Below are 211390 nucleotides of genomic sequence, written 5' to 3'. Positions count from 1 at the left end.
TATGTTCCCTATGGATGACTGGAGCCTGGGGGGGGTGGGTACATAAACTATTCAATTAGTGTAGATATTTTTACTAGAGAATTATACATATTACATGTTGTACATATTTCTTATAATATATAGAAAAGAAATATTTATGTGGTTTGATAATTTAAATTAATGTTCTGATTTATACTATTTATATATATTAAAATAAGATAAATTTTTATTTGATATAATATTATAAAATTATAGAGTTTTTTAAATATTGTAATAATTTATTAATTGTATAATTGCTATGAATATAATTTTATTATAATCTATATTATATATATATTTTATAATAATACAACTGATATTTTTTAAAAGATATCATTAGAATTTTTATTTTTATTAAAAATTTTATTTTATTTTTAATATACATATAATGTAGTACATGAAAAATTTTTGAAAAATTTATATTTGAATATATAATATAATAAATTTCATTATTATAGTTATTTTTATTGTATTTTTATATTTTATAACACTTTGATGAGTATATGTATATATGACATTTATAATATCATTAATTGGTTCGTCTAATGTAGGAAAATCTACTTTATTTAATATATTAACAAAAAAAAAAAATGCATTAGTTAACGATCATAATCATTTTACTCGTGATCGAAAGTATGGAATACTAAAATTCCAAAAGTTTTTTATAAATATTATTGATACCGCAGGTATTGAAAAAATCAAGAATCATAAAGATATTTTAAAAAAAAAAATAATGAATCAAACATTAACAGCAATTTTTGAATCACATTTAATTATATTTGTCATAAATGCAAAAAATAATATTACTTATGACGATATAGATTTTATTACTACAATACAAAAACAAAAAAAAGAAATATTTTTAGTAGTTAATAAAATTGATAGTATAAAATGTTATTCAGATTTTATATATCAATATCATATTTCTGGTATAAAAAATGTTTTTGCAATTTCAGCTTTGAAAAATATTGGTATTCATATATTAAAAGATAAAATAAAAAAATGGGTATTATATAATATATATCTTTTTTATTATTTTCGAAATTTATATCCTAATCATTTTTTTTCTAAAAATATTTGTTATTCTGAAAAAATAATTACGATTTCTGTAGTTGGTAAACCAAATGTTGGAAAATCAACATTATTAAATAGTTTATTAAATGAAAATAGAGTTGTGACACATCATATACCTGGTACTACAAGAGATAGTATTTCAATAGAACATTTTTGTTTAAATCAAAGATATATGATTATTGACACTGCTGGAATTAATAGTAAAAATGTTAATCAAATACAATCTTTATCTATTATGCAAACATTACACGCAATTCAGAATTCTAATATTATTATAGTAGTGATAGATTCAAAACAAGAAATTTCTAAAAAAGATTTGTGGATTTTAAATACTGTTATAGAATCTGGAAAACTATTGTTGATTATTTTTAATAAAGCAGAAAATTTATCTTTACAAAAAAAGAAAAACATTCAAAATACTTTATTAGAAAGATATAAAATGTTAAAATTTTTTAAAATACATTTTATTTCTGCTTTGTACAAATTAGGTATTAAAAAAATTTTTTCATTAATTCAAATGATGTATACTCAATCTAATAGATTAATGAAATCCTCTCAGCTTACAAAAATGTTATATACTGCAATAAAACAACATCCTCCGAAAATTATTCAAGGTAAAAAAATTAAGTTACAATATGCACATCCTGGAGGATATTATCCTCCAACGATTATTATTCATGGAATGAATACACATTATATTTCTAAAACGTATCATCGGTATTTAATATATTTTTTTCAACAATCTTTAGGTGTGGAAGATATCAACATAAAAATTGTTTTTAAAAATAAAAAAAATCCATATATGTAATTTTCGATATCATAATAATATTTTTACTTAGTAATTTGATTTATACGGTGGTATTTTTACAATAATATTACAGGATAAATTAATAATTTTTGCTTGACAAGATAATCTACTATAGTATTCTACTCCCCAAGCTTTGTCTAAAACATCATTTTCTTTTTCAGTAATTTTAGATAATGCATTGTATCCCTCTCGAATAATACAATGACATGTACTACATGCGCAAGATTTTTCGCATGCATGTTGCATATTAATGTCATTTTCGAGAGCAATATCCAAAATAGTTTTTCCGATTTCCATATTACAACTAGTTTTTTTCGGTAATAATATTTTATGTGGAAGAAAAATAATTTTTGACATATTTGGACCTCATAAATATTAATATTTTATATTTATAATATTAATATTTTATTTTTGAATAACAATATAATTTTATATAAAATATTTATTATCCTGATATATTTAAATATTTTTAAATACAACAGGATATTTAAAAATATTATTTGTTAATTTTTTTTTTATAATCAGCAATAGCAGCTTTAATAGCTTCTTCTGCTAGAATTGAGCAATGAATTTTTACTGGAGGTAGATCTAATTCTTCTGCAATAGTAGTATTTTTTATATTTTCTGCTTCTTGAATAGATTTTCCTTTAATCCATTCAGTAATTAAGGAACTTGAAGCAATAGCAGAACCGCAACCATATGTTTTAAAACACGCATCTTCAATAATGCCTTTTTTATTTACTTTAATTTGTAATTTCATAACATCTCCGCATGCTGGGGCTCCTACTAGTCCATTTCCAATTTTTTTAGATGTAATATTTTGGAAAGATCCAACATTACGAGGATTTTCATAATGATCTAATACTTTTTTACTATATGTCATAGTGCAATACCTTTTAAGTGGAAAATGAAATTATTTAATTATGTTTCCATGTGACTTTATTCAAATCAATACCTGATTTAAACATTTCCCATAACGGGGATAATTCTCGTAGTTTTTTTATTGCTTGATGAATCATATCAATTGTATATTGAATTTCTTCTGCTGTTGTAAATCTTCCTATTGAAAATCTAATTGAACTATGTGCCAGTTCATCTTTTAATCCTAAAGCACGTAAAACATAGGAAGGTTCTAAACTAGATGAAGTACAGGCAGATCCAGAAGAAACAGCTAAATTTTTTAGTGCCATAATGAGTGATTCGCCTTCAACAAAATTAAAACTAACATTTAAAATATGTGGTGCGCTATATTGCAAATTAGTGTTTAAATATATTTCTTCTATATTTTGAATACCGATCCATAATTTTCTTCTTAATTCTATAGTTTTTAATGATTCATAAAAAAGATTTTTTTGAGCAATTTCACAAGCTTTTCCCATACCTACAATTTGGTGTACAGGTAATGTACCAGATCGCATTCCTCTTTCTTGACTACCTCCATGGATTTGTGCAGATAATCGAACTCTTGGTTTTCTTTTAATATATAATACCCCAATACCTTTAGGGCCATAAATTTTATGTGCTGAAAATGACATTAAATCGATGTGAATATTATTTAGATTGATGGGTATTTTACCGATACTTTGTGTTGCATCTACATGAAAGAAGATATTTTTAGAAATACAAAGTTCAGAAATTTTATTAATATTTTGTATGGTACCAGTTTCATTATTAGTATGCATAATAGAAATTAATATTGTACTTTTTTTAATACTGGATTGTATTTTTTGAATATCAATAATTCCATTGCATTCTGGATTGACATAAGTAACATCAAATCCTTTTTGTTCAAGATACTGACAAGGATCTAGTACTGATTTATGTTCTGTACTACTTGTAATAATATGATTACCTTTATTATTATAGTAATCACAAATTCCTTTAATTGCTAAATTATTAGATTCTGTTGCTCCAGATGTAAAAATAATTTCTCTACAATCGCAGTTAATTAATTTTGCAATTTGTTCTCTTGCTACATCTACCGCTTCTTCTGCTAACCATCCAAATTGATGTGAACGAGAAGCTGAATTTCCAAATGTACCGTCAATAGTTAAATATTTTACCATTTCTTGAACTACTTCAGGATCTGTAGGAGTAGTTGCAGCATAATCTAAATAAATTGGAAATTTTATCATTATTTTTCCTTAATACTGTATTCGTATTATGTATTTTTGTGATTTTGAAGAATTGATATCTTTTTAAATAATTTTTTTAAATATGATAGTATATTATAAATATGTTTTGTATGTGGTATATAATTTGCTAGTAGACTAAATATATTTATTACAGTATAATATTTATATTAGAAGAAGGGATGTAACTCAATTTGGTAGAGTATCGGTCTCCAAAACCGAAAGTTGTGGGTTCAATTCCCTCCATCCCTGTATATTTTAGTATATTCACACGACAATTGATATTTGAAATATTATATAAAATTTTTTATTAGAACATTTATAAATATTATTATAGAAGTGATCAATATTTTAAATTTTATATTGTACTTTTATATTTTAGCCACGATTTTAGAGATTAATATCATGCCTACATATCGTTCTAAAACAAGTACTAGTGGTCGAAATATGGCAGGAGCCAGATCTTTATGGCGTGCTACTGGAATGACAGATGAAGATTTTAACAAACCAATTATTGCAGTTGTCAATTCCTTTGTTCAATTTGTTCCAGGACATATACATTTACAACAAGTAGGAACAATGATTGTAGATGAAATTCATCGATCAAATCAAGCTGTTGCGAAAGAATTTAATACTATTGCTATTGATGATGGAATTGCTATGGGTCATGGAGGAATGTTATATTCTTTACCTTCTCGTGAATTAATTGCAGATTCTATTGAATATATGATTAATGCGCATTGTGTTGATGCAATGATATGTATTTCCAACTGTGATAAAATTACTCCGGCTATGTTTATGGCTGCTTTAAGATTAAATATACCAACTGTTTTCGTTTCCGGCGGACCTATGGAAGCCGGGAAAGTAAATAATATTCAAGGTGTACATAAAATTAATTTAGTAGATGCTATTAGTTATAGTGCGAATACTAATATTACAGATGATGTTGTATCCGAAATTGAAAAGTCAGCATGTCCGACTTGTGGTTCTTGTTCCGGTATGTTTACAGCAAATTCTATGAATTGTTTAATGGAAGCAATAGGATTGGCATTACCAGGAAATGGAACGTTGTTAGCTACACATATTGATAGAAAAAAACTATTTATCGAATCCGCAAAATTAATTGTGCAAGTAACTAAAAAGTACTATGAAGATAATGATGTAAATGTTTTACCTAGAAATATTGCAAATCAATTTTCTTTTGAGAATGCTATGCGATTAGATATTGCTATGGGAGGTTCAACAAATACTATACTACATCTTTTAGCTGCTGCACAAGAAGGAAATATTGATTTTAGTATGCATCATATTAATCAGTTATCAAGAAGTACACCACACTTATGTAAAGTAGCTCCTAGTACATCATTATATCATATGGAGGATGTACATCGTGCAGGAGGAGTGATGGGTATATTAGGAGAATTAAATAGAATTGGTTTAGTACATAATCATATAAAAAATATTTTAGGTATTTCTTTACAAGATACTTTGCAAAAGTATGACATTATGATTACTAAAGATAAAGAAATAATCAGTATGTTTTGTGCGGGACCTATGGGTATGAAAACTACCAAACCATATTCCCAATCGTTTCGATGGTTACAGTTAGATAAAAATCGTAAATCTGGTTGTATTCGTTCTGCAAATTTTTCTTTTAGTAAGGATGGTGGATTAGCAGTATTATATGGTAATTTAGCAAAAGATGGATGTATTATAAAAACTGCTAGTTTAGATAAAGAACAATTGGTTTTTGAAGGACCTGCAAAGGTTTTTGAAAGTCAAGAATCTGCTGTTACAGCTATATTAAATCATCAAATTGTTTCTGGAGATGTTGTGGTTATTAGGTATGAAGGTCCTAAAGGAGGACCAGGAATGCAAGAAATGTTGTATCCTACTACATATTTAAAATCAGTTGGAATAGACAAATCATGTGCATTAATTACTGATGGTCGTTTTTCAGGAGGTACATCAGGATTGTCTATTGGTCATATTTCTCCTGAAGCAGCAGATAGAGGATTAATTGCTTTAGTTCAAAATAATGATATTATATATATTAATATTCCTAAAAGAATGATTCATGTAAAAATCACAGATCAAGAAATTATGTTGCGCAAAAAAAAAGAGTTACAAGTTGATAATTCTTATCAACCAAAAAATAGAACAAGGTCTATTTCTTTAGCGTTAAAAATGTATGGGTTGTTTGCTACTAGTGCTGATCGTGGTGCTGTCAGAAATAAAGAGATGATTCATGCGTTTAATAATAAAAAAGATATTATATAAAATATATTTTGATAAAATTATTGTTAATATTTCATAATATATCTAATAAAAATAATCAATATTATACAATTTTTTAATAGTGGAAATTAATAATATGGATAATTATTTTAACAAATTGAATTTTCGTAATCAAATAACACAATTACAAAAATGTTTTTTTTTAAAAAAACAAGAATTTAATAATGTTATTCATTTTTTAAAAAATAAAAAAATAGTTATTATAGGTTGTGGTGCACAGGGATTAAACCAAGGTTTAAATATGCGTGATTCAGGTTTAAATATTTCGTATGCTTTAAAAAAAGAAAGTATCTTAAGTAAAAATAAATCTTGGAAAAATGTTAATGATTATAATTTTTCGTTTGGAGAATATTCTCAATTAATTCCTGAAGCAGATGTAGTAATTAATTTAACACCTGATAAACAACATTCTAGTGTTATTCAAACAATACAGCCATTAATGAAAAAAAATGCAGTATTAGGATATTCCCATGGATTTAATATTGTTGAAATGGGAGAAAAAATTAGAAAAGATATTACTGTGATTATGGTGGCTCCAAAATGTCCAGGAACAGAAGTCAGGGAAGAATATAAAAGAGGTTTTGGAGTACCTGCTTTAATTGCTGTACACGAAGATAATGATCCTTTACAAATCGGTTTTAATATTGCAAAAGCTTGGGCTTATTCCATTGGTAGTCACAATGCAGGTGTTTTACAATCTTCTTTTATTGCTGAAGTAAAATCAGATTTAATGGGAGAGCAAACTATATTATGCGGATTATTACAATCAAGTTCTATAGTACTTTATGATACTTTAATATCTAATGGATACACAGAAGATTATGCAGTAAAACTATTACAAAATGGTTGGGAAGTAATTACAGAAGCTTTAAAGCATGGTGGAATAACACTGATGTTGCATCGGTTATCTAATACTGCTAAATTTCGAGCATGTGTATTATCTGATTCTATTAAAAAAATTTTTACTCCTTTATTTCAAAAACATATGGATGATATTCTTTCTGGAAAATTTTCAGCTGATATGATGGTAGATTGGAAGAATAAAGATTGTAATTTATTAGCATGGAGAAAAAAAATACAACATACTTCTTTTGAAGAAGCTGCGGTATCTCATGCGATAATTGATGAAAATAATTATTTTGATTGTGGAACTTTAATGGTTGCAATATTAAAAGCTGGAGTAGAACTATCTTTCGAAATTATGGTTTCTGCTGGAATTAAAGAAGAATCTGCATATTATGAATCTTTACATGAATTGCCATTAATTGCAAATACGATTTCCAGAAAACGTTTATATGAAATGAATTTAGTGATTTCTGATACTGCAGAATATGGTAGTTATTTATTTACAAACCAATCCATTCCTATTTTAAAGACTTTTTTAAAAACAATAAAATCGGAAGATCTTGGTTGTATATATCCAAATAAAGTGATTGATAATGTGAAATTACAAAAATTAAACGAAAAAATTTCTAATCATAAAATTGAGATAGTAGGTAGGAAACTAAGAAAATATATGATTAATATGAAAAAAATTTCCAGTTGTTAAAAATTTATTATATAGATTTAAAAATCTATTCATGCGATATAATAATATTATAGAAATTTTTTTTAAAAATTATTAGCATATATGCTAATATGAGCAATATTGTTAAATATTATTCATAATATATTTTGTATTGAAGCAATGAAATACCATTTATATCAGATATATATAATCCATTTTGATAAAACATTTTTAATATATACAATACTTTTTAATAATTTTTATAAGATAATATATTTATTTCATATGAATTATATATTGAATTTTATTATATAAAATCATTTTATTAAGATCATATTAGTGTAATTATTATTTTTACTTTAAAATATTGAAAATTTTTTTTAAAATATTTATGGGAATGTATGATGTCGAATAATTATATAATTAATTTAACAAATAAAAATTTTAAAAAAATTGTTCTTCAAGAAGAAAAACCAGTTTTTGTAGATTTTTGGGCTGAATGGTGTAGTCCTTGTAAACTATTACTTCCAATTTTAGAAGAAATCGCAATACAATATCATGAAAATATAATTTTTACAAAAGTTAATGTTGATCATTGTTCTGAGATTGCTACTAAATTTGAAATACAAAGTATACCAACTCTATTATTATTTAAAAATAAACAGGTTATATCAAAAAATATTGGTTTAATTTCTAAAAATGAGATTAAAAAATTGATTACATTACATTTAAATTTAGAATAATTTTTGTATTTTCAGTTAATGAAAATTTCTAGATATTTTTTAAATATAATGTTACTATCATGATAATATGACTCTATTTTAGAAGATTTTTATATTTGTAAAATTTTTGATATAATTTCTAAAATTTCATTTCAGATTTTTATTAAGAAATAATTTTTATGAATCTTACTACACTAAAAAATATGTTAGTTTCTGAATTAATTATACTTGGCGATAATATTGGACTGGAAAATTTAGCTCGTATGCGTAAACAAGATATCATCTTTACTATTCTTAAGCAACATTCAAAAAGTGGAGAAGATATCTTTGGAGACGGGGTATTAGAAATATTACAAGATGGATTTGGTTTTTTACGGTCTTCTGATAGTTCTTATTTAGCTGGTCCAGATGACATATATGTTTCTCCTAGTCAAATTAGAAAATTGAATTTAAGAACTGGAGATACTATTTCGGGAAAAATTCGTCCCCCAAAAGAAGGGGAGCGATACTTTGCTTTATTACAAGTGAAGACAATTAATTATGAAAAACCAGAAAATGTTAGAAGCAAAATATTATTTGAAAATTTAACTCCATTGCATACTAATATTAGATTAAAAATGGAAAGAGGAAATGGATCTCCTGAAGATGTAACAACACGTGTATTAGATCTATCTACACCTATTGGTAGGGGACAAAGGGGATTAATTGTAGCTCCTCCTAAAGCAGGAAAAACTATGTTGTTACAAAGTATCGCGAAAAGTATTATGAATAATTATCCAGAATGTATTTTAATAGTGTTATTAATTGATGAACGACCTGAAGAAGTTACTGAAATGCAAAGATTGGTAACAGGAGAAGTTATTGCATCTACTTTTGATGAACCGGCCATGCGTCATATCCAAGTGGCTGAAATGGTTCTTGAAAAAGCAAAACGATTAGTAGAACATAAAAAAGATGTAATCATTTTATTAGATTCTATTACTAGATTAGCAAGAGCATATAATACTGTTATTCCATCTTCTGGAAAAGTATTAACGGGTGGAATAGATTCTAATGCATTACATCGACCGAAACGTTTTTTTGGAGCTGCTAGAAATGTAGAAGAAGGGGGTAGTTTAACGATTATTGCAACTGCTTTAATTGATACAGGTTCGAAAATGGATGAGGTTATTTATGAAGAATTTAAAGGTACTGGAAATATGGAATTATTATTATCAAGAAAAATAGCAGAAAGACGTATTTTCCCAGCTATTGATTACAGTCGTTCTGGTACTAGAAAAGAAGAATTGTTAATTTCTTCCAATGAATTGAAAAAAATGTGGGTTTTACGGAAAATTATTAACCCTATGAATGAAATTGATGCTATGGAGTTTTTAATTAATAAATTATCCATGACTAAAACAAACCATGATTTTTTTAATATGATGAAAAGATCATAAAATATTTTTATTATAAATGTTATTATTTTATGTTTTTATAATACAAATATTTTGCGCTCGTAGCTCAGTTGGATAGAGCGCTACCCTCCGAAGGTAGAGGTCTCAGGTTCAAATCCTGTCGAGCGCACAAATAAATTATAGATATTTGTTAAAAAATATTTACTCTATACATAAAATATGTTATATTAAAATTCGTATTTTATATTATAATATTTTGGTGACTATAGCTCAGTTGGTAGAGTCCTGGATTGTGGTTCCAGATGTCATGGGTTCGAGCCCCATTAGTCACCCATATTTTGTATTTTCCATTATCAATAAATTCATTTTTCAAAGATTCGGCGAATAGCGCAGCTTGGTAGCGCAACTGGTTTGGGACCAGTAGGTCAGGGGTTCAAATCCTCTTTCGCCGAAAATATTTTAAAAAATATTGAAAAATGTTATTATTTTTTGAAATTTTTTATATTATATTTAGAAATTTTTTTGAAAAATTAGTTTTTTCTTTTGATTGTATATAGAATGACTCGTCTAAAATATTCCAAAAATTTTTACGAGTTCGATTACAAATCCAATTATTATTGATATAATTAAAATGATATCCATTGCATTTTGTTGCTAACCATAATTGTTGATATATTTCTTGTTTACTAATAATAATTTTATTTTTTTTAGAAAAAGTTATTGTCATCATTTGATTATTAATTTCGTAATCTATATCATTTTTGTTATTAAAAGTATCTAAATATTCCTCTATTATGAATAATGTTTTATTAAAAACAATATTAAACTTACTTTTAAGATCACGCATATATTCATACCCTAATATTAATATTTCATTTAAATGATTTTTTATATTAATGATAAATATAATTTTGGTGGTAATATTATTAATGTAATGAATAGTTAGGTCAGTGATGATAATATGATAAATATAAATAAAAAAATATATTTTTCAAAGATGCATGGATTAGGAAATGATTTTGTTGTTATAGATAATATAAATCAAAATGTTACATTTTCGATAAAAATGATAAAAAAATTATCTAATCGAAATACTGGAATAGGGTTTGATCAATTACTTCTTGTTGAAAAATCAAATAATAAAAAATATGATTTTTATTATCGTATTTTTAATTCTGATGGATCTGAAGTATTTCAATGTGGAAATGGAGCAAGATGTTTTGCATATTTTGTATATTTAAAAAAATTAACAAATAAAAAAAAAATTTTTGTAAAAACGTATACTAGTGATATTTGTATAAAAATAATTAATAAAAATGAAATTATTGTAAATATGGGTAAACCAAAATTTAATATTCATAATATTCCAAAATTTCATATTGATAATTTTTCTTTACAGACTTTGAATATCAATAATCAGATTATACAATTTGGAAATATTTTTATTGGTAATCCGCATTGTATAATAGTTGTTCATAATATTAAAAAATATCCAGTGGGAAAAATAGGAAAAATAATAAATAGTAATTATAATGATTTTCCAGATGGTGTAAATGTTAATTTTATGGAAGTTATTTCTCCTAACAGTATTATACTACGAGTATATGAACGAGGTGTAGGAGAAACACAAGCATGTGGAAGTGGAGCGTGTGCTTCTGTTGTGTTTGGTATTCTACAAAAGATTTTATCTTCGAGTGTTGTGGTAACACTTTCTGGTGGGAATTTAAAAATTTCTTGGATGGGTGATACTCATTCTGTATATATGTCAGGTCCTGCAGAACATGTATATGATGGTTATATAAAAGTTTGATTTTTATTTTTGAATTTTTATTTTATATAATATTTAATATTTTAGATTGCAAGTGATAGTATATTCTATACAATATTTTATATTTTGTTAAATTTTATCTTTTAGGAGACAATTTTGTTAAATCGTAATAACAATATATATAAGAATTGTAAAAATAATATTATTATAAATAATTCTCATAAAGAGAAAACATATATTCAAAAAGGTACTATAGTTTTTAATAAAGTAATTCTAGCATTGTTTGCTGCTGGATTAGCGACTTTTTCTATCTTATATTGTGTACAACCTATCTTACCTACATTTTCAAGTACATTTCATTTAACACCGGCTGAAAGTAGTTTATCTTTATCAGTTGCTACTGCTTCCATGGCTTTTGGTATGTTATTTACTGGTTCTTTATCAGATACTTTTGGAAGAAAGGTGATCATGAGTACTTCGTTATTATTAGCAACATTATTAACAATTTTATGTTCTGCTATGCACACTTGGTTAGAAATTATTGTTACTAGAACTTTTACTGGATTATCATTAAGTGGTGTAGCAGCAGTTGCGATGACATATTTGAGTGAAGAAATACACCCTAATGTACTACCTTTTGCAATTGGTTTGTATATTAGTGGAAATACAATTGGTGGTTTTTCTGGTAGATTTTTAAGTAGTGTTTTAGTGAATTATTGTTCTTGGGGAAAATCGTTATTTATTATTGGGATGCTATCTTTAATTGGATCGTTATTATTTGTATGTTTATTGCCTCCTTCAAAGAATTTTCGTAGTATTTCTTTACAACCAAAAAAAATTCTTGGTAATTTTCTTATACAATTACATGACGAAGTATTGCCTGTTTTATTTATTATTGGATTTATTTTAATGGGTAGTTTTGTGACTTTATTTAATTATGTTGGTTATCGATTAATGATACAACCCTTTTCTTTAAACCAAGTAATAATAGGTTTAATATCTATTGTATATTTAACTGGTGCATATAGTTCACCAAAAGCGAGTGAATTTATCAAAAAATATGGTAGAAAAAAAGTATTGATTTATTCTTTGTTAATTATGATTTTGGGTATTATAGTAACACAATGGAATTATTTAATTTTTATCATATTGGGTTTAATGATTTTTTCTAGTGGTTTTTTTTCTGCACATTCTGTTGCAAGTAGCTGGATTGGACATCGTTCTCAAGTGGCTAAAGGTCAGGCATCATCATTATATTTGTGTTGTTATTATCTTGGTTCTAGTATTTTAGGTACTTTTGGTGGTTTTTTTTGGTCTTTAGGCAGTTGGTTGGGAATTTCTTTTTTTATTATTGCAATCTTATTGATTGGTATCAATATAACTAATAGGATTAGTGAAGAAGAAAGTCATTAGGAAATATTAAAATTTTGAGAATATTTAGTAATATTTTTATATTATAATATCTAATATGTGAGTTGTATCACATAATGAATTTTTTATATATTTTTTATTTTTTTTTTATTAAATAAATATCAAATCTGTGTTTTTTTGTTTTTATATTAAAATCTGGAAGATCATTCGAAATGTATTTGGATGTCATTTTTCTTTTTACTACAATTCTATTTTTTGCAAATTGTTTACATTGTTGAAATAAAATATGAGAATCTGTATCATTTCCAATTAATTTTTGAATAGTTTGCATATTTTTTTTTGGTAACGATTTTTTTTTTTTTTGTGGAAACATAGGATCAAGATAAATAACATCTGGTTTTAATATTTTTATTTTTTTTAGATTGTTACTAGTATTATAGATTAATTGTATATTTTTTTTCATGAGAATTCCGATTTTATGGTTTTGAAAACCTCTGTATAAACCATCGTATAATAATATTGATAATATAGGATTTTTTTCTACCATAGTGACTTTACAACCATGTGAAAAAAATATAAAAGAATCTTTTCCGACACCAGCAGTACTATCTAATACATGTGGAATATAATTTTTTTTTATTCCAAGTGTTTGTATTATTTTTATCTTTTTATCTTTTTTATATTTTTGGAATTTTTTGTAATTAAAATCAACCCATATATTTTTTTCTTTATTTTTTAAATTGTTTTGTAATTCAATTCTATGATTTTTAATAATTAATGAAAAATTAGTATTTTTTGTATTTTTTATTCCCCAGGTTTTAGTAATAAATTCATATTTTTTTTTAGTATCTGTATTAATAATTTCAATAGGATATTTCATTGGTATTTATATTGAATGAAGTTTTATTAAATTAAATATTATTGATATAATAATTATTATATTATAAATATTGTTATAAAGTATTTGAATATTATGTAAATTTTATATATTGAAAGATTATATAATATATAATTATAATATATATTATAATTTTATATGTCGTATATACTATTATAGTATACAACTGATATGATTATACTGATTACTGTTTTCGTAAAAATTTATTTATATTTTTTGAAAATATGATTTATATGTAATAAATATATATTTTGATATGTATAAAAAGTTTTTTAAAAATTTATAAAAATTTTTTGAGTATAGTAAATGTTATTGTTATGTAACATTATAAGTATAAAAATATCATTCAATTTTCTACTTATTTTATAAGAATGATTATGACATTTGGAATCCCAAATATATCTCATAAAATATTATATGAAAGAAATAATATTTTATTTAAAATACGTAATTTCTTTTCAAAAAATAACATTCTAGAAATAGAAACACCAATATTAACAAAATATACAATTACTGACATTAATATTTTACCATTTCAAGTTTTGAATCATAATAATGATGCAAAGATGTGGTTAATTACAAGTCCAGAATATCATATGAAAAGATTGTTAGCTTCTGGTATAGGACCTATTTATCAAATTTGTCATGTTTTTCGTAATGAAGAATTTGGTAAAATTCATAATCCAGAATTTACTATGCTTGAATGGTATCAACCGTTTTATAATATGTTTGATATGATGGAATTTATTGAAAAATTTTTCTTGAATATTTTTGATATTCAGTATGTTGAAAAAATATCTTATAAAGATATTTTTATAAAATATTTTTCTATTAATCCAGAAGCAATTAGTATTCAGGAATTAAATGGTATTTTAAAAAAAATACATCAAAAACATTTAATTAATCATAAAAACTCTATTACAGATTTATTAAATTTAATTTTTATGATAGGGATACAACCAAATATTGGAAATGATGTTCCTATTTTTATATATCATTATCCTGCAGAACAAGCTTTATTAGCTTGTATTAATAAGTATAATGCATATGTTTCAGACCGTTTTGAAATTTTTTTTAAGGGATTAGAACTAGGTAATGGTTTTTATGAATTAATTGACGGTACTGAACAAATGAAAAGGTTTCAAAAAGATAATATTTTTAGGAAAAAGAATAATTTACCAGTGCAATCGATTGATATGAGATTAATTAATGCTATAAATTCTAAGTATATGCCTAATTGTTCTGGAATAGCGATTGGTTTAGATCGTTTAATAATGATGATTTTGAATACTGATAGTTTGCATGATACTTTATCTTTTTCTTTTGAAAATTGTTAATATTTTTAATATGATTACCAATAATTTTCTTGACTAATATGCCCTGGTTTTCTACGAAAATGTTTTTGTAGATTTTTATATTTTATGAGCACAGATGTTGTATCTTTTACCATATCGGGGTTTCCACATAACATAACATGAGAATTATTTTTATGCATAATGTATCCAACATTATTTTCAATAGCTTGATTTTTTAATAGTTTAGGAATTCTTCCTTGCAGGGAACCCGGATCTTTTTCTTGACTGGTAATAGTTTGTAAAATTAATTTATTATAGTATTTTTTTTGTATTTTCTGTATTAATTTTTTATATATAAGTTCATCTTTGTATTTTGTAGCATAAGTAAGTATTATTTTTTTAAATTTATCGAGTCCTTTTCCATCTTGTAAGATTGAACAAAATGGACCTACAGCAGTTCCTGTAGCGAACATCCATAATATTTCACATGATGGAATTTCATTAATTGTAAAGAAACCAGCAGAATATTTTGATATGTTAATGATATCTCCAGGTTTTAAACGATATAGTTGGTTTGTCATAATACCATTTGGTATTCTTGTAATGCAAAATTCTAAATTTGTATTATTAGGAGCATTAACATATGAATATATTCGGTAAATATTTTTATTCTCATGATTTTTTATTGAAAATTTACTAAATTGTCCTGCAATAAATGGAGATATTGGGGCATGTAAAATGATTTTAAAGAGTTTTTGATTCCATTTTTTATTTTTAATGACTTTTGCATTTACCCACTCTGTCATTTTATATCCCTGATGATAAAATATCTTAATAATAAAATTGTATATATTTATAAGGATTTTATAACATAAATTTACCAAATTCTTCTTTAGGTATTAACTGATCTAAATGTTTACTTACATATTCTGCATTAATATCAATATTTTTTTCTTTTACCTCAGTTGCATAAAATGATATATCTTCCATTAATCCTTCTAATAATGTATATAATCTTCTAGCACCAATATTTTCTACAATATCATTGATTTTCCATGCTGCTTCTGAAATTTTTTGTATTCCGTCTTCTGTAAAATTAATATTGAGACCTTCAGTTTTCATCAGTGCGATATATTGTTTTATAAGAGATGTTTTAGGTTCTTGGAGAATTTTTTTAAAATCTGCTATATTTAATGGGTGTAATTTTACTCGTATTGGTAATCTTCCTTGTAGTTCTGGAATTAGTTCAGAAGTACTGGATATTTGAAATGCTCCTGAAGTAATAAATAAAATATGATCTGTTTTTACTATTCCGTGTTTAGTAGATACCGAGCATCCTTCAATTAATGGTAATAAATCTCTTTGTACACCTTCTCTTGAAACATCTAATCCATTTACGCCTCTTTTTCTGCAAATTTTATCTAATTCGTCAATAAAAACGATTCCATTTTGTTCTACTTCTTGAATAGCTTCTATTTTTATTTCTTCCATATTTAATAACTTATTTGCTTCTTCTTCTGTTAATATTTTTATCGCATCTTTAATTTTAAATTTCTTTTTATTTTTTTTATAGCTATTAATACTTTGAAATAACAATTGCAATTGATTTGTTAATTCTTCTATTCCTAATGGAGCCATAATTTCTACTCCTGCAGGATAATTCATGATACTAATTTCAATTTCTTTATCGTCTAGTTTTCCTTCTTTTAATTGCTGATGAAAAATTTTCATAGTATTTGTAGGATGTGGAATATTTTTTTGTGTTTCTTTATCTTTTACTTTTGGTATTAGAATATCTAGTATTCTTTGTTCTGCAATTTTTTTAGCATGTTTTTGATTTTGTTGAATTTTTTGTGTTCGTATTGTTTTTATTGCTGCTTCTGTTAGATCTTTGATAATAGAATCTACTTCTTTCCCAACATATCCTACTTCTGTAAATTTTGTTGCTTCTACTTTTATAAAAGGAGCTTGAACTAATTTTGATAATCTTCTAGCAATTTCTGTTTTTCCTACTCCAGTAGGTCCAATCATGAGAATATTTTTAGGTGTTATTTCTCTACGTAATGAACTTTTTAATTGCATTCTTCTCCAACGATTTCTTAGTGCTACTGCTACAGCACGTTTTGCTTTTTCTTGCCCAATGATAAATTTATCCAGCTCTTTTACAATTTCACGAGGAGTCATTGTTGACATAGAGAAATCCTTAATTATTTTTCAGAGTAAAGTTCTTTAATAGTAAAATGATGATTTGTGTATATACAAATATTTGCTGCTATATGTAGTGATTTTTTTACAATTTCTTTTGCTTCTAAAGTTGAATTTTGTAACAATGCATATGCTGCAGATTGTGCATATGGACCTCCGGAACCAATAGCAATTAAATCATTTTCTGGTTGTATGACATCTCCATTTCCAGTAATAATTAGTGAACTTTTTTGATCTGCAACAGCTAATATAGCTTCTAATTTTCTTAATACATGATCACTTCTCCAGTCTTTTGCAAGTTCTATAGCTGCTCTTTTTAATTGTCCCTGGTATATATCTAATTTTTTTTCAAACAGTTCAAATAGAGTAAATGCATCTGCTGTGCCTCCAGCAAATCCTGATATTACTTTATTATTATATAAAGATCGTATTTTATTAACATTATTTTTAATAATGGTATTACCCAAAGTAGCTTGTCCATCTCCTCCAATTACCACTTTATTTTTTAATCTTATGCTTAATATTGTTGTCATACAACATTCTCTTTATGTGATATGCATCTTTAAAATTGTATTTTCAAATTATATATTTTGTATATAATGTTAGTTATATATTAATGATTTTATTCATATTAAATATTAATGTAGAAAAATGTTATTATAATATTTATATTTTATATTTTTTAAGGAACATTATGAATAAGAATATTCATCCTAAATATAATAAAGTATCTGCTAATTGCGTCTGTGGAAATAATATGATTATTTTTACTACTTTATCAAAAAGTATTTTAAATCTTGATGTTTGTTCACATTGTCATCCATTTTATACGGGAAAACAAAGAATTGTGAATCATGGTGGAAGGATCGAACAATTTAATAAGAAATTTTCATAATAATATTTTATATTTTTTTAAGCGGGAAACGAGGTTCGAACTCGTGGCCTCAACCTTGGCAAGGTTGCGCTCTACCAACTGAGCTATTCCCGCATGTAGACTGAAAATATTCGATATTTTCATATTACTATTAATATATATATGAGCATGGTTAATTTATCATTTTGAAAATCATAGCAATTATATGAATTTTAAGAAAATGATATTTTTTTATAAAATACTATACAGATTTTATATTATAAGTATATATAATTTTTATGTATATTATTTTTTATATTTTAGAAGAACATATATTATTTATTTTAACAAAATTTTATTATCATTGTTATCATAGATATTTACATGTATTGTGTATTATAATAACAATGATATTTATAATAATTATATAATTTTATTTAAAAATATATAAAAATTTTTATTCTTTTTCTATATTTATTTTTTGTATTTTTTGATTTTTAGGAATTTCATATTCAAATTGTATGATTAAAATACCTAATTTTAATGTTGCTTTATTAATTTGAATAGGATTATAAATATCAAAATGAATAGAGAAATTTTTGTTTTTGATTCCTTGATGTAAATATTTAATATTTTTGTTTTCGTTTTGTATATTATTATCTTTTTGATATTTTCCTGTAATGATTAATTTTTTATTTTCAATAGATATTTCTAATTCTTTTTCTTCAAAACCTGGAACTGTTATTTCTAATTGGTACTGGTTACCATTCATTTTTATAATATTATATTCAGGAATATTAGATAACTTTTTTTCCCCTGTTAAAGTACTAAATATTTTATCAATTTGATTTAATCGTTCTGAAAATAAATTATCTGTCAATTTTGGTGAAAAAGACATTGAATGATAAATCATAATGAATTTCCTCAGTTATAAAATAAAGAATTGCAATTTATGTTTATAATCTTGAAAATCTTTGATTTTAATAAATAATATGAGGATGAATATTTTTTTTTCAAGTTAATTATTTATATTTTATAATTAGTATAATATATTTCATTCAAGATTACAAGGAGTATCATTATGAAAAGTATTTCACCAATTACTACAAATGCCTGGAAAGAATTAAGAATACATTTTAATAAAATGAAAAATATTCATTTAGTTGATTTATTTAAATATAACCATAATCGTTTTAAAAATTTTTCTTATGTTTTTAAAAGTAATATGTTGATTGATTTTTCTAAAAATAGAATTACCGATGAAACTATTCAGATTTTATTAAGATTATCTGAAGAAATGCAATTATCACAATCTATTCAAGATATGTTTAATGGAAAACATATTAATGTTACTGAAAATCGTCCAGTATTACATACAGCTCTTAGAAATTTTTCTCATGAACCTATTTTAGTGAATAACATTGATATTATGCCAAAGATACGTGCTGTATTAAATAAAATGAAACACTTTTCAAAAAGTATTATCTCTGGAGTTTGGAGAGGATATTCAGGAAAAAAAATTACTCATGTTGTAAATATTGGTATTGGTGGTTCGGATTTAGGTCCAAGGATGGTGACTGAAGCATTAAAACCTTATAAAAATCATTTAAAGATTTCTTATGTATCCAATATTGATAGTACTGATGTATATAGTATATTAAAAAATTGTGATTTCTCTTCTACAATATTTTTAGTATCTTCAAAGAATTTCACTACAGAAGAGACAATTACAAATGCTACAACAATTAAAAATTATTTTTTAAAAAAATATTGTAACCTCAAAGATATGAAACATCATTTTTTTGCTGTTACAGCGAATGTTCAGGAAGCTTTAAAGTTTGGTATTGAACAAAATAACATTTTTGAATTATGGGATTGGGTTGGTGGTCGTTATTCGTTATGGTCTGCTATGGGTTTATCAATTATGCTTTCCATTGGTTTTAATAATTTTTGTAATTTTTTACATGGAGCATATGATATGGATATACATTTTAAGCATGCCAGTTTTGAAAAAAATATTCCAGTATTATTGTCATTAATAGGAATTTGGTATAATAATTTTTTTAATACTCAAACAGAAGCAATTTTACCTTATGACCAATATTTATATCGATTTCCTTCATATATTCAACAATGTAATATGGAGTCAAATGGGAAAAATATTGATCGTAATGGAGATAAAGTGTGTTGGCAAACAGGTTCTATTACATGGGGAGAAGTAGGAACAAATGGGCAACATTCTTTTTATCAATTAATACATCAAGGAACAAAACTTATTCCATGTGATTTTATTGCATCAACAATATCACATAATCCTATAGAAAATCACCATAAAATATTATTATCTAATTTTTTTGCGCAAACTCATGCTTTAGCTTTTGGAAAATATTTTAATAATAATGGTGAAAATACTTCTTGTGATCATGACGTAAATCATTTTTCTGAAAAATTTAAATATTTTGAAGGAAATCGTCCTAGTAATTCTATTTTATTTAAAATTATTGATCCTTACTCATTAGGTTCGCTAATTGCTTTGTATGAACATAAAATTTTTGTACAGGGTGTTATTTTAAATATTTTTAGTTTTGATCAATGGGGTGTAGAACTCGGAAAAGTAATATCTAATAATATTTTTCAAGGTTTACATGGTGGGAAAAATTATAAAAATGATGTTTCTACTCAAGGATTAATACATTTCTATAATACTTTTAAAAATTCAATGAATTAATATTCTTATGTATCATATGATTATGCAAAATAATATTTTTAATAAAAAATATGTAATTTTTTTAATGGGACCTACTGCTTCTGGTAAATCAGAATTATCTATGCAATTGCAAAAGTATTTACCAGTGGAATTAGTGAGTGTAGACTCAGCTTTAGTATATAAAGGAATGGATATTGGAACAGCTAAGCCTAATAAAAAACAATTATTAAAACATCCGTTACGATTAATTAATTTAAGAGATCCTAAAGATTATTATTGTGTACAAGATTTTAGATGTGATGTTTTGCAGGCGATTAAAGAAATTTTTGATATGCAAAAAATTCCTTTGTTAGTTGGTGGTACAATGTTTTACTATAATATTTTGCTCCATGGAATATCTAATCTACCAAAGTCAAATATAGATGTTAGAAATACAATATTTAATAAATATGGTTTTCAAAATAGTTTTATATTACATCAATATTTATCTAAAATGGATAGAGAATCTGCTGAAAATATTCATCCTAATGATTTGCAAAGAATTTTGCGAGCTTTAGAAGTTTGTTTAATAACAGGTAAAAAATATAGTATTTTAAAAAAGAAGGTATCCAATCCTTTTACATATCATGCGATACAGTTTGCAATATATCCAGAAAAGAAATTTTTATATGATAATATTAATACTAGATTTTATCATATGTTAAATAATGGATTTGAACTGGAAGTGAGAACATTGTTTCATCGTAAAGATTTAAATATTGATTTACCGGCAATGCGTTGTGTTGGTTATCGCCAAATGTTTTTATATTTTATGAAGAAGATGAATTTTAGTCAAATGATTCAAAGTACTATTTTTGCAACACGTCAATTAGTTAAAAAACAAAGAACTTGGTTAAAAAAATGGAAAAATGTTTACTTTTTATATGATAATAAGATTAATTATTTAACTAAAAAAATTATAAGTATTTTATATAAAATTATTCCTAGAAATTATTAATACATTATATGTAGTTTTTATAATATTTAAAATTTATATTATATATTTTGATTTTTTAAAAAATATATAAAATGTATTATTTTCAATAAAATATTTTCGGGGTTTTATTTTTAAAGTATTGTTATACTTTTACGATATAAATTTTGATATGAGAATATCAAAATATTATTTTAATATATAATGAATAAAAAATGAAAATATTCAATAAGAATAATATTGTTGAAACTATAGAAATGGATGTTGCGTATAGATCGAATCCTGCAGATACTTTTTATGAATTGTGTGGTGATAAAAAAAATACTTTGTTATTAGAATCGGTGGAAATAAATAAAAAATACCAAGTAGAAAGTATGATGATTATTGATACTGCAATTCGTATTACAGCATATACCAATGTAGTTATTTTAGAATCTTTTTCTGAAAATGGAAAGGCTGTTTTAGAAAAAATACATTTCATAATTCCAAAAGAAATTAAAATGTATATTTACCCAGGAAAAGTAAAATTATTGTTTCCATTTATTATGAGTCATTTAAATGAAGATGAAAAATTACATGCATTTTCAGTGTTTGATACTTTTAGATTTTTATTAAAGTTATTAAAATCAAATAGTAAAAAAGAAAAATCTGTTTTTTTTGGTGGATTATTTTCATATGATTTAGTAAGTAGTTTTGAAAAAATACCAAAATTATATAATACTCAAAAATGTCCAGATTTTTGTTTTTATTTATCAGAAATACTCTTAATCATGAATCATATCAATAAAACAAGTACTCTTCAAGGTAGTTTATTTTTTAAAAATGATACAGAAAAAAAAAGATTAATAAAAAAATTATTCAGTATTAAAAATCAATTAAGTAAACTTCCTATTGAAATTCCGAATAAGAAAGTTATTGGTTCATCTATTAAATTAAATTTTAATGATTTGGAGTATCAAAAAATTATTCAAAAATCTCAGTATTATATTAAAAAAGGAGAAATATTTCAAATTGTTCCTTCTAGAAAGTTTATTTTATACTGTCCTTATCCCTTATCTGCATATTATACTTTAAAAAACAAAAATCCTAGTCCTTATATGTTTTTTATGCAAGACGTGGATTTTACTTTATTTGGCGCTTCTCCGGAAAGTTCATTAAAGTATAATCCTAAAAATAGAATAGTGGAGTTATATCCTATTGCAGGTACACGATCAAGAGGTTTTGATAAAAACGGTAATTTAAATTTTGATCTTGATAGTAGAATTGAATTAGAAATGCGTACGAATCAGAAGGAACTCTCAGAACACTTAATGCTTGTTGATTTAGCAAGAAATGATTTAGCTAGGGTATGTATTCCGGGTACTAGATTTGTATCTCGTTTAACTAAAGTGGATCGATATTCGCATGTGATGCATCTTGTTTCAAAAGTTATAGGTACATTAAAATACGATTTAGACGCTTTGCATGCATATGCTGCTTGTATGAATATGGGAACTTTAACTGGTGCTCCAAAAGTAAGAGCTATGCAATTAATTGCTACAATTGAAAATAATAAAAGAGGTAGTTATGGTGGTGCTATTGGTTATTTTACAGGTTTAGGTTTTTTAGATACATGTATTGTTATACGATCTGCTTATATTGAAAATAATATTGCAACTGTACAATCTGGTGCTGGTATAGTAATAGATTCTATTCCCATAGAAGAAACATATGAAAGTCAGAATAAAGCGCAAGTGGTTTTAAATTCTATTGTGGAATCAAATTATAAAAGGAAGAATATTAAATGATAAAAAACATTTTTTTATTGGATAATTTTGATTCTTTTACATATAATTTAGTAGATCAGTTAAGAGTAAGTAATTATAATGTTGTTATTTATCGTAATACTATTCCTTTAAAAATTCTTTTATTAAAATTATTTCAATTGCAAAATCCTATATTGCTATTGTCACCAGGACCTGGAAAACCTAAAGATTCTGGATGTATATTACAATTATTACAGCATATTATTGGAAAAGTACCAGTACTTGGAATTTGTTTAGGACATCAAGCAATAGTTGAATATTATGGTGGTACTGTAGAATACGCAGGAAATATTTTTCATGGAAAAACATCTTTAATGCTTCATGATAATCAAGATATGTTTTTTAATCTCCCTAATCCTTTATTAGTGGCAAGGTATCATTCTTTAATTTGTACGAATATTCCACAATCTTTAACAATTAATGCTTATTTTAATAATACTGTGATGGCAATTCGAAATAATAAAGATAGAGTATGTGGATTCCAATTTCATCCAGAATCTATCTTAACAACGCAGGGTTCGCTTTTACTAGAAAATACATTAGCATGGTTGAATCATTAATCTTATTTTTATGAATATATTTTATATATAAATATAATAATATTATATTATAAAATTCATATGGTTTTTGTTAAATTATATTAAAGGTATTATATGAACAATAATGTTGTAATATTAGGAACGCAGTGGGGAGATGAAGGAAAAGGGAAAATTGTAGATTTTTTAACTGAATCTTTTGATTGTGTAGTAAGATATCAAGGAGGCCATAATGCAGGACATACTTTAATTGTAAACAAAAAAAAAATTATTTTACATTTAATTCCTTCTGGAATTTTGTATAAAGATGTTTTATGTATTTTAGGTAATGGAGTAGTAATTTCTCCAGTAGATTTATTACAAGAGATAAACATGTTGTCAGATTTTAATATTTCTATTAATAATCGTTTGTTTATTTCCGGAAATTGTCCTTTAGTATTAGATTATCATGTAAAAATGGATATAGCAAGAGAACAATTTTTAAAAAATGATTGTATTGGAACTACTAAGAAAGGTATCGGCCCTGCTTATGAAGATAAAGTAGCTCGATATGGATTAAAAATATATGATTTATACAATGAAAAGATTTTAAAAAAAAAACTTAAAAGTATTATTCAATATTATAATTTTCAATTAGTACATTACTATAAAACATTTCCTGTAGATTATCATGTTGTATTAAAAGATTTATTAGAAATAAAATATATTTTTCAAAAAAAAGTTCAAGATATTCCAAATATGTTACATAGAATGTATAAAAACAAAAAAAGAATTATTTTTGAAGGAGCACAGGGAGCATTATTAGATTTAGATCATGGTACTTTTCCATATGTAACATCTTCAAATACTACGATTGGTGGTGTTTTAACTGGATCAGGAGTACATTATAAACAAATTAATTGTATTTTGGGAGTAACAAAATCATATTGTACTAGAGTTGGATCAGGTCCGTTTCCTACAGAATTAAAAAATGATATTGGTGATTATTTGTGTAACAAAGGAAAAGAAATTGGTTCTACTACGGGTCGTAAAAGAAGAACAGGTTGGTTAGATTTAGTACTATTATCAAGAACTGTGATGTTAAATTCTATTACTTCTTTGTGTTTAACAAAATTAGATGTATTAGATGATTTACCAGAAGTAAAAATATGTATTGCTTATAAAAATATCAAAACTTTGGAAATGATTGAGACATCATCTAAATATTTTAATTTATTCAATGTAAAACCTGTGTATAAAGTTTTTCCTGGTTGGAAGAAATCAACTAGAGGTATTGTACGTTTTTCTCAATTACCTGTCAATGCTCAAAATTATATTTTATATATAGAAGAATATCTTGGAAAAACTGAATTTATTGATATTATTTCTACGGGACCTGAACGTTCTGAAACTATTATAGTACGTAATAAATTAAATTTACAAAATATATAAAATTACTATAAATATATATCATTTTTTATTAGTATAATAATTATTAAAAAAATTATTATAGATAGATTTTATTTTATTGGCAATTTATAATTATTTTTATAATATGTAATTTTTATATTTTATACTTTATTGCATTGTATACTTTTTTGTTATAATTATCTTGAATATTTACAAGGATTACTACTATAATGCGTCATTATGAAATTATATTTATGATTCATCCTGATCAAACATCAGAACAGGTATTAAAAATTGTTAATAATTATAAAGAATTTATTAAAAAAAATCATGGTTTAGTACATAGATTAGAAGATTGGGGAAGAAGACAGTTATCATATAAGATTAATAAATTACAAAAAGCATATTATATTTTACTGAATGTAGAATTATCTCCTAAAATCATTATTATATTAAAAGATAAATTTCGTTTTGATAATGTTGTCATTAGAAATTTAATTTTGCAACTAAAGAATAAAGTAGTTACAATGTCTCCAGTATTAAAATTAAAGGATGAGAAAAATAAATCTTTATGATAAAGTATAGGTATATTTCTATATAATTTTTAGGGGATGATATGGTTCGTTATTTTCGAAGAAGAAAATTTTGTCGATTTACAGCAGAAAAGATTACAGAAGTAGACTACAAAGATATTACAATGTTGAAAAGTTATATTACAGAAAATAGTAAAATAGTACCTAGTAGAATTACTGGTACTCGATTAAGATATCAAAAAAAATTATCTAAAGCAATTAAATGTGCTAGATATATTGCATTATTACCGTATACAGATCAACATCGTTAAATAATAATAATTTTATAAAAAGGTGAAAATGGAAATAATTTTATTAAAACATTTTAAAAATTTAGGTCAATTTGGAAAAATTGTTAAAGTTTCTGCAGGATATGCAAGAAATTATCTTATCCCCAATGAAATAGCACTACTATGTACTAAGAGTAATTTAAAAAAATTTCAAGATTTACAAAGAAAAAAAATAGAAAAAAATAAAAAAGAGATTATTAATGCTCAATTAAGAATTTATAAAATTAAAAAAATACTTCCGGTGGTGATATTTTCAAAGTCGGGGAAAAAGAATAAATTATTTGGTTCTATTAATGCAAAAGATATTTCTCGTGAAATCAATTTATTAGGTATAGTAATTAAAACAAATGAAATTATACAAGATCGTATTATTCGAAGGTTAGGAGATTACAAAATTATTTTCCAACCTCATAAAGATGTTTCTTGTTATATATTTTTACGAATAATTTCTAAAAATTAATTTTTATTAAAGAGATTATATTTAAAAGGATTTTATGAAGATGTATTATAAGTATAATACATCTTTTATAGAATATAAAAGATATAATGAATTTTAAAGTATTTTTATTTAAATTAAGAATTTTTCAGAAAATAAATTTATGAATAATGTTATTGATGTAAAAATTTTAGATAATCGATTAGGTTCTCAGTTTGAATTTGTTAAATATCAAACAGAGGGATCTTCTGCGTTAGATTTACGCGCTATGATAAAAAAAAATTTTTTTCTTAATGCTCAGAGTATAACTTTAATTCCTAGTGGAATTTCTATATTTATTAAGAATCCATTAATTACAGCAATGATTTTACCAAGATCTGGTTTAGGACATTATAATGGAATTATTTTAGGTAATTCAATTGGTTTAATAGATTCTGATTATCAAGGAGAGTTAATGATTTCAGTGTGGAATCGTAGTATGAATTCTTTTTTAATTACTCCTGGTGATCGAATTGCACAATTAGTATTTATTCCTATTATTAAACCTCATTTAAATGTAGTATCTGATTTTCAAAAAACCATTAGAAATGAAAAAGGTTTTGGACATTCTGGAAAACAATAATTTGATATCAAAAAATATATGTTTCTACAAATTTTTTAGTACAAGAGAATTTTATGAATAATTTTTTACAGTATATACGAAAATTTGATTGTAATTATTTGATTTGATTTCTTGTAAGTGAATGATATTATGGTTATAAAAGAAATTTTTTAAATAGTAAATGTTGTAAATAAATATTTAATATTTTTTATATATCATAATCATATTTCTTATCTCCAGAATATAATATTATTATATATATTATAATTACAGTATATATTTTTAATAGAAATATCTTTTTTGTATTTATTTTTGGCCCTTGCTGGATTTGAACCAGCGACCAAGCGATTATGAGTCGCGTGCTCTAACCACTGAGCTAAAGGGCCTTATAAACATTATAAATATATTTGTAAATATAATCTACTACTTTTGTATTTAAAAATATTTGTATAGTATTATTTTTTGCAAATATTTTTAAAATCTTTTGACAAAATTGTTTGTAATTGATATGATTACATTATCAAATCCTCTGTAGTTCAGTTGGTAGAACGGCGGACTGTTAATCCGTATGTCACTGGTTCGAGCCCAGTCGGAGGAGTAATTAAAAATATTTTTAAAAAATATTTACTGATAATCAATATTAATATTTTTATTATATTTGTACCTTAAAGATTACATGTTTATTAAAGATAGTAAGTGTAGTTTTTTATTTTATGATTATGAAACTTTTGGTTTACATCCTGCATTAGATAAGCCAGCACAATTCGCGTGTATAAGAACAGATTCTGATTTTAATGTTATCCAAAAACCAATAGTTTTATATTGTTATCCTCCTAATGATTATTTACCTAATATTCAATCTGTTTTAACGACTCATATTAGCCCAATACATGCCTATAAAATAGGAATGAATGAATTTTTTTTTTCTAAAAAAATTTTTGATATTTTTAATGTTTGTAATACATGTATCGTCGGTTACAATAATATTCAGTTTGATGACGAAGTGACAAGAAATATATTTTATCGAAATTTATTAGATTCTTACTCCTGGTGTTGGAAACAAAATAATTCTAGATGGGACGTTATAAAGATAATATTAGCTTGTTATGTGTTGTCTCCTAATAATTTTGAATGGCCTAAAAATGATTTTGGAAATATTAGTTTTAAATTACAAGATTTAACAAATGTGAATAATATTACTCATACGAATAAACATGATGCTCTTTCTGATGTTTATGCTACAGTATATTTAATAAAATTGATTAAAAAAAAAAAACCAGAATTATTAAATTTTTTATTTAAATATCGAGTAAAAAATAATATTAAAAATTTAATTGATATTCAAAATAGAATACCAATTATATATATTTCTAATATTTTTGGACGTTTAAGAAATTATACATCTTGTATTATACCAATTTTTTGGAATATGCAAAATAGTAATATGTTAGTATTTTTTGATTTATATTATAATATAGAAGATTTAATTGAATATATGAAACATATTGCTAATAATAATATTGATATTTATCAATTACGTAAAGTTGGCATAAATTTTTTGTATATTAATCGATGTCCTGTGCTGATTCCGATAAATTTTTTTAGTATTAAAAAACTTTCCTGTTTAGGAATCAACAGTAATATTGTTTTAAAAAAAATTTGTTTACTGTATAAAAATATATTGTTAATAGAAAAAATCAATATTTTTTTTACAAATTTTAAATATAATTATAATAATACTAATGTCGATTTAGGAATATATAATAATTTTTTTTCTCAAAAAGATCATTATCTTATGAAAGTTATACACAATACTGAAATTAATAAATTAAATAAAAAAAAATTTTTTTTTTATGATAATAGATTAAAAGAACTTTTTTTTCGATTACGTGCACGTAATTTTCCAGAAATATTAAATATATTTGAGAAAAAAAAATGGTTATTGTATCGATTTAAAAAATTTAATAGAAATTATATAAATGATTATTTAATGTATTTAAATAAAATATCTTTAAAATATCGTTATAATAATGAAAAAACATTTTTATTGCAAGAAATTAAAAAATATGTTAATTTTTTATTTTAGTAACATGTTATTTTTTACCAAATAAAAAATATATCATATGTTTTTCTACTTTTTTATAATCTGAAATTTTAATCATATTAAGATTATTTTCATTAATAAATTTTGTTTGTTCAATCATCCATTTTTTCCATGCATCTTTAGAAATATTGTTATAGATTTTTTTTCCTAAATCTCCAGGATAAAATTGGTAGTCAAATCCTGATAACATTTTTTTAAAATATTTACAAAAAACAATTTTCATATATTATCCTATTTGATTGTATTTTTTAGTATTTTTATGATTTTTGTTATTGGTGCAGGTATACCAATTTTTTCTATTGTTTTTAAATTATACCAAATATGATTTTTTTTTTTAAGATTATTTTTTTTTATTTTTAAGATACTATTAATAATAATCATTTTCAAAGTAAATTGTGTAAATTGATGATAAATATTATTGTATAGATAATAATATTTAATATTTATATTATTTTCTAATAACCATAATTGCATACTACGAATAGAATGAAATTCTGGAAAACAAAATAAATAATTCCAAATTTTATGTTTTTTTCGATGTTCCAGTAGAATTTCATTTTGATATCGTAAAATAATAAAAAATTTATATTTTTTTGTATAAATTATTTTTTTACTCTTATGATAGTAATTGATATTTTTATATTTACAACTATTTATTATTGGACATAATGAACATTTTGGTTTTTTAGGTTTACAAATTAATGTACCTAAATCCATCATTCCTTGATTAAATTTTTTTGCATTATGTATAGGTGTTAGGAGATTAATATAATGCCATAGTTTTTTTTCTATAATGGTTTTTTTATTTTTTAAATTAATATTATAAAATCTAATAAGTATTCTTTTTACATTTCCATCAAGAATAGGAAAAGAATAATTATATGTTAGTGATAGGATAGCACCTGCTGTTGTTTTTCCTATTCCGGGTAGTTGTATTAATAAATGTATATTTTCTGGTAATTTTCCATGATATTTTGAAACTACAATGTTTGCAGTTTTATATATGTTGATAGCTCTTGTATAATATCCTAATCCACTCCACATATACAATATATGATTTAAATTTGTTTGTGATATGGATTTAATATCACGAAAAATAGTAATAAATTTATTAAAGTAAGGTATTACAGTATTTACTTTAGTTTGTTGTAACATTATTTCTGAGATCCATGTATAGTATGCATTGTTTGTATTTTGCCAAGGTAAATTATTTCTACCAAAAATGTGTTGCCAATTGATTATTAATTGAGAAAATTTCCAATTTTTCATAGTATATTGCAACATGGATAATAAATGATAGTATTTATATAAAAATAATTATAACATATTTATGAAAAAAATTATTCTTAATAGTTTTATAATACCTAAATACAATAAATTTGGAAAATTTTTAAGACCAATTAAGAGCTTTCAGTTACGTAGTAGGTATTTAAAAGAAAAGAAAATAGATTTTTTAAAAAAGTATTTTTTTTTATTTGGAATTAATTTTAAAAATTCTCTAATTAATATACATACTTTTTATAGTAATGATCGTTTACCAATAATACTAGATATTGGTTTTGGGAACGGGGAATCATTATTTTATACATGTTCTCATTTTATTAATTGTAACATTCTTGGCATCGAGGTATATCTTGCTGGTATTTATAATTTTATTAAAAAAATATTTTGTACAAAAAAAATATTTCATAATTTAAAAATAATTATGCACGATGCAGTAGAAGTATTACAATACATGATTCAAAATAATTCGATTAGTATTGTACAATGTTTTTTTCCTGATCCTTGGCCTAAAAAACGGCACAATAAAAGAAGAATAATAAATAAACAATTTATTGAATTAGTGATAACGAAAATGATATTAGGAGGAATATTACATATAATTACGGATTGTGTATTATATTATAATAATATTATAAAATTAATGAAGAATTTTAAATATTTTGTTGATATTTCAAAGAAATATGATCATGATATTATAAATAATAAAATAAAGACTAAATTTTCTAATCAAGCATCTTTACATTGTGTTAATAATTTTAATATTATATTTCAATTGATTAAATAATATTTAAGAAGTATTATTTTTTTGGTATAAGAATAATTCTATTAAATCATTAAAAAATATTTTTCCTTTGGGTAATATACGCCAAGATTTTTTTTTTTGTATAATATATTTTTTTTTAATTGCTGTTTGTATACTTTTTTGAATATATGGAATACTAATATTAGTTTTTTTTAAAAAACTCTTTTTTTTTATTGGTTGTAGTATTCGAAAAATATTCATAAAATATTCAAATGGTTGGTCTCTTTCTTTTACAGAATATATTTTTTCGATGTAATTATTACTATGATAATAATCATGAATTCTTTTTTTTTTTATGATACGTATAATATTATTTTTTTTTTGTGTTAATTTACTATGTGCTCCACATCCAATACCAAGATAATCTCCATATTTCCAATAGTTTAAATTATGGTAACAGAAATATTTTTTTTTTGCATATGATGATATTTCGTACTGTTTATATTTTGATTGTTTTAATAAACGATTTCCCTTTTTGTACATATCTAAAATAATATTTTCTTTTGGTATAGAAGGTTTTTGATAATAAAATATTGTATTTTTTTCTACATTCATTTGATACCAAGAAATATGGTTCGGATTCATTTGAATAGCAGTTTTTAAATCTAATAGACAATCTTCGACAGTTTGATTTGGTAAACCATACATGAGATCTATATTAAAATTGATTGGAATAATTTTTTTTACTTGATTTAAAAGAGATATAATATGTTCTGTAGTATTTGATCTTCCAATTAATTGTGATAAATTTTTATCAAAAGTTTGTATACCAAAAGATATTCTATTAATACCTATCTTAACATATTTTAATATATTTTTGATATTTACAAATTTTGGATGTACTTCTATTGTAACTTCTGCATTTTGATCAACAGATACAAGATTTTTAATATTTACTAAGATCATTTTTAATAATTTTTGGTGTAAAAGATTTGGTGTCCCTCCTCCTATAAATATACTTTTTATGGTTCTTTGATGAATAAAATGTTTATCTTGTAGTAAATCTTGAATAATTTTTTTAACATATATCTCTTGTTTAAAATAATTATTCATTTTATATGCATTAAGATCACAATATGGACATTTTTTAAAGCACCAAGGTATATGAACATATAATCCTATTTTATTGGGTATATAGATCATTAGATTCCTATACATTTTAAATAATATAAAATATACTATAAATGATATTAGAGTATTGTATTTTCAAAATTTTGGTTAAGCCAACTTTCTAATATAATAATAGCAGATAAAGAATGAATATTGTTTTTTTTAAGTTTTTTATATCCTCCATACTCATATAGTATTGTTTTTGATTCTACAGTTGTTAATCGTTCATCATGTAATTCTACATGAATATTATATTTTAATTGTATGTTTTTAGCGAATATATGTACTTTTTGAGTAATTTTTTGTTTTGTTCCATCCATATTTAAGGGATATCCAATAATAATAAGTTTTGGTTTCCAATATTTTATGATTGAAGAAATATTTTTCCAATTTGGAATACCATTTTTTACTGTAATATTTTTTAAAGCGCTTGCTGTTTTTGTAATTTTTTGTCCTACTGCTACTCCAATATTTTTAGTACCGAAATCAAAAGATAAGATTATCATTGTATTAAAATTTTTGTTATTATACATATTGATTCACATGCAAAGGATCAATATTTTTTATTTTGATTATATATTTTATATGTTTTATATTTTTGAAATATTATTTCATAATTTTTCAAAGTTTATTATGAATTTATTGTTTATTTGTTATACTCGAAATATTACATGAATAATATTTCTATTTAGTATAATAGTTTTAGAAATTTAAATATAAGTACATTTTAAAAATATATTTTGTATGTTTATTATATTTATACTACTAGTATAGTACTCTTTGAATCTTTAATACATTGATGTCATTTGAATGGTATTTTTTTAAAATACTTAATATTTTTTATAGTATTTACAAAATTTATATGAATTTTTTTAATCCTTTGATTCATTATATGTGGTATCATTAACATCGAATCTATAAAATTAATAAAAATTTTTGATTTTATAAAAATATATAATAAATATTATTTGTAATATCATGTTTTATATATTATATATTTTTAATATATGAAAATGATATGATATTTTTATCCCTCAAAATAATTATCAAAACGACATAATTCCCCATTAAATATTAATTTTATGCTGCCACTGGGACCATTTCTTTGTTTTCCAATAATTATTTCAGCGATTCCTTTGAATTCACTATTTTCGTTATATAATTCATCTCGATAAATAAACATAATTAAATCAGCATCTTGTTCTAGTGCTCCGGATTCTCTTAGGTCTGAGTTAATAGGTCTTCTATCAGATCTTTGTTCTAATGAGCGATTTAATTGTGATAGTGCAATAATAGGTATTTTTAATTCTTTTGCAAGTGATTTTAATGTTCTAGAGATTTCTGCGATTTCAAGATTTCTATGTTCGGATAAATGGGGTACTTGAATTAATTGTAAATAGTCAATCATAATAAGGCTGAGTCCATTTTTTTTTTTATATAGTTTTCTAGATTTAGACCTTATTTCATTTGGTGTAATTCTTGATGCATCATCAATATATATATTATTCTTTTTTAGCAAAATATTAATAGTACTAGAAATTCTAGACCAATCTTCATCGCACAGATTTCCGGTTCTAATATTTTTTTGACACACTCGAGATAAAGAGGATAACATTCTAATCATAATTTGTTCTCCCGGCATTTCCAAACTAAAAATTAAGACTGGTTTATCTTGTAGCATAGCAGCATTTTCACAAATATTCATAGCAAGTGTTGTTTTTCCCATAGACGGTCTTGCTGCTATAATAATTAAATCAGATTCTTGTAATCCTAATGTTTTTGTATTTAAATCGGGATATCCAGTGTCAATGCCTGTAATATGATTATTTGGACAGATAATTAATTTTTCGATTGCAGTAATAGTCTTATCTAACATCATTTTAATATTTTTAGGATGATGATCTTGTGTGAGTCTTTTTTTTGCAATATTCAAAATATTAAATTCTGCGTAATCTAAAATTTCTTCACTAGTTTTCCCATTCGGTTTATATCCTAAATGAGAAATATGATCTCCTATTTTTATAATCTCTCGTAGAATAGATCGTTCTTTAATAATTTTTGCATATGCTTCAATATTTTCAATACTAGGAGTATTTTTAATAATTTCAGATAAATATGAAAATTGTCCGGATGTTTTTAAAATATTTTTTTTTTCTAATGATTCAGATAAAGTTATTAAATCTATAGGGGAATGATGCAAAATCAGATTTTGCATTTCATAAAAAATTAATTGGTGTATTTTATTAAAAAAATCTTCGCATATAATAAAATTAGAAACTATATCCCATTTTGTGTTGTCTAACATTAATCCACCTAAAACAGATTGTTCTGCTTCTAGAGAGTATGGTGGTTGTTTAAAATGATTGCTTTTTTTTATATTGGTATCATTATGAATTATCATATATTATGATTATAATTGATTAGAATAAATTGTATTTTAGATAATTTTTATGTAAAATACATGATAAACTATTTATATATTTGTATATTATATTAATAATATATTATCATGATAGATTTATGGTATAAAATTTTATAGGAAATATATATGGCAAATAGAGGAATTAATAAAGTTATTTTAATTGGTAATTTAGGTAAAGACCCTGAAGTTCGCTATATGTCAAATGGTAATCCAGTAACAAATATTACTTTAGCCACTTCAGAACATTGGAAAGATAAGAGTACTGGTGATATGAGGGAAAATACTGAGTGGCATAAAATTATTATTTTTGGAAAATTAGCTGAAATTTCTGGAAAATTTTTAAAAAAGGGTTCTCAGGTGTATATAGAAGGATCTTTAAAAACAAGAAAATGGAAAGATAAAAATGGATTAAATAGATATACTACAGAAATTATAGTAAATATGAATGGTAAAATGCAAATGTTAGGGAACCGTGTATCTAATATTCATAAAATTGAAAATTTGAATCATAGTACAGAAGTTCCTAAAGAAGCTATTATAAATATTGGAAATGATGAAGATAAAAAATTAAAAAATACATTATTAGAAGAAGATATGTCTAACGTGGAATTTGATGAAGATTTACCATTTTGAATATTTATTACATGTAATTAAGAAATTATAAAAAATGATTATTGGTATTTTTTATAATTTTGATACAAATTTTTATATTTTAATGAATCATAGTTATTTGAATGAATACGTTTTTTTGAGTATATTATAATATTATAATAATAAGAAAATATAGTATATATTTTTTAAAAATTATTTTCAATATTTTTTAAAAAGATAATTATTTTTACTAGTTTAAATGAATAATTAATGTATAATAATTATAATATGTTTTACAAATTACATTTTATACATTATAAAAGTTAATATTTATGATTGAAATTTCATTACAAGCTCAAAAATATTTAAAAAAAATTTTGGATAAACAAAAAAAGTCTAATATTCTTAGAATATCGATTGAAGCTCCAGGTACAAAATATGCTACATGTAAAATTTTTTATGATGATATTAAAAATTTTAATGAAAAAGATATTAAAATACAGTATGTAGATTTTAATATTTTTGTTGATAAATCTTTTATTCCATATTTAAAAGATTCTAAAATCGATTTATTTGATAATGATCTAGAAAAACAATTAATGTTAATGGCTCCTTATGCAAATCAAAAAAATAAAAAAGAAAATTTTCACAAACAGAAAATTACAAAAAATAAAATGTTTTTATTCCAAGAAGTAGATCATTATATTCATCAATACATCAATCCAATGTTGTTAAATCATGGAGGTAAAATTGTACTTATTGATATTACTGATGCAGGAATTGTTATGATAGAGTTTTTAGGTGGTTGTAATGGTTGTGCGATGTCTAGTACTACTGTAAAAGAAGGTATTGAAAAAAAAATTTTAAGTAATTTTTCTATGTTGCAAGGTGTACAAGACGTTACAAAACACAATAGAGGAAAACATTCTTTTTTTTAAAAATCTTAGAATAAGTATTTTACTTTCGTAATTATTATTATTGAATATTCATAATAATCCTGATATGCAATGTAGAAATACATATCGTAATAGTATATTATGTTAAATTGCAAATATGATTATTAAATGAATTTGCAATTTTTTATTTTATTTTTTGTGTTTTTAGTATTAATGATATTAATTCATTGGATATTTTATAATATATTGATAATACAATATAATTTGTTATGAAGAATTGTATAAGAGAATGTTTGAAAAATATATAATTTTAAATGATGGTTGATGTAATTTAGAGAATATTTGTAAAATTTTTATTAGGGTGTTATATTAAAAATAAGTATTAAAATAGATTTTTATTGATAGATTTATAAGTATAATATTATTAGAAATAAAGATATTTAAAAAAATTAGGAATTTTTTATTTTTACTATTTAATCAATATAATATATAAAATATATCTATAAAAATAATAAAAAATTTATTATTAATATATTTTTAATAATTTTTATTTTTTAGAAATTTTCATTTTAAAAATTAAGATTGTATAATGTTAGTATTTTGGATATTAACACAAGAGATCTTATTTTTATATACTGATTTTATTTTTTTAAAAAAATTTAAATGCATAAGGATAAGAATTTAAAAATATATAAAATATTTTTAAGGAATTCGTTGTAATATTATTAGTTTTATAAGAAAATAATTTAGAATATATAGGAAATAATATGATTAATATTGAGTATAGTACGTATGTTATAATTGTAATATAAAAATATTTTTTCAAATATATGAGTATAATAACTTATGTGATTATATAAAAATTTTAGATATTTTATACATCTTATGAAAGCATGCAAATATTTTAATTATATTAATAATTTTAATCAATAATTTTTTTAAAGCATGTATAAATATCATCGTTACAATATATTATTTTGAATTTTTCTATACTACTTGAATATATAAAAAGTATTTTTTAGATATATCACAATGATAATTATTTTATTTTATAATATTAAAAAATATTATACATTGATATAAATATTATTTTAAAGTATTTGAGGCACTTTGGAATTTTTTTAATATTTAGTATATTAAAAAACTTTTAAAAGTATTTTGTATTCAATACTATAAAAATACATTTTTTGATTTTGTAAAATTTTTGTATATTACAAAACATGAAAACATTTTTTCTTTCCCATTCGTTATATAATGTATGTAATATATTTTTATAATTTATATAATGGATGTTTATCATAATTATGATTATTATTTTAGGATAATAAAATTATGGGTACACCTCATATTAATGCTAAGAAACATAATATTTCTAACTTGGTTATTTTATCAGGAGATCCTATTAGAGTAAAATATATTGCAGAAACATTTTTAAAAAATGCTATTCAAATTAATAATATAAGAAATATGTTTGGATATACTGGAAAATATAAGAATATTTTAGTTTCTGTTATGAGTCATGGTATGGGTATACCATCTGCGGCTATTTATGTTACAGAATTAATAAAATTCTATGATATAAAAAAAATGATTCGTGTAGGAACATGTGGAACTATTCAAAAAAATATTTTTTTAAAAGATATTATTATTGCTTTAGGAGCTTCTACAGATTCTAATTTTAATCGTATTCGATTTAAAAATTACGATTTTGCTGCGATTGCAGATTTTCATTTAATTTATAAAGCTTTTAATATCGCTGGTAATAGAAAAATTAATATTCATATTGGAAATTTTTTTACTACTGATATATTTTATACAGATGATAAAGAAATTGTGAATATATTAAAGAAATATAATATTTTAGCGATAGATATGGAAACTGCGGGAATTTATAATATCGCTGCTGAATATCGCATACCAGTGATGTCAATATGTTCTGTTTCTGATCATATTCTTTTAAAGAATCAGCTTTCTACTAAAGAGAGAGAATGTTCTTTTAATGATATGATAGAAATTGCTTTAGAAACAATCATATCATGAAATATTATAATATTTTGGTGAGAAAGGGATTCGAACCCTTGATACATTTTATTGTATACACATTTTCCAGACGTGCTCCTTAAGCCGCTCGGACACCTCACCAAATTTAAAAATATAATATTTTTACTTCTGTATAATAATAATAAATGATTTTGATAATTCTGTAAATCTATTTAATATAATATATTTTAATATTCTTAATTTATAAATTATAGTATTATTATTAATAGTGATTAACTATATTCGATGGTTCCAATAAATATTTTATAATTGGGTTTATTGAAAAAATACAATTTATAATTACTAAATATATGTTAGAAAAAAGAAATATTTTTTTAATAGGACCTATGGGTGCTGGAAAAAGTACTATTGGTCGTCAGTTATCTAAAGAACTTCATATGGATTTTTATGATTCCGATCAAGAGATTGAAAATCGTACTGGAGTTGATATTAGTTGGGTATTTGATGTAGAAGGAGAAGTAGGTTTTAGAATCCGGGAAGAAAAAATTATTGATGAATTAACTAAGATGAATAAGATTATTCTTGCAACTGGAGGAGGTTCAATATTATCTAAAAAAATTAGACATTGTTTATCTTCTCGGGGTATTATTATATATTTAAAAGTAGAAATTGAGCAGCAATTGATGAGGACAAAAAGGGAAAAACATAGACCGTTATTAAATACCTCTGATTCTACAGAAGAAATATTAAAAAAATTATCTTATGAAAGAAATCCATTATATGAAGAAATATCTGATATTATTATTAATACAAATAATAAAAATGTAAAAGCGATAGTATCTAATATTATTCATATGCTAAAGAAAATTTAAAGTATTTAAATATTTCAAGAGTATTTTATGAAAATAGAGCATGTTGATGTACCTCTAGATAATAATAGTTATACAATTAATATTGGAGATGATATTATTGATTCAAAATATTTATTTCCCTTATTAAAAAAAGGTGATAGAGTAGTATTAGTTACAAATAATGTTGTTTCTGATATGTGGAAAAATACTATAGTACATTATTTGTTACAATATCGTATTATTATAGATGAATTTATATTGCCTGATGGAGAAAAATATAAAAATTTACATTCTGTAGAATCATTATTATCTTTTTTATTAAAAAAAAAACATGATCGCAATTCTATACTAATATCTTTAGGAGGGGGGGTAATAGGAGATTTAACTGGTTTTGTAGCTTCTGTTTATCAAAGAGGCATACGATTTCTTCAAATACCTACTACATTGTTAGCTCAAGTTGATGCTTCTGTAGGCGGAAAAACAGGAGTCAATCATGTTTTAGGAAAAAATATGATTGGTTCATTTTGGCAACCTATAGGAGTAATTATTGATACTATTTTTTTATCTACATTATCTACTCGGCAGTTAGTATCTGGTTTTGCTGAAGTTATTAAATATGCAATTTCTTTTGATTATGAATTTTTTGTTTGGTTAGAAAAAAATTTAGTGAAATTATCAGTTGATTCAAAAAAAATGTTATATTGTATAAAAAAATGTTGTCAATTAAAATCAAAAATTGTTAATTTAGATGAACGAGAAAAGAAATCAAGAATGTTATTAAACTTTGGACATACTTATGGACATGCTATTGAAACACATTTTAGATATTCAACATGGTCTCATGGAGATGCTATCGCTGTTGGGATGATTATTGCAAGCAAAACGGCTGAAATAATTGGATTATTAAAGAGTACTGATACTAAAAGAATATTGAAATTAATATATATGGCAGGATTACCAATCATGCCTCCAAAAAATATGTATGCACAAGAATATCTAAAATATATGGAAAGAGATAAAAAAAATATTTCTGGAGGTATTACATTAATTTTACCTACTAGTATTGGTAAAGTAGAGATTTTTAATAATATTAAAAAAGATGTTATAGTTTCTTCTATTCAATCGTTTTTATAAAATATTAGTTATTATAATTTTGATAAAATTTTTTATTTTTTAATAAGAAAATTAAATGCAAAAAATTTTTATTGCGCCTTCAATTTTATCTGCAGATTTTTCTAGATTAGGAAAAGATGTTAATAATGTTTTAAAAGCAGGAGGTGATATTATTCATTTTGATGTTATGGATAATTGTTATGTTCCTAATTTAACATTTGGTCCATTAGTATTAGAATCTTTAAAAAAATACAAAATTTGTGCACCTATTGATGTACATTTAATGGTGCGTTCCGTGGATAATTTGATTCCTATTTTTGCAAAATTAGGAGTAGAATTTATTTCTTTTCATCCAGAAACTAGTAACCACATTGATAGAACCCTTAGTTTAATTCAAAAATACGGGTGTAAATGTGGTTTAGTTTTAAATCCTGCAACTCCATTAAATATTTTAGATTATGTGATGGACAAATTAGATTTAATTGTATTAATGAGTGTTAATCCTGGTTTTGGAAATCAAAAATTTATTCCTTCAATATTAGATAAAATTAAAGAAGTTAGAATTCGAATTAATAAATTTTTTCCCAATATTTTACTAGAAGTAGATGGAGGTATTAACATCGAGAATGTCACCGAAGTAGTGCGTGCTGGAGCAAATATTTTAGTTATGGGTTCTGCTATTTTTCATTCAAAAAATTATAAGCATACAATTACAATGATTAGAAATAAATTACAAAATATTTATTGGAAATTAAAGTAATTGTCATTTTTTAATGTCAATTGAATATATTTTGAGGAATTATTTATGAATTTATTGAAACCAATTTTATTTAGTGCTGTACAACCCTCTGGTACATTAACTATTGGAAATTATATTGGTTCAATACTTCATTGGTCTTCTATGCAAACTACACATCATTGCATTTATAGTATTGCTGATTTACATGCATTAACAGTATTTAAAAATATTAGTTCATTACAGCAATCCAAACTAGATACTTTATGTTTTTATTTATCTGCTGGAATTAATCCAAAACAAAGTATTATATTTTTACAATCACAAGTACATCAACATTGTCAATTAAATTGGATTTTAAATTGTTATACTTATTTTGGTGAATTAAAAAGAATGGTACAGTTTAAACAAAAGTCTAAAATATATGCCAAGAATATTAATTCTGGTTTATTTAATTACCCAATATTAATGTCTTCTGATATTTTGTTATATCAAAGTAATGTTGTTTTGATTGGAAAGGATCAAAAACAACATTTGGAATTAGCAAGAAATATTGCTCATCGATTTAATTTTCTGCATGGTAAATTTTTTAATATTCCTGATAGTTATATACCAAATAAATATAGTTGTAAAATTATGGCTTTGCTGAATCCTACTATTAAAATGTCCAAAACAGATGTTAATCATAATAATGTAATATTTTTATTAGATAATAAAAAATCTGTTTTTAACAAGATTAATAAGTCAGTTACTGATTCCGAAAATAAAATTTTTTATAATTCTGATACAAAACCAGGAATTTCAAATTTATTAAATATTTATGCTAGTTTAAAAAGACAAAATATACATGAAGTAGAAAAAATTTTTAAAAAAACTTCATATAAAGATTTTAAATATTTATTAGCATGTATGATTTCAAATAAATTATCTGTATTACAAGAAAAGTTTCATTATTTTAGAAATAATTTACCCTATTTGAAAAATATTTTAGACTATGGTGCTTATCAAGCAAAAAAAATAGCACAAAAAACTATAGAAAATATTTATAATTTACTGGGATTATAAAACATGATATTTATAAATTTTTTTTATGATTACTAGTAAATTTTAATATTCCAGATAGTATAAACACTATTCCATAAAGTATATTACAGAAAATTAATGCCCCATATATTCCCATCGTAGATACCACAGGACCAGTAATAATAAATGTTAATAAGGTACCAATTGTTCCAAACATTAATACATTATTAATTAATTTTTGAGATGGTTGTTGAGTTTGTAATGATGTTAAAGTAATAATTATAGTATAGATTGCACTGGAAAAAAAACCTAGAAAAATTATTATAATTTTTAGTATTGGTAAATATGTATTGTGAATAAATAAATACATTAAGAATGTAGAAATTCCACTAAGAACGGTAATTGATTTTTGTAGATCAAAGAATGTTAATATGTAACTAAAACACCACATACCAAACATATATGACATCCAAAAATTGCTCACTAAGTTTCCAGCAGATTGAATATCTTGTTTGATATTTTGAGTAGTATACTCAGGAACCCAAGATATAAACCCAAGTTGTCCTAAAATATAACATAATGCTGAACAACATAATATAAATATATTAATTTTATATTTTTTACTTTCTATTGTTTGTTGATTAATAATGTTATTGTTGATTTTTGGAAATTTTACATTTAATGTAATAAGGAAAATAATAAAATATATTATACTAATAATAATATATATCCAGTACCATAATATTTTATGACTTAATAAATATGATGCTAGTACTGGAAATATCATTCCAGACATACTAAAAAAAGAATCTGTGATTAATAATTTTGATGTTCTTTCTTTTCCTGAATATATATTGGTGATTAAAAATGTTCCAATAGACATTGTAATACCACCAACAATTCCTAAGATAAACATATTTGAACAAAATAACATTAGATTATTGGACTGAATGAATCCTAATACAGAAATGATTATTAAAAAGAATCCCATGATGATTTGTTTTTTTAAAGAAATACATTGAGTAATTCTAGAATTTAAAAATATTGCAACTAAGATACCAGCATTTAAGAATGTGAATGCATTACTCATTTTAGCAATTGAAAGGTGAAAATATTGTGCAAGATTGTGTATAACGATTCCAGTAACAACAATCATTGCTCCTGTTAAAAAATATGATAAAAAACCAATTATCGTTAACCCTAAAAGATTTTTTTTATTCATATTATTTTCCTATTTTTATATATTTTTAGTATTTTATCTTTTTGAAATATTTTATTTTTAAAATATTTTTACAATCTTTTATTATATATTCTGTTTATAATTTTATTAAATATTTTTACTTTACATAGATTCTATGATAGAATGATATAAAAGTGTCATTTTAAATTTTTAAATTATGATATGTCAATATATACTATATTAGTTATGGGTTCCCCTCATAGTACAGAAAATGCAATAAGTGCATTTCTGTGTGCTAAATGTTTATTAAAAAATAAAAAAAATAATATTAAAAATATTTTTTTTTATGGCAATGGCGTATTAAATGCAAATAATATGATTAATACACCAATAGAATCTATAAATTTAGTACGTGAATGGTATCAATTAAGTAAATTTTTTTTTATTAAGTTATATATTTGTATTAGTTCAGCACAAGAAAAAGGTATTTTATCCAATGAAATGAGTAAATCACTTGGATTTTTACATGGGAATTTACATAAAGGATTTTATTTAACTGGGTTGAGTACTTTAGTATATTCAATGTTATCTTCAGATCACTTTTTACAATTTTAAATTTATGAAAAAAATAGCTATTATTTTTTCACATGCTCCATATGGAAAGCATATAGGAAAAGATGGATTAAATTTTGTATTATCAGCTTCTTGTTATACTAACAATTTAAAGATTTTTTTTATTGGTGATGGCATTTTTCAAATTATTGATAATCAAAATTCTAGGTTAAAATTTTTTAAAAGTTATTGTGCTTCCTTTAAAATTCTTTCATTATATGATGTAAATGAATTTTATATATGCTATGAATCTTTGTTACAAAGAGGTTTTGAGAAAGACATTTCGATTATTTTAAATGCAAAAATTATAGATGCTATAGTATTAAGAAAAAAAATTAATCAATGTAATCATATTATAAATTTCTAAGATATTAATCTTGTATGCTGCATATATTATTTCACTCTCCTTTCAAAATAGATGTTCAAACAATGCGTTTAATGTTATTTCCAAATGATACTTTAATAGCGTTACAGGATGGCGTATTAATTGCTTTAAAAAATGTTGAAATTTTAGAAAAAAATATCCAAAATTCTTGTAAATTATATTTATTAAAAGAAGATGTTCTTGCAAGAGGACTCTTAAATAATATTTCTAGTAATTTTATTTGTATTAATTATACTCAATTCATTGTTTTAACTCAAAAATATTCTAAATATATTAATTGGTAATATTTTTTATATTATAAGTATTTTCATAATAGTCTTAAATTTATTAATATTTTTAAAAGGATTATGATATGGCTACAATAAATCAATTAGTTCGATATCCTCGTATTAAAAGAATGATAAAAAATAATGTTCCTGCTTTGGGTCGTTGTCCTCAAAAAAGAGGAGTATGTATTAGAGTATATACGACAACACCAAAAAAACCTAATTCTGCTTTACGTAAAGTGTGTCGTGTAAAATTAACTAATGGTTTTGAAGTCACTGCTTATATTGGTGGAGAAGGCCACAATTTACAAGAACACTCAGTAATTCTAATTCGAGGAGGTCGTGTAAAAGACTTACCAGGAGTACGATATCATGTTGTTCGTGGTGCATTAGATTGTGCTGGAGTGAAAAACAGAAAACAAAGTAGATCAAAATATGGTGTTAAAAAAATTAAAAAATAATTATACTAATTTTATTATTGATGGAGTATTGATATGTCACGTCGTCGTATTATTGGAAATAGAAAAATTCTACCAGATCCTAAATTTTCTTCTGTAATATTAGCAAAATTTATTAATATCTTGATGATGCATGGAAAAAAGTCTATTGCGGAAAACATTGTATATTCTGCTTTAGAAAAAATATCTACTAAATCTAATAAAAATGCATTAGATATTTTTGATGAAATTTTAGAACATGTTCGTCCTACTGTTGAAGTAAAATCTAGAAGAGTTGGTGGTTCAACTTACCAAGTACCTATAGAAGTACGTCCAGAACGAAGAAACACATTAGCAATGAGATGGATAGTAGAATCTGCTCGTAAAAGAAGTGATCATTCTATGTGTTTAAAATTATTTAATGAATTTGTAGATGTTTTAGATAATAAAGGTTTAGCAATTAAGAAGCGTAACGAAGTACATAGAATAGCAGAAGCTAATAAAGCATTTGCACATTATCGTTGGTAAAGTAATATATTATTACATAGTGTATTTTTGTTATAAATATTTAAATATTTATAATTATAAATAAAATATTTTTTATTATTGCAGAGGATTTAAATGGCTCGTACAACACCTATAATACATTACCGTAATATTGGAATTAGTGCACATATTGATGCTGGAAAAACAACTACCACAGAACGTATTTTATATTTTACTGGTATTAATCACAAGATTGGGGAAGTTCATGATGGTACAGCAACGATGGATTGGATGGAACAAGAACAGGAACGTGGTATTACTATTACATCAGCTGCTACAACAACTTTTTGGTCTGGAATGTATAAACAATTTCCTGCACATAGAATTAATATAATTGATACTCCTGGACATGTTGATTTTACGATTGAAGTGGAACGGTCCATGAGAGTTTTAGATGGTGCTGTAATGGTATATTGTGCTGTTGGAGGAGTGCAACCACAGTCAGAAACAGTATGGAGACAAGCTGATAAATATAAAGTTCCTAGAATTGCCTTTATTAATAAAATGGATCGTATAGGTGCTGATTTTTTTAAAGTGATTAATCAAATGAAAGAAAGATTAAAAATTAATCCAATACCAATACAGTTATCTATTGGTTCTGAAGACAAATTTATTGGAATAATAGATTTAATTGCTATGAAAGCAATATATTGGAATGATATAGACTGCGGTGTTACATTTCGTTCCAGTGATATTCCTAATAATATGTTACAAATAGCACAAAAATGGCATAATATTCTCATTGAAACAGCGATAGAATCCAATGATAAATTAATGGAAAAATATTTAAATAATGAAAAGTTATCTGAAAAAGAGATAAAATTAGGATTACGAAAACGATCTCTGAATAATGAAATTACATTAATAACATGTGGTTCTGCTTTTAAAAATAAAGGTATACAATCTCTTTTAGATGCTATTGTTGAATATTTACCTTCTCCAATAGATTTAGAATCTGTTCAAGGTCTTCAAAATAATAATTCTAATGTACATATATATCGTGTTCCTAATGATAAAGAACCTTTTTCTGCTTTAGCATTTAAAATTGCTAATGATCCTTTTGTAGGTAATTTAACTTTTTTTCGTGTTTACTCTGGCATAGTTTCTTCTGGAGACACAATCTTGAATGCTGGAAAAATGCAAAAAGAACGTTTTGGAAGAATTGTACAAATGCATGCTAATAAAAGAGAAGAGATTAAAGAAGTATGTGCTGGTGATATTGCTGCTGCTATTGGATTAAAAAATGTTACTACTGGTGATACTTTATGCGATTTAAATAAACCCATTATTCTAGAAAAAATGGAATTTCCAGATCCTGTTATTTCCATTGCAATAGAACCAAAAACAAAAACCGATCAAGAAAAAATGAGTTTATCATTAAGTAGATTAGCTAAAGAAGATCCTTCATTTCGTGTACATATTGATCATGAATCCAATCAAACTATTATTTCTGGAATGGGAGAATTGCATTTAGAAATTATTATCGACAGAATGCGTAGAGAATTTAATGTTAGTGCAAATGTGGGAACACCTCAGGTGGCATATCGTGAAACAATTTGTGAATCTATTAAAGATATTGAAGGAAAATACATTAAACAGACAGGTGGTAGAGGTCAATATGGACATGTAGTTATTGATTTATTTCCTATAGATGGAGATATTGGTTATAAATTTATTAATGATATTAAAGGTGGTGTTATTCCTAACGAATATATTTCTGCGATTGATAAGGGTATACAGGAACAATTAAAATCTGGACCACTTGCAGGATACCCAGTAGTTGGAATTGGAGTAAGATTACATTTTGGTTCTTATCATGATGTTGATTCTTCGGAATTGGCATTTAAATTTGCAGCTTCTATAGCATTTAAAAACGCATTTAAAAAGGCACGTCCTATATTATTAGAACCAATTATGAAAGTAGAAGTTGAAACACCAGAAGAGTATATGGGTGATGTTATTGGTGACTTAAATCGTAGAAGAGGTATTATTGAAGGTATGCAAGATTTTCATCTGGGGAAATTAATTGCTTCTAGAGTTCCTTTATCTGAAATGTTTGGTTATGCTACAGATTTAAGATCTCAAACTCAGGGAAGAGCGTCTTATTCTATGGAATTTTTAAATTATTTAGAAACTCCGAAAAATATTTCTATGAATATTATTGAGAAAAAAGGTAAATAGTTTTTGTTTGATATTATATTATAATATTTTATACACTATATATGAAGGAGTCGATTGTGTCTAAAGAAAAATTTCAACGATTAAAAACACATATTAATGTCGGTACCATTGGCCATGTAGATCATGGTAAAACTACTTTGACTGCAGCAATTACGACTGTATTATCTAAACATTATGGTGGATCTGCTCGTGCTTTTGATCAAATTGATAATGCCCCGGAAGAAAAAGCTAGAGGTATTACAATTAATACTTCGCATGTTGAGTACGATACAAAAAATAGACATTATGCACATGTTGATTGTCCAGGCCATGCTGATTATATTAAAAATATGATTACTGGAGCTGCGCAAATGGATGGTGCCGTTTTAGTTGTTGCTGCAACAGATGGTCCTATGCCTCAAACTAGGGAACACATTTTATTAGCACGTCAAGTTGGTGTACCACATATGGTTGTTTTTTTAAATAAATGTGATATGGTTGATGATGAAGAATTATTAGAATTAGTAGAAATGGAAGTACGTGATTTGTTAACACAATATGATTTTCCTGGAGATAAAATCCCTATTATTCGTGGTTCTGCTTTAAAAGCACTAGAAGGAGACAAGCAATGGGAGTCTAAAATATTAGATTTATCTAATGCTTTAGATAGTTATCTTCCTGATCCTAAAAGAGATATTGAAAAACCATTTTTATTACCTATTGAGGATGTTTTTTCGATTTCTGGTAGAGGAACAGTAGTAACTGGAAGGGTAGAAAGAGGTATTATTAAAGTTGGTGAAGAAATTGAAATTGTTGGTATTAAACCTACAAGTAAAACTATTTGTACTGGTGTGGAAATGTTTCGAAAATTATTAGATGAAGGAAGAGCGGGAGAAAATGTTGGAATTTTATTGAGAGGAACAAAACGTGATGAAATAGAACGTGGACAAGTACTAGCAAAACCAGGTAGTATCCATCCTCATACTAAGTTTGAATCAGAAGTTTATATTTTATCTAAAGAAGAAGGTGGAAGACATACCCCTTTTTTTAAAGGATATCGTCCTCAGTTTTATTTCAGAACTACAGATGTAACTGGTTTTATTGAATTACCAGAGAATATAGAAATGGTTATGCCTGGAGATAACATTAAGATGATTGTTACTCTAATCAATCCTATTGCTATGGCAGATGGGTTGAGATTTGCAATTCGAGAAGGTGGAAAAACTGTTGGTGCTGGTGTTGTTGTAAAAATTATTACTTGATTTCTCGATTATAGAAAATGACATATTAATACTAATAAAACAGATTTTTAGAAAGGAGAATATATTATTCTCTTTTCTGTATCAAGAGAAATAGTTTTCAAAAAACCTTGATTGTATATTGTATGTATAACAAATATACAACATATATCTTATAAAAATTTATTATACTAAATAATATTTCTTATTTTTTGTATTTTTAATATTTTCATTTTGTGCTTTTCTTTACATACTGAAAATGTTTTAACAAACATACAATGTTATTGTCATGAAATATCGTATAATATATATACGGTATATTTTTCATTTATATATATATTGGAGTTCTGACATTATGCAGAACCAAAGAATTCGTATTCGATTAAAAGCCTTTGATCATCGTTTGATTGATCAATCTACTTTAGAAATTGTTGATACAGCGAAAAGAACTGGTGCTCAAGTTCAAGGTCCAATTCCTTTACCAACAAGAAAAGAACGATTTACAGTATTAATTTCGCCCCATGTTGATAAAGATGCACGTGATCAATATGAAATTCGTACTCATAAAAGATTAATTGATATCATGCAGCCAACTGAAAAAACTGTTGATGCTTTAATGCGACTTGATTTAGCAGCTGGGGTAGATATACAAATTAGTTTAGATTAATTCAATAATTATTATTGGTGAATTTTATGATGGGATTAGTTGGAAAAAAAATAGGAATGACGAGATTATTTAAAAAATCAGGAGATTCTATTCCAATAACAGTTATTAAAATTGAAGAAAATAGAATTACTCAAATTAAAAATTTAGCTAGTGATGGTTATTATGCTATTCAAGTGACTACAGGTTATAAAAAAAAAAAAAAATTATTAAAACCTGAAATTGGTCATTTTATTAAATCTAACGTATCAGCAGGTTATGGATTATGGGAATTTCGAGTTGCAAAAGAACAGGTTTTTCAATTAGGACAAAAGATTAACGTTGATTTTTTTAATACTATCAAAAAAGTTGATATTACTGGTATTTCTAAAGGGAAAGGGTTTGCGGGAACTATAAAACGCTGGAATTTTAGTATGCAGGATGCTACTCATGGTAATTCATTATCGCATAGAGCACCTGGTTCTATTGGTCAGAATCAAACTCCTGGAAGGGTTTTTAAAGGAAAAAAAATGTCTGGTCATATGGGAAATAAAAAAGTTACAGTACAAAATTTATTAGTGGTGAGTGTTGATCTTCAAGATAACTTAATATTTATTAAGGGTTCCATTCCTGGTTTTTCTGGTAGTAATGTAATTGTTAAACCTGCAATAAAAGTATAAGGAAAAAATATGCGGTTAATTGTTGAAGATGATAAATCATATATTTCAGTTTCTGATGATGTTTTTGACACAAAATTTAATGAAGCATTAATTCATCAAATTGTTGTTGCATATTCAGCGGCAGCTAGAAAAGGTAGTAAAGCACAAAAAAATAAATCAGAAGTTTCTGGATCTGGGAGAAAACCCTGGCGTCAAAAAGGTACAGGGAGAGCAAGAGTTGGTTCAATTAGAAGTCCTATTTGGAGATCTGGTGGAGTCACTTTTGCTTCTAAGCCAAAATCATATGTTCAAAAAGTTAATAAAAAAATGTATCGTGGAGCTTTGAAAAGTATTTTTTCGGAACTAGTTCGAAAAAATCGTATTATGATATTTAAAAATTTTTCAATATTATTTCCAAAAACAAAATTATTATTAATGAAATTAAAAGAATATTTATTAAATCATGTTTTGATTATTACTCGTTTTTTGGATCATAATTTATTTTTAGCGGCTCGTAATTTACACAAAGTGTTTGTAAAAGATGTAAGAACAGTAGACCCAGTAAGTTTAATTAATTGTAAAAATATTATACTTACTACTGCTGCAATTAAAAAAATTGAGGAAATATTAACATGATATCTGAATTTCAGTTGTTTCAAATATTATATTCTCCTTATGTTTCTGAAAAATCTACTATTTTTAAAAAAAAAAATAATGTTGTAATATTTAAAGTTTCTATTAAAGCTACTAAAAAAGAAATTAAATCTGCTGTTGAAAAATTATTTTCAGTTAATGTTAATAGTATTAATACTGTTTTGATAAAAGGTAAATGTAAAAAAAAAGGAAAATATGATATTCGTCGTAGTAATTGGAAAAAGGCTTATGTAAAAATTTCAAAAGATCAAAATATAGATTTTATTAATGATATTCATTAAATATTTTTATTCGAAAGGTAGTAATTATGATAGTGATTAAATGTAATCCGACATCTTCTGGTAGAAGACATGTTGTTAAAATTAAAAACGAAAACTTGTATAAAGGAAAACCTTATGTTTTATTGTTAAAAAAAAAAAATAGAAGTGGTGGTAGAAATAATCATGGTCATATTACTACTCGTCATATTGGTGGTGGTCATAAACGTATTTATCGAATTATTGATTTTAAAAGGAATAAAGATAATATTTTTGCAAAAGTAGAACGAATAGAATATGATCCTAATAGATCTGCAAATATAGCATTAATTTTATACGAAGATGGTGAAAGAAGATATATTTTAGCACCTAAAGGTATTTTAGTAGGAGATAAAATTATTTCTGGAGTGAAAGTAAATATTCAAATCGGTAATAATTTAATTTTAGAAAACATTCCAACAGGTACATTAATACATAATATTGAACTTAAACCTGGAAAAGGTGCTCAGATTTCTCGAACTGCTGGTAGTTATGCACAAATTATTTCGCATGATCAAAAATATGTTAGTATTCGATTGCGTTCTGGGGAAATTAGGAAAATATTATCTGTATGTAGAGCAACTATTGGTACTGTTGGTAATTCTGAACATATGTTACAAACTTTAGGAAAAGCTGGAGCATCAAGATGGAGAGGTATTCGTCCTACAGTTCGAGGGACAGCTATGAATCCTATTGATCATCCTCATGGAGGAGGAGAAGGTAGAAATTTTGGAAAACATCCTGTTACTCCTTGGGGTCAACAAACTAAAGGTAAAAAAACTCGTAAAAATAAACGTACTGAAAAATTTATTTTACGAAACCGTAGTTTTAACAAATAATTTTGAGGACATCTTATGCCTAGATCTCTTAAAAAAGGTCCATTTATTGATGTTAGTTTATTAAATAAAGTGAAACAATCAGTGAACTTAGGTAGTAAAAAGCCATTAAAAACATGGTCAAGACGTTCAACAATTTTTCCAAATATGGTCGGTTTAACGATTTCCGTACATAATGGTAGACAACACATACCAGTTTTTATTACTGAAGATATGGTGGGACATAAATTAGGTGAGTTCTCTTTAACTAGAACATATAGAGGACATACTGCTGATAAGAAAATTAAAAAACGATAGGTCGTAAAATAATATTATGGAAATTATAGCTAAATATAAAAAAGCAAAATCTTCAGCTCAAAAAATTCGATTAATTGTAGATCTTATTCGCGGGAAAAATGTTACAGAAGTTATGAATATTTTAACATATCACAAAAAAAAATCTGCTTTTTTAGTTAAAAAAGTTTTGCAATCAGCAATTGCAAATGCTGAAAATAATTACGGAATAGAAATACAAGAATTATTTATAAAAAAAATTTTTGTGGATGACGGAATAACAATGAAACGTACGATGCCTAGGGCTAAAGGGAGATCAGATAGAATTTTAAAACGTACTAGTCACATTACTGTGATTGTATCTAATAAATAGAAATTTTTTGGAGATTTTATGGGTCAAAAAGTACATCCTCATGGTATGAGATTAGGTATTATAAAATCTTGGAATTCAAGTTGGTTTGCTCATAAAAAAGAATTTTCAAAATATTTGCATGGTGATTTTAAAGTACGTCAATTTTTAAAAAAAAAATTAAAACATGCTTCTATTGCTAGAATAGTTATTGAAAGACCATCTAAAAATATTCGAATTACTATTTATACTTCTAGACCTGGAATTATTATTGGTAAAAAGGGTGAAGATGTTGAAAAGTTACGATTAATTATTACGAAAATTACTGGATTTCCTGCACAAATTAATATTACTGAAGTTAAAAAACCTGAATTAGATGCCAAATTAATTTCTGAAAATATCGCTTTACAACTTGAAAGAAGAATTATGTTTAGAAGAGCTATGAAACGTGCTGTGCAAAATGCAATGAGACAAGGTGCGAAAGGTATTAAAATAGAGGTTAGTGGAAGATTAGGTGGTACAGAAATTGCAAGACGAGAATGGTATCGTGAAGGTAGAGTTCCATTACATACTTTACGTGCAAATATTGAGTATAATTTATCAGAGGCACATACTACTTATGGTATTATTGGAGTAAAAGTTTGGGTATTTAAGGGTGAGATTTTAGACGGAATGCAATATTTAGAACATGATACTAAAACATTTTTTAAAGAAAAAAAACAATACCGATTTCTTAAACAGGATAGGGGGCAATAAGATAGATGCTGCAACCTAAACGTACAAAGTTTCGTAAAATGCATAAAGGAAAAAATAGGGGCGTGATTTTAAATTCCAATATTCAATTCGGCACATTTGGAATAAAAGCTATTACAAGAGGTAGAATAACAGCTCGTCAAATTGAATCTGCAAGAAAAGTGATTACAAAATTTATTAAAAAACAAGGGAAAATTTGGATAAGAATTTTTCCAGATAAACCGATTACTCAAAAACCATTAGAAGTACGAATGGGAAAAGGTAAAGGAAATGTTGAATATTGGGTAGCTTTAGTAAAACCAGGACAGGTATTATATGAAGTGAGTGGTTTGTCTGAATTGGAATCTCGACAAGCATTCAAGTTAGCAACATCAAAATTATCTGTAAAAACTATTTTTATTAGTAAAATGGTGATAAAATGAGTTTATTACAATTACGTAAAAAATCATTTAAAGATCTTAAAATGGAATTATTAAGTTTATTACGTGAGCAATTTAATTTAAAAATGCAACGCTCTACAGGAAAATTTAAACAATTTCATTTATTTCGAAAAGTACGAAAAAATATTGCACGAATTAAAACTTTAATGACTCAAAAAGGATAGAAGTAATGGTGAATAAAGTGCGTACTTTCAAAGGACGTGTAGTAAGCAATAAAATGCAAAAATCTGCTGTTGTTTTAATTAAACGTATCATTAAACATCCCATTTATAAAAAGTTTATAAAAAAAAAAACTAAATTACATATTCATGATGAAAATAATGAATGTTCTAATGGAGATATAGTAGAAGTTGCTGCATGTCGACCAATTTCTAAAACTAAATCCTGGACTTTAGTAAAAATTGTTGAAAAGTGTATTTTTTAGCAATTTTATAATGTTGAAGACATGATTTGCATGTCTTCTTTTATACATTGTATTTTATTTTATAAAATATAATTGGTATTATGATTTGTAATTATTTAATATACAAGGATATAAACCATGATACAAGAACAAACAATATTATCTATAGCTGATAATTCTGGTGCACGTTCTGCTATGTGTATTAGAGTACTTGGTGGATCTAAAAAAAGATATGCTAAAATTGGTGATATTATTAAAATAACTGTTAAAGAATCTGTTCCAAGAAGTAAAGTAAAAAAAGGTGAAGTATTTAATGCAGTTGTAGTAAGAACAAAAAAGGGAATACGTCGTTCAGATGGTTCATTAATACGATTTGATACTAATGCATGTGTTATTTTAAATAATTTAAATCAACCACTTGGAACGCGTATTTTTGGACCTGTAACACGTGAATTAAGAATAGAAAAATTTATGAAAATTATTTCATTAGCTCCTGAAGTGCTTTAATAATTAATAAGGAAAATATTATGGCAATGAAATTTCATTCTTCTGATCATATAATTGTGATCACCGGGAAAGATAAAGGTAAAATGGGAATTATAAAAAAATTTTCTTCTGATAAAAAAAAAGTACTTGTAAAAGGAATTAATTACATTAAAAAACATCAAAAAGGTGTACCATCTCAAAATATTAATTCTGGTATTGTAAAAAAAGAAGCTTTTATTGATCTTTCGAATATTGCAATTTTCAATCCTGATACTAAAAAACCAGATCGTATTGGTTTTAAAATACAATCTGGAAAGAAAATAAGATTTTTAAAATCTAATCATAAAATAATTGAATAAGTTGGGGTATTTATGATAAAATTGTATGATTATTATAAATCTCATATAATAAAAAAATTAATGATACAACTCAATTATCGTTGTGTTATGCAAGTACCAAAAATAGATAAAATAGTACTTAATATGGGTGTTGGACAAGCTTATAATAATAAAAAAATATTAGATCGAGCTGTTTTAGATCTTACTGCTATTTCTGGTCAAAAACCTTTTATTACAAAATCTAAAAGATCTATTTCTGGTTTTAAAATACGTCAAGGATATCCTATTGGGTGTAAAGTCACACTACGAGGTATTCGAAAATGGGATTTTTTAAATCGTTTAATTAATATTACAATACCAAGAATTCGTGATTTTCGTGGTTTATCAAAAAAATCTTTTGATGGTCGTGGTAATTATAGTATGGGAATACGTGAACAAATTATATTTCCTGAAATTAATTATGATACGATTGATAAATTACGGGGGCTAGATATTACTATTACTACTACAGCAAATTCTGATACAGAAGGATTGTTTTTATTATCTGCATTTCATTTCCCATTTCAAAAATAATTTTATTTTAGGTAATAAAATATGGCAAAAGAATCAATGAAAGCACGTGAATTCAAACGAATCAAATTAGGAAAAAAATTCTTTGTAAAACGTCAGAAATTAAAAAAAATAATTTCTAACCTTTTACTTTCTAAACAAAAAAGGTGGGGAGCAGTTTTAAAATTACAAAAATTACCCCGTGATTCTAGTTTATCACGGCAAAGAAATCGATGTTTTCAAACTGGTAGGCCGCATGGTTTTTTAAGAAAATTTGGTTTAAGTAGGATTAAAACAAGAGAAGCAGCGATGCGTGGAGAAATTCCTGGATTAAGAAAAGCAAGTTGGTAAGATTACAAATTATTTTAATGAATTATAATAAGAGAAGATAATATGAGTATGCAAGATCCAATATCGGATATGTTTACAAGAATTCGAAATAGTCAATCAGCAAATAAAATTTTTGTTTGTATGCCTGCTTCGAATTTAAAAGTAGCTATTAGTAATGTATTAAAAAAAGAAGGTTATATTATTAACTATGTTATTGATAAGAAATGTAATAAATCGGAATTGAAAATATTTTTAAAATATTTTAATGGAAAATCCGTAATAGAAACAATAAATAGAGTCAGTAAACCCAGTGTTCGTATTTATTGTAGTAAAAGTAATATACCTATTGTTATGGATGGACTAGGAATAGCTATTCTATCTACTTCAAAAGGTGTAATAAGTAATATTGCAGCGAAAAAAATTGGAGTAGGAGGAGAAGTTATTTGTATTGTATCTTAATTTTTGGAGGTTAAATGTCTCGTATTGCAAAAAAACTAATTGTAATTCCTTCTAGTGTAGATGTGATACTTAAGGAAAATAATATTACTATAACATGTAATGAAAAGTCTCTTACACATCATTTTCATAATTCTGTTATAATAAAATTTGATGATAATAAATTGTTCTTCCAATCACGAAATAATAAAAATTATGGTTGGATGCAAGCAGGTACTGTAAGATCTTTAGTACATTCTATGATTCTTGGTGTAACTACAGGTTTTACTAAAAAATTATCATTAATTGGTGTAGGTTATCGTGTTAACATTGAGAAAAATAATATAATTAGTATGTATCTAGGATATTCTCATGTTATTAAGTATCATTTACCTGATGAAATCAAAATTAATAGTACTTCTTCAACAGAAATGATACTATATAGTTTTGATAAACAATTACTTGGGCAAGTAGCAGCCAATTTAAGAAAAAAAAGAAAGCCTGAATCTTATAAAGGTAAAGGAATTCGGTATTTTAATGAAAAAATACGAATTAAAGAGGCTAAAAAGAAATAATATGAAAATTTTATTTAATAAAAAAAATTCTCGTATGCGTAGAGCTTTAAAAACACGTTGTCAGTTAAAATCATCAAAGTCAATTCGATTAGTTATACATAGAACATCACGTCACATGTATGCTCAAATTATTAATTTTGATTCTCGTGTCTTAACTGCTGCATCTACAATAGAAAAAAAGATTCAAAAATCTCTTACTTCATATACTGGCAATAAAACTTCGTCCAGTATTATTGGAGAGATGATTGCAAAAAGAGCTATAAAACAGGGAATTAATTCGGTTTCTTTTGATCGATCAGGATTTAAGTATCATGGTAGAGTTCGTATTTTAGCAGAGACTGCAAGAAAATCAGGATTAAAATTTTAAGGATATATAATTTATGTATTATAAAAAAGTGCATCACATAGAATTAAAAGAAAAATTAATTACAGTGAATAGGGTTTCTAAAACTGTTAAAGGAGGTCGCATTTTTTCTTTTACCGCTCTGACAGTAGTTGGAGATAATAATGGAAAAGTTGGATTTGGATATGGAAAAGCACGTGAAGTTCCTGCAGCTATACAAAAATCTATGGAAAAAGCTCGTCGTAGTATGGTTTTTGTACCTATTACTAATGGAACATTACAACATTCTGTAAAAGGTGTACATACTAAATCTAAAATATTTATGAAACCTGCTTCTAAAGGTACTGGGATTATTGCAGGAGGTGCTATGCGAGCTGTTTTAGAAGTTGTTGGAATAAGTAATGTGTTAGCAAAAACTTATGGTTCTACAAATCCCATTAATGTAGTGAGGGCAACAATTAATGGATTAAAAAATATGAAATCCCCTAAAATAATTGCTGAAAAAAGAAATAAATTAATATCTGAGATATTGGGATAATAATATTATATGATTAAAAAAATTTTTATTACGCAAACTAAAAGTACTATCGGTTGTTTACCAAAACATAAAGCAACAATCATAGGACTGGGATTACGTCATATCGGGCATACAGTAAAAAGAATAGATACTAGAGATATTCGGGGAATGATTAATAAAGTAAATTATATGGTTAAAGTACAAGGAGAATAAGAAATTGTTTTTAAATAATTTAAAATATAGTTCAGGTGCAAAAAAAAATAAAAAACGTGTTGGAAGGGGAATAGGAAGTGGTTTTGGAAAAACATGTGGAAGAGGACATAAAGGGCAAAAATCAAGAAAAGGAGTAAGTATTAGGAGAGGTTTTGAAGGTGGACAAATGCCTTTATATCGTCGTATTCCAAAATTTGGTTTTTTTTCTCGTAGAAAATATATAACTTTAGAAGTTCGTTTATCTGAAATAAATCATTTACCACAAAAAGTGATTAATTTAAAAACACTCAAAAAAAATAATATTATTAAACATAGTACTCGATATGTTAAAATAATTAATTCTGGAATTTTCAATACAGTAAAAATTATTCGGGGATTAAAAGTTACGCATAGTGTCCGAAAAATTATAGAAGAATTTGGTGGAAAAATTGAGGAATAAATAGCATATCATGGTTAAAAAAATACGTTCAAAATTTAAAAAGATTAATAGTACTTTAATAGAATTAAAAAAAAGAATTATATTTGTTTTTTTTGCAATTATAATTTTTCGTATTGGTTCTTTTATCCAAGTACCTGGAATCAATAATTTTGTATTATTACAGTTTTTTCAAACACAACAAAATACTATTATTGATATGTTAAATCTTTTTTCTGGTGGTGCATTAAGTCGTGCTTCAATTTTTTCCTTAAGTGTGATGCCTTATATTTCTGCTTCTATTCTTATACAATTATTAACATTAGTAGTAAAAAAATTTATAGAGATTAAAAAAGAAGGTGAAATAGGAAAAAAAAAAATTGATCAATATGTTCGGTATGTTACATTATTAATATCTTTTATACAAGCAGTTAGTGTTGCAATTACTTTACCTCATATTATTAGTATGAGAGGATTAGTAATACACCCTAATTTTTCTTTTTATCTTACTACGGTACTTAGTTTATGTACTGGAACTATGTTATTAATGTGGTTAGGTGAATTAATTACAATATATGGTATTGGAAATGGTATTTCAATTATTCTTTGTATTAATATTATTTCCAGGATACCTTTTATTATTTTTCATACTTTACAACAATTTCAAGAAGGAGTATTATCTTTAATAAGTATTTTTTTTATTTGTATAATTGTTTTTTTTGTAACTTGTTTTGTTGTTTTTATAGAACGAAGTTATCGAAAAATTATTTTACATTACCCTAATCCACAAAATATACATAAAGTATATATTACAAAAAGAACGCATCTACCCTTAAAAATTAATATGTCTGGTGTTATACCAGCAATCTTTGCATCTGGTATAATAATATTTTTTTCAACTATGGTTTCACTAATTAATGTACATATTCATATTAAATATTTAGAATACTTGTTATATTATTTGCAACCAGGAAATTTTTTATATATAATAATATCTTCTATATTAATTTTTGCTTTTTGTTTTTGTTATTCTTATATATCTTTTAATCCCAGAGAGATTGCAAATAATTTAAAAAAGTCTGGTGTTTTTATTGCAGGTATTAGACCTGGTGTACAAACAACACAATATATTATTCATATTATGAATAAAATTGTATTTATTAATGGAATATATATTATCTTTATTTGTTTATTACCAGATTTTTTGAGAACTTTGATGCATGTTTCGTTTTATTTTGGAGGAACATCTTTATTAATAGTAGTAGTAGTAATTATTGATATTATTAATCAAATACAAACATTAATTTTATCAAATAAATACAACTCTATCTTAAATAAGTCATATTTAAATGTTAATAATACATTTTGATAATATTTAATATGATATATGATTTTTAAACTATTTATACAGAATAAATAATATATGAAAGTAAGAACTTCAGTAAAAAAATTATGTCGCAATTGTAAAATTATTAAAAGAAGAAATGTTATTCGTGTAATATGTACTGCATATCCTAAACATAAACAACGACAAGGGTAACCATTGCATTAATATTATATTATAATTTTTTATTGTATAGAATATTATTTATAAATATACTTATAGAGGAAAATGATGGCTCGTATTGCAGGAATTAATATTCCTAATGATAAAAATATTGTCGTTGCATTACGTTTAATATATGGTATAGGTAAATCTTTATCTCGATCGATGTGTATTCGTTGTAAAATTGCAGAACATACACAAATGAGTGCATTAAATACTCAACAATTAGATTTATTACGAAGTATGATTTCTAAATTTATTACAGAAGGTGATTTACGTAGAGAAAGATCATTAAATATAAAAAGATTAATAGATATTGGTTGTTATCGTGGTTTTCGTCATCGTAGAGGATTACCAGTACGAGGACAAAGAACAAAAACGAATGCTAGAACCAGAAAAGGTCCTCGCAAAGCAATAAAAAAATAATATGAGGGAACATAGGTTGTATGGGAAAACAAATAATAAGAAATAATAAAAAACGTATAAAAAAGCAGATTTCTGATGGAATTGCATATATTCATGCATCTTTTAATAATACCATTGTTACAATTACAGATCGTCAAGGTAATGCTTTAGGATGGGCAACTGCTGGAGGTTCAGGATTTCGAGGTTCACGAAAATCAACTCCTTTTGCTGCTCAGGTTGCTGTAGAACGATGTGTAGATTTAATTAAAGATTATGGAATAAAAAATTTAGAAGTAATGATAAAAGGACCAGGACCTGGAAGAGAATCTACAATACGTGCTTTAAATACTGCTGGATTTAAAATTACAAATATTACTGATATGACTCCTATTCCACATAATGGATGTCGTCCACCTAAAAAACGTAGAATTTAATTATAGAGATGATGAGAGAATGCAATGGCAAAATATTTAAAACCAAAATTAAAATTAAGTCGTAGAGAAGGTATTGATTTATTTTTAAAATCAGGTTTACGTTCTATTGAAGACAAATGTAAAATTAAACAATTACCTGGACAACAAGGAAAAAGAAGATCTAGATTGTCTGAATATGGTATACAGTTAAGAGAAAAACAAAAAGTTCGTCGTTTATATGGTATCTTAGAAAGACAATTTCATAATTATTATAAACGTTCTGCTAAATTAAAAGGAAATACTGGAGAAAATTTGTTAACATTATTAGAAATGAGACTAGACAATATAGTATATCGAATGGGTTTTGGTGCAACTCGTGCAGAAGCGAAACAATTAATTAATCATAAAATAATTATGGTAAATAATAAAATTGTTAATATTTCTTCTTATCAAGTTTCTCTTAATGATTGTATTTCAATACGAGAAAAATCACAAAAACAAATAAGAATTAAATTTTCATTGGAATTGTCAGAACAAAGAGAAAAACCAGATTGGATAGAAATCAATAAAAATAATTTTTCAGGTACATTGATTAGAGTTCCTGATCGTTCTGATTTCGCTTCGGATATTAATGAACACCTAATTATTGAACTTTATTCAAGATAAATTATAAATATAAAATAATTAGGGAGAGTTCCATGCACAATTTTATAACAGGTTTTTTAAAACCGAGTATAGTAAATATTGAAAAAATTAGCAATACTCATATGAAAGTCACCATGGAACCTTTAGAACGAGGGTTTGGTCATACCATTGGAAATGCATTACGTAGAGTTTTGCTTTCTTCTATTCCTGGATGTGCTATTACTGAAGTTAAAATTAAAGGTATTTTACATGAATATTGCGCTAAAGAAGGTGTACAAGAAGATATCTTAACAATATTGTTAAATTTAAAAGAGCTGGCAATTAAATTACAAGATAAAAATCAAGTTTTTTTACATATTAAAAAAACCGGGATTGGGATCGTTCGAGGATTAGATATTGTACATGATAATAGTGTTGAAATTCTTAATAAAAATAAAATCATATGTCATTTAACGGATGTTTCATCTTCTCTTGAAATGACTATGAAAGTTGAAAAAGGTGTTGGATATGTTTCAGCATCATCTAGAATAGCTTTGGACAATGTTGATAAAGAAGTTGGTTGTATATCATTAGATGCTTGTTATAGCCCGATAGAACGTATTGCATATGTAGTAGAATCTGCTCGAGTAAAACAAAAAACAAACTTAGATAAATTAATTATTGAAATGGAAACAAATGGTACTATTGACCCGGAAAATGCTATTCGGACAGCAGCAACCATTCTTTCAGAACAACTAAGTCCATTTGTTGATTTTAATAATATTGTTGAACCAGTAAAAGAAGAAGAAAAAAAACCAGAAATTGATCCTATTTTATTACGTTCGGTAGATGATTTAGAATTAACAGTAAGATCTGCAAATTGCTTAAAAGCAGAAACAATACATTATATTGGTGATTTAGTACAATGTACTGAAGTGGAATTATTAAAAACTCCAAATCTTGGGAAAAAATCTTTAACTGAAATTAAAGATATATTAGCTTCAAAAGGTTTATCTCTTGGAATGCGTTTGAAAAATTGGCCTCCTGAAAATATATCTGATCAATAGAAAAATATGTTAAGAGTAGAGTATATATGAGACATAAAAATAGAGGTCGTTATTTAAATCGTAATGGTAGTCATTTACAATCTATGTTTAGTAATATGGTGTGTTCTTTATTACAGTATGAAATTATTCAAACAACTGTACCAAAAGCGAAAGAATTACGTATGATTATTGAACCTTTAATTACAATTGCAAAAGTTAATACTGTAGCAAATAGAAGATTAGTATTTTCTCGTATTCGAGATAATAAATCTGTATTCAAGTTATTTAATGACATCAGTCCACATTTTTTAAATCGAAATGGGGGTTATACCCAAATTTTTAAATGTGGGTATAGAAATGGTGATAAAGCAAATATTGCATACATCCAATTGATTGATCGTTTGCAAAAAAAAAACAATAACAAAGAATAATTTTCACATATAACGGCATTTTATTGCCGTTTTATTTTTATATTAGTACTTGACCTAAAGTAAAAAATTTTTGTTTTGAATTAATAAATTCAGATATTGTATTAATTTTTTTCCCTGGAACTTGTATTTTTAGAATTTTTAAAATATTTTTTTGGGTTTGAATAAAAATTCCAGAAGAATTCATGATGATAATTTTTCCAATATTCCATTTGTTATCTGATTTTATTATTTTTGCTTTATGTATTTTAATTATTTGATTATTAATTTTTATGTATGTACCTGGCCAAGGATTTAATGCTTTAATCATTGTTATAATTTTTTGGGCACTCATAAAAAAATTTATTCTTCCCATACTTTTAGTAATTTTTTTTGCGTATGTTACTTGATATTTTTTTTGTTTAATATAGTAGTGGTTTTTTTTTTGAATTTTAATTAAAGTTTGTAATAGTGTTTTTATACCAAGAGCAGATAATTTTTCTGTCAAAACATTATTATTATCTTTAGGATGAATTTTATATAGCATTTTATATAATATATTTCCAGAATCAATATCTTGATTCATTTGTATAGCTGTAATTCCAGTGGTATTTTCATTTTTTATGAGTGTCCATTGTATGGGAGCAGGTCCTCTGAATTTTGGTAATAATGAGCCATGTATATTAATACAGCCTAAGGGAAATCGATTTAATAAAAAACTAGGTAAAATCATTCCATATGCAACAACAACCATAATTTCTGCAGATTGAGGAAATATTTTGTTTATTTCTTCTTGATTTTTTAAATTGTGTATTTGTATTATAGGAATATTATATTGTTGAGCTATTTTTTTTACAGGAGATAATATTATTTTTTTATTTCTATAATTAGGACGGTCTGGTTGCGTTAGTACTGTTAGTATGTTGTGGTGCGAAGAAAGTAATTGTTTTAAATGATAAGCTGCAAAATTTGGTGTACCTGCAAAAATTATTTTTAATGGTTTATTATATTTATGAATATTATGATTACTTTTTTTGGATATTTGTAAAATACTATGATTAGTAGTCAAGTAATAATTTTCCTATTAAGTGGTCCATTTCGTGTTGTATACAAATTGATAATAATGAATTGGTTTTAATATTTATATGTTCTCCATAATAATTTATGGCATTAATTTCTATATTTTTTGACCTAATAATTACTTTTTTTTTGCCAGGTATTGATAAACATTTTTCTTCCATATGAATATATTCAGATGCAAATATTTTTTTTGGATTAATGAGTACTATAGGTTTTTTTTTATTATTTTTCATAATGTCAATTACTATAATTTGTAAATTAATATTTACTTGTGGTGCAGCTAGTCCAATACCTTCATTGTGGTACATTGTGTAAAACATATTATTAATAATATTTTGAATTTTTTTGTTTATATTTTTTACTGGTTGAGCAATTTTTTTTAACCTTTTATCAGGATATTTGAGTATTTTTAATAATTTCATATTATTAGAAAAATGAATTTATTCAAATGATAATAAATTATATATTGAAATTTAATATTTTATATTTTATCATTTAGTATTATATTATAGATATAATATTATTTTATATTTGTATAAAGAATTATAATATAGTATATTTATATATGAAGAATATTTCTTTTTTAGATGCATTAAATATTTTAAAAAAAAATAGGATTTTTGCATATCCTACAGAATCTGTATTTGGGTTAGGTTGTAATCCTGATAATGAGCAAGTATTAGTAGATTTACTATTACTAAAAAAAAGATCTATTAATAAAGGTTTAATTTTAATTGCTTCAAATTATAAACAATTATTACCATATATTAATATAAATTTATTATCACAAAAACAAAAAAAAAAAATATTATCATTATGGCCTGGCTTTATTACCTTTTTAATACCATGCAGTACAAATATTTCAAGGTTAATAACTGGTGGATCAAAATTTGTTGCCGTTAGAGTGACAGAACACCCTGTAGTAAGAAAAATATGCAATATATTTGGTAAACCAATAGTATCTACTAGTGCAAATATTTCTGGTATGCCAGCATCTCGAACCACTTTAGAAATATTAAACTATTTTGGTAAAAGAATACCAATTTTGTCAGGTTCTTTAGGTAGTTATGCACATTCTTCTAAAATTTTTAATATTATCACTGGAGAATATATTCGTAATGTTTAAAAGTAATACACCTTATTTACTATTTGGTAATCCTATACACCAATCTAAGTCTCCGATAATTTATCAATTATTTTCTAAAGATACAAACATTCATTTAAAATATGATACTTATTGTATTAAATCTGATGATAGTTTTTCGAAAATTATTATAGATTTTTTTAATCATCAAGGTAAAGGCGCAAATATTACAGTACCTTTTAAAGAACAAGCTTATTTTTTACCTAACATTTTGACAGAAAGAGCTAAAATATCTCACTCTATTAATGTTTTAAAGAAATTACATGATAATAAAATATTAGGAGATAATACTGATGGTGTTGGTTGTTTATATGATTTAAAAAGATTAAATTTTATTCATACAGAAAATAAAATTTTATTAATTGGAGCTGGGGGAGCAGCTAGAGGAATTATACCAAGTTTGTTATCCTTACCGTGTTCTATAGATATTGTTAATAGAACTTTTGAAAGAGCAAAAAAATTAGAAAATTTATTCAAAAATATTGGTAATATTCGTGCTATTGATGTTTCTTCTTTGAAAAAATTAAATTATCATTTAGTTATTAATGCTACTTCGTTTGAAAAAAATGAAAATTTTGATTTTTTTCTTTCTAATATTATTTTATATCCTGCACGTACTTTTTTTTATGACATATGTTATTGTGATAATATAACACCTTTTTTATTTTGGTGTAAGAATAATGGAGCGATATATTATTCTGATGGTATTGGTATGTTAGTTAGTCAAGCAGCATATTCTTTTTATTTATGGAATAATATTTTTCCTAAAGTAGATAAAATTATTCAGATTTTAAATAAAAAGAAAAAATATCTTTGATATCTAATAAAATTATAAAAAATTATAAAAAACTATTGACTATTTTCAAATATTCTGTAAGAATAGTAAATTTAACGAATAAAATATTTTAATATTTCATATCTATTATATTTGTTTTTTAGTCCCCTTCGTCTAGCGGTCCAGGACATCGCCCTTTCACGGCGGCAACAGGGGTTCAATTCCCCTAGGGGACAAAAATTAAAAATAAAAAATGTGTATGCAAAAATAAAATATTGTGTTATTATATGTATGAGTCTTATATTTTATTTTGATATAAAAATAAAATATAAGATTTAATCTGCTCTTTAAAAATATAAAATTAATAAAAAACAATTATCGAATTGTAAAGTCAAGCAAATAAGCGTATATGGTGGATGCCTTGGCAATCAGAAGCGATGAAGGACGTGCTAATCTGCGAAAAGTGTCGGTAAGTTGATAAGAAACGTTATATCCGACAATGTCCGAATGGGGAAACCCGGCAATTTATGCCATTATCAGTTCAATTCATAGACTGATAAAGCTAACCAAGAGAACTGAAACATCTAAGTATCTTGAGGAAAAGAAATCAATTGAGATTCCCAAAGTAGTGGCGAACGAAATGGGAAAAGCCTAGAGTTATAATCTTTATAATTTTTAATAGAATACTTTGGAAAAAGTAGCGAAACATGGTGATAGCCCAGTATATGAAAAAAATTATATTAGTGGACTCAAAAAGTAGAACGGGACACGAGAAATCTTGTTTGAAGATGGGGGGACCATCCTCCAAGGCTAAATACTCCTGATTGACCGATAGTGAACTAGTACCGTAAGGGAAAGGTGAAAAGAACCCCGGTTAGGGGAGTGAAATAGATCCTGAAACCGTATACGTACAAGCAGTAGAAGCCTATTTTATCAGGTGACTGCGTACCTTTTGTATAATGGGTCAGCGACTTGTACTTTGTAGCAAGGTTAACTATTTTATTAAGGGAGCCGTAGGGAAACCGAGTCTTAAATGGGCGATAAGTTGCAAGGTACAGACCCGAAACCCGGTGATCTAGCCACGGGCAGGTTGAAGGTCGGGTAAAACCGACTGGAGGACCGAACCGACTGATGTTGAAAAATCAGCGGATGACCTATGGTTAGGGGTGAAAGGCCAATCAAACCGGGAGATAGCTGGTTCTCCTCGAAAGCTATTTAGGTAGCGCCTCGTGAATTCATCTTTGGGGGTAGAGCACTGTTTTGGTTAGGGGGCCATACCGGCTTACCAAGCCAATACAAACTCCGAATACCAAAGAATGTTATCACGGGAGACACACAGCGGGTGCTAACGTTCGTTGTGGAAAGGGAAACAACCCAGATCACCAGCTAAGGTCCCAAAATTATAGTTAAGTGGGAAACGATGTGGGAAGTCATAGACAACTAGGATGTTGGCTTAGAAGCAGCCATCATTTAAAGAAAGCGTAATAGCTCACTAGTCAAGTCGGCCTGCGCGGAAGATGTAACGGGGCTAAAACTATATACCGAAGCTGTGACAATAAAAAATTTTTATTGGGTAGAGGAGCGTTCTGTAAGCCTGTGAAGAAATACTGTAAAGTGTTTTGGAGGTATCAGAAGTGCGAATGCTGACATGAGTAACGATAAAGCAGGTGAAAAACCTGCTCGCCGAAAAACCAAGGTTTCCTGTCCAACGTTAATCGGGGCAGGGTAAGCCGACCCCTAAGGTGAGGCCGAAGGGCGTAATCGATGGGAAACAGGTTAATATTCCTGTGCTTAATTTTACTGCGAAGGGGGGACGAAGTAGGTTAGATTATCCAGGTTTCGGATATTCCTGGTTTAAGCGTGTAGATAGAATGACTAGGCAAATCCGGTTATTTGTTTAATTTGAGGCGTGATGACGAGTTACTACGGTAATGAAGTAATTAATACCACACTTCCAAGAAAATCCTCTAAGCTAAAGTAAACATTAAATCGTACCCAAAACCGACACAGGTGGTTAAGTAGAGAATACTAAGGCGCTTGAGAGAACCCAGGTGAAGGAACTAGGCAAAATGGTGCCGTAACTTCGGGAGAAGGCACGCTGATTGTAGGTGAAAAGATTTTACTCTTGGAGCCGAATTCAGTCGAAGATACCAGATGGCTGCAACTGTTTATTAAAAACACAGCACTGTGCAAACACGAAAGTGGAAGTATACGGTGTGACGCCTGCCCGGTGCCGGAAGGTTAATTGAGAAAGTTAAAGGTAAACTTGAAGCTTTTGATCGAAGCCCCGGTAAACGGCGGCCGTAACTATAACGGTCCTAAGGTAGCGAAATTCCTTGTCGGGTAAGTTCCGACCTGCACGAATGGCGTAATGATGGCCATACTGTCTCCACCTGGGACTCAGTGAAATTGAAATCGCTGTGAAGATGCAGTGTACCCGCGGCAAGACGGAAAGACCCCGTGAACCTTTACTATAGCTTGACATTGATTATTGATTACTGATGTGTAGGATAGGTGGGAGACAAAGAAATTAAATCGCTAGGTTTAATAGAGTCAACCTTGAAATACCACCCTTTAATATTTAGTATTCTAACCTAATACCGTTATCCGGTATAGAGACAGTGTCTGGTGGGTAGTTTGACTGGGGCGGTCTCCTCCTAAAGAGTAACGGAGGAGCACAAAGATTGGCTAATCACGGTCGGAAATCGTGAGTTTAGTGTAAAGGCATAAGCCAGTTTAACTGCGAGCGTGATAATGCGAGCAGATGCGAAAGCAGGTCTTAGTGATCCGGTGGTTCTGTATGGAAGGGCCATCGCTCAACAAATAAAAGGTACTCCGGGGATAACAGGCTAATACCGCCCAAGAGTTCATATCGACGGCGGTGTTTGGCACCTCGATGTCGGCTCATCACATCCTGGGGCTGAAGCAGGTCCCAAGGGTATGGCTGTTCGCCATTTAAAGTGGTACGCGAGCTGGGTTTAGAACGTCGTGAGACAGTTCGGTCCCTATCTGCCGTGGGCGTAGGAAGATTGAGAGGATCTACTTCTAGTACGAGAGGACCGAAGTGGACGCATCACTGGTGTTCGGGTTGTCATGCCAATGGCATTGCCCGGTAGCTACATGCGGAAAAGATAAGCGCTGAAAGCATCTAAGCACGAAACTTGCCTCAAGATTAGTCTTCCCTGAAACTATTTATAGTTTACTGAAGGGACGTTGTAGACTACAACGTTGATAGGCTGGGTGTGTAAGCATAGTGATATGTTGAGCTAACCAGTACTAATGACCCAAGAGGCTTGACTTTACAAACTGATAGTTGTTTTTTATTAATTTTATATTTTATAAAGAATTATTACAGAATAAATTATTTATCCTGGTAACTATAGTGTAATGGAACCACCTGATCCCATTCCGAACTCAGAAGTGAAATATTATAACGCCGATGGTAGTACAAGGTCTCCTTGTGTGAGAGTAGGAAATTGCCAGGATAAAAATTTATACGAATTCTATTCTTTTTAATATTAAAAGTATATTGATAAAAATTTTTTACTGAAAATAAATTTTTATAATATTTTTTTTAATATCGGAAAAATTTGTTTACTTATTATTTTGTCATTTACTATATAATGGTATTAATAAATTTCTACATTGAATTTTTAATTTTTTAAAAATCATTTGAAGTTATTTTTTGTAGTTACATTGTACTAGTCTTTTTTGTAAAAGCACGGTATTTATTGTTTTTAATCAATATTTTGGTAAGGTAATTTAGATGTCCAAGATTAAAGGTAATGTAAAATGGTTTAATGAATCTAAAGGTTTTGGATTTATTACTCCTGAAGATGGTAGTAAAGATGTTTTTGTACATTTTTCTGCTATCCAAAGTAACGGATTTAAGACATTGTCAGAAGGACAAAGTGTTGAATTTGAAATTACTGAAGGCGCAAAAGGACCTTCAGCAGCGAATGTAGTGAGCTTATAAAGTACCTATCAAAACTATAACTGATATTTAAATTCTATAAAATATATTCGCCACAGTGCAAATATTTTATTATATTTCTGTGGTGAAATGTAAAGATTTTTTGTATTACATTTTGCATAAAAATCTTAATGTATAACATATTCAAACTGTTAATCTGTTTAGAGAAAATAATGCTGAGTATTTTTAATACTTTAACAAAAAAAAAAGAAATTTTTTTTTCAATTTTTGAAAAAAAAGTGAATATTTATGTTTGTGGAGTGACAGTATATGATTATTGTCATATAGGTCACGCTCGTACTTTTTTAGTATTTGACATGATAGTACGATATTTAATACATAAGAAATATCATGTAAATTATGTTCGTAACATTACTGATATTGATGATAAAATTATTCATCGTTCGAAAAAAAATAATGAAAATTTTCAAGATTTGTCAAATCGAATGATTGATTTTATGAATCAAGATTTTGAAAAATTGGGATTATTATCTCCAAATTTTCAACCTCGTGTTACAGAAAACATAGGTGTAATTACTTTTTTTATAAAAAATTTATTAGATAATCACCATGCATATTTTGCAAATAATGGGGATATTTTATTTTCTGTTGATAGTTATAAACATTATGGCGAATTATCTAAACAGATATTAAATAAATTAAAAAATAATAAAGATTCTTTAAAAGAAAGATATAAAAAATTTACCAATGATTTTGTACTATGGAAAAATGTGGATAAATATGATCTTCCAAATTGGAAAACTGTTTGGGGATTTGGTCGTCCTGGGTGGCATATAGAATGTTCTGCGATTAATCATCATTTTTTTCATGAAAATCTTGATATTCATGGTGGTGGATCGGATTTATTATTTCCTCATCACGAAAATGAAAGAGCACAATCTTCTTGTTTTTATAATAAGAAAAATTATGGTAATTATTGGATACATGTGGGTTCATTGTTGTTTCAGAATCACAAAATGTCGAAATCTTTAAAGAATACTATTTTTTTAAAAGATTTATTGAGTAAATATGATGCAGAAGTAATACGTTATTTTTTTTTATCTACACATTATCGAAAACCAATTCATTATAGTGAAGAAAATTTAAAAAAATCTATTTTTTCTTTAAAAAAATTATATTTGATATTAAAAAAATTAGATATTTCACATAATATAACTGCAATAACACCTTCTATAGAAGATAGAAAATTTTGTTTAGATTTTTATCGTGCTATGAATAATGATTTTAATACACCACATGCTATATCTATTTTATTTAAAATGTTAAAAAAAATTAATCTTTTACTTAAAGAAAAAAATAAAATAAGTGCTATATGTTTTTCATATCGATTAAGATATTTAGGAAATATTCTCGGATTATTAAAGAAAGATCCTATTATATTTCTAAAAAATTTATAATTTTTAGTAAAAAAAGTATACATGTAAATAAATACTTTATGTATTAATGTTATTTTTTTATAAAATATTATATCAAATATTTTCATCATATGTATACTTTTTTTTATATCCTGCTACTGTATTTTGTAATAATGTTGCAACGGTCATAGGACCTACTCCTCCTGGAACAGGAGTAATGTATGATACATGTGAATATACTGATTCAAAGTCTACATCTCCAACAATTGTATTTGTTTTTTCTATTCTGTTAATCCCTACATCAACAATAATGGTTCCTTTTTTAATATTTTTATTATGTAAAAAATTTGCTTTTCCAATTGCGATAATAATTAAATCTGCGTTTTGTAGGTGTTGTTTTAAATTTTTAGTAAATCTGTGAACAATGGTCGTCGTACATCCAGATAGTAATAATTCTAATGCCATGGGTCTTCCAACAATATTCGATGCTCCTATTACAGTTGCATTTAGTCCTTGTATTGAAAGATGATATTCTTTGAATAGAGTCATAATTCCTTTTGGAGTACAAGGTCTTAATTTAGGTTTTTTTTGACATAAACATCCAATGTTGTATGGGTGAAATCCATCTACATCTTTTTTAGGGTGAATAGATTCTATAACTTTTTGAGTGTTGATATGACTTGGAAGTGGTAATTGTATTAAAATTCCGTCTATTTTTTCTTCATTATTTAATTTTTTAATTAAAATTAGTATATCTTGTTCTTTTATGGAACTTTTTAATTTCCATTCTTCTGTATAAAATCCTACTGCATTACAAGCAATAGTTTTTTTTTTTATGTATATTTTAGATGATATATTATTATTAATCCAAATTACTGCTAATCCTGGAGGTCGTTTTCGAAAACGATTTTCATACTTTACCTCTTTTTTAATTTTTTGGATAATTTTTTTTGAAATTTTGTTTCCATCAAGAATTTTTGATAACATATGTTTAATATTTTATTAGAAAGTAGATTTTAATATCATTATATAGTATAATCTAAAATAATGATATTACATATATTAAGAATAATTGCGCTCTTAGCTCAGTTGGATAGAGCAACGGCCTTCTAAGCCGTAGGTCATAGGTTCGAATCCTATAGAGCGTAAAAATTATTGTCCCTAACATTTATATAATATAAATTATAATAAATATTAGGAACATCATTTAATGCATTTTGGATGTAATTATTTTTTTTATTTTTTTATATATTATTTCATTGGTATTAGTTCCATTAATTGGATAATACTTAATAATTTTATTTTGTATTTTCTTTTTATAAAAATTCATAATAACATTTTTTATTTTTTTATATTCTAATATTTTTCTATGAACTCTTTTAAGATTTTTATTTTTTTCGATTCTTAATTGTTTTTCATTAAATTGATTCATTTTTTTTCCATAAGACACATGATTTTTTATATTATTGTTTTGGTAATTATGGTGTTGCGTGTTATTCATGATCATATTGCGTTCATAAATAAATTTATTTGGTAATTTTAGTTCAATAATATAATTGATTTTGATATTCTTACTTTCCATTTCCTGTGCCTGTAAAATTGTTTTTGGAAAATTATTTAAAATGAATCTTTCAAAACAATTATTTTTTTTCAATATTTTTGCAATTAAATGAATGATTATTGGATCTTTGATTAAAGAATTATATTCTGTATTGTTCATTATTAGTTTTTTGTCTTTTTGGGTATTTAAAACAGTGTTTTGAAAGATTTCAGGAATAGAAATATATTTAATATGATATTCTTTTTCCATCATTTTTTGATATTTTCTTTTTCCTGATCCATTAGGATCTAAAAATATCATTTTCATAATCATATTGTTATCAAAGTAATTTTATTGATGCATGAATATTTGATTAATATTTTTAATAAAAATATTTGGATTGTCTAAAGACCCTTTTTCGGCCAATAATGACTGATCAAATAATATTTTAATCCATGTGTTAATATTTTTATCGTTTTGATTACTAATAATTTTTGTAATTAATGGGTGCATTGGATTAATTTCTAAAATATATTGTAACGGTGGTATTTTTTTTCCTGCAGCTAAAAATAATTTAGACATTTGAGTACTCATTGCATCTTTTTCTGTAATTAATGCACATGGAGTATCAATTAATTTATTACTATATTGTACTGATTTGATTTCATTTTTTAATACTATTCTAATTTTTTTTAAAAATTCTTGCATTTCTTCTGTAATATTTTCTTTCTTATATGATGTATTAAATGTTTTTTCAAAATCATCGTCTATTTTATTAATTGATTGAAATTTTATTTCTTTAAATTCAGTTAAGTAATTCATCATCCAGTCGTCTATTTTATCATATAATAATAATACATTAATATTATTTTTACGATAGATACCTAAGTGTGGGCTAGTATTAGCAGTATGATAATTTTCTGCAGTCAGAAAATAGATTTTTGTTTGATTTTTTGACATATTATTAACATATTCTTGTAAAGATAATTCTTGTTCTTTTCCATTAGATTGAATGGAAGAAAATCTTAATAACTCTGCAATTTGATTTTTATTTTCTATATCTTCAGCAATTCCTTCTTTAAATATTAATCCAAATTCTTTCCAGAAAATTTTATATTTTTCTTTTTTTTCTACAGATAAATTTTTAATTAGTGTTAATATTCTTTTTGTAAGAGATTTTTTTAATATTTTAGTAACATTATTTTCTTGTAAAATTTCTCTAGAAATATTAATAGGTAAATTATTAGTATCAATAATTCCTTTTATAAATCTTAAGTAATTTGGTAAAAATTGATTTGCATCATCCATAATATAAGTTTTTTTAATATATAGTTTTAATCCGTTTTTTATACTATCAAAATTCCAAATATTCCAATCTGATTTTTTTGGAATATATAATAAACTAATATATTCTTGTGTACCTTCTACTTTATTATGAATCCAGGATAACGGTTCATCATTACTTTTAGAAAGATTTTTATAAAAATCTTGATACTCATTATCAGTAATTTCTGATTTTGGGATTCTCCATAATGCTTTTGCTTTGTTAATTTGTTTCCAAAAAAATACTTTATTTTTTTCATCATATTCTTGTATTTCTATAGGTATAGAAATATGATCTGAATATTTACAGACTATATTTTTAATTTTCCAATTTTCGAGAAAATCAATTTCTGTATTTTTGAGATATAATTCAATATCTGTTCCGAAATCTTTTTTATTAGTTTTTTTAATAGTATATTCGCCTTTTCCATCTGATTCCCATAAAATACTATTATTTGGTTCTAATTCTGTGTGGTGTCTAGTTTTTACAATAACTTTTTCGGAAACGATAAATGAAGAATAAAAACCGACTCCAAATTTTCCAATTAATTCGTTATTTTTCAATTTTTTGGAATTGATAGAATGTAAAAATTTTTTTGTTCCTGAATTTGCTATGGTGCCTAAATTTTGAATAATTTCATCTTTTGTCATACCAATACCATTATCTGAAATCATTAATGTATTGGATTGTTTATTAATAGAAATACGAATTTTCATTTTCATATTTTGTATTGTATTATTTTTTTGTGATAATAATTGAAATCTTATTTTTTCAATAGCATCAGAAGCATTTGAGATGAGTTCTCTGATAAAAATTTCTTTATTGGAATATAAAGAGTGGATCATTAAATCCAATATTTGTTTTGTTTCAGACTGAAATTGATATTTTTCTTTTTTTGGAATATTCATTATTTTCCTTAATTAAGATTTTATACTATCATGGATAATATTATATTTATTATTTTATATTTTATATCATGGAAGTAATTTCATCAGGTAGTGATACTTCTGGAGATATAGAAGACATTTTATTTTTTTTTTCTTCAGTAATTCTTCTATGAGCATCATTAAATGCTGCTGTAGTTAAATCTTCGATCATTTCTTTATCTTTATTATTTAATAAACTATTATCAAATTCTATTTTTATACAATGATATTTACCATTCATAGTAACTTTTACTAATCCTGCGCCTGCTTCTCCTATTTTTGTCATATGAGCAATTTCTTTCTTAATATTTGAAATTTTTTCTTGTATTTTTTTTGCTTCTTGCATTAGATGATTCATGTTGTTTTTATTAAACATAGTATTTCCTTTTTTTAAAATAAATTATCACATTGGATTTAAAATATATTACTAGTATAATATATTATTTTAATATATTTAATTCATTAGAATAAAATTTTAATACATTTATATTGCATTTAGAAAATTGAGTAAAGTGATTTCTACACCTATTTTAACATTTGGAGAAAAAGATAATTCTTTTCTACCTGTGATAATTATTTTATAATAATTTTTTAATTCTTTATAATTTAATAATTTTGCCATTTGAAAAATTTTTTTTTTATATTGAGAATGAATACTATTATTAGTATAATGCATATTTTTTATGATAATAATATTATGTAGTATATTTAATATACCTATTAATATTTGATCTAAGTCTATATTAGATTCATAAACAATTTTTAATAAATTGAATAATTTAGTATTTTTTTTTTTTAATATAGTTGTAAAAATTTCTAGTATTTGTTCTTTATCTAGTATACCAAACATTTTTATGATAGATATTTTTGTAATATTATTATAATTGATTAAAATAGCTTGTTCTATTATATTTAATGCATCTCTGATACTGCCTTTAGCATTTTCAGCAATGATTTCTAATGCCTCTTTTTCGAAATTTATATTTTCTTTTATTAAAATATTTATAAGGTGATTTTTTATTTTTTTGATATTAATTGGTTTTAAATGAAAATACATACATCGAGATAAAATAGTTTCTGGTATTTTATTTATTTCTGTAGTAATTAAAATAAATTTTGCATATTTTGGCGGTTCTTCGAGATTTTTAAGTAATGCGTTAAAACTGTGTTTAGAAAGCATATGGACTTCGTCAATTAAATATATTTTATATTTTCCTTTAATTGGTAGGTACTGAATTGTTTCTAATAATTCTTTAATATCTTCTACTCTTGTTTTTGATGCTGCATCGATTTCTATAATATCAGGAAAAGTTTTTTTTTCAATATCTTGGCAATTTGAACATATATTACAAGAATATGAGTCTATTCTATTTGTACAATTTAAAGTTTTAGATAATAAGCGAGCGATAGTTGTTTTTCCTATCCCTCTTGTACCAGATAATATCCATGCTTGATGTATTTTATTATATTGAAAGCCATGTAATATTGCTGTAATAATATCTTGGTGACCAATTATTTCTTTAAAAGATTTTGGTCTCCATTTATTTGCTAAAATTTGATAGTTCATATATTATAATTTGTAAAAATATTTATAGTTATAGAATATGATAGAAATATTTGTTATTTACAATATAGTATATTATATTTAAAAAATGCTTGTAATTATTTTGTTTTTAGTGCATTATTATATTGTTACTTATCGCTTCAATAGAAATGCTTTATTAGTTCTGATACTATAAAAATTTAATTAATTGGTCAGGTCTGGAAAGAAGCAGCTAAATTAAATAGATATAGGTATCTATAGAGCTAATGAAGCATTTCACCATTTATGTTATATGATGCATATTATAATATAATCCTTTTTTTTGAATTAATTGTTTATGGTTTCCAACCTCAAGAATTTTCCCTTTTTTTAATACAAAAATTTTGTCAGATTTAATAATTGTAGACAGTCGATGTGCAATAATAATTAAAGTAGAGTATTTTTTAATCATTAATAGTGATTTTTGTATTAATTTCTCTGTTTCGGAATCTATATTTGCCGTTGCTTCATCAAGGATTAAAATTTTAGGTTTTAAAATTAAAATTCTAGCTATTGATAATAATTGTTTTTGTCCAACAGATAAATTATTTCCTTTTTCTCCTAATTTTTCATGTAATTGATTTGGTAAAGATTTTATAAAGTGATATAATTTTATACTTTTTAAGATTTCCCAAATTTTCTTTTCAGAAATTTTTCTTCCTAGTGTAATATTTGATAATATAGTTCCAGTGAATATTATTGGATCTTGTTGTACCATATATATTCCGTTTTTTATCACTGTATAACTTAAAGAATGAATTGGACGATTATCAATAAAGATATTTCCATTATTAATAGGGTAATAACCCATAATTAAGTTTATTAAAGTACTTTTTCCACTTCCTGTTTTTCCAACAATTGAGATAAAACTTTTAAATGGTATTGTAACATTAATATCACTCAATGTATGTTTGTGATTTTGAGAATATTTAAAATTTAAGTTTTTAATTATAATATTTCCTGTTTGTAATGGGAAACAATCTTTTCCATATTGTTGTTTTTGAGCATCAATAATTTTAAATATTCTTTCTCCTGCAACTACGGCTTGTTGTAATAGGGCTTGTTGTGTTGTTATAGTGATTAGGGGTTCATTTAGTCTTCCTAAATAACTAATAAATGCATATAGCGTTCCAATAGCAACAGATTCAAGAGGAGATAATGTAAATAAAATCATGAGTCCACATAATACTAATGAAGAAAAAAAACTAATTAATGGTCTCAGTAAAAATCCATCTAATTTCAATGATTGTATTTTTTTTGAATAATGTAATATACTAGTTTTTTTAATAGAGTTTTTAAATCGATGTGTTTGTGAAAATTGTTGAATAGTTAACATTCCATTAATCACTTCATTGAATTCGTGATTAATTTTTGCTAAATATGACCTGACTTTTCTTAAAATTGGGGTACTATAATATTGGTAAACAAACATTACTATTATAACCAATGGAAACAATATTGTAGAAATAATTGCCATTTTCCATTGTAAAATAAACATAGTAATTAACATAATGATAATTAATGAGCTACTTTTAAAAATAGTAGTGAGTACAGTATCATATAATTCTTTTATTACTTCTGTGTCATTAGTAATAGTAGATACAATCTTTCCTATTGGTTGTGTATTGAAAAAATGCAGTGGTTGTAATAATGCTGCAGACATTACTTGGAACCTTAATTTTTCAATAATTTGAATAGCTGTTCTACTAAATAAAACCATTTGGAAATAATTTAAAATTACTGAAATACTTTGTAATGTTATGTATAATGAAGCAATTATAAATATTATTTTTTTATTTAGTATATGTTTTGTTAAAACAGTATTAATAAAATAACTAATTAATACTGGTCCTAAAATTTCAGATAATGATGCTATAAATAGTATTGAAAATGCTAAGATAATTGTTTTTTTCCAAAAAAGCCCATATTTTAATAAACGTTTAAGTGTTGGCCAACCTTGTATGAAATTAGCCATATCTTTCCTTTTTAGATAATATATAAAAATTGATTATATAATTTTATGTATTTTTTGATGGTAATATATTTTACTATACCAATTTTTATGTCTTATTAATTGATGGTGTTGACCATGTTGTTCTATTGTTTTTTGATTTATGATAAATATATAATCTGTTTTTTTTAAGATAAAAGTTTCATGTGAAACTATAATAATAGTGTGAAGATTTTTTTTCCACAATTTTATATTATTTAAAATAACACGTTGTGTTGTTCGATCAATAGCAGATAATGCATCATCCAAGATTAAAATTTCTGCATTAATTAATAACGCTCTTGCAATAGCAATTCTTTGTTTTTGTCCTCCTGATAAAACAATACCATTTTCTCCTAATTTTGTTTGATATCCATTCGGGAAATGCATGATTTCATTATGTATGCCAGCTAGTTTTGCAGCATATTCTATATCTTCTTGAGAAGATAATATATTTCCTAAAGAAATATTATTTTTGATAGTATCTGAAAATAAAAATACTGATTGATTTACAACAGCTATTTTTTTTCTCCAATGTGTGATTTTAAAACTTGAAATCGGATTATTATTATAGAAAATATTTCCTTGATTAATATTAAAGTTTCTTTGTATTAAATTTAATAGGGTACTTTTTCCGCTTCCAGTTGGTCCACAAATTCCAATAATTTTTTTAGCAGGGATATTAATAAAAATATTTTTTATAATACTTTTTGTTGAATTAGGATAATGAAATTGTAGAATTTTAATTTTGATGTTTCCTAGTTTTTCTACAAGGTTATTTTCTCCATTTTGAATAAAATCATTGGTATTAATGATTTTTTTTATTCTATTCCAAGCTGCACTACCTCTTTCTACTATATTAAACATCCATGCTAGTGCTAACATTGGCCAAATCATTAATCCTAAATACATAATAAAACTTGTTAATTTTCCAATGGTAATTGTATTATTCCAAACTAAATAACTACCAACAGAAATTGCTAATAAATTTGATAACATAATTGCAAAATAAATTATTGGATCAAATTTAGCATCAATTTTAGCGACTTTAATATTTTGTTTACTAGTATCAGCTGCTATATTTTCAAATTTCCTCATTTCATATTGTTCTAAACCAAAACCTTTAATCATATAAATATTTGTTAAACTTTCTTGGGTTTGATTATTTAAATCAGAAAATTTCTTTTGTGCTTTTTGAAAAGAAAAATATAGTTTTTTCCCATATTGTGTTATCACAATTGCCATGATTGGCATAGGTATTAAAGAAATCACTGTTAATTTCCAATTAATTTGTACAATCATGATCACTAATACTGAACAACCTGTGATAATTGAATCTATAAGTGTTAGTACACCTTCTCCAGCTGCAAAAACGACTTTGTCAACATCGTTTGTTGCTCTTGCCATTAAATCTCCAGTTCTATATTTAATATAGAATGTTATGTTTTTTTTACTTAAAAAATTGTATAATTTAATTCTTAATTGTACAGCTAATTTATATGCTGCCCCAAATAATAATACTCTCCATGAATATCTTAAGAAATATACTATTATAGATGTTAAAAAAATGAGCCCAATCCAGTAAAATAATTGAGTTTCATATTTTTTTTTTATTATAATGGTATCTATTAAGATACCAACTATTTTTGGTGGTAGAAGTTGTAATATTGCTATTATAATTAATAGTATTATAGATCCTAAGTAACGTTTCCATTCTTTTATAAAATACCAACTAATTTGATTAAATAATTGCACGTTACAATCCTATTGATTCAATATCATATGTTGTGATTTTATATATTGTATTTTAAATCTGAAATATATGTTATAAAAAATTAATTCTGCAACAGATCAATGATTTCACATAATAATTTTGTTAATATATTATTTGTAATACATGATTAATGAAGATATATCAATATAATATATTATTTTTAATACTTAATGAATAAGTACATGTATTTTAATAATATCATAATATTAGATTATTTCTAAAATATTATTTTAGTAATTATTGTGAATAATATACTTTATATAATAAATGGTGGATTTTTTAAAGATATTTTTAATACTTCTTCTATTGTTTTAATTGGGTAAATTATTAAATTTGAAAGAATTTTTTTAGGTATTTTATCTAAATAGAATTTATTATGATATGGAATAATAATATTTTTTATTTTTCCTCTATATGCTGCTAATATTTTTTCTTTTAATCCTCCGATACTGATTACATTACCATTTAGTGTAATTTCTCCTGTCATGGCAAGATTTTTTCGAATAGGATTTTTTGTTATTGTTGATATTATAGCAGTACATATTGCAATTCCTGCACTTGGTCCATCTTTTGGTATTGCCCCTTCTGGAATATGTACATGTATATCATATTTATTATAAAAATCTGTTTTGATGCCTAATTTAATGGATTGTTTTTTAACTACTGTAAATGCTGTTTGAATCGATTCTTGCATTACTTTTCCTAAATGTCCTGTATAACTTAATTTTCCCTGTCCAATTATACAAGCAGTTTCAATAGTTAATAGCTCTCCTCCATATTCTGTCCAAGCTAATCCAGTTACTTCACCAATAACATTTTTTTTATGTATTTTTTCATAGTTAAATTTTTTTTCCCCTAAATATTCTTTTAAATTACTATTTTTAATGCTAATATGTTTAATAGATTTTTTAGTTAATAAATTTCGAACAACTTTTCTACATATTTTTGCAATTTCTCTTTCTACATTTCTCACTCCGGCTTCTTTAGTGTAGTGATATATAATGTTTTTTACAGTTTTATTACAAATTTTTATTTCATTGGTTTTTAAACCATGTTTTTGTATTTGTTTTGGTATTAAATGTTGTGTAGCTATATGAAATTTTTCTTCTTCTGTATAACTAGAAATATAAATAATTTCCATTCTGTCTAATAATGGAGTTGGAATATTTGTAGTATTTGCTGTTACAACAAATATAACTTTTGAAAGATCGTAATCCAATTCTAAGTAATGATCATGAAAATTTGTATTTTGTTCTGGATCTAATACTTCCAATAGCGCTGAAGTAGGATCTGTATGTATATCATTAGTTATCTTATCAATTTCATCTAGTAAAAATAGAGGATTGTTAACTCCAGTACTTACTATATTTTGTATGATTTTCCCTGGTAAAGCTCCAATATAAGTTCTTCTATGCCCTCTAATTTCAGACTCGTCTTTTAAACCTCCCAATGCAATTTTAGTATATTTTCTTCCAATAGATTTCGCAATAGATTTTCCAAGTGAAGTTTTTCCTACTCCTGGAGGTCCTACTAAACATAGAATGGGACCGTTATTTTTATTTGTACGAAATTGTACAGATAAGTATTCTAGTATTCTATCTTTAATTTTTTTTAATCCAAAATGTTCTTTATTAAGTATGTTTTCAGCTTTTTTAATATCTTTTTTCAGTTTGCTTTTTTTATACCACGGTATTTTAATAATCCAATCTAAATATCCTCTTACTACAGTTGCTTCTGCAGATATTGCAGGCATCATTTTTAATTTTTGTAATTCGGATAAGAATTTTTTTTTTACTATTTTTGGGATTTTTAAGTTTTGTATTTTATCTAACAAAATTTCGCATTCATCTACTAAATCTTCTTTTCCTAGTTCCTTTTGAATTTCTTTTATTTGTTCGTTAAGGTAATATTCTCTTTGAGTTTTTTCTATATTTTTTTGTATTCTGTATTTAATATTTTTTTCAATTTTAAATAAATCGATTTCTGTGTTCATTGTAATAATGAGGTATTCTAACCTTTCATTAACATTAAGCATCTCTAATATTTTTTGTTTTTCATCTATTTGTAACGATATATATGATGCTATAATATTAGATAATTGTGAATCATTAACCACGTCTTTTAAAAACAATAGAATTTTTTTTGAATTTGTAGTACTGTAAGTGAGATATTTTTTAAATTTTTCAATAGCTATTTTTCTGAATACCTGTAGTTCTTTATTATTTGTTTGATAAGAATTTATTTTTTCTATGTTTGCAAAAACAGCATCATTTTTGTTATATAGAGAATGTATTTTACCTCTTTGAATACCTTTAACGAGTATTTTTAAAGTATTATCGGGTAATGTAAATATTTCTAAAATATTAGATATTGTACCAATAGAAAATAATTCTTCACGAGTAGGTTCTTCTATTTTAGGTATTTTTTGTGTAATTAATAAAATTTTTTTGTTTTTTTGCATAGCTTCATGAATACATTGGATAGATTTTTTTCTTCCTACAAATAATGGAATAATGGTATCTGGATATATAACTATATCCCGTAATGGTAGTATAGGAATTTTAATATATTTGGAACATTTAGAATCCATAAAGTTCTCTTATTATATACTTGTGATCAAGCTTAATGAATCATTTTTTAGAAGAATAAGTAATTTTATTAAGAATATGCAATTGATATTTATATTTTTCATTTTTTATATTAATATAATTTTACATGTTATTTAAAATAATATTATTCTTTATTTTCATTATGATGTATTATAATTGGAGTATTTTTTTTTTTTACTACATTTTTATTGATAATTACTTTTTGAACATGATACATAGATGGTAAATTATACATAGTATCAAGTAAAATATTTTCTAGAATTGTTCTTAAACCTCTAGCTCCAATTTTTTTTCTTATTGCTTGTTTAGCAATTTCAAGAATAGCATCATTTTCGAAAATTAATTCTACATTTTCTAAAGAAAATATTTTTTGATATTGTTTGATGAGTGCATTTTTAGGGATAGATAAAATTTGATACAACATTTCTTTATTAACATTTTCTAGTGTAACAACAATAGGTAATCTTCCTATAAATTCAGGTATTAAACCAAAGTTTATAAGATCTTTTGACTCTACTTTATGTAACATATGAAAATTATTTTTGTGATTTTTATTAGTATTAATGGTAGCTTGGAAACCAATATTAGATTTTTTAAAATATCTTTTTTTAATAATTTTTTCTAACCCATTAAATGTTCCTGCACATATAAATAATATTTTCGAAGTATCGATTTGTAGGCATTCTTGTTGTGGGTGTTTTCTACCTCCTTTAGGTGGAACAGAAGCTATTGTACCCTCCATAATTTTTAATAAAGATTGTTGTACTCCTTCTCCAGAAACATCTCTAGTAATAGACATATTATCAGATTTTTTAGATATTTTATCAATTTCATCAATATATATAATTCCCATTTCAGCTTTGGAAATAATATAATTACATTTCTGTAATAGTTTTTGAAGAATACTTTCAACATCTTCTCCAACATATCCTGCTTCTGTTAGTGAAGTAGCATCTGTAATTACTATTGGAATATCGAGTAATGTTGCTAATGTTTCTGCTAATAATGTTTTTCCACTTCCTGTTGGACCAATTAATAATACATTACTTTTTTTTAATTCAATATCTTGATAATTAATATTATCAGAATATAAAATTCTTTTATAGTGATTATATATTGTTACTGAAAGTACTTTTTTTGCTTGATTTTGTCCAATTACATACTGATCAAGTTTTTTTTTTATTTTTTTTGGTTTGATTAATATTTTATCATTATGTGTATTTTGAATATTAAATGTATTTTTTTTAATAATTTGATAAAAAGAAGATACACATTCAGTACATATATGTGTATTATTTATCGATATTATTCCTTCTACTTCGGAACGGTTTTTTTTACAAAATAAACAAAAATATTGTGTTATTTTTTTTTCTTTGATATTTTTACTCATATAAATATTCTCTTTTAGTTATTTAAGATTTTAAATATATGTAATTCATTTTTATTATTTCTGTATATTAAAGAGTGTTATTATAATACATTAATTGCTGTTTTGCATATCGTTATTTTTTCTAGATTGTAATATAGAATCAATTAATCCATATTTTATAGATTCCCTTGCATTTAAAAAATGATCTCTTTCGGTATCCTGAATAATTTTTTGTATGTTTTGTCCAGTATGTAGTGCAAGAATTTTATTCATGGTATTTTTAATTTTTAAAATTTCATTTGTATGTATAATAAGATCAGATACTTGTCCTTGGTAACCCCCTAATGGTTGATGAATCATGACTTTAGAATTTTTTAAACAAAATCTTTTTCCTTTAGTACCTGAACATAATATTATTGCAGCCATTGAACATGCCTGTCCAATACAAATGGTATTAATATGGGGTTTTATAAATTGCATAGTGTCATAAATAGATATACCAGAAGAGATAATTCCTCCAGGTGAGTTAATATATAAGAAAATGTCTTTTTCTGGATTTTGAGACTCTAAAAATAATAGTTGTGCAACTACTATATTGGATAAATTATCTTCAATAGTTCCAGTTATAAATATGATTCTTTCTTTTAAAAGACGAGAGTATAGATCATACGATCTTTCTCCTGATTGTGTTTTTTCAATTACGGTAGGAATTAAGTAGTGATTAAATATTTTTTTGTTTTTTTTGTATAACATTTCTTATCCTATTTAAAAGTATTATAAAAGATAACTGATAGTTAAATATTAATGGACTATTTTTGATATAAATAATTTAATATTTCTGGTAAATCGAACGTTTTTGGTTGTATTGTACATACTTGTAATAAGTATTTTTGAATTTTATTTTCTAAAATATTATCTTGTATATTTTGAAGTAATTCAAGATATTTATGTTGTATATTTTTACTATTAAAAAATTTTAGATTTATATTATTATCTTTCATATATTTTTGTATTTCATTATTTGTTACTTGTAATTGATTTTGGTAAATAATTGCTTGTATTATAAGTTCGAATGTGAATTTTTTTTGTTCTTGATTTTTTATATTAGAATAATATTTTTTTTCAAGAATATTACCTTGATTTTTTATATATTTTTGTTCCATATTGTCTTGAAAAATTTTACTTTTTTCTTGTAGTATGTTTTCTGGAATTGCAATAATATTACTTTTTGTCAAGGATTTAAGTATTTGTTGATTTAAATATTTATTTTTCAAATATTTAATATATTTTTTAAATTGTATTTCTATAAAGTTTATAAATTCTTTTTGTGATTTTATTTGATTTTGTTTGTTTATAGTTTGGATAAAATGTTCTGTTGAATATACTGTTTGTGAAGATTCAACATTTTTTATATAAATCTTGATTGGAACATCTTGTAGTTGTAATTGACAATCTGGATGTTTTTTTGGAATATGAATGGTAGTACAAAAGTTTTCGTGAATCTTTTTTTTGAGAATTTCTTTTTCAATATCTTCAAGAATTATGTTTTTTCCAATAATAAATTGATATTCAAAGGTATTTTCATAACATTTTTTTTTTTTTTTTGTTATATTTATTTTACATAGAAGAGTAATTCTATTGTTTTGTTTAATTTTTTGATTATTAACATTCCATATTTTATGTTTTTTTCTCATGTATTCAATATAATGTGAAATATTATTTTTATTAATTGGAATGCACACATCATGAATAGTAATAAATTTTAATTTTTCCAAATTGATTTTTGGTATATATTGTACATTTATTTCATAAATTAGATCAGATTTTTCTTTATATTGCAGAATGTTAACTTTTGGTGGATGAATAGCATTAATATTATTTTTTTGTAAAATATATTGAATATTATTGTTAATAACATTATTAAAGATATTTTTTTGAATGATATCTTGATATTTATTTTTAATAATATTGATTGGTATTTTATTTTTTCTAAAACCGTTAATAATAGTTTTTTTTCTAATTTTTATAATTTCTTGTTTTTCTATGTTTTGTATTTTTTTTATAGGAATAGTTACTATTATTTTTTTTTCAAAATCCTTTGTTTCTTGTATAACACATTTCATTATTTTTCTCTTTTTTTAATAAAAAACTTTATAGATGATATAAGAATTTTATATTTTATAAAATTATAATATTATATTATATAATATCATAATATTAGACATGAATATTTTTATATTTTATTATTTTTTTTACAACTAATTTTTTGTATTTTTTCTTTATTTTTTATATCCCATTCTGCAATAGTATATGTATGTATAGATAATGAATGAATCATAGTACTTAATTCTTTGGAAAAAATTTGGTAAATAAAACGATGTCTTTGTAATAGTGATTGATTAATAAATTGATTACTAACAATCAATATTGTAATATGTTTTTTTGTATTTTTTTGATGGTGATGACTATTATCCAAGATTTTAAAATAATCAGTAGGAAAATATTTTTTGAGTTTTTTCAACATAATTTATAGTTATTAGTATGTATTATATAATTATATAGTATTTCTAATGTATTTAAATAATGATAATATCATATGTAAGAAATATTTTATATACTAAAATATTCATTTTTTTATACAATATTATTTGGAATATTTCACTTAAAATACGCAAGGTATATTGAGGTTATAAGAAATATTATGAATGGAATTTCGATTGTAAAAAATATAATATATACGATGGGAATATTTTTATTATTTGGTTTTCATAGTATGGTTTTTCAACCATCTGGAACAATAGCACAACAACAACATAAATTGATTTTTATATCATTTTTAACTATGTTAATTGTTGTGATACCAGTTATTTTTATGACTTTATTGTTTGTTTATTCATATCGTTCTTCTCAAAAGAATATTTATCGTCCTAATTGGAAACATTCTAATATTATTGAAGTAACAGTTTGGATTGTTCCTATTATAATTGTGATTTTTTTAAGTCTATTAACTTGGAGAACCTCTCATACATTAGATCCAAAAAGAAATATTACATCAATTCATCAGCCAATAAAAATTCATGCTATAGCACTAGATTGGAAGTGGTTATTTATCTATCCTAAAGAAAAAATTGCTACTATTAATGAATTGATTGTACCTGTTAATACACCTATTATTTTCAGTATTACATCGAATTCTGTTATGAGTTCTTTTTTTATTCCCGAATTAGGTAGTCAGGTATATGCAATGCCTAAAATGATTAGTCATGTTAATTTGTTAGCAAAATACCCAGGTCAATTTTATGGATTTTCTGCTAATTATAATGGTGAAGGTTTTTCTGATATGAAATTTAATACTTTAGTGGTACCAAATAAAAAAATTTTTAATAAATTTATAAATAAAATTCAACATGTTTCATACAAATTAAATACTATACATAAATTAAGTATTTTATGTCGTCCTAGTTTAATTAATGATGTTCAATATTTTTCACATGTATATCCCAATATTTTAAAGAGTTTTATGCTGCGTTCCATGTAGTAGGATAGATTGATAATACAAAATTAGAAGAATTCTTGTATTAAGATGATAATTTTTATTATTAAGGAAAAGAATATTATGTTTGGAAAATTGACAATAGGTGCGATTCCATATCATGAACCAATTATTATGATTACTGCTACTATTATTTTTTTAATGAGTTTGTTTATCATTTTTCAGATTACCCAATTAGGTAAATGGAAATATTTATGGTCAGAATGGATAACATCTGTAGATCATAAAAAAATTTCGGTAATGTATTTTATTCTTGCTTTTGTAATGTTATTTCGAGGATTTGTGGATGCAGTGATGATGCGTATGCAACAATATATTTCTTCTATGGGAGGAAAGGGTTTTTTACCTGCTTACCATTATGATCAAATATTTACTGTACATGGTGTAATTATGATTTTTTTTGTTGCTATGCCTTTAATTATCGCTTTAATGAATTTAGTAATACCTTTACAAATTGGGGCGAGAGATGTTGCTTTTCCATTTTTGAATAATTTAAGTTTTTGGTTGACTGCCAGTGGTGCATTATTAATTAATATATCTTTAATAATTGGGGAATTTGCAAGAACAGGATGGTTGGCATATCCTCCTTTATCTGGTATTCAATATAGTCCTGGAGTTGGTGTAGATTATTGGATTTGGGGTTTACAAATATCAGGAATTGGAACAACATTAAGTGGAATAAATTTTATAGTGACTATTTTAAAAATGCGAGCTCCTGGTATGAATTTATTTAAAATGCCAGTATTTGTATGGACTGTATTATGTTCTAATATTTTAATTATTTGTGCTTTTCCGGTTTTAACTATGACGTTAATATTACTTACTCTAGATCGTTATTGTAATTTTCATTTCTTTACTAATGATTTAGGTGGAAATGCTATGATGTATGTTAATTTAATTTGGATTTGGGGTCACCCAGAAGTATATATTTTAATATTACCTGCTTTTGGTGTATTTTCAGAAGTTGTATCTACCTTTTCAAGAAAATCCCTTTTTGGTTACATTTCTCTTGTTTGGGCTACAATATCTATTACAATATTATCTTTTATAGTATGGGTGCATCATTTTTTTACTATGGGTGCTGGAGCTAATGTAAATGCTTTTTTTGGAATTACCACGATGATTATTGCGATTCCAACGGGTGTAAAAATATTTAATTGGTTATTTACAATGTATCAGGGTCGTATTTATATGCATTCTTGTATGTTGTGGGCAATAGGATTTTTAATTACTTTTACTATTGGTGGTATGGCAGGAGTATTATTATCTATGCCGGCTATTGATTTTATTTTACATAATAGTGTATTTTTAGTTGCACATTTTCATACTGTTATTATTGGCGGAGTTGTATTTGGTTGTTTTTCAGGTATTACATATTGGTTTCCAAAATTATTTGGATTTAAATTAAATGAAAAGTGGGGAAAATATGCTTTTTATTGTTGGATAACTGGTTTTTTTACTGCTTTTATGCCGTTGTATTATTTGGGATTTATAGGTATGACACGTCGTATTAGTCAGAATATTGATTATAAATTTCATCCTATGTTATTAGTTTCTATGATTGGTGTTTTTTTTATTGCAGTTGGTATATTATGTCAATTAATACAATTATACGTTTCTATTAAATATAGACATTTAAATTGTGATTATGATGGTGATCCATGGGATGGAAGAACATTAGAGTGGTCTATTCCTTCTCCTCCTCCAATATATAATTTTTCACAAATTCCATTAGTATCTAATATAGATGATTTCTGGTATAAAAAACAAAAAGGTATATCTTGCAAAAAGAATCAATTATTTGATAGTATTCATATGCCTAAAAATACTAGTTTAGGTGTTATTTTAGGATTTCTTTCTTTTATTTTTGGTTTTTCAATGATTTGGCATATTTGGTGGATCAGTATTTTTGCTTTGATATTGAGTTTTATTATTTTTATCAATTATACATTATATGAAGATAGTTATTATATTTCAAGTGATCAAGTGAAAAAAATTGAAAGTAAATTTTTGTATATTAAAAAGGATAATATATGATTAAAAATCATATTTTAGATACAAAAAAATATTCCATGAAAAATCATACAGATATCTTTAGTAAGAAATCTGTTCTTGGTTTTTGGATATATTTAATGAGTGATTGTATATTATTTGCAACTATGTTTTCTGTATATTGTGTTATGTCACAAAATATCATTTTAGATAAAAGTTTTTTTAATTTAAAAATAGTTTTTGTAGAAACAGTAATATTATTATTAAGTTCTGTTTTTTACGGTATTTCCATTCTTAGTATAGAATATCAAAAATTTTTTTTGATATATTTTTTTTTATTATTATCATTTTTTTTCGGGGTATTTTTTATTGTATTGGAAATTTATGAATTTCATCATTTAATACAATTGGGATATAGTCCTCAAAATAGTGGATTATTATCTTCTTTTTTTACTTTAGTAGGTTTACATGGTGCACATGTTACCATAGGTTTGTTGTGGATGTTAGGTATTTTCTTACAAACATTCAAATTAAAATTTAATAATGTTATTTATAATCGTATGTTGTGTCTTGGATTATTTTGGCATTTTTTAGATATAATATGGATTTGTGTTTTTACTATTGTATATTTAATTGGAAAGATATAATGAATTCTATACTAAAAGTATGTTTTTTAGATAAGGTACTGCGTTATATATTAGGTTTTTTATTTTCTATAATATTAACTATTATTCCTTTTTTGGTTGTTATGCATCGTTATTTTACAAAAAAGAATACTGTGATAATTTTAATAGTATGTGCTTGTATTCAAATTATTGTACAATTAAAATATTTTTTACATTTAACATTTTCTAAAACAGGATATTGGAATATTGTTTTTTTAGTATTTACTATGTTAATTATTTGGATTATTATGTTTGGTTCTATATGGATCATGTATAATTTAAATCATCATTTTATTTATCCTATTAATGAATTAAAAAAATGAAAAAATATTTTCAATTAATTAAACCAGGTATTATTTTTGCAAATTTAATTTCAGTACTAGGAGGATTTTTTTTTTTTCAAAATAATTATAATATTAATTTTCATATACTTTTTTTTGTTTTAATTGCAATAAGTTGTATGATTGGATCTGGTTGTATTTTTAATAATATTATTGATATTGATATTGATAAAAAAATGGTTCGTACTCAAAAAAGAATATTAGTAAAATCTATTGTGAATATTTTTGTTATAAAAATTGTTGCAGTATTATTATTTTTATTTAGTGTATTAATATTTTTATTACAAGTGAATATACTATCTTGTTTATTATCTATTCTGGGATTCTTTTTTTATGTAGTATTATATAGTATATATACAAAAAGAATATCGATATATTCTACTATGATTGGTAGTATTTCTGGAGCAATACCCCCAATGGTTGGATATTGTTCCGTTTCTAATAATATTGATTCAAAGTCAATATTATTATTTTTCATATTTTGTATTTGGCAAGTCCCTCATTCATATTCTATTTACATATTGTATAAAGAAGATTATCTACTAGCGAATATACGTAATATTGTTACAGTATATGGTGTTATAGAAACAATTAAACAAATGTTATTTTATATTATTTTTTTTACATTTTTGATATTTTTATTATATCTTTTGCATTTTATTGATATCAAATTCTTAATAATATTAACTGTTTTAAATTTTTTATGGTTATTATTTACGTATTTATTTTATATTTTTCCTATACGAATTTTTTTTGCTAAATTTTTATTTTATTGGTCAATTATTATTATTATTTCTTTAAATATGATGTTTATATTCTATATTTAATTATATATTTTAATTTTTGTAACACTTTACAATTATTATATTCTATAAACATATATTTGATTTTGGTAATCCTGCAATTTTATTTGCTTGTTTAGCAATACCCTTTGGAAATAAGGATAATATATATATATTATTGCTATATTTTTTCCCCAGTTTTTTTTTTATTATGTTAAATAACATTCTACTTGGAGGGATGATATTGAAATCATCATAACATTTTCTAATTAAATATATTATTTCCCAATGTTTTTTATTTAAAATAATATTTTCTGTTTTTGCAATTGCTTTAGCAATATTTTCATTCCATAATGGGTACATATTTTTTTTCATAATATTTTTAAATAATTTATATTTTTTGATATACTATATATCATTTTATTATTACAGTTATATTTTTACGTATTTTAGTTATAATATTAGTATTTTTATACATTTAAAATATTAATATAAATTTTTTAAAAAATAATAAAATTTTTATAAAAATTTTAAAATATTTTATATTATAGTATTTTTAATGATTGTTTTTTATTTTTTTACATACTTGATCTAATATTCCATTAATAAATTTATGACTATTTTGGGATCCAAATAATTTTGCTAATTCAATACTTTCATTAATAGATACTTTATAAGGAATATCTAATCTTTCATATAGTTCGTAAAAAGATAATCTTAAAATAGCTTTTTCGATTTGTCCAAGTTCTTTTGATGCACGATGTAAATATAAAGTAATTTTTTTATCTATTATATGACAGTGGTTACGAATTCCAGTAATAATGTCATGTAAATAATGAATATCAATGTTTTTATTATTTATACTTCCTAAGTATTGTTTTTGAATATCAAAAATATTATTTTGAGATAATTCCCATGCATACAAAATTTGTATGATCAATTGTCTAGTTTTTGTTCTAGTATTTATTTCCATATATTGCCTTAATATTTTATGAAAAAATATGTGTAATATTATTGTTATTTTCAATTTTTTGGTTTGAGTATGACTCTGATATCGGTTCCAAATTTTTTAATATTCTGAAAACTAAATTTTGGTACTTCAGAAAGAGTTATATTTTTTTTGCTGAAATACAATGATTTTGCTGTGTTACCTAGCATTTTTGGTGCAATATATAGTATTAATTCATCTATCAAATTCATATTTAATAATTTACTATATAAATTTGGTCCACATTCTGTCCATATAATATTAATACCTTGACTACCTAAAAATTTAAATAGTTTTTTTAAATGAATTTTTTTTTTATATTGTGGTAGTATAATCTGTTTTACATGTTTTGGCCAATTTTTATCATCTTTTTGTAATCGAATCAACCAAACTTTTCCATTATTATTTTGAATGATATTATGTATTGGTTGAACCTGATTTTTGCTATCGATAATAATACGTATAGGTTGTAAATATGATTGGTATGAGTTATTATGTATTTTTTTATAATATCTTGCAGTTAATATTGGATTATCATGTAAAATTGTTGTACTGGTACTTAAAATAGCTGAACTTAGTGCTCGAAATTTGTGAACATTGTTTATAGATTCTTGAGAAGTAATCCATTTACTTTCACCGTTTTTCATAGATGTTTTTCCGTCTATTGAAATGGCCATTTTTAACTGAATCCATGGTATTCCGGTTTGCATTCTTTTAAAAAATCCCAAATTAATTTTTTGAGATTGTTGAGACAAAATTCCTACTGTTGTTTGAATACCATGTTTTTGTAAGTATTGAATACCTTGACCAGAAACTTTGGGATTAGGATCTAGTATAGAAATTACAACTCTTGTAATACCCGATTTTACAATTAATTTACAGCATGGTGGTGTTTTTCCGAAGTGATTACATGGTTCTAATGAAATATATGCTGTTCCATGTTTTGCTAATTTCCCTGCCATATTAATAGCATTTACTTCTGCATGGTTACTGCCTGCTTTTTCATGCCAACCTGTTCCAACGATTTTATTATTTTTTACAATTATACAACCTACATTTGGATTGGGATGTGTAGTATATTTTCCTTTTTGAGCTAATTTAATAGCTTTTTTCATAAAAAAAAGGTCTTTGAGGTATTTTGAATATTTTAATGTATCATTCATATTGCATTGGTATTATTAATTTTATATCATTGATAACATATATACATTATATTAATGTATTAATCTTTTTTGTAAATAATTTGAATAAGATTGATCATTTCTAATATAGTAATTGCTGCTTCATATCCTTTATTTCCATATTTTACTCCTGCTCTTTGTATTGCCTGTTCAACAGTGTTAGTAGTAAGTATTCCTAATGATATGGGAATGGTATTTTTTATACTAATTTCTGATATTTTATTAAAAATTGTACTCGCGATCATATCGAAATGTTTAGTTTCTCCTTGTATGATAGTACCCAATGCTATAATACCATTATATTTTTCTGTATTAGCAATAATGTTAGATATTATTGGTATTTCATAAGCACCTGGTATTCTAATAATATGAATATTATTATTTTTAAGATTTCCTATCCTTTTTAATGCATCTAATGCTCCGAACAACAAATGTTGATTAATAAAATCATTAAATCTTGGTACAATAATAGCGATTTTAGATGTTTTTAATCTTAAATCTCCTTCAAGAATTGTGATATTATTTTTTTGAAAATTTTTATCTACAGGTTCCACAATGATTTCCTTATTTTGCATTCATGCATGATGATTGATAGTATAATATAATTTTAAATATTGACTTTTATGTGTAAAATCTATATAATTAGATATATAGCGGGGTGGAGCAGTATGGTAGCTCGTCGGGCTCATAACCCGAAGGTCGCTGGTTCAAATCCAGCTCCCGCAAAAAATAAATATTTGAATATTCTTTCAATATTATTTATTAATGTTTTTATAACATATTTTTTATTCCGTTATATCGAATAATTTGATTATAAAAAGTTTTTATTAGTATTTTATTCTCTGTAAATATTTGAATTTTTTTTTTAGCTCTTGTAATAGCTGTATATAATAGTTCTGTAGTTAAAAGAATATTAAATCTATTTGGTAATATAATTGCTATTTCTTGAAATTCTGAACCTTGGGATTTATGTATTGTAATACTCCAAGCAACATCGTATTCTTTTTTATTTAAAATATTAATTGGTATGTTAATTACATGATTTTTTGTTGACAAAAAAGAAACTTGTAATTGATTTTTTTTATTTTTTGTGGTAATTCCAATATCTCCATTATACAAATTTAAATTTTTATTATTTTTATTAAAAATAATTGGTTTTCCAAAATACCAATAATTATTATCAATACGATATTTTTTAAATTTAATTTTTTTAATTATTGCATCTTCGATATTGTTATTAATTTTTTTTGTTCCAAACATAGTACTTTTCATAACACATAATGATCTATATTTATTAAAAATATTTATCATATTTATGATATTATTTTCCATGTTGATTGTATTGATGTATTTTAAGTAATATAATGCAATTGTATTAATCATATTAGAATATTTTTTTGTATTTGTTATATTATATATAATAATGTTATGAAATTTGTTTTGTAGAATTTTATTCAATATATCATTTTTTTTTTTAATAATAGCATTTGCAAAGATATTAATCTCTGATTTTTTTGAAAATCTGTATTGTTTTTTTAAGATATAAATACAATCATTTATGTAATTCAAGTGATGATTATTTATAATAGTATGATAGTTTGTCATTTTGTAAATTATTTTAGATATTCTTTCACTGTATTTATTATTTGCATAATAACAAATATCTTTAAGAATAGATCCATTTTCTATTGTAGGTAACTGATTTTTATCTCCTAAAAAAATTATTTTTGTATTTTGAGAAATTGCATCAAGTAATTTATTCATCATTAATAAATCTACCATAGAAGTTTCATCTATAATAATAACATCTGCAATTAATTTATTATATTTATTAAAATATGTATAATTATATTTTGTATTTATTCTAAGTAATTTGTGTATTGTAGTAATTTTTATTGTATTATTTTTACTTTTAATAATATAGTTATTATTATTTTTTAATTTTTCAATAATACAATTTTTTGCTTTTCCAGTAAAAGCTGCAATTTTTATTTTGTAGTGAATATCATATATTTTTGTAAAAATATTAACAATTTCTTGAATAATATTTGTTTTTCCTGTTCCGGGTCCACCAATAATAAAAGTAATTTTATTAATTAATATAAGACTGATAGCAATTTTATTTTGTTTAGATGGTATTTTACTTATTTCTTTTATATATTTATTAATAATATTGTCTTCTATGTTTAATATATTATTCTTTTGATTTTTAAAAAAATTTACAATTTTTTTTTCAATATACCAATTTTTATAAAGATATATGTTATTTTTTTCAATCACGATTGGTGTATCACTTTCTCCATTACCGATTATATTATCTTTGAGTAATTCTTGTTTCCAATCTTTAATATAAGAAATTTTTTTTATAATTTTTTGTGTTAATAGTTTTTCTCTACTAGGAAAGAATTTTTTTTCTTGAAAAATGTTAATTGGTAAGTAAGTGTTTCCTATGCTACTATAATAACTTAGGCATGTAAAAACTAATAAATTAATATTTTTTTTTTTTTTACAAATTAATTTTGCAAATTCTAAATCAATATTTCTAATTAATTTTTTTTGTATTGCTATTTTTAATAGTTTAATCATAATATATATTTAATGAATTAATTTATATAAATTATTTATGAAAGATTTTTTTGGTAGTATAAAAAATATACCATTATTTTTACAATTTTTTTCTATAGATCGTATAAATATATAAAATATTCCTCCAAAATGATTATTAAAAGAATAATTTGAAACTTTTATTTTTAAATATTTGTGTAATGCTAAAGAATAGATTTGATATTGTAAATCGTATTGATTATTAATTATTTCATTTTGAATATTTTCTTTATTATAACATTGGTTATTTTCTCCTAACCAATTTGATTTATAATCAATTAAATAATATTTTTTTTCCCATAGTACGACTAAATCAATAGAGCCATTTAACATTCCTTGAATATTTGTAATGTTAATATTTTTATAGTTATAATCATGTTTTTTAAAAAATTCTTTTAATTTTATTTTTGTGATTTTTTTTTTTATTGGAAGAGAAAATTGAAATTCTTTTATACTATTATTGTTATTCATATTCATTAATTTCATATTGCTATTTTTTTTTAATGGCATGGATAAAATATTTTCTACCCATACTTTGATAATTGGTATCCATTTTTCCGAAATTTGAATTTTTTTGATACAATCAGATAAGAATTTTTGGTTGATTTTTTTATGAAAGTTTATTTTTTGTAATATTTTGTGTAGGAATGCTCCATATATTTTACCTTTTGGAAAATTGTGTATATTAATAATATTATTATATTTTTTTAATTTGTGTATTTTATTATTTACTTCTTCTTTATTTTTATTCAGAAATTTTTGTAAATTTGAAAAACTTGTGTTATATTGTATTGTGATTTTTTTTGTTTTTTGTATACTATATGTATTTTTTTTTTGAATAGTGATATTTTTTTTGTAGTTTTTTTCTTTTTCAATTGTATCATTGATTTTAATAATTTTTTTTTTTTTTATTTTTTCTATTTCTTTATTGAAGTTAAAGCAGTTCATTTGTATACCATTCTGTATGATATATCCTAAAGCAAAATGGTGGATATTAGTGCAACTGTTTGTATTTTCATTAGGTAATGTAGTGATACCTATACTACAATGTACAATAGCTCTTGTACATGCTACATAAAGTAATCGAATTTCTTCTGATAAATTATATGAATAAGACAATGTATTTTTTTTTTTTATATATTTCTTTTCAGAAATACCAAAAGGAATCCATACTACTGGAAATTCTAATCCTTTAGATTTATGAATAGAAAGAATTTTTATATTTGTATTATTATTTTTTGTTAATATTAATTTTTTGTTTTTTTCTTCGTAAATTTTCTTTTTAAACCATGTTATTAATTCTTTTGCATCACGACATTCTTCATTTTTTTCTTGTAGTTTTTCTCCAATACATATTATGTAATCAAAATTAGTATAATAATTATTTTGATGATTTTGTATAGCAATATGTTGAATTAAATTAAATATTCCATGTTTTTTCCAAATGATATCATATTGATTAAATTTTTTTATAATTCTAGATAATGTTTTAGTATCATGATTAATATTAAAAATATCATTAATACTTATTGAGAGGATATTGGTAAAACAAGCTTTTTTCAATAAATTAATATTTTTGATGTCAAGAAGAGATTCTAGTATCCATAATAATTCGTAAGATTCTTGACTATGATAAATATTTTTATTATTTGATAAATATTCAGAAGTAATATTTAAATTATTTAGTTTTTTTTGTATAATTTGCGCTTCTAATTTATTTTGTACTAAAATAGCGATATCTTTTTTTTGTAATATTTTTTTTTTGTTTTTATAAAAAAAAACTGCTTTTTTTATATCTATATTTTTTAACCAATATGAAATATTTTGTGCACATTGTTCCGAAATCCATTCTTGAAATTCTTGTATATTTTTTTTTTTTTTATTATATAAAATATGAAATCCTGAGTAATCTTTTTCATTAATATTTAAAAAAATATTTTTATTATTTTTTGGGGTAATAGTTGGTAAAAAATTTATTTTTTTTGTAAAAAAGGGATATTGTATTTTGCTAAATAAATAATTCACACCATCATTAATATTTTTAGCAGATCTCCAATTAGTATTCAGAGAATAATGGTTTTTGATTTTTTTTTTAATATTGAAGTAATTTGAAATATATGATTTTCTAAAGCTATATATTGATTGTTTAGGATCTCCAATAAGTACTATTGGGTGTTGAGATTTAATATATATTTCGTAAAATACTTTTAGTTGGTAAGTATCAATGTCTTGAAATTCATCAATAAAAGCTACTGGAAAATGATTACGTATCGTTTCAGAATATTGATATTTTTTAATATATTGATATATTTTTTTGGATATCTCATAAAAGTTAATAATAGATTTTTTTTTTTTTATTTTTTGAATTATAATATGAATTTTTTGTATAGCATGATGGATGAATTGTTCTTTAATATTCAAGAATACATAAAATATTTCTTCAATTTTTGAAAAAATTTGAACATTGTATTTTTTGTTTTTTATATTTAAAACTTTTTTTTGAAAATATTTTAATTCTTTTGGAAGGTGATATTTTTCAATATCTTTTTTGATATTTGCCCATAAGGATATTTTATTGATCCAATTTAATAAATTTCTTTTGTGATATATTCGTTTGTTTACGGAAGAATTTGTAATAATTTGAAGAATATCATTTTTTTTTAATAGCCAATTTTTTTTTACTACTTTTAATTTTTGGTAAAATATTTCACAATTTTGATAAATTTTTTCGATAGAATAATTTTGATATATTTTTTTTTTATTGATGTTGTTATGGAACGTTTTTATGATCTTTAATAATTTTTGAGGATTTTTAAAAAAAAAATATATTATATATGTAATTTTAATTGGTGTAAAATAATAGTATTTTTTCCAATATTGTATTGTTGCTTCTAAAAATATTATTTTTTCTTCATTAATAATTTTTTTTTTGTTTATTAAATTAAATTTAAAAGTATTGCATGTTGTAATTTTTTGAAAAAATTTATCTATTGTATATATTGCACAATGATTGATATTTTCAATAGCATTTTTTAATATAGTGTATGATTTGTTAAAATCATTAATGTAGTTAAATAATATTTTTAATACAGATGTTTTTTTTATTTTTTTATTAATACATGATTCTTGTAAAGTAAGAATATATTGTTTGATTTTATTTAATAAATTTTCTTGTGCTAGTTTGGTAAATGTTACTACTAAAATTTTGTTAATAGGATATTTTTTTGTATTGATACCTAATAATATTCTTAAATATAATAATGATGTTGTAAATGTTTTTCCTGTTCCAGCAGATGCTTCTATTAAACATATTTTATTAATTGGAGTATTAATAATATTAATCGGTTGAGAAATATTTTTATTCATGTTATTTATCATGTAATATATTATATTTTAAGAAAATTATAATGTTTTTATTTTTTGCTTTTTTATGATAGGTATAATCCATTTTGCAGCATTTTTTTTAATTATGTTAATATTACTTTTATTAAGTATAGGTATTAATTTCTTTATATAAATATTTTTTTTTTCTCCAATATTATTCTTACCATGCCATGTATCAAATAATTTTTTTTCTGATATTATTTTTTTTTTTTTATTTTTAGAAAAAGTATTTTTTTTTTTATCATATATACTATATATCCATTGTATTCCTGAATTAGTGAGGATAATTGGATTTTGTAATCCCTGTACATATCCTTTAAGATAATGACCTAAATATATGGAAGCAATTTTTTTCTTTATTGGATAAAATATTGATATTTTGTTTGGAATACTGAAGATGATACTTTTTTTTTCTCCTCCAATGATACAGTATATTAAATGTTTAATCCATAATTCCATAATATCTTGAAATTGTAATATATTTTTTGGACATATTAATATGTTTTGGTGGTTGTGTAGTTCGATTTTTCCATACATGATATATTTTTGTATAGGTATATGAAATTCTTTTGTAATATGATTGTTGTGAAAGTGTGGTATTTTTTTTAATAATTGTTGTATTTTTTTTTTTTGTTGTTCCCAAAATATTATATCAAAATTTTTATTTGGTAGTATTCCTGTATTTTTATAAAATAAAAATAATTGATCAATATTTTTATGTTCTTTATAATCTTGAATTATCTGTTTATTAATTAGTATTTGGTTGATTTTACTTATCGAAAATGGTGCATATTTTTTTGTTTTTGAATATATTTCATCAGAATGAAATTTTATTTTGAGTTGTTTATTAAAAAAGTAAAAAATGGGATTTTTCCAAAATAATAAAAATTTTTGAAAATTAATTTTTTGAGAATTATTAGGGATATTTTTAATTAAAAAAGATTTTTTGTAATTTTTTTTTTGTATTGTAAAATTATTAAAATTTCTTAAATTTCTATTTGTATTCAAAAAATGTTTAAGAAGTTCTTTTTTATTCATGATATGATTATATTTTAAAATAGTAAAATTATTTAAAATATAACTTATTAATTCATCAACGATATATGAATGATTTAATTTAATATTATTATTTTTATGTGAATATTGATGATAACTGATATAAATATTTTTTTGTGCTGCATTAATAATATGTAAAAAATTGTAACGATTTTGATATTTAATATTTTGATCATTTTTTCTTGGATATATATTTATTAAATTGAATTCCTGAAACGTATTATTGACGTCATTTTCTTCTTCATTAATACCTAATAGGTATATTATTTTAAATGGAAGAGTAGTAATAGATTTGATATTGCAAAATGATAATTTTCCAATAATGCTTTTTTGTTCTGTATGTTTTTTTTTAATGTGGGAATATAATTGGTTATATATAATACTTATATTAATTCTTGTTGTATATTTTATATTTATCCCTGCTTCAATAATAGAAGACCATACGTTTATAAGATGATTACATTCTTTTTTATTGTCTTGATTTAAAGTTATGAAATCTTTGATAATGTTTTTTAATACTTTAATCCAGTTTTTTAATTTTTTGGGATATAAGAGTATTTTTTTCCATTTTTTTATTTTTTGAATAAAAATAATAAATTTATTTACTAAATTAGTAGATGAATTTTCGAGAGATTGATATGGTACGATATTATTCCATATTTGATTTTTTTTTATAAATGTACAACCTAATAATATTCTATTAATACCAAATGTCCAGGTATTATTGATTTTATTTTTATCATTTTTATTTTTATTGTTTTGATCAGTGTCATTCCAGATAATATTAACTTCTTTTGTCCATGTTTTTAAAAGATCAATTTCTTTTTTATTGATATAAAATTTTTCACTGATATTGTTATTTTCTAAAATGAAGAATATATCTTGATATTCTAAATTATTTTTCGGCAAATTAAATATTATGTCTATTGTACTTAATATACTATATATATTTTTTTTTTCTTTGATACATATCACATATGGAATATTTTCTTTTTGTAGCGGTGATTGAAATACTGTATGAATAATAGGAATGTAGGTATTTAAATTATGTGTTGCTACGACAATATCATGTATTAAAATTTTGGAATTATTTTTTAATATATTACAAATATTTTGATATAAAATCTGAATTTCATGTAATATTGTTTTACATACATTGATAGCAATAGATTTATCTAGTGGATTTAATATAATTTTTTTTTTTAAATAGATGTTTTTTTTTTGCATTCTATTTTTGATATGATTAAGAATGCTATTTTTGGGTATTTTGTTTTTTATATTTTTTATGTATATATTATGATATTTAGTAAATAATAATAAGCATTTAAATCCTATATGTCCCCATTGATATAAAAGTGGATGGTGTATAAAATATTTTTTTTTGTTATTAAAGAATTTTTTATAGTAGATTTTTTTATTTATTTCATATTTTTTTTTTTTATTATACACTTTTGAAATAATAAAATAGTTATTAGGAATTACAGTAAGTAGGTTGATATCAATGAATTTACTAAAGATTTTTAATATTTGTAATTGAGATTCTTGCATTGTAAAATTATTAAAGATAAAAATTTTTTTTGGAAGATTATGTTTTTGTTTATAAAAAGATTTAATATTTTGAGAAAATATATTTAATATTTTTTTATTGTTCCATAGAAAACATTTTTTTTTTATAAAAAAATTATTACATAATTTCCAAAGTTTAATTTGCCAGTTATGTTTTTGAAATAATGTTTCATGGACTATATTATGTTCCCAATTGTTTGTCCACGTTGTTCTATATATTGAATATTGATAAAATAATTGTGATAAGTATTTCGAAAATTCATATTTTTTAAATAAACTATCTTTATTTTGAATAAAAGGAATAATATTTTTTTTTTCTATAATTTTCATTATTTTCCATTGTAAATGATATAAACAATCATCATGTTGATAAAATTTACGAAATATTATTTTATTTAATATTTTGGAAAGAAAATTATTAAATTTTATAAAAAGAATATTTGCTGAAATTCCCATATAATTTGCAATTTCATTATTAATCCAATTTTTTATTTGTACGTTTTCTACAATAAAGATTTCTTTTTGGATTGTATTGGCAGTATTACTATGGTATATTTTTTTGCATACTGTATGTATTAAAGTATTTAAATTACTTGATTGATATATTTTTATCATGGTTATTAAAAATATTTTGTAATCATATTTATAAATTTATGATTCTTTATTATTGAGATATACATCTAATTTTGGATGTGAAATATTTATATTATGTTCATCTAGAACAATTTTAAATTTAATCATTAAATCCCAGTATACTGCATTTAAAATATTAGTATTACTCCAACAACGTGCAATAAAGTTTATAGAATATGGTTCAAATTTATTAATTCCCACCAATATATCTTTATTTTTTAATACTCTTGGTTCATTATACATGGTATCTTTTAAGATTTTTTCTACTAAACGAACATCAACATCATATGAAACATGAATACTAAATTCATTTCTTCTACATGGAGCTCGAGAATAGTTAATAATTTGATTTGAAGTAATATGATTATTTGGAACAACAATAATTTTTCCATCTAATGTTTTTAAAGTAGTGTAAAATACATGTATTTTTAATACAGTACCTGCAACACTTTTAAGAACTACATATTCTCCAATTCTAATAGGACTAAAAACTATTAATAGAACTCCAGCTGCAAAATTAGATAAAGAACCTTGTAGTGCTAATCCAATTGCCATTCCAGCAGCACCTAATATAGCAATTACAGAGGTTGTTTGTACTCCTAATCTACCTAAAGCAGCAATCATTGTGATTGTAATAATAACGTATTTTAGTACTGTTGTTAAAAAATCAGATACGGTAGTATCTATTTTTCTCGTAAATAATATTTTATTAAAAATTTTAGATAAAAAATTAGAGGTAAAAATTCCAAATATTGTTATAGTAATAGCTGAGATGGAATTAATAATATATTTTAATAATATTTGCTGATGACATATTATCCAATTTCCTACATAATTAATATTATTAACTACGTTGAATTCTTGCATTTGTATTCTCCTTATTTTATAAAATTTTACCATAGATGATGAGAATTAAAAGTTTTAAATATTTGTTCCATTGCAACAGATACAGAATTTTTTGCTGATTGTATCCAAGATCTTGGATCATAATATTTTTTATTTGGTTGATCGATACCTTTTGGATTTCCTATTTGTTTTTGTAAGTATTCCTGATTGTTTTTGTAGTATTTTAATATACCTTCCCAATATTTCCATTGTATATCTGTATCAACATTAATTTTAACAACACCATAATTAATAGATTGTTGAATTTCAGATATAGAAGATCCAGAACCACCATGAAAAACAAAATTAATTGGATTGATAGATAATAATTTATGTTTATTTTGTATATATTTTTGCGTTTTTTGTAATATTTTTGGTTTTAAATGAATATTTCCAGGTCTATAAACTCCATGTACATTACCAAAAGATGCAGCAATCATAAAATTAGAGCTAATTTTTTTTAGCTTTTCGTATGCGTAATTTACATCTTTTGGTGTTGTGTATAGTGTATGGGAATGAAGACTATTACTAATTCCATCTTCTTCTCCTCCCGTGCATCCTAATTCTATTTCTAAAATCATGTTAATTTTTTTCATTTTTTTTAAATAATTACTACAAATTTTAATATTTTCTTTAATATTTTCTTGAGATAAATCAATCATATGGGACGAAAAGATTGGTTTTCCTATTTTTTGAAAATTTTTTTCACTGATTTCTAGTAAATGATCGATCCAAGGTAATATTTTTTTATGGCAATGGTCTGTATGTAGTATGATAGGAATTTTGTAGTATTTTGCAATTGTGTGTACATGTTGTGCGGCAGATATTGCACCTAATATTGATTTTTTAGTTTCAGAAAGATTTTTGGTATCGTTTCCACAAATAAATGCAGAACCTCCATATGATAATTGTATAATAATAGGAGATTTGAATTTTTCTGCAGTTGCTAATACTATATTTATAATGTCAATATTTGAACAATTAATTGCTGGTATTGCAAAATTTTTTTTTTTTGCAATTTTAAAAAGAGTGTTAATATCTTCTCCGAAAATCACTCCAGTTTTTATACAATCTAAAATGTTAGACATATATTTTTCCTAATTAATATTTATATATATATTTTATAATATATTTATTTTTTTAAATATTTTTTTTTACATAATTCTAACATTTGGATTGCAGGTAGTATTTTACCTTCAATAAATTTTAAAAATGCTCCTCCACCGGTAGAAATATAAGATATTTTATTTTTTATCTGTAATTTTTCAATAACAGATAATGTTTCTCCTCCTCCGGCAATAGAATATGCATTGCTTTTAGAAATTTGTTTTGCTAATTCGATGGTTCCTAAACTAAAATTTGGAAATTCAAAGACTCCTACTGGTCCATTCCAAAGAATAGTTTTTGATTTTTTAAGAATTTTTGTAATATTTTGAATACTATGGTTTCCTATATCCATAATTTCTTCATTTTTGTTTATTTCACTTGGTTTTTTTAATATCGCTTGTTCTGATTTTGAAAAATTTTTTCCTACTTTAGAATCGACTGGTATTAATATGTTGTATTTTTTTTTTATTTTTTTTGCTAATTCAATAAATTTTGGTTCATATAATGAATTTCCAATATTATTTTCAATAGCTAAAAAGGTATTTGCAATTCCTCCGCCTACAATTACAGTATCTGCAATTATAGATAATGATTCCAATAATTTAAATTTTGTAGATATTTTAGAACCTCCAACAATTGCTGTCATAGGTCTTTTGGGATTTTGTAGTGCTTTTTCTAGTGCTTGTAATTCCGAAATTAATAATAATCCAGCACATGCTATTTTAGAAAAAAAACCAACTCCAAAAGTAGAAGCTTCTTTTCTATGTGCACTACCAAACGCATCCATGACGAAAATGTCACATATTTTTGCATATTTCTTAGATAAAGAAATATCGTTATTTTTTTCACCTATGTTAAATCTAACATTTTCTACGAGGATTAATTCTCCTGCATTAATATCAATAGAATCAATATCTTTGGTATAATATATATTATATTGGTAAAGTATATTTTTTAAATATTTTACAATAGGGAATAAAGAAAAATGTTCTTGATATATTCCTTCTTTTGGTCTTCCTAAGTGTGACATCAATATTACTTTAGCATTATTTTGTAGCGCAAAAAGAATTGTTGGAATACTTGCTTGAATTCTGGTATCTGATATAATTTTATTATCTTCAATTATAACATTAAAATCTACACGAATTAATACTTTTTTATCATGAAGATCTAATTCAGTAATATGCAAAATATTATTAATTTTATTTATGTTTTGATTTTTCATATTAAAACACTTATTATGTTATTTAAAATATTAATGTATGATTGAAATATTAAATATACTATGTTAAAATAGTATATTTTTATTAAGTATATATTATGATATAATCTTTTTATATTAAAATATATTTAAATTTTTTGATAGATTAATATATTTTTATTTTTTATAAAATCATCTTCATTAATATCAATTATGATTCTTTATTATAATATTAATGAGATACATTTAACATGATATTTTTATATTTTACACCATGTTGTTACTCCATCTAAGAACATTTGTGTAGATAACATAATTAGTATTAATCCCATTAATCTCTCTAATGCACTTACTCCTCTTGGTCCTATACATTTTAGGAATACTCCTGATAATAATAATATAATTACAGTGGTACTCCAGGCAATGAATAATGATATTGATAATGACAATATTTGATGAGAATATTGGTGTGATAATAACATTAATGTTGCTAATAATGAAGGACCAGCTACTAAAGGTATAGCTAATGGTACTAAAAATGGCTCTGTCATATCATCTTTTTTATTACTTTTATTATTTTCAGGAAAAATCATTTTTATTGCTATTAAAAATAATATAATTCCTCCTGCAACGGAGACTGTTTCAGCTTTTAAAGCTAATATAGATAATGTTTTTTCTCCTGCTAGTAGGAAAAATATCATGATTATTAATGCAATAACCATTTCTCTGATAAGTACTATAATACGTCTTTTAGGAGATAAATGTTTTAGAATAGACATCACAATAGGTAAATTTCCTAAAGGGTCCATAATTAATATTAGTAGAATAGTTGTAGAAAGCATTCCTTTCATATTGTTTCCTATAGAAGATTTTATGAATATATTGTTATAATTATCTAGTATATTTATATTATATAAACATATATTATATTTTATAATTTATATATTTTATATATTTTAAATTTCATTAAATATTTTATAATGTTATAATATTTTTATGTGTTAAAATATTTTGATATAATTAATATTATTTAAATATTATGATATATTTTAAATATAATAAAAATTTTTATAATTTATAGAGTATAATTATATGAAAAATACTGTTGGTTTTATTGGTTGGAGAGGTATTGTTGGTTCTGTATTATTACAAAGGATGATTGAAGAAAGAAATTTTAGTAAGATAAATGCAGTTTTTTTTTCAACATCGCAAATTGGTACAGTATGTCCTAATATTTCTGATGTTTGTACACACAATTTACGAGATGCTTATAATTTAAAAGAATTACAAAAAATGGATATTATTGTATCTTGTCAAGGTACAGAATATACAAATACTGTATATTATAAATTACGAAATACTGGTTGGTTAGGTTATTGGATTGATGCATCATCTTCATTAAGAATGAATGATGATGCTATCATTGTTTTAGATCCTATTAATTATAAATATATTGAGCAGTCTATTCAAAATGGCACTAAAACGTTTGTTGGCGGTAATTGTACTGTTAGCTTAATGTTAATGGCACTGGGTGGATTATTTTGTAATAACATGGTTGAATATATTACATTTTCTACTTATCAAGCAGCTTCCGGTGCAGGATCTAAACACATGATAGAGCTGTTACAGCAAATGGGGTATTTATATAATTCTGTATATCATGATTTAAAGAATTCTAAAATTTCTATATTAGATATTGAAAAGAGAATTTCTAATATTTCTAAAAATTCTGAATTTCCTAAACAACAATTTTTAGCACCACTAGCGGGTAATATTTTACCTTGGATTGATTCTTTAATGCCTAATATGCAAACAAAAGAAGAATGGAAAGTACAATCAGAAGCAAATAAAATATTAAATTGTAATTCTATAATTCCCATGGACGGTACATGTGTTAGAGTGAGTACATTTCGTTGTCATAGTCAATCTTTTATTATTAAATTGAAAAAACATCTTTCTTATTTTAATATTGTAGATTGTATTCAACAGCATAATTCTTGGGTTAATATTATTCCTAATGATTTTGATTCAACAATTAATTTATTAACACCAAATGCTATTACTGGTACATTAAATATTGCAGTTGGTAGAATTCGAAAACTATTAAGTATAGGACAAAAATTTTTATCTGTATTTACTGTTGGAGATCAATTATTATGGGGAGCTGCAGAGCCCATTCGTAGAATGTTAATGATTTTAAATAAAAAATAATTTTTATATTTTTTGAATTAAAAATTTATATGGTACATTTTTGATATTTATATTAATTAATTTATAATTCATAAATTTGCAAAATCTTGGTATATCCCATTTCGTAGCAATATCATTCGTTAAAACGAGTATTTCGTTTTTTTTATTAATTGATTTTATTTTTTTTTTTAACATAAGAATAGTATCTGGACATCTAAAATGTATTAAATTTAATATTGTAATCATCATATAATAATATTATAATAACCTGTTCTTTTAATATTATAATTATATTTTTAATAATTGTATTATTATGTTATATATTATGTATGAAAATATGATTTGTATTGATAATATTTTTAGTTATTTAAATTTATTCATGATATATTTTAGATTTAAAAAATAAATACTATGATTTTTAAATATTCCCAGTGAAAAAAAATATTATTTTTTTTAATATTAATCTCTATATGATAGAGTATTTTAATAATTTTATATAATTTTGAATAATTAATATTTTTGAGAATGTTTGTTAAAGTGATATTATCATATTTTATAATACATTGTTTTTCTAATTGATTAAAATAATTATTATAAATATTATTTTCTTTTTTGTGAATTAAATATATTAAATTGATTTTTAAATATTGTATAATATGTGATATATTATATTTATTTTTTTGAAAAAAATGTAATATTCTTAAAGATCTACCGGTATCTTTTAAAAATAACGAATCAATCCAATTTTTTATATTGAACATGACACTATCTTCAATTATATTTTTTACACATTGTAATGTAATTTTTTTATTATGGATATTAATGATATTTAATATTTTTAATATATTATATAACTTTAATAAGTTACATGCATAATTGTGTAACAAAAGATTAATTGATTGTAGTGTTAAATGTAAATGAAATTTTTTCATTTTTTTGATAATCCAATTTCTAGTTTCTCTGTTTGATAAAAAATGACAATTTATAATAACAATATTATATTTTTGAAGTTTTTGTTTTATATAATCAATATTATTTTTATAATTTAAATTTGTAAATTGGATGATAAGTATAATATTTTTATCATTATATTGATATGTTTTATATAACATATCTAAAATATGATGTTCTATATAATCTTCTTTAATATAGATTAATAAAATTTTTTTATAAGAAAAGAGATTTTCTTGTTGGTATTCAAAATATATTTTTTGATAATCTATAATAGAATTTATCTCTATTTTAATGAAAATATCATATTTTTTTTTTTTATAAAAAAATAATATTTTTTTTTCTATATTTTTAGCGAGTAGAAAATCTTCTTTAATAATTAAATAAAAATAATATTTATTATATAATAGCATTAATTCAATTTTATGATTTACTATTTTTAAATTATGCATATATTATATAACTAAATTAATTAATTTATTTTTTATATATATGATATTTTTAATATTATTTTTTTTTAAAAAATTGGATATTTTTGATGTATTATATAAATATTCTATAATTTTTGTTTTTGTAGTATTTTTTTGTATAAGCATAATTTCTTTTTTTTTCCCATTAATTTGTACTATTAAAGGTATATTTTCTTCATTAATAAGATTTACATTATATTTTGGCCAGTTTTCAATATCAATATTATGATTGTGATTAATTTTTTTCCATAAATAAAAACTGATATGTGGTGTAAATGGGTATAAGATTTTAATTATTGTATTTAAAATATATTTTATAAATTTTTTTTCGTGGTTTTGTATAAGAAAAATTTTTTGAATATAATTTGTAAATTTAATAATTTCAGAAATTGCAGTATTAAATGATTTTCTATTTTCTATATCGTGTGATACTTTGATAACGGTTTTATTTAAAATATTATTTATTTCTTTTACTTGAGAAATATTGTTTTTTTTTATTTTTTCATGAACATTATGTATATAATCATATACTAATTTCCAAATTTTTTGTAAAAATCTATACATCCCTTTGACTCCAGATTCATTCCATTCTATATCTGCAGTGATGGGTGCAGAAAACATCATAAATAATCTAATAGTATCCGCGCTATATTTTTCAATCATTTCTTCAGGATCGATACCGTTATTTTTTGATTTTGACATTTTCATCATACCAGCATGGATAATTTTTTCTTTTTTTTTGGAACAAATATTTTTAATATTGCCATTTTTATTTTTTGTGATTTTAATTTTTTTACTGGAAATCCATTTTTTTTCTCCTTTTTGATTAATATAATAAAAAGCATCAGAAAGTACCATTCCTTGACATAATAAATTAACAACTGGTTCGCGATTTTTTACAAGATTTAAATCGTACAGGATTTTATGAAAAAATCTAAAATAAATTAGATGCATAGTAGCATGTTCAATACCACCAATATATTGATCTACAGGAAGCCAGTAGTTTACTAATTTTTTATCTAACATCCCAGTAAAACTTGGACAAGTATATCTAATGTAGTACCATGATGATTCTATAAAAGTATCAAAAGTTTCTGTTTCTCTTCTTGCAGGTATTTTATTAATATATACATGTGACCATTTTTTATATATTTTCCCGATTTTTTGAAATTCGTGATTAGTATTAATTTTTGGTGATATCAATGGTAATTGATTATTTGGAATAGTCATCATTTTATTGTTAATGTATATAATCGGTATTGGCGTTCCCCAATATCTTTGTCGTGATATTCCCCAGTCTTTTAATAAAAAATTATTTTTTTTTTTTATTTTTTTTTCTATATTTAAATATTTAAAAATTGTTTCATCCATATTTTCTTTTTTGATATTATGAAATATTTGGAATTGATGTAGTGTATTAACTTTTTTGATAGTAATATTGTATTTTTTTGAAAAATAAAAATCATACATGTTGTGGTTTGGTAGGGATCCGCGAGTATCTGTTTTATATTCTAATTCTGTATAATTTGTAATCCAGATAGGAATTTTTTTTTTTGTAATTGGATGAATTGCGTATTTTGAAATTTTTTTGCCTAGATACTTAAATGTAGAATAATGAATATTATTATTTTGGGTATTATAAGTATTATTGATCAACTCTTTGAGTTCTTTTTTTTGAAGTTCTACTTTTGATAAAGGATGCAATGGAGATATGGCAATAAATTGTATATCTATTAATAAATGTAATTTTGTAATATAGATTGTAATTTTTTGATTTGTATTCAAAATATCAAAAATTATTTCAAAGCCTTTAGATAAACCAATCCAATTTTTTTGCATTGTTTTTACTTTTTTAGGCCATTGATTTAATGTTTTTAAATCATTCAATAGTCTTTCTGAATACTTGGTAATTTTCAGAAACCATTGTGATTGTAGTTTTGTAATAATTTTTGATTGACATCTCCAACATTGATTATTTATCACTTGTTCATTTGCTAGAACTGTTTTATCTTTTGGACACCAGTTCACTATTGATTTTTTTTTATATACTAATTTTTTATAATATAATTTATTAAATAACCACTGTTCCCATTTATAGTAATTTGGTTCACAAGTTGTAATTTCTCGATCCCAATCGTAGCTCAAACCCAATTTTTGTAGCTGTTTTTTCATATATTGAATGTTTTGGTATGTCCATTGCATAGGTACTATATTATTTTTGATGGCTGCTGTTTCTGCTGGTAGTCCAAAAGCATCCCATCCAATTGGGTGTAAAACATTTTTACCTTGCATTCTGTGGTATCTAGCCAGAACATCACCAATAGTATAATTTCTAACATGTCCCATATGTAGTTTTCCAGATGGGTATGGTAACATAGATAAACAATAATATTTTTTTTTTTTTTTGTTTTCATAAACTTTAAAAGTTTTTTGAGTATCCCAGTATTTCTGGATATTTTTTTCAATTGTTTTTGGGGAATATATTTTTTCCATATTTTGTATTATAATTTCAATTTATTTATTATTAAATATATTAAAAATAAAGTTATTTTTTCAAATATTAGATAGATGTATAAAAAGGATAAAAAATCTTTTATTTTTTATTGTATTTTAGTAATTAAATATATTTTTAAAGCATTATAGTATTATTTTATATCAAATATTTTTATTATTTTATATTTTTATTAATACCAAGTTATCAACATTTTATTTCAGAATATATGGATTTCCATAACCTAATTTTTTCATAGTATCAATTTCAATTTTTTCCATTTTATTTTTTTTTTTTTGATTTTTGTGTTGGTAACCTAATAAATGTAAAATACCGTGAATAATGATGTGTGCCCAGTGGGATTCTAATGTTTTATTTTGTTCAAGAATTTCTTTTTGCATAATTTCTGCACAAATTACTAAATCTCCAATTAAATACGATTGAGTATATTTTGGTATTTGGTATGGAAAAGATAATATATTTGTTGGTTGATTTTTATTACGATAAGTAAAATTTATTTTTTGTATTTCTTTTTTATTTACTATACAAATAGTAATTTCACATTTTTTATGTAGAATATTTTGTATCCATTGTTGTATTTTACATTTTTTTGGAATGATATTTTTTTCTTTAATTTTAATCTTTAAATTTAACTTTATGTTTTTCATATGTCGAATGGTATAAAAATATTTTTAGAAAATATATTATATAATATATTTTCCATAGAAAAAAGAATTTTCTTGTTTTAAAACTTGTACTGTAATAATTTTTCCAATCATATTTTTATTTCCTTCAAAAAACACAGTTCTATTATGTTCAGTTTTTCCTAATACATATTTTTTATCTTGATCAAAATATTTTTCTACTAAAATTTTTTGATTGGTGTTAAGAATCTTTTTACTCCATTTTCTTGTTTGTTGTTTAATTTTTTCTTGTAATATTTGTAATCTTTTTTTTTTATTTATTAAACTAGTATGATCTAGTAGTTTTGATGCTTTTGTTCCTGGTCTTGGAGAATATAAGAAACTAAAACTCATATCAAAATTAATTTTAGAGACGATATGCATTGTATCTAAAAAATCTTTTTCTGTTTCTCCCGGAAATCCAACAATAAAATCGGAACTAATCTGTATATTTGGTCTTGCAGTTCTTAATTTATTAATAATATTTTCATAATCTATAATAGAATAAGGACGCTTCATGAGTCTTAATATTTTATTAGATCCACTTTGTATTGGTAAGTGTAAAAAACTGACTAATTTTGGTGTTTCATAATATACATCAATAATATCATCAGTAAAATCCATTGGATTACTAGTAATAAATCTAATTCTATAAATTTTAGGAATTAACGAAATTGATCTGAGTAGTTTTGAAAACGTATATTTTTTTCCATTTTTATCTATGTTTTTATATGAATTAACATTTTGTCCTAATAATTGAATTTCCCTGGTTCCATTATTAGATAAATATGTAATTTCATCTATAATATCATGAAATGGTCTACTAATTTCTCTGCCTCTAGTATAAGGAACAATACAAAAAGAACAATATTTGTTACATCCTTCCATTATTGATATTGATTGTGAACATTGAACATTTTTTTTTGGTATTATAATATTAAATTTTTCTAGTTTTGGAAAACTGATATCTATAAGAGATTTTTGTTGTTTAATTTTTTGTGAAATCATTTTTGGTAATCTGTGTAATGTTTGTGTTCCAAAAATAATATCAACAAAATTAGCTCTTTTAAGTATTTTTTTTCCTTCTTGATTTGCAACACATCCTCCTACAGCAATAATAAGGTTTTTATTTTGTTGTTTTAATTTTTTCCATCTACCTAGCTGATGAAATAATTTTTCTTGTGCCTTTTCTCTTATAGAGCACGTATTGAGAATGAGAATATCAGCTTTTTTAAATTCTTGTGTATTATTGTATTTTTTTTGTTTTATTAAAATATCGGAAATCATTAATGAATCATATTCGTTCATTTGACATCCCCATGTTTTTATATAAAACATTTTTTGTTTTTTGTTTTTTAAATGATTGATATTTTCCAAAAGTATTTTATTCCTTTTGATAAATTATTAAAATATATAAGAATATTTTTATAGTGTTGACGATGATACAATATTTATTGTTATTATATAATATATAGTATCATAGAATATATACTATATTTTATAGTTTACACTTTCAAAATTTATAAAAATTTTTATATATTATGAAAATAATAAAATAGAATTTTATATTATCATTTTGATTTGATAAATGAATTGCATGTAAATATTTTTGTATAAAACATGATATATAATTATTTTTTTTAAAAGAATGATTAATCTTATATTATTCAGAAATATCTATTTCTAATTTTAAGATATCTTCTATAGTTTGTCTTCTTCTAATGACCTTTGGAGTATTATTTATAAAGAGTATTTCTGGTATTAATGGTCGAGTATTATAGTTTGAAGACATAGAAGCACCATAGGCTCCAGTATCATGAAATACAATATAGTCTCCAATATGTATTTCTGGTAATTCTCTTTCTATTAATTCTCCATGTTCGTTTTGTGTAAAAATATCACCAGATTCACATAATGGACCAGCAATAATGGTTTTGATGTGATTATTTGTTTGTATTTTTTTTAATTTTTTAGATATTACCGAAATATGATGGTAGCTGCCATATAGTACAGGTCGTAGTAAATCATTGAAACCGACATTAATTAAAGTAAATCTTTTTTTTTGAACATACTTGATAGCATATACTTCTGCAACTAAAATGCCAGATTCTGCAACTAAAAAACGACCTGGTTCAATTTCTAGTTGAATAGGATGTTTAAAATGTTTTTGAATTTTATTTCTAGCACTATTCCATAATTTAAAATAATGTTCAGTATCTACTGGAATATCGGTGATTTTGTAAGGAATAGATAATCCTCCTCCTGCAGAAATTGCTTTAATATCTTGGTTGAATAATTTTGCTTGTTTTACCATAGCATTACATACTTTTTGCAAATGTTGATAGTCTACACCAGAACCAATATGCATATGTAATCCTACAAGTTGTAATTTATATTTTTTAATAATAGGAATTGCCAACATGGGGTTCCATATTCCGTGTTTACTGTTTTCTCCTCCCGTATTAGTTTTTTTATTGTGCCCATGACCAAACTTAGGATTAATACGAATCCATATTTTATGTCCTGGAGAAATTTTTCCTAATTGCTTTAACATATCTAATGAACCTGCATTAACTGTTATTTTGTAATTAACGATTTTTAGGAGTGTTTCTTTATCAAAAATATCAGCAGTAAATATAATTTCATCATTATTGGATTGAAAATTTGATGTTAAAGCACGTTCTATTTCTCCTAATGATACAGCATCTAATTTTATTCGGAAATTTTTCATAAATTGTAATATATGAATATTTGAACATGCTTTTTGAGCAAATCGAATAACATCAAATTTTTTTAGTTTTTGAATTTGATTGGCAATAATTTTGGAATCGTATATCCATATAGGATTTCCGTATTTTTTTATTACTGATAATATGTTTGTAATATTTAAGGAATGATTATTATTTTCTAAATTTATCATTTGTGATCCGTATTTTGTAAAGTTCGTAGTGTTGGAAATAATATAACATCACGTATGCTGTCTTGATTTGTAATAATCATGATTAATCTGTCAATTCCAATTCCTAATCCTGCTGTTGGAGGCATACCGTACTCCATGGCTTCAATATATTCTATATCATATAATATTTTTTTTGGATTATCTTGGTATTTGATATTTTGTTTGTTTAAGAATCTTTTTTTTTGATCTTCGGGATCATTTAATTCTGAAAAACCATTTGCTATTTCTATTCCCCCCATAAATAATTCAAATCTGTCAGCAATATTTTTTTTAATATTATTTCTTCGAGCTAATGGAGAGATTTCAATTGGATATTCAGTAATAAAAGTTGGTTGAATCAATTTTTTTTCTGTTGTGCATTCAAAGATTTTTGCAATTATTTTTCCTAATGTCCAAGTTTTTTTAATTGGTATTTCATATAAAATAGAAATTTTTTTTGCTTGTTCTAAATTAGATAAATGATTTTTTTGAATATTTGGATTGTAGTGTATAATTGCATTTTTCATAGTCAATACAGGAAATGGTTTTTGAAAATATAATATATTTTTTTGATATTGTAGAGTATGAGACCCATATATAGTTTTAATAATTGATCTTAATAAATTGGTAATAAATAATATTAGATCTTGATAGTTAGCATGTGCAATATATAATTCCATCATAGTAAATTCTGGATTATGTTTAGAAGAAATTCCTTCATTTCTAAAGTTACGATTAATTTCATAAATACGTTCGAATCCTCCAATAATTAATCTTTTTAAATATAATTCTGGAGAAACCCTTAAATACATTTTCATATCTAGTGTGTTGTGGTATGTAATAAAAGGACGAGCAGTAGCACCTCCTGGAATATTTTGCATCATTGGTGTTTCAACTTCAATAAAATCATTTCTATGCATAAACTCCCGAATGAGCATTAAGATTTTAGATCTTGTATAAAAAATTTTCATGGTATTTTTACTTGATAATAAATCAAGATATCTTTTTCTATACTTAATTTCTTGATTAGATAATCCATGAAATTTATCTGGAAGTGGTCTTAATGACTTTGATAATAATATAATATTTTCACAATATATAGATAGTTGTTTTGTTTTTGTTTTAAAAAGAATACCCGTAACACCAATAATATCTCCTATATCTAATTTTTTAAATTTTTTTTGATATATTTCAGAAGAAATTTTTTTTTCTGTAACATAAATTTGAATTTCTTCTATTGTACTTTTAATGTTTACAAAAGATGCCTTTCCCATAATTCTTTGGTTTGTTATCCTACCTATAATATTTACTAATATAGATTTTTTTTTTAATTCGTGATTTGTGATACAATTATATTTTTCATTAATTTTAGTAATATTAGTATTTGTTTGAAAATTATTTGGGAAAGAAAATCCATTTTTACGAATTTTCATTAACTTTTTTTTTCTGTTTTCATATTCATGATTTTCATGCACATTATTGTGATGTTGAAAATTTTTTTTATCTATCATAATTTTTATTACAATCCCATTTTTAAACTTTTTTCAATAAAAATATCTAAATTTCCATTTAAAACTGATTGAATATTTCTAGTTTCAATACCTGTTCTAATATCTTTGATAAGAGAATGATCCAATATATATGATCGAATTTGATTACCCCAACATATTGAAGATTTATTTTTTTCAATATTTTGTTTCTCAGCATTTTTTTTTTCTAGTTCTATTTTATATAGTTTGACTTGCATTTGTTTCATTGCCTGTTCTTTATTTTTGTGCTGTGATCTTTCGTTTTGGCATTGTGTTACTGTTGATGTAGGCAGATGAGTAATTCTAACTGCAGATTCAGTACGGTTAACATGTTGTCCTCCTGCTCCTGAAGCTCTATAGACATCAATTCTTAGTTCAGAAGGATGCATTTTAATATTTATAGCATTCTCAACTTCTGGATATATAAAAGCAGAACTAAATGAAGTATGGCGACGATTTCCGGAATTAAATGGGCTCTTTCTAATAAGTCTATGAATACCTGTTTCGGTTCTTAACCATCCAAATGCATATTTTCCGATTACTCGAATTGTTGCAGACTTAATACCAGCTATTTCTCCATATAACTCTTGTATAATTTCTATTTTAAATTTTTTTTTATCTATCCATTTTAAGTACATTCTTAGTAACATTTTTGACCAATCTTGTGCATCTATTCCACCAGAACCTGAATGTATATCAAGGTAGCAATTACAAGAATCGTATTTTTTTCGAAAAATATATTTGATTTTTATTTTTTTAAATTTATTTTTTATATTCTTTATTGATTGTATAATTTCTGGTATTATACTTGTATCTTTTAATTCTAAAGAAATGTTTATTAATTCTTTAGTCTCATAAAGAATTTTTTCAATTCTTTCTATTTCTTGAATAATATTGAAAATATTTTTATTTTTTTCGTTTTTTTTTTTTATATTATAATTATTTTCACAATGTATGTGATTAGGTATTGTATCTTTTTGAAGTATTTTTTTTTCTTTTTTTTTTCTTATTTTCTTTTTAAAATCTATTATTTTTTCTTGTATTTGGATTAATTGTTTATTGCATACATTTATTGTTGAAAACATATTTTTGCCTTATTTATCATGTATTTTACAATTTTAACAATTAAATACTTTAGTATTTTAAAAATACTTTATAATATAAATATATTTATATAATACACGTGTATAAAAATGTATATTGTATATATTATTTTATAATATAAAAAATTTTAAAAATATTTGCTATTTTTATTATTTTATTAAAAAATGAAGTTATTTCTATGAATATTATGTATAATAATTTATGTTGTTTTGAAATACTAAAACATTGGTCTATAACAAGAGTAACCGGTATAGATAGTACAAAATATTTAAATAGTCAGATTACTGTTAACCTATTTAATTTAAAAGATAATAATCATATTTTGTGTGCACATTGTAGTGCGAATGGGAAAGTACACAGTATATTGAGGTTATTTCATTATGACAATGGATATATGTATATTCAACGCCATTGTACTACTGAATTACAAATCTTCGAGTTAAAAAAATATTCTATTTTTTCGAATATTCAGATTAATACAATCAGTGAATATTTTTTATTAGGAGTGATGGGGATGCATGCTAAAAATATTCTTCTTTTATATTTTAATAATTTACCTAATCATAATTCTCCATTGATTATTTTAAAAGATATTATTATATTATGGTTTCCAGAACCTATAGAAAGATTTTTAGTGATTTGTAAAAAAAATGATTTATTTTTAATAAAAAATTTTTTACTTAAAAAATTAATACCTATGGTGTATGATAAATGGTTATTTTTAGATATTACAGCTGGTATTCCAATTTTAGAAGAGAAAATGTCTAAAAAATTTTTTCCTCAAAATATGAATTTAGAATTATTACATGCAATTGATTTTAATAAGGGTTGTTATTGTGGTCAGGAAATGATTGCAAAAATTCATTTTAAAAAAACTAATTATAAAAAATTATTTTGTTTAATTGGTATTTCATATGATACCATTGATTTATTTTCTACTATTGAAGTTTTTCAGAATTTTCAATGGAAAAAAATAGGAAAGATATTTTTTATTTTTTACGTTCAACATAATATTTTTATTCTTCAATGTATTTTAAAAAATAGTGATTTTATGAATTGTATATTTCGTATTCATCATAATAAAAAGAGTAAATTTTTTATTTTTTAAAATGATGTACGAATGTTGTAATTATTTTAATAATATTTTTTGTTAAAAATATTACAGAAATATATTTTCTATGGAAGTATCAATACTATTGTATTAATGGTTTATTTTTAGAATTTCTACTTGCAATTTTTCGATCATTTTCGTTTAAATATTTTTTTCTTATTCGTATTGATTTTGGTGTGATTTCTACTAATTCATCATCATTAATAAAACTTAATGATTTTTCTAAATTCATTTTTGTTGGAGGAACTAAATTAATGGCTTCATCAGTACCTGATGCTCTCATATTAGTTAATTTTTTCCCTGTTAGGCAATTTACAGTTAAATCGTTAGATCTATTGTGTATTCCAATAATTTGTCCTGTATATATTTTTTCTGCATGTTTAATAAATAATTTACCTCTTTCTTGTAAATTAAATAATGCAAATCCTGTTGCTATACCGGTACCATTAGAAATTAAAACACCATTTTTTCTTTGTCCAAGATTATTGATTTGTACTGTATCGTAATGTAAAAAAGAAGAATAAAATATTCCAGTTCCTGATGTGATATTCATAAATTGACTACGGAAACCTATTAATGCGCGACTTGAAATAATATATTCTAGTTGTATTCTTCCTTGTTTTTCTGTGTTCATATTAATCATTTTTCCTTTTCGATCTCCTATAAATTTCATAATAGTACCTTGATGTCGTATTTCAATATCAATGATTGCTGTTTCGAATGGTTCCGTTTGTATGTTATTTGTGTTTTTAAAAATTACTTTGGGTCTTGATACTGATAATTCAAAACCTTCTCTTCTCATATTTTCAATTAAGATAGATAAATGTAATTCTCCTCTTCCTGATACAGAAAAAACATTAGTATTATTAGTCAATTCTATTTTTAAAGAAATATTAGTTATCGTTTCTTTTTTGAGTCTTTGATAAATTTGATTAGATGTTAGATTTTTTCCTTCTTGTCCGCAGAATGGAGATGTATTGACTGAAAATAACATATTTACTGTTGGTGGATCTATGGAAACTGGTGGTAATGGACGTATATAATTCAGATCACAGATTGTGTCTGAAATATTTAAATCATCAATACCTGTAATTGCAATGATCTCTCCAGCAGATGCATGTTGTATTTCTATTTTTTGTAGGCCTAAATATTTTAAAATTTTTGTTATTTTTCCTTGTTTTTTTTTTCCTTTTGTATCAATTATGGATACCTGTTGATTAATTTGTATTTTTCCTTGTTGTATACGACCAATACCTATGACTCCTAAATAATTATCATAGTCTAATTGTGATATTTGAATTTGTAATTTTTTTTCTTGATATACTTTTGGTGTTGGAGTATATTTTACAATCGCTTTAAATAATTCAGACATATCTTTTTTCATATTATCGTATTCAGTACCTGATGATCCTAAAATTGCTGAAGTATAAATAATTGGGAAATCTAGTTGTTTTTCTGTTGCATCTAAGTTAATAAATAAATCAAATATTTTTTCTACTACCCATTCAGGTCTAGAATTTTTTCTATCAATTTTGTTGACTACAACTATAGGATTTATATTGTGTTCAAATGCTTTTTTTGTTACAAATCTAGTTTGTGGCATTGGTCCATCTACTGCATCTACAACTAATAATACAGAATCTACCATAGATAATATTCTTTCTACCTCTCCTCCAAAATCTGAGTGTCCTGGTGTATCAATAATATTAATTCTATATTGTTTCCATTCAATAGCCGTATTTTTAGATAGAATAGTAATTCCTCTTTCTTTTTCCAAAATATTAGAATCCATAATTCTATGATACATTTCTTTGTGATTTTTTAAACAACCAGATTGTTCTAATAATTTATCTAATAGTGTTGTTTTTCCATGATCAATATGAGCAATAATAGCTATATTTCTTAATTGCATAATTATTTTATTTCCTTTATCAAAATTTTCATAAAAATATTAATAATTATTATATAATATATAAAATAAATGTTATTCATTAAATGATATATCATTAGATAATAAAATGCGATATTACTATAATAATGCTACTTTTTTAACAAGTGCGACTAATTTTATGTGTAATCATGTTCCAAAAAATGGAATAGAAATTGGATTTGTTGGTTATTCTAATTCTGGTAAATCTACTGCTATTAATGCTTTGACGAATAAAAGTAAATTATCTCGTTTTAGTAAAAATCCTGGTAGAACTAATATGATTAACTTTTTTACAATATATAATAATCTAAGATTTGTAGATTTTCCCGGATATGGTTATTCTTTATATGAAAAGAATATAAATAAGAAATATAATTTAATTTTACATTATTTAGAATATCGTACATGTTTAAAGGGAATTATATTATTTGTTGATATTCGAAGATTATTACGATACATGGATAAAAAAATATTGCAACTGGTACAATATAAATCAGTGAAATGTGTTATTTTATTAACAAAATGTGATAAATTAAGTAAACTACAACAAAATAGGCAATTGAATATTTTACGAAAAGAATTAACAATATATTTTAAAGATATTAATATTATTTTATTTTCTTCCTTACAAAAAATAGGTATATCTTTAGTTTTACATGTTATTCATTCTTGGTATTTTTTTTTTCAAAATGATGGATAAGTATTTACATTTGTTATGATGAATTATTCAAAATAACATTTTGAATATCTTGTATAATTTTTTTATATTTTATTTCTTTGTTTATGTTTTTTAGATTCGGGATGAAAAAATTTAGTTCTTCATATTTTTTAACAATATTAATTTCACATTGAATTTTTGCTAATTTATACGATAAAAATGCCATTTTTTTACCATTTATTAATTTATTAATAATGTTTTGTGTCCCTCGTAAAGGTAATTTACGAATTTTTTCAAAATTATTGTATATTTTGGTAATATTTCCAATATTTATTAACAATGCAATTGCAATTTTTTTTCCAATACCTTTTACTCCAGGAATATTGTCAGCCGTGTCTCCTGTTAAAGATAATAGGTCAATAATTAATTTTGGTGGTACTCCATATTTTATTTTGATATTTTGTTCTTTTAAAATAGTATTAGTCATGTTATTCAGTATATAAATATTTTTATTGACTAATTGAGCTAAATCTTTATCACATGTTCCAATAAGTACATGATCTCCATGTTTTTCAGCAATTTTTGATAATGTACCGATGATGTCATCGGCTTCAAAATTAGGCATACTAATTACAGGGATACCGACATTCGTTAATAGTTGTAATATTTTAGGAATTTGACATTGTAGCGCATATGGCATTTTGATTCTATTTATTTTATATTTTTTAAATATTGTATTTCGAAAGTTTTTACCTTTTGTATCAAAAACAATAATTAATTTTTTTGGATTGAATTCTATCATCATTTTTTTTAAAATGTTTAATAAACTCAATTCAATGTTTAATGATTGTTTTTTGATATTGTTTTGTTTTAATTTTGCATAAAATATTCGGTAAAGATAAGAATATGCATCTATTAAAATGATATTTTTTTTTTTATTCATAATTAATATTTAAAATATTGAATATTTTATACAATCATATTTTAATTTATTAAAATATGATATTATTTTTAATATCCCTTTTTATGTGAATAATAGAATTATATAATTTATTTCTATTCATTAAAAATATTTTTTGAGTTCTTTTATACCCCTAAAAGGAGCAGAAAATGTTCCTAATTCTTCTTCTATTCTAATGAGTCTATTGTATTTAGATAATCTTTCAGATCTACTCATAGATCCTGTTTTAATTTGTCCTGATTGTGTACCTACAGCTAAATCAGCAATAGAAGTATCTTCGGTTTCTCCAGAACGATGTGATATTATTGTAGCATATTTGTATTTTTTAGCCATTTGAATAGTTTTTAAAGTTTCTGTTAATGTTCCTATTTGATTAAGTTTAATTAAAATAGCATTAGCAATTTTTTTTTTGATTCCTTGATATAATTTTTCAGAATTCGTAACAAATAAATCGTCTCCTACAATTTGAATGCGATGACCTAATAAATTAGTTTGATATATAAAACCATTCCAATCTAGTTCACTTTGACCATCTTCAATAGAAGTAATAGGATATTTTAATGATAATTGTTCAATAAAATGGTTAAATTCCCGAGAAGTAAAATATTTATTTTCACTTTTTAAAAAATATTTTTTCGTATTTTTATTATAGAATTCAGATGCTGCAAAATCTATAGCTAATGTAATATCTTTTCCTAAATGATAATTAGATTTTTGTATTGCTTCTTGAATTAATAATATTGCAGATTCATTGGATGGTAAATTAGGTGCGTATCCTCCTTCATCTCCTACTGATGTATTAATATTTTTATTTTTTAAAATAATACCTAAATTATGAAAAATTTCACATCCCATTCTAATCGCATCTTTTATGTTTTTTGCGCTTATAGGTTGTATCATAAATTCTTGAATATCTAAATTATTATTTGAATGGCTACCTCCATTTAGAATATTAATCATAGGAAGTGGCATGGAAAAACATTTTGGAGTATTATTTAATTCTGCAATGTATTCATAAAATGGAATTTTTTTACTCATTGCTACTGCTTTTGCTGTTGCCATAGAAATTGATAAAATGGTATTTGCTCCAAGTTTTTTTTTATTTTTTGTTCCATCTAAATCTAACATAATATTGTCAATTTCTTTTTGATTTTCTGCATTTTTATTTTTTAACGTATTAAATAATATTGTATTAATCATCTTAATTGCTTTGGAAACGCCTTTTCCTAAAAACCGTGATGGATCATTATCCCTGAATTCTAATGCTTCTTGTGATCCAGTAGAAGCTCCAGAAGGACAAGAAAAAATTCCAATTGAATTATCTTGTAAATGTACTTCTGCTTCTACAGTAGGAAAGCCTCTTGAATCAATTATTTCTCTACCAATAATTTTTTTTATTTTATACATTTTTTATTCCTTATAAATATTTTTACTATGAATGTATTTTTATTAATAATTTTTTTAATTTTTTATAAAATATGGTAATTTTAATTAAAACATATTAATATCATTTCTTATTAAGAATGATATAAATTATAAATACTTTATTTTTTCCATATTGTTTTTAAAGGAACAATTTGATTAAATACAAGATATTTTTTATTTGACAGTTTAGAATCTAAATGAAAATACCCTATTCTTTCAAATTGGTAAGTATGTATTTGGGTATTTTTAGGTATTGTAAGGTCAATAAAACCAATTTTAGTAATTTTAGAATTTTGATTAATATATTTTAGAAAATCTTTTTCTATTTCTGGATTTTTAATAATAAATATAGGATTATATAATATAAATTTGGATTTTATTGCATTTTTTTTAGAAATCCAATGAATAATGCCGTACTTATTATCATTATTTGGATTATTTTTGTGACATTTACAAAATATTGTAGTAATGTGATTATTAATGTCTTTTTGAATAGATTGTGCAGTAATAGTATAGGAGTATTTTAATTTTACTGTTTTACCTAAAGATAATCGATTATATTTTTTACTTGGATTTTCTTGAAAATCAGATCTTTCAATATATATTTCTTTTGTAAAAATTATCCTTCGAGATCCTAATAAATGATTTTTAGGATGGTTTAATACTTTTATAGTTTCTACATATTGTGAATCAATATTAGATAATATAATTTTAATAGGATCTAGGATTGCCATAGTTCTATGTGCTGTATGATTTAGTTCTTTTTTTATGCATGATTCTAATGTCGATAATTCAATTAAATTATTTTGTTTTGTAATTCCAATATTTTTACAAAAATTTTTAATAGATTCTGCTGTATATCCTTTTCTCCGTAACCCAGAAATCGTTAATATTCTTGGATCATCCCATGTATCAATAATTTTATTATTTATTAAACTTTGAATTTTTCTTTTAGAAAGAATGGAATATTCAATATTTAATCTGGAGTATTCATATTGTTGAGGATGATTATCAATACTAATATTTTTTAAAATCCAATTGTATAGTTTTCGATTGTCTTGAAATTCTAATGTACATAATGAATGTGTAATTTTTTCAAGAGCGTCTGATATACAATGTGCAAAATCATAAGTTGGATAAATACACCAAGTATTTTGAGTATAGTGATGTTTAATAAATTTGATTCTATATAATACAGGATCACGCATGATGATTAATGGAGATTTCATACTAATTTTTGCCCTTAAACATGCGTCTCCTTCTCGTATATTCCCTAATTTCATATTTTCAAATAATAGTAAATTTTCTTCAATACTTTGATTGCGGTAAGGACTATTAATTCCAGTTGTTTTTAATGTACCTCGGTATTTTCTGATTTCGTATTTTTTTAATTTTTCTACGTATGCTAAATTTTTTTTAATTAATTCAATAGCATACTGATATATTTCTTTAAAATACATTGATGTATATCGAATTTTTTTATACCAGTTAAATCCTAACCATATAATATCTTTTTTAATTGCTTGAATGTATTTAGTATGGTTGTTATTTGGATTAGTATCATCAAAACGTAAATTACATTTACCATTATATTGTTTTGCAATTCCAAAATTTAAACATATAGATTTTGCATGCCCAATATGCAAATATCCATTAGGATCTGGAGGAAATCGAGTTCGTATAGATATATTTTTTTTTTTAATATCTTGGATAATAATTTTATTAATAAAGTTATTATTAGATTGATTGAATTTCATATTTTTAAAAACTATATAATATATAATATAATATATTCTATTATATTTTTCATAAAATTAATAACATATATTAATAAAATATAAAAATTTTATATTAAAAATAAAAAAATGTTGACAAAATATAGCTAACCAGCATAATTTTAAATATGGCTACGTAGCTCAGTTGGTTAGAGCACAGCACTCATAACGCTGGGGTCAGGGGTTCAATTCCCTTCGTAGCTAAATAATGCGGGAGTGGCGAAATAGGCAGACGCACCAGATTTAGGATCTGGCACCTTTAGGTATACGAGTTCAAGTCTCGTCTCCCGTATATTGTAAAGAATATGGGGTATAGCCAAGTGGCAAGGCACCGGTTTTTGATACCGGCATCCCTGGTTCGAATCCAGGTACCCCAGAATTTTTTGATTGTTAATGAATATATTTTTATAAAATATTTATATTTTACATGATATATGTTGAATGTTGTAAAAATTTTATATGTCAATAAATCAATTAAAAAAAAATGTTGCAAAATCTGTTTTAGATTATCTTTCTTTTAAATATATTATTGGCATTGGTTCTGGTTCTACTATATTGTATTTTATTAAATTTTTAGCTCGTTGTAAAAAAAAAATTCTTGGTGTTGTTTCTAGTTCATATGACACAACTATGATTTTGCAAAAATATGGTATTCAAGTTTTTGATATTAATACTATTACTCAACCGGTAATTTATATTGATAGTGCAGATGAAATTAATACAAATCTTCAAATGATTAAAGGTGGCGGTGGAGCTTTAACAACAGAAAAGATTATTGCATCTATTGCAAAAAAATTTATTTGCATTGTTGATGAATCTAAAGTAGTTGATCAATTAGGTGTATATCCCTTACCTATTGAAGTGATTTTTCATGCTTATTCTTATGTGTTGAGAGAAATAATGAAATTAGGTGGTTTTCCAAAGTACCGAAATGGAGTGGTTACTGATCATGGTAATATTATTATTGACGTTTACCATTTAAATTTACGTCATCCAAAAGTGATGGAAGATAGAATTAATTCTATTCCTGGTGTTGTTACTGTTGGATTGTTTTGTAATAGAAAAGCAGATATGGCATTAATTGGAACAAAGAATGGAATTAAAATTATTAAATAAATTTTATAATACTGATATAGTATTTTCAATTCTTTGGATGATTAGTGCAATATACAATATTTTTAAAAATTATTTTTATACATTATTTTTAAATTTTTTTATTTTATTCATTAGAATGTATATTGCTATTTTATTAGAAATTTTTATTATATTGAATATTTTCACAAATTTTGAAAAATTTTATAAATTTTGCTACATCCGGAAGGATTTGAACCTCCGACCTCTCAGTTCGTAGCTGAGTGCTCTATCCAGCTGAGCTACGGATGCAAATTTTTCGGTGAAAGAGGGATTCGAACCCTCGATACAGAAATTCTGTATATTCCCTTAGCAGGGGAACGCCTTTAGCCACTCGGCCATCTCACCAATATTTTTTATAATATACTTATAATTTATATTACTTGTTTATTAAATTAAGTCAAATAGAATTTTATATTATATGAGTAATAATACTACTGATGATAGTATTTTTTTGATTTCAATATTATGTATAATATAATAATTTATATTTCTATAATACATATTTATATATGCTGAATAAATGCTATGTTAATAATGAATTTGAGAGATTGTACAATTAACATGTTTGATATTTTCATTTTGAATTTTTTGATATATTTCTTCTCGATATATAGAAATTCTTTTAGGAGCATTAATACCTATTCTAACTTGATTTCCTTTAATTTCTAATACTGTTATAGTAATTTCATTTCCAATAATTAGTGTTTCTCCTACTCTACGTGTTAAAATTAGCATCTTTTTTATCCTTCTGAATATCTAACAGATCATCTATATCAAATATTTTACTATAAATATGCAATGTAAATGCGATTATATAAATTTTTATTTGTATTTTTTTAAATTCATAAAAATACTTATGATTTTATAATATAAAGATATTATAGTAAAATTTATGAAATTTTAGATATTATCTGGGATTGAATATTTTTGATAATATTTTTAATATTATGAATGTATTTTCCAGCACATTCTGCTAATTCTTCTTTTCCGCCTCCATATCCATTGATATTTTTTTTAATAATATTAATAATTTGAATTGCTGTTATAATTTTTTTTATATTTAAAGTAATACTAGCGATAAATATATATTTATTGTTTTTTTTATAAAATAAAATTATAATCCCTGATGTGATTTCTTTTTTGATATGGTCTATAATATTTTTTAATAATTTTGAATCTTGAATTTCTACTTGCAGAAATAAGAAATGAATATTTTTTATATTTATCATTTTTTTCATGAATTTCTTTTTTTCTACTAATATTATTTTTTGATTTAATATATTGTTTTGTTTTTGTAGGTATAAAAAATTTTTTTGTAATTTTTTAATCTTAGGAATTATCGTATTTTGGTCAGTATGTAAAGTGTTTTGAATATTTTCTATTATTTGATATTTTTCATATATCTGTTTAAATGCGTATGTTCCAGTTTTTGCTTCTATTCTTTTAATTCCAAAAGAAATATTTTTACATGATATAATTTTAAATATCCCGATTTCTCCTGTTCGATTTACATGTGTTCCTTTACAAATTTCTTTAGAAAAATTACTTATTGTTAATATTCTTACATTAGTGGGATAATATTTATTTTTTAAAAATTTATAACCATGATTTTTTGCATTTTCAAATGTACAACATTTATTTTGAATAATAAGATTATTTTGAATTTTTTTATTAATTTTATTTTCTATATTGAAAATACTTTCTATGTTGATGATATTGGGATATGAAAAATCAAATCGTAAGTATTTTTCATTAATAAAGGAACCTTTTTGTTCAATATTATATTGTAGTTCTTCTTGTAGAGATGCCTGCAATAAATGTGTAGCTGTATGATTTTTTTTTATTAAAATTCTTTTTTTTAAATTGATTTTGGTAGTAACAATATCATGAATTTGAATCATTCCTGATTGTAATTGACCAATGTGTCCTATGGAGTTTATAAAATTCTGAGTATTATTAACTTTAAAAAATGATTTTTGATTGTAAATAATTCCAGTATCTCCAATTTGTCCTCCAGATTCTGCAAAAAATGGTGTTTTAGCAGTAATAATAATTCCATACTGATTTTTAGAAATTTTTTGACATTCTTCATTATTAACAAATATTTTTTTAACAATAGTAATAATTTTATAATTTTTGTATCCAGTAAATTTTGATTTTATATTAGTATGAATAGTATGAATAGATTTACAATTATTATTTTTATTTTTTTGATTTTTTTTATGTTCTAAAATAATATTTTTAATTTCTTTTTCATTAACTTGAATATTATTTTCATAACATATATTTTTAGTTAAATCTATTGGAAATCCAATAGTATCATAGAGAGAAAAAATAATTTTACTATCTAATTGATTATTTTTGAGTTTTTTAATATAGCATCGTAATAATGCTAATCCTTTTTTTAGAGTTTTAATAAACTGTAATTCTTCTTGTTTTAAAATATTTTCAATATATATTTTTTTTTGTTGTAGTTGTTCTTTAAAATCTTTTAACGATTTTATTGTTATAGAAACTAATTTATAAAAAAATATTTTTTTAATTCCTAATTTATTTCCATGTAATAGTGCTCTTCTAATGATTTTCCTTAAAATATAACCTCGATTATCATTAGAGGGTAATATCTGATCTCCAATAATACATACTGCTGCTCGAATATGGTCTGTAATAATGTTAATTGATATGTTATTTTTTATAGCATCTAATTTATGCATTTTACAAATATAATTTTTAATTTTTATCATTGAATCGATTTTATAATTTGAGTGTACATTTTGTAATACCGATGCAATTCTTTCTAAACCCATACCGGTATCTACTGATGCTGTTTTTAAAGGAACTAGATTATTTTTATTAATTTTATTAAATTGTATAAAAACGATATTCCAAATTTCTATACATTGTTTTTTGTTATTTAAATCATATATTTTACATTCTTTTTTTTTAAAAAAAATTTCAGTACATGGTCCACAGGGACCTGTTTCATTCATTTGCCAAAAATTGTCAGACTCATATTTTTGGTTATTTTTATCTTTTACTTGGATAATATTTTCTTTGGATAATTTAATTATATCTTTCCATATATTATATGATTCTTGATCTTTATAATATACCGTAACTAATAATTTTTCCTTTGGAATGTTAAACCAATTTTGATGTGTTAATAGTTTCCAAGCATATAAAATTGCTTCTTTTTTAAAATAACTTCCGAAACTAAAATTACCCAACATTTCAAAAAAAGTATTATGGTATGGACTATATCCTACTTGGTTTAAATCATTGTGTTTTCCTCCTGTACGCAGACATTTTTGTATTGAAACGACTTGTGAAAATGGATATTGTATTTTCCCTAAAAACACATTTTGAAATTGATTCATTCCTGCGTTTGTAAATAATAAATTTGAATCTTCTTGAGGAATTAATGAACTACTTTTAATGATTTTATGTTTGTGATTTTTAAAGAAATTTAAAAACATATTTTTAATGATATGGGTTGTATATTTCATTTTTCCTGCTTTTAAATTGCAATATGAATTTTTTTGATTTATAGAAGACATTTGTATTTAAAAAATTAATAGTATTTTTTATATATTTATTATATATTTGTTATATAAATAATAAAAATGAAACTGTTTTAATATATGTATATTAAAAATAAAATTACATTTCTTGTTTTACATTTTTATAGTTCTAAACATCGTTTAGATTATATTTTATTAAGTATTTTCCCTGAATATTCTCGTTCATTTTTAAAAAAAATGATTCTTTCTAAAAAAATTTTAGTAAATAATTTGTATACTGATAAGGTTAAAAAAAATATTTTTTTAGGGGATCATATTACAATTTTTGTAAAAAATAAAAAAAACAATATTCATGTTGGTGAAAATATTTCGTTAAATATTGTATATGAAGATTCAGATATTTTAATTATTAATAAATCTTTTGGATTAGTTGTTCATCCAGGAAATGGAAATCCCAAAGGAACATTATTAAATGCATTATTATATCGGAATATTGCATTTCACAGTATACCAAGAGCGGGTATTGTACATAGATTAGATAAAAATACTACTGGATTAATGATTATTGCTAAAAATATTACAGTATATTTAAAATTAAAAAAATTAATGAAAGATAAAAAAATTATACGTAAATATGATGCATTTGTACTAGGAAATTTAGTATCAGGAGGAAAAATTAATATTCCAATTATTAGAAATCCTAAAAAAAGAATTTATATGACTACAAACGATGTTGGTAAATCTGCGATAACATATTATAAAATTATACAAAAATTTAGATATTATACTCACTTAAATATTAAGTTAGAAACGGGTAGAACACATCAAATTAGAGTACACATGTTATATATTCGGTTTCCTATTTTAGGAGATCCTGTATATTTTTTAAGAAATGATTTTTCTAGAATACCTATCGATTGTTTAAATAAAGTAAAATTTTTTCATCGTCAAGCACTACATGCTAGTTATATTACGTTTGTACATCCAATCACTAATATTATTATTAGTTGCTATGCTGCTATACCATCGGATATGGTTAATATTATAAAATATTTATAATATTTTAATAATATATATTGTATATAATATTTTGTAAAAATATATTAACATGATATATATCATTTTATTGCATTCCAGAATATGAATATAAAATATGTGATACCTAAATTTTATAGAAAAATGTATACATTTTTGATCAAAAGTTTTTGTATATATTGATATATAAAATTTTTTTTATTTTTTATTTTTTTTAAGTCTGGTAATAGCAGTTTTCAATGCCCAAAAATAACCGTCTGTACCAAATCCCGAAATTACACCGCTAGAAATGTCAGAAATCCAGGAATTTTTCCTAAATTTTTCTCTTGCATAAATATTCGAAATATGTACTTCAATAAATGGTGTTTTTACAGATAGTAAAGCATCTCTTAATGCAATACTAGTATGTGTGAAAGCTGCTGGATTAATAATAATATAATCGTATTTTATAGATTTGTGAATTTCTTCAATTAAAATATGTTCTGCGTTAGATTGTACATGTGTTATTTTAGCATTCATTGTACTTGATTTTTTATACAATTTATTTAATAATTCTTTTAATGTTATTGTTCCATATATACTAGATTCCCGAGTACCTAATAAATTTAAATTTGGACCGTTTAATAATAATATTTTGAAAGAATTCATAGAGAATACCATTGAGCAATCAAAGAAGATTATTTTATAATAAATTTCTTTGAATATTTTGTAAAGATCTTAATATAAAATTTTGTTACACTGATGGAATAATATATGTTATATGAATTAGTTAGTAATCAATTACTACTGCAAAATGGTATCCAAGAAAAAGATATAAACTCTATTTTATATGATTGTATTTCACATAAAATAGATTATGCAGATATATATTTACAATCAAAAGTTTCCGAATCTTTTATTTTAGAAAATAAAATTATTAAAGAAGGTAAATACAATTTTGATCAAGGATTTGGAATAAGAGTATTTTCTGAAGAAACTACAGGATTTTCATATTCTAATTGCATTTCTTTGTATGAATTAAAGAAAAATGCTAAACTTGCATGTAGTTTTTCAAAAGATATACAATATAAAAAAAACAATATATTATCTTCGGTATGTTTAAAACCAATATATCCTATGATAGATCTTATCAACAATGAAATGATAAAAAAAAAAATTGATATCTTGAATTATATTGATTGTTTTGCTAGAAAACTTGATTCTCGTGTTATAGAAGTGAATGCTGTTTTAACTGGAACAGATGAAAAAATATTAATAGCATCTACAGATGGAACATTAGCAGCGGATGTTCGACCATTAATTCATTTATCAATTTCAGTATTAGTAGAGGATCATAATAATTTGGAAAGAGGATATAGCGGTGGAGGTGGTAGAATAGGTTATGAATTTTTATATAAAAAAAATGATCATGGAGTAAAAAATATAGAATTTTGGACTCGAGAAGCTGTTGAAAATGCAGTACTTAATCTATTTGCAAAAGAAGCACCATCTGGAACTTTTCCTGTTGTTTTAGGTTCTGGTTGGCCAGGTGTATTAATTCATGAAGCGGTTGGACATGGATTAGAAGGAGATTTTAATTTTCGAAAAAGTTCAGTATTTTACAACAAGTTAAATAAAAAAGTTGCTTCTTCATTATGTACTATTGTTGATGATGGAACTATGTTAAATAGAAGGGGATCGATTTCTATAGATGATGAAGGTATATTAAGTCAATATAATATTTTAATAAAAAATGGTATTTTAAAAAAATATATGCAAGATAGATTAACATCTAAATTAATGCATATGCCAACTACTGGAAATGGAAGACGAGAATCATATGCACATTTACCAAAACCAAGAATGACTAATACATATTTATTACCAGGAAAATACTCATTTGACGAGATTGTTAATTCTATAGAATACGGGATATTAGCATTAAATTTTTCAGGAGGTCAGGTTGATATTACTTCTGGAAAATTTGTTTTTTCAACTTCAAAAGCATTTTTATTAAAAAATGGAAAGATTATGTATCCTATTAAGGGAACAACATTAATAGGATCTGGAATTGAAGTTATGAAAAAAATTTCTATGATTGGAAATGATTTTAAAATGGATGAAGGTATTGGTGTGTGTATGAAAGATAATCAAAGCATTCCTGTTGGAGTAGGTCAGCCAACGATTAAAATTAATGCGTTAACGATTGGAGGTACCATATAATTAATTACATAGTAAAATTTTGCAGTCAGAGAAATATGACTGCATTTGATTAAAATATTTGCTTTAGTATCTATAAAGTATTATTTATATTCTTTCTTTAATTCTAGCAGATTTTCCTATTTTATTTCTTAAATAATATAATTTTGCTTTTCTGACTGCACCTTTTTTTTTAATTGAGATATTTTCGATAATTTTTGAATGTGTTTGAAACACACGTTCAATACCCTCTCCATTAGAAATTTTTCGTACAGTAAACGATGATTGCAGTTTTCTATTTTTAATGGCAATGACTACACCTTCAAAGGATTGCAATCTTTTTTTAGAAGATTCTACCACCCATACTTTAACTTCTATAGTATCTCCAGACCTGAATTTTGGTATATTAAAATTCATTTGTTTATTTTCTATTTTTTGAATAATTGTACATTTCATATAAGTACTACTTAAATTTGAATTATATTAATGAAAAAATTAAAATAACCGTATTATAAAAATTTAATATAATATTTTTGGTTATAATATTATTTGATGAATTTTTTGATAAGTATCAATTATTATAATACATACTGTATGTTGTTAGTGATATTATAATAATATATTTTGATAATGAATAATATTTTTATACATAAATATTTATTAAATCATTTTTATATTATAAAATATCTTCATTGATGTAAATATTTTTATTGAAAAGATCAATTTTTTTAATAAAAATTTTCTCGATAAATGGAATTAATATTTTTTTTTTATGCAATGTATTATGATGTTCAATAACCAGTATGTCATTTTTCTTTGATCTTAGAATTTGAATTACGACTCCAATAAATATTTTCTGTATGTTAAAAACAGAACAATAAAGAATATCTTTCCAATAATATTCACAGTTTTTTAATATAGGTAATTGTTTTTTTTTGATTTGAATAATTTTATTTGTTAATTGTATTGATTGATTTCGATTGTTAATATGTTTAAATTTTACATATATTCTATTGTTATATATTTTTTTTTTTTCTATATAAATATTTTGTAAAATGTTTTCGATTGTTATAAACCATGGTTGATAGTTTAGAATATTATTTTTAATTTCAGTATAAGAATTAATATAGTTCCATCCTAATATACCATGTGCAGATCCTATACTACCAACAATGAATAAATTTTTCATGTTTATAAATTATCTTTTATTTATAAAATTTATTAATATTTTTAATAATATTATTAATTCGATTTGATAATACAGCTCCATTTTTTATCCAATATTTAATACGATTTATATTGATATATATTTTTTTTTTTGGATCTATATTTCTGGGATCAAAAAACCCTAATTGTTCAATAAATTTACCATCTCTTGGAGATCTACTATCTGCGGCAACAATTTTATAAAATGGTTTTTTTTTTGCTCCTTTTAATGATAATCTAATTTTTACCATAATTTCCTCTTAAATTTTTAAATTTTTATTATATATTTGAATATAAAATATATTATGTATGATTTTTAATATTAAGATAATATATTATATATATTTAAAATATATTAGGAATCATATTTTTAAAATATTGAATAGTTTTTTGGATACCATTTTTTTGTATTTTTTTCATCATGTTTTTTAATTCATGAAATTGTTTTAATAATTTATTAATATCCTGTATATTAGTTCCAGATCCACATGCAATTCTTTTTTTTCGTGATCCTTTAATACTTTCTGGATGTGTTCTTTCGAATGGTGTCATAGAATTTATGATTGCTTCTATTTTTGAAAAAAATTTTTTATTATTTTGGTTCTGAAAATTTTTAAAACAACTATTTCCTATGGGAAATTTTGATAATACATTTTTAATACCCCCTAATTTTTCCATTTGTTGCATTTGTAATTTAAAATCATACAAGTTAAATTTATTATTTTGTTTTATTTTTTCTTTTATTTTTTGAATATTTTTTTTACCAATTTTTTTTTCTATATTTTCTATTATAGAAAGTGTATTATGCATGCCTAAAATTTTAGATACTATTTTTTCTGCATTAAATATTTCAAATGATTTTATTTGTTCTCCTGTACCAATAAATTTGATTGGTTTTTTTGTAATATAACTTGCAGATAGCGCAGATCCTCCACGAGTATCACTATCAAGTTTAGTTAATATGAGTCCTGTAACATTGATGGATTGGTTAAAATGATCAGCTATGTTTATGGATTCTTGTCCCATCATAGTATCGATCACAAAAAATGTTTCGATTGGTTGAATAGTATTTTTGATATTATAAAGTTCCTGCATCATATGTTCGTTAGTATGTAATCTTCCTGCAGTATCTAGTATAAGAACATCATATAACTTTTTTTTTGCATACTTTATACACTCTTGACTAATGAGAACGGTATTATTTATATTTTTGGATTTAAAAAAATCAATTTTATTATTTTGAGATAAAATTTTTAACTGTTTAATTGCAGCAGGACGATAAATATCAGTAGAAGCAACTAATACTTTTTTTTTATAATTATTATATATAAATTTTCCTAATTTAATTACACTAGTTGTTTTTCCTGATCCTTGTAATCCCATCATTAAAATTACAGCAGGAGATGCTACAGATAGATTTATATTATTGTCTTTACGTTCTATAATAGATAATAATTCCTCTTTGAGAATTTTAATTACTTCTTGACCTGGTGTTAAACTACTATTAATATTTTTACCAATAATTTTAGTTTTTATTTTTTTTATTAGTATTTTGATAATTAATAATGATACATCTGCTTCTAATAATGTTTTTCTAATTTCTCTTAAGGTATTTTGAATATCTTGTTTTGTAATTCTTCCATATCCTGAAATATTTTGAATAATTTTTATAAATTTTTTTGAAAGATTATTAAACATTTCTGATTCTCAAAAGATGATTGTTTATAAATTGTAAGGTTGATAATATAAATATTTAAAATTTTTATACTATTAATTTTTTATAGCAACTTAAAAACTTTATTAGTATATTTTTTTTATGCAAAATATTAATTACATTTTGAATATTTTCAGATTGTATGTGGTTTTCAATTTCTATGTATATAGTTTTTTGAAATGTATTTTGATAATTTTTTTTAATTTCCTTGATTTTTAAATTATATTTTTGAAATATAGATACGATTTCAGAGAATACAATGGTTTTTTTTAAAAGAATTAATACTGTTTTTACATTTCGATTATCAATAATATTTTTTTTTTCATTTGATAAAATTAAAAATTTTGTATAGTTGTTGATTTTGTTTGATATATTTGACAATATTATCTTTAAATTGTAAATTTTAGCACTGATTGGATTTCCAATAGCAGCAACATGATTATTATTGATTTTAGATATTATTTGCATAGCTTCCGAAGTACTGTTTGTGTATTTTAGTTTCCATCTTGTAAAATTTTGAAGAAATTGGCTACATTGAGCAAATGGTTGAGAATGACTATAAATTTTTTGTATAGATTCTATACTAGTATTGTTATTTGCTATTAAACAATGTTGAATCAGAAGATGGAATTCCCCAGATATACACAATTTACTATTACATAATAAATGATATGTTTCATTTATAAATCCAGAACTATTATTTTGAATAGGAATTATTGCATAATGAGATTTATAATTTTTTAAATCGTCAAATATTTTTTGAAAATTTTTATGTTCTTTTAGATAATATTTTTTATTAAATTTTTCGATATATTTCATAGTTGCAAGATACGAATATGATCCTATAGGACCTAAAAAAGAAATTGTTTTTTTAAATATCATATTTTTTTTTATTTAATTTATCTTTTATATTTGTTTGTGTTAAGATAGAATCTTGAATAATCATTTTAAATATATTACAAATATAATTTTTAGAAATATTATATGTTTTTCCAAATGTAATTAAGGTATTGAGAAGTTCTCGTTCTCTATTTTTATCTTTTATAGGAAGATTATGCAGAATTTTGATTTTTGCAATTTGAATAACAATTTCTTTTCTTTTAGATAATAAATGTAATATTGATTCATCAATCTTATTAATTTTATTACGTAAGTTTAATAATATATTATTAGAGTGCATTTGTAATACCCTTTTATTATGATAATGAATATATTGGGAAATGTGATTAAATATATTATAAAGAATAATATTTTTTATAATATAATTATTATATATTATATTGAAAATAATAAAATATTTTACAGTAAATAATAGATTTATTATGTTTTTAGAAGATATTATGGAGTTTTTATGAAAACACTTTTAGTTCATTCCAATGATATAAAAAAAAAATGGTATTGTGTTGATGCAAGCAATAAAGTATTAGGAAGATTATCTACTAAAGTATCTTATTATTTAAGAGGAAAACATAAAGTAGAATATTCTCCTCATTTAGATGTTGGAGATTATATTATTATTATTAATGCTGCTAAAGTTATTGTTACTGGAAAAAAAAAAATAAATAAGTTTTATTATCGGCATACAGGATATATAGGCGGAATTAAAAAAATTTCTTTTCAAGATATGTTATTAAAATATCCTGAAAAAATTATTAGAATTGCTGTGAAAGGCATGTTACCTAAAGGTCCATTAGGTCAATCTATGTTTCGTAAATTAAAAGTTTATGCTTTTAATATTCATGATCATGAAGCACAAAAACCACAATTTTTAAATATTTAATATTGGATGTTATATGATGAATTATGATAATTATGCTACAGGGCGTCGTAAAAGTTCTTCTGCTCGTGTTTTTTTAAAAAGAGGAGTTGGTAATATTATTATTAATCAAAAAACATTATTAAAATACTTTCCTATTGAAACTACACGTATGGTGATTTTACATCCACTATATGTAACTGATATGTATAATAAGTTGAATTTTTATATTACAGTTAAAGGAGGAGGAATTTCTGGACAAAAAGGAGCTATTCTTCAAGGGATTTCTCGTGCATTAATAAAATATGATATATCTTTTAGAACTGAATTAAGAAAATTAGGATTTATAACTCGTGATGCAAGACAAGTTGAAAGAAAAAAAATAGGATTACGAAAAGCAAGAAAGAGACCACAATTTTCTAAAAGATAATTACTCAAATATTATATATTTGAATCCGGAACATCGCAATCTCCGGATTTTATATGTATTTGACATATAAAATTTTTATACTTTCCGTTTTATAACAAGTTATTATTTAAAATAAAAATGATTTCTTTTTTTCTAAAAAATTTACTATTTGATAACAAAGTTTTTCAGTTCCAATATTTTTCATGGCTGAAATATAATAAAAATTTTTACAAATTTTTATTTTATTAATAATATATGTAATTTTTTTTTTTATTATATTTTCATTATTATAATCAATTTTATTAAAAATTAACCATGTTGGTTTATTATATAAATATTTACTATATTTTTTTAATTCTATTTGAATGATATGAATATTATTTAAAATATTTTCTATTTTTTGAGAAATATCAACAAGATGTAGTAAGATATAACATCTTTCTATATGTTTTAGAAATTTGATTCCTAATCCTATTCCATGTGATGCTCCTTGAATTAAACCTGGTATATCTGCTACTATAAATGTTTTATTATTTTTTAGTTTTACTGTTCCTAAAGTTGGAATGATAGTAGTAAAAGGATATAAACCTATTTTGGGTTTTGCATTTGAGATTGCTTGTATTAGTGTTGATTTTCCAGAATTGGGTAAGCCAATAATTCCTACATCAGCAATTAACATTAATTCTAATTGAATATATAGTTGTTCTCCTTTTTTTCCTTTAGTGTTTTGATATGGTGTACGATTAATTGAAGATTTAAATTTTGTGTTTCCAATGCCTTTTTTCCCGCCTTTTGCAATTAATATTTGTGTATTTATGTTATTTAAATCTGTAATAATTTCTTTGGTTTCATAATTTATAATTCTAGTTCCTATAGGAACTTTAATAATTATATCAGAACCATTTTTCCCAGATTTATTATTTACTTGACCAACTTGACCATGATTTGCAATAATATTTTTTTTAAATTGATAATCTACTAGTGTATTAAGATTGTGGTCGATTTTTATCCAAATATTTCCTCCATTTCCTCCATTACCACCATCTGGTCCTCCTTTAGGTTCAAATTTTTCTCTTCTAAAATGAATACAGCCATCTCCACCATTACCAGCAGTAACTTTTATTTTTACTTGATCAACAAATTTCATAGTATTTTTCTCATATTTGATTGAAAAATATTCATAATAATATTGAAAAATTTTTTATTACAGTATTTTATTATCATGCTCCTTTATTTATTTTAAAATAAAGGAGTCATTATAAAAGATATACCATATTTTTTGTAATTTATAATTATTAAGTAATAATATTAATATATTTTTTATTTTTTATACCTTTTATTGTAAATAATACTTTTCCTTTTTTTATTGCAAATATTGTATGATCTTTTCCTATTTTTGTATTTTCTCCAGGATGGAACTTTGTTCCTCTTTGTTTAACGATAATAGTTCCTGATAATACATTTTCTCCGCCAAATTTTTTAATTCCTAATCTTTTTGAATGAGAATCTCTTCCGTTTCTGGTAGATCCTCCAGCTTTTTTCTGTGCCATAAGGTACCTTTATGCAAAATTTTAATAATTAATTTGAGTAATTTTAACATCTGTAAAATATTGTCGGTGTCCTTGTTGTTTTTTAAAATGTTTTCTTTTACGAAATTTTATAATTTTAATTTTTTTTTCTCTTCCATGTTGTATAATATTTCCAATAATACTACTATTTTTTATAGATGGTGTTCCCAATTGAATATTTTTTTCTTTAATTAACATTAATATATTATCAAATGTGATGTTATCTCCTTTTTTGGCATTAATTTTTTCTAATCGAATAGTTTGCCCTCTTTGTACTTGATATTGTTTACCTCCATTCGAAAAAATAGCATACATAATAACTCCTCAATAAGAATAAATATTAAAATATTTTATACAGAAAATAGTTATTTATATTATATATTTATGGATATTTTTTAAAAAATTTGATTTGGAATATGATAAAAATATATTATTTGTTATGTTTAGTATTTGTTATCAAGATATTTATAGAAATTTTTCAATGCAATTATATTAGTTGATTGAAGATACTAAAATATTTTTATTGATATTTGGCATTATTTATATTATTTTTATTTTTTTTTATCCATTCTAATTCAGTAAATGTATTTATTGTAATTGCATGAATTTTTTTTTCCATAATATATTTTGTTAATGGTTGATAAATTATTTTTTGTTTCTGAATATCACTCATGTTACTAAAAATATCTCCAATAGCAGTAATATATACGTGTTGCGTATCCCCATGAATAAATACTTTTTTGATTTGAGTATTTTGTATAATTTTTTGTTTTAATTTTTGAATATTCATATTGATATTTTTTTTATTAGTATTAGTATTCATAATATTATAAATGAATTATGAAAATTATTATAATAATATTTCTATAATTTTTTATTTATTTACACTATGTATTTCAATATTTTCAAATATGCATGATACATGGTACTGTGAAAATAATATCAATTATAAATTTTTAAGGTAGATTGTAAGGAATATAATGATGAAGAAAATTCCGATGACTATTAAAGGCGTGAAAAAACTTAATTTAGAATTAAAAAAATTAAAAAATGTTATAAGACCAAAAATTATTTCTGCGATTTCTGAAGCAAGAAAACATGGTGATTTAAAAGAAAATGCTGAATATCATGCAGCAAGAGAAGAACAAGCATTTTGTGAAAAAAGAATTAAAGAGATTGAAACGAAATTGTATTATGCACAGGTTATTGATATTAAAAATATTATTTGTGATGGTACAGTAGTTTTTGGAGCTACTGTTAGTATATTAAACATTCATACAAATAAAAAATTTACTTTTTGTATTGTGGGAGATGATGAATCAGATTTTAAAAAAGGTTTGATTTCTATAAATTCTCCTATTGCAAGAAGTTTAATTGGAAAAAAGAAATTAGATGTTGTTTCTGTAAATACTCCTTCTGGTATCATAAAATATCAAATATTAAGTATAAAATATGTTTAATCGTTAATAACATAATCACTATTTTACAATATAAAAGTATGTATTTCATCACTATTATAGTTTGTAAAATAAAAAATTTTATACAATATTTATTATGAATAAAAATCGTAGTATGAGTTCGAAAATTTGGTTGCGTGAACACTTTCGAGATATATATGTTCAAAATGCTTATAAAAACGGATTACGTTCCCGAGCATGGTTTAAATTATATGAAATAGATAAAAAATATTCTTTATTTAAACATGGTATGAATATAATTGATTTAGGTTCTTCTCCTGGTAGTTGGTCTCAATATGCAATCAAAAAAGTTAATAAAAAGGGGGGGTGTGTAATATCTTTTGATATTAATAATATGCGTCCTATCCCAGGAGTTTATTTTTTTCAGCATGATATTTTACAAGATGAAAAAATATATTGCATATTAAATGTAATAAAAAAAAAAAAAATTCATGTAGTCATGTCCGATATTTCTCCTAATATTACTGGTATATCTTCTATAGATATACCGAAATCATTGTTTCTCAACGAAGTAGCTTTTAAAATTGTTAAGAATGTACTATCAAAAAATGGTTTTTTTTTAGTAAAAATTTTTCAAAATATACAATTAAAAAATTTTGTTAATAAATTGCGGATGTATTTTAATATGGTTAAAATTTGTAAACCAAATGCTTCACGTAATCGCTCTCGGGAAATTTTTATTTTAGCTAAAGGTTTTAAAGTTAGCATATAGATCTTCATTTTTCATATCCGTGTCATTGTAATGAGGTTAATATCTTGCGTGATATATTTAAAAATTATTTTTTTTGGTTTATGGTATTTATTGTTTTCATATGCATTTTGATTGGTTTTAATTTACATAGTACCACTGTACGAAATATTGATTACTCTTCTTTTGTATCTTTATTGAATAAACATAAAATTCGAAAAGTTCGTATTAATGGTAATGATATTAGTTTTGTAAGTAAAGAAAATAATAAATATACTACTTATATTCCTATACATGATAATACATTACTTAACTCTCTTTTATCGCATCATGTCACTATCACTGGAATAGCTCCAAAAAAACAAAATATTTTTTTTTCAATATTTATTGCATGGTTTCCAACTTTGTTATTGATAGGAATTTGGTTATATTTTATACGTCAAGTTAAAAATAATGTTGGTAAAGGATCTACTTCTTTTGGAAAAAGTAAAACTCATATTTTTTCTGATAGTAAAATGCAAATTACTTTTGCAGATGTTGCAGGATGTGATGAAGCAAAAGAAGAAGTAAGTGAATTAGTGGAATATTTAAAAGAACCTAAAAAATTTCAAAAATTAGGTGGTAAAATACCAAAAGGTATATTAATGATCGGTCCTACTGGAACAGGAAAAACTTTACTTGCAAAAGCGATTGCTGGTGAAGCAAAAGTATCATTTTTGTCATTATCTGGTTCAGATTTTGTTGAAATGTTTGTTGGTGTTGGTGCTTCAAGAGTACGTGATATTTTTAAACATGCAAGAAAAATTTCTCCTTGTATAATATTTATAGATGAAATTGATGCTGTAGGAAGACAAAGAGGTACGATTTTTAGTGGTGGTAATGATGAAAGAGAACAAACTTTAAATCAAATGCTAGTAGAAATGGATGGTTTTACAGGTAATGAAGGTATTATATTAATTGCTGCTACAAATAGACCTGATGTTTTAGATGCTGCTTTATTGCGTCCCGGGAGATTTGATAGACAAGTGATGGTGTCTTTACCAGATATTAGAGGAAGAGAAAAAATATTACAAGTACATATGAAAAATATTCCTATATCTTCTGATGTTGATCCTATGGTTATTGCACGTAGTACTCCAGGATTTTCTGGTGCTGATTTATCTAATTTAGTTAATGAATCTGCTTTATTTGCTGCAAGAGATAATAAAAAATTTGTTTCTATGAAAGAATTTGAAAAAGCAAAAGATAAAATGATCATTGGATGTGAAAGAAAATCTATGATTATGACAGAGGAGCAAAAAGAATTTACTGCATATCATGAATCTGGTCATGTTATTGTTGGTCGATTAGTTCCTGCACATGATCCAGTGCATAAAGTTACTATTGTACCAAGAGGTCGTGCATTGGGTATTACATTTTTTTTACCTGAATCTGATGTATTTAGTATTAGTAAAGAAAAATTAGAAAGCCAAATTTCTACTTTATATGGAGGTCGTTTAGCAGAAGAAATAATTTATGGTCCTCAAAAAGTTTCTACTGGGGCTATGAATGATATTAAAATGGCTACTAATTTAGCTCGTAATATGGTAACAAAATGGGGTTTTTCTGAGAAGTTGGGACCATTATTATATACAGATCATGAAAATGAAGATATTTTTTTAAATGGAACATTTTCTAATTCTAAATATGTTTCTGATGAAACAGCACGAATTATTGATCAAGAAATAAAAATTATTATTGAAAGAAATTATTGTCGTGCACAAGAAATCTTATATAATAATTTAGATATTTTACATGCTATGAAAAATTCTTTAATGAAATATGAAACTATTGATTTGATGCAAATTAATGATCTGATGAATAGAGAATTAATTCAATAAATATAGTATATAATATATTATATAAGATAAAATATATTATATTAAATATTTATAAATATTTACATAATACAGTTATATTAGTTAATATATTATACGAATATAATATTTATTTACAATTTACATGATATGTTAAAAATATGATATTTTTATTATATTCTGCTATTATTTAATATAAAATAATAGTAGGATAATGATGATATTTTCATTATTACAGTGATATTTTCAGTAATCATAGTATTAAAGTATAATGTAAAATTTTATATATTATTAGGGATTAATATAACATGATATACAATATTATTATAATACTGTTTATATTTATTTCTTTAATGTTGATTGGTTTAATTGTTTTTAATCCTACTTCTGAACATCATACATTTAATTATAGTAATAATAATCAATTTAGTATTTTAAATTGTATTTATAATAATTTTTCGGTATACTTTTTAATAAAAGTATTTATTATATTGTTTTTTGTTTTTAGTATGATAATATGTATTCTAAATAATAAAAATTAATTTTAAAATATATTTGATAAAATCATAAAAAATTTTAAGTACCAAATATTTTATATATTAAACATTTTTATTATAATGATTTTAAAAATATGATATTTACCGAGATGGTGAAACAGGTAAACACGCTATCTTGAGAAGATAGTGCTATTAATTAGCATGTGGGTTCAACTCCCGCTCTCGGTATAATACTTATTGTAAAATCTTTTAGTATATTATATCTAATAAGTATATGATTTATTATGTTAATTATTTTTTGTATATTAAAATATATATATTTGAATGTTTTAAAAAATTTTTTAATTGGTATCATTAGTAAAAATACTATTATCATTTTATATGTAAAGTATATAGGGATATTATCAAATAATATTACATAAGAATTTTTATAAGTATATTGTTTTTATATATGAACATAGTAAATGTTTGAGGATATAATATGAATAAAAAAATTTTGTCAGTGGTAGAATCAGTTTCTCATCAAAAATTATTACCACGTGAAAAAATTTTTGAAGCTTTAGAAATTGCATTATCTATAGCAACACAAAAAAAATATACTCAAGAAATTTATGTTCGAGTAAATATTAATCGACAAAACGGTAATTTTAATACTTTTCGTAGATGGATAATTGTTAATAAAGTTAATCATCCGACTAAAGAAATTACTTTAGAAGCAGCACGTTTTGAAAATGAGTCAGCACAATTAAATGAATTTATAGAAGATGAAATTCAATCAGTGAATTTTGATAGAATTACTACTCAAATTGCTAAAACAATTATTATAAAAAAGGTTAAAGCAGCAGAAAGAATGATGGTCACAAAAAAATTTTATAATTTAAAAGGGAAGATTGTAAATGGTATAGTTAAAAAAATACATCGTGATTATATTCTTTTAGAATTAAAACATTCTATTCATGCTATCATAACTAAGGAAAATATGTTACCTAAAGAAATTTTTAGAGTTGGAGATCGTATTTGTGGTATATTATATGATATTCAACCTAAAAAAAAAGGTATTCAACTATTTGTTAGTCGTTCAAAAGTTTCAATGTTACAAGAATTATTACGGATTGAAGTTCCAGAAATTTTAAAAAATATTATAGAAATAAAGGCAATTTCTAGAAATCCAGGATTTCGTTCTAAAATTGCTGTAAAAACTAATAATGTTAGTATAGATCCTATTGGTGCTTGTGTAGGATTGCGAGGTATAAGGGTACAATCAATATCTAAAGAGTTTTGTGGAGAAAAAATAGATATTATTTTATGGAATGCTAATCCTGCAAAATTTGTAATAAATGCTATTTCTCCAGTGAATATTATTTCTATTATTGTACATAAAGAGATAAATTCTATGGATATTTTAGTAGATGTAAAAAATTTACCTCAAGTCATTGGAAAATATGGTCAAAATATTCGTCTTATTTCTAGTTTAGTTGGATGGGAATTAAATGTTATGCAAGCAGATGATATATATAAAAAAAGTAAAAAAAAAATATATCATACAAATGATATTTTAATTAAAAAATTAGACATTAATGTAAATATTTTAAATATTTTATTTAAAGAGGGTTTAACTTCTATAGGTAAATTAATTTGTATTCCTTTTTTAAAATTATTAGAAATCAAAGAATTAAAAAAAGACATGATTTATGAATTAAAAGATAAATTAAGTCAATATATTTCTATGTTATTATTAAAAAAAAGATATGGTGTTAAAAAAAATAAAAATAATATTTTAAAAAATAAAAAATATTAATTTTAATTTTTTATGTAAAATGGATTTTTTAATAAAAATTATAAATTTAGCAAAGAAAATATTGATAATTATTATAAATATTGAAAGTATAAAAAATTATATTATATTATGAATTATTTTTTCGTAATATTTGCTAGTTCAATCATTTATTTACATTATATAAGGAATAGTATGGTAAATATTACTTTAAAATCGCTTGCTGATACAATGAATATATCGATTTTAAAATTAATAAAATATTTTGCAAATGTTGGGATTGTAAAAAATAAAAACGATGATGTTTCATTACATGAAAAAAAAATTTTATTACATTATTTATCTTCTAAAAATGAATTGATTTTTCATAAAAATAATAATAAAAAGTATATGAATTGTAAAAATGATATATTTGTAAAAAAAGAAAAAAATTCTGTACATTTACACAATGAAAGTTCCAGTTTCAAAAATATCGATACTAATCAAAAAATTAATTTAAAAAAAATAGTTAATAACAAAAAAAATAAAATTCATAAAAGAAAAAAAATTATTAAAAGTAATTTATTTAAAAATATTGAACATTTATATACAATAAATATGAATAAAGAAAATGTTTTTCTTGAAGAAAATGTTAAGAAAATATATAAAAAAAAGAATATTATACGAAATAAGATCACAAATGTATCAAAAAAAAGTATTTCTATATTACCTCATGAATCTATAATACAAAATTTATCCTATAAGCATCGTATTAAAAATATTTCTCATATTAAAAAAATACCAAAGTATACAATTGATGATGAATCTTTTATAAAAAATACAAATACACAATATAACATAAAACATGATCATTTACATTCTGATAATAATATTAATTATTCTAAAGAAAAAAAAAATCATACTTTTCATAATCATGTTGATCAGAGTAATAAGAAAAATATTACATGTGAAAATAGTAATTATAAATCGATTACAATAATTAAAAAAAATATTATTATCAATGATACAATAAAAATTTCTGAATTAGCAAGTAAAATGGCTATTAAAGGATCTGAAATGATTCGAAGATGTTTAAATATGGGTCATGCAGTCACTATTGATCAAATTATTGATCAAGAAACTGCTCAATTAATTGTAGAAGAAATGGGATATAATGCTGTTTTACATGATGATAATTTTTTAGAAAAATCAATAATTCATGAATTTCATCAAGAAAATAAAAAATATAAAAAAGTTTTACGTCCTCCTGTAGTTACTATTATGGGTCATGTAGATCATGGAAAAACATCATTATTAGATTATATCCGTTCTACCAATATTGTTGATAAAGAAGCAGGAAATATTACTCAACATATTGGTGCTTATCATGTTAAAACAAAATATGGAATTATTACTTTTTTAGATACTCCCGGACATGCTGCATTTACTGCCATGCGTGCTCGTGGTGCACAAATTACTGATATTGTTATTTTAGTAGTAGCTGGAGATGATGGAGTAAAACCTCAAACGATAGAGGCTATTCAACATGCAAAAGCTGCTAATGTCCCATTATTAGTCGCAATTAATAAAATTGATAAACCAGAATCTAATATTGAGAAAGTAAAAAAAGAATTATTACAACACCAAATATTATCTGAAGAATGGGGTGGAGAAACAATATTTGTGAATGTATCCTCAGTTACTGGAGAAGGAATTGATAATTTATTGCGTGCAATATTATTACAAGCGGAAATATTAGAATTATTTGCTGCAAATTGTGGTATTTCGCATGGAGTAGTAATTGAAGCATCGCTGGATAAAAATCGCGGACCTCTTGCTACTATATTAATTCAAGAAGGAAGATTAAATAAAGGTGATAATATATTGTGTGGTTGTACATATGGTAAGGTACGTTTTATGCGGGATTCTTTTAATAACATATTAAAATATGCTACTCCATCTATTCCTATAGAAATATTAGGATTATCAGATATACCTAATAGCGGAGACATTTTTTATGTTGTAAAAAATGAACAAAAAGTTCGTCAAATTGTTTTACATAGAAAAAATATATTTAGAAATAATACATTAAAACAAAAAAAGAAAATTAATTTAGATAATATTTTTGATAATATTGTAAATAAAAAAAATAATGAATTAAATATTATTTTAAAATGTGATGTTCAGGGATCATTAGAAGCTATTTCTAATGCTATTGTTCCTTTATCTGAAAAAAATATTACTGTTACAATCATTAGTTCTTATGTTGGAGAAATTACAGAAACTGATGTTTCGCTTGCAATGGCATCACATGCTATGATTATTGGTTTTAATGTAAGACCTAATATTCTTGCTAAAAGATTAATAAAAATAGAAAATGTTGATGTTCGTTATTATTCTGTAATATATCAGTTAATTGATGATATAAAATTAGCTGTTTCAGGTATGCATTCTCCTATTTGTCGTTCTTCTATTGAAGGTTCTGCAGAAATTAGAACTGTTTTTAAACCTACAAAATCTATTGTTATCGCTGGTTGTATGGTAATTAGTGGAAGTATGAAAAGAAATGATACAGTACATATTATCAGAAATAATACTGTTATACATAAAGGAGAATTAGAATCTTTACGTCGTTTTAAAGAAGATATTAAAGAAGTGGGTATTGGAAAAGAATGTGGTATTAAAATTAAAAATTATAATGATATTCGTGTTGGAGATATTATAGAAGCATACGCAATGCTTCCAATAAAAAATAATTTTTGATAATTATTCCGCGTTTTTTAAAATATATTATTTTATATAATATTTTATACGTTGTTTAAAAAAGAAAGATATGAAAAATTTTAAACGTTCTATACGAATATCACAGGAATTAAAAAAAGAAATATCAGTAATACTACAAAAATATCTTCAGGATCCTAGAATTAATTTTACAATTACAGTATCTATGGTAAAAGTATCACAAGATTTATCTTTAGCAAAAATTTTTATTAGTTATTTAGATTCTTATAAAAGCCATGTAAATAATTTTAAAAATTTTAATAGTATTAAAGATATCATTTTAATTTTACAAAAAGCTTCAAAGTATATTAGAAGTATATTATGTAAGAAGATTAATTTACGAAAAATGCCTGAATTAATTTTTTTGCATGACAATTCTTTATCTGAAGGAATAAAAATTTCTAATTTATTAAAAAATGTGATTAGATGATACATTCCAATAAATATGTACCTATAATTTATCGAAATGATATTCATGGAATATTATTATTAGACAAACCAAAAGGGATATCTTCTAATAAAATACTACAAAAAATTAAAAAAATTTTTTTTGTTAAAAAATTGGGTTATATAGGTACGTTAGATCCTTTAGCAACAGGAATATTGCCAATTTGTTTGGGATTATGTACAAAATTTTCAGATTACTTGATAAAAAAAAAAAAAACATATCGTACTATCGCAAAATTTGGACAAATTACTACAACATATGATTCTGAAGGGATTGTATTAGAAGAAAGAAATATTAATTTTTCTGAAAATGATTTATATGATGCAATAAAAAAATTACAAGGAAATATTATTCAAGTTATTCCTTCATATTCTGCTAAAAAATATAAAGGTGTTCCTTTATATAAATATGCTAGAAAAAATATTTTTATTCCTAAAATTCAAAAAAATGTTTATATTTATCAGTTAAGATGTATAAAGTATAATAGAAATTTTATTGAATTAGAAATAATATGTTCTAAAGGTACATATGTTCGTACATTAATTCATGATTTAGGAAAATTACTACAATGTGGTGCTCATGTTGTTGCTTTAAGAAGGATACAATTTTTTTCTTATAATATTTCAGATACAATTAATGTTAAAAATTTATATCATATAAATAGATTATCATTTATAGATAATGATAAAAATATTTTTTTGAGATTTTTTATACCTATAAAAAAATTTTTTTTTCAATTACCGGAAATTAATTTTTTTTCTGATTTACCTCTTTCTTGTAAAAATGATATTTATCCTATTCCAAGAAATACAGAAGGTATTTATAGAATTATTGTGAAAAACAAAAATAACATTTTTATTATAGGGAAAATAAATCAATATAGTCGATTAATTTCATATAAAATATTCAATATGAAATAATAAATTATATTTTATATATTTATCAAAATTTTTTGGAGAATTAATATTTTAAATGAATACTTTTAAAAAAAAAATAATACTACAATATGGTTCTAATCAAAGTAATACAGGAAAATCTGAGGTACAAATCTCTTTATTAAGTTATCAAATTAATTATTTAAAAAATCATTTCTTAGTACATAAAAAAGATTTTGCTAGTAAAAGGGGTTTGTTAAATATGGTTTCTAAAAGAAGAAAATTATTAAATTATTTAAAAAAAACTAGCATATCTCGATACAATAATATCGTTAAACAATTGCAATTACGTCATTAATAATATGTTTTATTTTTATAAAATATATTTTTTAACATTTTCAATAGAAAGAGCTTTTAAGAGCTCTTTTTTTTATATTATACATTTATAATATTCAAATTATATTGTATAAAATTTTTACCGATATTAATAAAATTAATATTATTGATATAATTAACACTCTTCATGTAAAATAAGGATATGATTTTGTTTAACTCTATTATTCGAAAATTTAAATACGGCCAACATACTATTACATTAGAAACAGGTACGATGGCTAGACAAGCAACTTCATCCGTTATGATTACCATGGATGATACTTCTGTTTTTGTAGCTGTAGTAGGATATAAAAAAATATCATCTAATCAAAAATATTTTCCTCTGAGTATTAATTATCAAGAAAGAACATATGCTGCTGGAAGAATACCGGGAGGTTTTTTTAGAAGGGAAGGAAGACCTAGTGAAAATGAGATATTAATTGCTAGATTAATTGATCGTCCTATTCGTCCTTTATTTCCTAAAGGATTTTATAATGAAGTTCAAATCACTGCTACTGTTGTTTCTGTAAATCCAAAAATTAATCCTGATATTGTTGCTATTATTGGTTCTTCTGTAGCATTACAATTATCTGGAATACCTTTTTTAGGTCCTATTGGAGCGGCAAGAGTTGGATATATTAATAATCAATATATTTTAAATCCTACTACTGATGAAATGAAAGAAACAAAATTAGATTTAGTTATCTCTGGTACGAAAGATACTATTTTAATGGTAGAAGCAGAAGTAAATTTATTAAATGAAACTGAAGTCTTAAATGCTATTTTATTTGGCCATCAAGAACAACAAAAATTAATTGAAAATATTATATTATTTTCCAAAGATGTACATATTACTCCATGGGAATATACCGCATTTGATTTTAAAACACATCCGTTATTTTCTAAAATTTCAAAATTATCTGAAGAAAAAATTATTCATGCATATAAAATAGTAGAAAAAAATAAACGTCATGAAAAATTAGAAACTATTAAAGAATTTGTATTACAACAATTACTTTCTGAAGAAATTGTATTTATAGATTCTGAAGTAGAAAATATTTTATATAACATTGAAAAAATCGTTGTTCGTAATAAAATTATACATGGTGAATGTCGTATTGATGGTAGAAAAAATAATATGATTAGAAAATTAAATATACGTACTGGAATTTTACCGAGAGCTCATGGTTCGGCATTATTTACACGAGGAGAAACGCAATCATTAGTATCTGTTACTTTAGGAACATCAAGAGATGCGCAAAATTTAGATGAATTGTTAGGAGATAGAATAGATAACTTTTTATTTCATTATAATTTTCCTCCTTATTCTGTTGGAGAAATAGGTATGGTAGGTTCTCCTAAAAGACGTGAAATTGGTCATGGTAGGTTAGCAAAACGTAGTATGATGGCAGTTATGCCAAAATTAGATGATTTTCCTTATACTATTAGAATTGTTTCTGAAATTACTGAGTCCAATGGATCTTCCTCTATGGCTTCGGTATGCGGTGCTTCTTTAGCATTGATGGATGCCGGTATTCCCATCCAATCTGCAGTAGCAGGTGTAGCAATGGGTTTGATTAAAGAAGGTAATAAATATGTAATATTATCTGACATTTTAGGAGATGAAGACCATTTAGGAGATATGGATTTTAAAGTGTCTGGTACTGAATATGGTATTACTGCATTACAAATGGATATGAAAATTTCAGGAATTACCAGCGAGATTTTAAAAGATGCTTTATATGAAGCTAAAAAAGCTAGATTATTTATTTTAAAATTTATGAAAAAATCTATTAGTATTCCCAGAAGTAAAATTTCTAAATTTGCTCCACGTATTCATACCATGCAAATTAATCCTGAAAAAATTAGAGATGTTATTGGGAAAGGGGGTTCCGTAATTCGTATGCTGACAGAAGAAACTGGAACAACTATTGAGATTCAAGATAATGGTATTATAAAAATTTCAGCAACATTAGAAAAAAAAGCAAAAAACGCTATTCAACGCATTAAAGAAATTACTGATGAAATTAAAGTAGGAAAAATATATAATGGTAAAGTAATTAGAATTACTGAATTTGGAGCATTTGTATCTATTGGAGTAGGAAAAGAAGGATTAGTGCATATTTCTCAAATAGATAATAAAAGAGTTGAAAAGGTTTCTGATTATTTAAAAATTTCTCAAATAGTTTCTGTAAAAGTATTAGAAATAGATAGACAGGGTAGATTAAGATTAAGTATTAAAGCAGCGAATAAATACAAAATTTATAAATAATATATTTATTTTTAAGATAAAATTATACATAAAAATTTTATTTTAACAATAATATTATTATTTTAATAACAAATATTATTTTTGATAATTTTTAAATCATATTATTATAAATTTTCAATTTATTCATTTTAAATCATTTTTATATATCAAGATGTATGAACTTTGATTTTATAAATATATTTTACTTTTTAAAAAGGTTATAATAAATGATACAAACTGAAAATTTGTTTTTGAAATTAGGTTTAAATTCTTTAATTTTAAAATCATTAAATGATTTAAAATATATTGATCCTTCTCCTATTCAAAAACTATGTATTCCATATTTATTATCTGGAAAAGATGTCTTAGGAATGGCACAAACTGGAAGTGGAAAAACTGCTGCTTTTGCATTGCCATTATTAAATAATATTATTATTAATTTACGATACCCCCAAGTTTTAGTATTAACTCCGACAAGGGAATTAGCAATACAAGTATCAAAAGCATTTGCAGATTTTTCGAAGTATATTAAAAATATTAAAGTTTTACCGTTATATGGAGGACAAAGATACGAAATACAATTAAAAATATTGCGACAAGGTCCTCAAATTATTATTGGAACACCAGGTAGGTTATTAGATCATTTAAAGAGAAAAACACTGAATTTAATTAATTTAAAAACATTAGTTTTAGATGAAGCTGATGAAATGTTAAGAATGGGTTTTATAGAAGATGTTGAAAATATTTTATCACAGATACCTAAAAAACATCAAACAGCGCTATTTTCAGCTACAATGCCTAATATTATTAGTAACATTGCTAAAAAATTTATGGTTACTCCTCAAGTGATTAAAATTCAATCCAATGTTACAACTCGTCCAAATATTCAACAAAGATATTGGATGGTCAATGGTAGAAAAACTGATGGATTAATTAAATTTTTAGAGTTAGAAAAATATTCTGCAACAATTATTTTTGTTCGTACAAAACATGCAACTTTAGAAGTTGCAGAAATTCTAGAAAGAAATGGATATAATAGTTCTGCATTAAATGGGGATATGAATCAAAATCTTAGAGAAAAAACATTAGAAAAATTAAAAGATGGTCGTTTAGATATTTTAATTGCAACAGATGTTGCTGCTAGAGGATTAGATGTTGATAGAATTAATTTAGTTATTAATTATGATATTCCTATGGATGTAGAATCATATATTCATAGAATTGGACGTACTGGTCGTGCTGGACGTACTGGTCGTGCTTTATTGTTTGTTGAAAACAGGGAATGGCGTTTATTAAAAAATATTGAACGTATTGTGAAACAACCTATTGTTCCAGTAGAATTACCAAATATTAAATTACTCAGTCAATATAGATTAGATCATTTTAAAAAAAAACTTATTAAAGAAATTCATAGTAAAGATATAAATCAGTATTGTAAATTATTAAATCAAATTAATTTACATCATGATTTTCAATTGGAATTATTAGCTGCAGCATTACTAAAAATGGCACAAGGAGAACGTCCATTAATTATTTCAGAAAAAAAATTGATAAAAAAAAAAAATGATTATGAATATGTGAAAAATAAAAAAATATTTTTTAATCAAAATATAAAAAATAGTTATACTAAAAAAAATAATATTTTCAAAAAATTTAATAAAAAAAAAATACCAATGAATATGTACCGTATTGAAGTTGGATATAATGATGGTGTAGAAATAAGACATATCGTCGGTGCTATTTCTAATGAAGGAGATATTAATAGTAATAATATTGGGACTGTAAAAATTTTTCCTAAATATTCTTTTTTAGAATTATCAAGTCATTTACCGAAAGCAATATTTAAAAATCTTATACATACGAAAATTTTGAATAAACCTATTAGAATAAGATTACATAATAATGATTTACAAAAAAAATAATTTTATTCATTTTTACAATCTGAAAAGAATTTGTACTTATTGTAAAAAATATTATAACAATAATTTTTAAAAATTTTTTAAAAATTATTAATATAATTTTTCTTGTAATTATCATTTAATAATGATAATATTTATTTTATGCCACTTTGTGGCATATTTTAGAATTACAAATTATTTTTTATTGCTATAGCTTCAATTTCAATTTTAGCATTTTTTGGTAATTTAGAAACCTCTACACATGTTCTAGCAGGATACCTTGCATTATTTTGAATAAAGAAATTTTTGTAAACACAATTTACTTTATCAATTTCTTTTAAATTAATCAGAAAAATTGTTGTTTTTACAATATTATTTACTTTTAATCCCACTTTTTCTATAATATTTTTAATATTTTGTAAACTTTTTTCTGTTTGTTTAGATATATCATTTGAGATAATTTCAGAATTAATATTAATTGGTATTTGTCCAGAAATAAATACAAAATTATTTATTTGAACTCCTTGTACATATGGTCCAATAGGTTGTGGAGATTGTTTTGTATTAATAATATTATACATATTTTTTTTTCCCATAAAATATTATGTTATAATGAAAATAATAATAAACTTTTATTATATTTTTAATATAATACTTTTTTGTTTAAAGTATAGATCATTAATGCTTTAATAGTGTGCATTTTATTTTCAGATTGTTCGAAAATAATTTTTTTATTTTTTTGGAATACTATATCAGTAATTTCAATTCCATTTTTTAAATTATATTTTTGAGAAATTTCTTTTCCCATATTGGTTTGATTATCGTGTAGTGCTGGTAAACAATGTAAAACTTTTACATCAGAATTATTTGTTAATGCTAGTAATTTTTGGTTTATTTGATATTTTTTTAATAGTGTAATTTTTTTATTGTGGTTTTTTTTTGGTTCGCCTAGTGAAATCCAAACATCGGTATAAATAAAATCTGCATATTTAATACCTTCTGCAATATTTTCAGTACAAGTGTTTTTTGTATTATACTTTTTTTCATATTTTTGGATTTTATTATTTTTTGGCCAAAATTCTTTGGGAGCTATAAAGCATATTTGTAAACTAAAAAGTATTGCCATTTCTAAAAGAGAATTTGCAATATTATTAGAAGCATCTCCGATATATACTAATTTGATTTCAAAAAGACTTTTTTTTGAATATTCTATAATAGTAAGTAAATCTGCTAATATTTGTGTAGGGTGATGTTTTTCTGTCAATCCATTCCAAATAGGAATACTAGAATTTTTCGATATTTTTTTTAAATTATTATGATTATTTCCTCGATATACAATGCCATCGTATATTTTTTCAAGAAAATGTAATGTATCTAATATAGATTCTTTATAACCTAAATGTATACTCCCAGGGGATAGATAACTGGTATATGCACCTTGTTCTAAAGCAGCAATTTCAAAAGAACACCTAGTTCGTGTTGATTCTTTTTCAAAAATTAAAGCAAATTTTTTATTTTTTAAATATTTTATCTCTGTATTTTCTTTTCTTTGTTGTTTTAATTTTTTGGACAATATTATAATATTTAAGATTTCTTGTTTATTAAAATCAGATATTTTTAAAAAATTTTTTTTATATAAAGTATTCATAGTATTTTATTTTTGTTACAATCATTTATAAATTATATTACATGATATTAATAATAAAGTGATGAATATAATATAAACATATAATTATATAGATAATTAATATTAATAATAAAATATTATTACAAGACGTTGTGTATTATGATAATATATAAATATTAGTATTGATCATGATTGGTTTAGAAAAAATACTAATAATTATTATTATAAATATATTGCAGGTAATATGAAATACTAATAATATTTTACGGATATGATATATATATTTTGAAAAATTTATTAAAATCAAACATTTTGATAAAATAATTTATATAATATTATTAATATATGCATGATGATAAATATTCCAAATATTTTTGAAATTTTTTATGTACTATATTAATTAATATTAATAAAAAATATATTTATAATATATTTATGTAAAATCATTCATTTAAAAAATGAATACTTATATAAGAGTATTTATTATACAATACAAAAATATGGAAAAAATATATAATCCTAAAAATATAGAAGAAAAAATATACAAAAATTGGGAAAAAAAAGGTTTTTTTAAACCTACGCATGATAAGAATAGTAATACTTTTTGTATTATTATGCCTCCTCCGAATATTACAGGAAATTTACATATGGGTCATGCATTTCAGCAAACCATTATGGATATTTTAATTCGATATCATCGTATGCAAGGAGATAATACTTTATGGCAAATGGGGTTAGATCATGCAGGCATTGCAACACAAACTCTGATTTTAAAAAAAATACAATCTGAAAATAACCAGAATATTCATGATATTAGTAAAAAACAATTTCTTGAAAAATGTTGGGAATGGAAAAATCTTTTATCATGTAATATTCACTCTCAAATAAAAAGACTTGGAAATTCTGTTGATTGGGACAGAACAAGATTTACATTAGATAGATTATCTTGTCAGGGTGTAAAAAAAGTTTTTATAAATTTGTATGAAAATAATTTAATTTACCGAAAAAAAAAATTATCTAATTGGGATATAAAATTACAAACTGTCATTTCTGATTTAGAAGTTGAACATCGTGTAGTTACAGGAAAAATGTGGTATATCAAATATCATATCTTAGATGTAAATAAACAACATAGTAAGGATAATTATTTAGTAGTTGCGACAACAAGACCTGAAACATTATTAGGAGATACAGCAATTGCTGTTAATCCCAATGATGTACGTTATAAATATTTATTAGGAAAATTTGTCATTGTACCTATTATAAATAGATGTATACCGATTATTTCTGATGCTTTTGTTGATATGAAAAAAGGAACAGGATGTGTAAAAATTACTCCAGCACATGATTTCAATGACTATCATGTTGCTTTAAAAAATAAATTACCTATTATTAATATTTTTACAAATAGTGGAAAAATTTGTAATCACCTTGAAATATATGATGTGTTAGGGAATATTATAGATATTTACGAAAAAACAGTTCCTAAATATTTAAAAGGGTTAGAAAAATTACAGGCCAGAAAAGAAATTATTAATATACTAAAAGAGCAGAAATTGATTGATTGTATTAAAAAAGAAAAAATTACAATTTTATATGGCGATAGAAGTAATTCGCAAATTGAATTGTTATTAACAGATCAGTGGTATTTACGAACCTCTTTATTATCCCAACAAGCAATAAAAACTATTTTAGACGATAAAATTCAATTTTATCCAAAACAATACAAAAATATGTATTTATCTTGGATGCGTAATATTCAAGACTGGTGTATTTCTCGTCAATTGTGGTGGGGACATAAAATTCCAGCATGGTATGATAATAAAGGCAATATATATGTTGGAGAGAATGAAAAAAATATTCGAAAAAAATATTCTCTTCAAAAAGAAATAATGTTAATTCAAGAAAAAGATGTTTTAGATACATGGTTTTCTGCTAGTTTATGGACTTTTTTATCATTGGATTGGCCTCATGAAAATAATTTATTAAATATGTTTCATCCTACAACAGTGGTTGTGAGCGGTTTTGATATTATTTTTTTTTGGATCGCTAGAATGATTATGATGACTATGTATGTAATTAAAGATCATTGTGGATATTCACAAATACCATTTAAAAATATATATATTACTGGATTAATTAAGGATGAATTAGGTTATAAAATGTCTAAATCTAAAGGTAACGTAGTAGATCCTATAGATATTATTGATGGAATTAGTTTGTCAGCATTATTAAAAAAAAGAAAAAGTGATCATGTTTATGAAAAACTTCATATTAGCATTGATGATATAACAAAAAAAAAGTTTCCTAATGGAATACAAAGTTTTGGTGCAGATGTTTTGCGTTTTTCTTTTGCGTCTTTATCTTCTATCAATCGTAGTTTGCATTGGGATTTAAAACAACTACAAGGATATAAAAAATTTTGTAATAAAATTTGGAATGCTTGTCGGTTTATCATGTTGAATACTAAAATAGAAGATATCAGAAAAATTGAAAATAAAAAATGCGATTTTTTTTTTAATATCTGGATTCTTGCAGAATTAAATGAAACTATTAAAATTTTTCGTAATGCATTGGATACATATCGTTTTGATATTGCTACACATAGTATATATGATTTTTTTTGGAATAAATTTTGTAATTGGTATTTAGAAATTGTAAAAATTATTTTTACAAAATATAACGATAATATTGTACTGCATACTAAATATATTTTAATATATGTTTTTGAGAATATTTTAAGACTATTACATCCAATTATTCCATTTATTACAGAACATCTTTGGAAAAATATTAAAAATTTTTTGAATATTGATGATCAAACAATTATGTTACGAACATTTCCGAAAGTAAAATATAATTATTTGAATAATGATAGTATTAAAATTATGAATTTGATTCAAGATATTGTTATTTTTATACGTACAACACGCATTCAATTAAATATTCATTATACTGATTTAGTATCTATATCTATTGAAAATTTGTGTTTGGAATATAAAAACATTTTTTTATTTTACGAAAATATTTTAAAAAAAATAGTTTTTTTAAAAAGTATTTTTATTTTAAATAAAAAACATGTTATTAAAAATGCTATTTTTAGTAAAAATATACATAATATAAAAGTTTCTATTATTTTAGATGATTTTGTTAATAAAAAAGTAAAAATTTTTCAATTAAATAAAAAAATTTTAGATTTAGATAAAAAAATTTATAAATTAAAAACTTTATTAGAAAATAACAATTTTCTTTCTCAAGATAATAAAAAAATAATTAATATAAAAAAAGAAGAATTGAAATTATTGTTATTAAAAAGAAATAGTATGGTAAATAAAAAAAATATATATTTTAATTGATTCAATCATCATAGTAAATATTTTTGTATTGATAAAATATAATTTTTATTAAAATATTTTATTAATATTATTTGAATAAGGTATATATGAAAAAATTATATAATATATATTCCAAAAAAAAATTAAAATTACGTATGTTAAAGAATTCTGAAAATAGAATTACAGTTTCTTTTTATAAGTATTTTAATATTATCAATCCTTTAGAGTTCAGAAATAAAATTTATATTATTTTTTATAAGCTCAGAATATTTGGAAGAATTTATATTTCTACAGAAGGAATTAATGCACAAATTAGTGTTTTTTCTAAATTATATAATTTTTTTAAAAAGAAATTATATACAATAAATGAAAATTTAAACAATATTCGATTAAATAAATCTTTAAATAAAAATAAATCTTTTTGGTTTTTACAAGTAAAAGTACGTAAGAAAATTATTTCTGATGGTTTATTAGAAAATAATATTAATTTCCAAAATACTGGAATTTATGTAAAACCTAAAGAAGTAAATAGTATGTTGAATGATAAAAATACAATTTTTGTTGATATGAGAAATGATTATGAATATGTCATTGGTCATTTTAAAAATGCAATACACATACCAGGTTCAAAATTTCGAGATCAATTAAAAATTCTTGTCTCATTTTTAGAAAATTATAGAAATAAGAATATTGTTATGTATTGTACGGGAGGTATAAGGTGTGAAAAAGCAACAGCATTATTGAAACATTATAGTTTTAAAAATGTTTATCATATTGAAGGAGGAATTTTAAATTATGTTTATCAAGCAAAAAAAAATAATTTTTTAATATATTTTGAAGGAAAAATTTTTGTTTTTGATTATAGAATGACTGAAAATATTTCTCATCATGTTTTATCTCATTGTAAAATATGTGGCACTTTTTGTGACAATTATATTAATTGTAAAAATGATTATTGCCATGATCTTTTTATTCAATGTAGATTTTGTTATAATAAATATCAAGGTTATTGTTCTGAAACTTGTCAAAAACTTTAATATCATAATAATATTGTTCTTTAAAATATCATATAAAATATTATTTATATTTTTTCATTTTTGATTATAATAAATTCTTTGTTATTTTTAAAATATTTATGATATCATTTTTATTAATGAATAAATTTAAAAGAATGATTAATGAAAATTTTTATATATTGTATATATATTGAAAATATATAACATATTATGTTATATTTTGATTAATAATTTTGATAATTATGTTATAATGTAATATTATTAATATAATGATTTTTTAATTTACATAAAGGTATTATGATAACATGAAAGTAGTTTCAATTAATGAAATATATAACAATAATATTACAATTAATACTAATATTAAAATGTTTGGTTGGATACGTAATCGTAGACATTCAAATTCTGGTATTTCATTTATTGATATTTATGATGGTTCTCATATTAATCCAATACAAGTTATTATTAAAAAAAATATTGTAAACTATTCGGAAGTTTTAAAATTAACAGTAGGTTGTTCTATAGTAATTGAAGGTAAATTAATTTTTTCCATTAAAAATCAGCAAAAATATGAAATATATACTTATAAAATAGAAATTCTAGGTTGGGTAGATTTTCCTAATAATTATCCAATATCTTCTAAAAAACATACTTATGAAAATTTAAGAACAGTGCTGCACTTAAGACCTAGAACTAATTTCATTGGTACAATTTCTAGAATTAGAAACCATGTATTTCATGCGATGCATAATTTTTTATATAAAAATAATTATTATTGGATCCCTACTCCTATCATTACTAGTTTAGATTCAGAAGGTGCTGGTTCTATGTTTCACGTATCAACACTAGATATGAATAATATTCCAAAAAACAAACATGGAATTGTAGATTTTAAAAAAGATTTCTTTGGAAAAGAATCTTTTTTAACGGTTTCAGGTCAATTAACACTAGAATCTTATGCATGTGCTATGAAAAAAGTATATACTTTTGGACCAACATTTCGAGCAGAAAATTCTAATACTACTCGTCATTTATCAGAATTTTGGATGTTAGAAATAGAACAAGCATTTTCTACTCTTGAAGATATTTCGGTATTATCAGAAAAAATTATCAAATTTATTATAAAATATATTCTCAAAAATTGTGATTCTGATTTAAATTTTTTATGTAATCAATGTGATAAAAATATTTTTGAAAGATTAGAACAATTTTTGTCTTTAAAAATTGTACATATTGACTATGTAGATGCTATTAACATTTTATCAAATGCTAAAGTTAATTTTCAGAGTACGGTAAAATTTGGAATGGATTTTTTGTCTGAACATGAAAAATATCTTGTGGATAATTATTTTCATTCTGCTATTATAATTAAAAATTATCCTAAAAATTTGAAAGCATTTTATATGCGATTAAATGATGATCAAAAAACAGTAGCAGCTATGGATTTATTATTACCAAATATTGGTGAGATTATAGGAGGTTCACAAAGAGAAGAAAGAAAAGAAATTTTAGAATCTAGATTATTAGAATTAGGCTTACAAAAAAAATCTTATGAATGGTATATAGATTTACGTAGATATGGTAGTGTACCTCATTCCGGTTTTGGATTAGGTTTTGAAAGATTAATATCGTATATCACTGGCATTAAAAATGTTAGAGATATTATGCCATTTCCAAGAACAGTGAAAAATAATTTTTGTTAGTATGCATAAATTATTTTAATTAAAATACGATATAATATAATTTCAATATGAAATTTTCTTGATCATTGACATCTTTAGGTGAATATTATGAATAACATAAAAAAAATTATAATAGTGGTATTTTCAGTATTTTTTTTTATCAGTACTGTTCATGCAACAGTATTAGATAATCAGTATAGTAATAATAATAAAATACATATGTTAACTGCCAAAAATCAAAAATGTGCATATATTTTAAAAATTGATAATTTTGATTATGTTAATCATAATAATCTTCTTAATTTGATATTATATGGAACATTACATTCTGATTCTAATACGATGAGTTATTTTACATTAGGATATAATTATCACCAAAAAAATTTAAAATTTCAATATCAAGATTTAAATATTCAACCTGTAAACCCAATGATTATAGGTTTTTATATGAAAAAAATTGGAACTATAGAATATGGACAAGATTATAATTTAATGTATGATATGAATCATTTTATTCATAAAAATTTTTATAATGATTTTGATTTTCAAAAATTATCTCAAGATAATACTTATAATCTTAAAAGTTCTATGACGTATCGAAATACAAATTTTTTTGGATTAATAGAGAATTTAACTATAGCATTGCAATATCAATACCCCAATTGTGATATATATAATAATTGGTATAAAAGTATTTTAAGTCATTTCATTAGATATGACTGTAAAAAATTTGGTATTAGTATTGCTGGTATGTATGCTGCAGATATAAATCATTATATTAATAGTCAATTTAGTAAAAATGTAGATTACAAAAAAGAAAAATATGGATTAGCGTTTAAGTATCATTTTCATAATTTGCATTTTGCTAGTTTGTATAGTAAGTCGATTGATGTTCATGTTGATACATATAATAAAGATATATTATTTAAAAATCATCAGAATATTAATATATTTTTATCATATTATTTTACACATCGTATTTGTTTCAGTATAGGTTGTTTACAAAAATTTTCTTTTCAAAAAACTTATTATAATGTAGATTTAATAAAAACGATTAAAAAAGATCATCATATCAATTTTTTAAATTATTATAATAAATTAACTTTATCACTTGAATATTTATACAATAAAAATATTTTTTTATATTTTAATGACAAAATTGATCTTCTAGAAAATAAAAATATAAATTTGTTAAATTTAACTCATATAAAGAATCTTTTTCAAATGGGTGTAGTATACTTTTTTTAGAAAAAATTAATACTACTATTTTATTAGGAGATAGTAGTATTACAAATTTATTTTCTTTTAAATCATTATTAATACTTTTTATTAGTATTTTTTATGTAATTTTGTATTTTATTTTTTATATTTTCTGATTTTGTTCCAAAAACCACTTGTACTCCTAAACCAGAAATAATTACTCCAGAGGCACCTAAAATATTAATTTTTATTTTGTTGACTTTTTTAATATCTTTCACAGTAATACGAATTCTTGTAATACAAGCATCTAAATGAACAATATTTTTTATTCCTCCAAAAGATTCAATTAATAATGGTATGATTTTTTTTGAATTTTTATATATAGTACTTTTTGGAATTTTTTCTCTACCCGGGGTCATTAAATCGAAAAATTTAATAAAAAAGTAAAATATAATGTAATATATAAATCCATATATAATTCCTATAATTGGAAACATCCATATAGAATGTCCATTAATACCTAATATTATAAAATCAATTAAACCATGTGAAAAACTAGTTCCAGCATGCATATTTAATAATATACATATAGGAAACGCTATTCCTGCTAATATAGCATGTATAAAATATAATATAGGTGCAGTTAATAAAAATGAAAATTCAATTGGTTCTGTAATACCTGTTAGAAAGGCTGTTAAAGCAGCAGAAATCATCATTCCACCAATTTTTGCTCTATTTTTTTTATAAGCACAATGCCAAATAGCCATTGCTGCTCCAGGAAGACCATACATTTTAAATAAAAATCCCCCTGCTAATTTTCCAGCAGTACGGTCACCTGCCATATATCTAGCAATATCTCCATGAAAAATCTGACCTAATGAATTTTTATATTCTCCTATTTGCATTTGAAATGGAACATTCCATATATGATGTAAACCCAAAGGTATTAATGCACGTTCTACAAAACCATATATTCCAAATGCAAGAATAGGATTTTGGTAAGCAGCCCATTGTGAAAATATTTGTATCATATGGCTAATAGGCGGCCATACAAAAGATAATAAACATCCGAAAATGATTGCACAGAGTCCAGAAATAATTGGTATAAATCTTTTTCCAGAAAAAAAACCTAAATATTCTGGTAATTCAATTTTAGAAAATTGATTAAACAAATATGCTGTAATACTACCAGAAATAATCCCTCCTAATACTCCAAGATCACAAAAACTTTGATGATAATGATAAAAATGATTTTTTAATACCATAGGAATAATAATGGATGTTGTTTGTATCATAATATTATGGCAAATTACTGCAGCTAATGCAGCTGAACCATCATTGTTTGTAAATCCCAATGCAATACCTATTGCAAAAATTAATGGTATATTTTTAAATACAGATCCTCCAGCTGCTGCCATAATATTTGAAATAGTAACAGGAATAGTGATAAAATGTGCAGATCCAATTCCTAATAAAATACCAGCTATTGGTAATACTGATACTGGTAACATTAATGATTTTCCTAACTTTTGTAAATTTGCAAACATGTTTTTGAACATTTAATAAATTTCCTAAATATTTTTTATTATTTTTATAAATCAAATAATGTATAAAAATTTTTTTTAATTCTTTTTGACAAATCCAATATACTAATTTTTTTTAATTCTGCAATGTATTTTGCAATGTAAAATATATAAGATGGTTGATTGCATTTTCCGCGATAGGGTGTTGGAGATAAATATGGAGAATCTGTTTCAATGAGCATGCGATTCATTGGAACATATTGTATAATCTTATTCATATATTGAGCATTTTTAAAAGTAATAATTCCAGAAAATGAAATATAAAAATTTAAATTTAATAATTTTCTTATCATATCTATACTTCCTGTAAAGGAATGAATAATACCAGTACATGATTGAAAATATTTCTTGGATAAAATATTGATAGTATCAGATTCTGCATTTCTAGTATGTATAATAATTGGTTTTTTGTATTTTTGACCGAATTCTAAATGTTTTTCAAAAAAATAAATTTGTTGTTTTTTGTGTTTTTTAGAATAATGAAAATCTATACCAGTTTCACCTAATGCAATAATTTTTTTGTTATTTAAAATCTTTTTTTCTAATAAATCAATATTATTGATTATCATAATTTCGGAATTTAATGGATGAATACCACAGCTATATAAAATATTGGGATATCTTTTAAATAATTGAATAGATTGTTTATAATCTTGAATAGATGTGGAAACCGTTAAAATTAATTTAATATTTTTTTGATGTGCATTATTTAAAATATGAGTAATATTTTCAAATGAATTTTTTTTTTGCACAAGGTTTAAATGGCAATGAGAATCAATAAGATACATATAAATATTCTCTTTTGATATTTAATATTGTATAAAATACTAAAATATTTTCCATTTTATTAATTGTTTTAATAATAATATTTCTTGATTAATATTTTTAATATTTATTAATTGGTATCGACATTTTTGCCATGTTTTTAAAAGAATATATAAATTTTTATGTGAATATTGTTTTGATATTTTTTGAATGAGTGGAATATAATCTATATTAACCAATAATGAAAAAAAATTATTTTTAAATTTTAAACTATCCAAAAGTAAAATAATAATCCAGTATATTTTTGTACATATTTTGTTGTTATTTAAAATTGGTAATAATACTAAAAAATTTTTTTTCTCAATAATTTTAGAAATATTATAATATAAGTGATTTCTTAATGACCATATATTTTTGTATAAAAACTTTTTTGCTAATTCGGGATTATGATGATTACAACGTAAAGCAATTAAACATTCTATTTTTTTTGCTTGAGTATATTTTTTTAACCATGCCAATCCATCTTTTTCATTAGGTATAGGAGTTTGATATCGTAATAATCTACTTTTAAAAGTAGCATGTATTGTGTTTGTTTTTTTATTACCAAGAAAAAAGAATGTATTTTTAGGCGGTTCTTCTATTACTTTTAAAAGTATGTTAATTCCAAAAATTGTTAATGTACTATAGTCCGGAATCCAAATAATTTTTATTTTATTTTGTTGTGGTGTATTTTGAATTTTTTGTAAAATATTTCGAATATTTTCAGTGGATATATATTGTTTTTTTTTTTTTGGAAATAAAATGTAAAGATCTGGATGTTTTTTAGTATTTGTTAAAATACAATTTTTACATTTGTAACAATTTTTCATGCCAATGGGAGAATTACAAAATATCCACTTAATAATAGTCCAAATTAATTTAGAAATATTATTAATACTATGTGATTCAAGTATAATTGCATGATGTAAATTGTTATTTTGATAATTTGTAATAATTTTTTGATATATTTTTATTAACCATGGATATTGTATCATATATTTTTTTCTATCCATTGTATAAATTTATTTTCTATATCTTGATGAACAATATTTTTTTTTAAATTAGCATTAATAAAAATTTTTTTATTATTTTTATGTATCCATTTTAAATAAAAGTTTCGGGTTCGAATAAAAAAATTTAATTTTTTGTTTTCAAAATAATCGGTTTTTTTTCTTGATAAAATTCTTTGTATGGCAACACCAGGTAATACATCTAAATATATAGTTAAATCAGGACGTAAAGAACCTAATATGTTTTTTCTTAACATAGTCAGTAGTGTATTGTTAATTTTAAAACCACCTCCTTGATATGCATATGAAGATAGATCGTGTCTATCAGATATGACCCAGATGTTATTTTTTAGTGATGGTTGAATAATATTTTCTATTAATTGCATTCTAGCAGCGTACATAAGTAAAAGAATTGTTTTTTTATGTATATTTTCATATTTATGTTTTTTTTTAATGATGTTCCTTATATTTTCTGCAATTGGTGTACCTCCTGGTTCTCTAACCATAATAGTTTTAATATTATATTTTTTTAATATTTTTTGAATTACATTACAAGCATTTGTTTTACCAGATCCATCTATTCCTTCTACAACAATAAATTGATGATTTTTTATATTCATTATTTTAGGTGATAATTTTTTATTTTGTATGTTTTTGGATATATTCAATAATTGATTGTATTGTTTGAAAATTCTCAATTTCTTCATCTGGTATTTCTATATTAAATTTTTCTTCTATTGCCATAATCATTTCAATAATATCTAAAGAATCAATTTTTAAATCATGAATTAAATGAGTTTTGCTAGTAATTTTTTTATCTTTAGTTTCTATAATTTTAGAAATAATTTTTTTTATTTTTTGCTTTATATTTTGCATAGTGATCTTATATTTTTAAAATATGTTATATGGTATAATATATTATGTATATTAATAATAATATATTAAAAATTATTTAATTCATATACATTCCGCCATTAATATGAATAGTTTGACCGGTAATATATGATGCAGAATTAGAAGATAAAAATAATACAGCGGAAGCAATATCTTCTGGAGATCCAAATTTTTTTAATGGAATTTTAGATAAAAATTTTTTTTTTTGTTTTTTTGTAAGATATTTTGTCATATCTGTATTTATAATACCAGGTGCAATAATATTTGCTGTAATACCTTGCTTGGCAACTTCTAATGCTAATGTTTTATTAAATCCTATTATTGCTGATTTAAATGTTGAATAGTTAATTTGACCAATATTGCCAATATTACCTATCACGGATCCAATAGTAATTATTCTTCCAAATTTTTTTTTTATCATAGACTTAACAACTAATTTGGATACATAAAATATATAATTTAGATTTGTGATAACAGTATCATACCATTCTTTATAGTTCATGTTAATGAATAATTTATCATGATAAATAACAGCATTATTAATTAATATGTCGATATTTCCAAATTTTTTATGAATTTTTTTAATACAAATTAACGTTTCATATATGTTTTTTATATTTAAAACAATACCTATTCCATTTTTTTCTAATGTTTGATTAATAATGTTTTTTCCTTGTTTAGTTGTTGAGCTTCCAATTACGAACATATTATTATTAGAAAGTTTTTGTGCAATGGCTTTTCCAATTCCTCTATTTGCTCCAGTGATAAAAACAATTTTTTTTTTTTTGTTCATAATACCTTTTTTAATAAATTGAATGCTTTCTGTATATTATGTAATTTGTTGATTGCAATTGATTTTAATTCAGGAAATTGTTTATTTAATGTTGTTAAAATATTACTTGTACCAACTTCTAATATTAAAGAAGATTTTTTTTTAATGAAATTCATAGTTTTTTCCCATAGCACTGGTTTATATAGTTGTTTAATTAAAGAATTTCGAATAGTATGTTTAGAATGTTGTGGTGTTACAGTAATACTATTAATGATGCAATAATCAGTACTTTTAATAGAAATTTTTTTTATTTTTTTGAGTAATGGTCTTTTGATTTTTTTCATAATACTACAATGTGTAGCAAGATTTAGTGTGAGTGTAATAATTTTTTTTGCTCCTTGATTTTTACATTCAATACTTGTTTTTTCGACAGCTTCTTTGTGCCCTGATATAATAATTTGCTTACAAGGATTAATACTGGCAATATTAACAATATTACGCAGTGAATTTTTTTTACATATTTTTAAAATAGTACTTTTTTGCAGTCCAATAATTGCTTTCATTTGTACTGACTGATTTTGAATAATATTGTGCATTAATATTTCTCTTTTTTTTACCAATTGTATGGCATCTGAAAATTTTATTGCATTACTACATACTAATGCAGAATATTCTCCTAAACTATGTCCTGCAGCAATAATGGGATTAATACCTCCTAATTGTTTCCACAACCGGTATATAGAAACAGAAGCTGTTAGTATAAATGGTTGTATATATTTATTTTTTTGAAAAAAATGATTTGGTTTTTCTATATATTTCCAAATATTTTCATTTAAATATTCTGAAGCTTCTAAAAAAGTTTTTTTTATAATTCTATTTTTTTTAGACAGCAATAGTAATGCAAAAACATTTTGATAATTTTGACCCGGAAAAATCATTGCCATATTGATCATGAAATTCTTGTAATATTTTTAAAATAGTATAATGTTGATTATTCATATAAATATTATATATCAATGAATATCAATAAATATTTTTATATATTTTCGATTGATCTAAATATATTAGAGATAGTTATTTTTTTTTGATTAAAATTTTTTTTCCTTTATAAAATTTTTTGCTTGTTATACAATGTCGTAAATGAATTTCTTTACTAAATTTATCTACTGATAATGTTGGAGTTCTTAATTGATTATGAGATCTTCGCATTCCTCTTTTAGATCTTGTAGGTTTACTTTTTTGAACAGCCATATAAATTTTCCTTATGTATTAAGCATGGAGCAGTAATGTACTAAATTAATAATCATATATATATTATAACAATACAATAGCAATTGAGATATCTTTATATTTTATAATATTTTTAAATATTCTTGAAATCTTTTTTCTAAAGGTGCAAATATAGTGATTTTTTTATGGTTATTTGGATGATTAAAAGTAATTTTTTTTGCATGTAATAATATTTTTTGTAAAATATTATCTTTTTGTATTTTTTTATCTAAAATTTTATTTCCATAATCATGATCAAAAATAATGGGGTATCCAATGTATGCAGAATGTACTCGAATTTGATGTGTTCTTCCAGTCTTTGGGGTAATGGATACTAAAGTAGTATAATCAAATTTTTTTTTGACTTTAAAAATACTAATTGATTTTTTCCCATTTTGATTGATTGTAACTATTTTTTTTCCATTTTGTAATTTTTTTTTTACTAAAGGTTGAGAAACAATAATTTTATTTTTTAAAAATACTCCATGTGTCAAAGCAAGATATTTTTTTTGGATTTTTTGCATTCGAAATTGTTCGTGTAAATTTTTTAAAGAAGATTTTTTTTTTGCTATTATTAGTACTCCGGAAGTATTTCGATCTAAACGATGTACTAATTCTAAGTATTTATCTTGAGGATTTAATATTCTTAATCCTTCTATAATTCCGAATTTTAGACCACTACCTCCATGTACTGCAATGCCAGAAGGTTTATTAATAATTAATAAATATTTATCTTCATATAAAATACATGATAATAATTTTTTTTTAAATTCTTTATTTAAAAATAATGTTTTACTTTTTTTTTCTTGTAAATATATGTTAGAAATTTGTAAGATATCTCCTAATTGTAATTTATAACAGGGTGTAATTTTTCTTTGATTGATTTTAATTTTTCCGAGACGAATCATTTTATAAAGTAAACTTTTTGGTGTTCTATAAAAATTAGAACGTATAAAATTATCTATTCTTTGATTTTTGGAATGATATTGAATTTTTTTAATAAACATATGTATATTTTATCTTTATTTGTTAAGCTGTACATGATAATATTATCATATATTATTATTTATTTTTTATTTTTATTTATGGTATGATAAATCTATACTAATGAAATATTTTTATACTATTCTTATTGGTAAGTTAATTAAAAAAAAATGTTTATGTAAAAATGTATTTATTATATAATAACTTATTATTTAAATACTTATTTTGATAATAAGATATTAATAATTATTTTTTCAAGAATTACATCTTTTTTTCAGTATATAGTTTTATATTGAGGAATGGAATCGTATTTTTAGTGTAGTATAAATAATAAAAATTTTTGGTATTATCAAGATTGTTTTTATTGTTATATATACAATGATATTTTAACATTATATAAAATATTTATTTAGATATTTAGAGATTTAGAGATTTAGAGATTTAGAGATTGTGATAGAATCAATTTCATTTTTTATTATTAATTATTTTTCCATTTTTGGAGATTTTTATGCATTATTTAAAATCCTTTTTAAATTTTTTGATCATTTTTATATTTTAGTATGATATGTGTTATTATTAAAGCAATGATGATGAACTGTTTTGTAATAATGTTATGATGATATATATCTTTTAATGATATAAATATTCATTATGATATTTCTGGAAAACATACATTTTTTGGAAATACGTATTTTATATTATGATTCTTTATCAATTTATTTATGAAGAACATTTTATGAAGTAAATTGTTTTTATTGTTAAAAAACAATATAATATCTATTTTTTATTTTTTAATATATAACACGATGAATACTTTTTGTTAACATTATAGTTTTTATATTGTTAGATTAATATTTTATGAGATATCCCGAAACATTAAAATTTTCAAAACAGTTGGTATATTTTTAGATGCAATAGAAAGTGTTTTGATTGTAATATATGGTTGATTCATTCTAATGAATGAACCATATCTTATTATTTTATGAATTATATCAAGATGATATGGAGGGAGAATGGCAGGTTACTAAATAGTTATAGTATTTATTAAAAATACTAACTAAAAACATGAAAATATTTTTAAATGTTGAACACATTAGAAACTTTACATGCTATATTATAGTATATGATATGTATAGAATTTTTATATTTAGTAATATACAAATTTTTACGTTTTATTGAAAATATTTTATAGTCAAATATATTATATTATTGATAATATACGTTTTTATAAAAATAATTTTATTATTTATAACTAGATAAATATTTATAAATATTTTATAATAGATTGGTATTTTGAAAAATTTGAAAATATTTAAATAAATATATTTATTGATATTTATTTTTTGAAAGTAAAAAGAATGATATATTATTGTGTAGTATAATAATTATTTGCAATAATATGCGTTATTATTATAATAATATTATAAATGATTATCTGATATGTTGATATCTAATATTTTAAAAAATTCTTTTAACATCTTCTAATTTTACAGTTCCCATTAATCCTAGGTTGACTATATATTTTCCAGATTCAGAAATTTTTTCAATTCCTTTGATGATACCATGTACGAATGGTTCTATATCAAATGAATGAATGTTATTATTAGCAAGAATTGAAAGATTATATACTCCAGTACTGACTACGTTCTTATCATCAATTTTACCATTCCAATAATATAAATAATTTCCAGATTTTTGATTGTTAATTTTATGTGAAAATATTAAATTATTGTGCATATCCTTAATTTTAATAAACGTGAATGTAGTATCTTGTGGTAGAAAATATCCATATATGATATCTTTATTTTCAATATGGATAATTTTTGAACCTGAAATTAAAACATTATGACCTATTAATGAAGATATATTTAAGAAGTTATTGTTGTTTATCTTTTGTATAGAGTCTTCTATATTATTATTGATGTTATTTATATTTTTATTACTATTATTTGAATTAATTGAGTTAGAATAATGATTATTCTTTTTGATATGCACATTATCATTATTCATTGTAGCTTTTAAAATTTCTAAAAATTTATTTTCCAAATTATTTTTTTGATTTATATTAATATAGCTATTATTACGATTAATTACATTATACGATATAATTGAATTAATATTACTAAATACATTCATAAATATATCCTTTATTAAATTAATAACTTATTTGTAGTGTTCTGAAATCTGATTTTCTATTATTCAAGACTAAAAGAAATATTTTTAAAAAATTTTGTAAATTTTTTAAAGTATTTTAATGTGATTATATTAATTGAATATTGTGTTTGTATAAATATAAAAAATAATTTTGAGTGTTAGTTATACAAAAACATTTTTTATTTTTCATATTGATTAATAAAATGTTATTTTCAATATATTCGGTACTGTATAAATACAAAGGATTTTTTATATACTATTTTAAGATTGTAGATGTTTATATTTTTTATAGAAAGTTATTATTTCTTTAAAAAAGTAATCAAGTATTTTGAATATTTTAAAATATTTTATTGTGAAATATTGATATGTATGAAAAATTCTTATAAAATTTTGAAGATTGTTAAGATAATAACCAGAAATAGATAAATTATCAACACGAATCTTAAAAAATTAGTTGAAGGTGTTTTAGATTTTAGAAATATTAGAATATTTCTATTAGTTCTTTTTTTCGGAGGAGGAGAGATTCGAACTCTCGGATAAGTATAACTTATCGGCGGTTTTCAAGACCGCTGCCTTAAACCACTCGGCCACCCCTCCAAGATTTTAAAATTTTCTTTTAAATCTATTGAAAACTATTGTAGTACAATTGTTATTACATGTAAAGTAATTAAAACACAAACTGAAAATAAAATTTTATTTGATATCGATTATAAAAATATAATTGGACAATATCTTCAATATTGTTTAAAATAGTATATAGTATTTATTTCTGGCGCGTTGACAGATTGGTTATGTGGCGGATTGCAAATCCGTATAATCTGGTTCAATTCCAGAACGCGCCTTTAAAATATATGCCCGGATGGTGAAATAGGTAAACACAAGGGACTTAAAATCCCTCGGCTTAACAGCTTTGCGGGTTCGATTCCCGCTCTGGGTAATAAAATATCCTACTTTTATGTAATAAATATAGATTCATATATATTAAAGTGATTGTCATTTTTTATAATTTTATAATTTCCAAAAATATTTTTTAATAAATTTTTACAAGATATATATGAATGTACTACAATTCTTATTTTTCCGTTTTTATATAAAAATTTTTTTGCATTTTTAATAATTTTATAAATAATAGAATTGTTATTATGTATACCGTAATGTGTTGGTGGATTTGAAATAATTAAATGAAATTTTTTTTTTATTTTAGAATATATATTACTGTATAAAACAGCTCCATTTATTTTATTATTTTTTAAATTATATTTACTGCATAAAATAGCAGTACTATTATTATCAATAAGTGTAATTTGGGTTTTTGGAAATATTTTTTTTAATATAATTGATAAAATTCCTGATCCCGAACCAATTTCTAATACATTTCCTATAATATTACTTTTTTGAAAAGTAGAAATCATTAATAAACTTCCTTTATCAATTCCTTTATAATCAAATACTCCAGGTAGTGTAGTAATTTTTATATTATTAATACTATATTGTTTAATAAATTTTTTAAATACAAAAACTTTACTTGTGGTATTTATTCCATAATATAAAATACATTTTTTTCTATAATCTATTTTTTTACATACTATCCAGTTTTTTAGAAATTTGACTATACTTTTAATTCCGAATTTTTTTCTTCCAACAATAAATATTTTTTGATTAATATTCATAATAGATATCAAGTACGTTAGTTGGAATTTAGATTCAATTTTATTTCTCATCCAAAAAAATATTAACGTAGTACAATTTGATATAAATTCTTTTTTTGGTAAAATTCTAAAACAAATATTTTTTTTTGGAAAACTTTTTAGTATATTTTCATTATGTATTTGTCGTATATGTAATTTATTTTTTACATTCTTAAAAAATAAAAAAATTTCATCTTGAACATTTCCAGAAAATAAAATATTTTGATTAGTAAAGATTTTTTTATTTTTAATGATGACTTGACTTTCATCACAAAGAGACAATGTATATCACCTTTGTTCAACACAAATAATTAATTAATAATACAATATAGTAATCTTATTATTAAATAACATATTATTATTTAATAATGTATTATGTATACATTTTATATTTTACAATATCTTAATATAAATTTTAAATAGATGTATAAAATATGTTAAAAATTCGTCCGATTGAATTTAAAGGAAATATTTTTACATTATTGGTACTTTATATAAAAAACTATACTGCAGAAGTAATTAAAAATTATATATTAAAGAAAATAAAAAAATATCCTATTTTTTTAAAAAATACCCCTATTGTAATTAATATATCTTATTTACCTCATTTAATAAATTGGAATAATATTTACAATGCAATTATTTCTACTGGTTTACATATTGTTGGTATTACTAAAGATTTTCATCGTAATTTTCAGAAAGATATTTTACGATCAGGATTGCCTATTTTTTCTGAAGGTAAAAATATTTTTAATATCATGAATGTTTTAAAAAAAAAAAATTATTCTGAGAATCGGTATTATAATCAACCAAAAATAATTACTCATCCTGTTCGATCTGGACAAAAAATATTTGTTCATTCAAAAGATTTAATTATTACTAATAATGTCAGTGCTGGAGCAGAATTAATTGCTGATGGAGATATTCATATTTATGGAATTATGAGAGGTCGTGTACTTGCTGGAATGAATGGAGATATTACTAGGAATATTTTTTGTACGAAATGTTTTGCTGAATTAATTTCTATTGCAGGAGAATATTTATTAAGTGACCAAATACCAATTCATTTTTTAGGTAAAGGGGTACATATTTATTTAAAAAATAATATTTTATTTATTTATCCATTATTGTAAAATTATTATAAAAAATGGAATAGATATATGGCTCGTATTATTGTTGTTACTTCAGGGAAAGGAGGGGTAGGAAAAACTACTTCTAGTGCAGCAATTGCAACAGGTCTTTCTCAATTAGGTTATAAAACTATAGTGATTGATTTTGACATTGGATTACGTAATTTAGATTTAGTTATGGGCTGCGAAAGAAAAGTAGTATATGATTTTATTAATGTGATTGAAGGTGATGCTACTATTCATCAAGCGATGATAAAAGATAAATATACAGATCATTTGTTTATTTTACCTGCTTCACAAACAAGAAATAAAGATTCTTTAACTAAAGATGGTATTAAGAGTATTTTACAAAAATTATTAGAAATGCAATTTGAATTTATTATTTGTGATTCTCCCGCAGGTATTGAAACAGGAGCAATATTATCAATGTATTTTGCAGATGAAGCTATTGTTATTGCAAACCCGGAAGTATCTTCGGTTCGAGATGCTGATAGGATTTTAGGAATGATTTCTTCTGCATGTCAAAGGTTTCAAAAAAATCAATTACCTATAAAAGAATATTTATTATTAACTCGATATAATCCAATTCGTGTAAAACAAGGGGACATGTTAAGCATGAAAGATGTTGAAGAAGTTTTACAAATACCGATTATTGGTGTAATACCAGAAGATACTGCTGTATTGCAGGCATCTAATAAAGGAGAATCAATTATACTAAATCGTTCTTCTATAGCAGGAAAAACATATTTTGATACTGTTTATAGATTATTAGGGAAAAAGTGTGATTTTAGATTTCTTAAAGAAAAAAAAATGGGTTTTTTTTCAAGGTTCTTTTGGAGATAGATAATGTCATTTTTAGAGTTTTTTTTATCTCGAAAAAAAAACACAGCCCAAATAGCTAAAAAAAGACTACAAATTATTATTAAAAATAATACAAATAATATTAATTACTGTAAATATTTTGTAAATTTGAAAAAAGAATTATTTTTTGTGATTGAAAAATATATAAAAATTACACCAAAAATTTTTAATGTTCAAATAAATCAAAAAATTCCAAATACTTTAGTTATAAAATTACATCGAATACAAAAAAAAGATCATAACATATATTAATGAGGAATGTTAAAATCATTAATATAGAAATTTAATAATATATTTTTGATATTCACAATGGTTTTAAAAGTATTTAAAGTATTCAATGTGTTAATATAGGAATATAATATGAGTGAAAGAATTATTATTTTCGATACTTCATTAAGAGATGGGGAACAAGCTTTACAAGCAAGTTTAAGTGTAAAAGAAAAATTGCAGATTGCACTTGCTTTAGAAAGAATGAACATCGATATTATGGAAGTTGGTTTTCCAATTTCTTCTCCTGGAGATTTTAATTCTGTTCGTGAAATTTCTAAAGTTATTAAAAATACTACAATTTGTAGCTTAGCACGTTGTGTAGATCAAGATATTGATGTTGCTGCAGATGCTATGTCTGTTTTAAAAGATTTTAGAATTCATATTTTTTTAGGTACTTCTACTTTACATATTTCTTCAAAATTAAAAAAAAGTTTTGATGAAATTATATCTATGGCAGTACGATCAATTAAAAGAGCTCAACGTTATACTAATGATATTGAATTTTCATGTGAAGATGCAGGGCGTACTCCTATAGATAATTTATGTAAAATTGTTGAGTGTGCAATTACTGCAGGAGCCACGACAATTAATATTCCTGATACAGTTGGTTATACTCTTCCAAATCAATTTGGAAAAATTATCAAGTTATTGTATCAAAAAGTACCCAATATTGATAAAGCGGTTATTTCTGTACATTGTCATGACGATTTAGGGATGGCTGTAGGAAACTCTATTTCTGCTATCTTATTTGGAGCACGTCAAATAGAAGGAACAATGAACGGGATTGGAGAAAGAGCTGGAAATGCTGCTTTGGAAGAAATTATCATGGCTATTAATTTAAAAAAAAAAGAGTTAAATGTACATACTAATATTAAGACAAATGAAATATATCGTACTAGCAAAATTATTAGTCAAATTTGTAATATGCCAATATCTGCTAATAAAGCTATTGTAGGTAGTAATGCTTTTGCACACTCTTCAGGTATACACCAAGATGGTATTTTAAAAAATAGGGAAAATTATGAAATTATTTCTCCACAAGTAATTGGTTTAAAAGAAGTACAATTAAATTTAACATCTCGTTCTGGAAGAGCAGCAGTAAAACATCGTATGAAAGTAATGGGATATAAAGAGAATGAGTATGACATTAATAAACTATATACTTCATTTTTAAAGTTAGCTGATAAAAAAGGACAAGTTTTTGATTACGATTTAGAAGCGTTGGCTTTTATAAATAATCAAGAAGAAACTCCTGAATTTTTTCAATTAGAACATTTTAATATACAATCTAGTTCTACTGGTTTAGCAAAAGCATCGGTTACAATGATATGTGGAAAAAAAATATTAACGAAATCTTCAAAAACTAGTAATGGACCAGTAAATGCTATATATAAAGCTATTAATAAAATTTCAGGTTATTCAATGTTGTTACAAAAGTTTCAATTATTAGCAAAAGGAAAGGGTAAAGATGCATTAGGACAGGTAGATATTATAGTAGAATATAAAAATCGTAAATTTCATGGTATAGGATTAGCTACAGATATCATTGAATCTTCTGCTAAAGCGATGATTTATGTATTAAATAATATTTGGAGATCCAATCAAGTGACTTTGAGATTAAATAAATTATCCTAATAATATATTTGATTACGATAATATATTTTATATAATAAAATATTATTATTAATAATATACTATATTAACAAATTTCTTTAAAAAATAATTCAATATGAAAAATAAATTTTCTATATCAGTACTTCCAGGAGATGGTATCGGACCGGAAGTAATGAAACAAACATACAAAATTCTTAATATTCTACAAAAAAAATGCCATACAAAATTTTCTATTCAAGAATATGATATTGGAGGAGTTGCAATAGATAAATTTGGAGTTGCATTACCTAAAAAAACAATTTTAGGTTGTGAAAATTCTGATGCAATTTTATTAGGTTCGGTAGGTGGTCCAAAATGGCAACATCTTCCTATACATCAACAACCTGAGCGTGGGGCATTATTACCATTAAGAAAATACTTTAATTTATTTGCAAACATAAGACCATCAATTTTATATCCTGAAATTAAAGAATTATCTCCATTACGTTCTAGTATTATTAGTTCTGGAATAGATATTTTGTGCGTTCGTGAATTAACGGGAGGTATTTATTTTGGAAATTCTGAAATCAACATAAAAAAGGGATTCGCTTTTGATACTGAAATATATTATCAGAACGAAATATATAGAATAACACGCATGGCATTTGAAATTGCTCGTACAAGAAAAAAAAAAATTACCTCTATTGATAAAGCAAATGTTTTACAAAGTTCTAAATTTTGGAGACAAATAGTGAATCATATCTCACAAGATTATCCCGATGTTATATTATCACATTTATATATTGATAATGCTGTAATGCAAATTATTAAAAATCCTAGTCAATTCGATGTGATTTTGTGTTCAAATTTATTTGGAGATATTTTATCTGATGCCTGTGCAATGATTACCGGATCTATTGGTATGCTAGCATCGGCAAGTTTGAATGATAAAAATTTTGGATTATATGAACCTGCTGGTGGTTCAGCTCCAGATATTGCAGGAAAAGGTATTGCTAATCCTATTGCACAAATATTGTCTCTTGCATTATTATTACAATACAGTATAAAATTATATGATTTTTCAGATGCAATTTATGAATCTGTTAAAAAAACATTAAAGATGGGTTATAGAACATTTGATCTTGTTGATAATCAAAAAGATTATGTAACAACTGATCAAATGGGAGATATAATTGCTAAGATATTTATGAAAGAGATATAATATGGAGAAAACATTATATGAAAAACTATATGATAGCCATATAGTTTATAAAAATACAAATTATACTGCTATTTTATATGTTGATTTACATTTAATACATGAAGTTACATCACCACAAGCCTTTAGTGCATTGCGTCTAAAAAATAGAAATGTTCGTTGTCCAAAAAAAACTTTTGCAACTATGGATCATAATGTTTCCACAAAAACAAATAATATTAATTTATTAAGTAAAATGGCTCATACTCAAATAAATACGTTATTAAATAATTGTAATGAATTTAATATTCCAATATATGATTTAAATAGTAACAAACAAGGTATTGTTCATGTTATGGGTCCTGAACAAGGGATGACACTTCCTGGAATGTTAATTGTTTGTGGTGATTCTCATACTTCAACACACGGTGCATTTGGTGCTTTATCATTTGGTATAGGAACATCAGAAGTTGAACATGTTTTTGCAACACAAACAATTAAACAAAAACGATTTAAAACTATGAAAATAGAAATTTCAGGAAATATCAATCCTGGAATTAGTGCTAAAGATATCATTTTATTTGTTATTAAAACTGTAACTGTATCGGGAGGCACTGGTTATGTTATAGAATTTTGTGGAAATGTAGTATCTTCTTTGAGTATGGAAAGTCGTATGACATTATGTAATATGGCAATTGAAATGGGAGCAAAATCGGGAATTATAGCTCCTGATCAAATTACTTTTGATTATTTAAAAAATAAAAATTTTGCTCCTAAAAATCATCATTGGAATGCTGCTCTTAAGTATTGGAAAACACTAAAATCAGACGATAATGCTATTTTTAATAAAACCATTTCTATTAATATTGATAATCTTGCACCACAAGTGACATGGGGGACGAATCCTAGTCAAGTAATTTCAATTCATGAATCAATTCCTTTTATTGAATCTTTTCAAAGTAGTATTGAACAGGAAACCGTAAAAAAATCACTATTATATATGGGATTAAATCCAGGAACTTTAATTAAAAATATTAAAATTAATAAAGTTTTTATTGGTTCTTGTACAAACTCTCGAATAGAAGATTTGAGAGTAGCAGCAAAGATTATAAAAAATAAAACTGTACATCATTCTGTAAAAGCTATTGTAGTTCCAGGTTCAAAATTAGTCAAACAACAAGCAGAACAAGAAGGATTAGATAAAATATTTATAAAATCTGGATTTGAATGGAGATTACCTGGATGTTCAATGTGTTTAGGGATGAATGATGATCAATTAAGTCCTGGGGATAGATGTGCATCCACAAGTAATCGTAATTTTGAACATCGTCAAGGGAGAAATGGAAGAACGCATTTAGTTAGTCCGGCTACTGCGGCTATATCAGCAATATTTGGTAAATTTCAAGACGCAAGAGAACTATTATAATAATATAATTATAATATGGAGTACAAAGTGAAAAAATTTATTAGTCATACAGGTATTATTGCTCCATTAAATTTTTCAAATGTCGATACAGATGCTATTATACCAAAACAATTTTTACAAAAAATTGAAAGAACTGGTTTTGCAAATGATTTATTTTATAATTGGAGATTTTTAGAAGGTAATATAGAGTGTCCAAATAAAAATTTTGTATTAAATAATCCGACTTATCAAAAGTCCAGTATATTATTATCTAGAGAGAATTTTGGTTGTGGTTCTTCTAGAGAACATGCTGTTTGGGCTTTATTGGATTATGGTTTTAGAGCTATCATTGCTGCAAGTTTTTCGGATATTTTTTATAGTAATAGTTTTAATAATAATCTTTTATTAATTATATTATCTATTGATAATATAAATAATATATTTGAAATAATTAAAAAAAAACCTGGTATTCTTGCTACAATAAATTTATATTACAACTATATAACTATTGAAAATCACAAATATTCTTTTCAGATTGATGATTTTTATCGTTCTTGTTTATTAAATGGTGTAGACAATATTGATATCACCTTGCAATATAAGAAACATATTACTCAATATGAAAAAAAAATACCGAATTTTTTAAATAAGTAGTATTGGATTTTTAAATAAACTATATATTTTATAATATATAGTTTAATTTATACTTTTACGATATTTAGGAGTATTTAAATAATTAACATGGATTTTTTGTAATTTGTGATTTTTGATATTTTTAGACATTAAAGTTAATGAAATTAAATCTCGAGCATATGGTATAGTAATATCTATAAATTTTAAAAAATTGTTTTTTATTTTTTTAAAAATATCCATATTTAATCCAATAATATACCATAATTCTGTTAAATAATTAATTTTTTGATATATTTTGTTAATATGTATCATAGATTCTGTATTTTTACCCACCCACATGTTCATAGAATTTTTTTTATATTTTGCCCAATAATAAAAATTATTATTATTTGTTGCAAAACAAACAATAACTTTTTTAATTTTCTTAATTCTCCATGCTTGTTCTGCTAATACTTTGAGTGTAGAAATTCCTATAATTGGAGTATTATATGGAATCGATAAACCTTGTGTAATGCCTGCTGCTAATCGTATACTAGTAAAATTTCCTGGACCATTAGAAAATGCAATAATTTCAAAGTTTTTTATTCTAATCTTATTTCTTTTTAAAATAATATGTAAGATTTTTAAAATTTTTTTTTCATGATTATTGTTACAAATTGCAATTTCTTCATCAAAATGGTGATTATATAATATTGCAATTGAAATGTGATTACAAGAAGTATCAATAGATAAAATTTTTTTGTACATATATTGTATTCTTAATAATACATAAATATTATATAATTTTATAATTTTATATTTTTTTGTCAATATATTTCTCTAACATGATAATTTTTTAAAAAATGTTATATTTATTATGTTATGAAAAATTTCAAGAATGATTAGTTGTATATTTTACGTATATTCTCTTCATCATAATATTATTTATTACTCTTTATACAAAATATATTATTAATTTCATAAAAATATTATATAGAGTATTAATTATGCTACCGCTATTGTATAATAAAAATAATTATTTAATAGCAGTAACATAATTAATAAAAATCAAATACATATACAGTGTTAATATGTAGTAAAGATTATACAATTTTCTATTTTCATGGTGTTTTATTTTTATTCAAAAATTTATAGATATTGTTATATCCAAAATATGTATAATCGAAATATTATATTAATATTGACTATATCAATAATTTTTTAACATCAATCATCATTATTGATGATTGTATTGTTTAAAATGAAAAATTATTTACATTTTACATGTGTAATATATTATTTTAAATATACCAATATATTTAATATAATGTTATATTACTATAATGCATTTTTTTTTAATGCGTTAATTCTATCTTTAATAGGTGGATGTGATGAAAACAAATTGTATACACTTTTTGTTTCTCCATGAATACAATATGTTGCCATTGCTTGCATTGGTTCCGGATCGGTTAGTTCTTTAAAACGTATTAATAAATTAATCATTCTTTTTGATCCCACAATTTTAGCACCATCAGCATCAGCACGAAATTCTCTATATCTAGAAAATGCCATAACAATAATACTTGCTATTAATCCGAAGAAAGCTTGTAAAATCATAGATATCACATAATTTACAAAAAATCCATAGTATCTAACATAATTAGATCTTCTATAATTATACAATAAATGCATAACAGATCGAGAAATTAAACTTGAGATAAAAAATACAAATGTATTAATTACACCTTGTAGTAAAGCTAAAGTAACCATATCACCATTAACAATATGACTTAATTCATGCGCAATAACTGCTTGAATATTTTCTCGATTCATTTTTTTTAATAATCCACTAGATAGCGCAAGAACTGCATTATTTTTACTATATCCACTAGCAAAAGCATTTACTTCATTAGTTTCGTAGATAGCAATGTCTGGCATTTTAATACCTATTAAACTACATTGATATCTTACTGCTTCTACAATCCAAGCTTCTTTTAAATTACTAGGAGAATTAATAATTTTTGCACGAACAGATTTTAAAGCTGACCATTTTGATAATAATACTGAAGTAATCGAGCCACTAAATCCTACAATACCTGATAAAATCATTAAAGATTTTATACTGTTAGACTTTATACCTGTTAAAAACAATACTGTACCAAATATAAACATTACAGATAAATTAGTTAATAAAAATAAAATAACGCGTACCATATAATTACTTTTCCTTATTAGCAAATATTTATATCATGATTGTTATATATTACAAAATATAAATTTTTCATATATTATAATTGTATATTTATTTTTTATAAAAATAAGATTAAAAATATTATTTTATATATTTTATAAAATATTATTAATTATTATTACGACTTAATTTAGGTCCTAATGTTCCCGCAGGATACAAAATTGGTTGAATATTATTTTTTTTCCATGCATTTATAATACTATCGATCCATTTCCAAGATGCTTCAATTTCTTCTTTTGAAACAAATAATGATGGATCATTTTTCATACTTTCTAATAATAATCTTTCGTATGCATCTACAATATCTATATTTTTAAAACTTTTTCGATATGAAAAATCTAGTTTTTGTTCTTGTAATATATATTTAGAATTTAAATCTGGAATTTTATTTAAAAAACTAATTTCTATTCCTTCATGAGGTTGTAATCGTATTTTTAACTTATTGTGGTATTGATGACTTATACTACAGTTGAAAATGTTATTAGGTATACATTTAAAATGTATAATAATTTCAGAATATTTTTTGAATAATCTTTTACCGGTTCTTAAATAAAATGGAACATTTTTCCACACATCATTATCAATGTATGCTTTAATTTCAGAAAATGTTTCTGTATTACTTTTTTGTTTCAATGGATTTTCTTCAATATAACCAGGTACTAATTTTCCGTCGATCATACCAGAAGAATATTGCCCTATAATAGTATTTTCATGAATATTATTAGCATCTATAGCACGTAGTGCTTGCAATACTTTAATTTTTTCATTTTTAATACTTTGAACATTTATTTTTTTTGGTGGAGACATAGCAATTAAACTTAATATTTGTAATAAATGGTTTTGTATCATGTCTTTTGTTTGCCCCACTTTATCGAAATATTCCCACCTTCCTTCAATGCCAACTTTTTCAGCTATAATAATTTCAATGTATTCAATAGTATGACAATTCCAATTATTATAAAATAATGGATTTGAAAAACGAAAATTTAATAAATTTAAAATGGTTTCTTTACCCAAATAATGATCAATTCTAAATATTTGTTTTTCTTGAAAATAAGTACTTAACTGATTATGAATATTTTGAGAAGATTGTAAAGATGTTCCTATTGGTTTTTCTACAATAATTCTATTGTTGAGGTCATTCAGTTGAACACTACCAAGTCCTTTACAAATATTTCCAAAGGTATGAGGAGGCATAGCAAAATAATAAATATTTTTATTTAATTTTTGAGATAAAAGATTTTTTAAATTTTCAAAATTATTGGTATTAGATACATCTAAATTACAAAAATATAAACGATCTTTAAATGTATTCCAATACTTTTCTTGGATTTTTTCAGTACTAAACATATTCAATGACTGTATAGTTTGTTTAATATAATCATTTTTTTTCCAATTCGCTCTTCCAACACCAATAATACGTGTATCATAATGTAATAATTTTTTTTTTTCTAATTGATATAGCGCAGGTATTAATTTTCTGCAAGATAAATCACCTTTTGCACCAAAAATAACTAAATTATATGATTGCATATTTTTATGATTCATATTTTTATTACAGTTTTTATTTTAAAATATTATAATATAAACTTAATATCATTTTTAAAAATTAATGAATGTGAATAAATATAAAAATTATTATTTATTATATCATAATAAATATTTTAAAATATATTTTAAAATGCTTTATATAATATTTTATTGTATATATAATATAATTATTATTTATTTTATATTATTTATAAATGAGGTCACTACATGATCAAGGAGAGAATACGAAGAACAAAAATAGTGATTACTTTAGGTCCTTCAACAGATAAAGGTGATAATCTTGAAAAAGTTATTTTATCTGGTGCAAATGTGCTACGTTTAAATTTTTCTCATGGAAAACAAGAAGAACATGAAAGTAGAGCATATCATGCATATAGAATAATTAAAAAAATAGGTTATCATGTAGCTATTTTAGGAGATTTACAAGGACCAAAAATTCGTATTGCAAGTTTTAAAAAAAATCATGTTTTTCTTCTTCCAGGAAATATATTTATACTAGATTTAGAATTAGATAATCATGCAGGAAATGAAATGGCAGTTGGCATTAATTATAAAAAGGTAATATATGATATTAATGTTGGAGACACTTTATTATTAGATGATGGGAAAATACAATTAAAAGTTGTTAAAGTATATAATAAACAAATTATTACCCAAGTGATTATCGGAGGACATTTATCAGACAATAAAGGAATTAATAAATTAGGAGGCGGGCTATCTGCAGACTCACTAACTGATAAAGATAAAAGTGATATTGTTATTGCATCAAATATTGGTGTTGATTATTTAGCAGTTTCATTTCCAAGGTATCCTGAAGATTTAATTATGACAAGAAAGTTAGCGAGAGCATCAGGAAGTTTAGCAAAAATTATTGCAAAAATTGAAAGAGCAGAAGTCGTAGAAGATATTAATGTTATGAAAAGTATTATATTAGCTGCAGATATTGTTATGGTTGCAAGGGGAGATTTAGGCATAGAAATTGGAGATTCTGAATTAATTGGTGTACAAAAACAACTGATTAAATATTCTAGACAATTAAATCGTGTTGTTATTACAGCAACACAAATGATGGAATCTATGATTAATAATCCCTATCCAACTCGAGCAGAGGTGATGGATGTTGCTAATGCTGTTCTGGATGGAACTGATGCAGTCATGTTATCTGCTGAAACAGCAACTGGGAAATATCCTTTTGAAACAGTACGAAAAATGTCAGATATATGTAAAGGAGCAGAAAAAGTACCAAGTATTAATGTATCTAAACACAGATTAGATGTACAATTTGATAATATAGAAGAATCAGTAACAATGTCTGCTATGTATACTGCTAATCACTTAAAAGATGCTACTGCAATTATCACAATTACAGAATCTGGACATAGTGCATTATTAACATCTCGAATCACTTCTGGTTTACCAATTTTTGCTTTGTCCAAACATCAAAATGTATTAAGTTTAGTAGCTTTATATAGAGGTGTTATACCTGTATATTTTAATAGTCAAAATAAGGGATTGCAAGTAGCCCGAGAAGCTATTTTATTACTTTTAAAACAACATTTAGTAGTTGTAGGAGATACTGTAATTATTACTCAAGGAGATATTATGGGACAACCAGGGCAAACAAATGTTCATAGAGTATTAAAAATATAATAATAGTTACTTACTATGTCATGATATTATTTATATAATGTATATATCTTTATTAAAAATTTTTACTATAATTTTCAGATCAATTTATTAAATTGCATAAATTATTATAGGTAATTGATATTAAAATTATAAATATGAAAACACTCATTAAAGTTAAAAATGTTTTTATTAAAATATGTAATCGTAGTATATTATCTAATATTTCATTGTCTTTAACATCAAATCGTATTATTACTTTAATTGGACCTAATGGAGCAGGAAAATCTACTTTAGTACGTACAATTTTAGGATTGATAACTCCAGATCAAGGTCTTGTAATACGTTCTCCCAATTTAAGAGTTGGATATGTTCCTCAAAAATTAAATTTTAATACTTCATTACCTATATCAGTAAATCAATTTATGCAATTATTTCAAACAGTTAATGAATATAAAATTCAAAAATCTTTAAAAAGAGTTAATGCAGAACATTTACAAAATGTACAATTAAAAAAATTATCTGGAGGAGAAATACAAAAAATATTATTAGCACAAGCATTACTAAACTCCCCGCAGTTATTAGTATTAGATGAACCTACACAGGGAATAGATATCGTTGGGCAAATGATTTTTTATAAATTAATACATCAATTAAAAAAAGAATTATTTTGTTCTATTTTTATGGTATCTCATGATTTAAATATAGTTATGGCACGTACAGATGAAGTGATTTGTTTAAATAAACGTATCTGTTGCTCTGGTACTCCAGAAAATGTTACTAAAAGTTATGAATTTATTTCTATGTTTGGAAATAATATATTACAGGAATTAGCATTATATCGTCATCACCATACATTATAATATTCAAATATCCTATTTCATAAGATTCTTATGAATTTTAAAGAGTTATTATTATATGTGTAAAAATTTTTTTTTGAGTTGGATAGTTGGTATTTTATTATCTTTTTCTTGTGGATTCTTAGGATCATTTATTGTTTGGCGTCGTATGTCTTCTTTTGGAAATACATTGTCACACACTTCTTTACTAGGCATTGCACTTTCATTATTATTACACATTAATATATTTTATACAGTATTATTTGTAGTTGTAATTCTCAGTATTTTAATTACTTGTATAGAAAATTTTTCTAGTTTACCATTAGATACAATTTTAGGAGTGATTACGTACAGTTCTTTATCACTTGGAATGATGATTTTAAATGTGATTGATAAAAATAAAAACAATGATTTAACAAAATATTTATTTGGAGATTTATTATTATTAAAAAATTCTGATATTAGTATTATATTAATAATTAGTATTATAATTGCTGTAATAATATTTTTTATTTGGAGATCTTTAATATCTAGTATTATTAGTATAGAATTATCTCAAATTCATGGTATTAATATTTTTAAAATACGATTAATTTTCATGATTACAACTGCAATATTAATTGGAGTATCTACAAAAATTGTTGGTGCTTTACTAATTACTGCATTATTAATAATTCCTCCAGCAACTGTACAAAAATTTTCTTATTCTCCTATTAAGATAGTTATTTTATCTATTGTAATGAATATATTATCGATTACTCTTGGAATATTGTTTTCCATGACTTGTATGGTACCAGTCAGTCCTATAATTATATTAATAGAATCCATTTGTTTTTTTATTAGTTTATTGATTTAATAAGAAATTTCATATTCTATCAGTTCATAAAGTTATGAAAATATTTAGAATATATGATCTTATTAGATTATTTAGTATGTTATTTTTGTTGGAGAACCTGTCATAAGACATTGTGCAGAATTTGTTTTTGGAAATGCAATAACATCTTTAATATTTTTACTATTTGTTAATAGCATGGCAATTCTATCTAATCCTAATGCAATGCCTGCATGTGGTGGTGTTCCATATTGTAATGCATTAATAAAGAATTTTAATGTATTTTTATTTTTACTATTCAATATACCTAATATTTTAAATACAGTTTCTTGCGTTTTTTTATCATGAATACGCACTGAACCCCCTCCTATTTCATTTCCATTAATCACTAAATCATAGGCACTAGAAATAATAGATTCTGGCTTTGATTGTAATTCTTGAATAGTAGTATTTTTAGGTGCAGTAAATGGATGATGTGTAGATGATAAAGAATGAGTATTATTTTTTTTAAATAATGGAAAATTGATAATCCAAACTGGTTTCCAAGAATTTTTTGTTATAATATTTACTGCTTTTCCAAATATCATTCTTAATGGTGTTAAGATTTTATAAATAACATCTTTTTTTCCAGAAAGTATATATATAATATCTTGATCTTTTGCATTTACAAGATTAATTATATGAATCATATTTTTGATTTTAATGATTTTATTGGCAGGAATAAAATTATATTTTTTTAATTTTATATTTTCAACACAAATATACATATAATCAATATTTTTAGATGTTTCAATAAAGTGATTACAAGTATTTATTGTATTTTGATTGAATAATTTCGTACCATTAGGAATTACTAATGCTAATGTTTTTATATTTTTTATATTATCATGATAATAATCTATGGTATTATTCGGTATAGAAATAAATTTTAATGGGTTACGAAGATCAGGTTTATCCGATCCATATGTGTTTATAGCATCTTGAAAAGATATTACTGGAAATTTTTTTAATTGAATATGCAGTATTTTTTCCCATAATATCATGACCATAGATTCTATAATCTTTTGAATGGTATTTCCATCTACAAAAGCGGCTTCTACATCAATTTGTGTAAATTCTGGTTGTCGATCAGATCTTAAATCTTCGTCTCTAAAACATTTTGCAATTTGGTAATATCTATCTATTCCAGAAATCATTAATAATTGTTTAAATAATTGTGGTGATTGTGGTAATGCATAGTATTTTTCTTTATGTATTCTACTAGAAATTAAGTAATCTTTTGCTCCTTCTGGAGTGGATTTTGTTAAAATTGGAGTATCAATATTTAAAAAATTATTTTTTTTCATAAATATTCTGATAATATCAATAATATCATTTCTAATTTTTAAATTTTTAAACATTTTCGATCTTCGTAAATCTAAATAACGATATTTGAATCGTATTTTATCATCATCAATATTGTGAATGTTCAGAGGTAAAGGAATTGCAGAATTTAAAATTATAATTTTTTCAGAAATTATTTCTAATTCTCCAGTTTTAATAGTTTTATTTTTATTTTTTTGTGCTCGTTCTGCCACAATTCCTGTTACTTGAATGCAAAATTCATTTTTTAATTTTCTTGCATTGTGAAAATCAGAAGTATTGTTATTTTTACAAAATATTTGTATGATTCCTGTGTAATCTCTCATATCAATAAAAATAAAATTACCAAAATTTCTTTTGCATACGACCCAACCACATAAAATAACTTTTTTATTAAGATCTGAGAAATGAATATCTCCACAATATTTTGTACGCATATTTAACTCCTATATATTTTATAAAATTTTATCTACTTCTAAAAATAATACGTCCCTTAGTTAAATCATATGGTGTTAATTCTACTGTTACTTTATCACCAGTTAAAATACGAATATAGTTTTTTCTCATTTTTCCTGATATATGTGCTGTTATGATATGTCCATTTTCAAGTTGCACTTTAAACATTGTATTAGGTAATGTATTGATAATACTTCCTTGCATTTCGATATTCTTTTCTTTTATCATAAAATACCTCTAAAAAATATGGATATTAATTTTGTAAATTTAATGTATTTAAATATTTTTCTGCATCTAATGCAGCCATACATCCACTAGCAGCAGATGTTATAGCTTGTTTATAAATATAATCTACAACATCTCCAGCGGCAAAAATTCCTGGTACATTTGTTTGTGTTGTATAATTTTCTATTGTTTTTTGTGTTTTAATATATCCTTTTTTCATTTCTATTATATTTTTAAATATTTTTGTGTTTGGAAGGCTTCCGATAGCAATAAATAAACCTGAAATAGGTATTTCTTTTGTATTTTTAGTAGTATTATTAGAGAGAAGTTTGATTTTTACAACTCTCTGGTGATTAACTATAATTCTTTTAATAATATAATCTGTATGCAATACAATATTTCCTGAATGAATTTTTTCATATAATCTATTTATCAAAATTTTTTCTGCTTTAAATATTTTATTGCGATGTACTAAATGTACTACATTAACAATATTTGATAAATATAAAGATTCTTCAATAGCTGTATTTCCACCACCCACAACAGCAACATCTTGATTTTTATAAAAAAAACCATCACAAGTGGCACATGTTGATATACCCTTACCAAGAAATTTTTGTTCGTTTTCTAAACCCAAATAACGTGGTGATGATCCTGTAGCTATAATAATAGAATGACTAGTATATTCTTTTTCTTCGCACTGTATTTGAAAAATATTTTTAAAAATTTTTATATCTAAAACTTGATCTGAAATAATTGTTGTATGTAATTTCGAAGCATGTTTTTCGAGACTATCCATTAATTCTATACCGGTTGTTTTTTTAAATTTTCCGGGCCAATTTTCAATTTGGTTTGTTTGAATTAATTGGCCTCCTTTTTGTAAACCAGTAATTAATATTGGTTGTAAATTTGCTCTTGCAGCATATATCGCTGCTGTGTAACCTGCCGGACCTGATCCAATGATAATTAATTTTTCATTTTTACTCTGTATTTTATGTAACATAAATGTGCTCGAATTGATTGAAAATATAGTATATAGTATGAATATTAAATATAGTATTTATTTTATACATTATATAGTATTATACTGTATATATAAAATTTTATTTTCATGATATTTAAAAAGTTGTATAACATTGATTATTATATATTATTATAATATAACTAATTAGAAAGTAGATACATATGATTGATATAAATGTATTACGATACGAATATGACAAAGTTGCTAAGAAATTAAAAAATAAAGGATTTATTTTAAATACTGAATTATTTTTATCAATAGAAAATGATCGTAAAAAATTACAAATCGAAACAGAACATTTACGATCTAAATATAATTCTTTATCTAAGTTAATTGGAGAATTAAAAAATTCTCAAAAACCATACTCAGAAGTTACTGATAAAGTGATCAAGATTAAAAAGATTTTAATTAGTAAAAACATAGAATTAAAATCTATACAAAAAAAAATAAAAAAATTTTTATTATCTATACCAAATATTCCTGATGATTCTGTACCTATTGGTAAAAATTGTTCTGAAAATAAAAATATCTCTTATTGGGGAAAAATTAAAAAATATAATTTTCAAATTAAAGATCACGTCGAATTAGGAAAGCAAATCAATGGATTTGATTGGTTTTCTGCAAATGAAATTTCTAGTTCTCGTTTTGTAGTAATGAAAGATAAAATGGCATTATTATATCGAGCACTAGGACAGTTTATGTTAGATGTACATACTACAGAGCATGGTTATTTAGAAATATATGTACCTTATTTGGTAAATTACAATAGCATGTATGGTGCAGGGCAACTACCAAAATTTGAAAAAGAATTGTTTTATGTGTCTACGATGCATAAAAATAAAAATAATAATAAATATATTTTGATACCAACTGCAGAAGTTCCATTAACAAATTTTTTTAAAAATAAAGTTATTAATGAAAATGATTTACCAATTATGTTAACTGCATATTCTCCTTGTTTTCGTGCTGAAAATTTATCTTATGGGAGCAATACAAGAGGATTGCTTAGAATGCATCAATTTGATAAAGTGGAAATTTTTCAAGTACATTGTTCTGAATTTTCTATGATTAGCTTAGAAATGATTACATTTCATGCAGAAAGAATATTAAGGTTATTAAAACTACCTTATAGAAAAACTTTATTATGCACTGGAGATACTAGTTTTGCTTCTGCTAAAACATATGATTTAGAAGTTTGGTTGCCTTCTAAAAATAACTATCAGGAAATTTCTTCTTGTTCTAATATGTTAGATTTTCAAGCAAGACGAATAAATGCAAAATATTTTCAAAATAGTATACACAAAAAAAAATTATTACATACAATTAATGGTTCAGGATTAGCTATTGGAAGAACATTAGCTGCTATTCTAGAAAATTATCAACATGCTGATGGAAAAATCGAAATACCAGAAATATTGTGTCAAAAATATATGAAAGGTATAAAATTTATTCATTAATTATTATATATATCGTATTAACGATATATATATAACATACTTGAAATAAAAATATGAATACACAAACATATAATTTTAGTGCTGGACCTGCTATATTACCTAGAGAAGTTTTAAAAGATATAAAAAAAGATTTTTTAAATTGGAATAATATTGGAACTTCTGTTATAGAAATTAGCCATCGCAGTAGAGAGTTTTCAGTAATTGTTAACAATTTAGAAAATAGCTTAAGAGATTTACTAAATATATCAGATCAATATGCTGTTTTATTTTTGCAGGGAGGAGCAAGAGGTCAGTTCTCTGCTATTCCTATGAATTTATTATCTTCGAAAGATTCTGCAGATTATATTAATAGTGGTTATTGGTCACAACAATCTATGTTAGAAGCAAAAAAATATTGCTTAGTAGACAATATTAATGTTCAAAAAATGGAAAATAGTACAAAATATATTTTAGAAATGAAAAATTGGAAAATAAATAAAAAATCAATTTATATGCATTATTGTCCTAATGAAACTATTGAAGGTATTGCAATACATGAAGAACCCAATTTTGAAAATAAAATTATTATAGGAGATTTTTCTTCTTATTTATTATCCCGTAGTATTGATATTAATAAATACGACTTAATATATGCTAGTGCACAAAAAAACATTGGTCCTGCAGGTATGACTGTTGTTATTATAAAAAAAAATTTATTAACAAAAAATAATCCTTTTTTACCCTCTATTTTAGATTATAAAAAAAATTTTTTTTCTCAATCAATGTTTAATACCCCTGTTACTTTTTCTTGGTATGTATCAAGTTTAGTTCTGGAATGGATGCAAAAAAAAGGTGGTATCAAATACTTTGAAAAAATAAATAAAAAAAAATCAAAATTATTATATCAAAAAATTGATAGTAGTGAATTTTATAATAATAATATTCATGTTAATAATAGATCTGACATGAATATTACATTTAATATATATGATCATAAATTAGATAATTTATTTGTACAAGAAGCTCATTTAAGAGGATTAAAATTTTTAAAAGGACATAAAGTAATAGGAGGATTTCGTGCATCTACTTATAATGCGATGCCAATAGAGGGAATATATCAACTGACTGAATTTATGACATATTTTGAGAAAAAATTTGGTTAGTAAGATATGTGATTTGAAAAGTCAAAATTATTCCCATGGTTTTAAGATTTGTATTTAATTTTAGGAAATATAATATGAATGATATATTAACTTTAAATCCAATATCATATGTACATGGTAATGTAGTATTACCAGGATCTAAAAGTATTTCAAATCGATCTTTATTAATAGCAGCAATGTCTTGCGGGACTACATTGCTGAAAAATTTATTAAATAGTGATGATATTTATTATATGTTACATGCATTAAAAAAATTAGGAATTCATTTTACTCTCAAAGATAATAATACAACCTGTATCATTCAGGGATGTTCTGGAAAATTAAATATACATAATACATCTTCTTTGTTTTTAGGAAATGCAGGTACTGCAATACGTCCATTAACAGCTATATTATCATCACAAAATCGAGAAATAGTGGTTACTGGAGATGATAGAATGCAAGAAAGACCTATTAAAGACCTAATTGATGCATTAAAGCAAGGTGGAGCAATTATTCAATATATTAAAAAAAAAAATTATTTCCCAATATTAATTAAAGGAGGATTTTCAGGAGGTAAAATTCTTGTTAAAAGTAATATTTCTAGTCAATTTTTGACTGCTTTATTAATATCTGCACCTTTATCGAAAATAGATACTCACATTGTTGTTGATGGAGAATTAGTATCTAGACCATATATTGATATTACACTCAGTATTATGAAAAGTTTTGGAATTACAATTAAGAATGATCAATACAAAAATTTTTACATTCAAGGCAACCAAAAATATTCTTCCCCTGGAGAATATCATATTGAAGGAGATGCTTCTTCTGCATCTTATTTTCTTGCTGCAGCAGCTATTAAAGGTAAATCAGTACGTGTTACTGGAATTCATAAAAATAGTATACAAGGTGATATTAAATTTATTGATATTTTAGAAAATATGGGTGCAAAAATTTTTTGGGGAAAGAATTATGTAGAATGTTTCAAAAATCACTTACAGGGCATTATTTTAGATGCAAATGATATTCCCGATACTGCAATGACTATTGCAATGCTTGCATTATTTACTGATGGTAGTATCACAAAAATAAAAAATATATATAATTGGAGAGTAAAAGAAACAGATAGATTACATGCTATGACTACTGAATTACGAAAAGTAGGAGCCATAGTTGAAGAAAAAAGAGATTCTATTAAAATTATCCCTCCAAAAAAATTTGTACATGTTAAAATTGATACTTATAATGATCATAGAATAGCTATGTGTTTTTCTTTAATTGCATTATCTAACCAACCAGTGAGTATTATAAACCCCAAATGTGTTGCAAAAACTTTTCCAAATTATTTTACAGAATTGTACAAAATTAGTTTTTTTAATCCATAAAAATTTTATATAAAATATTATCTTAATAATACCCTATATTACAAATAATAAATAATATAAATTTTACAAGAGCATTATAAGTTATGCAACTACCTCCTGTTATTACAATAGATGGACCCAGTGGATCTGGTAAAAGTACATTGTCAAAATCACTTGCAAACTATTTAAAATGGTATACTTTAGAATCGGGAATGATATATAGAATATTTGCATGTTTATTATTAAAAAAAAAATTTTTTTTTGAAAAAAAAAAAATAATTCATGTATTAAAAGATTTAGAAAAATATTTTATTTATGAGAATGGAATGATATGTAATATTATCAATAAAAATTTTTCGTATCGCTACATTGTATCAAAAGAAGTCACTCATCTTTCTTCTAAAATAGCAAAAAATGCTTATATAAGAGAAAAACTATTATTAAAACAAAGATTATTTCGTAGATATCCAGGATTAGTTGCTGATGGTAGAGATATGGGAACAATGGTATTTCCCGATGCAAAAATAAAATTTTTTTTAAAAGCAGACTTAAAAAATAGAGTCTACCGTAGAATGCAAGAATTTCAAAATCAAGGTATAAAAAGTGACTTTAAAACTACATTATTGCACATGAAAAAAAGAGATGAACGTGATAAAAATAGAAAAAATTCTCCGTTAGTACCAGCAAATAATGCTATTATATTAGATTCTAGTAATATGAATATTACAGAAGTAATACAATATACTATTAATTGTATTAATAAAATTCTTATTTAAAAGTTTCAGTCGCTCTATAATTAGGATGATTATAGAAAATACTAATAACCCTATTTAACATGATGTTAAATAGTTGTTCAACTATATTATTATTAATTATTTATATGAATGAATCCTTTGCTCAATTATTTCAAGAATCTTTAAAAACAATTAGTACGAAAACTGGATCTATTATTTCCGGAATAGTAGTAGATATTCAAAAAGAATTTGTATTAATTGATTCGGGGTTAAAATCTGAATCATATGTTCCAATTGAACAATTTAAAAATAAATTAGGAAAAATAGAAATTGATATTGGTGATCATATCGATGTTACACTAGATGCTATAGAAGATGGATTTGGGGAAACCATTTTATCTAGAGAAAAGGCAAAAAAATATGCAGAATGGATGAAGTTAGAATGTGCACATGAAACCTCTAAAACTGTTGTCGGTGTTATTACTGGAAGAGTAAAAGGAGGATTTACTGTTGAATTAAATAATTTACGTGCTTTTTTACCTGGTTCACTAGTTGATATTAGACCTATAAAAGATACAGGACATTTAGAAGGAAAAGAATTAGAATTTAAAGTTATTAAACTTGATCAAAAAAGAAATAATGTTGTTGTTTCTAGAAAAGCAGTTATTGAATATGAGACTAGTACCGAAAGAAATACATTATTATCAAATATACAAGAAGGCGTCACAATAAAAGGGATAATAAAAAATTTAACCGATTATGGTGCATTTGTTGATTTAGGTGGAGTAGATGGATTGTTACACATAACAGATATGGCATGGAAAAGAGTGAAACATCCTAGTGATGTTGTTAATATTGGTGATGAAATTAATGTTAAAGTATTAAAATTTGATAGAGAAAAAACTAGAGTATCTCTTGGATTAAAACAATTAAGTGAAGATCCTTGGAATTCTATTTTAGATCGATATCCAGAAGGTACAAAAGCATACGGTAAAGTAACTAACTTAACAGACTATGGATGTTTTGTAGAAATAGAAGAAGGTGTAGAAGGACTTGTACATATTTCAGAAATGGATTGGACAAATAAAAATATTCATCCATCAAAAGTTGTTAATCTTTTAGATACAGTACAAGTTATGGTATTGGATATAGATGCAGAAAGAAGAAGAATTTCTTTAGGTATTAAACAATGTCAAATAAATCCATGGATTTTATTTGCAAAATCACATAAAAAAGGTGTACATGTAGAAGGTAAAATAAAATCTATTACCGACTTTGGTATTTTTATTGGATTAAAAGGAGGAATAGATGGTTTAGTACATTTATCAGATATTTCATGGGGTATTTTAAACGAAAAAATACTAAGTAAATATAAAAAAGGTAATAAAATATCTGCAGTAGTATTACAAGTAGACTCTGAACGAGAAAGAATTTCCTTAGGAATTAAACAATTACAAGAAGATACATTTAGTAAATATATTCAAGAATATAAAAAAGACGATATTGTTCCAGGAAAAGTGGTATCAATAGAAAAGAATATTATTAATGTTCATTTAGCAGTTGATGTGAATGGTATTATTGATACCAACAATATCAACCCTAATCTTCATATTAATGATTTTATTACTTGTAAATTTAATAAATTTGATAGAAAAAATAGGATTATTTACCTTAATATACATAAAAATTATACAAAAGAACACAAGGGACAATCAATATTTTTAGAAAAATTTCAAAATCATACATTTTTTAAATATTATCATTAAATTTTTAATATTTTATATTTTTAATATACTTATATAGTATATAAAATTTTTTCACATTATTATTCCTATATTAGAATTACTATATTAATTATAAATTATTATCTAAAAATATAGTATGATAGAAGTATTCTTATAAACTATGCAATATATTCTCTAATATATCACATTACTCAGAGACTAAGTACTATATTTTTTATCTAGTAACTTAGTTTCTTAAAAAATAAGGAATATATGAAAAATTTTACTATTGTAAGTAATTGGAAATTAAATGGAAATAATAATACAATATATAATTTTATCACTAAATTAAAGAAATATTTTTTAATATACCCCATTGTAAATAATATTATTTTTGTACCTCCTGTCGTATATTCTAATAATATTAAAAATGAAATTAAAAACACAAAATTTTTCCTTGGTGCACAAAATGTTGATATAAATATTTCTGGTGCTTTTACGGGAGAAATTTCTATAAAAATGTTACAAGATATTGGTATAAAATACGTAATTATTGGGCATTCTGAACGTAGAATGTTTCATAATGAAACAAATAAATATATTGCACAAAAATTTCAAATTATCAAAAAATATAATATGATTCCTATATTGTGCGTGGGAGAAACTTTCAAAGAAAAACAACTTTGCCAAACTTATGATATCTGTAAAAAGCAAATTAATATTATTTTAAATCTTATGGGAAAATATGCTTTTCGAAATTCCATAATTGCTTATGAACCAATTTGGGCTATTGGTTCTGGAAAAACTGCAGATATACAATATATTCAAAAAATTCATAAATTTCTTAGAAGTTATATTTGTGATCATAGCGATATCAATTCTGATGAAATTATAATACAATACGGAGGATCAGTCACTTCAAAAAATATTAAACTTTTTTTTGAAGAACCAGAAATTAATGGAGTGTTATTAGGAGGTTCTTCTTTAATATATGATGAGTTTATTAAAATTATAAAAATTACTAATACTATTTGAGTAAATTGTTTGAAACACATCACATAAAGTGTAATAATTTTATAGTCAATAAATGGAATATATTATTTTACAAGCGCCGGGAAATTTAATCCGGCACCAAATATTTAATAAAGATTTTTAGCAATTTTAAACCACTCATATTTAAAATTTTTATTTTTATTTTTAATAGCTGTTAAAATATCATGGTAAATCATTTTTTCATTTTTAATTCCAATACATTTTCCGCCATATCCTTTTAATGCTAATGAAATAGCATATGCACCCATTCTAGAAGCTAATATCCTATCGTAGGCTACTGGAGAACCACCTCGTTGTATATGTCCTAATATTGTAGCTCTAGTTTCTTTTTTAGTTTCTTTTTGAATATATTGTGCTAATTTTTCAACATCACAAATACATTCTGTAATTACAATAATAGCATGTTTTTTCCCTTTTTTCATGCCTATCTGTATTTCTTTTAGTAATAATTCTTTTTGATAAGGAATTTCAGGTAAAATAATAAACTCACAACCTCCAGCTATAGCAGCAGATAAAGTTAAATCACCACAAGATCTTCCCATAACTTCTACTATAGAAATTCTTTGATGTGAAGAAGATGTATCTCTTAAACGATCTATAGCCTCTACAATTGTTTCTAAAGCTGTAAAATAACCAATTGTATAGTCTGTTCCAACAATATCATTGTCAATCGTTCCAGGCAGTCCAATACATGGAACACCCATATCGGTTAATTTTTGAGCACCAATGTATGATCCATCTCCTCCAATAATAATAAGAGCATCAATTTTTTTATTTTTAATATTTTGGATTGCTGATAGTCTAATGTTTTTTTGATAAAATTCCGGAAATCGTGCTGATCCTAATAGAGTACCCCCTCTATTAATAATATTAGAAACGCTATGATAATTTAATTTGTATATTCTATTATTATATAAACCTAAATATCCATCGTATATACCAAATATTTCTAATTTTTTATTTATCCCTGTACGTACTATAGATCTAATAGCAGCATTCATTCCAGGGGCATCACCACCACTTGTTAAGATGCCAATTCTTTTAATCATAATATATCTTAAAGTAGGTATTGAATTTAAAATATCAATAATAAAAACAATTTTCTAAATATTTTGAAACAATTTCAAAATATGATATATTTAAAAATTTTTTAAAAATTTATTCATCATTTTTTAAAAATGAATATTTCATTGGTGTACATAAGGTATTATTTAAATTATATACAATAGGTACTCCAGTTGGAATATGTAAATCGATTATTTCTTCATTATTTAAATGGGATAAATATTTCATCAAAGCACGTAAAGAATTTCCATGTGCTACAATTAGAATTCTATTATTTTGTTGAATTTTTGGTAATATATTATTTTTCCAAAATGGTAACACTCTATTTAATGTTAATTCTAAACTTTCAGAGGAAGGAATTTCGTTATTTTTTAAATTTTTATATCTTTCATCATTACAAGATGACCAATTATCAGTATTTTTCATTTTGGGAGGAACACTAGTAAAACTACGACGCCATTGATTTACTATTTTATCACCATATTTAGTAGCTATTTCATCTTTATTTAATCCTTGTAAATTTCCATAATGTCTTTCATTTAATCTCCATGTTTTTTTTACTGTTAACCATACCTGATCTAATTCATTTAAAATAATCCATAAGGTATGGATAGCTCTTTTTAATAAAGAAGTATAACAATAATCAAAATTAATTTTTTTTTTCTTAAGTATTTGACCAGATAATTGAGCTTCTTTTTTGCCTTGATTGGAAAGTTCTACATCAGTCCATCCAGTAAATCGATTGAGTTTGTTCCATGTACTTTCCCCGTGTCTAATAAGAATTAATTGTTTATTATACATCTTTTTGATCCTTAATATAATATTCATTATAGTAAATGAAAATATTGTTAATAATTATAAAGTATATATTTTATAATATTGTTATAAAAGATTATAACATAATATGTGAAATATTAAATATTTAATAAAATTCTAGAAAAATCTTCTAAAATATTTTTTATTTTTTTTAAAAATCCTATTGCTTCTTTTCCATCTATTAACCGATGGTCATAGGAAAGAGATAAATACATCATTGGAGCAATTGTCATCTTTTTATCAATCACAATAACACGATCTTGAATTTTATGCATACCTAAAATAGCTGTTTGAGGTGGATTAATAATTGGGGTGGATAATAATGAACCGAATACTCCTCCATTAGTAATTGTAAAATTACCACTTAATAAATCTTCTAATGTTATTGTTTCTGCATTGGCTGCAGTGATAAAATATTGAATTTTTTGTTCTATTTGTGCCATAGACATTAAGTTAACATCTTTTAAGAGAGGAGTTAATAATCCTTTATCGCTCGCAATAGCAATATTAATATCAAAATATTCATAAAATATTATTTGATTATCATCAATTTTAGCATTAATAATAGGAAAACATTTTAACGCTTCTACAACAGCTTTAATAAAAAAAGACATTAAACCTAATCGTATATTATATTTTTTTTGAAAAAAATTACGATATTTATTACGTATTTGAAGAATTGACTGCATATTAACTTCATTAAAAGTAGTTAACATAGCGGTATTTTTTACGGTCTGTAGTAATCTTTCTGATATTCTTTTACGAATGACTGTCATTGGAACTTTTTTTATATTTCTTGTTGTAACAATATTATTTTTAATAGATTTTGTTTTTGAAATATCTTTTTTTTTGATATTATTGTTAGATGAAAGATCTTGATTAGTATCTTTTTTTATTATCTCTCTTCTTTGAGAAGGACTATAATGAATATTGATATGATTATTAATATCTTGAATTTTTTTATTCTTTTGGTTATTATTATCAATATCTTGATAGAGTTTTTTTATACTACCTTTTTCAATATTCTTTAATTTTCCTAAAATTTGCTTACTAATAACTATATCACCTTCATTTTTTAATATTGTAATTAACATGCCATTGATACTAGATGGTACTTCTAAAATTACTTTTTCAGTTTCAATATCGACTATAATTTCATCTTCTTGAATATATTCACCTATTTTTTTATGCCATTTAATAACTGTTGCGGTATTAATTGACTCTGGTAGTTCTGGAACTAAAATATTTATTTCTTCCATATATCAAAAATATCCTTAAATAATATTTAATGCATCATCAATAATCTTATTTTGTTGTTTTTTATGAATAGAAAAACATCCTACTGCTGGAGCAGCAGAAGAAGGTCGACCAATATAACTAAGGTAATTATCAAAAGGAGATAATTTTTGAAATTGTTGATGTATATAGTACCATGAACCTTGATTTTTTGGTTCTTCTTGACACCATACAATATTTTTAATATTTTTATAAAAATGTAATACTTTCAATATTTCGTGAACAGGAAAAGGATATAATTGTTCTATACGAATTAAAATAACACGAATATCTTCCTTTTTTCTTCTTTGATTTAATAAGTCATAATATATTTTTCCTGAACAAAAGATGATTTTTTTAATTTTTGTAATATTAATAATATCTATTTCATCAATTATTTTTTTGAAATATTTATTTTTTATTTCCATAAATGATGAATAAGTCATAGAATTTCTTAATAAAGATTTTGGTGTAAAGATAATTAATGGTTTCATGATCTTTTGTAATGCTTGATTACATAACATATGATATATTTGTGCCGCTGTAGAAGGAATACAAATTCTCATATTATGTTGAGCACAAAGTTGTAAAAACCGTTCTATTCTAGCAGAAGAATGTTCAGGTCCTTGTCCTTCATATCCATGAGGTAATAGCATAACTAATTTTGATTTTAAATTCCATTTTTGTTCTCCTGAACAAATAAACTGATCAATAACAATCTGCGCTCCATTAGAAAAATCACCAAACTGTGCTTCCCAAATATTTATTGTATTATATGAATTTGTAGAATATCCATATTCAAAGGCTAACACTCCTTCTTCTGAAAGAACAGAATTACAAACAGACATTTTTCCTTGTAATTTGTGTAAATAATTGACAGGAATATAAGAATTTCCATTTTTTTGATCATATATTTTAATATGACGATGAAAAAATGTACCTCTACCTACATCTTCTCCGGATAATCTACATGATATTCCATGATATAATATGTTAGCATAAGCAAGATTTTCTGCTCCCCCCCAATCAAGAAATTGTTTTTTATTCATCCTGTATATACGATCTTGATATATTTTATATACTCTATTATGTAATTCAAAACTGTATGGAATATTATGCATTTTTATAAATAAATTCTGTAAATTTATATTTTTTGAGATATATGTATTCGGTATATCTTTCAATTTTTTATAAAAAACATTTTTTTGTATAACCGGTAATTTACTTAATATATTAATTTTTTCACGGTATTTTAATTTCCAAAAATTAAAAAAATGAGTATCAATAATATTTTTTGATTCTAAATATTTAGCATACATTTTACAAACAGGAAAATGTTTTTTAATTTTTTTATACATAATAGGTTGTGTCACGCTGGGTTCATCTGATTCATTGTGTCCATTTCTACGATAACAAACTAAATCAATAAAAACATCTTTTTGAAATATATATTTAAATTGTAATGCTAAATCAAGAACAAAAAATACAACATTAGGATGATCAGAATTAACATGAAAAACTGGTGCTTGTATAATTTTAGCAATATCTGTACAGTATCTACTAGATCTAAGATCTTTTATTGAAGATGTTGTAAAAGCAATTTGATTATTTATAACAATATGTAATGTTCCTCCAACAGAATAATGATTTGTTTGAGACATATTTAATACTTCTTGGTTGACTCCCTGACCAATAATTGCAGCATCACCATGAATATTAATAGGTAAAATATTGTTTGTATTGTTTGTTTGCAATGTTTCAATATATGCTTTTGAAAATCCCATAACAACTGGATTAATAATTTCTAAGTGTGATGGATTAGGACGTATTTCTACACTAATACTCCTATTATTTATATTAAGTAATTTATGTAAACCAGAATGATATTTTGCATCCCCTGTACCACGATAAATATTATATTGTTCAGAAAATTCATAACACAATTCATTTATTGATTTTTCTAATACATTAACTAATACATTTAATCTTCCTCGATGTGCCATTCCAATTATGATTTTAGAAGAACATTGATGAGCCGCATAATCTATAATCTGATGTAACATAGGAATTAATATGTCTGCTCCTTCTAGCGAAAAACGTTTTGAACCTGTAAATGTAGTATGAAGAAATTTTTCAAAAACTTCTGATTTTATTAAATTTTTTAATATATATTTCTGTTTTTTTTTTGATAATTGAAAATGATCCGATTGTTTCTCTATATTTTTTTGTATCCAAGTACGTTCTTGTACATTTTCAACGTGCATATATTCTATTCCAAAGTGACCACAATATATTTTTTTGAATTTATTATAAATATTGATGTTATCGGAATGATTGCAATTATAATGTTGAATATGAAAAAGTTCATTATCTTCATTTTCCATAGATATTATTTTCAATATTTTTAACAAAGATAATTGTTTATGTTGATTAAACATTTCTAATGGATCTAATATTGCATATTGATGTCCATATTTTCTGAAAAAATTTATTATTTGAAAATTAATATAATCATGTATATTTTTTTTTTTTTTTGAATATAGTGATTATTTTTAGTATTTTTTTCACATACAGGAAAAAATTTTTTTTTTTGAAAAACATTATTCCAGTATAAAGGTATGTTGTTTCTTTCTTGCAAAGATTTTTGGTAGATGTTTTCTACATACAATTGATTGGTATAATGCAATTTATTGAGATAGGAATTTAAAAAAAGTTCTTTTTGCATAAAATATCCATAGAATTATCATAATCGAAATAACGTATTTAATATATTAAAAAGAAAAAATAATAATTTTATATTGGGTTGTTGATATCTATAAATTTAACACACAAATTATATTTTTTAGCAATCCATTTTCCTAAAGCTTGTATTCCATATCGTTCAGTAGCATGATGTCCTGCAGCAAAAAAATGAATATTATTTTCATGAGCATAATATATAGTGTCTTCAGAAGCTTCTCCTGTTAAAAAAGCATCTATATTTGCATTACGAGTGTATTGAATAAATTTTTGCCCTCTTCCACTACACCAAGCAATAGTTTTAATAATATTATTTTTTTTATTTTCAAAATACACTGGGATTTGTTGAAACTGTTTTTTAATAAGATGATATAAATCTTTAGAACAAATAGGATGTTGAAATTTTCCTATTAAAACTATATCTTTAATTTTATCAACAATGGTAATATTCAATTTATTTGCTATTTGTACATTATTACCTAGTTTTTTATGAATATCTAGTGGAAGATGCCAACTGTATATGTTAATATTATTTTTTAAAATGGATTTAAATCTTTTTCTTGTATGGTGTAAAATTTTTTGACATGTATTGTTCCAAAAAAAACCATGATGTACAATAATTGCTTGGGCGTTTTTCTGAATTGCAATGTTTATTAATTTTTGACAAATGCTGACTCCGACAAAAATTTTTTGAATTTTTTTACATCCTTCTATTTGCAAACCATTTGGAGTAATATCTTTTATTAAATGCGAATTTAGTTTTTTATTGACAATTTCTTCTAACTGATAATTGTTCATATATAACCTATCAATATTTTTAAAAATATTATAATTTTTTTATTTTTAAGGTTTGTAACAGAAATATAAATCTTGAATATCATCATTTGTTATCAACATGATATTGAATATTTAAAAAACCATATACAATATGTATCAATATTGAATGTAATAAGGTTGGTATAATGTTATTAGATAAATACCTTATCAATAATTCAAAATATTTCTGTATTTTAAAAAATTATTTTAAAAAAATTTCAAAAATTACATTATATAGTATATAACATATTTAAATATTTATTATAAATACTTATAATACAATATTACATTTATAAAACTAAAAATATAGATATTAAAAAATATCTTTTTTGAAAATTTTCAAGAGGAATTTATGAATAAAATAGGAATTTTTTTTGGAAGTGATACCGGTAATACAGAAAAAATTGCAAAGATTATTTATAAAAAAATTGGAACAGATATAGCAGAATTATTTGATATTGCAAATGCTAAAATAGAAGATATTAATCGATTTGATATTTTAATATTTGGAGTTCCAACTTGGTACTATGGAGAAGTACAATGTGATTGGGATGAATTTTTACCAAATTTAAAAAAGATAAATTTTAAAAATAAAATAGTAGCATTATTTGGTTGTGGTGATCAAGAAGATTATAGTGAATATTTTTGTGATGGAATAGGAATTTTATATCATTTTCTTATTAAGAAAAATGCAACTATTATTGGGAAATGGCCTAATGAAGGATATCAATTTGAATCTTCTAAAGCTTTAATGAATGATAAAGAATTTTTTGGATTAATTATTGATGAAGATAGACAACAAGAAAAAAGTCTTGTAAGAATTAATAAATGGTTACAACAAATTTTATATGAAATAAATAAAATAGAGAAATTTAAAATGCTAAATATAACAATATAAATTATTATAATATATTTTTATTGAACAAAATATAATAATACTATTCCGTTACTATATTCTGTTCAATATTAAAAATAAAATACTATTTATTGTGTATTAATACTGCCAAATCTAGTACTTTATTAGAATAACCAGTTTCATTATCATACCAAGCAATTAATTTTACAAAATTGTTATTTAATGATAATCCTGCTTTTGCATCAAAAATAGATGTTAATGAAGATCCATTAAAATCTGTTGAAACAACATCTTCTTCAGTATATCCTATAATATTTTTCATATCATTTTTTGAAGAATATTGAATAACATCACAAATTTCTTTATAAGTAGTTGATTTGATTAGTTTAACAGTTAAATCTACTACAGAAACATTGGGAGTAGGAACACGAAATGCAATACCAGTTAATTTTCCATATAATTCTGGCAAAACTTTTCCAACTGCAATAGCTGCACCAGTAGAAGATGGTATAATATTTTGTAAAACACCTCTACCTCCTCTCCAATCTTTTTGTGAAGGAGAATCAACAGTTTTTTGTGTTGCGGTAGTAGCATGTACAGTAGTCATCAAACCTTCTTGAATACCAAAAGATTGATGTATTATTTTTGCTAATGGAGCTAAACAATTTGTAGTACAAGAGGCATTTGATACTACTAATTGATTAGAATAAGAATTAAAATTGACTCCATTAACAAACATAGGGGTATCATCTTTTGGAGGAGCTGTAATAATAACTTTTTTTGCACCTGCAATAATATGTTTATATGCGTCTTTTGTAGTTAAAAAAATTCCTGTAGATTCAATAACAATATCTGTATTTAATGTTTTCCATGGAATTTGTTCGGGGTTTTTTTTAGAAAAAATTCTTATTATTTTATTGTTTACAACAATGGCATTTTTTTGCACTTCTATGGACCCCTGAAATCTTCCATGAGTAGAATCCAATTTTAACATATATGCTATATAATTGACATCTAATAAGTCATTAATACCTACAATTTCAATGTTAGAATAATTTTGTGCTACTCGAAATAATATTCGTCCAATTCTTCCAAATCCATTAATACCAATTTTAATTTTCATATTATATACCAGTTATAAAATTCAAAAAATATTATATATTTATTCTAAAAAATGTATTGATATATAAAATAAATATATTACTTTTATTAAAGTCAAAACATGCTCATATATTGTTATTATAAACAATATGTATTTAGTATAATTGATAATTATATTATCTATTTTTGATATGTATAAGAAATAGATATAATAATATATTATTATATTTTAATAATATTACTTAATTTATGATTACAAATACTATCTTTTCATTCAATATAAATACTCTAGTTATTCATTTAAAACACGGAATTGGAAAATATCAGGGATTAACTATTTTAAAAAATAATAATATTGAAACGGAATATTTAACAATTTTATACGCAAATGATGCTAAATTATATGTTCCAATATACCATATTTATTTAATTAAAAATTATAATTCTATATGTGAAAATGAAAAAGTTGTATTACATACTTTAGGAAGTGGAAAATGGAATCAAGAAAGAAAAAAAATATTTAAAAATATTACAGATATTGCAGCAAAAATATTAGATAGTAATGCATATAGGTTTTCTAAACCTGGTTTTTCATTTAAGATAAATATTGAAAAATATAAAATATTTTGTAAAAATTTTCCACATAAAATGACCATAGATCAAAAAAAAGTTATTAAAGCAGTACTCAAAGATATGAATAAACCAATACCTATGGATCGATTAATTTGTGGTGATGTTGGTTTTGGAAAAACAGAAATTGCTATTCGAGCAGCATTTATTGCTGTAAATAATAATAAACAAGTTATTGTTTTAGTACCAACTACTTTATTAGCACAACAACATTATAAAAGTTTTCAAGAAAGATTTGCAACATGGAAAATTAATATTAATGTATTATCGAGATTTCAAAATAAAACAGAACAGTTACAATGTATTGAAAATGTTAAGAATGGATATACTAATATTTTAATTGGAACACATAAAATTTTACTAAATAATTTAATATGGCATAATTTAGGTTTACTCATTATAGATGAAGAACATCGATTTGGAGTTAAACAAAAAGAAAACATCAAAAACAATTTTTCTAATATTGATATATTAACTTTAACAGCTACACCTATTCCTAGAACACTAAATATGGTTATGAGTAATATTCGTGATTTATCAATTATTTCAACTCCTCCAAAAAATAGATTACCTGTAAAAACTTTTATTAAAAAATATAATATACATTTAATTAAAAAAATTATATTACTGGAATTATCACGAAAAGGACAGATTTATTATATTTGTAATAAAGTATCTATGTTAGAAGAAAAATTATATACATTACAAAAAATGATTCCAGAAGCAAGGTTTAATATTGGTCATGGACAAATGAATAGTGATGAATTAAAAAAAATTATGTATGATTTTTATCAAAAAAAATTTGACATTTTAGTATGTACAACAATTATAGAAACTGGTATTGACATTCCTACTGTAAATACCATTATTATTGAAAATGCAGATTCCTTTGGATTAGCTCAACTACATCAAATGCGAGGTAGAGTAGGTAGATCATATATACAAGCTTATGCTTGGTTATTAATATCAAATTTTAAAAAAATCTC

201 protein-coding genes, 19 tRNA genes, 2 rRNA genes, 1 other RNA gene and 1 pseudogene (1 of these 224 only partly in view) are annotated in these 211390 nt (G+C 23.7%); 127 read left to right on the top strand and 97 right to left on the bottom strand.

The features are described from left to right. The first annotated feature begins 529 nt into the window (after positions 1–529). Positions 530–1900 (top strand): ribosome biogenesis GTPase Der, encoded by a 1371-nt coding sequence (der, locus tag AB4W53_RS02150; RefSeq protein WP_367671866.1) that lies wholly within the window; start codon positions 530–532, stop codon positions 1898–1900. A gap of 27 nt (positions 1901–1927) precedes the next feature. Here the strand turns inward: der and fdx are convergent, their stop codons facing one another. The 3 genes from fdx to AB4W53_RS02135 form a co-directional block, all read right to left on the bottom strand. Next, on the bottom strand, positions 1928–2257 hold the full coding sequence (gene fdx, locus AB4W53_RS02145) for an ISC system 2Fe-2S type ferredoxin (protein WP_367671864.1): 330 nt from the start codon (positions 2255–2257) through the stop codon (positions 1928–1930). Positions 2258–2396: 139 nt separating this feature from the next. Further along, complete coding sequence (gene iscU, locus AB4W53_RS02140) at positions 2397–2783, bottom strand: Fe-S cluster assembly scaffold IscU (RefSeq protein WP_367671862.1); 387 nt, start codon at positions 2781–2783, stop codon at positions 2397–2399. 34 nt (positions 2784–2817) lie between these two features. Then, positions 2818–4032, bottom strand: a complete 1215-nt coding sequence (locus AB4W53_RS02135) for an IscS subfamily cysteine desulfurase (protein ID WP_367672140.1) — start codon at positions 4030–4032, stop codon at positions 2818–2820. Between the two features lie 178 nt (positions 4033–4210). On the opposite strand from AB4W53_RS02135, the gene AB4W53_RS02130 reads away from it, so the two are divergent. The 8 genes from AB4W53_RS02130 to AB4W53_RS02095 all read left to right on the top strand — a co-directional run bounded on the left by AB4W53_RS02130 (position 4211) and on the right by AB4W53_RS02095 (position 10408). Next, a tRNA-Trp gene (locus AB4W53_RS02130) sits at positions 4211–4284 on the top strand. A gap of 153 nt (positions 4285–4437) precedes the next feature. Continuing rightward, a complete protein-coding gene (ilvD, locus tag AB4W53_RS02125; RefSeq protein ID WP_367671860.1) occupies positions 4438–6312 on the top strand; it encodes a dihydroxy-acid dehydratase in 1875 nt (624 codons plus the stop codon). A gap of 94 nt (positions 6313–6406) precedes the next feature. Further along, positions 6407–7879: a ketol-acid reductoisomerase gene (gene ilvC / locus AB4W53_RS02120; protein ID WP_367671858.1), complete on the top strand. Its 1473-nt coding sequence runs from the start codon at positions 6407–6409 to the stop codon at positions 7877–7879. A 362-nt stretch (positions 7880–8241) separates the two neighbouring features. Further along, on the top strand, positions 8242–8580 hold the full coding sequence (gene trxA / locus AB4W53_RS02115) for a thioredoxin (protein ID WP_367671856.1): 339 nt from the start codon (positions 8242–8244) through the stop codon (positions 8578–8580). Between the two features lie 158 nt (positions 8581–8738). Continuing rightward, positions 8739–9998, top strand: coding sequence for a transcription termination factor Rho (gene rho, locus AB4W53_RS02110; protein ID WP_367671854.1), 1260 nt, complete (start codon positions 8739–8741; stop codon positions 9996–9998). Positions 9999–10051: 53 nt separating this feature from the next. Then, a tRNA-Arg gene (locus AB4W53_RS02105) sits at positions 10052–10125 on the top strand. A 90-nt stretch (positions 10126–10215) separates the two neighbouring features. Continuing rightward, a tRNA-His gene (locus tag AB4W53_RS02100) sits at positions 10216–10288 on the top strand. Positions 10289–10334: 46 nt separating this feature from the next. After that, positions 10335–10408 (top strand) — tRNA-Pro (locus AB4W53_RS02095). A 47-nt stretch (positions 10409–10455) separates the two neighbouring features. On the opposite strand, the gene cyaY is transcribed toward AB4W53_RS02095, so the two are convergent. Continuing rightward, on the bottom strand, positions 10456–10803 hold the full coding sequence (cyaY, locus tag AB4W53_RS02090; RefSeq protein ID WP_367671852.1) for an iron donor protein CyaY: 348 nt from the start codon (positions 10801–10803) through the stop codon (positions 10456–10458). Between the two features lie 114 nt (positions 10804–10917). Here cyaY and dapF point away from each other — a divergent pair, with 114 nt between their 5' ends. Both dapF and AB4W53_RS02080 read left to right on the top strand, forming a co-directional pair. Further along, the gene (gene dapF, locus AB4W53_RS02085) at positions 10918–11766 is read left to right on the top strand and encodes a diaminopimelate epimerase (RefSeq protein WP_367671850.1); all 849 of its coding nucleotides are present in this window, start codon (positions 10918–10920) and stop codon (positions 11764–11766) included. A 114-nt stretch (positions 11767–11880) separates the two neighbouring features. Then, positions 11881–13137: an MFS transporter gene (locus tag AB4W53_RS02080; protein WP_367671848.1), complete on the top strand. Its 1257-nt coding sequence runs from the start codon at positions 11881–11883 to the stop codon at positions 13135–13137. 94 nt (positions 13138–13231) lie between these two features. Here the strand turns inward: AB4W53_RS02080 and AB4W53_RS02075 are convergent, their stop codons facing one another. Then, positions 13232–13975, bottom strand: a complete 744-nt coding sequence (locus tag AB4W53_RS02075; RefSeq protein ID WP_367671846.1) for a class I SAM-dependent methyltransferase — start codon at positions 13973–13975, stop codon at positions 13232–13234. Positions 13976–14370: 395 nt separating this feature from the next. Between AB4W53_RS02075 and epmA the strand changes: the two genes are divergently transcribed. Then, positions 14371–15330, top strand: coding sequence for an elongation factor P--(R)-beta-lysine ligase (epmA, locus tag AB4W53_RS02070; protein ID WP_367671845.1), 960 nt, complete (start codon positions 14371–14373; stop codon positions 15328–15330). A 14-nt stretch (positions 15331–15344) separates the two neighbouring features. Here epmA and AB4W53_RS02065 read toward each other — a convergent pair whose 3' ends face one another. The 3 genes from AB4W53_RS02065 to hslV are packed head-to-tail and all read right to left on the bottom strand — an operon-like array spanning position 15345 to position 18026. Continuing rightward, positions 15345–16094, bottom strand: a complete 750-nt coding sequence (locus AB4W53_RS02065; RefSeq protein ID WP_367671843.1) for an FAD-binding oxidoreductase — start codon at positions 16092–16094, stop codon at positions 15345–15347. Between the two features lie 58 nt (positions 16095–16152). Beyond that, positions 16153–17481: an ATP-dependent protease ATPase subunit HslU gene (gene hslU / locus AB4W53_RS02060; RefSeq protein WP_367671841.1), complete on the bottom strand. Its 1329-nt coding sequence runs from the start codon at positions 17479–17481 to the stop codon at positions 16153–16155. Between the two features lie 14 nt (positions 17482–17495). Then, positions 17496–18026, bottom strand: a complete 531-nt coding sequence (gene hslV / locus AB4W53_RS02055; RefSeq protein ID WP_367671839.1) for an ATP-dependent protease subunit HslV — start codon at positions 18024–18026, stop codon at positions 17496–17498. Positions 18027–18187: 161 nt separating this feature from the next. Here hslV and rpmE point away from each other — a divergent pair, with 161 nt between their 5' ends. Further along, a complete protein-coding gene (gene rpmE / locus AB4W53_RS02050; RefSeq protein WP_367671837.1) occupies positions 18188–18388 on the top strand; it encodes a 50S ribosomal protein L31 in 201 nt (66 codons plus the stop codon). 20 nt (positions 18389–18408) lie between these two features. On the opposite strand, the gene AB4W53_RS02045 is transcribed toward rpmE, so the two are convergent. Both AB4W53_RS02045 and AB4W53_RS02040 read right to left on the bottom strand, forming a co-directional pair. After that, a tRNA-Gly gene (locus AB4W53_RS02045) sits at positions 18409–18481 on the bottom strand. A 322-nt stretch (positions 18482–18803) separates the two neighbouring features. Next, on the bottom strand, positions 18804–19259 hold the full coding sequence (locus AB4W53_RS02040; RefSeq protein WP_367671836.1) for an Hsp20 family protein: 456 nt from the start codon (positions 19257–19259) through the stop codon (positions 18804–18806). A 168-nt stretch (positions 19260–19427) separates the two neighbouring features. Here AB4W53_RS02040 and pgi point away from each other — a divergent pair, with 168 nt between their 5' ends. The 9 genes and pseudogenes from pgi to dut all read left to right on the top strand — a co-directional run bounded on the left by pgi (position 19428) and on the right by dut (position 27676). Continuing rightward, positions 19428–21074: a glucose-6-phosphate isomerase gene (gene pgi / locus AB4W53_RS02035; protein WP_367671835.1), complete on the top strand. Its 1647-nt coding sequence runs from the start codon at positions 19428–19430 to the stop codon at positions 21072–21074. Between the two features lie 16 nt (positions 21075–21090). Next, positions 21091–22050, top strand: coding sequence for a tRNA (adenosine(37)-N6)-dimethylallyltransferase MiaA (gene miaA / locus AB4W53_RS02030; protein WP_367671833.1), 960 nt, complete (start codon positions 21091–21093; stop codon positions 22048–22050). Between the two features lie 191 nt (positions 22051–22241). Continuing rightward, positions 22242–23813: an anthranilate synthase component 1 gene (locus AB4W53_RS02025; RefSeq protein WP_367671832.1), complete on the top strand. Its 1572-nt coding sequence runs from the start codon at positions 22242–22244 to the stop codon at positions 23811–23813. Further along, positions 23813–24379: pseudogene (locus tag AB4W53_RS02020) on the top strand (gamma-glutamyl-gamma-aminobutyrate hydrolase family protein); the annotation flags it as partial. The gene AB4W53_RS02025 and the pseudogene AB4W53_RS02020, both read left to right, overlap by 1 nt. Positions 24380–24484: 105 nt before the next feature. Then, complete coding sequence (locus AB4W53_RS02015) at positions 24485–25798, top strand: adenylosuccinate synthase (protein WP_367671830.1); 1314 nt, start codon at positions 24485–24487, stop codon at positions 25796–25798. Between the two features lie 188 nt (positions 25799–25986). Continuing rightward, a complete protein-coding gene (gene rpsF / locus AB4W53_RS02010) occupies positions 25987–26331 on the top strand; it encodes a 30S ribosomal protein S6 (protein ID WP_367671828.1) in 345 nt (114 codons plus the stop codon). Between the two features lie 41 nt (positions 26332–26372). After that, the gene (rpsR, locus tag AB4W53_RS02005; protein WP_367671826.1) at positions 26373–26600 is read left to right on the top strand and encodes a 30S ribosomal protein S18; all 228 of its coding nucleotides are present in this window, start codon (positions 26373–26375) and stop codon (positions 26598–26600) included. 28 nt (positions 26601–26628) lie between these two features. Beyond that, on the top strand, positions 26629–27078 hold the full coding sequence (gene rplI, locus AB4W53_RS02000; protein ID WP_367671825.1) for a 50S ribosomal protein L9: 450 nt from the start codon (positions 26629–26631) through the stop codon (positions 27076–27078). 139 nt (positions 27079–27217) lie between these two features. After that, positions 27218–27676, top strand: coding sequence for a dUTP diphosphatase (gene dut / locus AB4W53_RS01995; RefSeq protein ID WP_367671823.1), 459 nt, complete (start codon positions 27218–27220; stop codon positions 27674–27676). A 292-nt stretch (positions 27677–27968) separates the two neighbouring features. Here dut and AB4W53_RS01990 read toward each other — a convergent pair. After that, positions 27969–28041, bottom strand: a tRNA-Ile gene (locus AB4W53_RS01990). Between the two features lie 139 nt (positions 28042–28180). Between AB4W53_RS01990 and AB4W53_RS01985 the strand changes: the two genes are divergently transcribed. Both AB4W53_RS01985 and sbcB read left to right on the top strand, forming a co-directional pair. Further along, positions 28181–28253 (top strand) — tRNA-Asn (locus AB4W53_RS01985). A 78-nt stretch (positions 28254–28331) separates the two neighbouring features. Beyond that, positions 28332–29741 carry an exodeoxyribonuclease I gene (gene sbcB, locus AB4W53_RS01980; protein WP_367671821.1) on the top strand — a complete coding sequence of 470 codons (1410 nt, stop codon included), beginning with the start codon at positions 28332–28334 and terminating at the stop codon, positions 29739–29741. A gap of 7 nt (positions 29742–29748) precedes the next feature. Here sbcB and AB4W53_RS01975 read toward each other — a convergent pair whose 3' ends face one another. After that, positions 29749–29982 carry an oxidative damage protection protein gene (locus AB4W53_RS01975; RefSeq protein WP_367671819.1) on the bottom strand — a complete coding sequence of 78 codons (234 nt, stop codon included), beginning with the start codon at positions 29980–29982 and terminating at the stop codon, positions 29749–29751. Between the two features lie 8 nt (positions 29983–29990). Further along, entirely contained in the window at positions 29991–31028 is a 1038-nt protein-coding gene (locus AB4W53_RS01970) for an A/G-specific adenine glycosylase (RefSeq protein WP_367671817.1), read from the bottom strand. Positions 31029–31089: 61 nt separating this feature from the next. Here AB4W53_RS01970 and trmB point away from each other — a divergent pair, with 61 nt between their 5' ends. After that, positions 31090–31827 (top strand): tRNA (guanosine(46)-N7)-methyltransferase TrmB, encoded by a 738-nt coding sequence (trmB, locus tag AB4W53_RS01965; protein WP_367671816.1) that lies wholly within the window; start codon positions 31090–31092, stop codon positions 31825–31827. Between the two features lie 3 nt (positions 31828–31830). Here the strand turns inward: trmB and hemW are convergent, their stop codons facing one another. From hemW to dnaB, 3 genes are all read right to left on the bottom strand, one after another. After that, complete coding sequence (gene hemW / locus AB4W53_RS01960; RefSeq protein WP_367671815.1) at positions 31831–32988, bottom strand: radical SAM family heme chaperone HemW; 1158 nt, start codon at positions 32986–32988, stop codon at positions 31831–31833. 47 nt (positions 32989–33035) lie between these two features. Next, positions 33036–33461, bottom strand: a complete 426-nt coding sequence (gene ruvX, locus AB4W53_RS01955; protein WP_367672139.1) for a Holliday junction resolvase RuvX — start codon at positions 33459–33461, stop codon at positions 33036–33038. A 521-nt stretch (positions 33462–33982) separates the two neighbouring features. After that, positions 33983–35356: a replicative DNA helicase gene (gene dnaB, locus AB4W53_RS01950; protein ID WP_367671813.1), complete on the bottom strand. Its 1374-nt coding sequence runs from the start codon at positions 35354–35356 to the stop codon at positions 33983–33985. 147 nt (positions 35357–35503) lie between these two features. Between dnaB and ssb the strand changes: the two genes are divergently transcribed. From ssb to deoD, 3 genes are all read left to right on the top strand, one after another. Further along, the gene (ssb, locus tag AB4W53_RS01945) at positions 35504–36010 is read left to right on the top strand and encodes a single-stranded DNA-binding protein (RefSeq protein ID WP_367671811.1); all 507 of its coding nucleotides are present in this window, start codon (positions 35504–35506) and stop codon (positions 36008–36010) included. A gap of 290 nt (positions 36011–36300) precedes the next feature. Continuing rightward, entirely contained in the window at positions 36301–36906 is a 606-nt protein-coding gene (locus tag AB4W53_RS01940; protein ID WP_367671809.1) for a NifU family protein, read from the top strand. Positions 36907–38196: 1290 nt separating this feature from the next. Then, positions 38197–38904, top strand: a complete 708-nt coding sequence (gene deoD / locus AB4W53_RS01935; protein ID WP_367671807.1) for a purine-nucleoside phosphorylase — start codon at positions 38197–38199, stop codon at positions 38902–38904. 15 nt (positions 38905–38919) lie between these two features. Here the strand turns inward: deoD and AB4W53_RS01930 are convergent. After that, positions 38920–39006, bottom strand: a tRNA-Ser gene (locus tag AB4W53_RS01930). Between the two features lie 209 nt (positions 39007–39215). Here AB4W53_RS01930 and aroK point away from each other — a divergent pair. Genes aroK through trpS form a run of 4 tightly spaced genes read left to right on the top strand, consistent with a single transcriptional unit; the run spans position 39216 to position 42630 of the window. After that, entirely contained in the window at positions 39216–39737 is a 522-nt protein-coding gene (aroK, locus tag AB4W53_RS01925; protein WP_367671806.1) for a shikimate kinase AroK, read from the top strand. Positions 39738–39764: 27 nt separating this feature from the next. Continuing rightward, positions 39765–40850, top strand: a complete 1086-nt coding sequence (aroB, locus tag AB4W53_RS01920) for a 3-dehydroquinate synthase (RefSeq protein WP_367671805.1) — start codon at positions 39765–39767, stop codon at positions 40848–40850. Positions 40851–40905: 55 nt separating this feature from the next. After that, a complete protein-coding gene (gene rpe, locus AB4W53_RS01915) occupies positions 40906–41589 on the top strand; it encodes a ribulose-phosphate 3-epimerase (RefSeq protein ID WP_367671803.1) in 684 nt (227 codons plus the stop codon). A gap of 45 nt (positions 41590–41634) precedes the next feature. After that, positions 41635–42630, top strand: a complete 996-nt coding sequence (trpS, locus tag AB4W53_RS01910) for a tryptophan--tRNA ligase (RefSeq protein ID WP_367671801.1) — start codon at positions 41635–41637, stop codon at positions 42628–42630. Positions 42631–42640: 10 nt separating this feature from the next. Here trpS and tsgA read toward each other — a convergent pair whose 3' ends face one another. Further along, complete coding sequence (gene tsgA, locus AB4W53_RS01905; RefSeq protein ID WP_367671799.1) at positions 42641–43810, bottom strand: MFS transporter TsgA; 1170 nt, start codon at positions 43808–43810, stop codon at positions 42641–42643. Between the two features lie 180 nt (positions 43811–43990). Here tsgA and tusD point away from each other — a divergent pair, with 180 nt between their 5' ends. The 35 genes from tusD (at position 43991) to rplQ (ending at position 63384) form a co-directional block, all read left to right on the top strand. Next, positions 43991–44383, top strand: coding sequence for a sulfurtransferase complex subunit TusD (gene tusD / locus AB4W53_RS01900; protein ID WP_367671797.1), 393 nt, complete (start codon positions 43991–43993; stop codon positions 44381–44383). Between the two features lie 4 nt (positions 44384–44387). Further along, the gene (tusC, locus tag AB4W53_RS01895) at positions 44388–44747 is read left to right on the top strand and encodes a sulfurtransferase complex subunit TusC (RefSeq protein WP_367671795.1); all 360 of its coding nucleotides are present in this window, start codon (positions 44388–44390) and stop codon (positions 44745–44747) included. Positions 44748–44761: 14 nt separating this feature from the next. After that, entirely contained in the window at positions 44762–45049 is a 288-nt protein-coding gene (gene tusB / locus AB4W53_RS01890) for a sulfurtransferase complex subunit TusB (RefSeq protein ID WP_367671793.1), read from the top strand. 68 nt (positions 45050–45117) lie between these two features. Then, positions 45118–45492 (top strand): 30S ribosomal protein S12, encoded by a 375-nt coding sequence (gene rpsL / locus AB4W53_RS01885; RefSeq protein ID WP_367671792.1) that lies wholly within the window; start codon positions 45118–45120, stop codon positions 45490–45492. Positions 45493–45525: 33 nt separating this feature from the next. Continuing rightward, positions 45526–45996: a 30S ribosomal protein S7 gene (rpsG, locus tag AB4W53_RS01880; protein ID WP_367671791.1), complete on the top strand. Its 471-nt coding sequence runs from the start codon at positions 45526–45528 to the stop codon at positions 45994–45996. A 93-nt stretch (positions 45997–46089) separates the two neighbouring features. Continuing rightward, positions 46090–48195 (top strand): elongation factor G, encoded by a 2106-nt coding sequence (fusA, locus tag AB4W53_RS01875; protein WP_367671790.1) that lies wholly within the window; start codon positions 46090–46092, stop codon positions 48193–48195. 56 nt (positions 48196–48251) lie between these two features. After that, positions 48252–49436 carry an elongation factor Tu gene (gene tuf / locus AB4W53_RS01870; RefSeq protein WP_367671788.1) on the top strand — a complete coding sequence of 395 codons (1185 nt, stop codon included), beginning with the start codon at positions 48252–48254 and terminating at the stop codon, positions 49434–49436. Positions 49437–49767: 331 nt separating this feature from the next. Beyond that, positions 49768–50079 (top strand): 30S ribosomal protein S10, encoded by a 312-nt coding sequence (gene rpsJ, locus AB4W53_RS01865; protein WP_367671787.1) that lies wholly within the window; start codon positions 49768–49770, stop codon positions 50077–50079. Positions 50080–50105: 26 nt separating this feature from the next. Next, the gene (gene rplC, locus AB4W53_RS01860) at positions 50106–50735 is read left to right on the top strand and encodes a 50S ribosomal protein L3 (RefSeq protein WP_367671786.1); all 630 of its coding nucleotides are present in this window, start codon (positions 50106–50108) and stop codon (positions 50733–50735) included. Between the two features lie 9 nt (positions 50736–50744). Beyond that, the gene (rplD, locus tag AB4W53_RS01855; protein ID WP_367671784.1) at positions 50745–51350 is read left to right on the top strand and encodes a 50S ribosomal protein L4; all 606 of its coding nucleotides are present in this window, start codon (positions 50745–50747) and stop codon (positions 51348–51350) included. Continuing rightward, positions 51347–51649: a 50S ribosomal protein L23 gene (rplW, locus tag AB4W53_RS01850; RefSeq protein ID WP_367671782.1), complete on the top strand. Its 303-nt coding sequence runs from the start codon at positions 51347–51349 to the stop codon at positions 51647–51649. Before rplD ends, rplW begins: the two co-directional genes overlap by 4 nt. A gap of 26 nt (positions 51650–51675) precedes the next feature. Continuing rightward, positions 51676–52503: a 50S ribosomal protein L2 gene (rplB, locus tag AB4W53_RS01845; protein ID WP_367671780.1), complete on the top strand. Its 828-nt coding sequence runs from the start codon at positions 51676–51678 to the stop codon at positions 52501–52503. 15 nt (positions 52504–52518) lie between these two features. Further along, positions 52519–52797 carry a 30S ribosomal protein S19 gene (gene rpsS, locus AB4W53_RS01840; RefSeq protein ID WP_367671779.1) on the top strand — a complete coding sequence of 93 codons (279 nt, stop codon included), beginning with the start codon at positions 52519–52521 and terminating at the stop codon, positions 52795–52797. Positions 52798–52813: 16 nt separating this feature from the next. Further along, entirely contained in the window at positions 52814–53146 is a 333-nt protein-coding gene (gene rplV, locus AB4W53_RS01835; RefSeq protein ID WP_367671778.1) for a 50S ribosomal protein L22, read from the top strand. 18 nt (positions 53147–53164) lie between these two features. Beyond that, positions 53165–53878, top strand: coding sequence for a 30S ribosomal protein S3 (gene rpsC, locus AB4W53_RS01830; RefSeq protein ID WP_367671776.1), 714 nt, complete (start codon positions 53165–53167; stop codon positions 53876–53878). Between the two features lie 5 nt (positions 53879–53883). Then, positions 53884–54297 carry a 50S ribosomal protein L16 gene (gene rplP / locus AB4W53_RS01825; protein ID WP_367671775.1) on the top strand — a complete coding sequence of 138 codons (414 nt, stop codon included), beginning with the start codon at positions 53884–53886 and terminating at the stop codon, positions 54295–54297. Then, positions 54294–54479 (top strand): 50S ribosomal protein L29, encoded by a 186-nt coding sequence (gene rpmC / locus AB4W53_RS01820; protein WP_367671774.1) that lies wholly within the window; start codon positions 54294–54296, stop codon positions 54477–54479. Before rplP ends, rpmC begins: the two co-directional genes overlap by 4 nt. Before the next feature lie 5 nt (positions 54480–54484). Then, a complete protein-coding gene (gene rpsQ, locus AB4W53_RS01815) occupies positions 54485–54739 on the top strand; it encodes a 30S ribosomal protein S17 (protein ID WP_367671773.1) in 255 nt (84 codons plus the stop codon). Positions 54740–54856: 117 nt separating this feature from the next. Beyond that, positions 54857–55225, top strand: a complete 369-nt coding sequence (gene rplN, locus AB4W53_RS01810; protein ID WP_367671771.1) for a 50S ribosomal protein L14 — start codon at positions 54857–54859, stop codon at positions 55223–55225. A gap of 20 nt (positions 55226–55245) precedes the next feature. Next, positions 55246–55563: a 50S ribosomal protein L24 gene (rplX, locus tag AB4W53_RS01805; RefSeq protein WP_367671770.1), complete on the top strand. Its 318-nt coding sequence runs from the start codon at positions 55246–55248 to the stop codon at positions 55561–55563. Positions 55564–55575: 12 nt separating this feature from the next. Next, on the top strand, positions 55576–56115 hold the full coding sequence (gene rplE / locus AB4W53_RS01800; protein ID WP_367671769.1) for a 50S ribosomal protein L5: 540 nt from the start codon (positions 55576–55578) through the stop codon (positions 56113–56115). 21 nt (positions 56116–56136) lie between these two features. Continuing rightward, complete coding sequence (gene rpsN, locus AB4W53_RS01795) at positions 56137–56442, top strand: 30S ribosomal protein S14 (protein WP_367671768.1); 306 nt, start codon at positions 56137–56139, stop codon at positions 56440–56442. A gap of 42 nt (positions 56443–56484) precedes the next feature. Beyond that, a complete protein-coding gene (rpsH, locus tag AB4W53_RS01790) occupies positions 56485–56880 on the top strand; it encodes a 30S ribosomal protein S8 (protein WP_367671767.1) in 396 nt (131 codons plus the stop codon). A 14-nt stretch (positions 56881–56894) separates the two neighbouring features. Further along, positions 56895–57431, top strand: coding sequence for a 50S ribosomal protein L6 (gene rplF, locus AB4W53_RS01785; RefSeq protein ID WP_367671765.1), 537 nt, complete (start codon positions 56895–56897; stop codon positions 57429–57431). A 7-nt stretch (positions 57432–57438) separates the two neighbouring features. Then, positions 57439–57798 carry a 50S ribosomal protein L18 gene (rplR, locus tag AB4W53_RS01780; RefSeq protein ID WP_367672138.1) on the top strand — a complete coding sequence of 120 codons (360 nt, stop codon included), beginning with the start codon at positions 57439–57441 and terminating at the stop codon, positions 57796–57798. Between the two features lie 13 nt (positions 57799–57811). Next, positions 57812–58312 (top strand): 30S ribosomal protein S5, encoded by a 501-nt coding sequence (rpsE, locus tag AB4W53_RS01775; RefSeq protein WP_367671764.1) that lies wholly within the window; start codon positions 57812–57814, stop codon positions 58310–58312. 9 nt (positions 58313–58321) lie between these two features. Beyond that, on the top strand, positions 58322–58504 hold the full coding sequence (gene rpmD / locus AB4W53_RS01770) for a 50S ribosomal protein L30 (RefSeq protein WP_367671762.1): 183 nt from the start codon (positions 58322–58324) through the stop codon (positions 58502–58504). Positions 58505–58508: 4 nt separating this feature from the next. Next, a complete protein-coding gene (gene rplO, locus AB4W53_RS01765; RefSeq protein WP_367671761.1) occupies positions 58509–58943 on the top strand; it encodes a 50S ribosomal protein L15 in 435 nt (144 codons plus the stop codon). A 10-nt stretch (positions 58944–58953) separates the two neighbouring features. After that, complete coding sequence (gene secY, locus AB4W53_RS01760; RefSeq protein WP_367671759.1) at positions 58954–60288, top strand: preprotein translocase subunit SecY; 1335 nt, start codon at positions 58954–58956, stop codon at positions 60286–60288. A 54-nt stretch (positions 60289–60342) separates the two neighbouring features. Continuing rightward, complete coding sequence (gene rpmJ, locus AB4W53_RS01755) at positions 60343–60459, top strand: 50S ribosomal protein L36 (RefSeq protein WP_367671757.1); 117 nt, start codon at positions 60343–60345, stop codon at positions 60457–60459. Positions 60460–60534: 75 nt separating this feature from the next. Continuing rightward, positions 60535–60891, top strand: a complete 357-nt coding sequence (gene rpsM, locus AB4W53_RS01750; protein WP_367671756.1) for a 30S ribosomal protein S13 — start codon at positions 60535–60537, stop codon at positions 60889–60891. Between the two features lie 20 nt (positions 60892–60911). Then, entirely contained in the window at positions 60912–61304 is a 393-nt protein-coding gene (gene rpsK / locus AB4W53_RS01745; protein ID WP_367671755.1) for a 30S ribosomal protein S11, read from the top strand. Positions 61305–61328: 24 nt separating this feature from the next. Further along, positions 61329–61949 (top strand): 30S ribosomal protein S4, encoded by a 621-nt coding sequence (gene rpsD / locus AB4W53_RS01740; protein WP_367671754.1) that lies wholly within the window; start codon positions 61329–61331, stop codon positions 61947–61949. Positions 61950–61981: 32 nt separating this feature from the next. After that, a complete protein-coding gene (gene rpoA, locus AB4W53_RS01735) occupies positions 61982–62974 on the top strand; it encodes a DNA-directed RNA polymerase subunit alpha (protein WP_367671752.1) in 993 nt (330 codons plus the stop codon). Positions 62975–63000: 26 nt separating this feature from the next. Then, the gene (gene rplQ, locus AB4W53_RS01730) at positions 63001–63384 is read left to right on the top strand and encodes a 50S ribosomal protein L17 (RefSeq protein WP_367671750.1); all 384 of its coding nucleotides are present in this window, start codon (positions 63001–63003) and stop codon (positions 63382–63384) included. 37 nt (positions 63385–63421) lie between these two features. Here rplQ and fmt read toward each other — a convergent pair whose 3' ends face one another. Both fmt and def read right to left on the bottom strand, forming a co-directional pair. Beyond that, positions 63422–64429 carry a methionyl-tRNA formyltransferase gene (gene fmt, locus AB4W53_RS01725; RefSeq protein WP_367671749.1) on the bottom strand — a complete coding sequence of 336 codons (1008 nt, stop codon included), beginning with the start codon at positions 64427–64429 and terminating at the stop codon, positions 63422–63424. Next, positions 64419–64862 carry a peptide deformylase gene (gene def / locus AB4W53_RS01720; protein WP_367671748.1) on the bottom strand — a complete coding sequence of 148 codons (444 nt, stop codon included), beginning with the start codon at positions 64860–64862 and terminating at the stop codon, positions 64419–64421. Before def ends, fmt begins: the two co-directional genes overlap by 11 nt. A gap of 143 nt (positions 64863–65005) precedes the next feature. Here def and AB4W53_RS01715 point away from each other — a divergent pair, with 143 nt between their 5' ends. The 7 genes from AB4W53_RS01715 to cysS all read left to right on the top strand — a co-directional run bounded on the left by AB4W53_RS01715 (position 65006) and on the right by cysS (position 71750). Then, positions 65006–65566 carry a Sua5/YciO/YrdC/YwlC family protein gene (locus tag AB4W53_RS01715; RefSeq protein WP_367671747.1) on the top strand — a complete coding sequence of 187 codons (561 nt, stop codon included), beginning with the start codon at positions 65006–65008 and terminating at the stop codon, positions 65564–65566. After that, positions 65559–66401, top strand: coding sequence for a shikimate dehydrogenase (gene aroE / locus AB4W53_RS01710; protein WP_367671745.1), 843 nt, complete (start codon positions 65559–65561; stop codon positions 66399–66401). The genes AB4W53_RS01715 and aroE overlap by 8 nt, the downstream gene beginning before the upstream one ends. 121 nt (positions 66402–66522) lie before the next feature. Beyond that, positions 66523–66595, top strand: a tRNA-Glu gene (locus AB4W53_RS01705). Positions 66596–66748: 153 nt separating this feature from the next. Beyond that, positions 66749–69660 (top strand): 23S ribosomal RNA (locus tag AB4W53_RS01700). A gap of 68 nt (positions 69661–69728) precedes the next feature. Continuing rightward, positions 69729–69844 (top strand): 5S ribosomal RNA (gene rrf / locus AB4W53_RS01695). A 281-nt stretch (positions 69845–70125) separates the two neighbouring features. Further along, complete coding sequence (gene cspE, locus AB4W53_RS01690; protein WP_158349571.1) at positions 70126–70335, top strand: transcription antiterminator/RNA stability regulator CspE; 210 nt, start codon at positions 70126–70128, stop codon at positions 70333–70335. A 170-nt stretch (positions 70336–70505) separates the two neighbouring features. After that, positions 70506–71750 (top strand): cysteine--tRNA ligase, encoded by a 1245-nt coding sequence (cysS, locus tag AB4W53_RS01685; protein ID WP_367671743.1) that lies wholly within the window; start codon positions 70506–70508, stop codon positions 71748–71750. Between the two features lie 72 nt (positions 71751–71822). On the opposite strand, the gene folD is transcribed toward cysS, so the two are convergent. Next, on the bottom strand, positions 71823–72695 hold the full coding sequence (gene folD / locus AB4W53_RS01680; protein ID WP_367671742.1) for a bifunctional methylenetetrahydrofolate dehydrogenase/methenyltetrahydrofolate cyclohydrolase FolD: 873 nt from the start codon (positions 72693–72695) through the stop codon (positions 71823–71825). An 87-nt stretch (positions 72696–72782) separates the two neighbouring features. On the opposite strand from folD, the gene AB4W53_RS01675 reads away from it, so the two are divergent. Next, positions 72783–72856, top strand: a tRNA-Arg gene (locus AB4W53_RS01675). Positions 72857–72915: 59 nt separating this feature from the next. On the opposite strand, the gene AB4W53_RS01670 is transcribed toward AB4W53_RS01675, so the two are convergent. From AB4W53_RS01670 to dnaX, 4 genes are all read right to left on the bottom strand, one after another. After that, on the bottom strand, positions 72916–73575 hold the full coding sequence (locus AB4W53_RS01670) for a nucleoside monophosphate kinase (protein ID WP_367671741.1): 660 nt from the start codon (positions 73573–73575) through the stop codon (positions 72916–72918). A gap of 24 nt (positions 73576–73599) precedes the next feature. Next, positions 73600–75480, bottom strand: coding sequence for a molecular chaperone HtpG (gene htpG, locus AB4W53_RS01665; protein ID WP_367671739.1), 1881 nt, complete (start codon positions 75478–75480; stop codon positions 73600–73602). Positions 75481–75541: 61 nt separating this feature from the next. Beyond that, positions 75542–75874: a YbaB/EbfC family nucleoid-associated protein gene (locus AB4W53_RS01660; RefSeq protein ID WP_367671737.1), complete on the bottom strand. Its 333-nt coding sequence runs from the start codon at positions 75872–75874 to the stop codon at positions 75542–75544. A 108-nt stretch (positions 75875–75982) separates the two neighbouring features. Then, positions 75983–77065 (bottom strand): DNA polymerase III subunit gamma/tau, encoded by a 1083-nt coding sequence (gene dnaX / locus AB4W53_RS01655; RefSeq protein WP_367671735.1) that lies wholly within the window; start codon positions 77063–77065, stop codon positions 75983–75985. Between the two features lie 152 nt (positions 77066–77217). Here dnaX and ffs point away from each other — a divergent pair. Beyond that, positions 77218–77313: signal recognition particle sRNA small type (gene ffs, locus AB4W53_RS01650), an RNA gene on the top strand. Between the two features lie 11 nt (positions 77314–77324). Here ffs and AB4W53_RS01645 read toward each other — a convergent pair. The 7 genes from AB4W53_RS01645 to AB4W53_RS01615 form a co-directional block, all read right to left on the bottom strand. Next, positions 77325–79055 (bottom strand): SmdB family multidrug efflux ABC transporter permease/ATP-binding protein, encoded by a 1731-nt coding sequence (locus AB4W53_RS01645; RefSeq protein ID WP_367671733.1) that lies wholly within the window; start codon positions 79053–79055, stop codon positions 77325–77327. Positions 79056–79088: 33 nt separating this feature from the next. Continuing rightward, the gene (locus AB4W53_RS01640; protein WP_367671732.1) at positions 79089–80825 is read right to left on the bottom strand and encodes an ABC transporter transmembrane domain-containing protein; all 1737 of its coding nucleotides are present in this window, start codon (positions 80823–80825) and stop codon (positions 79089–79091) included. Between the two features lie 275 nt (positions 80826–81100). Continuing rightward, a complete protein-coding gene (lon, locus tag AB4W53_RS01635) occupies positions 81101–83434 on the bottom strand; it encodes an endopeptidase La (RefSeq protein ID WP_367671731.1) in 2334 nt (777 codons plus the stop codon). 143 nt (positions 83435–83577) lie between these two features. Beyond that, positions 83578–84843: an ATP-dependent Clp protease ATP-binding subunit ClpX gene (gene clpX / locus AB4W53_RS01630; RefSeq protein WP_367671730.1), complete on the bottom strand. Its 1266-nt coding sequence runs from the start codon at positions 84841–84843 to the stop codon at positions 83578–83580. Positions 84844–84933: 90 nt separating this feature from the next. Continuing rightward, on the bottom strand, positions 84934–85575 hold the full coding sequence (gene clpP / locus AB4W53_RS01625; protein WP_367671728.1) for an ATP-dependent Clp endopeptidase proteolytic subunit ClpP: 642 nt from the start codon (positions 85573–85575) through the stop codon (positions 84934–84936). Between the two features lie 56 nt (positions 85576–85631). Then, positions 85632–86945: a trigger factor gene (locus AB4W53_RS01620; RefSeq protein WP_367671726.1), complete on the bottom strand. Its 1314-nt coding sequence runs from the start codon at positions 86943–86945 to the stop codon at positions 85632–85634. Between the two features lie 110 nt (positions 86946–87055). After that, on the bottom strand, positions 87056–87346 hold the full coding sequence (locus AB4W53_RS01615; RefSeq protein WP_367671724.1) for a BolA family protein: 291 nt from the start codon (positions 87344–87346) through the stop codon (positions 87056–87058). Between the two features lie 177 nt (positions 87347–87523). Between AB4W53_RS01615 and cyoA the strand changes: the two genes are divergently transcribed. The 5 genes from cyoA (at position 87524) to cyoE (ending at position 92200) form a co-directional block, all read left to right on the top strand. Beyond that, positions 87524–88360 (top strand): ubiquinol oxidase subunit II, encoded by an 837-nt coding sequence (cyoA, locus tag AB4W53_RS01610; RefSeq protein ID WP_367671723.1) that lies wholly within the window; start codon positions 87524–87526, stop codon positions 88358–88360. A 78-nt stretch (positions 88361–88438) separates the two neighbouring features. Beyond that, positions 88439–90412, top strand: a complete 1974-nt coding sequence (cyoB, locus tag AB4W53_RS01605) for a cytochrome o ubiquinol oxidase subunit I (protein ID WP_367671721.1) — start codon at positions 88439–88441, stop codon at positions 90410–90412. Next, positions 90409–91014 carry a cytochrome c oxidase subunit 3 gene (locus AB4W53_RS01600; RefSeq protein ID WP_367671720.1) on the top strand — a complete coding sequence of 202 codons (606 nt, stop codon included), beginning with the start codon at positions 90409–90411 and terminating at the stop codon, positions 91012–91014. The genes cyoB and AB4W53_RS01600 overlap by 4 nt, the downstream gene beginning before the upstream one ends. Further along, positions 91014–91355 carry a cytochrome o ubiquinol oxidase subunit IV gene (gene cyoD / locus AB4W53_RS01595; RefSeq protein WP_367671719.1) on the top strand — a complete coding sequence of 114 codons (342 nt, stop codon included), beginning with the start codon at positions 91014–91016 and terminating at the stop codon, positions 91353–91355. The genes AB4W53_RS01600 and cyoD overlap by 1 nt, the downstream gene beginning before the upstream one ends. Then, positions 91352–92200 (top strand): heme o synthase, encoded by an 849-nt coding sequence (cyoE, locus tag AB4W53_RS01590; RefSeq protein WP_367671718.1) that lies wholly within the window; start codon positions 91352–91354, stop codon positions 92198–92200. The genes cyoD and cyoE overlap by 4 nt, the downstream gene beginning before the upstream one ends. A gap of 42 nt (positions 92201–92242) precedes the next feature. Here cyoE and AB4W53_RS01585 read toward each other — a convergent pair whose 3' ends face one another. From AB4W53_RS01585 to ribE, 4 genes are all read right to left on the bottom strand, one after another. Further along, positions 92243–92530 carry a TusE/DsrC/DsvC family sulfur relay protein gene (locus AB4W53_RS01585; protein WP_367671716.1) on the bottom strand — a complete coding sequence of 96 codons (288 nt, stop codon included), beginning with the start codon at positions 92528–92530 and terminating at the stop codon, positions 92243–92245. Between the two features lie 181 nt (positions 92531–92711). Then, complete coding sequence (nusB, locus tag AB4W53_RS01580; RefSeq protein ID WP_367671714.1) at positions 92712–93128, bottom strand: transcription antitermination factor NusB; 417 nt, start codon at positions 93126–93128, stop codon at positions 92712–92714. Positions 93129–93178: 50 nt separating this feature from the next. Then, on the bottom strand, positions 93179–94258 hold the full coding sequence (gene ribD, locus AB4W53_RS01575) for a bifunctional diaminohydroxyphosphoribosylaminopyrimidine deaminase/5-amino-6-(5-phosphoribosylamino)uracil reductase RibD (RefSeq protein ID WP_367671712.1): 1080 nt from the start codon (positions 94256–94258) through the stop codon (positions 93179–93181). Between the two features lie 107 nt (positions 94259–94365). Beyond that, positions 94366–94878: a 6,7-dimethyl-8-ribityllumazine synthase gene (ribE, locus tag AB4W53_RS01570; RefSeq protein ID WP_367671710.1), complete on the bottom strand. Its 513-nt coding sequence runs from the start codon at positions 94876–94878 to the stop codon at positions 94366–94368. 98 nt (positions 94879–94976) lie between these two features. Here ribE and AB4W53_RS01565 point away from each other — a divergent pair. Then, positions 94977–95050, top strand: a tRNA-Met gene (locus AB4W53_RS01565). A 45-nt stretch (positions 95051–95095) separates the two neighbouring features. Here AB4W53_RS01565 and recD read toward each other — a convergent pair. From recD to AB4W53_RS01530, 7 genes are all read right to left on the bottom strand, one after another. Beyond that, on the bottom strand, positions 95096–96910 hold the full coding sequence (recD, locus tag AB4W53_RS01560) for an exodeoxyribonuclease V subunit alpha (protein ID WP_367671709.1): 1815 nt from the start codon (positions 96908–96910) through the stop codon (positions 95096–95098). A gap of 9 nt (positions 96911–96919) precedes the next feature. Next, positions 96920–100294 (bottom strand): exodeoxyribonuclease V subunit beta, encoded by a 3375-nt coding sequence (gene recB, locus AB4W53_RS01555; RefSeq protein WP_367671708.1) that lies wholly within the window; start codon positions 100292–100294, stop codon positions 96920–96922. Positions 100295–100330: 36 nt separating this feature from the next. Next, positions 100331–103549, bottom strand: a complete 3219-nt coding sequence (locus tag AB4W53_RS01550) for an exodeoxyribonuclease V subunit gamma (RefSeq protein WP_367671706.1) — start codon at positions 103547–103549, stop codon at positions 100331–100333. A 36-nt stretch (positions 103550–103585) separates the two neighbouring features. After that, a complete protein-coding gene (gene mscS / locus AB4W53_RS01545; RefSeq protein ID WP_367671705.1) occupies positions 103586–104434 on the bottom strand; it encodes a small-conductance mechanosensitive channel MscS in 849 nt (282 codons plus the stop codon). A 26-nt stretch (positions 104435–104460) separates the two neighbouring features. After that, positions 104461–105540: a class II fructose-bisphosphate aldolase gene (fbaA, locus tag AB4W53_RS01540; protein ID WP_367671704.1), complete on the bottom strand. Its 1080-nt coding sequence runs from the start codon at positions 105538–105540 to the stop codon at positions 104461–104463. A gap of 44 nt (positions 105541–105584) precedes the next feature. Further along, positions 105585–106784 (bottom strand): phosphoglycerate kinase, encoded by a 1200-nt coding sequence (locus AB4W53_RS01535; RefSeq protein ID WP_367671703.1) that lies wholly within the window; start codon positions 106782–106784, stop codon positions 105585–105587. 236 nt (positions 106785–107020) lie between these two features. Then, entirely contained in the window at positions 107021–107611 is a 591-nt protein-coding gene (locus AB4W53_RS01530) for a YhgN family NAAT transporter (RefSeq protein ID WP_367671701.1), read from the bottom strand. A gap of 241 nt (positions 107612–107852) precedes the next feature. Between AB4W53_RS01530 and asd the strand changes: the two genes are divergently transcribed. Next, the gene (asd, locus tag AB4W53_RS01525) at positions 107853–108971 is read left to right on the top strand and encodes an aspartate-semialdehyde dehydrogenase (protein WP_367671699.1); all 1119 of its coding nucleotides are present in this window, start codon (positions 107853–107855) and stop codon (positions 108969–108971) included. 3 nt (positions 108972–108974) lie between these two features. Here the strand turns inward: asd and AB4W53_RS01520 are convergent, their stop codons facing one another. The 8 genes from AB4W53_RS01520 to prfB form a co-directional block, all read right to left on the bottom strand. Beyond that, complete coding sequence (locus AB4W53_RS01520; RefSeq protein WP_367671697.1) at positions 108975–109196, bottom strand: sulfurtransferase TusA family protein; 222 nt, start codon at positions 109194–109196, stop codon at positions 108975–108977. A gap of 149 nt (positions 109197–109345) precedes the next feature. Further along, positions 109346–110353 carry a hypothetical protein gene (locus AB4W53_RS01515; RefSeq protein ID WP_367671695.1) on the bottom strand — a complete coding sequence of 336 codons (1008 nt, stop codon included), beginning with the start codon at positions 110351–110353 and terminating at the stop codon, positions 109346–109348. A gap of 3 nt (positions 110354–110356) precedes the next feature. Then, positions 110357–112864: a leucine--tRNA ligase gene (leuS, locus tag AB4W53_RS01510; protein WP_367671693.1), complete on the bottom strand. Its 2508-nt coding sequence runs from the start codon at positions 112862–112864 to the stop codon at positions 110357–110359. A 213-nt stretch (positions 112865–113077) separates the two neighbouring features. After that, the gene (gene ybeY / locus AB4W53_RS01505; RefSeq protein ID WP_367671691.1) at positions 113078–113530 is read right to left on the bottom strand and encodes an rRNA maturation RNase YbeY; all 453 of its coding nucleotides are present in this window, start codon (positions 113528–113530) and stop codon (positions 113078–113080) included. Between the two features lie 36 nt (positions 113531–113566). After that, the gene (gene miaB, locus AB4W53_RS01500) at positions 113567–114883 is read right to left on the bottom strand and encodes a tRNA (N6-isopentenyl adenosine(37)-C2)-methylthiotransferase MiaB (protein WP_367672136.1); all 1317 of its coding nucleotides are present in this window, start codon (positions 114881–114883) and stop codon (positions 113567–113569) included. A gap of 325 nt (positions 114884–115208) precedes the next feature. Then, positions 115209–116465 carry a diaminopimelate decarboxylase gene (lysA, locus tag AB4W53_RS01495; protein ID WP_367671689.1) on the bottom strand — a complete coding sequence of 419 codons (1257 nt, stop codon included), beginning with the start codon at positions 116463–116465 and terminating at the stop codon, positions 115209–115211. Beyond that, a complete protein-coding gene (gene lysS / locus AB4W53_RS01490; protein WP_367671687.1) occupies positions 116462–117994 on the bottom strand; it encodes a lysine--tRNA ligase in 1533 nt (510 codons plus the stop codon). The genes lysA and lysS overlap by 4 nt, the downstream gene beginning before the upstream one ends. 8 nt (positions 117995–118002) lie before the next feature. Continuing rightward, complete coding sequence (gene prfB / locus AB4W53_RS01485) at positions 118003–119097, bottom strand: peptide chain release factor 2 (RefSeq protein ID WP_367671685.1); 1095 nt, start codon at positions 119095–119097, stop codon at positions 118003–118005. A 206-nt stretch (positions 119098–119303) separates the two neighbouring features. Between prfB and ygfZ the strand changes: the two genes are divergently transcribed. Next, positions 119304–120224 (top strand): tRNA-modifying protein YgfZ, encoded by a 921-nt coding sequence (gene ygfZ, locus AB4W53_RS01480; protein ID WP_367671683.1) that lies wholly within the window; start codon positions 119304–119306, stop codon positions 120222–120224. A gap of 85 nt (positions 120225–120309) precedes the next feature. Here the strand turns inward: ygfZ and typA are convergent, their stop codons facing one another. Then, positions 120310–122145, bottom strand: a complete 1836-nt coding sequence (gene typA / locus AB4W53_RS01475; protein ID WP_367672135.1) for a translational GTPase TypA — start codon at positions 122143–122145, stop codon at positions 120310–120312. Positions 122146–122245: 100 nt separating this feature from the next. Here typA and yihA point away from each other — a divergent pair, with 100 nt between their 5' ends. Beyond that, entirely contained in the window at positions 122246–122857 is a 612-nt protein-coding gene (gene yihA / locus AB4W53_RS01470) for a ribosome biogenesis GTP-binding protein YihA/YsxC (protein WP_367671681.1), read from the top strand. Between the two features lie 13 nt (positions 122858–122870). On the opposite strand, the gene AB4W53_RS01465 is transcribed toward yihA, so the two are convergent. The 3 genes from AB4W53_RS01465 to glnS form a co-directional block, all read right to left on the bottom strand. Then, positions 122871–123758, bottom strand: coding sequence for a 5'-3' exonuclease H3TH domain-containing protein (locus tag AB4W53_RS01465; RefSeq protein WP_367671679.1), 888 nt, complete (start codon positions 123756–123758; stop codon positions 122871–122873). A gap of 120 nt (positions 123759–123878) precedes the next feature. After that, the gene (gene eno, locus AB4W53_RS01460; protein WP_367671677.1) at positions 123879–125183 is read right to left on the bottom strand and encodes a phosphopyruvate hydratase; all 1305 of its coding nucleotides are present in this window, start codon (positions 125181–125183) and stop codon (positions 123879–123881) included. Between the two features lie 137 nt (positions 125184–125320). Beyond that, positions 125321–126958, bottom strand: coding sequence for a glutamine--tRNA ligase (gene glnS, locus AB4W53_RS01455; protein ID WP_367671675.1), 1638 nt, complete (start codon positions 126956–126958; stop codon positions 125321–125323). 148 nt (positions 126959–127106) lie between these two features. Between glnS and AB4W53_RS01450 the strand changes: the two genes are divergently transcribed. The 4 genes from AB4W53_RS01450 (at position 127107) to rpiA (ending at position 128092) form a co-directional block, all read left to right on the top strand. Then, positions 127107–127180: transfer RNA gene (locus tag AB4W53_RS01450), tRNA-Met, on the top strand. Positions 127181–127186: 6 nt separating this feature from the next. Continuing rightward, a tRNA-Leu gene (locus tag AB4W53_RS01445) sits at positions 127187–127268 on the top strand. Between the two features lie 14 nt (positions 127269–127282). Then, a tRNA-Gln gene (locus AB4W53_RS01440) sits at positions 127283–127353 on the top strand. 82 nt (positions 127354–127435) lie between these two features. Beyond that, positions 127436–128092, top strand: a complete 657-nt coding sequence (gene rpiA / locus AB4W53_RS01435; RefSeq protein ID WP_367671674.1) for a ribose-5-phosphate isomerase RpiA — start codon at positions 127436–127438, stop codon at positions 128090–128092. Between the two features lie 193 nt (positions 128093–128285). On the opposite strand, the gene AB4W53_RS01430 is transcribed toward rpiA, so the two are convergent. From AB4W53_RS01430 to alaS, 4 genes are all read right to left on the bottom strand, one after another. Continuing rightward, a tRNA-Arg gene (locus AB4W53_RS01430) sits at positions 128286–128359 on the bottom strand. Between the two features lie 8 nt (positions 128360–128367). Then, a tRNA-Ser gene (locus tag AB4W53_RS01425) sits at positions 128368–128455 on the bottom strand. A gap of 183 nt (positions 128456–128638) precedes the next feature. After that, entirely contained in the window at positions 128639–128845 is a 207-nt protein-coding gene (gene csrA / locus AB4W53_RS01420; protein WP_367671673.1) for a carbon storage regulator CsrA, read from the bottom strand. 155 nt (positions 128846–129000) lie between these two features. Then, the gene (gene alaS, locus AB4W53_RS01415) at positions 129001–131616 is read right to left on the bottom strand and encodes an alanine--tRNA ligase (protein WP_367671671.1); all 2616 of its coding nucleotides are present in this window, start codon (positions 131614–131616) and stop codon (positions 129001–129003) included. Positions 131617–131751: 135 nt separating this feature from the next. On the opposite strand from alaS, the gene AB4W53_RS01410 reads away from it, so the two are divergent. Then, entirely contained in the window at positions 131752–132690 is a 939-nt protein-coding gene (locus AB4W53_RS01410) for an RluA family pseudouridine synthase (RefSeq protein WP_367671670.1), read from the top strand. Between the two features lie 174 nt (positions 132691–132864). Here the strand turns inward: AB4W53_RS01410 and aroQ are convergent, their stop codons facing one another. Continuing rightward, positions 132865–133314: a type II 3-dehydroquinate dehydratase gene (gene aroQ / locus AB4W53_RS01405; RefSeq protein ID WP_367671669.1), complete on the bottom strand. Its 450-nt coding sequence runs from the start codon at positions 133312–133314 to the stop codon at positions 132865–132867. A 105-nt stretch (positions 133315–133419) separates the two neighbouring features. On the opposite strand from aroQ, the gene tldD reads away from it, so the two are divergent. Further along, the gene (gene tldD, locus AB4W53_RS01400) at positions 133420–134868 is read left to right on the top strand and encodes a metalloprotease TldD (RefSeq protein WP_367671668.1); all 1449 of its coding nucleotides are present in this window, start codon (positions 133420–133422) and stop codon (positions 134866–134868) included. Positions 134869–134952: 84 nt separating this feature from the next. On the opposite strand, the gene rplS is transcribed toward tldD, so the two are convergent. The 6 genes from rplS to AB4W53_RS01370 form a co-directional block, all read right to left on the bottom strand. Next, positions 134953–135300, bottom strand: a complete 348-nt coding sequence (gene rplS, locus AB4W53_RS01395) for a 50S ribosomal protein L19 (RefSeq protein WP_367671667.1) — start codon at positions 135298–135300, stop codon at positions 134953–134955. Between the two features lie 220 nt (positions 135301–135520). After that, positions 135521–136033 carry a ribosome maturation factor RimM gene (gene rimM, locus AB4W53_RS01390; RefSeq protein WP_367671666.1) on the bottom strand — a complete coding sequence of 171 codons (513 nt, stop codon included), beginning with the start codon at positions 136031–136033 and terminating at the stop codon, positions 135521–135523. 16 nt (positions 136034–136049) lie between these two features. Next, positions 136050–136301 (bottom strand): 30S ribosomal protein S16, encoded by a 252-nt coding sequence (gene rpsP / locus AB4W53_RS01385; RefSeq protein ID WP_367671665.1) that lies wholly within the window; start codon positions 136299–136301, stop codon positions 136050–136052. A 94-nt stretch (positions 136302–136395) separates the two neighbouring features. Then, positions 136396–137748, bottom strand: a complete 1353-nt coding sequence (ffh, locus tag AB4W53_RS01380) for a signal recognition particle protein (protein WP_367671664.1) — start codon at positions 137746–137748, stop codon at positions 136396–136398. A 64-nt stretch (positions 137749–137812) separates the two neighbouring features. After that, positions 137813–138646, bottom strand: coding sequence for a prephenate dehydratase (locus AB4W53_RS01375; protein ID WP_367671662.1), 834 nt, complete (start codon positions 138644–138646; stop codon positions 137813–137815). After that, positions 138636–138944, bottom strand: a complete 309-nt coding sequence (locus AB4W53_RS01370) for a chorismate mutase (protein ID WP_367671660.1) — start codon at positions 138942–138944, stop codon at positions 138636–138638. The genes AB4W53_RS01375 and AB4W53_RS01370 overlap by 11 nt, the downstream gene beginning before the upstream one ends. A 171-nt stretch (positions 138945–139115) precedes the next feature. On the opposite strand from AB4W53_RS01370, the gene rplM reads away from it, so the two are divergent. After that, a complete protein-coding gene (rplM, locus tag AB4W53_RS01365; protein ID WP_367671658.1) occupies positions 139116–139544 on the top strand; it encodes a 50S ribosomal protein L13 in 429 nt (142 codons plus the stop codon). Between the two features lie 13 nt (positions 139545–139557). Continuing rightward, positions 139558–139950 (top strand): 30S ribosomal protein S9, encoded by a 393-nt coding sequence (rpsI, locus tag AB4W53_RS01360; protein WP_367671657.1) that lies wholly within the window; start codon positions 139558–139560, stop codon positions 139948–139950. Positions 139951–140056: 106 nt separating this feature from the next. On the opposite strand, the gene cgtA is transcribed toward rpsI, so the two are convergent. From cgtA to AB4W53_RS01340, 4 genes are all read right to left on the bottom strand, one after another. Then, positions 140057–141076 (bottom strand): Obg family GTPase CgtA, encoded by a 1020-nt coding sequence (gene cgtA / locus AB4W53_RS01355; RefSeq protein WP_367671656.1) that lies wholly within the window; start codon positions 141074–141076, stop codon positions 140057–140059. Between the two features lie 148 nt (positions 141077–141224). After that, positions 141225–141479, bottom strand: coding sequence for a 50S ribosomal protein L27 (gene rpmA / locus AB4W53_RS01350; RefSeq protein ID WP_367671654.1), 255 nt, complete (start codon positions 141477–141479; stop codon positions 141225–141227). 21 nt (positions 141480–141500) lie between these two features. Next, entirely contained in the window at positions 141501–141812 is a 312-nt protein-coding gene (gene rplU / locus AB4W53_RS01345; RefSeq protein WP_367671653.1) for a 50S ribosomal protein L21, read from the bottom strand. 205 nt (positions 141813–142017) lie between these two features. After that, on the bottom strand, positions 142018–142320 hold the full coding sequence (locus AB4W53_RS01340) for a BolA/IbaG family iron-sulfur metabolism protein (RefSeq protein WP_367671652.1): 303 nt from the start codon (positions 142318–142320) through the stop codon (positions 142018–142020). A 157-nt stretch (positions 142321–142477) separates the two neighbouring features. Between AB4W53_RS01340 and greA the strand changes: the two genes are divergently transcribed. The 11 genes from greA to AB4W53_RS01285 all read left to right on the top strand — a co-directional run bounded on the left by greA (position 142478) and on the right by AB4W53_RS01285 (position 156421). Beyond that, positions 142478–142957 carry a transcription elongation factor GreA gene (gene greA / locus AB4W53_RS01335; protein ID WP_367671650.1) on the top strand — a complete coding sequence of 160 codons (480 nt, stop codon included), beginning with the start codon at positions 142478–142480 and terminating at the stop codon, positions 142955–142957. A gap of 94 nt (positions 142958–143051) precedes the next feature. After that, a complete protein-coding gene (locus tag AB4W53_RS01330) occupies positions 143052–143687 on the top strand; it encodes an RlmE family RNA methyltransferase (protein WP_367671648.1) in 636 nt (211 codons plus the stop codon). A 53-nt stretch (positions 143688–143740) separates the two neighbouring features. Beyond that, positions 143741–145543: an ATP-dependent zinc metalloprotease FtsH gene (ftsH, locus tag AB4W53_RS01325; RefSeq protein ID WP_367672133.1), complete on the top strand. Its 1803-nt coding sequence runs from the start codon at positions 143741–143743 to the stop codon at positions 145541–145543. 616 nt (positions 145544–146159) lie between these two features. Further along, positions 146160–146244 (top strand) — tRNA-Leu (locus tag AB4W53_RS01320). Positions 146245–146497: 253 nt separating this feature from the next. Next, a complete protein-coding gene (gene nusA / locus AB4W53_RS01315) occupies positions 146498–147814 on the top strand; it encodes a transcription termination factor NusA (RefSeq protein WP_367671646.1) in 1317 nt (438 codons plus the stop codon). A gap of 171 nt (positions 147815–147985) precedes the next feature. Beyond that, positions 147986–150532: a translation initiation factor IF-2 gene (gene infB, locus AB4W53_RS01310; RefSeq protein ID WP_367671645.1), complete on the top strand. Its 2547-nt coding sequence runs from the start codon at positions 147986–147988 to the stop codon at positions 150530–150532. Positions 150533–150602: 70 nt separating this feature from the next. Beyond that, the gene (rbfA, locus tag AB4W53_RS01305) at positions 150603–150980 is read left to right on the top strand and encodes a 30S ribosome-binding factor RbfA (RefSeq protein ID WP_367671643.1); all 378 of its coding nucleotides are present in this window, start codon (positions 150603–150605) and stop codon (positions 150978–150980) included. After that, entirely contained in the window at positions 150977–151918 is a 942-nt protein-coding gene (gene truB, locus AB4W53_RS01300; protein WP_367671641.1) for a tRNA pseudouridine(55) synthase TruB, read from the top strand. Before rbfA ends, truB begins: the two co-directional genes overlap by 4 nt. Positions 151919–151970: 52 nt before the next feature. Further along, positions 151971–152231, top strand: coding sequence for a 30S ribosomal protein S15 (rpsO, locus tag AB4W53_RS01295; protein ID WP_367671640.1), 261 nt, complete (start codon positions 151971–151973; stop codon positions 152229–152231). Positions 152232–152417: 186 nt separating this feature from the next. Beyond that, positions 152418–154520, top strand: a complete 2103-nt coding sequence (pnp, locus tag AB4W53_RS01290) for a polyribonucleotide nucleotidyltransferase (protein WP_367671638.1) — start codon at positions 152418–152420, stop codon at positions 154518–154520. Between the two features lie 206 nt (positions 154521–154726). Further along, on the top strand, positions 154727–156421 hold the full coding sequence (locus AB4W53_RS01285; RefSeq protein WP_367671637.1) for a DEAD/DEAH box helicase: 1695 nt from the start codon (positions 154727–154729) through the stop codon (positions 156419–156421). A 164-nt stretch (positions 156422–156585) separates the two neighbouring features. Here AB4W53_RS01285 and AB4W53_RS01280 read toward each other — a convergent pair whose 3' ends face one another. Then, on the bottom strand, positions 156586–156978 hold the full coding sequence (locus AB4W53_RS01280; RefSeq protein WP_367671634.1) for a Rid family detoxifying hydrolase: 393 nt from the start codon (positions 156976–156978) through the stop codon (positions 156586–156588). Between the two features lie 62 nt (positions 156979–157040). After that, complete coding sequence (argF, locus tag AB4W53_RS01275; RefSeq protein WP_367671633.1) at positions 157041–158045, bottom strand: ornithine carbamoyltransferase; 1005 nt, start codon at positions 158043–158045, stop codon at positions 157041–157043. Positions 158046–158524: 479 nt separating this feature from the next. Between argF and AB4W53_RS01270 the strand changes: the two genes are divergently transcribed. The 4 genes from AB4W53_RS01270 to AB4W53_RS01255 all read left to right on the top strand — a co-directional run bounded on the left by AB4W53_RS01270 (position 158525) and on the right by AB4W53_RS01255 (position 165305). Beyond that, positions 158525–161380 (top strand): valine--tRNA ligase, encoded by a 2856-nt coding sequence (locus AB4W53_RS01270; protein WP_367671631.1) that lies wholly within the window; start codon positions 158525–158527, stop codon positions 161378–161380. Positions 161381–161466: 86 nt separating this feature from the next. Then, on the top strand, positions 161467–162396 hold the full coding sequence (locus AB4W53_RS01265; protein ID WP_367671629.1) for a rhodanese-related sulfurtransferase: 930 nt from the start codon (positions 161467–161469) through the stop codon (positions 162394–162396). Between the two features lie 284 nt (positions 162397–162680). Then, complete coding sequence (gene asnS / locus AB4W53_RS01260; RefSeq protein WP_367671627.1) at positions 162681–164078, top strand: asparagine--tRNA ligase; 1398 nt, start codon at positions 162681–162683, stop codon at positions 164076–164078. A gap of 87 nt (positions 164079–164165) precedes the next feature. Continuing rightward, the gene (locus tag AB4W53_RS01255; RefSeq protein ID WP_367671626.1) at positions 164166–165305 is read left to right on the top strand and encodes a porin; all 1140 of its coding nucleotides are present in this window, start codon (positions 164166–164168) and stop codon (positions 165303–165305) included. 68 nt (positions 165306–165373) lie between these two features. On the opposite strand, the gene ptsG is transcribed toward AB4W53_RS01255, so the two are convergent. From ptsG to AB4W53_RS01200, 11 genes are all read right to left on the bottom strand, one after another. Further along, positions 165374–166816, bottom strand: a complete 1443-nt coding sequence (gene ptsG / locus AB4W53_RS01250; RefSeq protein ID WP_367671624.1) for a PTS glucose transporter subunit IIBC — start codon at positions 166814–166816, stop codon at positions 165374–165376. Between the two features lie 32 nt (positions 166817–166848). After that, positions 166849–167628: a TatD family hydrolase gene (locus AB4W53_RS01245; protein WP_367671622.1), complete on the bottom strand. Its 780-nt coding sequence runs from the start codon at positions 167626–167628 to the stop codon at positions 166849–166851. A 39-nt stretch (positions 167629–167667) separates the two neighbouring features. Next, positions 167668–168639 carry a DNA polymerase III subunit delta' C-terminal domain-containing protein gene (locus AB4W53_RS01240; protein ID WP_367671620.1) on the bottom strand — a complete coding sequence of 324 codons (972 nt, stop codon included), beginning with the start codon at positions 168637–168639 and terminating at the stop codon, positions 167668–167670. Beyond that, a complete protein-coding gene (gene tmk, locus AB4W53_RS01235; RefSeq protein WP_367672131.1) occupies positions 168636–169268 on the bottom strand; it encodes a dTMP kinase in 633 nt (210 codons plus the stop codon). The genes AB4W53_RS01240 and tmk overlap by 4 nt, the downstream gene beginning before the upstream one ends. 25 nt (positions 169269–169293) lie before the next feature. Next, positions 169294–169530, bottom strand: coding sequence for an acyl carrier protein (gene acpP / locus AB4W53_RS01230; RefSeq protein ID WP_367671618.1), 237 nt, complete (start codon positions 169528–169530; stop codon positions 169294–169296). Between the two features lie 76 nt (positions 169531–169606). Then, complete coding sequence (gene fabG / locus AB4W53_RS01225) at positions 169607–170341, bottom strand: 3-oxoacyl-ACP reductase FabG (RefSeq protein WP_367671617.1); 735 nt, start codon at positions 170339–170341, stop codon at positions 169607–169609. Beyond that, on the bottom strand, positions 170338–171273 hold the full coding sequence (locus AB4W53_RS01220) for an ACP S-malonyltransferase (RefSeq protein WP_367671616.1): 936 nt from the start codon (positions 171271–171273) through the stop codon (positions 170338–170340). The genes fabG and AB4W53_RS01220 overlap by 4 nt, the downstream gene beginning before the upstream one ends. 121 nt (positions 171274–171394) lie before the next feature. After that, complete coding sequence (gene rpmF, locus AB4W53_RS01215; protein WP_367671614.1) at positions 171395–171571, bottom strand: 50S ribosomal protein L32; 177 nt, start codon at positions 171569–171571, stop codon at positions 171395–171397. Positions 171572–171672: 101 nt separating this feature from the next. Further along, a complete protein-coding gene (locus AB4W53_RS01210) occupies positions 171673–172596 on the bottom strand; it encodes an RluA family pseudouridine synthase (RefSeq protein WP_367671612.1) in 924 nt (307 codons plus the stop codon). 1435 nt (positions 172597–174031) lie between these two features. After that, positions 174032–174709 (bottom strand): hypothetical protein, encoded by a 678-nt coding sequence (locus AB4W53_RS01205; protein ID WP_367671610.1) that lies wholly within the window; start codon positions 174707–174709, stop codon positions 174032–174034. Positions 174710–175236: 527 nt separating this feature from the next. After that, positions 175237–175324 (bottom strand) — tRNA-Ser (locus AB4W53_RS01200). A 256-nt stretch (positions 175325–175580) separates the two neighbouring features. Here AB4W53_RS01200 and AB4W53_RS01195 point away from each other — a divergent pair. Then, a tRNA-Leu gene (locus AB4W53_RS01195) sits at positions 175581–175664 on the top strand. A gap of 16 nt (positions 175665–175680) precedes the next feature. On the opposite strand, the gene rsmC is transcribed toward AB4W53_RS01195, so the two are convergent. Next, entirely contained in the window at positions 175681–176697 is a 1017-nt protein-coding gene (gene rsmC, locus AB4W53_RS01190; protein WP_367671609.1) for a 16S rRNA (guanine(1207)-N(2))-methyltransferase RsmC, read from the bottom strand. 152 nt (positions 176698–176849) lie between these two features. Between rsmC and minC the strand changes: the two genes are divergently transcribed. The 7 genes from minC (at position 176850) to leuD (ending at position 183526) form a co-directional block, all read left to right on the top strand. Further along, on the top strand, positions 176850–177548 hold the full coding sequence (minC, locus tag AB4W53_RS01185) for a septum site-determining protein MinC (protein ID WP_367671607.1): 699 nt from the start codon (positions 176850–176852) through the stop codon (positions 177546–177548). Positions 177549–177575: 27 nt separating this feature from the next. Then, positions 177576–178388, top strand: coding sequence for a septum site-determining protein MinD (minD, locus tag AB4W53_RS01180; protein ID WP_367671605.1), 813 nt, complete (start codon positions 177576–177578; stop codon positions 178386–178388). A gap of 3 nt (positions 178389–178391) precedes the next feature. Then, on the top strand, positions 178392–178658 hold the full coding sequence (minE, locus tag AB4W53_RS01175) for a cell division topological specificity factor MinE (protein WP_367671604.1): 267 nt from the start codon (positions 178392–178394) through the stop codon (positions 178656–178658). A 108-nt stretch (positions 178659–178766) separates the two neighbouring features. Then, on the top strand, positions 178767–180311 hold the full coding sequence (gene leuA, locus AB4W53_RS01170) for a 2-isopropylmalate synthase (protein WP_367671603.1): 1545 nt from the start codon (positions 178767–178769) through the stop codon (positions 180309–180311). Positions 180312–180405: 94 nt separating this feature from the next. Continuing rightward, positions 180406–181491 carry a 3-isopropylmalate dehydrogenase gene (gene leuB / locus AB4W53_RS01165; RefSeq protein ID WP_367671602.1) on the top strand — a complete coding sequence of 362 codons (1086 nt, stop codon included), beginning with the start codon at positions 180406–180408 and terminating at the stop codon, positions 181489–181491. Between the two features lies 1 nt (position 181492). After that, complete coding sequence (gene leuC / locus AB4W53_RS01160; RefSeq protein ID WP_367671600.1) at positions 181493–182893, top strand: 3-isopropylmalate dehydratase large subunit; 1401 nt, start codon at positions 181493–181495, stop codon at positions 182891–182893. 15 nt (positions 182894–182908) lie between these two features. Continuing rightward, positions 182909–183526, top strand: coding sequence for a 3-isopropylmalate dehydratase small subunit (gene leuD / locus AB4W53_RS01155; protein WP_367671598.1), 618 nt, complete (start codon positions 182909–182911; stop codon positions 183524–183526). A gap of 42 nt (positions 183527–183568) precedes the next feature. Here leuD and tsaB read toward each other — a convergent pair whose 3' ends face one another. From tsaB to zwf, 3 genes are all read right to left on the bottom strand, one after another. Next, positions 183569–184252 carry a tRNA (adenosine(37)-N6)-threonylcarbamoyltransferase complex dimerization subunit type 1 TsaB gene (tsaB, locus tag AB4W53_RS01150; protein WP_367671597.1) on the bottom strand — a complete coding sequence of 228 codons (684 nt, stop codon included), beginning with the start codon at positions 184250–184252 and terminating at the stop codon, positions 183569–183571. 570 nt (positions 184253–184822) lie between these two features. Continuing rightward, on the bottom strand, positions 184823–185698 hold the full coding sequence (gene htpX / locus AB4W53_RS01145; protein ID WP_367671595.1) for a protease HtpX: 876 nt from the start codon (positions 185696–185698) through the stop codon (positions 184823–184825). 145 nt (positions 185699–185843) lie between these two features. After that, positions 185844–187283 (bottom strand): glucose-6-phosphate dehydrogenase, encoded by a 1440-nt coding sequence (zwf, locus tag AB4W53_RS01140; protein WP_367671594.1) that lies wholly within the window; start codon positions 187281–187283, stop codon positions 185844–185846. Positions 187284–187496: 213 nt separating this feature from the next. Here zwf and pyk point away from each other — a divergent pair, with 213 nt between their 5' ends. The 3 genes from pyk to AB4W53_RS01125 all read left to right on the top strand — a co-directional run bounded on the left by pyk (position 187497) and on the right by AB4W53_RS01125 (position 190607). Further along, a complete protein-coding gene (gene pyk / locus AB4W53_RS01135) occupies positions 187497–188936 on the top strand; it encodes a pyruvate kinase (RefSeq protein WP_367672130.1) in 1440 nt (479 codons plus the stop codon). 134 nt (positions 188937–189070) lie between these two features. Then, positions 189071–189775 (top strand): zinc ABC transporter ATP-binding protein ZnuC, encoded by a 705-nt coding sequence (gene znuC / locus AB4W53_RS01130; protein WP_367671593.1) that lies wholly within the window; start codon positions 189071–189073, stop codon positions 189773–189775. Between the two features lie 55 nt (positions 189776–189830). Beyond that, the gene (locus AB4W53_RS01125; protein ID WP_367671591.1) at positions 189831–190607 is read left to right on the top strand and encodes a metal ABC transporter permease; all 777 of its coding nucleotides are present in this window, start codon (positions 189831–189833) and stop codon (positions 190605–190607) included. A gap of 71 nt (positions 190608–190678) precedes the next feature. On the opposite strand, the gene aspS is transcribed toward AB4W53_RS01125, so the two are convergent. The 3 genes from aspS to trxB are packed head-to-tail and all read right to left on the bottom strand — an operon-like array spanning position 190679 to position 193629. Then, positions 190679–192382: an aspartate--tRNA ligase gene (gene aspS, locus AB4W53_RS01120; RefSeq protein WP_367671589.1), complete on the bottom strand. Its 1704-nt coding sequence runs from the start codon at positions 192380–192382 to the stop codon at positions 190679–190681. A 28-nt stretch (positions 192383–192410) separates the two neighbouring features. Further along, entirely contained in the window at positions 192411–192629 is a 219-nt protein-coding gene (infA, locus tag AB4W53_RS01115) for a translation initiation factor IF-1 (protein WP_367671588.1), read from the bottom strand. A gap of 25 nt (positions 192630–192654) precedes the next feature. Next, a complete protein-coding gene (gene trxB, locus AB4W53_RS01110; protein ID WP_367671587.1) occupies positions 192655–193629 on the bottom strand; it encodes a thioredoxin-disulfide reductase in 975 nt (324 codons plus the stop codon). A gap of 182 nt (positions 193630–193811) precedes the next feature. On the opposite strand from trxB, the gene serS reads away from it, so the two are divergent. The 6 genes from serS (at position 193812) to tpiA (ending at position 201088) form a co-directional block, all read left to right on the top strand. Next, complete coding sequence (gene serS, locus AB4W53_RS01105; protein ID WP_367671585.1) at positions 193812–195107, top strand: serine--tRNA ligase; 1296 nt, start codon at positions 193812–193814, stop codon at positions 195105–195107. Positions 195108–195160: 53 nt separating this feature from the next. Then, entirely contained in the window at positions 195161–196249 is a 1089-nt protein-coding gene (serC, locus tag AB4W53_RS01100; RefSeq protein ID WP_367671583.1) for a 3-phosphoserine/phosphohydroxythreonine transaminase, read from the top strand. Between the two features lie 74 nt (positions 196250–196323). Further along, complete coding sequence (aroA, locus tag AB4W53_RS01095) at positions 196324–197616, top strand: 3-phosphoshikimate 1-carboxyvinyltransferase (RefSeq protein ID WP_367671581.1); 1293 nt, start codon at positions 196324–196326, stop codon at positions 197614–197616. 83 nt (positions 197617–197699) lie between these two features. Then, positions 197700–198371, top strand: a complete 672-nt coding sequence (gene cmk, locus AB4W53_RS01090) for a (d)CMP kinase (RefSeq protein ID WP_367671580.1) — start codon at positions 197700–197702, stop codon at positions 198369–198371. 104 nt (positions 198372–198475) lie between these two features. Then, a complete protein-coding gene (rpsA, locus tag AB4W53_RS01085) occupies positions 198476–200095 on the top strand; it encodes a 30S ribosomal protein S1 (RefSeq protein WP_367671578.1) in 1620 nt (539 codons plus the stop codon). Between the two features lie 231 nt (positions 200096–200326). Beyond that, entirely contained in the window at positions 200327–201088 is a 762-nt protein-coding gene (gene tpiA, locus AB4W53_RS01080) for a triose-phosphate isomerase (RefSeq protein ID WP_367671577.1), read from the top strand. A 104-nt stretch (positions 201089–201192) separates the two neighbouring features. On the opposite strand, the gene pfkA is transcribed toward tpiA, so the two are convergent. From pfkA to AB4W53_RS01050, 6 genes are all read right to left on the bottom strand, one after another. Continuing rightward, positions 201193–202155 carry a 6-phosphofructokinase gene (gene pfkA, locus AB4W53_RS01075; RefSeq protein WP_367671575.1) on the bottom strand — a complete coding sequence of 321 codons (963 nt, stop codon included), beginning with the start codon at positions 202153–202155 and terminating at the stop codon, positions 201193–201195. Between the two features lie 109 nt (positions 202156–202264). Then, complete coding sequence (gene gpmA / locus AB4W53_RS01070) at positions 202265–202972, bottom strand: 2,3-diphosphoglycerate-dependent phosphoglycerate mutase (protein ID WP_367671573.1); 708 nt, start codon at positions 202970–202972, stop codon at positions 202265–202267. A gap of 113 nt (positions 202973–203085) precedes the next feature. Then, a complete protein-coding gene (gene sucB / locus AB4W53_RS01065) occupies positions 203086–204246 on the bottom strand; it encodes a dihydrolipoyllysine-residue succinyltransferase (protein WP_367671571.1) in 1161 nt (386 codons plus the stop codon). A 15-nt stretch (positions 204247–204261) separates the two neighbouring features. Beyond that, positions 204262–206754, bottom strand: a complete 2493-nt coding sequence (locus AB4W53_RS01060) for a 2-oxoglutarate dehydrogenase E1 component (protein ID WP_367672128.1) — start codon at positions 206752–206754, stop codon at positions 204262–204264. Further along, positions 206754–206987, bottom strand: a complete 234-nt coding sequence (locus AB4W53_RS01055; RefSeq protein ID WP_367671570.1) for a hypothetical protein — start codon at positions 206985–206987, stop codon at positions 206754–206756. Before AB4W53_RS01055 ends, AB4W53_RS01060 begins: the two co-directional genes overlap by 1 nt. A gap of 68 nt (positions 206988–207055) precedes the next feature. Further along, complete coding sequence (locus AB4W53_RS01050) at positions 207056–207799, bottom strand: Nif3-like dinuclear metal center hexameric protein (RefSeq protein WP_367671569.1); 744 nt, start codon at positions 207797–207799, stop codon at positions 207056–207058. Between the two features lie 370 nt (positions 207800–208169). Here AB4W53_RS01050 and fldA point away from each other — a divergent pair, with 370 nt between their 5' ends. Continuing rightward, entirely contained in the window at positions 208170–208715 is a 546-nt protein-coding gene (gene fldA, locus AB4W53_RS01045; RefSeq protein ID WP_367671567.1) for a flavodoxin FldA, read from the top strand. Between the two features lie 82 nt (positions 208716–208797). On the opposite strand, the gene gap is transcribed toward fldA, so the two are convergent. Next, entirely contained in the window at positions 208798–209796 is a 999-nt protein-coding gene (gene gap, locus AB4W53_RS01040; protein ID WP_367671565.1) for a type I glyceraldehyde-3-phosphate dehydrogenase, read from the bottom strand. A gap of 227 nt (positions 209797–210023) precedes the next feature. Here gap and mfd point away from each other — a divergent pair, with 227 nt between their 5' ends. Then, positions 210024–211390 carry the 5' portion of a transcription-repair coupling factor gene (gene mfd, locus AB4W53_RS01035; RefSeq protein ID WP_367671563.1) on the top strand. 700 nt of this gene lie beyond the right edge of the window, so the window shows 1367 of its 2067 coding nt (coding positions 1–1367); it begins with the start codon at positions 210024–210026; its stop codon lies off the right edge, out of view.

It is taken from the genome of Buchnera aphidicola (Myzocallis carpini) (assembly GCF_964059025.1).
Classification (GTDB): Bacteria; Pseudomonadota; Gammaproteobacteria; order Enterobacterales; family Enterobacteriaceae; genus Buchnera_L; species Buchnera_L aphidicola_AK.
This window is presented reverse-complemented; position numbering and strand designations above follow the sequence as displayed.

What these genes read in the sequence shown, in the direction of transcription:
- AB4W53_RS01620 (WP_367671726.1), bottom strand. Translation starts at nt 86,945, where the DNA reads ATGAAATGTGTTATACAAGAAACAAAGGATTTTGAAAAAAAAATAATA.
- AB4W53_RS01715 (WP_367671747.1), top strand. Translation starts at nt 65,006, where the DNA reads ATGAAGAATATTTCTTTTTTAGATGCATTAAATATTTTAAAAAAAAAT.
- dut (WP_367671823.1), top strand. Translation starts at nt 27,218, where the DNA reads ATGAATAATGTTATTGATGTAAAAATTTTAGATAATCGATTAGGTTCT.
- infB (WP_367671645.1), top strand. Translation starts at nt 147,986, where the DNA reads ATGGTAAATATTACTTTAAAATCGCTTGCTGATACAATGAATATATCG.
- rplF (WP_367671765.1), top strand. Translation starts at nt 56,895, where the DNA reads ATGTCTCGTATTGCAAAAAAACTAATTGTAATTCCTTCTAGTGTAGAT.
- minD (WP_367671605.1), top strand. Translation starts at nt 177,576, where the DNA reads ATGGCTCGTATTATTGTTGTTACTTCAGGGAAAGGAGGGGTAGGAAAA.
- zwf (WP_367671594.1), bottom strand. Translation starts at nt 187,283, where the DNA reads ATGAATCATAAAAATATGCAATCATATAATTTAGTTATTTTTGGTGCA.
- rpsF (WP_367671828.1), top strand. Translation starts at nt 25,987, where the DNA reads ATGCGTCATTATGAAATTATATTTATGATTCATCCTGATCAAACATCA.
- rpmC (WP_367671774.1), top strand. Translation starts at nt 54,294, where the DNA reads ATGAGTTTATTACAATTACGTAAAAAATCATTTAAAGATCTTAAAATG.
- rpmE (WP_367671837.1), top strand. Translation starts at nt 18,188, where the DNA reads ATGAATAAGAATATTCATCCTAAATATAATAAAGTATCTGCTAATTGC.
- AB4W53_RS01520 (WP_367671697.1), bottom strand. Translation starts at nt 109,196, where the DNA reads ATGATTACAATATTAAATTTAATACATTTTAGATGTCCAGATACTATT.
- lysA (WP_367671689.1), bottom strand. Translation starts at nt 116,465, where the DNA reads ATGATAAATTTAGAAAATAATAATCATTCCTTAAATATTACAAACATA.
- AB4W53_RS01210 (WP_367671612.1), bottom strand. Translation starts at nt 172,596, where the DNA reads ATGTTTATTAAAAAAATTCAATATCATTCCAAAAATCAAAGAATAGAT.
- recB (WP_367671708.1), bottom strand. Translation starts at nt 100,294, where the DNA reads ATGAATAAAAATATTTCTCAACCGATTAATATTATTAATACTCCAATT.
- rplU (WP_367671653.1), bottom strand. Translation starts at nt 141,812, where the DNA reads ATGTATGCTATTTTTTCGAATGGAGGTAAACAATATCAAGTACAAAGA.
- rplW (WP_367671782.1), top strand. Translation starts at nt 51,347, where the DNA reads ATGATATCTGAATTTCAGTTGTTTCAAATATTATATTCTCCTTATGTT.
- fbaA (WP_367671704.1), bottom strand. Translation starts at nt 105,540, where the DNA reads ATGTCTAACATTTTAGATTGTATAAAAACTGGAGTGATTTTCGGAGAA.
- cysS (WP_367671743.1), top strand. Translation starts at nt 70,506, where the DNA reads ATGCTGAGTATTTTTAATACTTTAACAAAAAAAAAAGAAATTTTTTTT.
- ribD (WP_367671712.1), bottom strand. Translation starts at nt 94,258, where the DNA reads ATGAAAAAAGCTATTAAATTAGCTCAAAAAGGAAAATATACTACACAT.
- ygfZ (WP_367671683.1), top strand. Translation starts at nt 119,304, where the DNA reads ATGTATAATAATTTATGTTGTTTTGAAATACTAAAACATTGGTCTATA.
- fabG (WP_367671617.1), bottom strand. Translation starts at nt 170,341, where the DNA reads ATGAACAAAAAAAAAAAAATTGTTTTTATCACTGGAGCAAATAGAGGA.
- argF (WP_367671633.1), bottom strand. Translation starts at nt 158,045, where the DNA reads ATGAATACTTTATATAAAAAAAATTTTTTAAAAATATCTGATTTTAAT.
- rpmA (WP_367671654.1), bottom strand. Translation starts at nt 141,479, where the DNA reads ATGGCACAGAAAAAAGCTGGAGGATCTACCAGAAACGGAAGAGATTCT.
- rplN (WP_367671771.1), top strand. Translation starts at nt 54,857, where the DNA reads ATGATACAAGAACAAACAATATTATCTATAGCTGATAATTCTGGTGCA.
- iscU (WP_367671862.1), bottom strand. Translation starts at nt 2,783, where the DNA reads ATGACATATAGTAAAAAAGTATTAGATCATTATGAAAATCCTCGTAAT.
- ssb (WP_367671811.1), top strand. Translation starts at nt 35,504, where the DNA reads ATGGCAAATAGAGGAATTAATAAAGTTATTTTAATTGGTAATTTAGGT.
- ruvX (WP_367672139.1), bottom strand. Translation starts at nt 33,461, where the DNA reads ATGATAATCTTATCTTTTGATTTCGGTACTAAAAATATTGGAGTAGCA.
- rpsM (WP_367671756.1), top strand. Translation starts at nt 60,535, where the DNA reads ATGGCTCGTATTGCAGGAATTAATATTCCTAATGATAAAAATATTGTC.
- AB4W53_RS01270 (WP_367671631.1), top strand. Translation starts at nt 158,525, where the DNA reads ATGGAAAAAATATATAATCCTAAAAATATAGAAGAAAAAATATACAAA.
- rpoA (WP_367671752.1), top strand. Translation starts at nt 61,982, where the DNA reads ATGCACAATTTTATAACAGGTTTTTTAAAACCGAGTATAGTAAATATT.
- minE (WP_367671604.1), top strand. Translation starts at nt 178,392, where the DNA reads ATGTCATTTTTAGAGTTTTTTTTATCTCGAAAAAAAAACACAGCCCAA.
- AB4W53_RS01515 (WP_367671695.1), bottom strand. Translation starts at nt 110,353, where the DNA reads ATGCATAATTTAAAAATAGTAAATCATAAAATTGAATTAATGCTATTA.
- cspE (WP_158349571.1), top strand. Translation starts at nt 70,126, where the DNA reads ATGTCCAAGATTAAAGGTAATGTAAAATGGTTTAATGAATCTAAAGGT.
- serC (WP_367671583.1), top strand. Translation starts at nt 195,161, where the DNA reads ATGAATACACAAACATATAATTTTAGTGCTGGACCTGCTATATTACCT.
- leuA (WP_367671603.1), top strand. Translation starts at nt 178,767, where the DNA reads ATGAGTGAAAGAATTATTATTTTCGATACTTCATTAAGAGATGGGGAA.
- rplV (WP_367671778.1), top strand. Translation starts at nt 52,814, where the DNA reads ATGGAAATTATAGCTAAATATAAAAAAGCAAAATCTTCAGCTCAAAAA.
- rpsJ (WP_367671787.1), top strand. Translation starts at nt 49,768, where the DNA reads ATGCAGAACCAAAGAATTCGTATTCGATTAAAAGCCTTTGATCATCGT.
- trmB (WP_367671816.1), top strand. Translation starts at nt 31,090, where the DNA reads ATGAAAAAAATTATTCTTAATAGTTTTATAATACCTAAATACAATAAA.
- ffh (WP_367671664.1), bottom strand. Translation starts at nt 137,748, where the DNA reads ATGTTTAATAATCTTTCAAAAAAATTTATAAAAATTATTCAAAATATT.
- rimM (WP_367671666.1), bottom strand. Translation starts at nt 136,033, where the DNA reads ATGAAAAATTTATTCATTGTTGGTAGTATAGGATCTGCACATGGTATA.
- tusC (WP_367671795.1), top strand. Translation starts at nt 44,388, where the DNA reads ATGAAAAAAATAGCTATTATTTTTTCACATGCTCCATATGGAAAGCAT.
- cyaY (WP_367671852.1), bottom strand. Translation starts at nt 10,803, where the DNA reads ATGCGTGATCTTAAAAGTAAGTTTAATATTGTTTTTAATAAAACATTA.
- AB4W53_RS02025 (WP_367671832.1), top strand. Translation starts at nt 22,242, where the DNA reads ATGAAAATATTCAATAAGAATAATATTGTTGAAACTATAGAAATGGAT.
- alaS (WP_367671671.1), bottom strand. Translation starts at nt 131,616, where the DNA reads ATGAAATATACAACCCATATCATTAAAAATATGTTTTTAAATTTCTTT.
- AB4W53_RS01530 (WP_367671701.1), bottom strand. Translation starts at nt 107,611, where the DNA reads ATGAAAGGAATGCTTTCTACAACTATTCTACTAATATTAATTATGGAC.
- rpsO (WP_367671640.1), top strand. Translation starts at nt 151,971, where the DNA reads ATGAATACTTTTAAAAAAAAAATAATACTACAATATGGTTCTAATCAA.
- miaA (WP_367671833.1), top strand. Translation starts at nt 21,091, where the DNA reads ATGATTATGCAAAATAATATTTTTAATAAAAAATATGTAATTTTTTTA.
- gpmA (WP_367671573.1), bottom strand. Translation starts at nt 202,972, where the DNA reads ATGTATAATAAACAATTAATTCTTATTAGACACGGGGAAAGTACATGG.
- cyoB (WP_367671721.1), top strand. Translation starts at nt 88,439, where the DNA reads ATGTTTGGAAAATTGACAATAGGTGCGATTCCATATCATGAACCAATT.
- folD (WP_367671742.1), bottom strand. Translation starts at nt 72,695, where the DNA reads ATGTTATCAAAAATTCTTGATGGAAACAAAATTTCAAAAAAAATTATC.
- rpsA (WP_367671578.1), top strand. Translation starts at nt 198,476, where the DNA reads ATGAATGAATCCTTTGCTCAATTATTTCAAGAATCTTTAAAAACAATT.
- rpsP (WP_367671665.1), bottom strand. Translation starts at nt 136,301, where the DNA reads ATGGTAAAAATTAGATTATCATTAAAAGGAGCAAAAAAAAAACCATTT.
- aroA (WP_367671581.1), top strand. Translation starts at nt 196,324, where the DNA reads ATGAATGATATATTAACTTTAAATCCAATATCATATGTACATGGTAAT.
- leuS (WP_367671693.1), bottom strand. Translation starts at nt 112,864, where the DNA reads ATGGAAAAAATATATTCCCCAAAAACAATTGAAAAAAATATCCAGAAA.
- znuC (WP_367671593.1), top strand. Translation starts at nt 189,071, where the DNA reads ATGAAAACACTCATTAAAGTTAAAAATGTTTTTATTAAAATATGTAAT.
- cyoD (WP_367671719.1), top strand. Translation starts at nt 91,014, where the DNA reads ATGAATTCTATACTAAAAGTATGTTTTTTAGATAAGGTACTGCGTTAT.
- nusB (WP_367671714.1), bottom strand. Translation starts at nt 93,128, where the DNA reads ATGGAAATAAATACTAGAACAAAAACTAGACAATTGATCATACAAATT.
- fldA (WP_367671567.1), top strand. Translation starts at nt 208,170, where the DNA reads ATGAATAAAATAGGAATTTTTTTTGGAAGTGATACCGGTAATACAGAA.
- rplS (WP_367671667.1), bottom strand. Translation starts at nt 135,300, where the DNA reads ATGAAATGTACAATTATTCAAAAAATAGAAAATAAACAAATGAATTTT.
- mscS (WP_367671705.1), bottom strand. Translation starts at nt 104,434, where the DNA reads ATGCAAGAATTCAACGTAGTTAATAATATTAATTATGTAGGAAATTGG.
- AB4W53_RS01240 (WP_367671620.1), bottom strand. Translation starts at nt 168,639, where the DNA reads ATGATACAATATCCATGGTTAATAAAAATATATCAAAAAATTATTACA.
- AB4W53_RS01670 (WP_367671741.1), bottom strand. Translation starts at nt 73,575, where the DNA reads ATGAAAATGATATTTTTAGATCCTAATGGATCAGGAAAAAGAAAATAT.
- sucB (WP_367671571.1), bottom strand. Translation starts at nt 204,246, where the DNA reads ATGGAAGAAATAAATATTTTAGTTCCAGAACTACCAGAGTCAATTAAT.
- minC (WP_367671607.1), top strand. Translation starts at nt 176,850, where the DNA reads ATGTTAAAAATTCGTCCGATTGAATTTAAAGGAAATATTTTTACATTA.
- rpiA (WP_367671674.1), top strand. Translation starts at nt 127,436, where the DNA reads ATGTCAATAAATCAATTAAAAAAAAATGTTGCAAAATCTGTTTTAGAT.
- AB4W53_RS01940 (WP_367671809.1), top strand. Translation starts at nt 36,301, where the DNA reads ATGATTGAAATTTCATTACAAGCTCAAAAATATTTAAAAAAAATTTTG.
- trxA (WP_367671856.1), top strand. Translation starts at nt 8,242, where the DNA reads ATGTCGAATAATTATATAATTAATTTAACAAATAAAAATTTTAAAAAA.
- AB4W53_RS01615 (WP_367671724.1), bottom strand. Translation starts at nt 87,346, where the DNA reads ATGTTGAAAAAACTCAAAAAATATTTTCCTACTGATTATTTTAAAATC.
- ilvD (WP_367671860.1), top strand. Translation starts at nt 4,438, where the DNA reads ATGCCTACATATCGTTCTAAAACAAGTACTAGTGGTCGAAATATGGCA.
- dnaB (WP_367671813.1), bottom strand. Translation starts at nt 35,356, where the DNA reads ATGATAATTCATAATGATACCAATATAAAAAAAAGCAATCATTTTAAA.
- clpX (WP_367671730.1), bottom strand. Translation starts at nt 84,843, where the DNA reads ATGAGTAAAAATATCAAAGAAAAAAAAATAACACAATATTTTTGTTTA.
- trpS (WP_367671801.1), top strand. Translation starts at nt 41,635, where the DNA reads ATGAATTTATTGAAACCAATTTTATTTAGTGCTGTACAACCCTCTGGT.
- rplM (WP_367671658.1), top strand. Translation starts at nt 139,116, where the DNA reads ATGAAAACACTTTTAGTTCATTCCAATGATATAAAAAAAAAATGGTAT.
- AB4W53_RS02015 (WP_367671830.1), top strand. Translation starts at nt 24,485, where the DNA reads ATGAACAATAATGTTGTAATATTAGGAACGCAGTGGGGAGATGAAGGA.
- hslV (WP_367671839.1), bottom strand. Translation starts at nt 18,026, where the DNA reads ATGACAACAATATTAAGCATAAGATTAAAAAATAAAGTGGTAATTGGA.
- csrA (WP_367671673.1), bottom strand. Translation starts at nt 128,845, where the DNA reads ATGCTAATTTTAACACGTAGAGTAGGAGAAACACTAATTATTGGAAAT.
- aroE (WP_367671745.1), top strand. Translation starts at nt 65,559, where the DNA reads ATGTTTAAAAGTAATACACCTTATTTACTATTTGGTAATCCTATACAC.
- AB4W53_RS01255 (WP_367671626.1), top strand. Translation starts at nt 164,166, where the DNA reads ATGAATAACATAAAAAAAATTATAATAGTGGTATTTTCAGTATTTTTT.
- AB4W53_RS01340 (WP_367671652.1), bottom strand. Translation starts at nt 142,320, where the DNA reads ATGAATACTAATACTAATAAAAAAAATATCAATATGAATATTCAAAAA.
- fdx (WP_367671864.1), bottom strand. Translation starts at nt 2,257, where the DNA reads ATGTCAAAAATTATTTTTCTTCCACATAAAATATTATTACCGAAAAAA.
- clpP (WP_367671728.1), bottom strand. Translation starts at nt 85,575, where the DNA reads ATGTTATACAAAAAAAACAAAAAAATATTTAATCACTACTTAATTCCT.
- rpsK (WP_367671755.1), top strand. Translation starts at nt 60,912, where the DNA reads ATGGGAAAACAAATAATAAGAAATAATAAAAAACGTATAAAAAAGCAG.
- aroK (WP_367671806.1), top strand. Translation starts at nt 39,216, where the DNA reads ATGTTAGAAAAAAGAAATATTTTTTTAATAGGACCTATGGGTGCTGGA.
- AB4W53_RS01265 (WP_367671629.1), top strand. Translation starts at nt 161,467, where the DNA reads ATGAAAAAATTATATAATATATATTCCAAAAAAAAATTAAAATTACGT.
- tsgA (WP_367671799.1), bottom strand. Translation starts at nt 43,810, where the DNA reads ATGAATAAAAAAAATCTTTTAGGGTTAACGATAATTGGTTTTTTATCA.
- AB4W53_RS01975 (WP_367671819.1), bottom strand. Translation starts at nt 29,982, where the DNA reads ATGAAAATTGTTTTTTGTAAATATTTTAAAAAAATGTTATCAGGATTT.
- rpmJ (WP_367671757.1), top strand. Translation starts at nt 60,343, where the DNA reads ATGAAAGTAAGAACTTCAGTAAAAAAATTATGTCGCAATTGTAAAATT.
- dnaX (WP_367671735.1), bottom strand. Translation starts at nt 77,065, where the DNA reads ATGAACTATCAAATTTTAGCAAATAAATGGAGACCAAAATCTTTTAAA.
- AB4W53_RS01245 (WP_367671622.1), bottom strand. Translation starts at nt 167,628, where the DNA reads ATGTATCTTATTGATTCTCATTGCCATTTAAACCTTGTGCAAAAAAAA.
- aspS (WP_367671589.1), bottom strand. Translation starts at nt 192,382, where the DNA reads ATGCGTACAAAATATTGTGGAGATATTCATTTCTCAGATCTTAATAAA.
- pgi (WP_367671835.1), top strand. Translation starts at nt 19,428, where the DNA reads ATGAAAAGTATTTCACCAATTACTACAAATGCCTGGAAAGAATTAAGA.
- rpsI (WP_367671657.1), top strand. Translation starts at nt 139,558, where the DNA reads ATGATGAATTATGATAATTATGCTACAGGGCGTCGTAAAAGTTCTTCT.
- truB (WP_367671641.1), top strand. Translation starts at nt 150,977, where the DNA reads ATGATACATTCCAATAAATATGTACCTATAATTTATCGAAATGATATT.
- leuB (WP_367671602.1), top strand. Translation starts at nt 180,406, where the DNA reads ATGAAAAATAAATTTTCTATATCAGTACTTCCAGGAGATGGTATCGGA.
- rpsG (WP_367671791.1), top strand. Translation starts at nt 45,526, where the DNA reads ATGTCACGTCGTCGTATTATTGGAAATAGAAAAATTCTACCAGATCCT.
- AB4W53_RS01465 (WP_367671679.1), bottom strand. Translation starts at nt 123,758, where the DNA reads ATGAATAAAAAAAAAAATATCATTTTAATAGATGCATATTCTTATCTT.
- cmk (WP_367671580.1), top strand. Translation starts at nt 197,700, where the DNA reads ATGCAACTACCTCCTGTTATTACAATAGATGGACCCAGTGGATCTGGT.
- prfB (WP_367671685.1), bottom strand. Translation starts at nt 119,097, where the DNA reads ATGTTTTCAACAATAAATGTATGCAATAAACAATTAATCCAAATACAA.
- cgtA (WP_367671656.1), bottom strand. Translation starts at nt 141,076, where the DNA reads ATGAAATTTGTTGATCAAGTAAAAATAAAAGTTACTGCTGGTAATGGT.
- infA (WP_367671588.1), bottom strand. Translation starts at nt 192,629, where the DNA reads ATGATAAAAGAAAAGAATATCGAAATGCAAGGAAGTATTATCAATACA.
- recD (WP_367671709.1), bottom strand. Translation starts at nt 96,910, where the DNA reads ATGATTAAACTATTAAAAATAGCAATACAAAAAAAATTAATTAGAAAT.
- AB4W53_RS01205 (WP_367671610.1), bottom strand. Translation starts at nt 174,709, where the DNA reads ATGAATGTATTTAGTAATATTAATTCAATTATATCGTATAATGTAATT.
- AB4W53_RS01330 (WP_367671648.1), top strand. Translation starts at nt 143,052, where the DNA reads ATGAATAAAAATCGTAGTATGAGTTCGAAAATTTGGTTGCGTGAACAC.
- pfkA (WP_367671575.1), bottom strand. Translation starts at nt 202,155, where the DNA reads ATGATTAAAAGAATTGGCATCTTAACAAGTGGTGGTGATGCCCCTGGA.
- rplQ (WP_367671750.1), top strand. Translation starts at nt 63,001, where the DNA reads ATGAGACATAAAAATAGAGGTCGTTATTTAAATCGTAATGGTAGTCAT.
- AB4W53_RS01410 (WP_367671670.1), top strand. Translation starts at nt 131,752, where the DNA reads ATGTATATTAAAAATAAAATTACATTTCTTGTTTTACATTTTTATAGT.
- serS (WP_367671585.1), top strand. Translation starts at nt 193,812, where the DNA reads ATGATTGATATAAATGTATTACGATACGAATATGACAAAGTTGCTAAG.
- tpiA (WP_367671577.1), top strand. Translation starts at nt 200,327, where the DNA reads ATGAAAAATTTTACTATTGTAAGTAATTGGAAATTAAATGGAAATAAT.
- AB4W53_RS01660 (WP_367671737.1), bottom strand. Translation starts at nt 75,874, where the DNA reads ATGTTTAATAAAAACAACATGAATCATCTAATGCAAGAAGCAAAAAAA.
- rpsH (WP_367671767.1), top strand. Translation starts at nt 56,485, where the DNA reads ATGAGTATGCAAGATCCAATATCGGATATGTTTACAAGAATTCGAAAT.
- rpsE (WP_367671764.1), top strand. Translation starts at nt 57,812, where the DNA reads ATGTATTATAAAAAAGTGCATCACATAGAATTAAAAGAAAAATTAATT.
- htpX (WP_367671595.1), bottom strand. Translation starts at nt 185,698, where the DNA reads ATGGTACGCGTTATTTTATTTTTATTAACTAATTTATCTGTAATGTTT.
- AB4W53_RS02065 (WP_367671843.1), bottom strand. Translation starts at nt 16,094, where the DNA reads ATGACAGAGTGGGTAAATGCAAAAGTCATTAAAAATAAAAAATGGAAT.
- hemW (WP_367671815.1), bottom strand. Translation starts at nt 32,988, where the DNA reads ATGATCTATATACCCAATAAAATAGGATTATATGTTCATATACCTTGG.
- nusA (WP_367671646.1), top strand. Translation starts at nt 146,498, where the DNA reads ATGAATAAAAAAATTTTGTCAGTGGTAGAATCAGTTTCTCATCAAAAA.
- AB4W53_RS01535 (WP_367671703.1), bottom strand. Translation starts at nt 106,784, where the DNA reads ATGAAAAATCAAAACATAAATAAAATTAATAATATTTTGCATATTACT.
- ptsG (WP_367671624.1), bottom strand. Translation starts at nt 166,816, where the DNA reads ATGTTCAAAAACATGTTTGCAAATTTACAAAAGTTAGGAAAATCATTA.
- yihA (WP_367671681.1), top strand. Translation starts at nt 122,246, where the DNA reads ATGCGATATTACTATAATAATGCTACTTTTTTAACAAGTGCGACTAAT.
- AB4W53_RS02075 (WP_367671846.1), bottom strand. Translation starts at nt 13,975, where the DNA reads ATGAAATATCCTATTGAAATTATTAATACAGATACTAAAAAAAAATAT.
- leuD (WP_367671598.1), top strand. Translation starts at nt 182,909, where the DNA reads ATGGAGTACAAAGTGAAAAAATTTATTAGTCATACAGGTATTATTGCT.
- AB4W53_RS02040 (WP_367671836.1), bottom strand. Translation starts at nt 19,259, where the DNA reads ATGATTTATCATTCAATGTCTTTTTCACCAAAATTGACAGATAATTTA.
- AB4W53_RS01645 (WP_367671733.1), bottom strand. Translation starts at nt 79,055, where the DNA reads ATGGCTAATTTCATACAAGGTTGGCCAACACTTAAACGTTTATTAAAA.
- rplP (WP_367671775.1), top strand. Translation starts at nt 53,884, where the DNA reads ATGCTGCAACCTAAACGTACAAAGTTTCGTAAAATGCATAAAGGAAAA.
- rplB (WP_367671780.1), top strand. Translation starts at nt 51,676, where the DNA reads ATGATAGTGATTAAATGTAATCCGACATCTTCTGGTAGAAGACATGTT.
- rpsD (WP_367671754.1), top strand. Translation starts at nt 61,329, where the DNA reads ATGGCAAAATATTTAAAACCAAAATTAAAATTAAGTCGTAGAGAAGGT.
- cyoA (WP_367671723.1), top strand. Translation starts at nt 87,524, where the DNA reads ATGAATGGAATTTCGATTGTAAAAAATATAATATATACGATGGGAATA.
- rplI (WP_367671825.1), top strand. Translation starts at nt 26,629, where the DNA reads ATGGAAATAATTTTATTAAAACATTTTAAAAATTTAGGTCAATTTGGA.
- trxB (WP_367671587.1), bottom strand. Translation starts at nt 193,629, where the DNA reads ATGTTACATAAAATACAGAGTAAAAATGAAAAATTAATTATCATTGGA.
- cyoE (WP_367671718.1), top strand. Translation starts at nt 91,352, where the DNA reads ATGAAAAAATATTTTCAATTAATTAAACCAGGTATTATTTTTGCAAAT.
- deoD (WP_367671807.1), top strand. Translation starts at nt 38,197, where the DNA reads ATGGGTACACCTCATATTAATGCTAAGAAACATAATATTTCTAACTTG.
- gap (WP_367671565.1), bottom strand. Translation starts at nt 209,796, where the DNA reads ATGAAAATTAAAATTGGTATTAATGGATTTGGAAGAATTGGACGAATA.
- secY (WP_367671759.1), top strand. Translation starts at nt 58,954, where the DNA reads ATGGTTAAAAAAATACGTTCAAAATTTAAAAAGATTAATAGTACTTTA.
- rplE (WP_367671769.1), top strand. Translation starts at nt 55,576, where the DNA reads ATGATAAAATTGTATGATTATTATAAATCTCATATAATAAAAAAATTA.
- epmA (WP_367671845.1), top strand. Translation starts at nt 14,371, where the DNA reads ATGACATTTGGAATCCCAAATATATCTCATAAAATATTATATGAAAGA.
- dapF (WP_367671850.1), top strand. Translation starts at nt 10,918, where the DNA reads ATGATAAATATAAATAAAAAAATATATTTTTCAAAGATGCATGGATTA.
- rplX (WP_367671770.1), top strand. Translation starts at nt 55,246, where the DNA reads ATGGCAATGAAATTTCATTCTTCTGATCATATAATTGTGATCACCGGG.
- AB4W53_RS01375 (WP_367671662.1), bottom strand. Translation starts at nt 138,646, where the DNA reads ATGATATTTAAAAAAACAATTTCTTTTTTAGGTCCTATAGGATCATAT.
- rpsN (WP_367671768.1), top strand. Translation starts at nt 56,137, where the DNA reads ATGGCAAAAGAATCAATGAAAGCACGTGAATTCAAACGAATCAAATTA.
- aroQ (WP_367671669.1), bottom strand. Translation starts at nt 133,314, where the DNA reads ATGAATTCTTTCAAAATATTATTATTAAACGGTCCAAATTTAAATTTA.
- rpmD (WP_367671762.1), top strand. Translation starts at nt 58,322, where the DNA reads ATGATTAAAAAAATTTTTATTACGCAAACTAAAAGTACTATCGGTTGT.
- der (WP_367671866.1), top strand. Translation starts at nt 530, where the DNA reads ATGACATTTATAATATCATTAATTGGTTCGTCTAATGTAGGAAAATCT.
- asd (WP_367671699.1), top strand. Translation starts at nt 107,853, where the DNA reads ATGAAAAATACTGTTGGTTTTATTGGTTGGAGAGGTATTGTTGGTTCT.
- AB4W53_RS01600 (WP_367671720.1), top strand. Translation starts at nt 90,409, where the DNA reads ATGATTAAAAATCATATTTTAGATACAAAAAAATATTCCATGAAAAAT.
- AB4W53_RS01055 (WP_367671570.1), bottom strand. Translation starts at nt 206,987, where the DNA reads ATGCAAAAAGAACTTTTTTTAAATTCCTATCTCAATAAATTGCATTAT.
- eno (WP_367671677.1), bottom strand. Translation starts at nt 125,183, where the DNA reads ATGTATAAAATAAAAAAAATTATTGGTAGAGAAATAATTGATTCAAGA.
- acpP (WP_367671618.1), bottom strand. Translation starts at nt 169,530, where the DNA reads ATGCAAAATATAAAGCAAAAAATAAAAAAAATTATTTCTAAAATTATA.
- rpsS (WP_367671779.1), top strand. Translation starts at nt 52,519, where the DNA reads ATGCCTAGATCTCTTAAAAAAGGTCCATTTATTGATGTTAGTTTATTA.
- tsaB (WP_367671597.1), bottom strand. Translation starts at nt 184,252, where the DNA reads ATGTACAAAAAAATTTTATCTATTGATACTTCTTGTAATCACATTTCA.
- AB4W53_RS01550 (WP_367671706.1), bottom strand. Translation starts at nt 103,549, where the DNA reads ATGATAAAAATATATCAATCAAGTAATTTAAATACTTTAATACATACA.
- rpmF (WP_367671614.1), bottom strand. Translation starts at nt 171,571, where the DNA reads ATGGCTGTTCAAAAAAGTAAACCTACAAGATCTAAAAGAGGAATGCGA.
- AB4W53_RS01125 (WP_367671591.1), top strand. Translation starts at nt 189,831, where the DNA reads ATGTGTAAAAATTTTTTTTTGAGTTGGATAGTTGGTATTTTATTATCT.
- AB4W53_RS01220 (WP_367671616.1), bottom strand. Translation starts at nt 171,273, where the DNA reads ATGATCAATATGGCAATGATTTTTCCGGGTCAAAATTATCAAAATGTT.
- rpsL (WP_367671792.1), top strand. Translation starts at nt 45,118, where the DNA reads ATGGCTACAATAAATCAATTAGTTCGATATCCTCGTATTAAAAGAATG.
- hslU (WP_367671841.1), bottom strand. Translation starts at nt 17,481, where the DNA reads ATGTCAACAATGACTCCTCGTGAAATTGTAAAAGAGCTGGATAAATTT.
- rplD (WP_367671784.1), top strand. Translation starts at nt 50,745, where the DNA reads ATGCGGTTAATTGTTGAAGATGATAAATCATATATTTCAGTTTCTGAT.
- asnS (WP_367671627.1), top strand. Translation starts at nt 162,681, where the DNA reads ATGAAAGTAGTTTCAATTAATGAAATATATAACAATAATATTACAATT.
- sbcB (WP_367671821.1), top strand. Translation starts at nt 28,332, where the DNA reads ATGTTTATTAAAGATAGTAAGTGTAGTTTTTTATTTTATGATTATGAA.
- htpG (WP_367671739.1), bottom strand. Translation starts at nt 75,480, where the DNA reads ATGAATATTCCAAAAAAAGAAAAATATCAATTTCAGTCTGAAACAAAA.
- ybeY (WP_367671691.1), bottom strand. Translation starts at nt 113,530, where the DNA reads ATGAAAAACATAAAGTTAAATTTAAAGATTAAAATTAAAGAAAAAAAT.
- AB4W53_RS01280 (WP_367671634.1), bottom strand. Translation starts at nt 156,978, where the DNA reads ATGTATAATATTATTAATACAAAACAATCTCCACAACCTATTGGACCA.
- rpsQ (WP_367671773.1), top strand. Translation starts at nt 54,485, where the DNA reads ATGGTGAATAAAGTGCGTACTTTCAAAGGACGTGTAGTAAGCAATAAA.
- glnS (WP_367671675.1), bottom strand. Translation starts at nt 126,958, where the DNA reads ATGAAATTCAATCAATCTAATAATAACTTTATTAATAAAATTATTATC.
- tusD (WP_367671797.1), top strand. Translation starts at nt 43,991, where the DNA reads ATGTCAATATATACTATATTAGTTATGGGTTCCCCTCATAGTACAGAA.
- ilvC (WP_367671858.1), top strand. Translation starts at nt 6,407, where the DNA reads ATGGATAATTATTTTAACAAATTGAATTTTCGTAATCAAATAACACAA.
- AB4W53_RS01370 (WP_367671660.1), bottom strand. Translation starts at nt 138,944, where the DNA reads ATGCACTCTAATAATATATTATTAAACTTACGTAATAAAATTAATAAG.
- lysS (WP_367671687.1), bottom strand. Translation starts at nt 117,994, where the DNA reads ATGATAGATAAAAAAAATTTTCAACATCACAATAATGTGCATGAAAAT.
- fusA (WP_367671790.1), top strand. Translation starts at nt 46,090, where the DNA reads ATGGCTCGTACAACACCTATAATACATTACCGTAATATTGGAATTAGT.
- def (WP_367671748.1), bottom strand. Translation starts at nt 64,862, where the DNA reads ATGAAATTATTAAAAATACTCAAATATCCTGATAAAAGGTTAAAAAAA.
- AB4W53_RS01585 (WP_367671716.1), bottom strand. Translation starts at nt 92,530, where the DNA reads ATGAAAAAAAATATGTACCCATTATGGAATGAAAATATTGCTAAAGCA.
- rpsR (WP_367671826.1), top strand. Translation starts at nt 26,373, where the DNA reads ATGGTTCGTTATTTTCGAAGAAGAAAATTTTGTCGATTTACAGCAGAA.
- greA (WP_367671650.1), top strand. Translation starts at nt 142,478, where the DNA reads ATGATGAAGAAAATTCCGATGACTATTAAAGGCGTGAAAAAACTTAAT.
- leuC (WP_367671600.1), top strand. Translation starts at nt 181,493, where the DNA reads ATGGAGAAAACATTATATGAAAAACTATATGATAGCCATATAGTTTAT.
- tldD (WP_367671668.1), top strand. Translation starts at nt 133,420, where the DNA reads ATGTTATATGAATTAGTTAGTAATCAATTACTACTGCAAAATGGTATC.
- AB4W53_RS01050 (WP_367671569.1), bottom strand. Translation starts at nt 207,799, where the DNA reads ATGAACAATTATCAGTTAGAAGAAATTGTCAATAAAAAACTAAATTCG.
- rpsC (WP_367671776.1), top strand. Translation starts at nt 53,165, where the DNA reads ATGGGTCAAAAAGTACATCCTCATGGTATGAGATTAGGTATTATAAAA.
- AB4W53_RS01285 (WP_367671637.1), top strand. Translation starts at nt 154,727, where the DNA reads ATGATACAAACTGAAAATTTGTTTTTGAAATTAGGTTTAAATTCTTTA.
- miaB (WP_367672136.1), bottom strand. Translation starts at nt 114,883, where the DNA reads ATGTTTTATATAAAAACATGGGGATGTCAAATGAACGAATATGATTCA.
- AB4W53_RS01970 (WP_367671817.1), bottom strand. Translation starts at nt 31,028, where the DNA reads ATGAAAAATTGGAAATTTTCTCAATTAATAATCAATTGGCAACACATT.
- rpe (WP_367671803.1), top strand. Translation starts at nt 40,906, where the DNA reads ATGCAAAAAATTTTTATTGCGCCTTCAATTTTATCTGCAGATTTTTCT.
- rho (WP_367671854.1), top strand. Translation starts at nt 8,739, where the DNA reads ATGAATCTTACTACACTAAAAAATATGTTAGTTTCTGAATTAATTATA.
- rplC (WP_367671786.1), top strand. Translation starts at nt 50,106, where the DNA reads ATGATGGGATTAGTTGGAAAAAAAATAGGAATGACGAGATTATTTAAA.
- rbfA (WP_367671643.1), top strand. Translation starts at nt 150,603, where the DNA reads ATGAAAAATTTTAAACGTTCTATACGAATATCACAGGAATTAAAAAAA.
- tusB (WP_367671793.1), top strand. Translation starts at nt 44,762, where the DNA reads ATGCTGCATATATTATTTCACTCTCCTTTCAAAATAGATGTTCAAACA.
- aroB (WP_367671805.1), top strand. Translation starts at nt 39,765, where the DNA reads ATGAAAATAGAGCATGTTGATGTACCTCTAGATAATAATAGTTATACA.
- lon (WP_367671731.1), bottom strand. Translation starts at nt 83,434, where the DNA reads ATGGATTCTAAATGTTCCAAATATATTAAAATTCCTATACTACCATTA.